This is a genomic window from Taibaiella koreensis, assembly GCF_003545715.1.
GTDB lineage: Bacteria > Bacteroidota > Bacteroidia > Chitinophagales > Chitinophagaceae > Taibaiella > Taibaiella koreensis.
Genome location: NZ_QVNU01000001.1, coordinates 691,450 through 922,135, shown reverse-complemented (window position 1 = coordinate 922,135; position 230,686 = coordinate 691,450). Strand labels below are relative to the sequence as shown.

Here is a 230,686-nt window from a genome sequence, read left to right as displayed (position 1 = left end):
CATTGCGGATATGGGTACGGGGCCCGGTAGCGATTTCGAAAGAAGCATATGTCTTTTTCTTTTTGGTCTCTTTGCTGCCGCTGCTTTCCGCCTTAAAGTAGCCGTAATTTACCAGGATATTGGTCAGCACCTTATTGTTGCCATCGATACTGACATCACTACCCATTACAGGGGGCTCGCCGATCTTGTTGCGCAGCCAGTTGCGAAATCCTTTTTCTCTTTTGGGCACACCGGCTATGTTGTATAAAGTGAGCTTCAGGCGGACACCCAGAAAGGAGGAGTTGGGTTTTGGGCGCACGGCTTCGGACAATTCGGCTTCCAGGCTGCTTTTCTCCGCTTTTGAAGTGAAAGTATCGGTAACCGACACTTTATTGCCCAGGTACAGCGACTCGTTATCGGCCAGATAGCGGGAATTACTGCAGGACAGGGCCTGCAACACATAACCGGTCAGTAATAAGCCATAGATATATCTGCGGAAACGGTACATTATTCGCTATAAGTTATAACCTCTTTTTTACCTGTAAATCCCCTACTGCCCTGCGCCATTGTTCTTTGAACCCTGCTGTTGCCGGGCGCGCTGCTCCTGCATTTTCTTGCGGTATTTCTCCCAATTGCGGAAGATATACTTGAATTTGTTGTACTCGATATTCAGGCGGAAGCTGAGCCCGGTTTCCACCACATAGCCGTCCACCAGGTTTTGAAGCTGGTTAACACGGTAACCCCTTACCTGGTAGCGTCCGTCCCTGGTAAGCATATAATCCAACGACAGGTTACCGGGAATAAGGCTGCTCTGCTGGGTTTGCGCCTGCTGGCCTTCCAGTTGGAAGTCGTTACCTACAGTTACTTTCAGACGGTCGCTGAACAGCCTTTTGGACGCGGTAATATTCAGATCGGTGCGCGTAGACTTATCACCGGTAGAATAATCTTCGGAAGATTCCAGGCCTACGTTCAGCTCAAAGCCTTGCACCAGCTGACCGGCAATGGCATTCAGCTGATCGCTGAGGAAGCGGCTGGCACTCTGCCGGGCAGCATATTCCATACCCCCGCCGGCTCCCGAAGCAAAAGGATCGTCGGTAATGAACCGCCCCAGGATAAGCGCAGCAAACACCTGCTTGTTGAGGATCGACGGATCGTTCCGGATATCGGCCAGCTTTCGCTGCACTGCTTCCGCTACACTGGTACTCACGACATTTTCCTTATCCTCGGGCAATACGATATCAAAGCTTATATCGGGTTTCATTACCTTGCCTTTAAGCTTGAGCAATACCTGGAAGGGAAGCCGTTGTTTAAAGTAGTTTAACTCTGCAGGGTCGGTTGACTGCTTTTCCATCAGCTCGTAAGGGGCGATATTGGCGGCATAAACAGCTGTAATATCTACTTCCGCATCCAGCGGATCGCCCGAAAGCGTGATCACACTACCCGACTGTATATCAAATTTTTTCCTCAGGAAATTATAATGCAGCTCATAATAACCGCCTTTCAGCTCATAGGTACCCGTAAGCCCTACAGCCCCGTCGGGTCCGATGAAGGTATTGAGATTGGCTTCTCCCATAGCTTGCAGATTGTCGCCGGTCACGGGATCGATCACTACGTTGAAGATCGCCTTTTCTTCGATACCAACATTTACATTCATCTGGGCGGCACGGGAGAGGCGCATATTGCGCGCCGTAATGATCTGGGTGGAGTCGACCCAGGTCGTATCCCGGCTGTCGATAAATCGAACTATACCGTCGGACTCCTGTATACCGGGACCGTTATCGATCATCGCGTAAGTAAGCCGGGTGCTGTCGTGTATCGTCAGCTCGCCATCGATCTTAGGGGCCGTTGCCTGTCCCTTAATATTAAGATCGGTGCTCATGATCAGCTTACCGTAGAACAGCTCATTGTCCTTTTTCGTAGAATTGACGGCTTCCCAATGATCAGCTTTTACATTCAGATTAAGATTGTACCGGGTAAAGCTACGGGTACGGATACGGCCATCGATGGTAGCCGCTTTGCCCATCCTGTCTTTAATGGTAAAATGATTCAGCAGGATGCCTTCCTTTGCAAAACGGATCGTCTCCGAAGGCATGGTAAACGGCGCATTCAGCATGCTTACCGTAGTGGTCAGCTGATCGGTATGTAGCTCGCCTAGGAGCTTAGGCCGGTCGGTTGTGCCCGCGATATTCAGATTGCCCCGGATAAAGCCGGAGCTATTGCGGATCGAGCCAAAGCTGAAGCCCTGCAGGCTTTTCAGGCTTAGTGCGTTTACCACAAGATCAAATTTGAATTGGTTGCTGTCAACCGGCTCCAGGAAGTAGCGGCCGTCCAGCACCACATTATTATCGTTGCCGTTCAGTTGCAGGTGGGCATCGTACATATTGGCCGTCGCGTTGCTTGCGGTGAGCTTGAGGTCACCTACCGGCTGGTTGAAGGCCACCAACTGGTTGATCTCAGCGCTGGCATTGATCCTGGGGAAAGAATCCCTGAGGTCAATATTCGCATTGACATTAAGATAGCCGTCTGCGACCAGCGTATCGCGGCTGATCATTCGGGTAACGTTTGACAACAGGAAATTCTTCACCGACACGGTAAAAGGCGATCTGAATGTAGCCTGCTCACTATTGACCTGGATCGACTGGTTATCCTTGCTCATCGCAAAGTCCCGGATGTAAAAGCCCTGAGGCCCCAGTACGATCCGGTTTTGCGGGTTTACATCCCAGCGATCGTAATCGAGCAGGATCCCCTTGAACATGCGGATATAGGTCAAAGCAGAATCGCTGCCCAGATTGTGGTAGATAGCCGCGCCAAGCGCAAACTGGTCTTTCCTCACCGAGTCGGCGATGCGCACACGTGCATAAACGCTGTCTTTGCGTAAGGAACCCGATATCGAGGGATACCAAAGCGCAAACTGATCCTGCGTAAAACGCTTCAGCGAAGCGCCGTAGCGCAGCGTATCCCCGGCTTCGTATATTTTCACCACACCACTATCGATCCGGTTCTTGCCGTAGATCACTTTAGGCACATAGGCATCCACGTTAAATGCGGTGGGATTGAGCACCACTGCCAGCTTAATGGAGTCGAAAGGTTTCAGATCGGGCAGCCAGGTCTTAAGCAAGGGCCGGTATACGGCATTTGCATTCAGCGTCATATCGTATTGTCCCTGCACTTTGATCACGGAGTCCGTAACGCGGTAGTGATTATTGATATGGCTCAAGGCTGCATTACCGATCTGAGTCAGCGGCATATGTCCTGTAAGATTGGCATACAGTACATTGGAGGCATCCAGGTAAATATTCTGCAGGCTGTCGGCATCGGGCTTCGAACGGAAGATGATGCTGTCAAGACGCAGATCGTAGCCCGGCAAATGCAGCTGCGGCGACGCATAGGTCAGTGTACCGCTGGGGTAATCGGGATTAAGGCTTTCGAAATCGGCATGAATGTCCCCTTTGATCCGCAAGGTATCACTGTATAGGTTCAGCGCCTGCGGATCGAAATTGCCGATGCTGAGATCAGCTTTCAACGCCGGATATTTATTGCTGAGATCGGCCAATGCCGTGAGTGTGAAATTTACATTGGGATCGGTCGAATTACCTTTGATATCGGCAACCTTATTGGCCAGCGTACCGCCCAGGTGAATGCTGTTATAGTTGTACTGCATAGCCCATACCGAAGCGATATCGGCATCAAAAGTGGTATTCATCTTATTGACGTCGAAGCCGGTCCCTTTAGCAGCAGCTTTCAGTGTCATTTTACCGAAAAGTGAGTCCTGCCTGAGTATACGGCCCAGGTTAAGGTTATTGGTCGTTAGCGCCAGGTCATATTGCTCCTTGCCTTCTCCCGGCGACATCAGCAGGGCTCCCTTTACCGTGGCATCACCATCTGCAGTGTGTATCTCCAGGTCGGGCCGGTAATCTTTGGCAGTGCCGGCCAGCAATCCTTTAATGGAAAACCATTCCGGGACCCGTACCTGCCTCTTCAGGCTATCGGGCAGGAAGGGAGCGATATCGGCATAGGTGCTGCGTAAGGTAGCGATATTCAGATCGTAGTTAAGCTTATCAGTATCGGGCAGGCCATTGAGCCGGCCTTTCAGCGCAATAACGGTCCCCTGCAGGCCCGAGGCATTAAAATCATTGATCGCCAAAGCATTGAGAAAGCCTTTGATCTGTGCTGCCAGCCGGAATTGCTGCGTAGCATAAGGCGCCAGCATCTTGCGCTGTTCGGGTTGCAGGAACAGCAGCACGTCTTTCATGCTCACCTTGCTGTTACTAATGGCAATATCCAGGCGCATTTTATTCATTTCCTTTTCCAGCGTGGCCAGCGAAGGGTAACTCACCCCTATCCGGTCCTGCAGCAGTGTACCCGGTGTTTGTAGGTAGAGCTGGTTCAGCTGCGCGCCCTGGTTGCAATAGAGAAAGCGGGTACGCAGCTCTATAATGCTGAGCCCGCTTTGTTCGCTCAATGCCAGGTGCTTCAGATTGCCCGAAATGGTGTCCGGACTATACAGGATATCTTCGCCATTGAAAGAGAGGTGCTGAAAGTTCATATGGGCATAATCCATGCCGGCCGCCTGTCGTGGCGCGGCATTGTTGTCCATCACAAAGCCGATCTCTTTAAGCATGAGGCTACCGGCCAGCACCCGCCAGTTATTGGCGCCTACCGAGTCTGTGGTTGCTTCTTTCATGTCCTGAGCCACATTAGCAGCCGTCTTCGGCTTGCCCATAGCTACAGAAGACGCTACATTCTCCAGCTGGAGCTTATCGATCTGCACTAATTGTTCCTGGAGACCGAAATGCCGTATCGCGGTTTCCAGCATGCCTACCTGTATGCCAAAATACATAGAGTCCTGCTTACCGAGATAGGCAAATTTAATATCGTCGAGACGCACCTTATCGGCTGCCAGCTGAAAATCGGCTGCCGGAGTCGTATCCTTAGGCGGTGGCGGCAGATAAGAGGTATCGGTGGCAAAATAAGATTGTAACCCGGTCACGCTGAATTCCTTCACCTCGAACTTCATTTGCTGCAGATCGATCTTCTTCGGTCGCAGTGTAAGACCGCCGAGGTTCATCGAAAAATAGGTGCCGCCCGTAGCATCGTCATAGCGTAAGCGGATATCTTTCAGCACCACCTTGGCGATATCGATATCGAGCGGCTTGGAGGCGGCGGTATCCTTTGCTGCCTCCGGCTGCTTGGCCGTATCGTTACCCGCAAAAGCCTCAATAATGAAATTGTAGTTAAATACCGTATCGGGCAACGGCCGGTATACATGCGCATTGACCCCTTCCAGCAGGATATCGTCGACGGCCACTTTACCCTTAAGCAGGGCAAGCATGTCCATATTGACCTGCAACTTTGCCACAGAAAGCAAGGTATCCTTCCTCCGGTCTTTGAGCAAAACGCCCTCCAGCAGGAATTTATCGGGAATAGAATAATCCAGCTTTGTGATCACCAATTCTGTCTTCAGCTTATTGCGCAGGTATTTAACCGCCTGTTGCCGCACAAAATTCTTCCCCCATGGCGTTTGCAAAAACACGATGATCAGTATGACCAGGAGCAGAATGCTGCCTATGATGTACAATATTATTCTGAAAAACCTCCGCATTCCCCTTGCTTGTAAAAGTCGCGATGAAATTCTGTAATTTATAAGGCATTAGCAAATAAAAATAAAACAAAAGCCGGAAAATTCCGGCCTCTCACACAAGGTTCTGTAATGCCTCAATGATTTTTTGTGCCCCCGCCATGCACACCTTCTGCCAGTGGTAGCTGTACAAAGAAAACAGAGCCTTCATGCAGCACTGTCTCAAACCAGATGCGACCGTTGGAATGCTCCACCATGTTGCGGGTCATGGACAAACCTAATCCGGTCCCCGATGACTTGGTTGTAAAATAAGGCACGAATAGCTTTTCCTGGAGCTCTTCCGGGAAACCACTTCCGTTATCCTCGACTGCTATAACAACATCATGTTCCTTTTGTTCATAGCGGATCCTCACAACGCCCTGCTTATGCTCTTCTATGGCCTGGATAGCATTCTGGATCAGGTTGGTAAACACCCGTATGAAATAGCTTTTGTCCATATGCACGCAAAGGCTCTTATTGCCGGGCTCCAGCACTACGGCGATCTTGCTGTCTTTTTGAAACAGCTGCACCAGCGAATGCAGCGCCTGCTCTACCTGGAGCACCTCCGGATCAGCTTCCGGCATTTTGGCAAAGTTGGAAAATTCCGAAGCGATCAGGTTAAGGTTCTCGATCTGCTCGATCAGGGTATCAGACACACGCAAGGCCAGGCTATTGATATCGGGACGGTCGTTTTTTATGGCCTGCTGCAGGTACTGGATATTGAGCTTCATCGGTGTCAGCGGGTTTTTGATCTCATGGGCCACCTGCCGCGCAATTTCCCGCCAGGCGGCCTCGCGTTCGGTGCGGGCCAGCCTTGAGGCCATCATTTCCACTTTCTGCATCATCGCATTGTATTCCTTTACCAATACGCCGATCTCATCTTTATAAGGCCATTCAATATACTCGTTGTGCCGCAGCCGTATGTTCCGGAACTGATCGATGAGCAGCCGGAAGGAGCGGATAATACTATTGGAAATAACGATCGCAAAGATACCGGACAGGAAAAAGATCAGGGCGTATACATTGATCAGCGAAACCAGCACATTGGATATTTCATCGTTCAGCTCCCGCTGCGAAGCATAATAAGGCAGGTTTACATAGGCCAATATCCTGTCGTTGCGGCTTCTGAGCGGTGTATAGATGCTTTGGTATTTCAGGTCGCCGATGTGCTCACTGATCAGCATTTCTGTCTGATCGCCATTACGTAGCGCCCTGAATACTTCGGGCTGGATATGCCGGGAAAGCAAACCGTTCTTCACGAGCTCGGGCTGAGAAGTAGCGATCAGCTTGCCCGAGCCATTGTATAAATTGATATCGGCGCCCTGGTCTTCGGCCAGCGCATTAAGCCGGTAGCTCAGATCAGAGTAGTGATCCATTAACGCGCTTGGCGTAGCATTGAGATCCAGGTGGTGCTCCTCTACAAACTGATTGATGTTCTGGGCATAGTAGAGCAGCAGGTTTTGCAGGCTTTTTCGCTGATTCTCTTTGTATTTGCTGTTAAGGAACGACAAAGTAATGATGCCCACCACCAGCAGGGAAGCAAACACGGTTACCAGGATGGTAAGGTTGATCTTGGTGCGTATGGTGAAATTGAAATTTTTGAGAAAGAACCGCGTGCGTGCAGGATAAAAGAATAGCTGGCGGACGATGAAGGTAAGACCGGTGAGCACCAGCAGCACTGCCAGCACATAGCTGAACAGCGAAATGATATTGATCAGCAGGTTACGGTCGTAGATCACTTCGATCAGCTCTTCCCCCGAGGAGCGGTATACCAGCCGGGAGCTGTTCCAGGATTCAAAAAAACGGTTCTCTATAGTGTCCGGCGGGTTGGCATTGACATAAGGGAAAACGTGGCTGCCATACTGTGTCCAGAGCGTGTTGTTCCTGTAGATACCGTAAGCATATTTATCAAAGTAGAGCTGATCGGTGGGATTGTATTTTTTACCCAGGAACGATCGCCGGCCGATCATCTTAGGTGTTTTATCAACAGAAACATCGAAGCCTACATACCCCAGGGTATCCCCGGCATCGTCTAATGCCGGTATAGGGCAAAGCAGCCAGAACATATGGCTATTGTCCGCTATCTTTCCCGGATTCCGGGAGCCGCTGGGAAACCGTTGACCCGACATGGTGTCGGAGAAGCGCATCAGCTGCGCATCCGTGGAATCCTTATTCCCCATTGGCTTTCGCCGCCGGTCGTAGAAATAAATAGCAACGATATATTTACGCGAATATTCAGCGAGGTAGTTGTAGAAGATATATTTTTCGGCAAGCTCAATGTTACGTTGCGCGGGATTTCGGAAAAAGGATTGGATCACGGTATCCTTCTGAAAGCCGGCAGCCAGATCCATAAACGTGTACTGCACATACTGATTGTCGACCTGCTGTTGCTTTTGGGCAAAGACCATTCTCAGCTCCTTCTCCTTGATATAGTTAAAATAAAAGATCTCAAGAGTGATCCAGGAGCAGAGTATGGCGAACCACAGGTAGAAGGTAGGCGCTATAGACAGATCGTATAAGCGGCCCCGGCGTTGCATGGGCATTCCAAATGAATCGATCAGCAGCAGGCCTGCAAAAGACATGAACATAATGGCCATGTTGAATACATTGAGCTCTGTACCGGAGAGCCGGTAAACGATGAGCAGGCTTGTTGCCAGCACAAAGCCATACTTAAGCCAGCGCCTGCTTACGGCTCCGGTGAGTAAGGCATTGATAATACCCAGGATGATTAGAAAATTAACCGTAATGGCTGAAAGGGTAAAAATCCCGATAAATGTATAAGGAGTGAGGCTGGAAAAATCGCCTACCTGGAACGAAATTTTACTATCGATCACCAGCTTACGCATATCCGGCGCAATATCTTCGTACAGGAACAGGATAAGACCTGCCGATAACAGAAAACGCAACAGCCTGTCGGCCATGCGTTGCCTGAGCAGCGGTGTGGTCGCTACCGGCACATAGGCGATAAAATAGACCAGCAGCCAGAAAATGATCGCTGTAGAAATGATGAAGTCACCGAGCGACTTGACATGTTCCCCTGAGGAGAAAAGCTCGGGCGAACAAAGCTCCGAGTTGAGGTAGCCTGATGGATAAACGATCCAGCTGTTACCAAAGTAGCAGCCAGCCAGTACCAGCAGCAGCACCAACCAGCCCCGGAAGGGTTTTCCTGCCCGCGCACCGATATCGAGGCATACCTGGTGTAGCCAAAAGGCGAAGCTGAGCAAGGCGATGATAGTGAACAACCATACGGCAGGCCCTGCTACATAAATCTCATCTGCCGTTTCCCGAAAGCTGAGATAGAAAGCGGCACTGCCGTTGTCGCGCCATACCGGATAGCCGCCGGGAGCGGCTGTATCCGACACGCCTGTGGATACGGGAATATGGGGATCGGCTACAAACCGGGATTGAAAGTATTGGTTTTCCAGCGGATAATTGTAAACGACCGGGATGAGGGTATAGGCAAAGACCTTATCGCTATCGTTCCCCGGCACAACATGAGTGAGCGGCCAGGTACGGATATAGAAGTATCCCGCGGTAAGCCGTTGCAGCTTACCGCCCAGGTAGGCCTGCGGATCGCGGCGCACCGTTACCGGGAGGTCTACCTGCGAGGTATTCCACAGGATCGTTTCTCCCGATGTGGCCAGGAACAGGAAGTAACTCGAACTGAGCGTGCTCTTGCCCCGTGTTTTCAAAAAACGGCCGAAGGCGCCGCTGCGGCAATCTCTTAGCGCAGCATGCTCCCGGGTACCGAAGTCCCGCTGGACATAGCGAACAAAATGTCCCGGGCCGTATTGTATCTTTTCCCAACGGTACAGGATCAGGCAGGCGACCAGCGAGATCGCAAATACGGTAAGCCAGCCCAGGTGTGGCACCCTTTTCAGCCACTTATTCAATAGTTCATTTTTTGACAGTTAGGTACCAGGTCATACGGGCTTGCGCTTCACTTCGTTCCATAGCGCATCCATTTCCGTAAGCGTCATTTGGTGCAGTGCACGGCCGTTTGCTTCGGCCAGCAGTTCCATCTGCTCAAACCGGTATTTAAATTTCTTATTGGTACGCTCCAGGGCATTCTCCGGATCGACATCTATAAAGCGTGCGTAGTTGACCATCGAGAACATCAGGTCGCCAAATTCTTCTTCAATGTCTTCCTGGGTCTTTATGGCGATCGCTTCCTTCAGTTCCTGCAGCTCCTCCTCTATTTTTTCAAACACCTGCTCCCTGTTGTCCCATTCAAAACCCACCTGCTTGGCCTTATCCTGCAGCCGCAACGCCTTTACCATGGCCGGCAGAGCCGAAGGCACCCCGCTCAGCACCGATTTACGGCCTTCTTTCAGCTTTAGCTGCTCCCAGTTCTGCTTTACCTGGGCGTCGTCCTCAACTTTTACCTGGTCGTAAATATGCGGATGCCTGGCCACGAGCTTATTGCTTACCGACTCGATCACATCGCCAATATTGAAGTGGCCCTGCTCCTGCCCTATCCTGCTGTAGAACACGATATGAAGCAGCAGGTCGCCCAGCTCTTCCTTGATCCCCTTCCAGTTCTCGTCAGTTATGGCATCGGCCAGCTCATACAATTCCTCTATAGTTTGTATGCGTAGAGAGTGAATGGTCTGCTTTTTGTCCCAGGGACATTTTTCCCTCAGCTCGGCCAGTATGGCCTGTAGTCGCTCAAAAGACTGTGCGTAGTTCATGATGGCAAATTAGCCGGTTAGCCGGCGGTCGTTATACTACAAATCAACAAAAAAAATCCGGTTCCTGTCCCGGTTATTCGTATCGGGGACAGGAACCGGACAAAACTTTTCCCCGGATCATTTCATTTTCCTGAAAAAGAACAGCAGCAGGAAAGCAAATAGGAGATTTACCGGCAGAGGAATAAACAACAGATCGCCCAAAGCACGCCACAGCAGCATATGGGGGCCGAAGAGGTAAAAAGATACGTTAACGATAGTGAGCACCAGAAAGCTTATGGCCGGCACCTTCCGGGCCAGGCAGGCACCCGCCCAGAAAAGAAAATACAGCAGAAGGACCAACGGACGCAGCCAAAACAGGCGCGATACAGAATCATCGCCCAGGTAGCTGATCGCCTCATACAGCGCTATCCCCAGCAGGAACAGGCCGATGAGCGGGAAGAATACCGGTAATGTCTTGAAATAGCGCGACAACAGGTTGCCTTTTTCAGGAGATCCGGGAATAATTGTTTCTTGCTTTTCCATCGTTTATTTGGGTAACATCATCCGGTAGTCTACCTTAATCCTTCCTTTGGAAATATCTTCCAGGCGCTTCTTCAGCAGGCGCTTCTTTAATTGCGGCAGGTAATCGATAAAAAGCTTGCCTTCGATGTGATCGTACTCGTGCAGAATCACACGGGCGGTAATACCATGAAAATCTTCCTCATGCGCAACAAATTGCTCATCCACATACCGCAGCCGCACATGCTCGGGACGCTTAATATCTTCCCTGATCTTAGGGATGCTAAGGCAACCTTCGTTATAAGCCCAGGGCTCACCCGTGGTTTCCACAATATGCGCATTGATGAATATACGCTTTACCGGTTTTTCATCGGGGTAGCGCTTACGGTCTTCATCGTCGAAGCCTTCCACGATCTGCTCTGTATCTACTACAAAAATGCGCGCCGGGCGATTGACCTGGGGAGCAGCCAACCCTACGCCATTGGTATGGTACATGGTTTCCCACATATCCGCGATCAATTGGGACAAACCCGGGTATCCGGGCGTAATATCTTCACATTCCTTGCGCAGCACGGGATGTCCGTAGGCCACAATAGGTAAAATCATGTTTTGAATCTCTTGTTCTAATAAATTAAAAAGAGTGCAAAGGTAAGCATTATCGCTTGTTTATGCAGCAAAGCGTTGTCATTCCTCTTGCGGGAGTTCACAAACCTTTATGCAGAAGTGCTTCCCTCCACGGCCTATCTTTTCAAAAATTACCGAACTTCGCTGCGCAATTTTCCCTGATCTATGTCATTTATTTTATTTGACGGTCCTGCCCGTTACCGTTTCCTTCCCTTTACCCATACCCGTCCGCTGGCCGATATGCGTTGCGGCATCCTTACCATGCGGGAGCGTTGGGAGCTGCTGCTTGAAGCGGCAACAGGGACCCTTACCGAAGCTTACCTCCAGGGAGTCTTTCCCCTTCACCCGGAAGGCGCCGGCATTACCGATCGCCTGAAGCAGCTTTTCGAGCAAAGGCCCGGCGCAAGCCTGCCTGCAAGCCAGGTGAGTACGCCCGGCAGCAGCATGGCGCACACCTATATCAACAGCACCCTTTTTGCTACGGCTGATATGGCTAAAGCTGTGCACGACCTGCAACCCGGCGAAGCACTGATGCAGGATGAGGTGCTGATTGCCTATCGCACCGAACAGACCCTGGAGCATGGCAAAGAGCTGGAAACAGCCCGCCAGGCCATAAAAGTGATCGGCTATACCAGTTTTTTCCGCAAGCTGGAACAGGTATGGGACCTGTTTTCGGCCAACGAACAATCGATTAAAGACGACTTCGCCCTCATTACTACAGGCCGTCAATCCCAGGAGCTCCCAGCCTATGTTACAGCGCTCAACCCTTCCAATATTTTTATTGAGCCCGGCGCAAAAATATATCCCTGCATCCTGAACGCCGTCAGCGGTCCCATTTATATCGGTAAAGATGCCGAGATCATGGATGGTAGCATCATCAGGGGCGCCTTTGCATTGGGTGAGCATGCCGTGCTCAAAATGGGCGCCAAGGTGTACGGCGGCACTACTATAGGGCCTGGATGCAAAGTCGGCGGCGAGATCAGCAACGTAGTCTTCTTTGCCAACAGCAACAAGGGACACGATGGCTTCCTGGGCAACGCCGTCATAGGGGAATGGTGCAATCTGGGCGCCGATACCAATTGTTCCAATCTGAAGAATAACTACGACGAAGTAAAAATATGGGACGAGTATGAGCATCGCTCCGTGAGAACCGGGCTCCAGTTCTGCGGCCTGCTCATGGGAGACCATTCCAAATGTGGTATCAATACTATGTTCAATACTGGCACCGTAGCCGGTATTAGTTGCAATATTTACGGCGGCGGCTTTCCCGAGAAATTTATCCCTTCTTTCAGCTGGGGCGGCAGCGACGGCATGACCACCTACACCCTGGAAAAGGCGCTCGACACGGCCAACCGTATGATGGTACGGCGCAACAGGCAATTAAGCGCCGGGGAAAAGGCCGTTCTTCAGCATGTATTTGAGCGCACGGCAAAGCAGCGAAACCTGATGAACGTAACACAGCAACCCTAAACCCGTAACTATCGCGATAAAAACTTCTATACATTCAAACCTCTTATATTTTTACATGTCAAGAAAGAAAATTGTAGCCGGCAACTGGAAAATGAACCAGAATCTTTTCGAAGGAAAACAACTGGTGACCGATATCCTGAAAAGGACTGCCGCCCTGGCACTTCCCGAAAACCTGGAGGTCCTTATCGCGCCGCCCTTTACCCAGCTTGAGCTTGCCGCTACACAGCTGAAAGATGTGCCGGGTCATTTCCTGGCAGCTCAGAATTGCCACCAGGAAGCTTCCGGCGCTTATACCGGCGAAATATCGGCCGGCATGCTGAAAAGCGTAGCTGTTGCTTATGTAATCCTCGGGCACAGCGAACGCCGCCAGTACTTCGGCGAAGATGAGGCCCTGCTGGCCAAAAAGACCGACGCTGCGCTCAGCCAGGGCCTGAAAGTGATCTTTTGCGTGGGCGAACCTTTGGAGATCAGGGATGCCGGTACCCAGAACGACCTGGTGCGTCGCCAGATCGAGGGAGGACTGTTCCACCTCAGCGCAGACCAATGGGGTCATATCGTGATCGCTTACGAACCGGTATGGGCTATCGGCACCGGGCGTACCGCCACCGCTGCCCAGGCACAGGATATGCATGCTTTTATCCGCAGCCTGCTTGCTGAGCAATATGGCGCTGAGCTTGCCGACGCCACTACGATCCTCTACGGCGGTAGCGCCAAACCGTCCAACGCACCGGAACTGTTTGCATGCCCCGATGTCGATGGCGGTCTTATAGGCGGCGCATCCCTCAATGCAGATGATTTTGAAGGGATCGTCAAAGCGGCTCTGTAAAGGTTAATTGAAGTCATGTAAACCAAACGCTTTAGGTATGAGAAAGGCTATAGGTATATTCATGCTTATGATATGGGCAGCCAATAGTGCGGCACAAAGCGCCAAGCCTAAAATAATGGTGGTCAACTATGGGCTGATCAAGGTCTTTGACGAGGTGCCGGCCTTTATTGCCGGCAACAGCAAACCGGCAGGCCTTTCAGACAAGGAGATCGGCTGTATAGAAATGTTGCTTACCATCTTTTTCGACCGGTACAACCGGCAACAGCGTCAGGAAGACCGGATCGGGTGGAAGGAATACCGGAGACAATATTTCCCGATGACGCTCAAAAATGGCACTAAGGAGGTATGGATCAACTGTTTTTGTCCCGAATTTGTCGCCAATAGTGATAGGGATTGGCGTCGGGACCTGATTTGGGTACACGATGGCGGCAATTGTTTTTTCAATATCAGGGTCAATCTCGACGAGCAAAAAGTACATGACCTGAGTGTAAATGGTGAGGCCTGATCGGCTGCCTTACTTTAGCATAAAAGATGGAACATACCTTAAAAAAATACCTTAACTTCGCTTATTAATTTTATAAATACAGCTAATATGAGTTTAGAAGTGTCCGGCAGATTACATGCCAAATTCCCTACACAACAGATCAAAGACAATTTTTCAAAAAGAGAGTTCGTGCTGGAGCTCACCGATGAAAGTCCTACCGGTATGGTATTTACCAATTATGCTTCTTTCCAGTTGGTAAACCAAAGCTGCGCCGTGATCGACCAGTTCCAGGAAGGAGAGATGCTCAAAGTGAATTTCAACATCAGGGGCAACCGCTGGGAACGCGACGGCCAGGTAAAATATATCACCAATCTTAATGCCTGGAGAGTAGAGCGGGCTTCAGCTGCTCCCGCAGCAGGCGCTCCGCAGCCGCAGCAGCAATATCAACAGCAACCGCAGCAGCAATTCCAGCCGCAGCAGAACAACAACTTTGGTAATGCCGGCAACCAGCCCGATGATCTGCCGTTCTGATAAGATTGTACAAAAGATGTTCCGTTACAAATAGAGCCTTGTTATATGACAAGGCTTTTTTATTTTTGCCAGCTAAAACTTTATCGATGAAAATGACCCTTCGCCTAGTGCCCGTTGCGCTGTGCCTCATGGTATTCCTGGCCAGCTGCAGCAAAAAAGACGATTCCACCCGCTATATTCCCAAAGATGCGATAGGCGTGATCAGCATCAACACCGGCCAACTGGTGCAAAAAGTAGGCCTGAGTATGCTTTCGGGCAGCCCCATGTTGAAGGAGATGACCCGTGGCGCCGGTGGCGATACGGCCCATTTTGACCTGGAGAAGACCGGCCTTCAATACCTCACCACCGTATATGCCTATGCGGTTCCCGATATGCGCCTGCCCAGCAAATCCCGTTTCCAGGTGCTGCTGCCCCTGAAAGACGCGGAAAAGTTCCGCGCATTTCTAAAAGAGCAATTCAAAGAAGCGAAGATCACAACCAAGGACAAATTCTCTTTCGCTACGCTCAATCCGAATATATGTGTAGGCTGGGATAAAGAGACCGCCATTGTAGCGGCCACTACAGCGCAAAGAGAATGGACCGAAGACGGCACCATGAAACCCGCGGCGGACAACAGCACACTCCTTACCGAAGAGATAGAGAAAACATTCGGCCTGCAAAAAGACCAATCCCTGTTGACCAACGATAAGTTTACGGCGCTGATGAAAGCCGGTCACGACATAGGTGTATGGATGAACTACGAAGCCTTGACCAACGCCATGCCGCAGGAAGAGCTGGGCCAGGCCGGCACTGTGCTGGCTTCGCAGAAAAAGCTGATCAAAGACGCCTTCCTGGCTGGTGGTATCGATTTTGAAAAAGGAAAGATCACCGGTGATGCGCGTTATTACTTCAACCCCAGCGTAAAAGGCATCGCTTCGGCTCTTGAAGTAAAATCGGTGAACAACGATCTGCTGGGCAAGGTGCCCGGCAGCCAGATGAACCTGATGCTGAGCCATCATTTCAATCCACAGGGTATCCGGGCTTTGGTCGATACCATTGGCATGCTGCCGCTGGCCACTACAGCGCTTAAAGAGATCAACCTGAGCTTCGACGATATCCTCAATGCCTTCAGCGGCGATTTCCTTCTGGCCTTTACCGACTTTAAAGTAACTACCGAGAGCGAATCCTACACACTGGCCGGCTCTTCGGTGAACTATACCAAGCCGGTACCTTCATTTAAAGCGGTCTTGTCTATGAAGATCAAGGATAAGACAGCCTTTGACAAATTGCTGCAGACAGTGGTAAGCAATGGCCTGCTTTCTCCCGGCGCTACGCCCAATACCTATATGATTGGCGGATCGATGACCCTGGCTACCGATGGCGCTTATGTTGTGGCTTCCAACGAGGCCGGAGTGGCTACAAGTTTCCTGCAGACCTCGGGCAACAAAGCATTTAACATTCCCTCAGAAGTAAAGAGCAATCCATCCGGCTTTTTCCTGGACGTCAAGAATTCGATCAATTCCGTGCCGCTCGACCTGCTGTATGGCAAAGAGGACAGCTCGGTATTCCACGACGGCAAGCAGTTATTCGAATCGGTTAAGGCCTATGGCGGCAAGCTGGACGGCGACCATACCGAAATGCACTTCGAAGCAACTTTCCAGAACAAGGATGAGAACAGTCTGCTGCAGCTGATCCGTTTTGGTCAAAAGGTAGTAGAGGCAGAAAAGAAAATGGGTGACAGCGTTGACGATGTGCTCCCTGGCGACCAGGAAGAAGCATCGCCGGCCGAAGCGGCAGATTCTACCGCGGTAGCGCCGTCTATCTAAACCTTTTTAATACCAGCGTAAAAGCCCTGCTACGCTTCATGTAGCAGGGCTTTTTTGTTTCAGCCGGGAGCATAAATGAAAAACCGCTTATTGGCAATAAGTTGTTATTTTTGACGCTTATAGTGTCTCTTTAAAACCAGACGGGCACTTCTGACACCATAACGATTATCAATCCCTGCAAGAATATGCGTTTAGCTTTCTGGAAAAAGAAAAAACAGGACCCCAACAAGAAAAGAAAACCCGTATGGCGCGAATGGCTCGATGCCGCTTTATTTGCGATCGTTGCCGCCACGCTGATCCGTACTTTTTTTATAGAAGCCTATACGATCCCTTCCGGATCCATGGAAGGTACCATGCTGATCAACGATTATCTCTTTGTAAGTAAGGTGGCTTATGGTCCCCGTATGCCCATGACTCCTTTGGCTGTTCCGCTGGTGCACAACACGATGCCCATATTCGGCGGCAAGTCCTATACCGACGCCGTGCAATGGAAATACCGCCGGCTTCCGGGCTTTGGTAAAGTAAAACGGTACGATGTGGTGGTGTTCAACTTCCCCAACAACGACACCGCTATGTTGATTGATCCCGCCCAGGATTATTATGCCGCCGTGCGTATGATGGGAAGGGATGCGGTACTGAGCCGTACCGAGATCATCACCCGTCCTGTTGATAAAAAAGAAAACTATATCAAACGTTGCATCGGTATACCCGGCGATAAGATCGAAGTGATCGACGGCGTTGTATATGTCAATGGCGCCAGGGGCGAGCTTTACCCGCACCAACGCATGGACTATCTGGTGCAGGTAACGCCGCAATTCCGCTACGACAATGACTATGGCGAAGAGAACCATATCCTGTTCCGTGGCGGCAACAGCACTACCGGTATGGTCATGGAAATGGAATATGGGACCATGCAGGCTTACAGTAAGCTCCCGGGCGTTACCAGCGTTACGACCGCAGTGGAGCCCAAAGGCAATGCGACCGGTCCCAGCGGCCAGGCCGTTTACCCCCAGAATCCTGCTATGTTCCCCTGGAACCAGGACAACTATGGTCCTATCCTGATCCCGAAAAAAGGCATGACCATCAGCCTGACGCCACAGAATGTGGTGCTGTACCGCCGTGCTATAGAAACCTATGAGCGAAACAAGTTTGAGCAAAGAGGCGACCAATGCCTGATCAATGGCCAGACAGCCACCCAGTATACCTTCAAAATGGACTACTACTGGATGATGGGCGACAACCGGCACAACTCGGCCGATTCCCGCTTCTGGGGCTTTGTACCGGAAGACCATATCGTCGGTAAGGCTTCGTTCGTCTGGCTCAGCTATGGCAGCAACCCCGAAAACCAGGTGGACGCTTATACAAAAAAAGGAATTCGCTGGGGACGCTTGCTACGCGGCGTAGGCTCCCTGCAGAAATAAACAAAAAAAGCTGTCCGTGATCGTGACAGCTTTTTTTCACCCTGCCGGCAAACAGGATTGACCGGCACGACCCGCACTTATCAACTGCCGAAGGAATACGGCCCGGGATCAAGAAAATATGCTACCCCACTCTGGCATCTTAAAATATAACGACAACGCCATTCACTGCCTCCGGATGGGCAGTGGCAGCAAGCTACTGATTGCTTTTCATGGCTTCGGCAACGACGCCGCCATCTTTGCCCCGCTTGCTAAGCTCCTGCAGGAGGAATACACGATGGTATCGATAGATCTGCCTGGCCATGGTCTTACTCAATGGAAAGACCCTTATTTCCGGAAAAAGGACCTGATGGCCATTGTGCAGGGTATCCGTAACGATTTCGGGACCGAACGAGTGTCGCTCCTGGGCTACAGCCTGGGGGGAAGAATATGCCTCAATATCGTTGAGCAGCAACCCAACTGGATCGAAAAAATAGTATTACTGGCGCCCGACGGACTGGAAAAGAATTTCTGGTACCACTTTGCCACCCGCAACCCCATAGGCAAAATAGGATTTAGGAACATGATGCAGGCGCCCGAAAAATGGCTGGGCCGTGTGGATTTCCTGAGAAAATTCAGGATTATCGATGAATCGCGGTTTAAATTTGCAGTAAGGAACCTGACCGATGAAACCGTAAGGCACCAGCTTTCTTATGTGTGGCCGGTGACCAGCAAGCTGATCGTTAATATAGCCGCGGTCAAATGGAACCTGAACAAGTACAAAGTGGAGACACATCTGTTCATGGGTAAACATGATCGTATTTTCCCACCGGCCCAGGGCGAACGTTTTGTCCGCAACCTGAAACAGGCAAAGCTCCACCTGATGGATACAGGACACAATCTGCTGGGCGCCGAACAGCTCCCGGACATCCGGCAGGCATTGCTTTAAACCAGACCTATGCGCATATTTCTCATCGGCATGCCGGGAAGCGGCAAAAGCTATTGGTCGCACCAGCTGAGCGACCTGCTGCACTATGAGCAGGCAGACATGGATCGTGTGATCGAAACCCGTGAAGGCAGCAGCATTCCGCAACTTTTTACAATAGGCGAGCAATATTTCAGGGAAAAGGAACGGGAGGCATTGCAAGCGATACTGGAAGAATTTTCTGACAAAATCGTGGTTGCTACCGGCGGCGGTGCACCCTGCTACAAAGACAACCTGCAGGTGATGAAGACCGCCGGCTGTGTGCTGTATCTCGAAACCCCGACAGAAGCCCTGCTGGCCAATATCGAGCAACAGGGGCTGGAACGGCCGCTACTGGCTAATGGCAACCGGCAAGAACTTGCCGAAAAGCTATCGCAGCTATACAGGCAAAGAAAAGAAATATACGAGCAGGCTCATGGGAAAATTGACACCGTAACGGCGAACCTGAGTACCTTTGCAGCAACTCTTGAGCATTATCTCTCCGACAATAATCTTTCGCTCTGATGACGTACAAACCCGCTCTTACTGCAGCCTTCCTGTTTGCTATGATTGGCGTGATCACCGGCGCTATGGGCGCCCACGCGCTGCGCCCGCATCTTACCGACGACTTGCTGGCTTCCTATGAAACAGCCGTAAAATATCAGTTCTACCACAGCTTTGCCCTGGCCATTGCCGGCATGCTGCACCAGGCTTTTCCGTCGGCCTGGATACGGAGAGCCACCTGGGCTTTTGTGATCGGCATCCTTTTGTTTTCCGGATCCATTTACCTGCTGATCTATCTCAAAGCTACCGCTTCGGTAGGATTGGGCGGTCTTGGCATCCTGACGCCCATCGGCGGCCTTTTCTTTATTGCCGGCTGGCTGTTCCTGCTTTTGGGTATCCGTAGTAAGCAGGCAGCGTCCTGAACAACCATCAAACACGACAATAGAACGGCACGACGACAAACGTTGCTGCCGGGCCTTTAAACCTGACACGATAGCGCCAGGCACGATGCCGTTTAAGTGGGGGAACGCGATAGCTTGGAATTTCACGTCAATCCTTTGTGCACTTTGCGTATCACTTAGCCATCTTAGCGATTAACGACACGGCTTTCTCCTTTAAAAGGAGCCTAACGAAACGACATGGGAAAGGTACAGGAGGCAATGTTGGGAATGCTCAGGCTGCTGCTACGGGGCTGCCGGCTTTCTGCTTGCGCAACAGCAGGAAAGATTCTCCTGCCAGGCAGCACAGAGCCACGATAACGCATATCTTCCACAAGGGGAAAGGATCCTGTGCCTGGCGCCATCCCTGCCGGCCCACCGATTGCTCATCAAGCCAGCGTACCCTTGCCGGCGCCAGCGTACGCTCAAGCGCTGCATGAGATATCCCACCCAGTTGCGATTCACTGCGTAGCGCATTCAGCCCCACCAGCACCGTATCTTTCGAAGCCTCGTTATATAACCGGTAAAAACCGGCATCCCGGGCAGTATTATTCAGAAACAGCTCCACACCGATGCCCGAAGGTCGCTGCGAAGGGATCGCATCGAAGCCGGGACGGGCCAGGTGCCATACCTTACGATCGTCGGCGCCCGACACCGGCAACCATAGCGGTGCACTGCTACCTACTGAGCGGGCGTACATATTGCCGCCGCTTCCCTGCACTGCCATTTTGTACAGCACCGGCACAAAGAAATAGCTCAACGCAAAATTGGAACTGCGATCGTCCAGCGGAGAAGCACAGAGATAAAGCTTGCCCTGCATCAGGGCATATTGCGCCAGGAAAGGCTTACCATCGCGAAAGCTCATCAGCGCCTGTTGGTTGGCCGCTACCGAGGCTGTCACCGGGTAGCGTTTTGCCGTAACCGGCAGTTGTATATTATCGGGCACCTTTTCAAACACATCCTGCAACAAAGGATGGGCCTGCTGCAGGGAAACGACTTGCTGCCTTGTGGTATCTTCCTTACCGAAGCTGATGTCGCCCCAGGCTTTCAGTCCCTGGTTGAACTGATCTACTCCGGAAACATTGCCGGGGAAAAGCAGGATATTCTGCCCACGCTGCAAAGCTTCCTTAACGGCATCCTGTATACCGGGCGTGATCTGCGAAAGGTTTTGTAATATGATCAGGCTGTACTGCGGCCATTGTGCTTTGTTCACAGCCCCGGCCGGCTCCTGTTGTATCTTGATTCCCTGGTAGGTGCGAAAGGCCGCCTGGAGATAGGGATTGACGGCGCCGTCGCCTACGATCAATACAGAAAGTTCGGGGCTGGTACGGGCAGCGATGCGAAAGGTATCGTCAAAGCTCAGCGGGTGATCCTGCAGGGAAAGGCTGATCTCCTGCCAGCCGGCCCCATTCAGTTGCAGAGGAAGCGTATCTACCCAGTCTTCATCCTCTTTCATCGCGATCGCGCTCACGGCCCGCACCTGGCCGCCTACCGTGACGCTAAGGTTACTGCCTTTCTCCACGGAGGCGCCGCTTTGTTTTACCCGCACCACCAGCGGATTGGACTGGCGGGTATCGAGGTTGGGGGAAAGGAAATAGGCCGTATCGATATAGAGATTCGCCACCTTACTGGCCTCGAGCGGGTAACAGTACAAGGTCGCATTGGCTGGTAGCGGCAACTTATCGCCGGCATCCAGCGTGCTTTGTTGCAGATCGCTGAACAGGTATATATTCCAGGGCTCTTTGCCTTCATTGGACTGTGCGGCAATGATGCTGTTCATGACCTGCCGCAAAGAAGCTACCCGCGCTACCGGATGTATATCGTTGAGCGCCTGCAGCGCTTCGCTGCGCAGCATAGGCCTTGTGGCTGCCATCTTATCGTTGCTCAACAGCAGGAAACGCGCAGTATTATCAGAGGAAGCGATCAGCTGACGGGCTTTTTTCTTTGCCTGTTGCAGGAGGCTTTCCTGCCCCTCGCTTATCGTCATACTATAGGAGTTATCGATGTAGATCACCGATACCGCTGCCTTGCCCCCCGATTCCCCCTTTCCCAGGAAAGGTTGTGCGAAGGCCAGCACCAGGGCCGCCAGGAAAAGCAGGCGCATCAGCAGCAGGCGCCAGTTATGTATTTTTGCCTGCCGCTTGGTCGACAGCTGTATATTTCTCAGGAAGCGGGTGTCGGGAAAAGCCACCCGTTTGTACCGCCTCAAGTTGAAGAGGTGGATCAGCACCGGGATCACCAGCGCCAGACCGGCCAGCAGGAACAAGGGAAAAAGAAAGCCCATAGCTTCAAAAATAGCGAGTTCGGGGCAAATAAACAGAAAAAATATAAACCGCAAGGCCCGTCCCGAAAGGCTTTCGGGATTATGTTTTTTACTTACTTTTGAGCCCATGCGTAAATACCTGCACTGGAAAACGTATCTCGTTATCTTTGCCCTGGCGATTGTTGGCTTTGCCTTGTATTACTTCAACCAGGTTGCCAAAGAAATGGCTATTGAAGAGCAGAAGAAAGTGGCTATGCTGGTTGAAGCCATCCGTACGACCGCCCTGGCGCCGATACAAGCACAATCGGACGTCACCTTTGCTTCAAAAGTTATTTCAGAAAACACAACCATTCCCCTGTTCCTTACCGACGATGCAGGCAATATTGTCACCTCCCAAAACCTCGACAGCAGCCGCTTGGCCGGCGATCCTGAATACCTGATGCGGAAGTACCAGGAATTCAAAAAACTGCATGAGCCCATATTGTATGATTTCAGTACCCCAGGCATGCCGGGCAAAGGCTATGTTGTTTACGGCGATTCTACGCTGCTCAATCGCCTCCGTTATTACCCCCTGCTTATTCTCGCTATTATTGTTTTCTTCCTGCTGATCGTGGTCATTGCTATTTCCAATGCCCAGCGTAGTATACAGAACCAGGTATGGGTAGGCATGTCCAAAGAGACCGCGCACCAGTTGGGGACGCCCTTATCTTCCATCGTAGCCTGGATGGAGCTGCTGAAAGACAACGAGAGCAACCGCGAGTGGGTGTCGGAAATGGAAAAGGATGTGTCGCGGCTACAACTTATCGCCGACCGTTTTTCGAAGATCGGCAGCGTACCCCAGCTCAAAGAAGAGAACCTGGTGAACAGGCTGCAAAGCATGGTAGAATATATGCGTATGCGCAAGCCCCAGAAGGTAACTATCGATTTTGAACATGACGAAGACGATGTACAGGTGCTGCTGAGCGGTCCATTGTTCGATTGGGTGATCGAGAACCTGATCCGCAATGCGCTCGATGCCATGGAAGGCGCCGGCAACATCCTTATCAAGCTGAGCAACCAGCCACGCATTGTCACCATAGACCTGAGCGATACCGGCAAAGGCATTCCCAAAAATAGTTTCAAAAAGGTATTTGCTCCAGGCTATTCCACCAAGCAGCGCGGCTGGGGCCTTGGACTTTCGCTGGCCAAACGAATCATCGAGAAATACCACAATGGCAGTATCTTTGTAAAATCATCAGAACCCGGTAAAGGCACTACTTTCCGTATCGTTTTCCGGAGGTAAGGCCGGCGCTTCAAAACCCGCCACTCATGAAAAACATTTTCTTCTTTACCTGTTTTTCGCTTGCTTGTTGCTTTGCCCGGCCCGCAATAGCCCAGGTTGTCTATTCGACAGACTGGAAAAGCGATGCCCAGGTGATCGTCTATGTAACCGACTCCAAAAGCGATGCCGACCTTGTGGTGTACAAGACCAAAAGCAAAAGTGACGCCGAAGGAAAAAACGAAGGGGTTTGGTATTTTGCCGAATGGAGAAGCGACGCCAAGAAACAGATCTATTTCACCGAATGGAAAAGCGACGCCGATCTCATCGTCTATTTTACCGATTCCAAGAGCGATGCCGGTTGGAAAAGCAAGAAAAAAATGCATCTGCTCTATTAGCTACCGCACATGGATATAAAGATCAGGGAAGCGCAGGAACATGATCTGCCACAGATACTGGACATTTACAACGATGCTATACTGTATACCACATCGGTGTACAACTATAAACCGCATACGCTTGATATGCGACGCGAATGGTTCCGCTTGAAACAACAAGACGGCTTTCCGGTATGCGTAGCCGAACTGGAAGAGCGGGCGATCGGTTTTGGCACCTACGGGCCTTTCCGGCCCTGGGCCGCGTATAAGTATACCGCCGAGATATCGGTCTATATCGACCCTACCCACCGCGGTAAAGGTATAGCCAGGTTGCTGTACCCGCATTTACTGGCCGCAGCGCAACAACAGCAGTTGCATGCCCTGGTTGCCGGTATCGATGCCGCCAATGAAGCCAGTATGAAGCTGCACCGGCATTTCGGCTTTGTCGAGGTGGGCCGGTTCAAAGAGGTGGGCTATAAGTTCGGCCAATGGCTGGACCTGGTCTTTATGCAATTGCTGCTACCTACACCCGAACATCCAACCGAAGATTAGCATGTATTTCCTGGATCCCGGACATCAATTAAACCAACCGCCGAAACGGATTGTATCCCTGGTCCCGTCTCAAACGGAGCTGCTGTACGATCTGGGTCTTGATGCGGAGACGGTTGGCATTACCAAATTCTGTGTGCATCCCGAAACCTGGTTCCGGAGCAAAGCGCGGGTGGGTGGTACCAAAAGCCTGCATCGCGACCGTATTGCTGCTTTACAGCCCGACCTTATCATCGCAAATAAGGAAGAAAATGTCAGGGAGCAAGTAGAAGCGTTGGGCGATATCGCACCGGTATGGATCAGTGACATTCATACCCTGGACGATGCGTTGCAGATGATCCGCACCGTGGGTACGCTTACGTCCCGTGAGGAAAACGCAGAGATGATCGCCCGCTGTATCGAACAAGACTTTGCTCAACTGCATGCCTTCGCACCATCCCGCAACGCCTTATACCTCATCTGGCGCAAGCCCTGGATGACAGTAGGACGGGATACGTTTATACATGACATCCTGCAACGGGCCGGACTGACCAATAGCTACGCGGACCAGGAGCGCTATCCCGCGATCGACGACGAAGATATCATCGCCCGGAACCCTTCGCTCGTGCTGCTTTCCTCGGAACCTTACCCTTTTAAAGAGCCGCATATACAGGAACTACAGGCCTTGCTGCCCGCTGCACACATACAGCTGGTGGATGGAGAGCTCTTTAGCTGGTATGGTAGCCGCCTGCTGCATACCGCCGCCTACCTGAAGCAGTTGCAGGAGCATTGGTAGCGACCTAAAAATATCCGAAATATACTTTGGAAAAAGTGCTGTACTCGATATTGATCTCATCGCCTTCTTCGTACAGCGCATAGTCTTCTTTGCTGACTTCTATGCTGAGCTTGAAAGTAGACCGCAGGAAAAAGTGGTGTGTATTGTTGCTGCTGACATGTTGCTTACGCATGATCCCCGTATTCTCAATCGTTTTATTGCCCAAACGGATATCCTTCACCAGCGGCTTCAGGTTACGGAGATAGCCAATATAACCGCCAACAATCACTACCAGCAACAGGAAGATCATACCCAGCACATAATACAGGTATACGCGTGGTTCCTGTTCCTCCCGCAGCCGCGCCATTGCCGGCGTATCCTGACTGCGTTTAACGCTTTCCATAATAATACCCAGGCAACAAGGTACGATGACAAAAAGTACAGCCAGCGTACGCATCGTGCGTAGAAATGCCCGTTTTTCCCTGGCTTCTTTTTCCTTCAGGTAAGAAAGCTCCGAGTCGGTCATCGGCTCCTGGTATGTGTAAGCAGCTCGGGGCATTGTAATTTTGCCAGCCTAAAGTAAGCTAAAAAATCTATTTTTGATGTCTATTCAAATGAAAATGTACATCAATCATTTTTGCAGCATCAGCCCCGCCGGAATGCTGGTTCCGGGTGTTCCGGTAGCCACGCTGCAACAGCCCGGACCCGGCAAGGCAGCCTGCGCCGAACCGGACTATAAAGAGCTGATCCCCCCGATGCAGCTACGTCGCATGACCAAGCCGGTACGCACTGGGATAGCGGCTGCAAAGCACTGCCTGGGAACGGAGATACCCGGTTCGATCCACGTGGGCACTACATATGGCATGCTGCAGGACTCTGAGCAATTCCTTCAGAAAATGATCGACCAGGAAGAGCAGATGCTGAATCCCACGGCCTTTATTCAATCGACACACAATACCGTATCGGGGCAGATCGCCTTGTCGCTCGCCTGCACAGGCCATAACATGACCTATGTACATAAGGCGCATTCCTTTGAGAGCGCCATGATGGATGCCGCCATGATGTTGGCAGCACAGCCCGGAGAAATGGTGCTGGCAGGCGCTGTAGACGAATGCACCGACACCAGCTATACGATACTGGAAAGATTTGGGAAATATAAAACGGGCGATATTGCCGGTGAGGGCGCTGCTTTCTTCACCTTATCTGCTCACGCCGGTGCAGATAGCAGTGCATGGCTCCGGGCTTTCGATATGTTCGTCGCCGATGACGATGCCGCAGTCGCAGCACAGCTAGCCCGCTTCCAGGAACAGCATCAGCTGGCGATCAACCACAATGATATCCTGCTGATCAACGCGCCGGGTCTGAAAAACGCGCCGGATATATGCTCCGGTATAGAAACGATCGATTACCGCCGGTACTGCGGCGCCTATCCTACCGCCTCTTCCTTCGGACTGGCTTTGGCCACGGCCTTGCTAAACGAAAAGCGTACCGGTCGTTGCTGGATACTCAGCGGCTGGGGCGATCACTACAGTATTTTCTGCCTGGACAGTCTGTAATAGAAATTGGCCCTTTTCGAAAAGGGCCAATTTTATGATTAAGTAGTTGGGTTATTTATTAACGTTTACCGTGGGCCAGCTGGGCTTAAAGCTATGCTGCCAGTCCTGCCAGGGCGTCGACTTGTGGTTATTGCCGCCCAGGTATTTCAAAATGCTTTCCATCTGGAAAATTTCGAGGTAACCCGGCATCGGCTGTGCATTCTCAAAGTTCTCATCCATAAAGACAGTGGTGGGATAAGACAAACGGCCCTGCAGCAGCTGCACCGCCAGCTCGTTTACCCGTTGCTGCGTAGAATACTCCCATTTTTTGCCCTTGAAGGCTACCGGATTGCGTTGCTCGGCATCAAACTTAACCGCATAGTAGTTTTCATTGACGTACCGGATCAGCGAATCGTTGCTATACGTTTTTTTATCCATTACCTTACACCAGCCGCACCAGCTGGTATACACATCGATCAGCACTTTTTTCGGCTTTTCCTTCATCTTGGCCTCAGCCTCCTCAAAGCTCATCCAGTGGATCTCTTTGGCCTCTTTATTACCGTCCGTAGCGCAAGCCGCCATTGAAAAGGCGAACAGAACGCCTAAGAGAGAAAGTATCTTCTTCATCTATACTTTGGTTTGTATACGTCTATAGATAAGACGGTCATTTTAATTTAAAAGTTGCGCTACCGGCCCTTTTCTTCCGGTAACAAGTATGCAATTTACTGATTAGAAGGCTTAGTTTTGCCTTCTTAACAATATAAAAGCGAAGATGAAGATAGCGGTAGCGATTACCGGCGCCAGCGGCTCGATCTATGTGCAGCAACTACTGTATAAGCTGGCCAGGTTAGAAGATCAGATCACGGAGGTGGGCATCGTTTGGAGCGACAATGCAAAAACAGTATGGGAAGAGGAGCTGGGCAATAAAGATTATGACCAGTTTCCCTTTAAAGTTTGGGCAAAGAACGATTTTTATGCCCCTTTTGCTTCCGGTAGCGCCGATTACCAGGCACTCATCATTTGTCCCTGCAGTATGGGTACCCTTGGAAGGATTGCCGGCGGCATCAGCGACAACCTGATCACCCGTGCCGCCGACGTGATGCTGAAAGAGAGGAGAAAGCTGATCTGTATGATACGGGAGATGCCTTACAGCCTGGTGCACATCAACAATATGAAAACAGTAACCGAGGCCGGCGGTATCATCTGCCCTGCCTCCCCTTCTTTTTATCACAAACCCCACACCCTGGAGGAAGCGACCCAAACAGTCGTTGACCGGCTGATTAACCTGGCCGGCCTGCGCGCCGGAGGCTTCCGCTGGGGCCAATAAACCTATTTTGAATGGAGATTCGCAATTTAAAAGACACGGCCTTGCCCGATATTGTAGCCAGCATTGCCGAGGCATTTGCCGACTACTTTGTACCCATTTCTGCCGATGTAAGTTATTGGCAAAAAAGACTTGAAGCGGCAAGGGTCGACTTTGCCCGCTCCTATGGCATGTTCGACAACGGCCGGCTTGCCGGTTTTATTCTCAACGGCATCGATACGCTGCAAGGCAAGCTTACGGCCTTCAATACCGGCACCGGTGTGCTTTCGGCGGCGCGTGGTCATAAAGTGGTCGACAAGCTTTACGAATATGCCCTGCCCCGGTTGCTCGACAGTGGCATTACCCTGTGCAGCCTGGAAGTGATCGACCAAAATGAAAGAGCGATCCATGTATACGAACGTATCGGGTTCATTATCCACAAAAAGCTGCATTGCTTCAAGGGCCGGCTACAGACCATCGCCGTCCCTGGCATTGCCGTGGAGCAGGTGCCCTATGCCACGCTGGCCACTGCAGCGCGTCCCTATGATGCCTTTTACTCCTGGGACAATACTTCAGCTGCCGTGCAGGCAGCCGGCGACCGCTACCGTTGCTACCAGGTGAAGCGGGCAGCCCAAACGGTCGGGTACTTCATCCTCAATCCGGAAACCAGCCACCTGATACAGTTTGAAGTGATTACCGGCGACCAGGCCGACCTGCAGGCACTACTGTCGGGCATCGCACAAGTAATACAAGAAGTGAAGATCAACAACGTGGATGGCAGCCGGATGGAGTTGCTCGCCGCCCTATCTGCTGCGGGACTGGAAAACTTCCTGGACCAGTACGAAATGCGAATGCCCCTTGCCGGCTCGCAAGAATAATTTAACTTTCCAGGTTCAAAATTGAAACGCTTATTATGGCAAAAAAAGAGCAAAAAGAAAAGAAACACATCCCGGTGGTCAATAAAAAATCACTGGCGTTCTTTGAACGATACATCAACAACGCAGCACCTACGGGCTTCGAGGCCGAAGGACAAAAGCTTTGGCTGGATTACATCCGTCCCTATATCGACGAGCATTATGTCGATAATTACGGCACTGCCGTGGGCATCATCAATCCCAAGGCCAAGTATAAAGTAGTGATCGAGGCGCATGCCGATGAGATTTCCTGGTTTGTCAATTATATTACCAGCGATGGGCTCATTTATGTGATCCGCAATGGCGGTTCCGATCACATGATCGCCCCCTCCAAAAGAGTGAACATACATACCGACAAAGGCATTGTCAAGGCTGTATTCGGCTGGCCTGCCATCCATACCCGCAGCGGCGAAAAAGAAGAAACGCCCAAGGTCAAGAACATTTTCCTCGATTGCGGCTGCACCTCCAAAGATGAAGTGGAAGCGCTGGGTATTCACGTGGGCTGTGTAATCACTTACGAAGATGAATTTATGGTGCTTAACGACCGGTACTACGTGGGACGAGCCCTGGACAACCGCGCCGGCGGCTTTATGATCGCCGAAGTGGCGCGCCTGCTACATGAGAACAAGAAGAAGCTACCCTTTGGCTTGTATATTGTCAACTCTGTGCAGGAAGAAATAGGCCTGCGCGGCGCCGAAATGATCGCCGAATATATCCAGCCTAATGTTGCGATCGTTACCGACGTAACGCATGACACCTCTACACCAATGATCAGCAAGGTAAGCGAAGGAGATCTTTCCTGCGGCAAAGGACCGGTAGTGACTTACGCACCGGCGGTGCAAAACAACCTGAACCGGCTCATTATTAAAACAGCTGAGGACAACAAGATCCCGTTCCAGCGATCAGCCTCTTCCCGTTCTACCGGCACCGATACCGATGCTTTCGCCTATTCCAACGCTGGCGTACCTTCAGCATTGATCTCCCTGCCCCTGCGCTATATGCATACCACTGTGGAGATGGTGCACAAAGAAGACGTCGACAATGTAATTCACCTGATCTATAATGCCCTGCTCAACATTAAAGACGGACACGATTTCCGCTATATTCAGTAATATTTCAGCCGACTATATGAACGAACAGATTTTCTGGCAGCTGATCGATAAAGCAAAGGCCGCCCCCAACAGCAATTTTGAAACGCAATGCGTTACGCTTACCGAGCTACTGACCCCTTATGCCACAGAAGACATTATCGCTTTTGAGCACATACTGCTCGAAAAGATCGAAGAAGCGTCGACCTGGCCCATTATGGCAGCGACTTTCGTGGTGTGCAGCTTCATTTCCGATGATACCTACGAGGATTTCCGCGCCTGGATGGTAGGACAGGGTAAGGATAGTTTTTACAAGATCATTAAAGACCCCAATGAGATCTGCAATATCCTTTCGCCTAAAGAAGCCCGCGACCTGGGCGGCGAATACATGCTGTTCGTGGCCGCAAATGCCTGGCTGGAAAAACTGGGCAAGGACAACGAAGATGAGTTTTACGAGCTGATCGAGCATCCCGAAGAAAAGGTGATCGAACAACGCTGGCCTGAGACCAAAGAGGAATACCGGAAGCTATTCCCCGCGCTGTACGACAAATTCTGGAACGAAGAACGTATCCAGGAGCGGCTTTCAGAAGCGGAGGAAGAAGAATAACAGCATAGGAGCCGGCCGGTAATACGCCGGCTCCCGTCATAAATCCCGCCATGAAAGAAGACATTCAGAGTTATAATATCCGCCAGCTAGATATTAGCGACCTGGAATCCTATAAAAGATTACGCCTGGAAGCTTTGCTCCTGGAGCCTTCCGTGTTCAGCAGCACGTATGAAAGAGAAGCGGCTTTTTCTGTGGCGGATTGGGAAGACCGGCTCAACCAGCTGCAATCGGCCTCCTTCGGTCTGTTCCATGATGAACGGATGATTGGTATCACCGGCATTCTTATTCCAGATGTCGGGCAAGAAGAGGCAATACTGGTGGCTTCTTATATTCAAAAGCCTCATCGCGGAAAGGGGTTGTCTGCTCTGCTCTACCGCCAAAGGATCGAATGGGCCAGGAAGAGAGGCCTGAAACGGATCATTGTTTCTCATCGTAAAAGCAACGAAGCTTCGCGGGCTGCCAACCAGCGTTCCGGCTTCCGGTTCACCCATGAAGAGCAAGCGATATGGCCCGATGGCATAGAAGAAGCCAATGTATTTTACCGGCTGGACCTTTAGATCGTCTCGTTCCTTCAGAAAATATTACTCGGTCGGCATGGCCTTACGGCATTCGATAACTTATCCTATTTTTATACCATAATAAAGCATAAATAGCGATGATCCGGTACAATGATCTTGCGGGTAAGAAGATTGGCCGTATAGAAGCGTTAAGCGACGGCGTATTTGCGATTGCACTCACACTGCTGGTGTTGGAGATCAAAGTACCCGAGCGGCCTGTCCACTCGGAAGCGGAGCTCTTCTCCCTCTTCCTTTCCCTATCGCCTAAGTTCCTGAGCTATTTCCTCAGCTTCATGACAATGGGTATCTTCTGGAACGGCCAGGCCGTGCAGCTGAGCTATATGAAAACATACGATCGCAACCTTACCTGGAACGCGCTGTTTTTCCTGCTGCTGGTCTCTCTGCTGCCTTTCACCACCGCCTTTTTGGGACAGTACACCCAGTATCGTTTTGCTTTGCTGCTTTACTGGTGCAACATCCTGTTGCTGGGCCTGGTACTATACCTGCACTGGCAGTACGCATCGAAGAAACAGTTTATCGCACTCGATGCCGGGGCCTTCCCAACCATCGACAAGGCCGTACGCAGCCGCATCGTGATCGCACAAGTGTTGTACCTGGCCGGGGCATTGCTGTGCTTTATCCATGTTTACCTCAGCATGGCCTTCATTATCCTCGTTCAATTAAATTATGCTTTTGCCATCATATCCGGCAAAGGCATCCAGAAGAAAAAAGACTGACCGTTATGGAGATCACCGAGGCCGTATCGATGTTACAATGCCCGCTGCTGAAGGCTTACACCTCACCCGTTTGCTGGGCCGATCTGGGTTGCGGCAGCGGTGTCTTTACCCGGGCATTGGCCGCGCTGTTACCCGCCGGTAGCAGCATACATGCGGTAGATCAGACAGCTGCATGGACCGATCCGGGGAACCTGGCCGTAACCGTTAATTTTCAGCAAAGGGATTTTGTTACGGCTGCATTGGACCTGCCGCCTTTGGATGGTATACTGATGGCCAATGCGCTGCACTATGTGCGGGACCAGCCGGCTTTCCTGGCCAGGATAAAGCGGCACCTCAAGCCTGGCGCTGTCTTTCTGATAGTCGAGTACGATACCGATACGCCGGCAAAGCCCTGGGTCCCTTACCCGCTTAGTTTTGATACATTAAGCATATTATTCCGCCAACAACATTTCAGCCAGGCCCATAAGCTACAGGAGCGTCCTTCTGTATACCGGCGGGCCAGGCTATACAGTGCCCTGATATCACCCTGAACTCTTTTAATCTTTAATACAGCGCCTATGCACGCCGGTCAACGTTACACGCTAAAAGAATTTCTTTTTTGGACCCGTAGAGACATTTACATCCTTGTAGTATTAGCCACCATTCCCACAACATTGCTTTTCTTTTTCCACTGGCAATGGCTGGCTATCCCCTGGGTACCTATCGCCCTGGTGGGCACTGCGGCCGCTTTCATCGTCGGTTTCAGGAATACACAAACCTACAACCGTTTGTGGGAAGCAAGGCAGATCTATGGCGCTATCGTCAATAGCAGTCGCGCCTGGGGTATGCTGGTTAAAGATGGCATTGGTGATCCGGCAAAGGATCCGATGCCGGAGGAGCACCGCCAGATGATCTACAGACACATTGCCTGGCTTACAGCATTGCGGTATCAGCTGAGGGAAAACCGGGCCTGGGAGAATGCCCGCAGCAAGCCATCCTATATCGAATATGGCAGGCTGTACCGTGTGGAAGAATGGGACACAAAGCTGGATGACGCGTTGAAGCCCTACCTTTCCGAAGAAGACCTGCACTTTGTGCTGGCCCGGAAAAACAGGGCCACTCATCTCATCAGCCTGCAGTCGGCACAACTCAAAACGCTCAAAAGTCAGGGCCATATCGATCCGCTCGATCATGTCGAATTGGAGCAGCTCCTTGTCAATCTTTATGAACAGCAGGGTAAATGCGAGCGCCTGAAGAATTTCCCTTACCCAAGGCAATTTGCGACCATCAACCAGATGTTCGTCCGGCTTTTTATATGCCTGATCCCCTTTGGTACGCTGGGCGAGTTCAGCAAGCTCAGCGATAAGCTGGGTAGCTGGATCATATGGCTGGCTATACCTTTTTCCGTTATTATCTCCTGGGTGTTTATGGCTATGGAAAAAATAGGAGAAAGCACCGAAAACCCATTTGAAGGCAGCGCCAACGATGTGCCGGTAACGGCTATGAGCCGCACCATTGAGATCGACCTGCGCGAAATGCTGGGCGAGCTGGACCTGCCACCGGCTTTGACACCGGTAAACAATATATTGATGTAAAAGAGAAGTCAAGTTTTTGAAACTTGACTTCTCTTTTGATATTACTTTCCGAACTTCTTCTTCAGCTGGCTCAGGGCATCGTGGATATTTTCGCTGGGACGGTCGGCTACCTTTGGCCTTGCGTCCTGTGGGCGCCTGGAGCGGGGCTGCTGCGCCGGTGGGTCCTGTGCCTGCTTAATGGACAAAGCAATACGTTTGCGGGGAATATCCACCTCTGTAACCTTCACCATAACCTTGTCATTCAGCTTCAATGCTTCGGCAGGATCAGTAATATACTTATGCGCGATCTCCGATACATGCACCAGGCCATCCTGTTTGACGCCGATATCGACGAATGCGCCAAAACGGGTAAGGTTGGTGACAATGCCCGGAACGATCATACCGGCATGCACGTCTCCGATGGCATAAATGCCGGCAAATTCAAAAGCCTGTGCTTCGCTGCGGGGATCCAGCCCCGGCTTCTTCAGCTCCTTCAGGATATCCTGTAAGGTGTGGAGTCCTACGGTATCCGACACGTATTGCTGCGCAGCGATCTGGCTCACCACCGCTTCGTTGCCGATCATTTCTTTCAGTCCGATACCCTTATCTGCCGCCATTTGCGCCACTACTTTATAAGCTTCAGGGTGCACGCCGCTCTCGTCGAGCGGATGATCGCCGCCTTTGATCCTCAGGAAGCCTGCACATTGCTCAAAGGCCTTGTTGCCCAGCCGGGGTACTTCCAGCAATTGCTTCCGGCTGGTAAAGCGTCCCTTTTCCTTTCTGTAATTAACGATATTTTCGGCGATAGACGGACCGATGCCGCTCACATAACTCAGCAGGTGCTTGCCTGCGGTGTTCAGGTTAACACCCACAGTATTGACACAGCTCACCACCGTCTGGTCCAGCTTTTCTTTCAAACGTACTTGGTTCACATCGTGCTGGTATTGTCCCACGCCTATACTTTTGGGATCGATCTTTACCAGCTCGGCCAGGGGGTCCATTAACCTCCGGCCAATGCTTACGGCGCCCCTTACGGTAATATCGTAGTCAGGAAATTCTTCCCTGGCAATCTCAGAAGCCGAGTAGATCGATGCGCCATCCTCATTCACCAGGAATACCGGCAGACCGGTGTTCAGCTTTTTGATGAACTGCTCTGTCTCGCGGCCCGCAGTACCGTCCCCGATAGCAAAGGCTTCGATATTGTATTCACGCATGTAGTTCCGTACTTTATGCTCTGCATCCAGGAGCCTGTTGTTCTGCTCATGCACATAGATCAGGTCGTTCTTCTTCAGCTCACCCTTTTCATCCAGGATCACAACCTTACAACCGGTACGGTAACCCGGATCAATAGCCATTATCCTTTTGCTGCCCAACGGAGAGGAAAGCAGCAGCTGGCGCAGGTTTTCAGCAAATACGACGATCGCTTCCTCATCTGCCTTTGCCTTGAGTCCCATACGGAATTCGCTTTCGAGACTGGGTTGCAGCAAGCGCCTGTAAGCATCTCTGATGGCTTTTTTCACTTGCTCTGCGGCTTCATTACCCGCTTTTAGAAATTGTTTTTCGATCCTGAGCAGGGCCGCTTCTTCCTCGGGTGCAATGCTCATACGCAGGAAGCCTTCCATAAAGCCCCGCATGATCGCCAGCATACGGTGCGAAGGAATTTTGGAGACCGGTTCGGAAAAGTCGAAATAATCCTTGTACTTAATGCCTTCTTCTTCTTTGCCACTAAGGATCTTGCCCTGTACTGCCGCCTGCGTCTCAAACAGCTTACGCATGCCCGCCCGTACTTCAGCATCTTCATTCACCATCTCGGCAATAATATCCCTGGCGCCCTGCAGCGCGCTGTCGGCATCGCTTACATTATCATTGATATAGGCTGCTGCTTCTGCTGCAGGCAATACATTACCTTGCTCTAGCAGCAGCAATGCAAGTGGCTCCAGGCCGTTTTCCCTGGCCGTCTGGGCTTTGGTTTTCCGCTTGGGTTTATAAGGCAGGTAGATATCTTCCAGCGCATTGAGGGTGGTCGCTTCATTCAGTTTATCCTGCAGCAACTCCGTCATCTTACCTTGCTCGGTAATTGTTTTTTCAATAAAGGCTTTCCTGTCGGTAAACTCCTGCTGGAAGCGGGCCTCATCCTGTATCTGCTGGATCTGTACTTCATCCAGGGCGCCGGTCTTGTCCTTACGATAACGCGCGATAAAGGGAATAGTAGCCCCTTCCGATAATAATTCCAATACGGCAATAACCTGCTTTTCGGGTAAGGCAAGCTTACCGGCTACAGGTGCTGAAAATGCAATCATGTCTATGTTCTTGTTCAAAAAATAAAGGACGGCGAAGGTAATGAAAAAGCGACAGCCCGGGCTAGTCCCGGATGATCGCTACCTTTCCGTCGGACCCGATACGGAGAATACGCGAGGGCAGTGTTTCGTTCTGCTCTTCCCGCCGATGGTCTACGATATAATCAACGCCTTGCTTAATAGAGGCTTCTATATCGTCAAAACCTTTTGGTGAGGCAAGCCCACTGGTATTGGCTGATGTGGATACCAGCGGATGTTTCAATCTTTTAATCAAACTTTTGCAAAACGGATCTTTCGTCACACGGATCGCAATGCTGCCGTCGGCGTTTACCAGGTTGTCGGGCAGGCCTATTGCCTGATCGTAGATCACTGTGGTCGGACGGTCAAAACCCTGAACCATACCCACTATATCGGGATGCGGACTGGCCACATACCGGAAAATGGATTTGGCTTCATCCAGCAGTATGATCAGGCTTTTGGCATCATCTCTTTTCTTCAGGTCGTAGATACGGCGTATCGCTGTGGCATTGGTCGCATCGCAGCCTATTCCCCATATCGTATCGGTGGGATACAAGATAAGACCGCCATGTTGCAAAATATCCAGGGCTTTATTGATCTCTTGGTTCATTGTTACGCCAAAGGTACGATGAAAGATGGGTTACAAAACCGTATTGAAGACAGTCTGTCTAAACGATTAGCCGCCCGGAGGATCCCGGGCGGCTAATCAACAAAACAAGGTTTTTTCTATTACTGCAGAGCGATGCTACGCACGGTTTGTGCGCCCCTTTGCTCATCTGTTACTTTCAGATAGTAGATACCGCGGGTAAAGGAGCCGACGGGTATTACGGCGTTTTTTTGCAGGTTGCCGCTCCATAGCTTTTGTCCTATGGCATTGAACAAAGCCAGGCCAAGCCGGGCATTACTCTTGCTGGTCACCCGGATCTCGTTTACCGCCGGATTGGGCCATATCGTCAGATCGTTTCTGAGTTGCACATCGGCAATGGACATTACCCTGTTGGTATCAATCAATTTAAAGTTGACATCGGAGATATCGAAAAAAACATTATCGGCGCCCTTTACTTTAACCCTTGCCCATAGTGAGAAGGTGTCGGGCATAGTCACTGCGGCCGAACCATTGTTGGGCACACCCGTAGCCAGCACAAACGGGTAAGTGTAGCCGCCGTCTATAGAAAGATAGATATCCACATTGGCTGCGCTGATAGGAGCAACATCGGTTTGCGCGACATTCCAGGTTATGGTCTTCGGGCTATTGGCGTATGCGGTATCCGTGCTTATATTGGGCGAGGTAACCCTGAAGGGTTGACCAGTATTGATCACATTCAAAGTAACCACATCGTCGGAGAAGTCGAAGGCGCCTAAGCCGTTGGACAGGCTGCGGGCAGCCAGCTTAAATCGCAGGGTGCGGGCAACAGCGGGCAGGCGCTCGCCTGTATAAGATGTCGTATTGTCTACGATCGAATCGATACGGGGAAATACCCTGAGGCGGCCCGTTACCGGCCTGAAGCTGCGGAATGTAGGCCCGGCAATGAAGTTAGCGCTACCATTCTCATCAGCCGTCAGGTTGCCGAGATCCCACTCTTCCCAGCAATAGCTCAAAGCATCTTCCGCAGCACCGGGTGTGGCTGCAGGCCCCATCAGCTCAAAAGGCGTCAGGTAAGGAATAGCATAGCTGGCGGCAATGGGCGGTAATACCGGCAGGGCGATGCCTGCGCTGGTCACCGCACAGGTACTTCCCTGGTCGTTGGTAATATAGTCGGATATCTCATCAAGGCTGGCCGTATGAAAATAGTCGTCGCTATGGGGCTGCAGGTTGTTTATAGGTCCGCAGATACCGGCATAGGCCATAATCGTGCTGCCGCTACCTGGCTCATATGCGGTAAAGCCGTTTTCGGTACCGCTGCAACGGTTGAAAGTATGGTTGGCGCCAAACTGGTGTCCCATTTCATGTGCTACATAATCTACATCGTAGGGATCACCTACCGGGTTAGCAGAGCCGGTCACGCCCCTGGCCTTTGAGAAATTGCGGCAAACACAACCCAGGAAAGCCACGCCGCCGCCACCGGTGCTGAAGATATGCCCGATATCGTAATTGGCCGACCCGATCACCGTGTTGGTATTCGTTTGGTTCTCTCCCAGAAGGGCATTGCCATTGTTGTTGCTGTTAAAAGGATCGGAGGAAGCATTTAGATATACCAGCTGGTCATTATTACCGATCATGACCATAGTTACCGACACTTCCCGTTCATAAATGCCATTCACGCGGTTCATCGAAGTGGTCATGGCGCTAAGCACACTGATCGTGGTTGGCGTAGTACCACCGACAGCGGCCGCGTATTCGCCGGTACAGGAAAGGGCTAACCGGTATGTTTTATGGGTATCCCCGTTTTGCTTCAGGCCCAGCGAGGGCGGCTGTCCATCAAGCGTCTCGGGTAAATTACCTTCCGCATCCGGCAAAGTAGCTTCGCCTACACCACATACCATATATTGCTGCTCAGGCCGGCGATAATCTCTTTTGTAATACACGGTATAATAGCCATCGGCTACGTTGCTGTAAGGATCAATAAAAAAAGTATTGGTACCGTCAAACACCATGGCGTGAAAACCCCAAAAGGTATAGTCCAGCTTAGCTGTAACCGCAGGATTATCGACAGCCCTTGCGGTAAAGGTCTGGATGTCGCTGAAGCGGGACCGTAACGGCTCTTCCATCATCGGTGTATTCCATACATAAAAATCGCGCGCGCTACCATTAGGCATAGGCAAGCTGATGATCTCAGCCTTGGCCGGATCGCTGCCGAGCGAGAAAAGAAAGCTTTTCAATGCAGGCTGGTCGGCCGCCTGGATACGATAGTTGATCGGTTGCAGTACCTGCTTTCCGGCCGAAGGTGCTTGATTACCCTCGAAGGCATGGAAAAAACCGGCGGCCTGTGCCTGGGAGCAGACCAGCAGCGACAAGCAACCTGCAATAATGTTTCGATTAAATTTGATCATGTTTTTAATTTGATTCCGGATACAAAAATGGTAGCGATCGGGATTATTTTCCGGCAGGAGTGCTTCTGGGCCCCGTTGCATCTTCTTTCCGGTATACTACATAATAGGTTTTCTTTCCACTTTTCCAGGGAGCAATAATGGTATACTTTTCCTGCTGCCTTAACTCGGCATTCATTACCGTTCCATCATAATCCAGCCTGACGGAGGCGGCGATATCATCCACACCTATTCCTTTAAGCGACACCAACCCCGGAAATTTTGCTGCCAGCTCCGGCGATAAGGTACCGGAAGCAATGACTTTAAAGCGAGTGCATCCTTCATCGTTCAGCGCCGGCAGATTGATCGCAGTAGGCGTTGCTCCCCGCTTACCGGCCATCTTCAGATAAGCTTGCAGCTTTCTTTCATCTACAATGTACACCGAAAAGCTTTTGGGAAGGGTCACCGTATGCTGCCGTGCCGTAAGTTTGAGGATCGACGGATTGTCCACCCGGGTCCAGGTAAGGGTGAGGCCCTGTTCCGTGGCGCTGCAGGAAGCTTTTGCAGCCGATGCCGGCTTTTGAGCGGCTATTTTCGATAAAAAGGGGGAGCCTGTCAGCAGCAACATTCCCAACAATGCAGAACGGTACAACATGAGGCGAATATATCGAATTAAGGGCAAAAACGATTTATGAGACCATGAATTAACATTAGCCCTCCTTTCCATACTTCAACATTATCAAGTAACTTTACGCCCTCAAAAAATACAGAATTACTCTTTATGCAGATTGCCTATAGTTGGTTGCTGGATTACCTGCCTCAGCCGGTTCCGGTTGAAGAATTAAGCAATATATTGACAAGCATCGGGCTTGAAGTGGAAACCGTGGAACGTGCTGAAGCGATCCCCGGAGGACTCGAAGGCCTGGTGATCGGTCAAGTGGTGACCTGCACGCCCCACCCCAATGCCGACAAACTCAAATGCACAACCGTCGATACCGGTACAGGCGTTCTGCTACCGATTGTATGTGGCGCCCCTAATGTAGCCGCGGGCCAGAAGGTGATCGTCGCTACTGTAGGCACTACGGTACATCCCCTGAACGGGGCTCCCTTCCTGATCAAAAAGGCCAAGATAAGGGGTGAAGTGAGCGAGGGCATGATCTGCGCCGAAGATGAAATAGGATTGGGCGAAAGTCATGATGGCATCATGGTGCTGCCCGAATCTGCTGTACCCGGTACGCCTGCCAGCACTTACTTCAACATTGCGCCACCCGATTTTACCATACACATAGGCCTGACACCCAACCGTAGCGACGGCAACAGCCATATAGGCGTAGCCAGGGACGTATGCGCTTACATGACGCATCACAAAGGCAGCCCCTGGACTATAAAATATCCGGCAACGCCGGAACCGGTGTTTTCAGGTACGCCGCTTCCCATAGCCGTAACACTAGAGGCCACAGAGGCTTGTCCCCGGTACAGCGGTATCGTGTTGAACAACGTTACCGTGCAAGCCTCGCCCGATTGGCTGGTGCAGCGCCTGCAGACCATTGGCCTGCGCTCCATCAATAATGTAGTGGATATTACCAATTACGTTCTGCACGAATACGGCCAGCCGCTACACGCTTTTGATTATGACAAAATAGGCGATCAGAAAGTAGTGATTCGCATGGCCGGGGAAAACGAGTCCTTCCTGAGCCTTGATGGTAAGGAGCGCACACTGCGGGCTGAAGACCTGCTGATCGCCGATGCAGAAAAGGGGATGTGTATTGCCGGCGTATTCGGCGGCGCCCTTTCCGGCGTAAGCGGGCAAACCACCCGTATATTCCTGGAAAGCGCTTATTTCAACCCGAGAACTATTCGCCGCACGTCTCTCCACCACGGACTGCGTACCGACGCCGCCACACATTTTGAAAAAGGCGTTGATATGGCAATGGTATTGCCCGCGCTGAAAAGGGCTGTGGCCCTCATAGTGGAACTTGCCGGAGGGCAGGTGGCATCGGAAATAACCGACCTGTACCCGGTAACGCTGCCGGCGCATACCATCACAGTTCCCTATCGTTATATCCAAAAGCGCTGTGGGAAAGACTATGCCCCCGCCGATATCGACACCATCCTTACCGCCCTGGATTTTCGCATTCTGAATAAAACGGTAGATTTTATCGAAGTAGAAGTACCTTCCAATAAGCCAGATGTGCGGCAACCGGCCGACATTGCAGAAGAAGTATTGCGCATAGACGGACTGGACAATGTAGCTATCCCCTCCAGGCTGAATATATCGCTGCATCGCCGCCCCGGACCGGTGGCCCGTCGCTGGAAAGACCTGGTCGCCAACTACCTCAGCGCTGCTGGTCTCCAGGAGATCGTTACCAATTCGATCACCAACAGTAAATATTATGATGAGGCTGCGCCCTTGGTAAAGATGATCAACAGCCTGTCGAGCGAGTTGGATGTCATGCGCCCTTCGCTGCTGGAAAGCGGGCTTGAGGTAATTGCCTGGAACGTGAACCGTAAGGCGCAGGATCTTCGTCTGTACGAGTTTGGCAATATTTATCGCCAGCAAAGCGTTGGTAAGTACGACCAGACGGCACAGCTGGCGATCTGGATCACGGGCGACAGCGAAGCGCAGCACTGGCAGCACAAGGCCCTGGCATCTGATATTTATGACATTAAAGGTGTAGTTGAAAACATATTCCGCTACTGCGGCATTGGAAAAATACAGGAAGCTATTACAGAAAACGGCATTGAATGGAAGCGCGGTAAGCAGGTAATTGCAAAAGCCGGCTCCGTATCCCGCGACCGGCTGAAGCTGTTTGACCTGAAACAAGAAGTATTTTATGCGGAAGTGGACATTAAAGCTTTTGTTGAAGCAGCAGAAGGAGCAAAAGTAAAGTATACGGAACTACCTAAATATCCGTCAATGCGCCGGGATCTGGCGCTGGTACTGGATAAAAGCGTACCTTACAACAAAGTAGCAGCCATAGCCCAGGCCCAGCAATGGGAGGCCCTGAAAGGGTACGAGCTTTTTGATGTATTTGAGAGCGAAAAGATTGGCGCCGGAAAAAAATCACTGGCACTGAGCTTCACCTTCCAGCTGAATGAGCGCACCCTTACCGATGAGGAGGTGGATGGAATGATGAAGCAGCTGATTGCCTCATACCAAAAAGACCTGCAGGCACTGGTAAGAGAATAAAACCAGCTTATGAAAGAACTGGAATCATTACAGCAAAAGCTGGAGCAGCTTCTGAAGCGACATACAGCCCTGGCAGGGGAAAAAGACCGCCTGGAGCAACTCTGCGACCGCCATGCTGGAACCATTTCGGAGCAACAAGATAAGATCACCGCGCTGGAAACTGAGCTGCGGCTGAAATCTGTAGCCCTTTCAACAGCAGGCACACATGCCTACAAGGACAAACAACAACTGAAATCCCATCTCGAACGGGTGATCAGGGAAATCGAGAAAAATATAGAACTGCTCTAAACCCATTGATGCTTTCGACCTCAGCCCGAAAACTGGCCGCTACGCTGATACCGTTACTTTGCCTGGCAGGCCTTCTTTCCTGCGAAAAAGACGGACCACAATGCTATGTGCCTACCCTCGTACGGGTGGGTAACTCCTTTACCGTAATCGATACCACACATAAGCAGGTAGACAGTTTCCCGGTAAGGGATAGCCTGATCTATGTTTATAAGGATAGCGCTATGCTGGCTTCGCAAATGAGGATCCTCAATGAGACCTTGAACTACACCATTACAGGCACGGACCAAGCCAACGCAAGACAGATGCACATAGCGCTTAACCCGCTGAAAGACAGCACCCGCTACGCCTTTAGGGCCGACACTGCCTCGAATGTATGGGATACAATCACTTATTATTATACCCCTGAATCACATTTTGTTTCCAATAGCTGCGGCTATACCTATTACTATACGATAACAGGCGTCAAAACCACAAAAAATATCTTTGATTCGGCCATTCTCCGTCGAAGCGACGTGACCACCGATATTTCGGTAAGGCATGTTCAACTATATTTTAAAAGCAAATTTTAGATGAGGGCAGCTGTACTCTTCGTCCTTTCAATACTTTTCTCCTGTCTTGCCGTGGCGCAATCACCGGCAGATACTTCCGTACGTAGAAAGACTGATAGCATTCCGAAAATTTCCGTAGATACAACCGTGAAGATACCCCGTGTGCCACGCACCCATCAGCTCAGGATAGGATTCGACATCTATCGCATTGCTTACAACCTGATGTGGCCCAGCCGGCAAGGCTACGAAGTGCAGGCCGATTATGCGCTCAACCAAAAGACCTACCTGGTTACAGAAGCCGGGCTCGGAAAAGGTAAGATCGACTACTCCAACCTGCAGTACGATAATTCTTCCTATTTCTTCCGCCTGGGAGTTGACCAGCAGTTCCTGGATGTGATCAGCAACAGGGATTTCGACATTGGCTTTATCGGTATCCGCTACGGCATGGCTGCAGGCAACCGCAGCCCGGTAACCTACGAGATCCCTTCACCTTTTGGTCCGTCTGCAACAGGAAACATAGAGAGCCAAAGCTATATTGTCCATTGGGCCGAAGTGACCGGCGGCATCAAAGTTGAATGCTGGAAAGGCCTTTTTGTAGGCTGGAACATCCGGGGAAAGTTCATGTTCAACAGCGGTATTTTCAAAGAGATCGCCCCCAACTATATTGCCGGTTATGGCAAAGGAGATAAGTCTACTAATTTCGATTTTAATTTTTACCTGAGCTATGCCATCCGGTGGAAAAGCAAATGATCGTATCGCAAGCTGCTTCATACTTATACCGGAGCGCCGTCGAAGAAGTAAGCTGCTCTGAATACAGAAGGGGTTGTCCCGGCAGGACAACCCCTTCTGTATTCACAATCCGATGGAGGCACTAATAGCATCTATGGCACACACAGCGGTTTCATTTGCCCTTTCCCTCCGATCTTATCTCTTTTTCTTTTTCACTTCTTTTTTTTCTTCAACGGTCACCCAATCGGCAAGGTTAATCGTAAAAGGCATTTGTCCGATACGGACAACCGCCTTTTTCCCTTTGATCTCGGTAAGGCGTCCCACCTGGTGATTTATGGTATGCCTTACCAGGTCGCCTTCCTGTGGTTCCGTGCCCGATAGCTTGAATTTCCGGTCTGCTTTCTTGGCCGCGGCCTCATTCTGCTGGATCTGCTTTCGCCGGAACAGAATCATTTCTGCCGATTCGATCACCTGCTGCTTGTTCTCAGCCTTCTTCCAGTCGTGGATGATCTGCTTGAACTTACGTTCCGTGTCGCGTAGGTATTCCAGCTCCTCCTTTTTGATCTTATTCTGCAGCTTAAGTGTTTCAAAGTGCTGTCGCAGGCGTTCTTTGTCGATCAGCTCTTCATATCGTTCCTTCAGGACTTCGTTTTCATCGATCAGCTGGTCGAGATATTTTTCTTTATCACCCAGCCTTACCGACTGCTGCTCGGTCTGCAACAACATTTTATCCAGCTTGAAGTGTCCTCGCTCAGTGAGCTGGCGCGCCCTGTCGATCACCTTTTTCGACAATTCGCTGCGCTGTGCTATGGCAAAGGTATAAGAGCTTCCCGGCTTACCTATAGCCAGTTGGTAAAGTGGCTCCAGCCGCTCCTCGTCAAAGGTCATAGCACCATTAAAAATACCCTGCACCTTACCGGCCATTACCTTAAGGTTAAGGTAGTGCGTAGTGATGATGCCCAGGGCGCGCTTACCTGCAAGCTCTTCTACAATAGCTTCGGCAAAAGCCCCACCCAGGTTAGGATCCGAACCACTGCCCAGCTCATCGATAAAGAACAGCGTCTTACCATTGGCAAAATCGAGAAAATATTTCATATCGCGCAGATGGGCGCTGTAAGTACTCAGCTCGTTCTCGATCGACTGCGTATCCCCGATATGGACAAATATCTGTTTGAAGATACCCATTTCCGATTGTTCATCGACCGGGACCAGCAATCCCGCCTGGAGCATCATTTGCAATAGACCCACCGTTTTCATCGATACTGTCTTCCCGCCGGCATTCGGTCCGCTGATCATTAGGATACGCTGTTCACGGTCAAGTGTAATATTCAAGGGCATAACCGGCTTCCCGGTCTTTTGATTGTGCAGGTACAGCAGCGGATGAACAGCCTTGATCAGCTGAATGGAGGGGTGTGGGCTGAGCCGTGGCAATGTCGCATTCAGCTCCACGCCCAATAAGGCCTTGGCCCTGATGAAATCATACAGGCCGCAGAGATGGTAGTAGCTGTCCAGCTGCGGCTGATAGCCCGAAAGATGGGCTGTAGTCTGCGCCAGAATACGTTGAAGCTCCTTATGCTCGGCACGTTCCAGAGACGACACTTCATTATTGAGCTCAATCGTCTCTTCGGGCTCGATGAACACGGTTTTTGCCGTATCGCTCTCGCCATGCAGTATTCCTTTGACGACACGCTTATGTTCGGCAAAGACGGCAACGGTACGCCTTCCGCTAAGAAAGTTCTCCGATATCTCGGCCAAATAGCCTTGCTTGCTCAGCTTTCTAAGGATACCCTCAAAAGTCTTACGCAATTGCTGCCGCGCTTTATCCAGCTCCATACGGATATTCATGAGCTCCCGCGAGGCATTGTCTTTTACATTCCCGCTGTCATCGATCACGGCAGAAATGATCTGGCTGATCTCCTTTTCATAAACGATCTTTTCGGCCAGCGCCCTTAGCTGCGGGAATAACGGATCGTGGCCTTTCAGCCATTGCAATATGTCCTTTATGTTCAATGCCAGTGTACGGAAGGCGAGCAATTCCTCGCCTTTCAGAATGGCTCCCGATAAGGACAGGTATTTCAGCTCCCGTTCTACATTACGGGTAAAGTCGTTGGGAAAATGGTCCTGGCTTTCCAGGGTCGATTTATATTCCTGCGCCTGCTGCAGCGCCATAGCAATATAGTCGAAACGGCTGTGGAACTTCAGATGCTCCACCCGTTTACGGGCAGCATCGGTACGGCATTTCAGCGATAAAAGCTGTCTTATTTTATTAAATTCAAGTTGATCCTGTGCCTGCGCCGGATAGGTTTGTAACATGTTTATAAATAGTATAATAGAACAGGACTATGCCCTGCACTCAGGTCAGTATTACAGATAGCATGTAAGCTATCTTTTGTGTTCATAAAAAAAGCGACGTTCTAAAACGCCGCTAAAGAAAACAGTAAAAAAGTTTAAAGGGAAGGTCCTTCCGCACCGAAGCCGGGAATACCACTCATTACCCATCCGGAAACGTCCTTCGCGATCAGATCTTAACGGATTCGTTCAGATCGTTATCGACCAGGATACGGCCACAATGCTCGCAAACGATAATTTTTTTGCGTTGGTGTATCTCGGCCTGGCGCTGTGGCGGAATAATATTGAAACATCCGCCGCAGGAATCGCGCAGTACAGGTACTACAGCCAGTCCGTTGCGGTAGCTGGTACGAATACGCTCGTATGCGGTGAGTAAACGCTCTTCAACTTTTTCTTTAGCTTTTTCAGAGTTCTTAGTCAGCTCATTTTCTTCTTTTTCAGTTTCTTTGATAATCTTGTCCAGCTCTTCTTTTTTGGCGTTAAGGGCATCTATCTTACCCTCCAGCAGGCCCTGGGATTGTAGCTTGGTATGCTGCGCTTCCTGCAGACGTACGCCTGCGTCCTTGATATGTTTGTCGCACAGCTTCATTTCCAGCTCCTGCATCTCCATTTCTTTGGTGATAGCCTCAAATTCACGGCTGTTCTTTACATTATCCTGCTGCTTTTCATATTTCTTGATTAGAGCTTCTGCATCTTTCTTGGCGGTCTTGCGGCTCTCGATGTATTCGCCAATGCTGGCGATCTCCGAGTCGATATTGTTCGCGCGCGTCTGCAAGCCTTCTACTTCATCTTCCAGATCACTCACCTCCATCGGAAGCTCCCCTTTAAGCGTCTTGATCTCGTCCCTTTTGGAGTCGATCTTTTGCAGGGTCAGAACGGCGGTAAGTTTTTCCTCAATCGAAAAATCTTTTGCTACAGTAGCCATATTAAAAATAATAATTTACAGGATTTGTATTTGTCTTCGTAAAAAGAAGCGCAAAATTAGGAAATTTTTCCTTTAAAATTTCAGAAAAAATTTCTATGGTAAATTGCTCACTTTCATAATGTCCTATATCTGCGATCATGATCCTGCCCGCCGCATCGAAAAACTGGTGGTACTTGTAATCACCGGTAATAAAAGCATCGGCGCCCACAGCCAATGCCTGTCGTAGCAGGAAGCTGCCGGCGCCCCCGCAAACGGCCACTGTACGAATCAGGTCGGTATGCGGGGTTGTATACCGTATACAGCCGGTTTGCATCTGTTCTTTTACAAAACGGAGAAAATCGGCGGGCGTCATAGGAACCTCCAACCGGCCGGTCATGCCCGCGCCTATGGTTTGATTCTCATTTTCAAGGGCGATCAGCTCATAGGCCACCTCCTCATAAGGATGGTGTTCTTTTAGCACGCTCAGCACCCGGGCCTTTAAATGTTTCGGGACCATTACCTCCAGCTTTTGCTCTGCCACCGTTTCCCGTGCTCCGCCTGCAATACCGATAACAGGGTTGCTAAGGATCGATGGACGGAAAGTGCCCGAGCCAGGTACGGCAAAGCTGCATTCGCTGTATTCCCCTATGCTGCCGGCGCCGGCAGCGAAAAGGGCCGCCTGTAGGGCCTCAGCATGGCTTTCAGGAACGTAGGTATATAATTTATAAAGACTTTCTTTGACAGGCGCCAGGATACGCCGTTCCTGCAGGCCAAGCCGTTCGGCTATCTTACGGTTCACGCCGGCCTGCATATTATCCAGGTTGGTATGGGCAGCATAGACCACTATATTATGCCGGATCGCTTTCAACAGGGTCCGTTCTACGTAATTACGGCCCGTAATGCTTTTAAGGCCCGAAAAGATAAGCGGATGATGGGCTACGACCAGGTTGCAGCCCGAAGCTATAGCCTCGTCCAGCACGGCTTCGGTAACGTCAAGCGTTAACAAGGCCCCAGTGGCAGGCAAAGTAACATCCCCTACCTGCACGCCACAGTTATCGTAGCTTTCCTGGTAAGGCAGGGGGGCAAAACGCTCTATTTCGGCCAGGATATCTTTAATTTGCATCGTATATCAAACGGCGGTGCTTATATAGATCGCCGTTGCAAAAATAAGGCAAGACAGCGGCTGCCACAGCAATAAAAAATTCATGAAGGTCAGGATCAGGGAAAACAGCTGGATCGCCAGGATCGCCGCCCGGAAACTGGGCGCCGGTACTATGGCCATTACGCTGGGACGCACCATTCACCTGCACAATACCTCAAGATCCCAATTTCTCGGCAACCATTCCTGGGTATGTCACGAGTTGGTCCATGTACAGCAGTTCCGGCAATATGGTTTTATAAGCTTTCTGTTCCGGTACTTATGGGAAAGCCTGCGAAAAGGTTATTACCACAACCGCTGGGAGGTAGAGGCCAGGCAAAGAGAGCATGACCACACCCTGCTGCAAAATGTATTCTTTGTCTAAGAAACTGCCCTTTGCTCCAGTACCGATATCGCCTCGCCTACCACAAAAAAGCTTCCCGTGACCAGGATAACATCGTCGTCGCCTGCCTCCTCCCTGGCCGCAGCCAGCGCTGCGCTTACCGAAGGGTAGGCCGTACCCTCCAGCTGGCTCCGGACAGCAATGCCAGCCAGTTCCCCGAAAGGCATTGCCCGGGGCACGTCGGCTTGTGTAAAATAATAGACCGCGTCCCGGGGAAATAAGGTCAGCGCCTTGGCGACATCCTTGTCGCTTACAAAACCACATACGATACGCAGACGCGCTGTACCCGCTCCCGATTCTTTTAAAGCCGCCAGGTTCGCTGCCAGAAAGGCCATACCCTCCGCATTATGCGCGACATCCAACACGATCTCGGGTCGCAGGCCCAGGCGCTCCCAGCGACCACGCAGGCCAGTCGTTGCTTTTACCTGCTCCAGGCTCTTCAATACACCCTCCCGGTTAAGCCGCCAGCCCATTTGCTGCAGCAGGTCGCAGGAAGTCAGCACGGTTTTAATATTGTGCGCCTGGTAGCTACCCAGGAGGTCGGTTTTGAGATCGTACATTTTCTGTTCGCCCTTGTGGATCGCCTTATAATATTGGAAGGCCTCATCCTGCTTTATCCGTACCATATCCCATAAGCTGTCTGCATAAACAATGCTGGTTTGCCGGCTATGGGCGGCCAGGAAAAATACCTGCTCTGTTTCCGGCTGCGTCTCTCCTACAATCACCGGCACTTTCTCTTTGATGATACCGGCTTTTTCTTTGGCGATCAGGGGCAGTGTATCGCCAAGTATCTGCGTATGGTCCAGGCCTATATTGGTGATTATTGACAGTACCGGCAAAAGGATATTGGTGCTGTCCAGCCTGCCGCCAAGTCCCGTCTCTACTACCGCCACATCCACGCCGGCGTCGGCAAAGGCGGCAAAAGCCATGGCCACGTTCAGCTCAAAATAAGAAGGGGACAAAGTGTCGAGAAGAGGCTTTATCTTTTCAACAAATTGAATAACAAAGGATTCCGATATAGGAACGCCGTTAATACGGATCCGCTCGCGCAGGTCGACCAGGTGCGGCGAGGTGTATAAACCGGTGCGATATCCCGCTTGTTGCAGCGCTCCGGCAATCATATGGCTGGTACTACCTTTGCCATTGGTACCGGCAATATGGATAGATGGAAATTTTTGTTCGGGATGATTCAAAGCCGCGCATAACCGTTCGATATTATCAAGACCAGGCTTGATAGCGGCCTGGCCTATCCGGGAGAACATCGGCAGCTTGAGTGTGAGCAGTGCAACAGTTTCCTGGTATGAAAGCATCAGGGATCAGTTTAAATAAAGGTAAAATGGCTGCGAAAATATTGCAATTCCCGACGCCTTTAAAATCCGGCAAAAAATAACCGGCAGGACAGCCCCACCTTTTTATGTAGGTTCTCCTTTTTTTTGATGATATTAGAAAATTGGCCTAACTTCAATTCCTGAATTCAATCTTAAGTCTAAATTATCTTTTAAAAAAACAGAAACATGAAAAAATTGCTACTTACCTGTGGCGCTGCTGCCGCGTTTTTCAGCACGCAGGCCCAGCAGAGATTATCGCTTTATGAGGAGTTTTCCGGAGAGAATTGCGCTCCCTGTGCGGCTTTGAATCCAGCTTTGATGACTTTATTGGGAGCCAATACGAGCAAAGTATTATTGCTCAAATATCAGTCCCCCATCCCTACTGCCGGCCCTATCTACGAAGAAAATACCATCTTCACTGATGCGCGCATGGACTATTATTCTGTGCCTTTTGCTCCCTATGGCCGCATCGACGGCGTAGTAGTGGGTACCGGCGCCGATGCCGGTAACATCAACCAGACGACGCAGACAATCATTGATAATGCTGCTGCTGTAGCGTCTCCGTTTACGATCACGATCACGAACCCGACCTACAATGCCGATGGACAAACGTTTACGGCTACAGCTACGGTTACGGCGGTTACGGCAGGCACTTATAGCAACCTCAAGTTCCGCTTTGTACTGGCTGAGCAATTGGACTATGCTACTGCTCCCGGTACCAACGGCGAAACCTCGTTCCACAACGTGGTACGCCAGATGTACCCTGATGCAGGTGGTCAGAACGCACCTGGTACCTGGACTGCCGGACAAACGCAGACCTTTACCGTTACCGGTTCTATTCCCCACTACGTAAAGAGCACTTCTGCTCACCGTTTCTTTGCAGCATTCCTGCAAACCGATGGCGACAAAAAAGTACTGCAAGCTGCTAAAACAGGCGATATTACCATTCAGCTTCCTGCTGCTGGTGTGGCCTCAGCTTCCATGACTGGCGTAGGCGGTCTGAAATGCGAACTGCCAGCAAACCTTACAGCAAGCATCACGCTGAAGAACACTGGCACACAGCCGCTGACTGCAGCTACTATCTATTACCGTGCAGGAACCGGCGCCTGGCTGAGCCAGCCCTGGACCGGCTCAGTAGCTCCGGGCGCTACTTCTGCTGCTATTCCCCTGGGCGCTATGACCGCCACTACTACCGGCATGGTGCAGGTACAGGATTCAGTGGCCTTACCCAATACCAAAGTAGACCTGAATACTTATGACAATAATAGCTCAGGCACTGTTTATGTATTGAATGGTACAGCATCTCCGCTTCCTCTGAAGTACGATCTGGAGACCGTAAACGCTGCCTGGGTAATGTGGCCCGGCACTTCTGCCAGCGGCTTCCCCTTCCTGAGGGCATCTAATGATGGTGGTGCTGCAATTGGCGCAGGTGGTTCTACTTTCGTAGCCTGGTATCCTTGTCAGCAAATAGGAGCCGGCGCCAACGGTTTTATGCTTGTGCCTAAAGCAGAATTGCCTGCAGGTGCCAAAGCGGTTGATTTCATGCTGGCTTATGCTATGCGCGCAACCACAGGTGACAAGCTTGAATTGCTTTATTCAACAGATTGCGGTGGCAACTGGACCTCTGTATGGTCAAAATCCAATGCAGATCTGGCTACAGTTCCTCCTACTGCAGAAGATAAACTGCTCGTGCCTACTGCGGCTTCTTACAAGAAGATCAGCGTAGATATCACCAGCGTGCCTACCGGTGCTATATTCGGCTTTAAAGCTACTTCAGGTGGCGGTAACAACCTCTTCATCGATAACATTGAAGTGCGCACAGGTACTACCTCAGGCATCAATGAGCTCGTGAAAGAAGGCAGCACCCGCATCTACCCCAACCCTACAACAGATGCATTTACTGTTGAGTTGGATATGATCAAAGCATCAAAAGTATCGTTCACGATCTTCAATGCACTGGGACAAAGCGTAGGCCAGGCTTCTGTTAAGGACCTGACTTCCGGCGTTTCTAAAACAACTATCGATACCAGGAGCCTGGCTCCCGGTATGTACTACCTCAATGTAAATACCGACGCAGGAAACCTGCAGCAAAAATTCACTAAGCTGTAGTACTTATCTTACTGTCGAATGTCTTCAAAAAGGAGCCGGTTTTTAACTGGCTCCTTTTAACTTTTATTTTTTTCGGGATACATTTTTTATCCCGTCGATTCAGTAACTTTGAACAGCTTTTAAGAAGGTATTTTTATTTTTCCCAAAAAACACATCTAAGATGATACGTAAAATTTTATCCTTGGGTCTTTTGATCGGTTTGACTTCTGTTGCAGCGCACGCCCAGGACTTTTTATTGAAGGCAGACACTATTAAAAGAGAAACTTCAGGCCAGATGCCTCCTGCCGGGTCCAGCTGGGATAACTATTGCGAAAAGTTGTTTAACTACGCTTTCAACAAGACCACTGCGCCGCTGCCTATGACCTATCAGATCGTCTACAAGACACTGCCGATCGGCTGGTTTATCCGTGGCTTTTGCGACAACCAGACCTGCCGCTTCCAGGATGATCCTGCAATTGCCTCTCAGACTGAAACGGCGGTAATGAATGTACCTGTAGGTGATAGCTGCCTGCTTGAGCCCTGGGTTGCCGTTCCTACCGATGCGGATAACGGTGTAGGCGTTATTAGAGTGAGGATAAAGACGGCGAATACGACCGATACTGCTACCTATATTATCAACAAAGGTACTTCAGGCGTTTCCACTATCGCGATAAAGGATAAGCGTGTTGCCATTTATCCCAATCCCGCGACCAACGACCTGACTATCTTTACTGATAAAAGCCTGAATGCATCCCGGGTAGAGATCCTTAACATCGCAGGCGCCAGCCAGTTTGCAAAAGCTATTGGCGGCGTAGAAGCAATTAATATGGACATTCGCGCGCTTGCTACCGGCACATACCTGGTAAGAGTTACCGATAATAACGGCGCTGTGATCACCACTAGGAAATTCAGCAAAAAATAATAAAGACCTTCCAGAACAAAAAAGCGCCGGAACTCCCGGCGCTTTTTTTATATTTTTGCCAGGTAGTTTTTTAGCACTAATATTGAGCCTGCATCTTGTATTTCAGGCCTTTTCTATGCGCCAGTTCATCAGAATATCCGTTACCAGCTTTAAGATGGCCCTTCAGGAATTGAGGGTAAATAAACTGCGGACATTCCTCTCATTACTAGGGGTAACGATCGGGATCTTTTGCATCGTAGCGGTATCGACAGTATTGGACAGCCTCGAAAACAATATACGGAACAGCGTAGCCAGCCTGGGCAACGATGTGATCTACATCAGCAAATGGCCTTGGACCGACGAGGGCGGGGAATACAAGTGGTGGGAATACTGGCGCCGGCCGGTATTAAAATATCGCGATTTGCGTGCCGTGGAGCAACAGGGTCAAACCGTACGCTATGCTACCCTGTCTTATTCTGAAGGTAACCTTACCGCCAAGCAAAACCAGTATGAGCTCGGCGGTATTACCGGTTATGCTGTAACCGATCATTTTGAAAAGATGCAGAACTTTGAAATAGCTGAAGGGCGCTATTTCAACAGCACCGAGCTATCGGGTGGCAACAACAGGGTGGTGCTGGGCTTCGATGTAACCCAGTCCCTCTTCCCGGGTATCGCCAACCCAACGGGTAAATCCGTTACTTTTCTCGGCAAAAAGTTTACCGTTATAGGAACCTTGAAAAAAATGGGCGATAATGTAGCCGGCTTTAATTTTGACCGGGGCCTTATCTTTCCCTTTCTTGCCGCCGCTGCTGTCAAAGATGTTACCGACCTGGATGCAGATATCACGATGATGGTAAAAGCGAAGAAAGGCATGACAAGCGACGAGATCAGTTATGAGACAGAAGGGATCCTGAGGGCGAACCGCAAGATACAGCCCGGTGCCAAGAATAATTTTTCCATCAACAAGCTCAGCCAGATCACCAGCCAGCTGGATCAGATGTTTGGCATGATCGACGCCGTAGGCTTGTTCGTTGCCTTCTTTTCCCTACTGGTAGGCGGCTTCGGGATCGCCAATATTATGTTCGTTTCTGTTAAGGAACGCACAAAGATCATTGGCCTGAAAAAAGCGATCGGCGCCCGCCGGCCGGCCATCCTTACCGAATTTCTGATCGAGGCCATTGCCCTTTGCCTCATTGGCGGCCTCATTGGCATCCTTATTGTATTGCTATTGGCGCTTGTATTGACTTACGGCATGCACTTCCCGGTTACGCTTTCATTCAAGAACATCATGACGGGCATTTCGATTTCTTCGTTTGTGGGTATACTGGCCGGCTATATACCGGCCAGAGCGGCTTCGAGGCTGGATCCCGTAGTCGCAATCCGCTCTACATAATCGACTTTTATCACATTTATTTCAACTATTAGAATCAAGAACCGGCATGAATCAAATCGCGATACTGACCGCCGCACAGATAGAACAGAAACTGAGGCGCATGGCCTTTGAGATATGGGAGCAGAACAGCGGGGAACAGGAGATATACCTGATTGGTATCCAGGCTGTGGGTGCAGCTGTAGCCGCAAAAATTGCAGAGCTGCTACAAGAGATCAGTCCCTTGAAGGTACACCTGTCCAGCCTTGAGATCAACAAAAAGCACCCTTTAGACAACGAGATTGTGATTGCAGCCGGTCCCTTGCAGGACAAGGCGGTAATATTGATCGACGATGTGGCCAATTCAGGCAAAACACTGCTTTACGCCCTCAAGCCCCTGCTTGCCTTTGAGCCTAAAAAGATACAAGTTGCCGTGCTCGTCGACCGTAAGCATAAAAATTTCCCCGTTACGCCCGATATTATCGGACACTCGGTCGCCACTACGCTGCAGGAGCATATTATTGTTAACTATGAAGACGGGAAATTAACAGGTGCGCATCTTGAATAAGCGCCATCCATATTAAACTATTTTCACCGGCAATTGTCAAAAAAACAAATAAGAGACAATATGAAAAAGATACTTTTCGTGGCAGGCATTGCACTGACCAGCCTTTCTGTAGCTTTTGCCCAGGAAATGAAACAGGATCAGAAAATGGCCCCAGCAAAACAGGATCGGGCAACTGAAGCGGCAGCTGTAAAAAGATCCCCCGAACGCATGGCGCAACATCGCGTGGAGCGACTGGATAAAGAATTAACACTGTCGGCAGACCAGAAGCAGAAATTAAATGCCTTATTCGTAAAAGAAGCCACAGCCGATAATGGCAGGGCCATCCAGCGGAAAGAAACGGAGACGCAGCTAAAGGCGATCTTGACACCGGAGCAAAATCAAAAATACGAAGCGGTAAAAGCAGACAGGCAGAAGATGATGATGCAGCGCAGGCAGCAGACCAATCTCGATCAGAAACCGGCGCCGGCCTCCGAGCAAAAACAATAAGCAGCTTACCGATATGATTATAAGCGCCGGAAGAGATCCGGCGCTTATCTTTGGAGCGTATCTTTGCGCCTTTACCCCAACAATCGGATCATTGAGCAATCTATCTACCACACTCATTCTTGTTGCCGGCGGCAAAGGGCTGCGTATGGGCGCCGCCCTGCCCAAACAATTTTTACCACTGCTGGATAAGCCTATCCTGTACTACGCCGCCAAAACGTTCCTGGATACGTTTCCCGGTATAAAGATTGTGCTGGTGCTACCGGAAGAACATATCAGCTACAGTAATATCCTGCTCCAGGCTTTTGAAGAGCGGATAGATATGACCATTGTAAAAGGCGGCGATACCCGCTTCCACAGCGTCAGGAACGGCCTTAACGAAGCGATACCAGGGAGCATTGTATTCATTCATGATGCGGTACGCCCGCTTATCGACAAGGAATTATTGCTACGTTGCTACAATCTGGCGGTCGAAAAAGGCAATGCCATACCGGCGATACCGGTAACTGACAGCATCAGGCAATGGAAAGGCACACATTTTGAAGCGATCGACAGGGACGCTTTACGGATAATCCAGACACCGCAAACCTTCAGGGCCGAGCTGATCGTTAAAGCCTTCGAACAGGACTACCACGAGGCTTTTACAGATGAGGCTACCGTACTGGAACATATGAAGCTACCTGTATTTTTAACCGAAGGCTCCAAAAAGAATATTAAGATCACCACACCGGAAGACCTCCGCATTGCCGAGGTGCTGATGCAACAACATTAGGTGTCCTGATTTTGTTACCGGTAATACCCGATACCCAACTATCTATAGTATGACATTTTCTGCCCCTTACCGGTCTTACAAGCTTTTAGGCACGCTGCTGCTCTCTTGCTGGTGCAGCACACAAGCGGCAGCCCAGGTGCTGGATACCAATACCTATTTCGCCCCTATACTTATAGACGAGGTCATTATCAAGTCGTCAGACAATGGCTTCGACATAAAGGATTTTATCGAACGGATCAAGAATGACACTACCTTTTATAAAGCATTCCGGTCTATGCACCTGGTTACCTATAATGCCGAAAATGATATCAGGGTATTTGAAAAAAAAGGCGACAAGCTCAAGGCATCGCTTAACAGCGAGACCAAACAGATTGCACGCAATGGTTGCCGTACGATGAATGTGTTGGACGAAAAGGTTACCGGTGACTTTTACAACCGGAAGAAGGAATACAACTATTACACTGCCGAACTATACGCCTCCCTGTTCTTCACCAAAGGCAAAGTGTGCGGAGAGGACAATATTGTAAAAGGCCAGCTGGAACAATCTTTGAAAGGCAAAGGGAGCCTGGAAAAGAACAAAGCCCGGCTCAAGCAGCTCATGTTCAATCCGGGTAGCCGTATACAAGGCATACCGCTCATGGGCAATAAGTCAGCTATTTTCGACTCTGATATCGCTAAGAGGTACGACTTCCGCCTGGCCGTAGAAGACAAGAACGGCGTTCCCTGCTACCGCTTCGAAGCCACACCCAAAAAGGAATATGCCGGCGATGTGGTGTACAAACAGTTTAAGACCTGGTTCCGCCAGTCAGATTACTCAATTGTGTCGAGAGACTATGCGCTTGCCTACAGTACCCTCGCCTACGACTTTGATGTGGTCATTCATGTAGACCTGCAGCAGAAAGGCGATCTGCTTTTACCCACCTACATCAGCTATAAGGGCAATTGGTATGCCTTCACCAAAGGAAGAGAAAAAGTAAGCTTTACGGCCAAATTCGATTATTGATTTTATACATCGGCGATTCGCTGCACAGCCGCTATATTTGCGTATAAAACAGCACGTAAAATTGTCTTATCAATCCATAATCATTACCATCGGCGACGAGCTCCTGATCGGTCAGACCATAGATACAAATTCAGCCTGGATTGCCCAGCAGCTCAATCATATTGGCATCAATGTAAAGCGACGCATTGCAGTAGCCGACGAGCGGTCGGCGATCGCCACAGCATTGGACGAGTCTATTCCACAAGCGTCGCTGATCCTGCTGACCGGCGGGTTGGGACCTACGGCCGATGATATTACCAAGCCTTTGCTCAGCGAGTACTTCGACAGCCCACTCATCGTTAATGAAACGGTGCTGCAGCACGTAAAGCAGATATTTACCAAGCGTAACCGCCCCTTCCTGGAGCGCAACCTGAAGCAGGCCGAAGTACCTGAAAACTGCCAGGTGCTGTTCAACCGGCTGGGCACTGCACCGGGCATGTGGTTTGAGAAAGAAGGCTGCATCATTATCTCCCTGCCCGGCGTCCCCTTTGAGATGCAGACGATTATGAGTGAAGAAGCGTTGCCCAGGCTGAAGGAAAGGCTGGCTGGCAACCACATCATTCACAAAACCATGATCGTCGCAGGCGTGGGAGAAAGCTTTATAGCCGACAAGATTGAAGATATTGAAACAGCGCTCCCGCCGCATATCCACCTGGCTTACTTACCGACCCCCGGTTATGTAAAGCTGCGGTTGACCACCGAAGGACCGGATAGAAATGCCCTGCAATCCCAGGTCGATATTCATGCCGAATTGATCAGGCAACGGCTGGGCACGATAGTAGCTGCTATGGAAGATCTGCTCCCCGAAGAGATCGTTGCCCGGCTCATGGAAGAGCACCGGCTAAGCCTTAGCCTGGCTGAGAGCTGTACTGGTGGCTACCTGGCCAACCGCATTACCAACCTGCCCGGAAGCTCAGCCTTTTTTAAGGGTTCTATAATAAGCTACGATAATGAAGTCAAGGAAAGCCTGCTTAAGGTACCCAGGGCAATACTGGAAACAGCCGGAGCAGTGAGTGAAAAAACAGTGATACAGATGGCGGAAGAGGCGCGTCGCACCATGCATACCGACATCGCACTCTCTATATCAGGTATACTGGGCCCGGGAGGAGGCACGGCAGAAAAACCGGTTGGGCTGGTATGGATGGCGATATCCGATGGCCGGCGTACCGTAAGCCGCGAATTTCACTTTTTTTACGACCGGCTGCGCAATAAAGAACAAGCCGCCAACGCTGCGCTGGATATGATACGTTTGTTTATACTGGACGACCAGCACTAGCTCAAAGCAAGCCCTCATCGGCAAAGCTGAAATATTGTTTATCTGCCACGATCAGGTGATCCATAAGGAAAAGGTCCAGCATGCGGGCTCCATGCTTTATCTTTTCTGTAAGATTTTTATCCGAGACGCTTGGCTTCAGGTTGCCCGAAGGATGATTATGCGCGATGATTAGTTTGGTGGCCAGATGCTGAATAGCTATTTTGAAAACAAGCTTGGTATCGACAATAGTGCTGGTAAGCCCTCCGGAACTAACGTATTCATAATGCAACAACTTATTACTGGCGCTCAGGCAGATCAGGCAAAAGCGTTCATGAGGAAGATCGCCCAGCAGGGGTACGAGAATTTCGGCGGCAGTCTTGCTGTTAGGCACTTCTTTCTGTTCCATACCCTCGCTTACTTGCCGCCTGCGACCCAGCTCCAGTGCTGCCGCCAGCGTTATAGCCCGTGCCTTGCCAATACCTTTGATCTTCTGAAAATCCGGTATCTGCAGCTTCCCCAGCCTGGCGAGACTATGATTACCCAATAGCAGTACATCCCGGGCCAGATCGACGGCCGATTTCTCTTTGTTGCCGCTCTGGATCAATATCGCGATCAATTCCGAATCCGATAGCGCTTCATAACCCTTTTTGCACAATTTTTCCCTGGGTTGGTCATCTTCCGCCCAATACTTAATGCTGGTGGGCTTTACAGCATCGTTTGTCTTCATAAGGTAAATTATTATCTTGATCAGGCCAGTCGGTACCGCTTGCCGGCCAATGGATGCACAACGCCACTCAGCTCAAGATTAAGCAGCAAAAGAGATAGCGAAGATGCCGGAATCCCGGTTTTAAGGCATAGCTCATCGATATGCATATTGTCGGCTTGCTCCAGCGATGTGGCGACACAAAGCTCCTCGCTATTGAGATGAGGGAATAAACGCCGCTGTAGCGCAGGTTTCGGCGCCGGCCGGTCCCAGCCCATCATCTCGATCAGGTCTTCAGGTCCTGTAATCAACTGGGCAATATTGGTTCCAAGCAGGTAATTACAGCCATCCGACTTTTTGTCGGTAGTACGTCCCGGGAAAGCAGCAACTTCCCGGTTATAGCCCGAAGCCAATTTTGCAGTGATCATAGCCCCGCCCTGGCGTTCGGTCTCTACGACTACGGTAACATCACACATACCCGCAACAATGCGGTTACGCATAGGAAAATGGAAACGATCAGGACCTGTACCAGAAGGATATTCGGTCAATAGGCCGCCATTCAGGGTCATCTCTTTTGCCACATATTTATGCTGTGTAGGATAAATAGTATCCATGCCATGAGCCAACACACCCAAAGTAGGAATACCAAGTTGCAAAGCCTTACGATGCGCAACAATATCAATACCGTAGGCAAGCCCGCTCACTATAGCGATATTATATCCTTGAAGCCCTTCCAGCAAAGCATGGGTAACCTGTACACCATAATCGGTATTTTTACGCGTACCGATAACCGATACCAGTCGCAGCTCATTCAGGTTTATGTTCCCCCTGTAATATAGCAAAATGGGTGCATCGGGGCAGGATTTTAAGTTGCTGGGGTATTCGTTATCTGTGATCAGCAAAGGCTTGATGCCGTATTTATTGATAAATGCAAGTTCTTTCCGTATAGCCTTTTCATCGATGGCTTTTTTGAGGGCCTCTATTTTTTTGACGCTTAGGCCATCGATAGCTGCAACGCGTCTTGGAGACGCATTAAATATGCTTTTTGCATTTTCGAAATGATGCAGCAATTGACGGGCCGTCTTGTCTCCTATGTTCTCTGTTTGCGTAAGAGCTATATCATAGAAGAGCTTTTCTTCTTTTTCTATTGCTTCCATCCCCTAAAGTTACTTTTTTCATATTTTATTCTGAAATTTTTTATTAAATCATGCAAAGTATCCCCCACAAATTCCCCCTCTGTTTTTACAATGCATCCTTTTATTTTTGACAAATGAACAGATATCTATTTTTATTGCTGCTGCCGGCTATTAGCTTCCAAAGCGTTGCGCAGCAAAAACAATTTACGATGGAAGAGGCGGTTCTTGGTTTAAAGACAAACCTGGCCCCTCAAAACATTAAGCAGCTCAATTGGATACCCGGCCAAGATGGTTATACAATGCTCGCCGGTAAAGGTCGGGAAGGCGCCTTAGTCAAAATTAGCGTGCCCGCTATGAAACCGGATACAATATTCCGCTTAAAGGATATCAATACGCAGATAGCTCCCGCCAAAGCCCTGCAGGAGTTTCCGGAAATACACTGGATAGATAAAGGCAATTGCTATTTCGCCTCCGGCACAAAATATTATAAAGGCGACCTCAAAAATGGCGCATGGCAGTTTAGCACATGGAAAAACCTGCCCGATAGCGCAGACAACATTGTTGTAGACTACCAGGCAGGCCAGATTGCCTATACGATCAACAATAATCTTTATCTCAGCGACAGCCATGGAAAGGCGCAGCAGGTAACCAATGATCCTGATGCCAATATAATCAGCGGCCAGTCTGTACATCGCAACGAATTTGGTATCGAAGGAGGCATCTACTTTTCCCCCAAAGGCAACTTGCTCGCCTTTTACCATATGGACCAACGCATGGTCAACGATTACCCGATTATTGACTGGAGCAGTCTGCCGGCAAAAAATAATAACATCAAGTACCCTATGGCAGGCAACCGGTCTCATGAAGTAACCTTGGGCATTTACAACCCAATGACGCATCAGACAATATATGTAAAGACAGGAGCACCCAAAGATCAGTTCCTGACATGCGTCACCTGGAGTCCCGATGAGCAGTTTGTCTATATTGCCTTGCTCAATCGGGCGCAGAATCACCTTTGGCTCAACCAATACAATGCCGTTACCGGCGATTTTGTCAAAACTTTATTTGAAGAGACCGACCCTAAATATGTAGAGCCACAGCATCCGCTCACCTTCCTGCCCGGCAGCAATACCGAATTCATTTGGTGGAGTCAACGGGACGGTTATATGCATTTATACCGCTACAATACCGACGGCAGGCTGCTGAACCAAGTAACCCGGGGTCCGTGGCTCGTCAATGCGATCGCCGGAGTCAATGCACGATCAAAAGAGCTGATCATTACAGCCACCAAAGAATCGCCGATGGAAAAACACATTTATGCGGTCAACTGGACATCAGGAAAAATAAAGCGCCTGGATGAAACGCCTGGGTATCACCTGGCAGACGCCAGCACCGATGGCGCTTATGTGATCGATCGTTACCAAAGCGATAACACACCCCGGAAGATCGACATAAGCGCAACCGCAAAAAGCTGGCGCAAAAACATATTGACGGCTTCTGACCCGCTGGCAACCTACGATCGCCCTAAAGTAGAATCCGTTACACTGAAGGCCGACGATGGCACACCGTTATACGGTAAGCTGATTTATCCCACCCATTTTGACCCGTCAAAAAAATACCCGGTAATTGTATACCTGTACAATGGCCCCCATGTTCAGCTGGTCATTAATAGCTTTCCGGCCAGCGGCAACCTCTGGTACGAATATATGGCCCAGCAAGGGTATATTATCTTCACTATGGATGGCCGGGGCAGCGGCAACCGCGGGCTGCAGTTTGAGCAGGCAACCTTCCGTAGGCTGGGCACTGCCGAGATGGACGATCAGCTCAAAGGCGTTGAATACCTTAAGTCCCTTCCCTTCGTAGACGCCGAACGTATGGGTGTGCATGGCTGGAGTTTTGGCGGCTTCATGACCACCTCGCTCATGCTGCGCCATCCCGGCGTGTTCAAATGCGCTGTAGCGGGCGGCCCGGTAATTGATTGGAGCATGTACGAGATCATGTACACCGAGCGTTACATGGACACGCCCCAGGAAAACCCTAAAGGCTATGAAGACAACAATCTGCTCACCAAAACCAAAAACCTGAAAGGCAAGCTGCTGATGATCCATGGCGCGCAGGACAATGTAGTTGTATGGCAGCATTCGATCCGCTTCGTGAAAGCCTGTGTCGACAACGGTGTGCAGCTCGACTACTTTGTTTATCCCGGGCATGAGCACAATGTGCTGGGGAAGGACAGAGTGCACCTGATGCAAAAGATAACCGATTACTTTAACGATTTCCTGAAAAAATAAGCAAAGGGCTGTCCTCCGGGACGGCTCTTTTGCAATCTGGCGGGGCTATGGAGCAGCCCCATCCCGGCAACCAGCGAAAAGAACGTATATCTTCCCAATATGCTTACCTTTGCACGGCAAATTTGAAAATACAAGCAATCATATGAATACTAAAAAGATTCTGTCTGAATTAGGTATTGAAAAAATGAACGCCGGCGCTTCCACCGGAACCAAATGGCTGAAAGGCGGCGGCAAGCAGCTGGACTCCTACTCGCCGGTCGATGGCAAGCTCATCGCCTCTACCGACGAAGCAACAGAAAAAACCTTTCAGAAGGTAATGGATAAGGCAGAAACTGCTTTTAAAGAATGGCGCACCTGGCCTGCCCCTAAAAGAGGTGAGATTGTGCGCCAGATCGGCGACGAGCTGCGTAAAAAGAAGAGTGCCCTCGGCGCATTAGTATCTTACGAAATGGGCAAAAGCCTCCAGGAAGGCCTGGGAGAAGTTCAGGAAATGATCGACATCTGCGATTTTGCAGTAGGTCTTTCCCGCCAGCTGTATGGCCTTACCATGCACAGCGAGCGCCCGCTCCACCGCATGTACGAGCAATGGCACCCTCTGGGGATCGTAGGCATCATTAGCGCATTCAACTTCCCGGTAGCGGTTTGGAGCTGGAATGCAGCACTGGCATGGGTTTGCGGAGACGTTTGCATCTGGAAACCCAGCTCCAAAACACCACTTTGCGCCATCGCCTGCCAGAATATTATTGCAGAGGTGCTGAAAAAGAACAATGTGCCCGAAGGCGTAAGTTGCCTGGTGATCGGCAATGCTTCCGGCGACCTGATCAACAACGACAAGCGCATTCCTCTCGTATCCTTCACCGGCTCTACCCGTATCGGCCGTCACGTGTCGCAGGTTGTTGCAGGCCGTTTCGGCAGGGCGATCCTGGAATTGGGCGGTAACAATGCCGTAATCGTTTCAGAGCATGCCAACCTCAACATGGTGCTCATGGGTACTGTATTTGGCGCAGTAGGCACCGCAGGCCAGCGTTGCACTTCTACCCGCCGCCTGATCGTGCACGAAAGCATTTATGATAAAACCATCAGCGTACTTAAAAAAGCATATGGCCAGCTGAAGATCGGCGACCCGCTCGATGCGGCCAACCACGTTGGTCCGCTGATCGACAAAAAAGCTACCGACGACTACCTCAATGCGATAGAAAGGGCCAAGCAGGAAGGCGGCAAAGTATTGGTGCCCGGCGGTGTGCTGAGCGGCAAAGGCTACGAAAGCGGCTGTTATGTAAAGCCCTGTATTATTGAAGCTAAGAACGAATACGAGATCGTACAGGAAGAGACTTTCGCTCCTATCCTTTATGTGCTGAAATACAGCACCATCGAGGAAGCCATCGCTATGCAGAACAATGTTCCGCAAGGCCTTTCCTCCTCTATCTTTACCGGCAACCTGCGCGAAGCAGAGTTGTTCCTCTCGGCAGGAGGCAGCGACTGTGGTATTGCCAATGTAAACATCGGCACATCCGGAGCAGAGATCGGCGGTGCTTTCGGTGGTGAAAAAGAAACCGGCGGTGGACGCGAAAGCGGATCCGACGCCTGGAAAGCTTATATGCGTCGTCAGACCAATACCATTAACTATGGCACACAGTTGCCGCTGGCGCAGGGTATTAAATTCGATGTATAAATGCCACTATGGTTGGTAGCCTGTGGGTTACCCACCACAACTATACAAAAAAGACACAAGGCCTTACCTTGTGTCTTTTTGATACCGTATTTTCGCTGTTTAATGAAGAGCCACATGAAAAAATACACATGGTGGACCGGCCTGGCCGCCATTTTGATAGTAACAGGCTGCAAGCCCAGCAGGGAAGCGTACCGGAGAGATTTTGTAAAGGGCTGTGTGAACCGATACGCCAAAGATTCAACCGTCGCCAGCGTAGAAGGCCGCAAAGCGGTAGAAGCGTATTGCAATTGCATGGGCGATAAGCTCAATGCAAAAATGGACGCAAACCAATGGCGTACATTCAACAAAAGCGGCGATACGACGTTGTCAGAATTCAGACAGGACCTTCAGCCTTGCATCGAGGATTTTCAGAAAAAATTATTGACGCTGCCGCCCTACTCCGCCGGGAAATGACGTAGCAGATTTCGTAACTTTAAGACCTTCGGCAATGGCCCGGAGGTTTTTTTTATTTCCACAGTATAAGAAAGGAGTGTGCAGCATGATCATCCAACACAGCCACGATGAATTTACCAAAGGAAGAGGCGCCCAATTCAATCCCAAGAACCGTTTCCTGAAAGGCGCTTATGTGCAGGAACACAGCGAAGGTATCGATGATTGGGAGCAGGAAGAACGCAAGACGGAATATATACTAGACGAAAGTAAGACCATCGTCAACGAGGTCAAAAGTCCTGATGTGGGCATGTCTTACTCGCTCAACCCTTACCAGGGTTGTGAGCATGGCTGTATCTATTGCTACGCCCGAAATTCGCACGAATATTGGGGCTACAGTGCCGGCCTGGATTTCGAAAGCCGCATTGTCGTGAAGCACAATGCTCCTCAACTACTGCGTAAGTTCTTCGAAAACAAAAACTGGCAACCGGCTCCGGTTTCTTTATCAGGCAATACGGACTGCTACCAGCCCATAGAACGCAAAATGAAGCTGACCCGTCAATTGCTGGAGATCTGCCTCGAATTCCGTAATCCTGTAGGCATCATTACGAAGAATGCGCTGATCCTGCGCGACCTGGATCTGCTCCAGGAGCTCGCTGCCCGCAGGCTGGTTTGTGTTTATACCTCTATTACCTCGATGGATGAAACACTGCGTTCGTTGCTGGAGCCAAGAACCGCCACTTACAAAGGCCGCCTGAACGTTGTACGGACACTCAGTGATAAAGGAATACCTACCGGCATTATGAACGCACCGCTGATACCGGGCCTTAACGACATGCACATGCACGACACACTGAAAGCAGCCGCAGAAGCAGGAGCGTTATGGGCGGGCTATACCATCGTAAGGCTGAACGGTGCCATCGGCGATATCTTCAAAGATTGGCTGTACAAGGCCTTTCCCGATCGTGCCGATAAAGTATGGGGCCAGATCGAAGCCTGCCACGGCGGACAGGTCAACGATAGCCGCTTCGGCGCCCGCATGCGGGGAGAAGGAAAGTTTGCAGAGATGATCCGCCAGCAATTTAAGCTGTACTGTCGCAAATTCCATTTGAACGAAACTCCCTTTGAATATGATCTTACTGCTTTCAGGCGGATCAGGGGCGGACAAATGGAGCTGTTTTAACCCCACCAAAACAAAGCAGGAGAACAATTATCAATATCTTTGCCCGCAAAGAATGACCATACGAATGCAAAAGTTATTATTCACCATTATACTCTGTCTGTCGACCCTGCTTTACGCACAAGCGCAGACACCGGCAGGCTTCAAAGTGCTGTCCAATACGGCTGCGTTGCAAACGAGCCTGGCCGCAACCGCCAGGAGCACACAAACCATCGCCAGCGACTTCAACCAGGTGAAGCACATGAAGATGATGAATGACAAGGTGAGCTCAAAGGGAAAATTTTATTTCAAGAAAGAAGATAAGATCCGCATCGAATACGTGAGCCCTTTCCAGTACCTGCTGGTAATGAATGGCGGCCAGATTATGGTCAGGGACGAGCAGAAAAGCAATAAGATCAATACCCGCAACAGTAAAACCATGCAATCGGTCAATAAAGTGATGATGGATTGCATGCGCGGCACCGTTTTCGGCAACAAGGATTTTGATGTGAAGGCCTTTGATAGCAAAGGCCAATACCTGCTTCAGCTTATCCCCGTCAACAGCGCCATGAAAGGCCTCTTCGCCCGTATAGAAGTATACCTGGATAAGGCAGATAACAGCGTTGGTAAGCTGGTCATGAGCGAGCAGGGCGGCGACTATACCGAAATGAGCTTCAGTAACAAAAAGATCAATACATCTCTTAGCGATGCGCTGTTTTCTGTTCGCTAGTCTGCTCATCCTGCTCTTTTCCTGCAACCGGCAGGCCCATCCAGGCGTGAAGCAACTTCGGCCAGGGCATTCACTCAGCAGTGCAGCCTTAAGGCCCCATCTCGAAAAGACACTTTACCGTTGCGTTGTAGACGGCAAATTCGCATTTAAAAAGTTCCATCTCAGCGGTATCCTGTACCTGAAGCACTTTGGCGATGAAGGCGACCGGGTAGTATTCCAGAGCGAAATGGGTAACACCTTTTTCGACTTTGGCTGGAATAACCAGGACTCTTTCCGGGTGTACAATATCATAGACCAGATGAATAAGCCCGCGCTGATCAAAACGCTGCGTAAAGATTTTGAAATGATCCTGGTCAAAGGCCTGAGCGAACAGGCCGCAGGTTCTTACCAGGCCAAGCATGATAGCCTTACTTATACCCGCTTCAACTTACAGCGTGGATTTGTTTATTACATCACCAATAAACACAACCGGCTTACGGGAATTGACAATGCCGACGATAAACGCAAGGTGGTAACGATGCAGTTGCTGCCGCCTGCCCCGCTGCAGCAACTGCCGGAAACCCTAACGATCCGTCACCTGCGCGCACATTTCACCATAGACCTCAAAAAAATAACACCCGATGATACTGCAGAATAGCTTCTACACCATAGCCACACAGACAGCAGCCGTACAGCAGCTTCAGGCAGCTATTCATATCGATCCGGAGCACGATATCTTCAGAGGACATTTTCCGGGACAACCCGTAGTGCCGGGCGTATGCATGGTGCAGATCGTAAAGGAACTTCTGGAGCAACAGACAGGCACAAAGCTACTCTTTCGCAAAGGACATCAGCTAAAATTTCTGCAACTGCTGGTACCTTCCCGGTCAGAAGAGATACAAGTTAATCTCTCCTGGAAAGAAGAAGAGGGTCAGTTTCCCTGTTCGGCCGACTTCAAAAAAAATGGCGAAACCGTATTTAAACTAAGCGGCCTGTTCCTTCCCATGGCATAAACATTTCCATGCGGCGGCGCTTCGCCTGTAAATACTACGATTGCCGCCAGCCCAGCTGCAGGCTTAGCAGGAAATAGCGCCCCGGCATAGGACGGGCATTCACTACCTCGTAGCGCGTATTCCATAGGTTCTGTACCTGGCCCGACAAGCCCAGCCGGTAATTACCTGGCGCCCATTGGTACATCAGTTGCAGATTTCCGGTCTGGTAAGGCTCCAGGTACTGCGATTCATCCACAGTCACGAAGCGGTACCCCGTATAAGTATGGTTGTAGTTAATAAAGAGCCTTCCTACAGTGCATCCGGCATTGGCCTGCCCGTTATAGCGTGGCGCATAGGGGATCTGCTTGCCGGCGCTGCCGTCGTTGGGTTGGTAAGAAGACACAGTAGTTGAGATCACATAAGCATATTTCATCCCCACATGCCATTGTACCGGTCCTGTCGTTAACCTGATCGTATTATCCGTCTCGATGCCACGGCTATGTACCTCGGCGATATTGTAGGGCGTCCATATAGCGCCGCCCAGCCAATACACCCAGTCGTGAATGTTCCGGTTAAATGCATGCACCTGGTGATCGATGTGCAGCAAAGACCCGGAATGCCCGTTATGCAACAAGAATACAAAAGAATAGCCGCCGTCCACATTCCAGCCCTGCTCCGGTTTCAGGTTCACGTTGCCGCCCGGGAAATAATACAGCTCATTAAGCGTTGGGATACGATAGCTGCGCTGTACATTCCCCTGCAATCCCATCCGGAGCCCCACCCTTTGATGTTCCATCTCCAATAGACTAAAATCGGCGCCCGCGCCCGGCAATAGCGGCGCCGCCGCACCATTGACCCACTCCTGCCGCAAGGCGGCATTCGCTTTCAGGCGACCTTTCCAGGCACTGAGGCTGTAGGTTAGCACGATAGCCGGCCGGAACTGCGACTCCTTGCTGCTGATATTATTGCCCTTCGCCACGGCATATTGAAGGGGCGAGAACAGCAGTATGCTATGCTGATATTTTCTGTTGGCCTCCGGGGCGTCCAGCCGGTATTTCCAGCCCAGTTCCTGGTAATATTGAGTAATATGATTACGATTATCGGGCAATACCACGCTGTCCTCGTAACGCAGGTATTCCCGGTTGAGAGAAGCCTTGGCGTAGAAATAGCTGCGCTTGCCCTGCTTGTACCAGCTCAGCTGGCTGCGCAACGAAGCATCAGTTTGCTTCTTTACAGAATATTGCTCAAAAAGAGCAGGTGGTATCTCCCTCTGGTATTGCTGGTACCACAACTGTACACTCAACACCTGGTCTCCTACTCTTTGCTTGCCCAGCTTATAATCGGCGGTAAGCAGGCCACCGCCGGCAGTCAGCTGCGCATTACTAAGTTTTCGCTCCTCTTGCAAGCCGTCTGTATAAAGAAAATCATTGGTCGCATGCTGGTAAAAGCCACGCAGGCTTATCCGCCAGTGTCCGTTCTGCCAAAGGGCTTTGGCGCCCATATCCCTGCGTCCGAAGCTGCCGCCACCAAGGGTAAGATCAACCAGTTTATCGTTGATAAACGTTGCCGGGTATTGTTCCAGCAATAAGGCGCCGCCTACATTGCCGCTGCCAAACAAAGCTGCAGAGCTCCCATATTGCAGGCTGATGCGGTCGAAGAGCCCCGTGGTTAAGATGGAAATATCTGCTACGCCCAGGGCCGGGTTCAGGATGGGCACGCCGTTCCATAGTACGGTAGATTGTGCCGCTGAAGCGCCACGTAAGGAAAGTGTCGCAATGCCGTTAATACCGTAGGATTTCACGAAAACGGGTGTCTGCTGGGAAAGCAGGTTGGCCAGGCTTTGGCTGCGATAAAGGTCACGGTATACCTTTTCGATCGATTGGGTTTGCTGCCCCGCAGTGAACAGCTGCCTCACATCGGCGGTGTCCCGGTGCTGCTCTGTGATGCGCACCTCTTTCAACGTATCCTGTAAAGGTTGTGCACAAAGCCTTCCTGCCATAAGCAGCAGGCATCCGCATAGGTAATAGCCATATCGAAGAACAGTGCTGTAGCGATTCACGCCGCAAAAGTAACGCAATTCGGCAGAAGCCGGCTACGCATACATGCTGGTCAGCCATGATACTTCCAATGTCGCGGCTTGCCCTCCGCCATCCATTCTAAGGCCTGAGCAATTCGTTTTGCCCTCGTTTCTTCACGCTTGGCCTCCAGTATCCATTCCAGGTATTCTTTGCGGTGAGAAGGCGCAAACTGTTCGAATATAGCTTGTGCTTTCTTGTTTTCAGACAGGGCCTTCCGGAAATCCTCCGGTGTTTCTAATGGTGGCGCCACGGCCTTTTTCTGAGGCGCCCGGGACACTTTCACGCCCTCATCGGCCAAACGGATGCTGTCCTTCAGGTAAGCCGCAAATACTTTATCCGGCGGCAGATCTTTTAACGTAGTGATCTTACCCAAAGAACCCATCGCCGACTTTTCTTCCAGCTGCAGGATCCCCTTAGGGTCTTTCATACTGCCCGCCAGCCAGAAACCGAAAGCACAATGTTGCTTAAACGCCGCAAGGCTGAAATGGCTTTTTCCTTTATAATCAAAATGAGGGAAACCCCATTTGATATTTTCCTGTATCCCGGGGCAATGTTCATGGATGAGGTCGCGAATATGGTTCAGGATGGGCTGCGCAAAAGGTGCTGCCTTCTCGATGTAAGCATCTATCCGGGAATCTGTTGTTGACATGCGCTGGATATTTGAAGACTAACTTACAAAAAAGCCCCGGAGGATTCTTATTCCCCGGGGCTTTTGAACGATATTAATTTTTAGGCCGTGGTCATTTCGTCGGGCTCGTTCACTTTCTCTCCGGCAGGTTTTTTACGTCCGAAGAACATTTTGAAGAGCACAGGGGCCGTAGTAACGACAACCAGTCCGATAATGATATATTCCAGGTGTTCCCGTACCCATACATTTTCACCCAGCACAAAACCCAATGTGGTGATGCTGATGATCCAGGCCAGGGCGCCGATGATATTATAAAAGAAGAATTTTTTAAAGTCCATTTGTACAATACCGGCTACAATCGGTGCAAAAGTGCGCACGATGGGCAGGAAACGGGCAATGATGATCGCGCCGCCGCCACGTTTTTCGTAAAATTCCTTGGCCGCATGCAGATGCTTCCGCTTGAACAACCAGGTTTCGCGCCGTTCAAACAGCAATGGCCCCGATTTACGGCCAAACCAATAACCCACTACATTGCCCAGCACAGCACATACACTGAAAGCGATGATCCAAAAAACAAGATTGACCGGGTGGCTTGCAAAAGGTGATGAATTGGCGGCATCGGCCGATGCAATGATCATACCGGTAATGAAAAGCAGTGAGTCTCCGGGAAGGAAAAAACCGATGAATAAGCCGGTCTCTGCAAAAATGATAAAGGCAACAAGAAAAAGCCCGCCATGCGCCATGATCCAGTTCGGATCGATCAAATGCTTAATAAACTCAATAACTACATCCATAATAATCGACGGTTCATAATTTAATGCCTGCAAGTTACTTTAAAAAATGTTAAGCAGCTTAAACGATTTCTGCTCAAGGCCCTTTTTGTGTTTACCTTTACAATCCATTATCCCCGATACCTAACGGTCTGCAAACAGGTTTTATTTTGGCATGAATGACAAAGCGCTTACTTTTATTACCCGGCTCAATCAATGGCGGAAGCAACGTATATCCAACGATACTTTCCTGATTATCGCCGCGGCTGTAGTAGGCGTTCTCGGCGGCCTTGCAGCTTCTATTCTGAAGCAGCTCACACACTTCATCGAAGATTTTTTGCAAAATGAGCTTCATTGGAAATACAAATATTACCTCTACCTGGTTTTTCCGTTGATCGGTATTTTCTTCACTGTAATCTACATTAAGACATTCATCAGGCGTTCCAAATTCAAGCATGGCCTCACGCCTATCATCTACAACATCGCCCACAATTCCAGCCGCATCGATTTTCACAATATTTATTCCCAGATTATTTCAAGCGCGATTACCGTTGGCTTCGGTGGCTCGGTAGGCCTTGAAGCGCCCATTGCGAGCAGTGGCTCGGCCATCGGATCCAATATCGGCCGTTTCTTCGGACTCAATTATCGCGAGGTGACCTTGTTGCTGGCCTGCGGCGCCGGGGCCGGTATTGCCGGCGCTTTCAACAGCCCTGTTGCCGGTATGGTATTTGCGTTGGAAGTGTTGCTACCGGCCTTTTCGATTCCTGTTTTTATTCCTTTGCTTATCTCTGTGGCCACAGCTTCAGTAGTGTCGCGTATTTTTTACAGCAAACCACTGTTCATTCTGGTTACCGAAGGCTGGGTGATGCCCGCGCTCGGCTTTTATATTCTCATGGCGATCGCTATCGGCGCCTTTTCGGTATTTTTCGTCAAGCTGAATTTCCGGATCCACCGGCTGTTTGATAAGATAAAAGGTACCTACAACAAGATCTGGATCGGTGGGCTGACCATTGGCTTGTTCATTGCGCTTTTCCCCGCTTTGTACGGCGAAGGCTATATCACCATCCAGCAGTTGCTCAACGGCAATTACCAGTCGCTGCTGGCCAACAGCTTTTTCGCGGCCTATCAACACAATGCCTGGATATTGATCGGATTTGCAGTGCTCACGCTATTTGGCAAATCGCTGGCTTCGCTCATTACTCTGGGCAGCGGCGGCAACGGCGGCATCTTCGGACCAAGCCTGGTTATGGGCGGCTTTACCGGCTTCATCTTTGCACACACAGTAAATCAATTGGGCTGGATACAGCTCAATACCACCAACTTTATTGTAGCCGGTATGGCCGCGGCCCTCGCCGGTATTATGCATGCGCCGCTTACAGCCATTTTCCTTATTGCGGAAATTACCGGTGGCTACGAATTGATGGTACCCCTGATGCTGGTATCGGCGATCAGCTATTTCATCAACAAAGCCTCGCTCAAGCATTCCATCTATACCAAAAGCCTGGCGGAAAAAGGAGAGCTGGAATCCGATGCCGGACGCGAAAGAAGCATCCTGCAACGCATCAAGCTGAAATATGTGCTGGAGACCAACTTTGTAACCTTAAGCCCTGAAGACACACCGCAAAGCCGCAGCCAGGATATCATTCATACCGAAAAGAATATTTTCCCGGTAATCGACGAGGAAAGCCGCCTGCAAGGCATTGTGTACGGAGAAAAGCTGCTGGAACTACTTGTGGGCAATGGTGCCCCTATCGCTATCGATCAGCTGCAGGACAAGAGCCTGTATTTCATCAACATCAATACCAATATGTTTGAGGTCATGAAAAAGATGGACCAGGAGCATATCGACATCTTTCCCGTGGTGGACGATGACATGCGTTATAAAGGCTTTGTATCGCGCAGCGGCATCCTCAATAAATACCGTGCCTTGCTCAAGCGCGACCAGGGCTATATGGCATAGTCGCGGCCCTGCGCTACCAGTGCGGTCATCTTGCGCATATTCAGGATACTGAACCGCCGGCCCGAAGCTTTCATCATCCTTTGCGCGCTCAGCTCGTTGATCACCTTGAATAAAGTTTCGTAGGAAGCGCCCGAAAAAGAGGCCAGGTCTTGCCGGGACAGCTCGATATCGATATAACCTTCTTCATCGGCGCCAAATTGCTGCTGCAACTGCAACAGCGCCTGTGCAATACGCGCCTTGACCGGCATATGCACCATATTGCGCATCCTCCGTTCCGACTCCTGCAATTCATTGGCAAAAAAGCGAAGCAGATCGCTTACCAGGTTGAAATTGACGGCCAATGTCGACTGGAAGAAGGGCATATCAATATAGCACACCGTCACCGGCTCCAATGCCGTAGCCGAAACCGGGAAGTAAGGGTCGTTGCCGAGCCCTAAGTGTCCTACGATATCGCCGCTCTTTGCAAAACGGATAATGAGTTCCTTCTCGTCGTCCCAGCGCTTATGCACCTTCGCCTTCCCTTCGTAAATAAAATAAATGCCTTTTACGGCCTCGCCTTCGGTAAACAGAGGTTGTCCCTTTTTAATCCGGTAGTTTTTTTTATGCACCGCCACGGCCGGCAACCAATCCTTCAGGCACCGGCTGCAGAGAAAACAACGCTCCAGGTCACAACTTGCTTTATACTCTTTCATAAACAAAACGGTAAGCATACAAAAGTAAGGTTAAATAAGCGCCGCCATTTAAAATGAGTAAAAAAGATGTTTTTGGCAATATTTTTAAGCATAAAAAGACAATAACATTGCTATAAATACTAAAATGGCAATATTAAATGATTCATTCTATACCTTTGCAATATAAAAAACATTGCGCATTACTTCTTTTTTCAAAAAAAAACCCATGTCCGCATCCGATCCTGCCCGTAATAAGGGTACTATGCAAAATGGCATTCCTGTTTCGCCATCGCTCCATCTTCCCGACAGTGCCGATACCGATAAACGCTTTTTCCAGAAGAAAAGATTGCTTCAATTGTCGCTTGCCGCGGTCTTTGTGGCAGTACTGGTGAGCTTGGTGGCCAAAGTATTGATCTACCTTATCAATCTAGTGACCAATATTGCTTTTTTTGGTAGCTTCAGCCTGGCGGCGCATAGTCCTGCCGGCAATCATCTGGGCTGGTGGGTAGTGATCCTGCCGGTCATTGGCGGCCTTATCGTGGGATTGATGGCCTTATACGGCTCCAAGGCGATCAGAGGCCATGGCATACCCGAGGCCATGGAGCAGATCCTCGTCAATCAGAGCCGGATCAAACCTGTGATCACTTTTTTAAAGCCCTTGTCTTCGGCTATTGCCATCGGCACCGGCGGACCCTTTGGCGCCGAAGGCCCGATTATCGCCACCGGTGGCGCATTGGGTTCTACCCTGGGCCAGTATTTCCGCATTACCTCCAACGAACGTAAGATCATTCTCGCCTCCGGCGCTACCGCGGGCATGTCGGCGATCTTCGGTACACCCATAGCGGCCATTTTCCTGGCCATAGAATTGCTGTTGTTCGAATTTTCACCGAAAGCCATCTTACCGGTGGCCCTGGCTTGTATTACAGGAGCAGCGGGGCATCACCTGCTTTTTGAAAGCGGTCCCGTATTTCCCATGCCCGATGTGCTGCCATCCAGCAATACAGCCCTGGGCGCCTACAGCCTTATCGGGCTGCTGGTAGGCTTTGTGGCGTTGGGTATTACCCGCATTCTTTATATCATCGAGGATCTCTTCGAGCGACTGCCTGTACATTGGATGTGGTGGCCCGCGATTGGCGGCCTGGCAGTCGGTGTCGTCGGCTATTTTGCACCGCACACCCTGGGTGTCGGCTACGACAACATCACGCATGTGCTCTCGGGTACAGCCCCACTGTCGTTGGTGCTTAGCCTGCTGTTGCTTAAATTCCTCTCCTGGTCCATCGCCCTGGGCAGTGGTACTTCGGGAGGCACACTGGCACCCCTGCTTACTATCGGTGGCGCCTGTGGCGCGGCATTGGGTATGCTGATGCTTTACCTTTTCCCGCAAAGCGGCGTTAGTGTTGCCCTGGCAGCACTGGTAGGTATGGCCGCCATGTTTGCCGGCGCTTCCCGTGCCTACCTCACCAGCGTTGCCTTTGCGCTGGAGGCCACCATGCAGTCGCATGCCTTACTGCCCCTGCTCGGCGCTTGTACCGCCGCTTACCTGGTATCTTTCTTCCTGATGGAAAATACCATTATGACCGAAAAGATAGCCCGGCGCGGCATCAGCACGCCCGACGCATACGAGCCCGATATCCTGAGCAAGCTTACCGTGGCGCAGGTATTGCTCGAGGAGTCTACCGTGTTCACGGAAGACAGCACTATAGGCGAGCTGCAGGTTTTCCTGGAAGAGCAGGAACAACCGGAGCATCATTTTGTAGTGGTGGATAATGAAGGCTGGCTCAAAGGTTATGTCGATGTGATGGATCTGTTTCACCTGAAACCTGGCCCACAAACACCCCTGTCGACGCTCATGCGCACCTATACTGCCGCGGTAAAGAGCAGCGACAGCCTGGCCAGGGCCCTGGCGGTCATGTCGGAACAAAACACCGATGTGCTCCCGGTTTGCGCGGTGGGCGACAACCGGAGTATCACAGGCGTGCTGCGTTATAAAGACATTCTGTCGGCTTATCGCATCAGGCACCGCGAGCAGGAAGTGGCTGCCGCCAATCTTTCCCTGAAGAAGCAACGGATAAGAATGATGATCAGGGGCAGGAAACTGATCGCCTTCAACCGGCATTAGGCTGGCTTTTCGTCTGCCTCCAGGCATATCCTGATACCTTCTGTATAGCTGACCGACTTAAAGGAAAAACGTTTTTCAAATTTGCTGCTGTCGAAAAAATAATCGCGGTCGTATTGGTAGGCCATTTCCCGCAGCTCCCTGACCAGGGGCATAAACAGGCCCGCAAGGCTCATCATCCATTTGGAAAGGATATAATAACGCGGCTGCACTTTCATGGCAGCCGCAATTTTTTCTATAAAGTCTTTCCCCGTCAGCTTCTCGGCAGAGGTAGGCAGATGCCATACTTCCCCGAAGGCATCGGGCGTATTACCCAACTGCGCTGTAGCCCGGGCAGCGTCCGGTGTAAAAGTAAAAGAATGCACTTTCCCGGCATCAGCCTCCCAAAAGGCCTTCTGCCCTTTCCTGAATTTGTCCAGCACCGTAAATGCCAATGGACTGTTCTTTACATTGGGCCCATAAAAGTCGGCGCTGCGGGCGATCAACGCCTGCAAGCCACGTTCTTTTACTGCCGTCAGGATCATATCCTGCAGGGCGGCCCTTACCTTTCCTTTTCTGCTGGAAGGCGCAATGGTAGCGGCTTCCGTCATATGCGGGACAGCATCGGGCGCATACATATATACATTATCCAGGAAAACGAGGCGTGCTCCATGCTTCAGGCAGGCGTTGATCACATGGCTCATGATCTGCGGCCAATCGCGTCGCCATACTTTAATGTTGTATTCCAGTCCTACAGTGAGGTAAACTACCTCTGAACCGGCTACGGCTTTATCGACCTGTGCGCCATGAGTAAGATCGGCAGAAAAAAGCTCGTCATCGCCATTGACTTGCCGCGGATGGCGCGCCACAAGACGTACCTGTCCGTTATAAGCTTTCAGTTCTTTGGCCAGGGGCTCGCCAATGGCGCCGCCGGATCCGAGTATCGTTTGCATGGGGAAAATTCTTTGATGCAAAGGTATACTGGCCAGGAGTCTGTAAACAATGATCCGGGTTAAGATTTTGTAGTGGTCATCATCCGCTTTTTGATACGGCTGAGGCTTTCCGGTGCGATGCCCAGGTACTGCGCGATATAGCGTTGCGGTACACGCTGAAAGATCTCCGGAGCGGTTTCCAGCAACTCAAGGAATTGCTTTTCGGGAGAGAAGGAAAGAAGCGATTTTGTACGTTTGATGCTTTTGGCGGCAATGCGCTCGACCAATATCCGGAAAAATTCGGCCATGGCCGGCGATGATTTCATCAGATCTACCAGCTCCACGCAGCGTATCGTAAGGCAATGGGACGTTTCAAGCGCTTTGATCGAAGACGGCGACTGGGTTTGATAGGAAAAGCTTTCGAGATCGGTCACAAATTCCCGCTCAAAGGTAAAGTTACAGGTACGTTCATTACCATCTTCATCGAGATAGAACTGGTGCAGCGCCCCTTGCAGCACAAAAAAGACCTCATGCGCTACTTCACCGGCACGGAGCAGCACGGCATGCCGCTTGTATTGCTGTTCCCGGAAGTAAGACAGTATGTACCCAGCCTCCTCATCGGTCACTGCAACATCCCTGCGTATCGTATCGATCAGCTCAGAGGTCATATTTGTACTGGTTTTGATAAATAACCTCAAAGGCCTCTATAGCCTGGTTCAGGTGCCGTTCTTCGTGGGTAACGATAATGTCGAAGGCTTTTTCCAGGGTATAAACAATATTACGGTTGACCGGCGAAGCGATTACCGTATCCTTTTCCAGGAAAGGCGCTGCTGCTGCGATGGCCTGCTTGAGTGCCGATTGGTGTTTCTCAAAATCGGTTACGATATCGCCGTGTATGTCGGCGGCCACGGGTTCCCACATGGGGAAAGTACGCATTTTGTTCTTGCGGGCAGGTTCTACACTCTTCAGCAGGGTATTGCCCATGAATTTTACGAAAAAGGGAATACGCGATAGGAATGGCGGCTTATAAGTGCCGCCTTTCAACTGCTCCAACAGGGGAAAATAGCTTTCATTCACCGTGATAAGATGCTGCATATTCTCAGCGATGGACCAGGTCTGCGCATTGGGCTTGCGTTTCAGCTCATCTTCGGGCAGGTCGGCAAAACGTTCGCGGAACTCACGGCTAAGCTCATCCAGCTTCTGCTGCCATTGTTGTATTTGTGTGGATATGGGCATAGGCCGGTAAAATTAGTTTAAGTGACTATCTGGACAAAGGAAACAATGTTTTGCACTTCTATAAAGTTTTGGCTTGCACACTGTGCTTTATCCGGCTTTTGCATTTGGCTGTCAATATCTTTTTCTTTTTTGCTCCGCCAAAAAAGAAAGAAAAAAGGCGGCAAAAAAACAATGCTCCGCTGTTTTTTTGTGGCCAGCGCACCCGGACTTGAAAACAGATATCAACATTAACTTAGCATTACCAGGCACATGATCATAGATCAACATTTTAATTCAAAAGGATCTTTTTTTTCATTGCTCCTAATTTTCAGTTGGTTTCTTGTCTACGGATAGTTAGTTTATTCAAGTTCCTTTTTGCATCAGCGCAGTAAGAGAACAGGCCTAGCTTTTAGACTTAAAAATATGCTCTTCGATGGTCATGCCCGGCTCCAGCAGGATGGTCTGGATGCCCAGCGCTTTGGCGCCCTCGATATGCTGCGGGCTGTCGTCTACAAATAACGTTTTTTCCGGCGCCAAGCCATTCTGCTCCAGGATCATCCTGAAAATAGCGGCATCCGGCTTACGCAGCCCCACCCTGTGGGAATAATACACTTTATCGAAGAACACACCCAGCGAATCGAAGCCGGTAAGGCTTTTCAGCGTTTTCAGGAAAGCCTCCTCGTGAATTTCATTGGTATTGCTGAGCAGGAAAGTGTCAAAATGCAGCTGCAGTTGCTGCAGTATCTGCAGGCGGCGCAGCGGAAGGTCGAGCAGCATGGCGTTCCAGGCGGCAACGATCTGGTCGTCGGTGATCCCGGGCCCAGCCATGGTACGCATCCCGGCGAGAAATTCGGCGCGGCCTATTTTCCCCGTTTCCAGCAGGTCAAACAGCTCTGTTTGCTTCAGTTGGGAATACTTCTGGTCAAAATCGGTAATACCCAGTGAGGTAAATGCCTGCTCGGTCTTTTTATAGTCGATGTTGAGGATCACACCGCCGAGGTCGAGAATGATATGCCGTATATTGTTCAGAGCAAGAAATTTTGGGAACAAAGGTACTGGCTTCCCCCGACATCTCCCTTTTCTGCCTGCCAATAGTGATATTTCATTTTTGTTTATCGCGGTTAAAAAATACAGGTATGGCGATCCAGGTTTTTGCCTTGTATTCCTGCATTTGCGCCATTCCTTTTCGCAGCAAGAAAAATTTCTTTACCTTTGCATGACCGATAGATTTTACTGGCGTTACGCATCTATTCCACCGGTCGCAAACAGGAAACATTATGACTAAGTACATTTTTGTAACCGGCGGGGTTACATCTTCATTGGGCAAAGGTATCATTGCCGCTTCTCTTGCAAAATTATTACAGGCCCGCGGCTACAGCGCCACGATCCAGAAATTCGACCCCTACATCAACGTCGATCCGGGTACGCTTAATCCTTATGAGCACGGCGAATGTTATGTGACTGACGATGGCGCCGAAACCGATCTGGACCTGGGTCACTACGAACGTTTCCTGAATACCCCCACTTCGCAGGCCAACAACGTCACTACGGGCCGCGTATACCAATATGTGATCAACAAGGAAAGGGAAGGTGCTTTCCTCGGTAAAACCGTACAGGTGATTCCGCACATTACCGATGAGATCAAACGCCGCATACGCCTGCTGGGCAACGATAATAAATATGATGTAGTGATCACCGAGCTCGGTGGCACTGTGGGCGATATCGAATCCCTGCCTTATATAGAGGCCGTAAGGCAATTGAAATGGGAGCTGGGCAACGAAAATTGTCTGGTGGTGCACCTGACCCTGATCCCTTATCTCAAGGCCGCAAAAGAGCTGAAGACCAAGCCCACACAGCACTCGGTAAAGATGCTGAGCGAAAATGGCGTACATCCCGACATTATCGTGTGCCGTACCGAAGAGCCTTTATATAACGATCTGAAGAAAAAGATCGCTTTGTTCTGTAACGTACGCCCCGAAGCTGTGATCGAGGCCAGGGATGCCGATACCATTTATGGCGTGCCCATCGAGATGATGGTCGAAAAGCTGGATATCATTGCGCTGAAGCTGCTGGAATTGCCACTGGGCAACGAACCAGAGCTGATCAAATGGAAAGAGTTCCTGACAAAGCTGCGCTATCCCAAAACCAAGGTGACCGTAGGCCTGATCGGGAAATATGTGGAATTGCAGGATGCCTATAAATCCATCCTGGAATCGCTGATCCATGCCGGCGCCGTCAACGAATGCAAAGTTGAAGTACGCAATATACATTCCGAATACCTGACTCCCGAAAATGCGGCTGAAAAGCTACAGAACCTTGATGCGGTGCTGGTAGCGCCGGGATTCGGCAGTCGCGGTATTGAAGGCAAGATCGATGCCATCCGTTTTGCCCGTGAAGAAAATATCCCCTTCTTTGGTATTTGCCTGGGCATGCAAATGGCTGCAGTAGAATTTGCACGCAATGTGCTGGGCCATCACGACGCACATTCTACCGAGATGAATGCCGACACACACCATGCGGTGATCCACCTGATGGATGAGCAAAAAGACATTCAGCATAAAGGCGGCACGATGCGGCTGGGTGCTTACGATTGCACACTGGACCCGGCTTCCCGCATGGCAGGTATTTATGGTAAAACGCTGATCCAGGAGCGCCACCGTCACCGCTACGAATTCAACAACGATTATCTCGAGGCTTTTGAAAAAGCAGGTATGATGCCGGCAGGCAAAAACCCGTCTTCGGGTTTGGTAGAGGTGATCGAGCTCAACAACCACCCTTTCTTTATCGGCACCCAGTTTCACCCCGAGTACAAAAGCACTGTGGAGAATCCCCACCCCCTGTTTGTCGCTTTTGTAAAAGCAGCCAAGCAACGGCAGGAGACCAAAAAGGAAGAAGCCAATTACGAAAAGAATTTGTCCCATAACTGATCTGTGTGATACAGATCCCGGATTCAATGGAGCTGTATCCCGTTCTGCGGGCAGCTCCATTGGTCTTTAGGGATATCCGGTATTTTTTCCGATCAAGATTAGGTAATTTTGCGGTCTACGGTATTTTATTCTGAATGTTTACACCACTTTCCCGGATCATACTCCTGCTGCTTTGCGCCGCCCTGTCGGTAGTGGCAGCCGTTTTCAATATCTACTCGTTGCTCTTTATCGCCTGCCTGGGTTCGGCATTCCTCCTTTGGGGCTATTTTCGCAAAGGCTCGGTAAGCCTGGCACTGGCACGCCTCCGGGCCGAGGAATATAAAGAAGCCGAAACCATTATCGAGCAGACCACCAAGCCAGAAAGGCTGGACAAGAAGCAAAAAGCTTACTATCTATTTGTCAAAGGGTTTATCGCCAGGGAAAAGGACCAATATGAAGAAGCCCGTATTTTCCTGGAAGAGTCCCTGAACGAGGGCATTCGCAACCAGAACGATATTGCTATGGCGCTCCTGGCCCTGACGGATATGGAAATGGTCAAAAACAACAAACGACAGGCCGAGGCGTATTTTGTACAGATGAAAGGGCTTAAAGTAAAGCCATCGCTGATGCCCGATATCCGCAAAATGCAGGAGTGGCTGGGCGTTTAACCCTGGCTTTTGTACTCACCATTAAATGCCACGCATTGGGAAACAGCTATCCGCTACACGACTGCGTGCTGGAAGCAGATGTTGCAGGTGTACAGAAAATCGTCGGGCAGATAACACGCCTCGACGAGCTTGACGGCCAGGGCCACACAGCCTTGCACTGGGCTGTTTTCGGAGGATATGAAGACCTGGTGCTTATCCTGCTTGAAGCCGGGGCCGATCCCAATGTCTTCTCCGGCGATGGCGTAACACCCAGGTGGCGAGCCCGGGATTTCGGACTAACCGGGATTGACGTGCTGCTTGCCCGCTTTGGCGGCAGAATCGCCACCAATGGCTCTTTTGACCAGGTATCTTTTTCTATTTTCCATAAAGCAATGGGACGGGAGCTACCCCACGAAGAAAATGAGTAACATTGCAATCGAAGCAGGCCTCAAAGTCGCCTTTACACACCAATCTCTTTAACCAAGCAATCTGATAGCATATGATATCTTTCGATCGTTTTGTACTGAATAACGGTCTCCGCGTGATCGTTCACCAGGATCTTTCGACGCCTATGGTCGCCTTCAATATCCTGTACGATGTAGGCGCCAGGGATGAAGACCCGGAACGTACCGGCTTTGCGCACCTTTTTGAGCACCTCATGTTCGGCGGCTCCGTTAATGTACCGGAATACGACGAACCGCTGCAAATGGCGGGCGGAGAGAATAATGCTTATACCACCAACGATATTACCAATTATTATATCCAGCTCCCTAAAGAAAATATCGAAACGGCCTTCTGGCTGGAAAGCGACCGTATGCTGTCGCTGGCCTTCAGCGAAAAAAGCCTCGACGTACAAAGAAAGGTAGTAAGCGAGGAATTCAAGGAGCATTATATCAACAAGCCTTACGGCGATGTATGGAACCACCTGCGCCGGCTGGCTTACAAGCAGCATCCTTATCAATGGATGACCATTGGCAAAGAGCTGAAGCATATCGAGGAAGCCCAGCTCCAGGATGTGAGGGATTTTTTCTTCAAGCACTACCGGCCTCAGCATGCTGTATTGTGCGTGGCCGGCAATACCGACCTGGAAGAGGTGAAAGCGCTGGCCGAAAAATGGTTTGGTGATATCCCGCCCGGCGATACTTATGTGCGGTCCCTGCCCCCAGAGCCCCGGCAGGAAGAAGCGCGCGAGCTGACTGTTGAGGCCGATGTGCCCTACGATGCCCTTTACAAAGCCTGGCATATGGAAGGGCGCGCGCATCCGCAATACTATGCTGCCGATATTCTTACCGAGGTACTGGGCAGTGGGCAAGCGTCGCGTCTATATCAGCGACTGGTGAAGGAGTTGCAGCTGTTCAGCAATATTTCCTGCTACCATACAGGAAGCTCCGATCCAGGCCTGCTGGTGATCGAAGGCAAGCTCGTAAAGGGCGTATCGATCGATACGGCTGATGCCGCAGTTACGGCAGCGCTGCAATCGTTGCGCGACAAAGGCATAACGGCGGAGGAGCTGTCCAAAGCCCGCAATAAGATCGAATCCATGATGGTATTTGAAGACATGAACCTGCTGGCAAGGGCCAATAACTTTGCCTTCTACGAGCTGCTGGGCGATGCCAACATGATGAATACCGAGCTGGGCAAATACCTTTCGGTAAGCCATGAAGATGTCCAGGCGGCTATCGATACGATCTTTGTACCTACCAATTGCAATACGCTGAAATACCTGTCCAAGGCCAATGCTACTGCTACAGCAGAAGACAAGGAAGCCTGAATATAAGAAGCTCATCAATGCCAGCGGCCCGTGTGAATACACGGGCCGCTGGTCTATATGTTTTATTTTTGCCTGGAGACTTCGCGGCTTCCGCCAGGCTGCTAGGCATCCTGAGCGGTGTCTGTCTTTTCGGGACCTGAATCTTTAAGCCGGACGGGCGCTTCGGTCTTTTTGCGCAGCTTCATATTAAGCAACTCCACCAGGAAGGAGAATGCCATGGCGAAGTATGCATAATTCTTCAGATGAAGGTCGTGCGCCCTTTCGCTATCCCAGCCTTCTACCAGCAGGATAAAGCCGATCATTACAAGGAAAGACAGGGCCAGCATCTTGATGGTAGGATGTTTCTGGATAAAGGACGCGATATTGCCACTGAACAGGAACATAACGATCATAGCAATCACTACAGCGGCGATCATGATCTCGATATGCTTGGCAGTGCCGCCTGCTGTGATAATGCTGTCGAAACTGAACACCATATCGATCAGGATGATCTGCATGACGGCCTTGCCCAGGGTGAGCTGGGCGCCTTTGCCCTTGGTATGCTCTTCCTCACCTTCCAGCTTGTGATGGATCTCCATTACGGTTTTATAGATCAGGAAGATACCGCCGCCAAGCATCACGAGGCTGGCCAAGTCGAAGCCCTTGTCGCCGATGCTGAATACCGGCTTGCCTTTTTGTTCCAGCAGCCACTTGAGCGCAAACAGCAACAGGGAACGTACGCCGATACCGGTAAACATCCAGATGAGGCGCCCTTTTTTGCGCAGCGACTCCGGAAGCCGGTTGAGGATGATGCTGACGAAAATAACATTGTCGATGCCCAGCACAATTTCCAGCACGACCAGCACCACGAAGCTGATCAGGTTATCGGCGGTGAACAAATGTGCCATAGACTCCATTTCCTGTAGTAGTTATAGGGTTGAATAGGGATTATACTTAAGCAAGTCCTTCGCAGATATTGCGTACGATGCGGGGCCCTTCGTAAATAAAGCCGGTGTATACCTGCACCAGCGAAGCGCCTGCATCCAGCTTTTCCTGTGCATCACGGGCGGTGAAAACACCGCCGGCAGCAATGATAGGAATAGCGCCTTTGCTGCGCTGATGAATATAACGGATCACATCGGTTGCTTTATCCTTTACGGGCAGGCCGCTCACACCGCCGGCGCCCATGGCTTCCACGTCCTTGCCGGAAGTCTGTAATCCCGCACGGCTAATGGTAGTATTGGTGGCCACGATGCCTTGAATACCGGTATGGTGTACAATGTCGATAATATCGTCCAGCTGCTCGCGGGTAAGATCGGGCGCGATCTTGAGCAGGATAGGCTTTGCTTTGCCCAATTCGGAATTGATGATCTGCAGGCGGCCAAGCAGGCGTTGCAGCGGCTCCTTTTCCTGTAGTTCCCGGAGATTGGGCGTATTGGGACTGCTTACGTTTACGGTAAAATAGTCCACGACATCATAAAGCTCGCGAAAACAGATCTCATAATCTTTGGTGGCATCTTCGTTGGCGGTGACCTTATTTTTACCAATGTTGCCGCCGATGATAATATCGGAGCGGCGCTGGCGCAACCGCTCTGCCGCCGCCTTTACGCCACCGTTGTTGAAGCCCATGCGATTGATGAGGGCCTTATCTTTAGGAAGGCGGAACAGGCGTGGCTTGTCGTTGCCATCCTGTGCCAGCGGCGTAAGAGTACCAATCTCGATAAAGCCGAAACCCAGGCTGGCCAGCTCATCGGTAAAGCGAGCATCCTTGTCGAAGCCTGCCGCAAGGCCAACCGGATTTTTGAAGGTAATTCCCCAAAGCTTGCGTTCCAGCGAAGGCTTGCTCAGGGTGAAGTTCTTTTTAAGAAAGCTGCGGATCGCCGCGTTGGCGTGCCATTTCCTCAGCTGGTTCATCACCCAATAATGGATGACTTCGGGATCTTTACGAAAGAGAAAGAATTTAATTAACGCATACATTACGGCAAAGATAATGGGGCGCAGCAAATTTCGGAAAACGAATTTGCGCGCCCCACCAGGAATTCAATAAGGGATTGCTCTTTTAAACGCTTTGCTTCATGGATTGCTCCTTCAGCTGCCTGATCTCACTTTTGAGCTCATCGACATAGGTTTCGAGCGACTTGATGCGGCTTTCATAAAGCTGCTTCAGTTCCGGACTGATCTGGAACTGGTACACTTCTTTGTTGGCATTTTCGCGCCGTTCATTGACAATGTCGTAAATCTTTTCGACATCGAACTGCACAATGAATTCTGTGCTGTAGCCCAGCAGGCCAGAGATCTTTTGCAACCTTTCTTCCGAAAGGTGTATCTCTTCATTCTCAATGCGGGCGTAGTTGCCCTGTGTCATTTCAAGCTTTTCAGCCATGTACTGTTGCGTGAAGTTGCGCAACTCCCGCAGCTTGCGGATGTTTTGTCCTATCTTTTTCATTGTGCTTCTTTGGTTGATGATTGGTATTTGGTTGCCTAAAGATTGAATAGTACCTTTTGTAAAATTACATTAAATATGAACACTTCGCTTCTTTTCAAGGATAAAAATTACAACAGCCAGGCTAAAATAAGCAAAGTATTTGATTTTCAAAATTTTAATTTAGAAATTTTCTTTTTGTCGTTCTTTTTATGACAACCGGCTCATTCCTTTTCTTAAAAACACAAACTCTTTTTCACTTGAATTCTTGCTAAATTGGCTTCATTTTTTTGGGTGTCTGTAAATTTTCGAGGCAACCTGCCTGCAAAAAACATCCGGGCCGTTATGCTGACGGTTCATAATTCAACCTGCCCGGCAGCTTAAATCATTTTTAGCAGATATGCAGACCAGTATTTCTTACTTTTTTGCTTGCTGATCCGTATCTTTGCGCAATTTTCATTTTCAGTCACCTCAACAATACTGCTTTCACACAATGCCCCAGGACACAATCGGCCACCCGGCTTTTCTGTTGCTCGAAGACGGAACACTTTTCAAAGGAAAATCATTTGGTAAAAAAGGCACTTCGGGTGGGGAGCTCTGCTTCACTACGGGCATGACCGGTTACCAGGAAATCTTTACCGATCCGAGCTATACGGGACAAATGCTGATCATGAGCACCTGCTATGTGGGCAACTACGGTGTCAATACCGTTGATGTGGAATCCGACGGCGTTACGATCAATGGTCTTATCTGCAAGAATATCGCCAGCCGTTATTCCCGGATGATTGCCAGTGGTTCGCTCGAAGACTACCTGGTACAGCACAATATCGTAGGCATACAGGATGTAGATACCCGCGCACTGGTGCAGCATGTACGTACCAAAGGAGCGATGAACTGCATTATCTCTTCCGAAACCGACAATATCGAAACGCTGAAGGAAAAGCTGCGCGCGGTACCTTCGATGAAGGGCCTGGAAATCTCTTCAAATATTACCACCAAAGAGCCTTATACGGCAGGCGATCCCGACGCATCGATAAGGATAGCGGTGCTGGATTTTGGCATCAAAAAGCATATCCTGCACAACTTCACCCAGCGTGACGCCTATGTAAAGGTTTTTCCCGCCAAGACGCCCATCGCGGAGCTGAAGGCCTTCGAGCCCCATGGCTACTTTATCTCCAACGGCCCCGGCGATCCGGCATCGATGGACTACGCCGTGAATACGGTAAAAGATATCCTGGCCGAAGGCAAGCCCATGTTTGGTATTTGCCTGGGACATCAGCTACTGGCACAGGCCAATGGCATACCGACCTTCAAAATGCATCATGGTCACCGCGGGCTTAACCACCCGGTAAAGAACCTGGTTACCGGTAAATGCGAGATCACTACCCAAAACCATGGCTTTGGCGTGGATCCTGAGGCGGCGCGGCAATCGGAAGACATCGAGGTAACGCACGTGAACCTCAACGATGGATCGATCGAAGGCATCCGCATGAAGAACAAACCGGCCTTTTCGGTGCAGTATCACCCCGAAAGCACACCCGGCCCCTACGATTCCCGTTACCTGTTCGACCAGTTTATCGATATGATCTGCGAGCAGGAAGCGATAAAGTAATGCTTTATGGGCTACCTTTTGTCCCCGTTTCTGCCCGGCGTGTAAAACGCCGGCTTTTTCATCAATCAAACCAAAGTTTTACAACCCAATAGAGAACGGCAACGCTTATGGATAAAATCTTGATTATTGGCGCCGGCGGGCAGATCGGCGTAGAGCTTACCCTGGCGCTGCGCCAGGTCTATGGCCGCAACAATGTGATAGCAACAGATATCAGGGAAGAGCATCCTTTGCTGAAAGAGGACAACGGCCCCTTCAGGCACCTGGATGTGATGGACTTTAAAGAAGTGGCCAAAATGGTCGCGCAGGAAAATATTACGCAGGTCTACCTGCTGGCCGCCATCCTGTCGGCTACCGGCGAATCGAAGCCGGTCTGGGCCTGGGATATCAATATGCAAAGCTTGCTGAATGTACTGGAGATCTGCCGGGAAAACAAAGTCAAGAAATTCTACTGGCCCAGCTCCATTGCCGCTTTCGGTCCCAATACGCCTAAGCAGGATACGCCGCAGCACACGATTATCGAACCTGTGACGGTTTATGGCATCAGCAAGTACGCCGGCGAACTCTGGTGCCGCTATTACTTCCAGCGCTACGGTCTCGACATCCGCAGCCTGCGCTATCCCGGCCTTATCAGCTGGAAATCGGCGCCGGGCGGAGGCACCACCGATTATGCGATCGACATTTATATCGAGGCCCTGAAGAAAAAACAGTTTACCTGCTTTCTTTCCGAAGATACCTACCTTCCTATGATGTATATGAATGATGCTATCAGGGGAACGATAGAGCTGATGGAAGCGCCGGCGGAGCAGATCAAAAACCGCATGGCGTATAACCTGTCGGCCATGAGTTTCTCGCCCAAAGAGATTGCGGCTGCTATCCGTAAACATATTCCCGATTTCACGATCGACTATGCGCCCGATTATCGGCAGCAGATCGCTGCAAGCTGGCCGCAAAGCATCGACGATAGCGAAGCCCGCGCCGATTGGGGCTGGCAGCACGAATTCGATATGGATAAAATAACCATCGATATGCTGGCCAATCTTAAGAAAAAACTGGCGCTATAATTTTTTTTAGATTCTTTATAAAGCAAAGGAGCTGCCTCAACAGAGAGCAGCTCCTTTTGTATGGATGAAATCTACTGTTATTGCACAGCAAACTGTCCTTTTACCGATTGATTGGTGCGGGTATTGTTCAGGCTATAAAAATAGCTGCCTTTTGCCCAGCCATTTAGCGACCATTCGTTTACGAGTTGGCTCAGCCGTTGGCGTTTCACCACCCTGCCGGCGACATCGCTTACAGTAAGCGTATAGTCTTCGGCACGCTCGGCGGTATTGAGATTGAAATAGATCGAGCGGGAGGCCGGATTGGGATATACCAGCACCACATCGCCTTTAAATACAGGTTGACGGATAGAAACCAGATCGGAGGTTGTCATGCTCACGTCGTCGACCAGCATGGTATTACCTATCGTACGTGGCGTCTCTTCATTTTCTATAGCAGAGCTGGAAAAGGCGACGATCAGCGTATCTGTAGCAGTAACATCGGGATCTTGGTATACTACATTTACCGTAGCCTCTACATAAGCGCCCGAAGGGTTGATCACGATGGCGCCCATACCGATAGCGATCATCGTATCCTGGTTATTGGCGGTCTTTGCCTTTTTCATGGCAATGGCGATCATGGAAGCCTGATCCTGATTGCTTGCAGCAGTCTTTACCCAAGCTTTCACATTGACTACTTTCTTACCCAGCACTGGTGTACCGCCGGTATATTTCACATAGCTCAAAAAATTGGACAGATCCGGATCGGTGCCGATAGCGCCCAGGTCCAGGTTGATCTTGGCGTTGAGCAATAAGCCAGGCACATTGCCCACGGTATCGCCCAGGAACTTGGTCGTTACCTGCGCGGCAAACGAACCGGAATGCGCGTCGGTGCTTTTGGCCAGCTGCTTTTCGGGCGTGATGCCGACAAAAAATAAAAGCGGCCCCAGGTCATTGATCGTGGCATCGGAGCCGGTCCATCCATCGGGATGCTCCAGCTGCAGGGTACCACTGGGCGCAGACCAGGTTTCGAAACCGGCGTTGTCAAAGGTTTGCGCCTGACCGGTAAAGAAAGCGGCGGATAAGCCAGCCGCCAGGATTAAATACTTCTTCATTGCTATTGTTTTAATTGGTTAAGGGGTATTATAAGATAAAAATAAACGGAAGCCGGGGAAAACACAGCCGGCTCCGTAATTTAATTCAGCTGATTCAAGGTACGTTGCACCGCTTCGAAGTCGGGTATCTTTCCGGCATCTTCCAGCACCTCGGCATATTGCACCACACCTTCTTTATCGATTACAAAGGCAGAACGCTTGGATACGCCTTTCATGCCCAGTACGAAATCTTCGTAAAGCGAGCCATAAGCCGCAGAAACATCCTTATTGAAATCGCTGAGCAAAGGGAAATTGAATCCCTGCTCTTTCTTAAACTTGTCCAGGGTAAACAGCGAGTCGACTGATATCGCCAGCACCTGGGCATCGAGACCGTTGTAGACGGCAATATTGTCTCTGAGCGAGCAAAGCTCGGCGGTGCATACACCTGTAAATGCTAATGGGAAGAACAGAACCACTACGTTCTTTCCTTTGAAATCGCTTAGTTTCACTTCCTGCTTATCGCTATCGCGCAGGTTAAAATCGGGGGCTTGCTGCCCTTGTTGTAATGCCATATGATTTGTTTTTGTATTAAAATCCAAAATTAAGGTTTTGCCCAGAACAAAGCGATTCCCCGGGCAACGATTTGTACTGGTCAGCCGGGCATATCCGTACATTGTCTGCTACCAAAAGTTACGAAAGCCCGCTCACCTATCATCGTGCTTTCCTCTTCCGCGCATAGATAAATGCACAGGCGGGGCCAAAGGTTGCCTGTCTTGAAAAAAAGCTACTGCCGCACCGGCTATCCCTTGCTTCCGAAGCCGATATTTTTTCGGAACTTCACGCCCGCGGCCGCGCAGGGATACTTATTATCGCTGCCGGATCGTCCATACACACCATCAAATCCAGAACAAATGAAGAAAACTATCCTTTCGATTGCTGCAGCAGCCTCGCTGTTTAGCCCCGGCCTTCTCCACGCGCAGGCTAAGCTGGTGGAGAAAGTAACGCAAAAAGGCAAGGAGCCTGTGATCCCATATGAGCGCTATGTATTACCCAACGGGCTTACGCTCCTGATCCATGAGGATCATAGCGATCCGCTGGTGCATGTGGATGTTACTTATCATGTGGGTTCGGCACGGGAAGAGATCGGTAAATCGGGCTTCGCACACTTTTTCGAGCATATGATGTTCCAGGGTTCGGATAATGTGGCCGACGAGCAGCACTTCAAAGTGATCACCGAAGCCGGCGGCACGCTCAACGGCACTACCAACCGCGACCGGACCAATTACTTTGAGACGGTTCCGGCCAATCAGCTGGAAAAAATGCTTTGGCTGGAAGCCGACCGCATGGGCTTTTTACTGGATGCGGTAACGCAGCAAAAATTTGAAGTGCAACGTGCCACGGTAAAAAACGAGCGCGGCCAGCGGTACGACAACCAGCCCTATGGCCTGGTAAACGAGGTGACCGCCCGTAACCTGTATCCCTATGGCCATCCTTATTCCTGGCTTACGATCGGCTATATCGAAGATCTTAACCGGGTTAATGCGCAGGATCTCAAAAATTTCTTCCTGCGCTGGTATGGCCCCAATAATGCCGTGCTTACTGTAGGTGGCGATGTGCAGCCCAAACAGGTGATCGCCTGGGTGGAAAAATATTTCGGGCCTATACCCAAGGGGCCTGATGTGAAGCCCGTGGCCTTGCCCATACCCGTGCTGGATAAGGATCGCTACGTATCTATGACGGACAACTATGCCAAGCTGCCCATGCTCCGCATGACCTACCCGGTACCGCCGGCTTTCCATAAGGATCAGCCTGCGCTGGAATGCCTGGCCGATATCCTGGGCGATGGCAAAAGCTCACTTTTTTACAAGAACCTGATCAAGACCAGCAAAGCGGTAAATGCTACCGTCTATAACAATGATCATGGGCTGGAGTTGGCGGGCGAGTTCATCGTCAGTGTGACGCCTTACCCCGGCCAGAGGCTGGCCGACATCGAAAAGCTGGTGCGGGAAACTTTTGCAGAATTTGAAAAGAGGGGCGCTACAGATCAGGACATTGCCAAGTTCAGGAACAGCTCCGAAGCCCGTATGATCTATAGCCTGGAAAGTGTGCCTGGCAAGGTATCCCAGCTCGCTGCGTTTTATACTTTTACCGGCAACCCCAACTATATAGGCAAAGAGCTGAAAGAATATACTTCTGTTACCAAGGAGGATGTGATGCGGGTATACAACCAATACATCAAGGGCAGGCACGCCGTAATCGTCAGTGTGCTGACCAAGGGCAATGAGACCAATAAAGCAGGCGAAGACAATTACACCGTCTCACAAGCCGGATACAAGGCCCCCAATTATGGCTACGATAAGCTGAAGTACAACAAAGCCAAAGATAATTTCGATCGTAAGCAAATGCCCGCAGCCGGCAATGCCGTTGTGATCAAAGCGCCGGCGTTCTGGCAAAGCACTATTGACAATTCGATAAAGGTGATCGGTACGCAAACCGACGAGATACCCGCTGTGAACCTGATCCTCCATTTCAAAGGCGGCAAAATGACCGACCCTGCCGATAAGAACGGCACGGCCAATCTCTTTGCGACGATGATGAATGAGGACACTAAGAATTATACGGCGGAGGCTTTTAGCCAGGCGCTGGAGCAACTGGGTAGCAGTATAACCATCTCGGCAAGCGATGATGAGATCGTTGTACAGGTACGCAGTCTTTCCAAAAACCTGGATAAGACCATGCAATTGCTGGAAGAGCGGTTACTGCATCCGCAATTCACTGCGGAAGATTTCGGTCGTAACCAAAAAAGGTTGACGGAAAGTGTGAAAAGCATGCTCAACCAGCCTGTTTACGTGGCCTCAACTGTCTTTAACCGCCTGTTGAACGGACCCGACAATCCTCTGGGCAGACCACTGACCGGAACCGAAGCGACTATAGCCAACATCACCCTTGAAGATATCAAAAACTATTACGACAACCGCTTTACCAAGATCGGGGCAGAAGTAGTAGTGGTCGGCGATGTGGCTCAGAACGCTATCCTCGCTAAGCTCGACTTTCTGAAACAGCTTTCCAATGTGGAGGTCATGCCTTCGATGCTGCCCTCGCCGCCTCCTGTAGGAAAAACAAAAGTATACTACGTACATATTCCCGGCGCAGCGCAAACGGAATTCAGGGTGGGCATCGCCAATGATATGCGCTATGATGCTACCGGCCCTTTTTACCGGTCTACAATAATGAACTACCCGCTCGGTGGCACTTTCAACAGCCGGCTCAACCTGTACCTGCGTGAGGACAAAGGCTGGACCTACGGTGCGCGATCCAATTTCACCAGCGACAAATATGAGGGCAACTATACCTTTAGTGCCGGCATCAAGGCTGCCGCTACCGATAGCGCGCTCAACGATGTGCTGCGCATCCTTTCGGATTACAGAACAGGAGGCGCTACCGCCGAAGAGCTGTCCTTTACCCAAAACAGCATTACGCTAAGCGAGGCTCGTAAGTATGAAACCGGCATACAGAAGGCCGGCTTCCTCGGCAACATCCTCACTTATGGTCTACCGGCTAACTATACCGAGCAGCAAAACGCCATCCTGAAAGGCCTTACAGTAGCCGAAATGAAGACGTTGGCAGCACAACACCTGCCCGACAGGGAACGACTGGTCGTGTTGCTGGTAGGCGACAAGAGCTTGTTTGCCGATCAGCTTAAGGCAAAAGGATTCGAACTGGTAGCACTCGACAGAGAGGGCAAACCTGTCGAGTAGACCGGCCTCCGGCAATAATCATAAGGCGCTGCCCGTGCAAAACGGAGCAGCGCCTTATTTTACCGGCAAGCTTAGCTCAGCAAATGGGTAATGGCATAGATCAGCAGGCCAACGAGCCCGCCCACGAGGGTTCCGTTAATACGAATGAACTGAAGGTCCTTACCCACCTCCATTTCCAGCTTCTGGCTCAACTCACGTCCCTGCCAGTTGCCTACCGTATTGCTGATAAGCAGACCCACATTTTCGGTATTGCGCAAGATGTATTTATAGGCGGTAAGCCGCACCCAGTTGTCGATGCGCGCCCTGAGCGCTTCATCCTGCTTCAGGTTTTCGGCCAGTTCGCCGGCCGTGCGGCTGAAATATTGCAGCATAGCCGAGTCCGTATCCGACAATTCACTCATCAGGGTTTGCTTAAGCGACTGCCATATGTCGGTTGCATAACGTTGAATGTTATCGCCCGATACCAGGTTATTTTTAAGCTGCTCCAGCTCCTGACCCCATTTTTCCCCGCTACGCAGGTCCGTCACAAACTGCTGCAGTTGTTGCCCTATTTCTTTCCGTATCTTGTGCTCTTTATCCGTTTCTATCTCTTCGAAGTAGCGCGACAGTCCTGAGGATATTTTGGAGGCCAGCTTATTCTCGATAAATTTTGGCACGAAGAAATAGCTTTCCTCTTTTACTTTATCCTGGATCATGTCTTCGTTCTCTCCTATAAACTGCCTGATCCGTGCAGCTAATGTAGTGATCAGCTGTTCATGCTCTTCGCGCTCCAGGAAATATTGCAAGGCGCCTGCTACCACTTCGTTCAGCTTAACACTGCTTATGAGCTCAGTACCCTTTCGGGCAATAAAGGCGGCCACGGTCGCATCGTCCATCTTCTGCAGGATATCCCGCAGCACCCGGGCCGTTTCACTCACCAACAATGTCTTGTTCTTCTCCCCCGATAGCCAGTCGGCAGCATAGGCCGATACGGTGAGCTGTTGTATATAAGGTCTTATATTTTGAGGTGTCAGGAAATTCTGTACGACGAAATTGCCGAGATTATCACCAATGCTTTTCTTGCTTTTTTCAATCAGGTTGGTATGTGGGATCGGTAGCCCCATGGGATGATGAAACAAAGCAGTTACGGCAAACCAATCGGCCAGTGCTCCCACCATAGCCGCTTCGGAAAAGGCTTTGATATACCCGATCCAATGTGAAGGGTCTGAACGGGAAAGCCAGGTCATGAGGGCGTATACAACTACCATCAGCAGAAATAAGCCTGTAGCCAGTCTTTTGTGATAGCGCAGTTGTCTCATCTTATCAGCGCTTCTTTGCTGTGCATTCATAGCTTAAAGATAATACGCTAAAGACAATATAGCCTGGTTTTTGTTGCCCTGCGCTCAATCGATCTTTCTATAGTTGAGCCGTAATGAATTCAGTACAAGGATCACATCACTAAAAGCCATCACTATGGCTGCCCATATGGGCGAGAGATACCCTGCTGCGGCAAGTGGTATGGCCAATATATTGTAGCAGAAAGCCCAAAAGAGGTTTTGTTTAATGGTCTGGTAGGTATAGCGCCCCAGACGTATAGCCGCAGGCAGGCTGCTTAGCCGGTTATTGGACAGGATCACGCTGGCCGACTGCATCGCTACCTTGGTGGCGTCGCTTAGCGAGATACCGACTGTGGCATTTGCCAGCGCTGGTGCATCGTTGATTCCGTCGCCGACCATAGCCAGCGGACCTGAAGCACGCAGGTCGTCGAGTCGTGCCATTTTCTGTGCAGGGCTTTGCCCGGCAAATATGCGGTCGATGCCTAGCGATCGGCCCAGCGCTATGGCTTTTTCTTCCCGGTCACCGCTCAGCAGCACTGTTGTGAAACCGTCGGCATGCAGCTGCCGTATCGTAGCGGCAGCATCGGCTCTTAACTCGTCGCTAAGGCTGAGTCCGCCAACCCAGGCGCCATTGCGCAAGAGATGAACATCATATTCTTTTGCTTTCCCCGGCAGCATCTTCAGCAACTGATGGGAGCCAAGTTGCCACAGGTTGCCATCCTTATCCATGCCCTGTATACCTTCGCCTTTGTGTTCCTGGACCTCCTGCAGGTCCATGAACGGTACGTTCTTCCATTCCTCAAGAATAGAACGGGCAATAGGATGTGCCGAATAATGCTCCAGGCTGACGATCACCGAACGGAATAAGGATTCATCAATGCCTTCGGCTTTAAAAGTATTGATCCGCAAGGCGCCGGTAGTCAGGGTGCCGGTCTTATCAAATACGATCTGCTTAATGTCTTTGAAACGCTCAAGCGTATCGCCGCCCTTCACCAGTATACCTTTCCGCGCAGCCCTGCCCAGTCCCACAGCGATAGCTGCCGGAGTAGCCAGGCCCATGGCGCAGGGACAGGCAATTACCAGTACGGCGATGCTACGCATCATACTTTGCGCCAGCGGCAGGTTTGCCGCAAAGAAATTAACCAGGAAGGCGAGCACGGCGATACCCAATACCAGAGGAACAAATACAGCGCTAATCTTATCGGCCAGCTTCTGCATGGGCGGCTTGGCCGCCTGGGCCTGTTGCACCAGGCGTATAATTCCGGCCAGGGCAGTAGTCTCTCCCACTGCAGTAGTTTTAACACGCATATTGCCAGACAGCAATATCGCGCCGCCAATAACTGTCATGCCCGGTTCTTTCTGCACCGGGAGGCTCTCTCCACTCAGCATGCTTTCATTTACCGTAGCGATGCCACTAAGTACGATCCCATCGGAAGGAATGCTATCGCCATCGTTTACGAGCACCACATCTCCCAGTTTGAGCAATTTGCTTTCAACGGTCATGATGGTTTCTTTACCAATACTGTCGGTCATAACCACTCTTGCTGCCGAAGGCTGCAAGGCCGCCAGCGATTGAATAGACGAAGTGGTGGTCTGTACTGTGCGTTCTTCCAGCCAGTTGCCCACCAGCACAAAAGTGATGATAGTCGCTGTGGTCTCAAAGAACAAATACTGATGCGCTTCACCGGAATAGAACAACATGCCGGCCAGCGAATAGAAGAAGGCTGCGGAAGCACCCATAATGATGAGCACATCCATATTGGGAATACCATTGCGCAAGGCGCGGATAGCGCTACGCCCAAAATGTGCCACGCCTATGGCATATACGGGCAGGCACAGGATCAACTGCAGCCACGGACGGTTGAGGATGCTATTGTGTCCTGCAAACATGTGCAAGAGCAACGGGGCAGTAAACAAAGCGCAGAAGAGCAACATACGACCCAATCCCTTGTGCTGGTGCGTGTGGCCGTGTTCATGCGCATCGGCGCCGGGTTGTATTACCTGATAGCCCAGCTGGCCTATGCCCTTGTAGATGCGTGCTACATCAACATCCTGTCCTGCTGTAAATTGCAACTCGCCCGAAGCGGGATTGGCATGTATATGGCCTACGCCCTGCTTTTCGAGGTAGCGGGATATGGTTAACGCGCAGTTGCCGCAGGTCATGCCCCCTATCTTACAATGAAATGTCTGCTCCATAACTGATAACTATTCTTCTGTAAGGCAAAGGTAAACCGGGACACTATGCAACACTATTGCAAACCCCATTTCAGCCGGCCGCATATTAAGGAATCATTATTTCCCCGCTATTCTTCAGAATCCCATATCTTTTTATTTGTTTTGCACTTGAATTTGTACAAAACATTATATTTTGATGCGTTTACCCTCTTTGAAATGGGTGCTGCCGGCATTTTTAGCTCTTACTGCCCTACCCGCTTTCGCCCAGAAAAAAAACTACCAGATTAGCGCAGTCGCTTTTTATAACCTCGAGAACCTCTTCGATACAGAGAACGATCCTAAAAAAAATGATGAGGAATTTACGCCTACCGGCGCTTATCATTATACCGAGGAGATCTACCACAGGAAGCTGCACAATCTCGCTACGGTGCTATCGCAGCTTGCTACCGAAAAGAATCCCGACGGCCCGGCTATCATTGGCGTGGCCGAAGTAGAAAATGACAAAGTACTGCGCGACCTGGTGGCGCAGCCCGAGCTGAAAAGCCGCAACCTACGGATCGTCCATTTCGAATCGCCCGATACCAGGGGCATCGACGTGGGGCTGCTCTACAACCCAAAATACTTTAAGGTGCTGAGCGCAAAAGCGCTCCCGGTGGACATCAGGGAAAACGGCAAGCCGGAATATACCCGCGATGTGCTGTATGTAACCGGCAAGCTGGGCGACGACACCTTCCACGTATTTGTGAATCACTGGCCTTCGCGCCGTGGCGGCGAAGCAGCTACGGTATGGAAACGTGCCAAGGCCGCACAGGTCAGTAAGGATGTGATCACAGAAATTGCCCGCACCGATCCCAATGCGAAGTTCATTATTATGGGCGACCTTAACGACGATCCTACCGATCCCAGCGTAGCTAAGACCCTGGGCGCCGTGGGCGACAAGGATAAAGTGAAGCCAGGCGGCCTCTTTAACCCATGGGTTGATTATTATCAAAAGGGTATTGGCACCCTGGGCTATAACGACAGCTGGAACCTGTTTGACCAGATCATTATTTCCTATGGCTTCGTCAAACCCCAGGCGAGCAAGTGGCGCTTTTACCAGGCTGAGATCTTTAACCGTAAATTTTTAAAGACGCAGTTTGGTCAATACAAAGGATACCCGCATCGTTCCTTCTCCGACAACAACTGGATCGACGGCTATAGCGACCACTTCCCCACGATCGTTTACCTGGTAAAGGAAGCACCGGAGGCTAAAGCGGAGACTGCTGCGCAATAAGGTCCAGGAAAGGCTGCAGCACCCCGATAAAATATTGTTCTGTTCCCAGAGGCCTTACCGGCATAACACTTGCCGCTAAGGCCTTTGGTATATCCTGTCCCAGCTGAAGCGCCTGCTGCGATACCGTAGTAAAATAATTTTTCTGCTGCAGGTACCGCGCCAGGTACTCTTGTTCGGTTTGTCCCGGTGTAGGGATCAGCAATGCTTTTTTATTGAGGACGGCCAGGTCCATTATTGTCGAATAGCCACTGCGGCAGATCACCAGCGCAGCAGCCCTTATGTGCGGCAGCAGTGCATCTGCAGCAAGATGGGTCTCGTAGCGTATATGCGCCGGCAGATCGCGGGGGCACTTGCCCTGCGGGTTGCCTGCTACAACCATAAATGAGTATTGCGGCAGCGCAGCAGCCTGCTGGAACACCAGGCGTTCCAGCTGTCCCCGCATAGGCTCCGGTCCCGAAAGCAGCACCAGTATGGTATTGCCGGTAATGGTCTGTTGCCCGGCATCCATAAATTGAGACAAAGACCCTATATAAACGGCTTGCCGTGGCAGCACAGCCGGGTGCGCCAGTTTGCCCGACAGGCCATGGTCCGCTTCAGCATCAACCACCCAGCAGGCATCGAAGCGTTCCAACATGCGATAGTGCAGCCGACGCAACCAGGCGTCAGCCCCGGCACCCTGGCCGCTTTGTATCTGCAGCTGATGCGTGAGGATGACACAGGGAAGCTGCGCGTGGTATAAGCCGTAACGATTGTCGGAAAGCACCAAATCGAAATGCTGCTGCTGCTGTACCGCTGCCAGCCAGCGATGCTCTCTCCTGATTGCCGACAGTATACGGGGTACCTGAGCCAGTATGTTGAACGTAAACCAGGTTTTGCTGCGGCTGTACTTTATCCTGTAGCCTTCCAGTGGCAACTGCGGCAGGCCGGGAAAATTATCTTTTAGTAAAGTAGCAGCCGGCCCCTCTGTCGCTACGGTCACCCGGTGTCCGCGATCCAACAGATAACGGATAAGGGGTATGCAACGGGTGGTATGTCCCAGCCCCCAATCCAGTGGTGCTATTAATATTTTCAATGATGCGGTCAATTCAATTTTTGATTAACTTTACAAAAGTAAGGGGATCAAATATACCCGTATTCTTATGAAGCGTATTTCGAAGGCAGGATTTTTTTTAGTGATCGCACTGGCATTAGGATTATTACTGGAAAGCTGCGCAAGTTCCCGTGGTTGCGGCTGTAATGATCTCAGCAGGATTAAAGCTCCCAAAAGCCATAAAAGAAATGTTTATTAGGCAAAGCATCTTGCTTTGCCGGCCTTAACGGCATGGTTATGTTCGGACGTAGTGAGAAAATATGGAAGCAATACCCGCAGAATATAACTGCGGTCAACAATAAGGAAGCACTCTATTTGCTTCACTACTTGTCCTATGTCCGCATTACCAAGTGCCATCTCGGACTCACGGAGATCATAGATCTTCAACGGTACCGGATCATCCGCAAAAAGCAGCAGGTACATCGCTTGCTGGCGGAAAAAGATAAGCTTTTCCTGTTCCCTGTGAATAAGAACTAAGCGCTTTCGCCCGACCGGCCTTATAGGAAGCCTTTACGCCGGCTCGTATGACCAGATTTCCACAATAAAATTCGTTTTTTTTCGTTTTCTTTGGCATCAGATATGCCTTTGAAAAAATCTCTACTTCTACTGTTCTGTTGTATCGGTTGGGTCGTTGCCAGCCGGGCGCAAAAAGCAACGCTTTCCGGCAGGATCACCGACGAAGACAACGTCCCTCTGTTTAAAATACCGGTTGAAGAGACCGGCACCGATAATGTCGCTTTTACCGATAGCAGCGGCATATACCATATCGATATTCCTACCGGAAAAAAAATAAGCTTCCGCATTACCTACCTGGGTTTCGAGCCGGAAGCTTTCTCCGTAAAGGCGACTTCCGGCGATGGGCTCACCAGGGACATCGTCATGAAACGCTATTACAACAATATGCTGGGCGAGGTGGAAGTAAAGGACAACCAGGCGCGGCATGAAGCGGGGAACGTAGTGGTAAACCTGGAGAATGTGGACCTGAACCCGGGCCCGGTGGGCGGCGTGGAAGGCTTGCTGAAGACGCTGGTGGGTTCCAATAATGAGCTCACTTCGCAATACACTGTACGTGGCGGTAATTTTGACGAGAACCTGGTATATGTAAACGACTTCGAGATCTATCGCCCTTTCCTGGTCCGTAGCGGCCAACAGGAAGGTTTGAGTTTTGTCAACTCCGACCTTACGGCAGGCGTCAACTTCTCGGTAGGCGGGTTTCAAGCCAAATACGGCGATAAGATGTCGTCGGTGCTGGATGTTACCTACAAGCGTCCCAAAAAATTTGCAGGCTCTGTAATGCTGAGCCTGCTGGGCATACAGGCACATGTGGAAGGTGCTACCCGCAATAAGAAGCTGACCTATCTATTGGGCGTGAGGCAGAAATCCAACCAGTACCTGTTGCAATCACAGCCGACCAAAGGGCAATACAATCCGTCTTTTACCGATATTCAGGGACTGATCAACTATCGCTTTAACGATCGCTGGGAACTGGAGCTGATTGGCAACTATGCCCGGAACCGCTTTAACTTCCAGCCGGAAGAAAGCGTCGCTGCATTTGGCTTTGTGAACGAAGCCTACAAGCTGCGTACCGTCTTCCAGGGTAATGAGCGCGACCAGTTTGATTCCCGCTTTGCCGGCCTCTCCCTTTCTTTCCGCCCGACGAAGAAGACTAAGATCAAGCTGCTGGCCTCGAGGTTCCAGACCAACGAATATGAAACCTACGACATTTATGGTGAGTATGCTTTCTATGCGCTCGAAGCCGACCTGGGCAAGCCTGATTTCGGACAGGAAAAATACAGCCTGGGCACAGGCGTGATCCACGACTACGCCCGTAACTACCTTACCGCCAATGTGGGCACCATAGCCCTACGCGGCACACACGACCTGGGCAAGCACTATGTGCTGTGGGGTCTCGACGCTACTTACGTCAATATAGACGATAAACTATTGGAATGGCAACGCCGCGATTCGGCCGGCTTTACCCAGCCCTACGATACCAGCGCTATACGCATGGCCAAGACCTACAAGGCCAACAACCAGCTCGATTATACACGGTTCTCTGCCTTCATCCAGGACAATATCCTGCTCAATGATATCATGACGCTGACCATAGGTGTAAGGGCCAACTATACGGCGCTTAACAAAGAGTTGATCATTAGCCCCAGGGCCCAGTATTCTTTAAAGCCGAAATGGAACAGGGATGTGGTCTTCCGGCTGTCCACCGGCTTGTATGCCCAGCCACCCTTTTACCGGGAGATGCGCGATATGCAGGGCAATCTGAATACGGAACTGAAAGCCCAAAAATCTTATCATGCCGCCGCCGGATTGGATTATAATTTCAAGATGTGGGGCGACCGGCCTTTCAAGGTTACGGCAGAGGTTTATTACAAGCAACTATGGGACCTGGTGCCTTACGAATACGATAATGTGCGGATACGCTATTATGCCAACAACAATGGTAAGGGCTATGCTTATGGCGGCGAAGTACGTCTGTTCGGCGACCTGGTGAAAGACGCGGAATCGTGGGTAAGCGTGGGTTATCTTAAAACGGATAATGCTATTCTTGATCCTGCTACCGGCGCTTATTCGCAATACTTTGCGCGACCTACCGACCAGCGTGTCAATTTCGGTATGTTCTTTTCCGATTACCTGCCCCGTAACAAAAACTTTAAAATGTTCCTTAACCTGATGTATGCCACCGGCCTGCCTTTCAGCCCGCCCGACAAAGGACTTGATCCGGCCTACCAGCTTCGTATTCCCGATTATAAGCGTGTGGACATAGGCTTTTCTGCATTGCTGATCGATGGGGCGAAAAAGAACCGCCCGGCTTTCAGCTTTTTCAGTGCTTTCAAATCGGTATGGCTCAGCGCGGAGGTCTTCAACCTGCTGGGCATACAGAATACACTTTCGTATCAATGGATACAGGATTATACCAGCAATCGCCTGTATGCGGTTCCCAACAGGCTTACCGCACGTTTGATCAATGTAAAGCTCGCTGCCAAGTTTTAAACGCATTAGCAACATATGCAGAGAGAAGGCCAAAAGCCTTCTCTCTTTTTTATGCGCGGTATAAAGCCTTCAATCAGGTTTTAATCACCAGGACTTGCTTGCTGGATGCTTCAACTACAGGACATACAAGGGATACAATAGCTATCTATAACCTTGCTTTATTTCTTCTGGCAGGATAAGTATGGGTACAAAAAAAAACCGCCCCGGCGAAGAAGTCCGGAGCGGCAGAGCTTTACTTACTAACCCATCGTAAGTAAGGCAAATTTCAAAAAAAAGAACGGGAAAATGAAATGTTTTTTTTTAAATATGAGGCTATTCTGCTTAAAATTCATGACCCATGCCTATTATTCACTTCAAAAATATAGAGAAAATGACATTTTGACCTTAAAACATCCAACAAGATGACAAAAAGACGCAATTATTGTCGTGGTACAGGATTTGTTCTACAGCTTCCAAACAGAAGTAACCTTAAAAAATTTTAATTCAAACTTAAATCTAATGAAAATGGTAAGAACAAATCATTTCCTGCCCCGTACTTTCAATGGCCTTGTTGAAGATATTTTTAACGGCAATGCCGCCCGTTTCTTCCGCGACGATGCCGCACATGACGAATGGATACGCAATGCCTATCATGTGCCCGTGAATGTAAAAGAAAACGAAGCAGGCTATACCCTTGAAGTAATTGCCCCGGGTATTGCCAAAGAAGAGCTCAAACTCCAGGTCAACGATAAAGTGCTGACCCTTTCTTTTGACCACAAAGAAAACGAGCAAAAAGAAGAAGGTAAATGGCTGCGCAAGGAGTTTAAGCAACGCTCCTTCAAACGTAGCTTCACACTTGGCGACCAGGTAGACACAGAAAAGATCACTGCTGCTTATAACAACGGCATCTTGTTGCTGACCCTGCCCAAGAAAGAGGCCTCGATCGCAACCAACAAAGTGATCGATATCCTTTAATTATCCTTCAACCGGCTTTCATCCCGCAAAGGAGCTGTTCGCAAGAGCAGCTCCTTTGCTATATATGAAATTCTTATTAAAGCAAACACAACATAGAAATTAATGGAATATATTTGCACAAAACTTCATTTTATGAAAAAGCTCTTACTACTTTCAGCAACACTTATTAGCCTCTCTGCTGTAGCGCAGACAGCGGAAGAAAAGGCCTGGATGGCCTTTATGACACCGGGCGAACAGCACCAGATGATGGCTAAAGACAATGGCAAATGGAACGAGGAGATCACATTTTATATGACACCCGGCGCACCGCCTACTTCGGCCAAAGCCTCCTGCACCAATGAAATGATCCTCGGCGGCCGCTACCAGCGCAGTGTACATACCGGCGATATGATGGGTATGCCTTTCGAAGGCATCAGCACTACCGGCTACGACAATGGACGCAAGGTTTTCTTCAGCACCTGGATCGATAATATGGGTACCGGCGTTATGTATATGGAGGGCAAATACGATGCCACGAAGAAAATGCTGGAACTCAAGGGTACGACTACTGATCCCGCTACAGGAAAAGCAATGCCTGTAAGGCAAACGATGCGCTGGATCGACGACAATACCCAGGAAATGGAAATGTACAATACAGCAAAAGGCAAAGAATACAAATCGATGGTGATCAAATTCAGCCGTGCTTCTTAAGACCACAGCAACGCTACAGCCATTATAAAAAATGCCCGGACCCATTCCGGGCATTTTTTATCGGCATGCCGACAGGCTTATATCCGAAGGTCATGCTTTCGTTGCCGGAACGAGCGCCGATCGACATGTAATACTCCGTTCAGGCTACCGGCTTTACCATTAAAGCAGCAGGAGCTGCGCCTGCGGGGCAGCTCCTGCTTTCTTTATCAGAGCGGCAGCAACACACACTTATACCCGTTCACCCCTGATGAGCCGTAGCAACACGGCTATGATGGCGATTACCAGCAGGATGTGGATCAATCCGCCGCCTACGTGGAAAACGAAAAAGCCAAATACCCATCCTATTACCAGGATGACAGCAATGAGATACAATAGACCAGACATAGTATGCAAGTTTTGATTTATGCATGATTAACATCCTGGTAATGTTTTAGTTTTCGGCCGAGTCATAAAGAAATGTCAATAGGCCGCTAGCGCTTGATGAGGAGCTTTTCGCCTTTCAGTTCAAAGTCGCCGGGGTAGTCATTATAGCTCCATTTACCTTGTACTGTACCGGCTTTGATCAGCATCAATCCCGGATTGCTGCGCATAGCCGTTTTGCATACTGTAGCGTCGATGGCGAAATAATAAATATTGAGCTTGTTATCCCGTATAAACTTTTCCGTTTCTTCTTTGGAGTTGGCGGAGAGCAGGTAGAAACCCACATTGTTCTTCTCACATTTGGCAAAAAGGCGACGCAGCTTGTCGAGGTTACGTGTAGAAGCCTTACGCACGTCTTTCACAAAGAAAATAAAATTATAACCCGGCTCTTTCAGCAGTGTCTCTGTGTAATCGTTGCCGTCATAATCGCTTACATTAAATTCTTTAATCTCCGGTGTGTTATTACCCTTTTTGATAAGCGTCTCTTTCGGCTCTCCTTCTGTCTTCCAGTTCAGGGTGTCCTGCCAGATGTTGGAATTGGTATATTCTTCCAGGCTCATCTCCTTGGTCTCGCCTGTCTTCAGATTCTTCATTGTGTAGCGATACTCAATAACATCGGGCGTAGCACCGGGAGGCGGCTGCATCTTTTGCAGGATATTGTTACCCACCTTAAAGGGCAGGCAATCTACATAAGGCAGATGCTCAAGGGCATACCATTGAACATAGAGCGAGCCAAACAACGCCAGGATCATAAGCGAAGTATTGATGGGCCTGCGGTATAATGCCGGCACATGCTTCCTTGCTATAAAAAGAATCACGACCAGGATCAGCAGCACGATATCCTTTGTGAAGCTTTGCATGGCGGTAAGCGGGATACAATCGCCGAAGCAACCACATTTAAGTTCACGATGATTCACATGCTCGTACCATATTGCATAGCCGGTAAGAAAAGTAAAGAAGATCATGAGCAGCAACAGCAGGAACGAAAACTGCCGGAAGGCATAGCCCAATAGCAGCCCTACACCTGCGACGATCTCAAACACAATGATCATCACTGAGAAGGTAAGCGCATAGGGAGCAAAGAACATCATATGCCACAGCTCAAAGAATTCCTCCATCTTGTAAGCGAGGCCGGAAGGATCATTGGCCTTGATCAGCCCTGAGAAGATGAATAACAGTCCGACAAGAACGCGGATCACCTGCAGCAGATAAAACCCTGCGCTACGCTGCGGTCGGGGGGCTGCATCTGAAGGTCCTGTTGGGTTGAGTTGGGTCATGAGGTCGCCGTTTAGTGAGGGGTAAAAATAAGGAATGCCCTGTAAAACAAAGTCAAGAAGTTGTTACCATGCGCATACTATATACGGTTATATTTGCAACATGAATTGGCATTGCAAATTTTTTGACACGCTTAGTACCGCCGAACTCTATTCCCTGCTTCAGCTGCGGAGCCGGATTTTTGTGGTAGAACAAAATTGCCCTTACCAGGACCTCGACGACAAAGACCAGGCAGCGCTTCATCTGTGGTGCAACGACGAGCAGGGGCTGGCGGTAGCCTATTGCCGCATCTTACCTGCCGGCGCATCTTATCCTGAAGTTTCCATAGGCCGTGTGGCCAATGATACAGCTATACGGGGCAAAGGCATCGGCAGACAGTTGATGCAGGAGGCTCTGGACAGTATCAGAAAGCATTGGGGCGCCGTACCTGTGCGTATCAGCGCACAGGAATACCTGCAACGTTTTTACGAATCCATGGGGTTTGAGCCTGTAGGCGCAGCGTACCTGGAAGATAATATTCCCCATATTGAAATGCTGCTGCGGGCAAAATGATCCTGTGCATAGAGACGTTGCATGGTTGTGTTGTAGAGACGTCGCATGCAGGTGTTGTGTTGTAGAGACGTTGCATGCTGTTGTATGTAGAGACGTTGCATGCAACGTCTCTACATACAAAACAAATAAAAAACGGTGACCGGAATAAGTTCCGGTCACCGTTCGTCAATTGTTTTTCAAAAAAATCAGATCATATAGACTACGAGACCATCGCGGGTCTTCGGCTCAAACCAGGTGCTCTTCGGTGGCATCACGTTACCGCTGTCGGCTACTTCAAACAGTTGACGGATGCTTACCGGGTAGCAGGCGAAGGCAGCTGCCATCTCTCCGCTATCCACGCGTTTTTCCAGTTCGGCCAGGCCGCGGATGCCCCCTACAAATTCCACGCGCTTATCAGTACGGGGATCATTAATGTTGAGCAGCTTGCTCAGCACATTCTGCTGCAGGATGCTCACATCGAGTACACCGATGGGGTCGGTATTGAAGCTGCCCTCGCGTGCCGTAAGCAGGTACCAGGTCCCATTTATATACAGGCCAAATTCATGCGGCTGCTGTGGCTTATAAGGAGCCTTCCCTTTTTCCGAAACCGTAAAATCTTTTCCCAGCGCAGCCAGAAAAGTACCGGCGTTCATCCCATTCAGATCCTTCACCACACGGTTATAGTCCAATATCTCCAGCTGATCGGCGGGAAAAATACAGGTAATAAAGTAATTGAAAGATTCGTCACCGGAAATGCGAAGGCCCTGCTCGCGGAATTCCTCAGCAACCCTGGCCGCCGAAGCTGCGCGGTGGTGGCCATCGGCAATATAGGTCGCAGGTACATCGTCGGCAAACAGGTCGGTAATTATGCTGACCTTGCTATAGTCGCTAATGACCCATAAAGTATGGCGAATGCCATCTTCGGCCGTAAAATCATATTCGGGCGCGTGCTCCTGCTTCCAATCTGCAACAAAGCGGTCCATAGCCGCTACATTGTTATAGGCAAGGAATACCACACCGGTTTGCGCATGCGTTGCTTTGATATGGTTGATGCGATCCAGCTCTTTTTCGGGCCGGGTATATTCATGCTTCTTAATGATGCCGTTGTTATAGTCGTCGATAGAGGAGCCACATACCAGGCCTGTCTGGGACCGTCCGTTCATCACCAATTGATAGAGATAATAGCAAGGCTCTTTATCCTGCACCAGGATGCCTTTCTCAATCATATCATTGAGGTTTTCGGCTGCCCGTTCATACACTTCGGGGCTGTGCACGTCAACCGTGCGGCTGAGATCGATCTCGGAGCGGGTGACATGGTAGAAATGATAGGGATTGTCTTTGAACTGGCGGGCTTCTTCTACACTGCAGACATCGTAGGGTAAGGTAGCTACCTGTGAAGCCAGGGATGGTGGCGGCCGCAAGCCTTTAAATGGGATTATTTTTGCCATGCAAAACGGATTGACTTTTGTTTTAGAGGGGCAAAAATAGCAAAAAATAGCGGAGGCCCGGAAGGGGCGAATTACTGCTCAAACTTTATCTGCTGCAGCCAGTAGTTCTTATCTCTTTGCTTGAAAAAAATATAGACCCTGTAAGGGCCGTTTGCCGTTTTTAGTTCGCCAATAACGAACACAGAGTTGTCGCTCGAAGCGACACCCTTATGTCTGACGAAAAAGGAGCGAGCCTGATTTTTGGAAAAGAAGCTTTTCACGACCATCTCGGCCTGCGACTTGCTATAGGTGGATTGGTCATTGTTAATGGTGATATCTACGATCTTGTCGAAATATTTCACCACATTAGACACTTCGCCCTTATTCAATGAATTGGATACGTCATCGACCTGAGGCTGTGCAAAAACACTACCAAATACAAATATTGCAGCAATAAATATAGCCAAATATTTTCTCATGTCTTGCCTGGATACTTACATACGTGGTTGGTCTGGTTATGGGGTTTATAAAAATTTATGATCAATAATTATGCCACAAATCAATTTTTTAGCACTTTTTTTTGCAAATAGGAGAATTGGTGGATAATGGTGGTGCCGAAAGCGGCAAAAATCATAAAAAAACCGATCGGAACCAAAACCTGGAGGCGCTAGCAGGAACATGTTTTATGCGGCCGAACCTTTCCTATCTTTGCGCGCATGAATCATAAACGCGCTCTGTTGATTATCATGGACGGCTGGGGCCATGGTAAGGTACCGAAGGCCGACGCCATCGCCAATGCACACCCTGCTTTTGTCTCTTCCCTTTACCATACCTATCCCCATACGGAGCTGATTACCTGCGGCGAGGCTGTAGGTCTTCCGGAAGGGCAAATGGGCAATTCGGAGGTCGGCCATTTGAATATAGGCGCAGGCCGCATTGTGTACCAGGAGCTCCAAAGGATCAATATCGCTGTGCAGAGCGGCGAGCTACAGCAAAATGCAGTGTTTAAAGCGGCACTGGACTATTGCAAAGAACAACATAAAACGCTTCATTTCATCGGTCTGGTAAGTGATGGCGGTGTACATGCACATATACGGCACCTGGAAGCCTTATGCCGGTATGCCGAAGAAGCTGGCGTACCCCGGTATGCCGTCCATGCCTTTACCGATGGCAGGGACACAGACCCCAAAAGCGGCCTGGGCTTTCTGGAAGAGCTGCAACAGCATCTTACAGGTACCAGGGGGGTACTGGCATCTGTTACGGGGCGCTATTACGCTATGGACCGCGACAAGCGCTGGGAGCGGGTAAAGCTCGCCTATGACGCATTGACAAAAGGCAAGGGCCACCGTACACAGGACGTGCTGGAAGCAGTAAAGGCCTCATATGCCACCGGCATTACCGACGAATTTATCAAGCCCATTATTGCTACCGACAGCGATGGCAACCCGCTTGCCGAGATCCGGGACGGCGATGCTGTGATCTGCTTCAACTTCAGGACCGACCGTTGCCGGGAGATTACCGAGGTGCTTACCCAGCAGGCCTTCCCCGAACAGGATATGCAACCCTTGCAGCTTCACTACGTCACGATGACCGAATATGACCATAGCTTCCGGAATGTCGGGGTTATCTTTCACAACGATAATCTCAACAATACCTTGGGTGAAGTGCTGGCAAAAGACCATCTGAAGCAGATCCGGATCGCGGAAACAGAGAAGTATCCGCACGTGACCTTTTTCTTCTCCGGCGGACGCGAAGAGCCTTTTGAAGGGGAAAGGCGCATTCTACTACCCTCCCCTAAAGACGTAGCCACCTATGACCTGAAGCCGGAAATGAGCGCCAACGAGATCACGGAAGCGATCCTTCCCGAGATTGAAAGGCAAAGCGCCGACTTTATTTGCCTCAACTTTGCCAATACCGATATGGTAGGACATACAGGCGTATGGGAAGCGGCGATCAAAGCAACGCTGACGGTGGATCATTGCGTATCCCGCATTGTGCCGCTGGCACTGGAGAAAGGCTACGGCATATTCCTTACCGCCGATCATGGCAACTCAGACTATCTTGTCAATGAGGATGGCAGCCCCAATACGGCCCATTCCCTCAACCCCGTACCGCTTTTCCTTATTTCCAACGATTATAAAGGCAGCCTTCGCCCGGGCAAGCTGGGCGACATTGCGCCTACTATTTTGCGCTACATGGGCCTGCCTATTCCCCAAGAGATGACGGGCGATATACTCATCGATTGACCATTCCAGGTAGCAGGTACAGCGGCGTTATGCAATGATATTCATGCATAACGCCGCTCACATTAACAACCAGCTTACAAAAACTACTCAGGAAAGGCGTTTCAGGGTCTGTAGCACGCGGTTGACCGGTAATCCCATTACATTGTAAAAGTCTCCGGCGATGCGCCGGATGCCCACAAGGCCTATCCATTCCTGGATGGCATATGCCCCAGCCTTGTCCATAGGCTGGTAATGGGATACGTAATGTGTAATCTGCTCTTCAGACAATGGCAGAAAATCTACTTCTGTAATCTCCTGCAAGGTTTCCTCCTGTCCGTCCGACAGGATCACCACACCGGTAATCACCTTATGTGTGCGACCGGAAAGGCTGCGCAGGATGGCACAGGCATCGGCCTCATCAACCGGTTTTCCAATAATACGATTGTCCAGCACCACTACCGTATCGGCAGCGATAATTATGGTTTGGGACCGTTCCGTTTCCGGCAGGGCATCCCATACCGCCCGGGCTTTGTTGCCGGCAATAAACAAAGGCACTTGCGCGGCTTCAATCGTATCGGGAAATTCCTCGTTGGCGTGTGCGGTCCTGATCTCAAAGGACAATTCGGCCTGCTCCAGCAATTGCTTGCGGCGCGGCGACTGGGAAGCGAGTATGATCTTTTTCATGACATTCAGTATGCTACAGGTAATACTGCAGCCAAAAATATAACAATAAGGAAGCGATACCGGCCAGCATGATCATCTTGAGCCAGCGGCTGGCATCGCCATAATGCTTTGCCGTTGCTTTCCGCGGCAGGTAGAGCAGCCAGGCGATCAATGGAAGGACCAGAGCAACGAGTATATAGACACCCAGTATCGACCAGCTGCCCGAAAACAGCTTTACCGCGGCCATACTCAGGGGTGCTATAGCAAGGATACCAAAACCGATCACAAAAAAAACAGAGCGCTGCAAGCCTATGCGTATCGGCATGGTGACGCAGCCATCTTCGGCATCCCCTTTAAAATCCTCCATATCTTTTACGATCTCCCGCATCCAGGTGAGCATAAAGGCAAAATAGGTGTAGACCGCAATCACACCGAAGGGATTGACCAGCACCCTGCCCTGCTCTTCCAGGAAGTAGCGGAAATTGACATGCGGGTAAAGCGCCGGTTCGTATACGGCAAGAATCATTACCGTAAGCCCGGTAAGCAAGGCGACTACTACGTTGCCGGTAACGAACTGCCGTTTGAACGCAGTGGAATAAAACCATAGCAATATGGTACATGCCAGCTGTATGATCACCACAAAATAATTGCCCAGCTGGCGTGCCAGGTATAATGCCAGCAGAAAGCCGACCACATTGAACAGGCTATGCCATAGTATAGCCGCCCTACGGCTGATCACCTTTTCAATGATCACTTTCTGTGGCCGGTTGATAAGATCTATCCTTACGTCGAAATAGTCGTTGATGATATATCCGGCAGCTGCGATCAATACTGTTGAAAGGCTGAGTAGCAAAAAATGAGCAGTGGTAAGGAAAACCGGAACGGTGCTCCACGCAGCCATAGGTCTGATCACGCATTGCCATATGAACCACTGCGTCAGCAGCACGATAACTAAGTTACGCCATCTTATTAATTGGAAAAAAGCAGCTACCGGTTTCATGTGGGCACAAAATTGGCACAAAAAAAGGTAAAAATGGATTAACTTGCTTTATTAATCCAGGTAATCATGCGCTTTTTATTCATCATGCTGCTCAATGCCGCCGCCTGTTATTTTGCATTGATGATAATGCCCTGGTGGATACCCGCACTCATCGGCTTTTGTATCACATTGCTGCTGCCTTTACGCCGCAACGGCATGTCGTTTCTTGCTGCCGGACTGGGCGCGGCTCTTTGTTACTTATTGCTGTGTATCATTACCGACCAGGCCAACGAGCATATTCTCAGCAGGAAAATGGCTGTTCTGTTCCATTTGCCTTCTTCCTGGTTCATGACTGCGGTTACTGTGCTGCTTGGCTTTATCACCGCAGGTTTGGGCAGCTGGACAGCAGCCGCGCTGCACAGGCTTTTCCGTAATGATAAATTAAAAGAAACCGCATTCGCTGAGGACCTTTCGTCTTCTTAACTTTGCCTCTTATCTCAAATCAATCCGGTTATGGCCAGCCAGGTCCGTCTTCAACGCAATATCGCCTTTTTGGCGATAGCACTGTTCCTGATCAAGATCGTAGCCTGGTGGTGGACCAAGTCTGTGGCCGTATTCACCGATGCTATGGAAAGTACGGTCAATGTTGCGACAGGACTTATAGGCTGGTATAGCATCTGGCTCGCCAGTAAGCCCAGGGACCGCAACCATCCCTATGGCCATGGTAAAGCCGAGTTCATATCCTCTGCGGTTGAAGGTACACTGATCATCATCGCCGGTATCGCTATTATTTACGAAGCTGTCGAAAGCCTTCACCATCCCGGCCGTGTAACGGCATTGGACTGGGGATTGGCCTTATTGGCTTTTACAGCCCTGGTCAATTATGCCGCGGGCACTTATGCCATACAAAGGGGCATCAAGGCCAAATCGGCTGCACTGCAGGCCGGAGGAAGGCATCTCCGTACCGACACCTATTCCACCGTCGGCATCATCGCGGGCCTGTTCCTGATGAGGCTCACCGGATGGCTTTGGCTGGATGCCGTGGTCGCCATTATCTTCGCTGTCATTATACTGGTCACCGGCTATAGGGTCATGCGCAAATCACTGGCAGGGATCATGGATGAAGCCGACCTCGCGCTGTTGGAGGAGCTGATCGCCTACCTGCAGGAGCATCGCCGGCAGCAGTGGACCGACCTGCACAACCTGCGGATGATCCAGTACGGCAACGTACTGCATCTCGACGGCCACCTCACCCTTCCCTGGTATTATAATGTGCGGGAAGCCCATAACGAGATCGAATCCCTGGACCATCTCATCAGGCTCAAATTCGGTGACGCCATAGAGCTGTTCGTACATGTCGACGGCTGTGAATCTTTTTCCTGCCGCATCTGCGCCCTGGAGTCCTGTCCCGTGCGGCAGCATCCCTTTGTGCATCAGATACCCTGGGATGCAGAGAATGTACTGCGTAACCAAAAACATGGCAGCCAGCCGGTATAATCCGGAGCCAGATATCAATTATCAGCGGAAAGCTTTATCTTCATCATGCTTAAAGCCAAACCACTCATGAACAAGTCAGTATACTTCCTGCTTTGCTGCCTCCTTTATTTTACCTCCTGTTCCGATACCCCGGCAAGCTCCGGCAGCCAGGCCAGGAACACGTCCCTGGCAGCGCTTTTTGAGCGATACTATCAGGATAATATCGCACTCTTTCCCCTGGAAGCAACTGCCAATGGCGACAACCGTTTTAACGATAAGCTCTATATCGATTTCACCGACAGCTATCGCGGTAAGATCAAAACGCACCTTGAGCGGTACCGGAAAGAACTGGCGGGCTTCCGGCGGGAAGATTTAAATGCTAAAGACCGCATCAACTACGATTGTCTCGATTATGAATTAAAACGGCGGCTGGAGGGCCTTAACTTCCATAGCAATTACATGCCGCTGGAGCAGATCGGAGGCTTCCATCTTACGTTTGCCCAAATGGGTAGCGGCGCATTGATCCAGCCATTCAACACCGTGCAGGACTATGACAACTGGCTGCAGCGGATGAAAGCCTTTGGCCCATACGTCGACAGCGTGATCGTTTATTTCAGGAAGGGAATGGCTGCCCATTATGTGCTGCCCAAGGCGCTGGTAGCCAAAATGATCCCGCAAATGAAAGACATGGTCGCGGTCGATCCAAAGCTTTCAGTCTTCTACCAACCCATCCTGAAGCTTCCGGGAGAGATTACCTCGCCCGAGCAGGCCCGCCTTGGCAATGCCTACCGGGGAGCCATTGCGACCATCATCAACCCGGCGTACCAAAAGCTTGGCGCCTTCCTTCAGAACGAGTACCTGCCTGCCGCGCGCAGCTCCTCGGGCATATGGGATGTTCCCGATGGCAAAGCCTATTACGACTATGCCGTGAGGGCCAATACTTCTACCCGCATGAGCGCCGAAGAGATCTATAACCTGGGCCTTTCGGAAGTTAAACGCATCAGGACGCTAATGGATAGCATCAAAACCGCTACCGGCTTTTCCGGCGACCTGAAGACTTTCTTCAGCTACCTGGCTACCGACAAACGTTTTATGCCGTTTCATAATGCCGATGAAATTCTTGCTGCTTATGAAAACATTCATACCCGCATGAAACCGCAGCTGCGCAAGCTGTTCCTTCATGAGCCCCGGACACCGTTTGAGATCAGGCAGATCGAGGCCTATCGTGTCAAAAGCGGCTCGTCCCAATATTTCCAGGGCAGCCCCGACGGCAAAAGGCCAGGAATCTTCTATGTACTGATCCTCGATCCCACAAAGTACAATGTGGTAGAAGAGCAGATGGAGAGCTTGTTCCTGCACGAAGCCATTCCCGGTCACCACTACCAGATATCCCTGCAGCAGGAAGACACTACTTTGCCAGCCTTCCGCAGGTTCTCCACAGGCGACAATGCTTATATCGAAGGCTGGGCGCTTTATTGCGAGAGCCTGGGTAAGGAGTTGGGTCTGTATACCGATCCTTATCAATACCTGGGCGCGCTGGGAGCAGAAATGCATCGCGCCATAAGGCTGGTGGTCGATGCAGGCCTGCATGCCCGCCATATGACACGGGAGGAAGCGATCCAGTACATGACAGACAATGAGCAGATCTCGCAGGAAGCAGCCACTATCGAGATCGAGCGTTATATGGCCTGGCCGGGACAGGCGCTTGGCTATAAGGTAGGTTCACTTACCATCAAACGGTTACGGGAGGAATGTGCTGCCAAACTTGGGGCCAAATTCAATATCGCCGCCTTTCACGATGAGGTATTGAAGAATGGCAGCATGCCGCTCGACATCCTGGAGCAACAAGTAAAAGAATGGGCCGCGCAAAAGAACTAAGGCCGGCGCCATCCGGTTCTTACCTTTTATACGGGTTGATGATGAGTTGTTTTGCCGGTAATACGCAACCGGCAGAACAAACGGCGATCACGACACATCAATATCCTACAGCAAACAAGATATCTCCATCCGTTGCTCCTTCCGGTCCCGCACCACCGGATGAGTCTCCTTTGGGCAGAAAAGCAACGCGACTGCTCAACCAATTAAGAGCAAAAGGGGATTATACAGCGTGCTATGGTATCGATAGCCTGATAGACATGAATGGCGATGGCTATAAAGATCTGCTGGTTGAGTGCTACGGAGCCTCCGGAACAGGTTTTAAATATGGCGCCACGATCTTTCTCTTTGATCGCCGGAAAAATCAGTTCCGTCATCAAAGGATCAACTTACCCAATCCAACCTTTTATTTTGACCGTAAGATCATTACGGCCTATTATGTGGGCCTGGGCGGTGGCTATGCCTATACTTTACAATGGAAAGGCGCTCATCTCGACACCCTTGAATATATCGATGCTGTAATTCATAACAAAAGAGAGGGCTTTACTTTTTCCTTCGAACGAAGGGATGCCATTACTGGACACATCACCCACAGCGCAGTTGATAATATGATCGATCTGCCACCCGAATATCGCTATGCTGAGTACAGGCCATTGATTAGCCGTACGCCTTATTAACAGATACAGCTATTCAAAATGACATCGCCGGCCTGGAGGCCGGCAATGTCATTTTGAGATATGAATGAATATCTTACTAAATCACCTTGGTTACTTTCAGCATATTGGTAGGCAAATGCTCATTTACAGGCGTGCTGCCGGTATTGATCACAACGTCGCCCGTCTTGAGCAATCCTTTTTCTTTCAGTATTGCGATCTGATCGGCAATAATGCTGTCCACGCCTTCTTCTTTATCGTAATAAAAAGCCTGCACACCCCAGCTCAGGCTAAGCTGGTTAATCAGGGTTTGGGTCTTGGTGAAGACAAACAGCGCGGAATATGGTCTGAAGCTTGACAGCATAAAGCCGGTATAGCCGCTCTGTGTCATCCCAATGAGCGCATCAGCATGTACATCTTCCGCAATTTTGCAGGCATTATAGCACAAGGCATCGCTGAGGAAAGAAGGAGAATGCGGCTGGGGTACCAGATTGCGGTTATACACTGTTTCTTCCTTTTCGACTTCCCGCACAATGTTGACCATCGTCTGCACTACCAGCGCGGGATGGGCGCCCATTGCGGTTTCGCCGCTAAGCATCACGGCATCGGCGCCTTCCATTACCGCGTTGGCAACATCAGTGATCTCGCTGCGGTTAGGACGCGTACGGTCGATCATGCTTTCCATCATCTGGGTGGCGATGATCACAGGCTTGGCTCTGTGAATACATTTACGAACGATCTCCTTCTGGATCATGGGTATTTTCTCTACCGGCATTTCCACACCCAGGTCGCCCCGTGCCACCATCACCGCATCAGAGGCCAGGATGATCTCTCTCAGGTGCTGCAGGGCTTCCGGCTTCTCTATTTTGGCGATGATCTTGGCCGGACTGCCCTTATCTTTTAATCTCATTTTGAGATCCAGGATATCGTTGGGACGGCGTACAAACGAGAGGCCGATCCAGTCGATGCGCTGGCTAATAATGAAGTCCAGGTCGCGCAGGTCCTTTTCGGTAAGAGAAGGAATCGAAATCTGGGTATCGGGAAGGTTAACACCTTTCCGGGGCAGCAATACGCCACCATTGATCACCTTTGCTTTTACACGGCCATCGGCAGTGATCTCAGTTACGCGGGTCTCTATCTTGCCATCGTCCAGCAATATACTCTCGCCTACTTTTGCATCCTTGTGGAAATCAGGGTAAGAAATGTAAATGGCATCCTTGGTGCCGGTACAAGGCACATTGGTAAACGTAATAATATCATCCTGCAGCAGCAGCAAAGAGTTGTCTTCGATCTCGCCCACGCGCAACTTGGGTCCCTGAAGATCGGCTAGTATCGCTATGTTGAAAGGGTATTCGTCGTTAATTTTTTTGATGTTACTGATCACTTCGGCATGCTTCTCATGGGAGCCATGAGAAAAATTGAGGCGAAATACATTAACGCCGGCATTGACCAGGGCCAGCAACTTTTCATAGGTATCGCAAGCTGGCCCTACGGTTGCGATGATCTTGGTTTTATGCAGCATTGTAATATGTAATTTTAGAACAAATTATACCCAATCCCATCTCTCCTGCGGAATGCAGGTTGAGACGGGATTTTGCTTTTCGCCGGCTCAAACCGTAGCGGTCTCAAAATTAACCAGCTCAGAAAATTGTTGCATGCGCCGGGCAATATCATTTTGTGAAATTTCCTTCATTCTCTCGGGCCCGAATTTTTCCACGCAGAATGAAGCCATAGCGGAACCTACGATGATCGCCGTCTTCATATTGTCGAAGGAGATATCGCCGGTGCGGGCCAGGTGGCCGATAAAGCCCCCGGCAAAGGTGTCGCCGGCGCCTGTAGGATCAAACACAGTCTCTAGCGGCAGTGCCGGCGCAGAGAAAATACGGTCTTCATGGAACAGCAAAGCGCCATGCTCTCCCTTTTTCACCACCAGGAAGCGTGGGCCCATGGCCATGATCTTCCGGGCAGCTTTTACAATGGAATATTCTTCAGAAAGCTGGCGCGCCTCGGCGTCGTTCACCACCAATACGTCAACCAGTTTAAGGGTTTCTTTCAGATCGGCCAGGGCAACGTCCATCCAGAAATTCATGGTATCCATAACGATCAGCTTCGGGCGGTTGCGCAGCTGATGGATCACACTTTGTTGTACAGCAGGTACCAGGTTGCCCAACATCAGGTATTCACAATCCTGATAGCTTTCGGGCAGTTGGGGATTGAACTGCTCCAGCACATTAAGCTCTGTAATCAGGCTGTCGCGGGTATTCATATCCAAATGATACCTTCCGCTCCAGAAAAAAGATTTCCCTTCTTTCACGATCTCAACACCTTCGAAAGTAACGCCCCTGGCAGCCAATTGATCAAACTCTTCCTGCGGAAAGTCGCCGCCAACGATGGAAACTTGTTTGATAGGCTGATAAAAATTGGATGCAGCCCAGGCCACATAAGTTGCCGAACCGCCTATGATACGGTCTACTTTTCCGAAAGGTGTTTCCAGTGCGTCGAAGGCCATTGTGCCTACTGTAATTAAAGACATTTGTCGTGTTCTGGGATCAATATCCCGGTTTTTGAAAGGTTAAAAATAAAGTAACGTGTATTGATCTTTTATTGTCCCGCGCCACTCAGCCGCGATATTTCCCCAAGCAGCTTCTGCTTATCGATGGGGACTACGCCTACTGCCTCGCAAACGAGGCCACCGGCAATATTGGACCACTCGGCCATCAGGCCGGCATCGCGGGTAAGCGCATACACCATAGCGGCTACCGCGATCACGGTATCGCCGGCGCCGCTCACGTCTGCAATATCGCGCAGGTGCGAAGGTACTATCTTTCCGCCGTTCTCATCGTGGTAGTAAACGCCCCGCTCCGAAAGGGTTACAAAGGAAATACGGTGCTGCAGCTTTTCCCGGAGCAAGCGATGCACTTCATCCATCTCCGGCTGATCGATGGCAGGGAGCGGCAGATGCAAGCCTTCTCTCACCTCTTTCAGATTAGGCTTGAATATATCGACCCCGCGATAGGCAAAAAAATGGTCGCGCTTGGGATCAACGGCGACCAGTATGTTGAGCGCTCTGCAATGGGCAATGATCTTGCTAATAACATTCTCTTTCAGCACGCCCTTATTATAGTCCTCAAAAATAAGTACATCGGGCTTCTGTATCTGCAGGAACCGCAATGTGGCGTCGATAAAGGCATGCTCATCGCGGGTATTCAGCTCTTCCTTCATCTCGGTATCCAGGCGTACCATTTGCTGGTTGCGGCTCAGGATACGTGTTTTGGTGGTCGTGATGCGGACATCGCTTTTCCGCACAAGGTCGGTGCCGATCCCCTGCTCTTCCAGCAACTGCAATAACATACGGCCTTCCTCATCGTCGCCGATCACGCTGGCCACCGTTACTTTTGCGCCTAATGCGCTACAATTCAGCGCTACGTTGGCGGCGCCGCCCAACCGGCTTTCCGACCGGCGGATGGACACTACAGGCACCGGGGCCTCCGGAGAAATACGTTCCACCTCACCCCAGCGATAATTATCCAGCATGACATCGCCGGCCACCACTACATGTAATTTTGAAAAATCTTCGAATATCTTTTCGAACATCAATAGGTTATTTCTTTTCCTTGGATATTGCTTCTTCTGCAAACTTGAATTGTACCGGTAACCTGTAGATCGTTTTTACCGGTTTCCCATCTTTACGGGCAGGCTGCCACCGGGGCATCGCCTTTACTACGCGGAGCACTTCTTCATCGCAACCGCTACCGAGGCGCCTGATGATCTTCTCTTCGCATAGGGCGCCATTTTCGCAAACAACAAATTCTACCAGCACCTTCCCTTCTACGCCGGCTTCTACAGCCTTGGCGGGATACTGCAGCTTGCCGGAGAGATAGGACATCAAAGCCCGCTGTCCGCCTGGAAATTCTGGCATCTGATCTACTTTTTCCCACTTGACCTCCGCAATCGTTGCGGGTGGCGGAGCATCAACCGGGACATCTTGCGACTGATGAGAGGGCGCCGGAACGGGCGTATCTATTTGCTGCCCGCTTGCTGCATGGCTAAATCCGAACAGCGCCAGTATCATTCCCATTCTGTACCACATAATGTTATCGATTTATTGCTGTGGTATCCACATTGCTTTTACTAAAAGAAACGGGCAATGAATAGTAGCTGCTGACGGGTTTCCCATCCTGCTTTGCCGGGCGCCAGCGAGGCATCGCCTTTACAAGCCGCACAGCCTCATTGCCACAGCCGCCGCCAATGTCTTTCATTACATTAACATTGCTGATCTGACCGGTGCTATCAACAATAAATTGCAGAATAACCCTGCCTTCGATGCCTTGTTTAAATGCCATAGGCGGATAATGAAAATGCTGTTTCAGAAATTTCTGCAAATTGACTGCCCCGCCGGGAAATTCCGCCGTCTGCTGCACGGTACGGTATACCTTGTGCTCTTTATGCCTGTCGTGTGAGCCCGGGCCAGAGGCAGCGGGTTCTTTTGCCGGGGCTTGTTTTTGCTGTTGCGCTATGGCGCAAAAGGGCAGGAAGAATACCAGCAGTATCAGGATACTTTTTTTCATAAGCATTATTCGAGGCTAAAGGTAATGGGTAAAGTGTAATACACGGCCACAAAGGCATTATTTTGTCGTGCCGGATGCCAACGGGGCATCTTCCTGATCACACGCAGGGTCTCTTTGTCACAGTCCTCGCTGAGGCTGCTTATGATCTCGGGATCAGAAACGCTGCCGTCGGGCTCTACGATAAAACGGGCAAGCACCCGGCCCTGTATGCCTTTTTTATAAGCGCTTTTGGGATAACGAACAGACTTGGCGAGATAGGTCTTCAGGGCATCATTCCCTCCCGGGAATTCGGGCATTTGCCCGGCGCTGGTGAGTATTTGCCTGGGAATAACGGTCTTCTCCTGCGCAAAGGAAATGGCTGAGCCCACGAGCAGGAACCATAAGATACCACTAAGTCTTCTCATGTGCGTGTCCTTCATGTGCTACTTTTCTGGTCCATCTTCTTGCAGCTCGAAAACAACGGGCAGGTTATAGGTCATCTTCACGGGCTTTCCGTTCAACCGGCCAGCTTGCCATTTGGGCATTGCTTTCACTACCCGTATAGCTTCCTCGTCGCAGCCATAACCGATACCTTTTGTGGCCGCAATATCGGAGATGTGGCCTTGCTCATCGATAAGAAAGGAAACAACAACCTCGCCCTGTATCTTTTGATCGATAGCTTTATTGGGATAACGAAGGTTCAGGCACAGATATCTTTTCAATGCAGCGTCACCACCCGGATACTGGGGCCTCTCTTTTTCGGAAACCGATGCAACAGGATTGGCGACGATCGCTTGCTGGGCATGGAGGCCCGGCGATATCACACCAAATAATAAAATCAGGATAAGGTACTTCATAACAGCCCCTCTGGCTAAACAAAGGACAAATTTAAAGAATATTTGCCAATTTATGCATTATTAGCGCCTATCGCGGGACTAATGCAGCACAGTAGTGAATGCAAATTCCCCCACATCAAACAGGCCTTTATCGGTCATCTTCAAATAAGGAATTACCGGCAAAGCCATAAATGACAAGGTCATAAAGGGCGCCGCCAGGCTGGTCCCCAGCGTACCCGCTTTCCGGCTAAGCTCCTCGTATAGCCTGCCCGCCGTAACGGCATCGCCGTCGGTCATAAGGCCCGCAACCGGCAGGGGCATTACTTCGGAAGACGTACCGTCGTCCAGGCTGATGCCGCCCCGGTGCGCAATGATTGTATTCACGGCCCGGCAAATGCTCCCGTCATCAACACCTACCACGACTATATTGTGGCTGTCATGCGCTACGCTTGAAGCAAGCGCGCCACGCTTAAGCCCGAAATTGCGGATAAAGCCAATGGCGGGGGCTGCGTTGCGATAGCGATTGACCACTGCGATCTTCAACACATCCTGCGTACTATCGGTCATCACATATCCGCCGGCTACCGGCAATACCGCTTCTGAAGCTTCGGTGATCAATTGACCGTCGAGCGCGTCGATGATCCGGCAACGGACGCCGGAAACATTGTCTTCAGGCGCAGGCAGAGCAAATGCCTGTGGCACCAGGGGAGATATGCTAAAGTGATTGATCGATGCCACCGGGGTAGCTGCGATAAGGCTTCTGCCGTTTTCTGCTACTTTACAGCCATCAATATAAGTCTCCAGCACCGTGAATTCCCGGAGATTATCAACAACAATAAGATCGGCGGCATCTCCCTCACGCAGGAGTCCCACATCGAGCCCGTAATGCTGCACCGGCAGCACACAAGCTGCATACAGCACATCAAATACCGGGTATCCCTCTGCCACTGCTCTCACCACTAATTCATTGATGTGCCCTTTCAGCAGCTCATCGGGATGTTTATCGTCGCTGCAGAACATGACCTTGCGCGGGTGGCTATGTAAGAGTGGCGCCAGCGCTTGATAATTCCGCGCAGCGCTCCCCTCCCTGATGAGTATCAGCATGCCGGCGGCAATCTTGTCCAGGGCTTCATCCAGGGTCACACATTCGTGATCGGTGCTGATACCTGCTGCGGCATACAGTCGGGCCTCCGCCCCACGTAGTCCCGGCGCATGGCCGTCGACGGGCTTACCATAGTGCTGTGCTGCAGCGATCTTGGCCATCACTTGCTCATCACCATTGAGCACACCGGGAAAATTCATCATTTCGGCCAGGTAGCGGATGTCGTCGCGCTGCAGCAACGCGTCAATGCCGGCAGCATCGATAGTGGCGCCGGCCGTTTCAAATGATGTAGCAGGAACACAGCTGGGTGCGCCGAAATTAAACTTCAAGGGTGAGCCGGCAGCATTCCCGATCATATAGGTTACACCTGCCACACCGCACACATTGGCAATTTCATGCGGATCGCTTACGGTAGCGACGGTGCCATGTGTTACCGCCACGCGGGCAAATTCCGTGGGAACCAGCATCGAGCTTTCAATATGGATATGCGCATCTACAAAGCCCGGCAGCAGATAGCGCATGGGCGCCGCTTCCAGCGGCCTTATCGCCGCAATGCGACCTCCGGCGATGCTGAGCTCGGCCGGAAATATTTTCTTCTCCTCGATGGCAACGTATTGCCCGCTTAGCGTAAAGGATTCCATTATACGTATTGTTTGATATCAATTGTCTTAAGTATCATAAAAAAGGAGGCATCCTGGCCTCCTTACGATCATTGATGCTGCGCATATTTTGTTTTGAAAAAAAGCTGCAGCTCCAGAAATTTGGTCTTGTTCTCTTCCCTGTGCGCGATCAGGTATTTCCAGAAGGCTTCGACAAAGACCAGCATCAGCTCTGTTTCTTTTTCCGGATCTTCGTAGCCCAGTTCTTTAAAGGCCTTAACCAGCATAGCGTTCAGCGGCTGCATAAAACGCTCGTGTTGCTTCATGGATATTTCAAGATCCAGCAGGCGGTATTGCAGCTCCCAGAACTGCGGCTCTTCCCACACCAGCTTATAGGGAAGCTCAATTACAGTGTAGATGAAATCAAGCGGCTGCTTGTCCTGGAAAGCACCCCGGTTATGCTCTACAATGCGTTTATATCCTTCTTTGATGATAAAGGCCAGCAGCTTTTCCTTATTGCCAAAGTGCTTAAATATAAGCGCCTCTGAAACCCCCGCCTCCTTTGCGATCAGCTGCGTGGAGGTATTGTCATAACCTCTGCTGGCAAACAAGGCCAACGCACTTTCCGCTATACTTTGCTTTCTGTTCATGTATGGGACAGGAAATTGGTTTTAATGCGAGCATTAAATGTAAAGAAATCAATCCAGGCAGGCGGCAAAAATAAAAGGATTGCAAAAGGATTACAAATTAAATCGCCGGCATAACCCACAACCCAGGCTTGACAGTGGGGCCCAAACGGAAACGCCGGCCACACGGCCATGCTTCAGTGCCCTAAAATATGCACCGGGTCAACATAGAAAATATGCATTTATACGCTTATTGACTATAAGCTCATTTTACATGAACAAAAAAACTTTAACAATAGTTGTGCAATACAATGACAGCCATTCTCAGTAAACAGACAACCAAAGCAGTGACCATTTACCTGTGAAGCTGCCATGGCCGAAAACCGACCGCATAAATCAGCCGGCCGGCCTTTGTTGTGCGCTAAAAGCAGTGGGTATTTGTAATTTAAAGATAACCAAACCAAACCTTCTATGAAAAGAGCTGTACTCCCGGCGGCTATTGCCGCACTGACGACTATCTTTTTCACCGGAATATCGTTTGCCCAGGGTATCATCGTTAATGAAATTTCACAAGGACCCGCAGGTGCCCAGGAATTCATTGAGCTGTTGGTGGTCGGCAGCACTACACAGGCTACAGGCACGGTAGATCTGCGGGATTGGATCATTGACGATAACAACGGTGACTTTCAGCTTGCGGGAGGCGTAGCACCCGGCATTGCCAACGGGCATTTCCGCTTTGCGCTTAACGATACCCTTGCTGCCGTACCTATCGGCGCCCTTATTGTGATCTATAATGTCGCCGATCCCAATCCCGCTTGGACCTTCAGGCAGCTGAACGGAAGCGGGCAGGACATTATGCATATCGAAAACGGCGGATATACTTATTATATGCCTGGCACCAGCACCCTTTTGCGGGCCTGCAGCGGTACGCCCAATGCTACTTCCACGAGCTATGCTTATACCGCAAACACTATTCCTCCCCTGGCCGCCAACTGGACCGGCCAGATAGGCCTGGCCAACAATGGCGATGCCATACAGACACGACGTCCGGACGGCACTTTTTTTCATGGCTTCGGCTTCAGTACTCCTGCAATTAGTAATCCTTTTACCGTATTTCCCAATTTTGCGGAGGTAGGCTTGCCTTCCTTCAATGGCTATACTGGCACTGCAGCCAATACAGTGGTCTACCTCGATTGCGGCAGCTACTACTACGGCAGCCGGTTCGCTAATGCGACGGCGGCCAACGAAACGCCCGGAGCCGCCAATACTACCGACAATACGACGCTCATCAACAGCATCCGCTCAGGCGTGTTCCAATACAGCTTATTGGGCACAGATGTATCTTGCCAGGCGCTGCCCGTAAGCCTGCTGTATTTCAACGGACATCTTGAAGAGGAAAAGGTACAGCTGCACTGGGCTACAGCATCGGAAACAAACAACCTGCAGTTTACGGTACAACGCAGCACCGACCAGAAAAGCTGGAACGACTTATGCTCCTTACCGGGCAACGGCTTCAGCCGGGAAAAGAAGACGTATCGCTATACTGATGCCACACCCATGCCCGGCACGTCTTTCTACCGGCTGGAACAAGAAGATCGCGACGGCGCCAAAACCTATTCGGCGGTGGTCGCCATTCAGAATAACAATGCAGACGATGCTTACCTGTACCCCAATCCCGTTACCGGCAGCAGGTGTAAGTTGTTTGTATCGGCCAGCCCTTTGAAGCTAGCCCTTTACGACATTACCGGCAAGGAAATAATCCTCAAGACAGCATTAACCGGCCCTGGCATTCTTGACCTTGACATCAGTTTTCTTCGTCCCGGCATGTACTATATGAAGCTATATTATAACAATAAGGTAGGTACCCTGCCCCTGGTCAGAAATTGAGCGCGTCTACCGTCAAGCCCGCTGTCAACATAAACAGCTGCCCGTTTTCCTGCGGGCAGCTGTGTCATTTTATTTATCGTTGCTACGAATAGCAACCGGCCAGGGAACCACCGGATCAACGGATGATAACGATCGTCATCAGCTCTTTTTCTCTTTGTTTCAGGCTCTGGTGGGCTTTCATCAGCGTCACGATCTTCTGCACGTCCTTCTCCTGCTGCATTTGTTTCATATTCTCATTCAGCAGGCGGCGCAGCAGCTTTAGCTCAAAATAAGCGAAGGTGCTCTCAATCTCCTCTTCGTAGATCTGTTCGCCGTGCAACACCTCGATACGGTGCTTTTCGTGCCAGTTAAGGCTAGGTACGTGATGGGTATGCAGCAGATCTGCAGCCTTTTGCCGGATATTGCGGTCGATATGGCTGGTAAAATATTTCTGATCGGGAAGCAGGTGATTCTGCGCCCAGTACTCATGGTATTCGGTGACCATTCTTTTGGCCAGGGTATTTTCGATGAGGTCAAGGTCTATGGTCTCAAAGAAAAGCTGGGCCACCGTACCGGCATCTTTAAACGGCTTATCCCCGTATTCGAGCAGTATACGCAGCAGCTGCCATTCTTCACGATGGTCTTTCTGCACTACGTCGATCACTATCGATTCGCCGGTTTCTTCATCTACGTAGGCAAAGGGTTCCTCCGAAGGTACATCCTGGGCCTGCTTCCGCTCCTGTTGCCGCTGTTCCTGCTGCAACCGTTCCCGTATAAATTTATTGACCAGGTTAATGAGGCCCTGCTCGTCGATCTGCAGCTGTGTGGCACTTTCCCGTATATAGTGCTGCTGCAGGGTGAAATCTTCTGTTTTGTTGATTTTGGAAATGGTTTCGGCGATCTCATTGACCAGCTGCGATTTCTTCATCGGGTCGTTGCCGGCCTCCGCCATACCCACTTCAAGCCGAAACCCGATTACATCTCTTTTATGCGCCGCCACATAATCTTTAAACGCTTCCGCACCCGACTGCTGCACAAAGCTATCGGGATCTTCCCCATCGGGAAGCAGCACCAGCTTTACATTGAAGCTTTCGGCCAGGGCCATATCCAGACCGCGCATAGCAGCCTTAATCCCTGCAGCATCACCATCATATAGGATCGTCAGGTTTTTAGTCAGATTGCTGATGAGCTTCAGCTGCCCTTCGGTAAGCGAAGTGCCGCTGGAGGCCACCACATTGGTAACTCCTGCCTGATGCAGCGAGATCACATCGGTATAGCCTTCCACCAGGAAACATTCGTCCTGCTTGCTGATGCTTTGCCGTGACTGGTAGAGACCGTACAGCACCTTGTTCTTGACGTACAGCTCATTTTCCGGCGAATTGACATATTTGGGCGCATGATCCGTCTTCTTAAGGATACGGGCGCCGAAACCGAGGATACGACCTGTGGCACTAAAAATGGGGAAAATCACCCGGCCCTTGTAATTATCGTATGGCCGGCCATCGCGGACCTTGATCAAGCCGGCTTTTTCCAGCAACTCCTGGCTATAACCTTTAGACAAAGCCTCGGTAACAAAGCCATCCCATTTATCCAGGCAATAACCCAGGCGGAACTGATCGATAATATCCTGCCGGAAGCCCCGCTCCCGGAAATAGCCGCCGCCGATCAGCTGTCCTTCCTCGTTGTGCGCCATGATGTCCTGGAAATACGTAGCCGCAAACTCGTTGATGATGCGCAGGCTTTCTTCTATCTGCTGATGGTGCTTGTATTCTTCCGGCGCTTCCGTCTCGTTGAGCTCGATCTGATAGTAATTGGCCAGCCAACGAATGGCTTCCACGAAGGAAAATTTTTCATATTCCTCTACGAAAGACACCACATCGCCGCCTTTGCCGCAGCCAAAGCATTTGTAAATACCCTTGGCCGGGTTAACATTGAAAGAAGGTGATTTTTCGTTGTGAAAAGGGCAGTTGGCAATATAATTGGTACCCCGCTTCCTTAATTTCAGGAACTGGCTGATCACGTCTACGATGTCACTCCGGTTAATGACTTGCTGTATGGATTCTGGTGCTATCATTTTCTTTCGCGAAGGTAGCTAAATCCCGGGCAGCGGAACACTGCCAATATTGCGGCCGTTTTTTGCTACGGCCATCTACCGGGAAGCGTAAACGCTTTGCCCGAAAACAAAAGGCTGGTTGCCGTCGTCAAGAAAATTTTCTTCCGCTGTCTAATTTCGGTATTTTTGATTGTTGGACTATATCAATATCCAGGAAAAATTAATGCTACAACAGATCGCCCGGTATTTTGCTTTTTTCTTTTTCTTCCTTCTGGCTTATGCGGAACAGGCCCAGGCCCAGATGATTCCGGTAAACCATCCCCGCAATCAGCAGAAACGATACGAGATCGACGCCAAAAGGATGGGAACCGATTTCAATAGTAACGACGCGCTTCCCCGTTCCCGCGAATTTATCCGTACCGATAGCAGCTATTACGTAGGTTGGATGTACGAGGGCATGTACAAAGTTAACCATGCTGCCGATTTTCTGGGCTATAAGAATGCAATACTTCCGCTAAAAAAAGCGTTGGATCAGCTGGAGCGCGATTATACACGCCAGCTGCGCGTGCGCAGCGCCGACCTGATGACCTATTATCCTGCCTACCGGTTCCAGATGGACTATTCCATTATTGCTTATAATCTTATGGATTGTTATAACAATGTGGAGCAACCCCAGGATGCGTTTAATGTGATCCGTAAGGCGCTCAGATGGAATTTTCAGAACGAGGGTTTTCTCCAGGCCTACAATTATCTGGCCTGGACCGTGCATCGCAACCGCTTCTACACCACAGCCAAATTTCCTTTCTTGAGAAACAGCATTGTCCTGAACGAGCAATTGGCCAACCGGTACCTGGACTCCGCCTTCCGCAAGATCAGGATCGATAAGCAGCTTAATGCAGCCTTCTTTCCCGGCTATGAAGATGCAGCCAGGCAAGGTGTTTACCATTATAAGGCGATCCTGTACAGCTATGCGCTGAATATAGATTCGGCAGCACGTTACTACAACCTGATGAAGGAAACGCCGATCTTCTCGCATAACAACTATGCCACCTTCCTGGCTATCTGCGGCAATTTCCGGCAGGCCGAAAAGGAATATGAGATCGCCAGCACGCAAGATGCAGGCGATAAGCGATTGCAGGAATGGGCCTATTACAGCTCGATCCTCAATATCTACAAGGCCAATCCCAAGAAGGGCATCCAGGATATGAAGGATATGATCAAAGCAGTAGGCTCCACGCCCGGCTTTGGCTGGTACAATATTGCCCTGGCGCGGTGCTGCGCCTACTATGGCGACATAGGGGAAAGTGAACGGTATATTAAGAAAGCCGAAGCGTTTAAAGAGGTGCACATTGGTACCACCCTGGGCCAGAGCCATTACGACTTCAGCATTAACCTGGTCAAGCTGATGAATAATATCGGCCGCCTGCAGCAGATCAAATTCGAGAACAGGGGATGGTGGTATACGCCTTCCGACGTGGCCGGCGTTGCCGAACAATCCGGTAGCAAATACCTGTTGCAATACCTCATCGTCAACCAGTTTGCCATGAACCCCGAACGCGACCTCGTTATCTACCGTCTGTTTTCGACCGAAAGCACGGTAACCTGGGACGAGATATGGTACCTGATGCGCGATTTCAGCACCAACTTCTTTACACAACGGTTTCAATCGGAGTTGAAAGACGACCAACGCAAGCTGATCAGAAAATATTTCAAGCTTTATATTGCCCGGCTGCAAATGAAAAAAGGCAATTACAAAGAAGCGCAGCAGGTGCTTTACGATATCCTGAACCATGAACGCACTGACCTCGAATATGAAAAGCTGTTTGTAGCCCGCACTTATGGGGCCCTGGCCGAATGTGCACAAAAGAGAAAGAACACCAGCGAGTACAACGAAAGCCTGTATTCTTTTTATACCAACTTCCCGCAATTGCTTCCTTATTCCGACCTGCAGCCCAACCTGCGGCTGCAGGTAATAGGTGCAGCAGATGCCAAGCTGGTCGACCGTCTTAAACGCTGCAATATCAATTGGGTCACCAGCGGTAAGGTGCTGGCCCCGGAAGTGACCCTGAGGTTCGGCAGCAGCGGCAATAAGAAAACGGTAACTTATTATGTGCTTGACCGTAATGGCAAAGAGATCGTATCGCGGGAAACCTATACGTATACCAAGTCTGAGGAGGCCGGCTTACTGTTGGCCTACCGGCTGTTCAACATAGACCGGAAAGGCTCCACGGAGAAAAAATAGTCTGACTAGCCCAGGATGGGGAACACCAGACTTGTTTTTCCCTTCCCGGTCCTTGATCCTGTTGAAGCCTCATTGCATCGTTGCCCTTTCGACAGGCTCAAAGACCGGCGGATGCTTTGTTTCCTATATTATGATAGCCAGTGAAAATAATATAGCCGGTGATGGTATTCATAGTATCTAACGCGCCCTGTCGTCGTTTTCTACCTTCTTCACTTTCTTACCGTCGCCATCAGAGAGCTGACCAAACTTCCAGGCGAAGGTAAGCATGAAAGAAGGCCGGGGGAAATCGAGATAGGTTGCCGCTACCGAATTGGGCCGCTCCTCCTTCACCTTAACCCTCAGGTTGGTTTCAAAAGGATTGGCGATATTGAGGGTAATGCTGGCATTCTTGTTCCAGAATTCTTTTTTTGCACCTACTATGTAATAGTGCCAGCCGTAGTTCCGTCCCTGGAACCAGATCCAACCGGTATTCCATCCGCCGGAAGCCTGCAGGCTGTAATCTTTAGGCAGCCGGTAGGTCGTATTGATATTGGTCCTGAAGATCCAACCTGAGTTTTGCCAGTCAGGACTTTTAAAATTGACATGTTCGAGGTTAACATCGCCGTTTACAGACCATTGCTTCGTAATATCGAGCGAAACCGATTCCGAGATACCATAGCGGGTCAGGTTGCCTATATTCACTTTCCGGGTCAGCCAGGCGCCATCAGTTAGGGGCGTAGCTACTTCTTCAATAGAATTGTTTAGTCTGCGGCCGTATAAAGTGGTACTGATATTGGCCCCGCTCTTCGTGGTCAGATTATAAGCAAGCTCTACAACATGATTCAGCTCCGGCTTCAGGCTAGGATTGCCTGTAAACTGGTTCTTGGGGTCGCTCGCATCAATAAAGGGGTTAAGCGACCATACCTGCGGCCTTAAGATGCGCTGCGTATAGCTGGCCTTGATCGTATGCATTCCGCCAAACTTCCTGGAAAGAATAATGCTGGGTATCCAATTGGTGTAGCGGGTATCAAAAGCGGTACTGCTGCTCTTGAAATCGCCTTTGACATAGGTGTATTCTATACGGCCGCCGCCTACCAGCATCCAATCCTTACCAAAGTTAAGTTTAAGCGAGGCATAAGCTGCGCCTACTTCCTGTGTATAATCAAAGATATTGGTCCTTGCGGGGTTGGGCAGTAGCTGTGTGGGATCGCCCCCTGCCTGGGAGCTCTCCACCCTGTAGTCGCTGCTGGCAGTCCTTACAATTCCTTTGGCGCCGATCTCCAGCACATGCTTCCCTATGGGATGCGTATAATCTGCCTGCAGCGTCCATTCCCCATTATGGCTTCTGTTGCTGTTGTTCTCCCTGTAGATAAGCTGTTCGGCCATATTATACTGATCGGTAGTATAAGGATAATTGTCGATCACATAGCTGTATTGCGCCAGCACGGCCAGCTCCTGGCCCGGCCGCTTCATCTTGCGGTTATAGCTCAGGTTGAATTCAAAATTGTAATAAGGATTTTTAAACTTTGTCGCCTGGTTGTACTCTTCCATAACCCGGCCAAGCGAATCTGTAAGACGTGCATAAACATTCCGGTTACTGGGCCATACCCCACCCCATATATTGGCCGAAAAACCCAGTGTATTCAAGGTGTCGGGTGTGTAGCTCAGGCTCAATTCGGCAAAACCTGTCGTATTGGTATTATCCTTGCTTTCCCGTTGGTACAAGGTATTCTGTAAACTGCCATCCTGAAGGACGGAACGCTCCCGCCCGGCCTCGCTCTTCTCCCGTTCGCGCTTAAGGTTGAAGGCAAGATTGGCTTCCAGCTTTTCGTTCCGTAACCCGAATGATCCGCCCAATGCCTGCTCGTAATTGCCACCGGTAAGGTTGACGTTGCCTGTGGCCCCCTTCAGGTTCTTCTTGGTAATAATATTGATCACACCTCCGGCCCCCTCGGCATCGAAGCGCGCCGTTGGTGTGGTCATGATCTCAATAGACTTGATCGTATTGGCGGGGATCATTTTGAGGGCATCGGCAAGATTGCGGGCCATAATGCTCGAAGGCTTGCCATTGATCAGCACCTTAATATTGGCACTCCCCCTCAGCTCAACCTTTCCTTCCGGATCGACCGAAACACCAGGCACTTTTCGCAACACATCGGAAGCGGCGCCACCCGAATTGGTGATATCATTCTCGGCATTGTAGACCATACGATCTCCTTTATCCTGTATCAATGCCTTTGTAGCCGTGATGGTCACCGCCTGGAGGCTTTGCTTTTCCGGTTTCATTACAATATGGCCCAGGTTGTGCACCGTATCGGTACTCAGCTGCAGCGATTTCAGGATCAATGTTTCATAACCCAGGAATGTGGCCTCAAGGCTATAGTTCCCGGCCGATAGCTCCCGGAGACGAAAATGCCCTTCTCCATCGGCTATCTCGGCAGCGACTTGCTTATGGGCGGTATCGTATAGTGTAACCGTAGCAAAGCCAACGGCTTCGCGATTGCTGCTATCGGTCAGTATGCCCTCAAGTGTATACTTGCCGCCAGGAAATGGCGTCTGGGCATTCAGCCGTGCAAAAGCGCCGTGCAGCAATATCAGGATCAGACCAAGCAGGGATACAGGCGCCTGTCGCTTCAGGTATTTTATTACAGATGAAATAAGGGTACAAGTTTCCATTGTTCGTTTGTATGGGTTGATAGATCGGCGCTTTGCAGCAGCCATATGCCGGGGCATATCGATGTGCATCGGGTTTAAGGGGCAACAGGTACATAAATGGGAACAGGTACGAAGGGGGATACGGCAATGCCGTATTCATACTGTTCAATAAGAACGTTCGTAATCAGTAATCGTTCTTACGAATACAACAGGTTTTTTTGCGTTACCGTCAAGGGTTTTAAAAAACACTATTGCTATATGGTCTATACTTACGATCCGGGCGAAGATCGATGCCAGGCAGCACGGTGATCATCTGTTTGTTTTATTGCACAAAGATAACCCTTGCAGAAGGTAATACCCTCTGTAAAACAAGCAATACCTAACCCTTCATTCAATAATTAGCAAGAAGAAGCCTTGCATTCTTCGCTCACACCAGGGTTGGTAGCCAGTAGTACTTTATAGCCGCCGTCTTCCCAGCTGATCAGCATCATACCACCTCCGTCCTTGGTTTGCCGGGAGCCGATATAGGTATGCATCTCGTCAAGCGCCACCTGCCTGATGTCCTGCGTAACGCTGGGCAGCTCGCCGGCATTCAGACCAAAGGCCTTGATCCAGTTGAGCACCGTGGCATTACTGATACCAAGCGCTTTGGCTATATGGTTCAACCCCAGTCCCTGAAGATACATCAGCAGGGCCAGCCGCTTCAGTTTGGGCGTGATGCCGGCTTTGAAGGACACGGTATAGAAAAAAGAACAGGATTTGCATTTGTACCGCTGGCGCTTATTGACGATACCTGCTTTTATTTTTTTATCTGAATGACATTTTGGGCATTCCATGACGGTGATGAAGGCCTGTAACTCAGTTCAAAGAAATGAATTACCTGCAGGTTATTGTTTATTGGTCTATACACCGGCGCTTACGCAAGCGCAAACGCCGGTCTGCTTATTGTTGGTCGTTATTGCTATTCCGGTTCCGTTGTCGCATTCCGGCTTTCTTCGCGGGCTTCCTGCAAGGCCTTTTGACTTTCTTCACGCGCCTCCTTCATGGCCTTGGCCGTTTCTTCACGCGCCTCCTTCATGGCTTTTCCGGTTTCTTCACGTGCTTCCATAAGTGCCTTACGGGTTTCTATTCCCGCTTCTTTCAGCGCTTCACGGACTTCATTCCGTTTTGCCTCGCTCATTTCCGCTTTGGCCTCCTTCATGGCTTTCGCCACTTCGGCTCTTGCCTCGGCAAAGGCCGCTTGCATTTCTTTGCGGTCTGCGTCCTTTACAGAAGCACCGGCTTTTTTCATTGCCATATCCACGCTCTTCTGTATCACGTCCCAATCCACCTGCTGCATGGCTTTATCCACGTTCTGCTGAATCTCTGCCCAGTCGATAGACCTGGTCGCCTGATTGACGCTTTCTTCTGTTTTCCGTTGAATATCGTCCCAATCGATGGCGGCAACCTTGTCCATGGCCTGGCTCACCGATTTGTCTACCATATCCCAATCGACCGCGTTCACGGCATTTTCGGCCAGGGCCATGGCGCCGGGAATGGCGTTAAATCCTTCGGCCAGGTCGGTGCTGTCGCCGGCATGGTAAGTATTGACTTTCCCATCCTCGTCTACAACGGTTATTTTGCCTTTTGAGTATACTTTGGTTACTGATTTTTTCCGGTTCTTTTCTGTTTGATTCTGACCGAAGGCCGTAGCGAAGCAGGCCATAGCCGCCAACAGTACGACAACGGTAACTGTGGCCAATATTCTCTGTGATTTTCCTTTATGTTGTTTCATTGTAGTCATTCTTTTAATGCGGTTCAATAATGTGTTTTTGTTGTTACCGCCCGCCTGCATCACCGCGGTGTAGCGGGCAAGGCGGTATTCTTCCAAGGCCAGCAGGGCCCTGGCATAAGGCAGTGACTTCTGCGTGCTTTTCAGCACATAATCGTCACAGCAATGCTCGCGCTCTTCCCGGATGACGGCGCTAAGCCACCAGGTTACCGGGTTGAAGAAGAGCAGTGTTTCCATCACCATTTGCAGGATGTTCCAGAGATAGTCGTGCCGGCGGATATGGGCCAGCTCGTGCAGGAGTATGGCATCAAGCTGCTGGGTGTCCAGCCGGGTCATCAACGACAAGGGCAGGAGTACGATGGGTTTCAAATGTCCCAGCATGAGCGGTACCTGCACCTGCTGCGATAAACCCAGGGAGACTTCCCGGCGGATACCGGTCTGCTCCTTCAATTCAATAAACCGTTCCTGCAGCAGGCTTTCGGGTAGCATCACCTGGCGACGCAGGTAACGGACCTGTAGCAGCTCGCGGATCAACCTGAAGCTTAGTAACAGCAAGCCTGCAGCATAAAGCAGGGCCAATACCGGTGTATACCGGCGAAACAGGGTTACATAGCTGATCAGCAAACTATCCTGCCAGGATACTGCCGTTACTGTAGCCGGCGGTTCGGGCGTATGATAGATCTGCATCGACAGCTCCTGCAAAGCGCTGGACAACCGCCACTCGGAAACAAAATCATAAAGGAAAAGGCCAAACAGCAGCAGCATAGCGCCATAAGTGAGCCGGTAGCGCAGCACCGCACGGCGTTCCGAAACCATTGCCAAGGCTGGCTTCAGCAGGCAAAACAACAGGATGCCCTGCCAAATCGAATGCAACACTGCAAGGCCAAGCGCCTGCATTAATGGCTGCTGAAATCCGGCAATTCCATTCATGATCTATTGGTTTGAGGATAATGAAATTCAAGATTCGGATCTATACCGGCTATTCCAGCGTTTTCAGGTATTCTCTGATCGCGTCAAGCTCATCCGGCGTAGATTTGTGATGTCCCAAAGCCTGCATCACGAGTTGGGAAGCTGAGCCACTGAATACATTATCGATCATACGCTGCAGCATTTGACCCTGAGCTTCTTCACGCTCGATCGTCGCCTTGTACACATGCGACTTTCCGGATGCTTCACGTTCAAGCAATCCTTTTTCGTACATGATCTGCATCAGTTTTAATGTAGTCGTGTAGCCCGATTGTTTCTGAGTTTCCAGAACTTCGTGCACGTCCCTTACGGTAGCCTGCCCCTTATCCCAGATCACATTGAGGATCTCCAACTCGCTTTCTGTAGGCTTAATGTTTTTCATCACTTTCTTTATTACGAATATATTCGTAGCAAATGTACGACACTTTTCGTAATGGCAAAATTTTTCTTCTTTTTTTTGAAATTTTTTTTGCTCAAATATTTACAAATTATTGAGGATAAATTAATTGAGAAATAAAAACGGTATCGTGCGGCTACTAAAAAGCCTGGCAACGGGGCCAGGCTTCATAAACGAATTGCTGTCGCTCGAATGATTATTCTTCCTTTGGACTGCCACTTTCTTCCCACTCAATATTGGCATGCTCGCTCGTATTCTTGACAATGCCGTAGATCGACTTTGCATGTCCGTATATCTTGCTGTTGTATTTATTGCCCAGCACAATGATGGTGAAATTATCCTTTACAAAGCGGTAGAAAACCGTATTGTTACCATGCCACCAGCCATTGTGATAAATGATCTTATAGCCATCGGGGAAATTGAGCATACGCCAGCCATAGCCGTAGTTCTTAATACCGGCCCGTTCGTTGGAGTAGCCCGTATAAGCCATCCTCAATGTTTTTTCATTCAGCAGGGTATGGTTGTAGAAAGATTGGTCCCAGCGGTACATATCTTCGACCGTGCTGTAGATGCCCTTGTCGCCATAAACGCCATCTTCATTGGTTTCCTTATAGACCGACCAGTTGTATTGATAGCTTTGGGTAATGATATCGTTGTAGCGGCTGCGTTCTGAAGGATCATAGACGAAAGTGTGTTTCATCCCAAGCGGCTCGAAAATAAACTCTTTCATGAACTGCTTATAAGGCATTTTGGCCACTTCCTCGATCAATCTCGCCAGCATAGCAAAATTGGTATTGCTGTATTCGAAGCGTGTATTGGGTTTTGAATTCAGGTGGGGTTGGTACCGGGCAAAGATCTGCAACAGGTCTTCGTTATACATGGGCGCATCACTCTTCCAATAGCGGTTGCCCATTTTGGTATAGTCGGGCAGACCACTACGCTGGCTCAGCATCATGGCCACGGTTATATCGGGGTATGGAAAATCCTTCAGGTATTTTTGTACGGGCTGATTGATGTCGAGATACTTGTTCTGGTACAGCCAGAGAATGGCAGTAGCAGTGAACGGCTTGGAGGTGGAAGCCAACTGGCTGGGATTCTGCGCGCACAGTTGTGTACCTGTTGCCCGGTTGCAGAAGCCTAAATAACGTTCGTAGAGTATCTTGCCCTTGTAGCCTACCAGCACACTACCGTTGAAGCCGGCGCCTACTTCCCTGCGATAGAAAGAATCCAGGCGACGGATCAGCATCTGTCCTTCTTCGGAGCTCGTATCTGCAAAACCCAGCTTTACAGTCGAGTAGCCATTGTCCGGCGGACTCAGCGCGGGGCTGGCCTGCGCGTTCTGCTCAGAAACGGTCTGGCAAGCGACAAAGAAGAAGCAAAAAGAAAAAAGAAAAAAGGGCACCCTGAAAAAAGCTCTGATCATGATAAGCAAAAAATAACCCGTAAATGTAACGCCGAAGTAACAAAGTTACAAGCTAGTGTCCTGGCGATATCCCGTTTAACTCATTTTTGACATATGCGGAAATATCATCCATAAAATCGAAGTAGTGTTGGTTGAGCTCGTAATAGTGGCCGACAAATGTCTCATAGGCCTTATCGCTGCTTTCGATATACTGTGCCCTATGGGCAACACCTCTGAATGATTTTTGCATACCCTTTAAGGTACGGTAATTGTACAGCCAGTTATCGCTCACCATATAAGGCAGCATACGCCGAAAACCTTCGGGCAGCAGCTCCTGGTATTGTTGTAAGGTGGTATAAACCTCTTGGGCAAAATCGGAAAGGTCCTGCTCACGGGGAAAATAATGCGGGTCGTTGGCCAGGAAGTGATCGTAAAGGCTATCAACAAAAGCGCCGGCATATAAGCGATAATCGGCCCGGAAAAGATTTTTCGCCTTAAGCGTAGCTGGATGCGCATCGGCAAAGGCATCGATCTTGCGGTGCAGCAACAGACCCTGCCGCATATCTTCGGGAAAGCCTTCCAGCGCTTTCATGCCTTTTACGAAGTCGCCGATCATATTGCCCGCCAGGATGCCGGGATGCTTGAAGGATAAAAGCGCGTGTCCGAGGTAATTCAAGATAATTTTCGTTTAGAAGCGACATCAGAACTTGTCGGCAGCGCCCTTGTTCTGTGTCAGGTAATTGTAATCTTTAAGAAGGGTCTGCAAAAATGCCACAGGTTCGCCGTTCATCTTGATCTGCAGTACCTCTTCTATGCGGTAGGCCACACGGTAGATATAGTTCTCCGACTCTTTGCTCATCTTGCCTGTGAGCAGGTTGCGGATACCGTTGATATCGCGATCGGTGAGCTTGAGCACCTGCGGGTAAAGCGGCTGATATCCCTCCTGCGCTACTTCTACATAGATCGTTTCGGCAATATCCATATGGTAACGGGTATCAACAACTACCGTTCCGGCAGCAAGATCACCGAGGCGCTGCGACTTGGCCGATACCGCTATGCTGATGATATCGGGTAGCGCCGCAATGCCCAGCACAATGGCGATCAATAGTAAATAAGAAGGCGAGTAGGCCCAGATAACCAGGATCAGGAAATAATTGGGCAGGCACAGGATCCAGCGCAGCAAAAGCTGGGACAGCGTTGCAGAGGCGCCTTCCCGGTTCATGACTTTGATGCCCAGGAACCATTTGCCCGGACTCCTGCCATTCATAAATACTTCAAACAGGAGATGGTACAGCATCACCGGTATCGATACCGTAAACAGCACCAGCACCGACTGCACGTTGTCGCGCGCCTGCTCCCGCCAGGAGAAGTCTGCTACAAGGTTCTTATAAATAAAGAACAGCATGATATAACAATAAATAAAGATCACCAGCAGGTCGATCAGCCAGGCGAACATACGCTTGTGAAAGGCTGCCAGGGAAAATTCCAGGTCGATATTAAAAGGCGTCGTAACCGTAAATAAAGCCATATAGCTGCTTATTGATAAGATGGCCGCACGCCGGAGCGTACGGCCATCTTCAATGATCCGTTATCGTGTGCATTTTACCTGCGCATCCATTACCGCCATAGCGACCATGCTGCATATCTGCCGTACGCTGCTGCCCAGTTGCAGGATGTGCACCGGTTTTTTGAGACCAAGCAACACAGGCCCGATCACCTCGAAGCCACCCACTTCCATCAGCAAGTTATAGGCAATATTACCGGCCGAGAGATTGGGAAAGATCAGGGTATTGACCTCGCCTTCTATCAGGGGAGAAAAGGGATAGCTATCCTGAAGCACTTCCTTGTTGAAGGCCATAGATGCCTGTATTTCGCCATCCACTATCAGGCCGGGATCTGCCTGCTTGACCAGTTGCAGCGCCTCGCGCACCATGATCGCCTCAGGTGTGCGGCTGCTGCCGAAGTTGGAATAGGACAGCATGGCCACACGCGGCTCGATGTTAAATTGTCTTACCTCTTTAGCAGTAAGCATAGTAATATCAGCCAGCTCTTCGGCAGTAGGATTCAGGTTGACGGTGGTATCAGCCAGGAACAACGGGCCTTGAGGCCGAAGGACGATGTACATACCGGCCACTTTCTTCACCCCTTCTTCCATTCCGATAATTTCCAGCGCAGGCCTTATTGTATCGGGATAGTTGCGGGTAAGACCGCTGATGAGCGCGTCGGCCTCACCGGTTTCCACCATCATGCAGCCAAAGTAATTCCGCTCGCGCATGATCTTCCTGGCTTCATAGATATTGAAGCCCCTGCGCTGCCGCTTTTCGAAAAAGAGCTCGCCGAAATGGTTGCGTTTGTCGATCATTTCGTCGCTGCGGGGATCGATCACCGGCACGCCCTTCAGATCGATATTGTTTTCCAGCAATAGCTGCGCTATCTTTTTTTCATTGCCCAGCAATATCGGTATGGCTATACCCTCGTCCTTTACGATCTGCGCGGCTTTGAGCACCTTAACGTTATCGGCCTCGGCAAATACCACGCGGCGCGGGTCTTTACGGGCCTTATTGTTGAGCACGCGTATAATGTAGTTGTCCAGCCCCAGGCGTGCAGCCAGCTCATGCTCGTACTTTTCCCAATCTTCTATGGGCTGCCGGGCCACGCCGCTTTCAATAGCCGCCCGGGCTACGGCAGGCGCCACCCTTGTCAGCAACCTGGGATCCAGCGGTTTGGGGATAATGTATTGCGGACCGAAGGAAAGATTCTTTTCGCCATAGGCCATGGTCACCATATCGGGTACCGGCTCACGGGTAAGCGCAGCGAGGGCGTGTACCGCTGCAAGCTTCATTTCTTCATTGATCTGCCGGGAACGCACATCGAGCGCGCCACGGAAGATGAAGGGGAAGCCCAGCACATTATTCACCTGGTTGGGATAATCGCTGCGGCCGGTAGCCATGATCACGTCGGGCCTTGCGCTCACGGCGTCTTCCCAGGTGATCTCCGGGTCGGGATTAGCCATCGCAAACACCAAAGGTTGTGTAGCCATGGAGCGCACCATATCCTGCGTGAGTACGCCTGCCTTGCTAAGGCCGATAAAGACATCGGCGCCTCGCATCGCATCCTCAAGCGTATCGACCGGTGTGTCGCGTACAAATTCCAGCTTCATGGCGTCCAGGCCTGTGCGTCTGGTATTGAGCACGCCCTTGCTGTCCAGCATGAGTATGTTCTCCTGACGTGCACCCAGGGCAACATAAAGCTTGGCGCAGGCGATAGCGGCCGCTCCGGCGCCGTTCACGACAAAGGTTACGTCTTCGATCTTTTTGTTCACCAGCTCCAGAGCGTTGAGCAGGGCTGCTGCCGAGATGATCGCGGTACCATGCTGGTCGTCGTGCATCACCGGTATATTCAGCTCCGCTTTAAGGCGGCGCTCGATCTCAAAGCATTCAGGCGCTTTGATATCTTCCAGGTTAATACCGCCGAATGTAGGTTCCAGCGCCTTTACCACCTGTATGAATTCGTCGACACCCTTTGCGTTAAGCTCAATATCGAACACATCGATATCGGCAAATATTTTGAATAGCACTCCTTTGCCTTCCATCACCGGCTTACCCGCTTCAGGGCCTATATCGCCAAGTCCCAACACGGCTGTACCATTGCTGATCACGGCTACCAGGTTGCCTTTGGCGGTATATTTATAAACGTCTTCAGGATTGTCTTTAATAGCGAGGCAAGGTTCTGCCACACCGGGGGAATAAGCTAAGGATAGATCTCTCTGGGTTTTGGTGTTCTTAGTGGGAACGACTTTTATTTTTCCGGGACGTCCCTGACTATGGTAATCCAGCGCGTCCTGCGGGTTAATTTTGCGATTGTTCATAAGAAGCAAATTTAGCCATTTCGGCCACATTTCCATGATGATAGTCAGTCCTTTCCAATGATCAATCCAACCATTCGGCAATGATAGGCGAAGGTGTAGCTCCGGAGCGATATAGCAGGTGTATTTTTCAAAACAAAAATTAGCATTACCGTTTACATTTCACAAACAACAATTTACAAGATTGAATTTCAATAACCTGTTTATTTCCGGGCTACATAAGTGGCCTTAAAATTCGGTCAATATTTTTTTATTCAGGAAAAATGACTTTAACTTCGGTAACGTTTTAGTAAAGTTTGATAAAAGGCAATATTATTGGTATTGCTCAACCCTATATCCCGCCGGCAAGGGAGGCGCCACCTGAACCGGCCCGTAGATTTTTGCTTAACGTCCAAACCAACACAAAATGAAAAAAGAACAAGGCCTCGCTAAACCGTTCTTTGCCGGATTTCTTGAAAACCAGCTAAAGAAACCATCCGAAACCGCCGTTCAGGGCGGGCAGACGCTTAAATTCCCATCCGACCTGGAAGAAGCGCAGACGAATAAATACCCGAGCGACCAGGAAGATGATGTTACCAAACCCGCTGCGGATATCCGTCATACGGACAAGTATCCCTCGGACGGTGACGAAGACGGCATCTAAAAAAACAAGCTTTACACAACCCAGCGTTTCTCCTTTTTCTCATCTGTTCAAAACCAAACCAAGACCAATGAAAAAGAAAACAGCAGGTTTACACCAGCCCTTTTTTGCTTCTTTCCTCGAAAGCCAGGCACAGCAAGCAATACAAGGAGGGGACGACCCCTCGCCTACCAATGCGCTGGCAGACCAGCCGCAAACGATGAAATACCCTTCGGACCAGGAAGACAATCCCAGTCCTACAAGCGTGATCAAGGATAGTGTACAAACGATGAAAGCGCCGTCTGATAACGACGAGTGGCGCTGAGCATTTTTTTAACCAAATACCAAAACAACCATTATGAAAAAGAGCACCGGCCTGCTAAGGCCTTTCTTTGCCGGCTTCCTTGAAAACCAGGCGCAGCAATCCATACAGGGTGGTGGCGATCCATCTACTACCAATGTGATCCCCGACCAGGCCCAAACGCAGAAGTATCCTTCCGATCAGGAAGACAATCCTACGGACAAGGAGAAAGACGACGATTATTCCAAGAAATTCCCCTCCGATTGGGAGGACGCCTGATCAAAGGCAAATGACCTTCCCGGCCGCACTATTGCGGCCGGGAAGGTTTTAAGTACCATAAGGGCAGATGTCCCATAGACGTAGACCCATTATTCACCCAATCCATTTCTTTTTTATGAAAAAGCAAAACCTGCAAAAACCCTTCTTCTCCGCTTTCCTGGAGAACCAGATGGACAAGCAAAATGAAGACAAGGTACAAGGCGGCGACAATCCGCCTATCCACACCATGAGTCTGGCCGATTCGCCCCAGACACAGAAGTATCCCTCTGACCAGGAGGATACGCATACAAAGCCTCTGGCCGATATGGCGCAAACCCAGAAATATCCTTCGGATGGCGACGACGATCCGATGCCGATCGATCTGTAACACACATCCTGTTTACCAGATGGAGCTGCCCTGAAAGGGACAGCTCCATTTCTATCCCTGAACCAAGGCACCGATCCCCGAGGTACGATCGCAGCCTTTCATTAACTATGGACATACGCTATGATACTTTGCCTTTCCCATACCCAGGACTTTTACACGATCGATATTGTAGAAAAAGCACTTCGCGAGCTGGGGCATGACGTATACCGCTTTAATTCGGACACTTTTTCGCATGAGCTGACCTTCAGCTATGCTTCGCAAAAAGGCGGTCCGCTCTCCTTTACGCTGCATACGCCCGACCGCAGCTTCAGCAGCGACGAGGTAACCGGCGTATGGTACCGCAAGCTATGGGGTGTAAAACCGCCACAGGAGCTCGACCCGCAGTATCAGTCTATTTTTTACCAGGAGTATACGACCATGCGCGATCTTTTTTTCGATGCGCTGCGCCACGTTCCCTGGATGAATCCTATAGCACAGGACCACTGGATCGGCGGCAACAAGGCGTTGCAACTGGACCTGGCCCACAAGAACGGATTGGAGATACCTGAGAGCCTCTTCACCAACGATCCGGAGCAGGTACAGCATTTCTTTTATAATACCTGCAAAGGCAAAATGATCACCAAGTTGCATGGCACGTTGTCGCGCAGTATGGCGGGCAATACACCCTTCTTTCCCACCACACAGGTAGAAGAGAAGGACCTGGAACAATTGCAGGGCCTGCCTTACTGTCCCATGATCTTCCAGGAACTTATTCCCAAAGCCTACGAGCTGCGGATCGCGTATGTAGACGGCGCCTTCTTTGCAGGGAAAATAGACGCCAGCGGCTCAACCCGTGGCCGCACCGATTGGCGGGTGGCCTCAGATGTTCCGCTGGTATGGCAAGCCTACACATTGCCCGAAGACGTTGCTATTGCGCTGGACAGCATGATGAAAGAAATGGGATTGCTCTTCGGCGCTATCGATATGATACGTCATACCGATGGCCGCTACATCTTCCTGGAGGTAAACCCACAGGGCGAATGGGGCATGCTCCAACGGGACTTGGGCTATCCCATAGGAGAAACAATAGCCGCGAAGCTCATTGCCCGCATACCGACAACACAGCCATTAATGAACTAAACATACGCAAACACCAAAATTGAACCGATGAAAAAAGTTCTGATCATTACCCATACCCGCGACAACGAATGTATTGAGATCGTATCGGAAAACCTGCGCCGGATGGGCGCCGAGGTCATCCGCTTCAATGTAGACCTTTACCCGCTTGAGTACAGCCTCAGCACCTGCTATCAGCAAGGCCAGTGGCAGATATTCCTGGACCGTGACGGCAAGCGGGAGACGCTGCACGACGTTGACGCCGTATGGTACCGTCGCAGCCATAACCTGGGCGACGGCCTTAACAAGGTGCTGGAGCCCGAATACCTGAGCAGTGTCCATGGCGAAGTGCGACAGACCTTGTTCGGGATGCTGGAAGGCCTGCATTGTTTCCAGATAGGCCGCTTCAGCCAATACCGCCGCCTCGACAGTAAAGAAGAGCAAATGAAGATCGCCTCGGGTCTGGGGCTTAAAATACCGGATACCTGTATCACCAACAGCCCGGAGGAAGCCCGGCGCTTTGTACAGGAACACCGCAACGGCGCTATCGTTAAGATGCAAAGCTCTTTCGCGATCTACCGTGAGGGTGTCGAGCATGTGGTCTTTACCAATGTGATCACAGAAGATAACCTGGACACGGTCGATACGCTGCAGTATTGCCCTATGCAATTCCAGGAGAAGATCGAAAAGGCCCGCGAGCTGCGTATTACCATTGTAGGCGATGCGGTGTACTGCTTCTCTGTGGATTCCCAAAAACTGGACAATGCCAAAGTTGACTGGCGCAGGGAAGGCCTGGAACTGCTGGATCAGTGGGATCCCTACGAGCTACCGGAAGATATCAGAGAAAAGCTGCTGCGGCTGATGGATGTGTACCAGGTCAATTACGGCGCCATTGATATCATTGTGAACCCTGAAGGTGATTATTATTTCCTGGAGATCAATTCAGCCGGCGAATATTTCTGGCTTGACCGGCTTATTGAAGGCCAGATATCGGAGCAAATTGCGAAAGTATTGCTGGGTGAGGCGCCCCGTCGTTTTCAGCCCATCGTGCTGGCAGAGCCTACGCTTACGGCATAGCGGCATACCAGCGTCTTATTTAAACGGAAGCGTATCCCTTATAGGTGCGCTTTTTTGCTGCCGCATCCGAAGGCCTTTTGTGATCCGTCCGCTATTCGCATTCAGACCGGCACGCCGTATAGTGACGTTTGTCGCAAGGCTAAACATAGCTGTATTTTCTCGCAGCGGCGCTGCGAGAAAATAAAATCCCGTCTTCGTCAGCCTCTTTGCCGTTCAGACCGCTATCTTGTTACAACCGGCAAGCAGCGTCAAGCACCGCCGCGGGAAACGCAGCAGCACAACCGTATGGAAACACTCAGATCAGATTGAAGGCCGAAGCGAAGCGATTGATCTCGTAAGCCGTGGTGGCCTGCAGCTTCTTACGCAGGTTTTTGCGATGGGTCTCCACCGTGTGTACCGATATCACCAGCCGATCTGCAATCTCTGCTGCCGAAAAAGACATGGCCAGCAGACGCAGTACTTCGCGCTCCCGTTCGGTAAGGCTCTCAAAGCGCTGCTGATGGCTTCTTACAAAATTGGTCTCATCGAGCAAGCGGCTTACTTTGGCGGTTACATGCTGCAAAGGGTCGATGGGCAAGGCCGTGGTAATGGTGAGCAAAGGCTGCCCCGCTTCGTCCTGCAGGAACAGGCGTGTGGTGCTGAAATACCAGCTCCAGGTATCGCCGGGGAAACGCCTCACCTGCTGAAAAAAAGACACCTGCTCGTCGAAGCTATTCCTGCCGATCATCGCTGCCACCTTGGGAATGTAGTCTGCGGCATCTTCATCGTTAAAATAATAAGCATAGTAATCCATGCCCATGGCCCTGAGCTTTTCGATGGTCGTATCGAGGTTGGCCAGCCCCGGCTCCGACATATATTCTACGCGGAAACCAGGGATAGAATGTACAATGATTACACCGGGCATATGCGCGGCGATGCGGTGCAATTCCGCTATTTTTTCATCGATTCGTAATTGAAGGTTTGGCGATATCTGAGGGGTCATGGCAAATGGTAATCGATGACACAAATATACCTGTAACCGGGTATATAGCGCTCAAAATCTCCTGTTTACCTTTACCCTGTAAAGGCCCCTTAACCTTAGCTCATGCGACCGGCCATTTAGCAGGCCGCCGGAAAACAAAAAAACGGAACGGATATATGGTCCGTTCCGCTTTGTTTTTATCGCTGCGTTCGTTATTCTTCCAATTCCATGATCTTCTCAAAAAGGGTATCATAACGCTGCTGTATCACGCCCAGAGAAGCCACACAGGCCTGGTATTGCTGTTCAACTGCTTTGAATTGCTGGTTATCGGCGTATATCTTGGGATCGGCCATAGCCTGTTCCAGACGGATCTTTTCGGTCTCCACCTCATTCACCTGCTGCTCTACTTTCTGCAGCTCTTTCTGGTGCTTCTGCAATTCTTTTTTACGGTCGTTCTGCTCTTTCGTATCTACAACGGGTTTCTGCTCTTTTTTAACTTCTTGCTTGCGCGGCGCAGGCGCAGGTGTTGCGTCCTGTTTCCGGCGTTCGGCCCGTTCTTCTTTCCAGGTAGCCCATTCCTCGTAGGTGCCGGCAAAGGCATTTACCTTCCCGTCTTCAATTTCCCAGTATTTATTGGCCGTGCGGCTAACGAAATAACGGTCGTGTGAAATGAGCACATAGGTCCCTTCATATTTATTCAGGGCTTCGATCAGCAACTCCACGGATTGAATATCCAGGTGGTTGGTAGGTTCATCCAGCAGCAGAAAATTGGCCTTGCCGGCAATTACCTTGGCCAGGGCCACCCTGGCTTTTTCTCCACCCGACAATACCTTGATCTTTTTAAACACATCGTCGCCGCTGAACAGGAAGCAACCCAGCAGCTGCCGCAGCTCAAGCTCTGTTTTGCCGCTACCGCAGTGCTTCATCTCCTCGAGCAGGGTATGTTCCAGGTTGAGCGATTCCAGCTGGTGCTGCGCATAGAAGCTCGCTTTCACGTTGTGCCAGCCGCTGCGTTCTCCTTCAAAAGGCTCTGTACCGGCCACAATACGCATCAGTGTCGACTTTCCCTTACCATTGGCCCCCACCAGGGCAATCTTGTCGCCACGATCGATCTCAGCATTGGTATTATTGAGTATCTGCACGGGGCCATAATTTTTTGATGCATGCTTCAGGTCGCAAATGATCTTGCCCGGCTGCTTTTCCACGTCAAAGCTGATATTCATCCGAGGCGCATTGCCTCCGGGCAGCTCTATCCTTTCGATCTTATCCAGCTTCTTCATCAGGCTCTGCGCCTGCTTGGCCTTGCTGGCCTTCGCCTTAAAACGTTCGATAAAACGCTCCTGCTGTTCGATATATTTTTGCTGGTTCTCAAATTCCCTTTCCAGGAATTCCATACGGGTTGCTTTTTCTACCTCGTAGAACGAATAGTTGCCGCTATAGCTGATGAGATCCTGCTGGAACAGCTCTACAATCCGGGTCACCATACGGTCCAGGAAATAACGGTCATGCGATACGATGATCACCGTGCCGGGATAGCTTTGCAGATACCGTTCCAGCCACTCGATCGAAGGCAGATCAAGGTGGTTGGTCGGTTCATCCAGCATCAGGATATCGGGCTGCTGCAGCATCAGCTTAGCCAGCAACACACGCATACGCCAGCCACCGCTGAATTCATTATACGGCCGCTGCAGATCGGCTGTAGAAAAGCCCAGGCCTTCCAGCACTTCTGCTGTACGGTGTTCCATTTCGTAACCACCGGCCATTTCAAAATCGTGCAGCGCCTCGCTGTATTGCAGCAGCAGCTCTTCATCGTCGCCGTTGGTCTCGAGATCCTTCATGATGCTTTCCATCGTTTTCTCGATCGCTACGGCCTTTTCAAATGCCGTCATGCCCACCGAGAGAATAGAATCGGAGGAGGAGAAGCTGAGCAAGTCCTGGTTAAAGAAGCCGATGGAGGTATCATTGGCCCTTTGTATGTTGCCGCTGTCTATCGTGTACTCCCCCATAATGAGGCGCAGCAATGTGGATTTTCCCGCTCCGTTAGGCCCTATAAGGCCTATGCGTTCCCCTTCGCCGATCTGCCAGTTAGCCTCGGTAAGCATGGGCCTGGCGCCAAAGGAAAAGGAAACATTATTTAATGCTAGTAACATATGCTCTGTCCGTGGTTACGGAACCAGTTTTTAAATTTGAGGGGGCAAAATTAATCTATTTTGCGGGGATTTCGCGCCTCGGAAGCCTGAGCGGGATCGCTCCCAACGCAAGCGGGACGGAGCAGTCCACTTCCGGCCCTTATCCCTGCGGATAAAAATCGGCCGCTGCTTTCCGGCAGATATGCCTTTAATTTGCCCTGTATCCTTAATTCCCCGGACAGATGCATCTCCTCATCTTACAAATAACGTCCTATGGCTGGACCGCGCTGGGCCTGCTGCTGCTCTCGATCGTGATGGCCGCCGGCATCCTGCGCCGTGGCGGCAGGAACCGGAGACCGGGCTGTGTCAGCATGGGGTATGTGACACTAGTCGTTTTTATCATTTTCGGCTTTACGGCCAGCCTTGGCGGCATGCTGGGCGGCTTTGTTTACAATGTATTCACCCTTCCCCGGTACCAGGCCAGAGTGGTGGATCACGAGACCTATATAAGCGAAAGCCGGGACAATGGCAGCACCCGCCGTACAACGATGTACCGGCCCATTGTCGTCTTCACAGATCAGAACGGGCAGGAACGGCAATTGAAATCGGATGTTTCCTCATCGGGTCCCCAGGCTATAGGTGCCTTGCTGACAGTAGGTTACAGACCCGGCATGGACAATGCTGAAGAATTTTCGACCAGCAAATACCTGCTTGTCGGCGGTGGCACACTTATGCTGCTGATACTGGCTTATTTTTCGATAGCGGCAATAGCATATGCCAGTGGCGCCGGCATGGAAAAACTGACCAGAACAGGTGTTAAGCTCCTGCTTTTCCTGGTTGTTCCCTTGGTCATGCTTGCCTTTATGGCCGGCCTGGGCTATGCTGTTATTGCTTATTTCAGAGGCGACAAGCCCGACATGCCTGTATGGGCGCTGGCTATTTGTATCTTTTTTATCCTGGTGCTGCTGCCTTCGTTTTATGCCTACATACGCCTGCTGGCGGGCAAAACCTGGTAAGGATCAAGCCCGCCGGGTAAAAAGTCCTTCCTTCCCGTCTCGGAGGTGTACAGGTGTACGCGGCAGCAATGGCAGCCTGCCTGTAAGATGATATTCGGCGCTGATACAACGGCAGCATGCTGTACCGGCACTACCATACCATTTGCCAGGTAAGTTTTCGGATCAACGCAGAATGCTGTTTGTAATGTTTTACGATAAAATAATATGGTCCCGGAAATACGACACACAGTCCTGATATTTATCAATAAATATTACGCTTAAAAGTTACCCGGACCGCCCCGGTGCTGACATTTATCAAAATATTATGCCGGATAATAGCGCTGATACCCAACCCGCGTTTTTACATTTTATTGCCTACATTTGCCCTGTTTTATAAATTTGGAAAACAAATCAATTTCTACTCTATGGCATACGATGTGATCGTAATAGGCAGTGGTCCCGGCGGGTATGTTGCCGCTATCCGCGCTTCCCAATTGGGTTTCAAAACAGCAATCGTTGAAAAGGAAAGCCTGGGCGGTATCTGCCTCAACTGGGGTTGTATCCCTACAAAAGCCCTGCTGAAATCAGCGCAGGTGTTTGAATATATCAGCCATGCACAGGATTACGGCATGATGGTGGAAGGTGCTAAAGTGGATTTCGAAAAAGTGATCCAGCGCAGCCGTGGCGTTGCCGATAAAATGAGCAAGGGCATCCAGTTCCTGATGAAGAAGAATAAGATCGACGTGCTGGTCGGACATGGTAAACTCAATGCAAAAAAAGAAGTGGAAGTAACCGGCGCAGATGGTAATGTGACCACGCACCAGGCCAAGCACGTAGTGCTGGCAACCGGCGGCCGCAGCCGCGAGCTGCCCAACCTGCAGATCGACGGTAAAAAAGTGATCGGCTACCGCGAAGCCATGATCCTGCCCCAGCAGCCCAAATCCATGATCGTAGTGGGTAGCGGCGCTATCGGCGTAGAGTTTGGCTATTTCTACCACAGCATCGGTACTAAGGTGACCATCGTTGAATTCATGCCCCGCATTGTACCGGTAGAAGACGACGATATCTCCAAAGAGCTGGAAAAATCATTCAAGAAGAAAGGCATTGAAGTAATGACCAATTCTTCCGTTGAGAAAGTAGACATCAGCGGCAACGGTGTAAAAGCCACCGTAAAAACAGCTAACGGAGAAGTGACCCTGGAAGCCGATGTACTGCTGAGCGCCGTAGGCGTAGCCACCAACCTGGAAAATATCGGTATCGAAACCCTGAACATCGCAACAGATAAGGGTAGAGTGACCGTCGATCCTTACTACAAAACCAATGTTGAAGGCATTTATGCTATCGGCGATATCGTTCCCGGCCAGGCGCTGGCGCATGTGGCGATGAAAGAAGCCGTGATCTGTATCGAAGCAATCGGTAAGAAAGAAGGCAAATTTGATCATCAGCCCGAGCCCCTGGATTATGGCAATGTACCAGGCTGTACTTATTGCACACCCGAGATTGCTTCTGTGGGCATGACCGAAAAGCAAGCTAAAGAAGCCGGCTACGAAATTAAAGTAGGCAAATTCCCCTTCTCTGCCAGCGGCAAGGCTACTGCAGCCGGCGCCAGCGAAGGCTTCGTTAAAGTAGTATTTGATGCGAAATACGGCGAATGGCTGGGTATGCACATGATCGGCGCCAATGTGACCGAGATCATTTCCGAGGCCGTAACCGCCCGTAAGCTGGAAACCACCTGGCATGAGCAGCTGGATACCATCTTCCCCCACCCTACCATGAGCGAAGCGGTAAAAGACGCGATCGAAGTGGCCTTGGGCGAAGCGATCCACCTGTAAGCAGGTCCTGTATATCTTTTAATATTTCCAAAATAAATGCCATTCCTCAGGGAAGGCATTTATTTTTTTGTGCCATTCCAACCGCTGCGCGTGATCCTGCATCTTTAAACATATGAAGACGACCCATCGTGTGGCCCTGCCGGAACCCTGTTCTGAAGATTGGGAACAGATGCAGCCCGATGGCTGCGGCCAATTCTGCGGTGCCTGCAGCAAGACCGTAATCGATTTTAGCACATTTTCCGACGACGCCTTTATCCGGTATTTTAGTGCAGACCGTACCGGCATTTGCGGCCGGTTCAGCCCGCACCAGCTATGGCTGGAAATTCCGTTGCAACAGGCACAACGACCGCCTGCCGGCAAACCCTGGCACAAAACATTGCGGTATGCCTTTATGGGCTTGCTGCCCTTAACACTGCAGGCCGCGCCTTCGACAGCGCAATCGCAACAGCAAACACCGGTATCGCGCACAACTTGCTTTCCCACGACCCTGTATGGCACCGTCGTAGATGAAGCCGGCGATGCCCTGCCCGGTGCGGCCATACAGATCGAAGGGACAAACAACACCACCGTAAGCGATGCGGAAGGTTACTTCTCCATAACCCTTGACACCAATGAAGGTGTTCTCATCTTTAGCGCAGCAGGCCAAATAACACTGACCCGAAAAGTATCCTGTACAGACAGGGCCTTGACGGTGCAGCTTGCCTCTCTCAGCAACGAACTGAAAGAAGTAGTGGTACAGGGTCTGCCGCTGAACCCTAAAATGATCATGGGCAGTGTATCGACTATACCTTACAGCGCCATTGCGCCAAGAGCGATGCCCACACCCAACCCCTTCGTCATTCTTGATGGACAACCCTATGCTGACGGTCTGGCGGGATTGGCGCCCTCTGTGCACATTGTCAGAAAGCTGATGCCAGCCGAAGCAACAGCATTATATGGCACCCGTGCTATTAACGGCGTGGTGATCGCAAAGACCGAAAAACCTTCATTGTGGCGGCGCCTGACCAGGTCTTTCCGGAAAAAATACCGACAGTAACCAATCAATTTCCTGCCTTAAAAGTAAACCGGTTTTTCTATCCCCGTTCAGGAAAAGGGAAACGGAACGATTTGTTCAGCCGCAAAGTGGCGACGCTCCGATCAGTAATGCTGATCACTTCTATAGTACGATGAATAGGGAAGCGTGTATTATCAGTAGCAAACCTATTCCCATGAAGAGACGTAAACAACTATCCCTACCCGCCCCGTGCACCGAAGACTGGAACACTATGCAACCCGTATCCTGCGGCCGCTTCTGCAGCGCTTGCCAGAAAACGGTAATCGACTTCAGTGCTTACAGCGATGCCGAATTCACTGCTTATTTCCAAAAAGCGCCCGATTTGCCCTGCGGCCGTTTCACCGCCCATCAATTGTCCTTGCCGCTGGATACGAAAAAGTACTCCATGCCTGCCTGGCTCCGGACCGGCAGCAAATATGTCGCAGCCGCCTTCCTGGGGCTGGCCGGCATTGCTACGAGAACTTACGGACAGACAAACCAGATGGAGCAACATCCCGGTTATGATAAAGGCGGGCAAACAAGCACGCCAATAGCATCCACAGATACCATAAGGATCAGGGGACAGGTGCTGGACGACAACGGAGAGGCTAGCCCCGGCGCTATTGTGATACTGGAGCATACTCAAACCAGCACAATGACGGATAACGATGGGCATTTCAGGCTTGAAATCCCCGTTCCCCAACGGCAGCCGGTATCACTCGTCATCCGTGCCCTTGCCATGCAGGATACACTAATCAGCGTAACCGACGACAAGGCTTACTTAACTATCCGGATGAAACAAAGAGACAGTAATGAGATAGATGAAGTAATGATGTATGGCCGGCCCGATATAGAAAAACCTGAAGGCCTTTGGTACCGTCTTACCAAGCCTTTCCGGAAAAAAGATCGCTGAGCTTATGCATTTGACACAGTACATGCGTCATACCGGAAAGTCTATGTTGCGCCTGCTATTCCTCTTACTGTTTATCCTAAGCGCCTGCAGCACCCATAAGCGCGGGCCGGATATCCTGTCCGGCTGCCAGCATCTGAAACCGCTGACCCGGACCAAGCACCCGCCTCAGCCTGGCGAATGGCGTAGCAGGTATACGGAGATACAGGAACCCGTTAAGGCCTATTGCGCCCGTAATCCTACCGCAGCAACACCCCAGCGTACAACGCTGTATGTAGTGCAGCTGGGTCGCTTTGATGCAGAAGGCCGTTCGATACTGGAACAGACCAAAACCTTTCTTTCCTCGTTTTTCCAGATCCCGGTAGCAGAGCTGCCCACAGTGGGAATCGGCTCTATTGGCGCCGGCTACCAACGTCAGAACAGCTACGGCTTACAGCTCCAGACCCGTATATTGCTGGATAGCCTGCTCCCGGCCTTGCTTCCAGACAGCGCCTTTGCATTGCTTGCTTTCACTCCTTATGACCTTTATCCCGATGATAACTGGAATTTTGTATTCGGACAGGCCAGCACAGAGCGGCGCATAGGTGTATGGAGCCTGGCACGCCTGGGAGACTACCATACCGGTTCTGCCGCTTATGCACTTTGCCTCAAACGGACCATACAGGTTGCTGCGCACGAAACCGGCCATATGTTCGGCATCGGTCACTGTGTTTTATACGAATGCTGTATGAACGGTAGCAATTCGCTCTCCGAGAGCGACCGGCAACCATCCTGGTTGTGCTGGGAATGCCTGGCCAAAGTATGCTTCAATCGCCGGGTCCAACCGGAGAGGCATGTTGAAGACTTACTGCAGTTCTACCGTCGGAACCACTGTGACACAGCCGCTCTCGCCTATTATACCTGGGCCGCACAACTGTTAAAACAATAATAAGTGTTTCGCGGTTTTGGCAGGCGAGGTTATCTTTACAGGCCAATAAACCCCGGCAGCTTGCGCCGGAACTGCTTTTTGCCGATGGCCCGTTACCTTTACCTGATCTGTTATTGCCTCCTACCCTTTGCCGCCCGCGCGCAGTTTAGCGACTCGGTGCACCATATGATCAATATCTCTTCGTCGGGTACCTTTAACCGCACGGCCGATGGCCTGACCTACCTGCTGAATAACGGTGTGAAATACAGCATAAGAAAGCAAAGGTTTGTGATGAACTCGACGACTTCCTGGATCTATGGCAATACGCCCGGCAGGCTGACCAATAACGATTTTACCACGGCGCTGGACTTTAATTTGTACAAGACTTTCCCGCATTTTTATTATTGGGGTCTGGTCAACTTTACGTCCAGCTTTTCTCTTAAAATAAACGAGCAGATGCAAGCCGGGCTGGGTGCGGCCTACCGGCTTATTGACCGGCAGAAGATGATGCTGAGCATCAGCGATGGTCTTTTGTACGAGCGCAGCAATATCATCCAGGAAGACCAATCGGAGCTGGGCTATTATACTTTCCGCAACTCGTTAAGGATCCAGTACCGTTTCCAGTACAAGGAGCTGCTTACCTTCAACAGCGCAGGCTTTTACCAGCCTTCACTCAATTATGGCGGGGATTTCATCATTATGGCCAATGCCAGCCTGGGGATCAAAATATGGAAATGGCTTAGCTTTACCACAACCTTTACCTATAACAATGTAAGCCGCACACAGCGGGAAAATATATTGTTTACCTACGGCCTGGTAGCCGAACGTTTTTTTTAAAGTGGTCTGACTATCCGCACGCACAGAGAATCGCAAACAATCTTTCAACCCGTTAATTACTGACGATCCTATACCGCCAGATCGTAGGGCAAGATTATTTTCCCGAGGCGACGCTGCGGGAAACCCGCTCACAAAGCGGTATTCGTATTGTCATTCTATTAAGAAAATGCACGGCTTGTGCAGTGAAGGGTACTGCTGGCTATAAAACACACCGATTACCTGGAGCCAGTGTGGACTTTGTTACTTTCTGCTGCTCCAAAAAGTAACGCAAAAAGGAGACCCAAAATAATGCTCCACTATTTTGGGGTAGCCACGCACCCAGGCTTATTATACAGTTATAGGGCTGAGGTATTGTATTCCGGACTGATGTATTTTAGACAGGCTTCATATCAAAACACGAAACACTATCGTCATGCCGGATACCGCTGTAGATACTGCTTTACGGCTTAGGTGCCCTATTTTAAGTATTTTTCTTACGCCATTTCTGCGCGATGTGTACTGCTGTTTCGAGCATGTGCGGCTGCCATGCCTCTACCTGCCAACCGGTACCGGCGAGAGAAGAATGAGCCAGCCTTTGGCGCGCATCTTCATAGCCGGCGCTGCTCTCCAGTATCGCCGACAGTTCTAGCTGCTGGTTATGCAGTGTTGCTGATTCCACTACAGGGCCGGCCGGCAGGATATCAGGTGGTAAAAAGGCCTCCGGCAGGAAGGCAGCGGGCTGTGCCGTGGCGGCCGATACGATCTGCTGCATGCGTATAAAGTCGTTGCGGAATGCCTGTCTGCTGGGCTCCGTCGCCAGGCCGGTACCCAATTGCTCCATCACCACATATTTAAGACAAGGACAAAGGGGAATCGTTTTTTCGAGGAGCACAAACACCTCTTCAGGCACGGTATCGTCGTGCGTATCCCGGCGCACAGATTTACCTTCAAATAAAGCCGAAGGCTCCCAGCTACCACCCGAAATGTGGATCTCTCTTACCCGGTGCAGGGGATAGCGCTTAATGAGCGTATCGAAGTCCAGGGAAAAATTATGCAGCTGGCAATACAGGTTATGGAGATCGAGTATGATAAAACCGTTCAGTGGCTGCAGCAGCTCTTCGAGGAAGGCGCCGTGCCGCTCCACTTCTTCCAGTGAATAGGAAAAGGCCAGGTTCTCCAGGCCCACCGGGCATTGGCAGGCATCGTAAATGCGGGCGAGGCGGTCGCGACCCAGCGCGAGCGTTTCGGCCGTAAAAGGAATGCCCAGCGGTGCGCCATGATGGAAATCGGCCCCTGTCATGAAGCCGAAATGTTCCGTAATATGATCGAAATGGTATTTCCGGCAAAGTGTCCGTAATTGATCGAGCCAGCGCTGCTGCTCCGGCTGCCAGCGCCCCGAAAACAGGGAAAAGAACACCCCATGCCCGATAAGCCGCTTTTCCTTACTAAAGGCCTCCAATAGCTCTTCAAACCATACAGGAATGGTTTCCAGCCGGAACAGGGTATCGAACGCCCACTCGATCGCCTCCACGCGAGCTTCCTCAAATAAAGGTAAAGATGCCGACAAAATGCCGGCATCCAGGTTACACGCAATAGTTGATCTTAGTGGTTCGTATTCCATTCTGTTAGTCGATAGCTGTTCTGTAATATACTTCTTTATCCCATACCACAACCGGGACAATTGCCACCGGGTTGTGGTGGTTCCGGGTTGGAATGTGGCGGCTGTACCTGCTCCCCGGCTTGGGCGCCGGTTTGGGGTGTAATGCGATTTGTTTCCTTTTTGCTGCAGGAAGTTGCTGCGGTTTGCACGGTAATCCCCACCAGTATGGCGCCTAGTAATGCTTTCGAGACCTTCATGATTTTGTCTTTAGTGATGAATGATACAGTTCCTGTCTATATAGACGTGCAACCGGAGACGATTCTTAGAAGCTGCTCCTATTTTTTTCATCCCCTGCCGCAGGGAGGACAATTGTCGCCTTCCCCGGGCAAAATTTGCTGCCGGAGACCGTTGCTTAGCTGTGGGGTATCGACCGGGGCCGGGAGCCGGGTAACGGAATCACGGACGATCTGGCCAACCTGCGCTTCGGGCTGCTTTCCGGCAGGACTGCTCTGGCAGGCGCTGGCCAGGAGGGCCAGGCTCAGGGTGTGTAAAAGGGCTGCGGGTATTTTCATAACGTCATTTTAAAATAAGATGCTATCGCGTCGCCGATTCCATACCGGGCTTCACAATTTTACTAAAGGGCTCAAAGACAATTTGCGGATACCGGGTAAAAAATTATTTTTGCACCCTGTCTGACTATTTGTCTAAAACTTAACCTGTTTATGAACTTTCAACTTTCCGAAGAACAACTGGCCGTACAGAAGGCTGCCCGCGATTTCGCCCAAAATGAGCTTCTGCCCGGCGTGATCGAGCGTGACGAGCATCAGAAATTCCCCGCCGAACAGATCAAGAAGCTGGGCGAACTGGGTTTCCTGGGTATGATGGTAGATCCTAAATACGGCGGTTCGGGAATGGATGCCATATCTTATGTGCTGGCAATGGAAGAGATATCCAAAGTGGATGCTTCGGCTTCGGTAGTAATGAGCGTAAACAACTCCCTGGTATGCTGGGGTCTCGAAACCTACGGAACAGAAGAACAAAAACAAAAATACCTGGTGCCCCTGGCTTCCGGCCAGCTGATCGGCGCTTTCCTGCTGAGCGAACCCGAAGCTGGCTCCGATGCTACTTCTCAAAGGACAACTGCTGAGGACAAAGGCGACCACTACATACTAAATGGGATCAAGAATTGGATCACCAACGGAAATTCCGCTTCTACTTATCTCGTTATTGCCCAAACCGATGTTGCCAAGAAGCACAAAGGCATCAACGCCTTTATCGTGGATAAGAACACTCCGGGCGTTACTGTGGGCGCAAAAGAGAACAAGCTGGGTATCCGCGGCAGCGATACGCACAGCATTTCTTTCCAGGATGTAAAAGTGCCTAAGGAAAACCGCATAGGCGAAGATGGCTTCGGCTTCAACTTTGCGATGAAAACCCTGGGCGGTGGCCGTATCGGCATCGCATCCCAGGCATTGGGTATTGCCAGCGGTGCTTACGAGCTGGCGCTTAAGTATTCCAAGGAACGTAAAGCCTTCGGCACCGAGATCATGAACCACCAGGCCGTGGCCTTCAAGCTGGCCGATATGGCTACCCAGATCGAGACTGCCCGCCTGCTGTGTCTTAAGGCCGCATGGCTGAAAGACCAGGGCCAGGATTATACGCTGGCAGGCTCCATGGCCAAGTTGTACGCCTCCGAGATCGCCCAGAGCGTGACCAACGAAGCGGTACAGATCCATGGTGGCTACGGTTATGTAAAAGAATTCCACGTAGAACGCCTGATGCGCGACGCGAAGATTACCCAGATCTACGAAGGTACCAGCGAGGTACAAAAGATCGTGATCAGCCGTACTGTTCTGAAATAATTACCGCTTTAATTAAAAAAAGAGAAGTCAAGTTTCGAAAAACTTGACTTCTCTTTTTTTAAAATTTAACCTTTGCCCTTGCGAAGACTCTCACTACTGAAGGGTAGCTTTAGATTATGGCCGTTACCGATATCGATGAACAGATCATACAGTTGTGCAGCCGTGAGGTTGATGTAGACAAAGGATTTGATCTGCTAATGAAGACGTACGGCCAGCGGCTATACCAATCTATCAGGCGCATGGTCGTAGGTGCACAGGATGCCGAAGATGTGCTGCAGGAAACCCTGATCAATGCCTTCAGGGCCATAGGAGACTTCAGAAGGGAAAGCCGCCTGTACACCTGGCTCTATGCCATCGCTACCCGGGAATGCCTCCGCTTTTACCGGCAAAAGAAGCTGGTGCTCAAGGGGTTTGACGACGAAGGACAATGGTTGGCCCGGACTTTATACGCGGAAAATGATCTTAAAGCGGAGACAATATTGCTGAAATTTCATGAAGCGATCCTGCTCCTGCCCGAAAAGCAGCGCCTGGTATTCAACATGCGCTACTTCGACGAATTGAGCTACGAAGAGATCAGTGGCATCACCGGTTCCTCGGTATCGAGCCTGAAAACGAATTACCACTACGCTTTCGAACGTATTAAAAAACAGTTGCGCCATGCCGTATGATATGGAAGAGCAGGAAGATTACCTGAAGCAGCATTCTCCCTACGACCTGGATAAAGGACAATGGGAAGCGATGCAGCAAAGGCTCAAAGCGAAAGTGCTGGCCGACAGGGCGCAGCATGCACCGCCGCGCCGTAGAAAACGGCTCTGGCGACCGGCGGCCAGCCTCGCAGCAGGAATCGCACTTATTCTATCGCTATATGTGGTGCAACGGGAAAACGGTCCGGCCGGCAAGGTGGCTACCGCTCCGTCGCTGACCGCGGAACAAAGGCTGGACAAAGCCATAAGCGGCCTCAGCGACGCCGACCTCAGCTGGGTCCATCAATTAAACGAAGAGGAGCTGCCGGAAGCCGGCGAACCTGATGAAAACGAATAAATATGAACAACACACTCTTGATTACCCTTTTTAGCCTTTTCCTTTTGTCGATGGCTCCGGCGGCAACCGCCCAGGAGGCTATGGCTCCGCCGCCGGCCAGGAACCATGCCCTGCAAAAGGTAAAAGAAGCCCGTTGGGCCTTTATTGTCGACAGGCTGCAGCTCGACAAGCAGCGCGCCGGCCGCCTGCAACCGGTTTATAATGCCTATCTGGCCGAAAAAAGAGTTATTTTCAAGGGTAGTCTGCAGCAAAAATTAAAGGACAGGCAGGACCTGAACGATGATGAGGCCGATCGGCTGATGAACGAACGGCTGGAAAATGCGAAGAAATTACTCACCGTTAAGGAAAAATACAAAAAGGAATTCCTGAAGATAATAAGCCCAAGGGAATTGCTGTCGTTGCAGCAGGCCGAGCAGGACTTTGCGCTCAAAATACAGGCCGAGCGGCAGAAAAGACAGGCCGGCCGGCAGTAAGTTAAGGGTATGCGTGTTAAAACCCGAATTAAAAGTAAAAAAATTTTGGATAAATAATAAAAGGCCTTACCTTTGCAGTCCAAAAAAATATTTAATTAACAGGAATGCCTACTATACAACAATTAGTTCGTAAGGGACGTACTCAGATCAAAGCCAAATCGAAATCACCCGCATTGGATGATTGCCCTCAGCGTCGCGGAGTATGTACCCGTGTGTACACGACAACGCCCAAGAAGCCGAATTCTGCGCTGCGCAAGGTAGCAAAAGTACGTCTGACCAACAAAATTGAGGTGATCGCCTATATTCCCGGTGAAGGTCACAACCTGCAGGAGCACTCCATCGTGCTGATTCGCGGTGGTCGTGTGAAGGATCTGCCAGGTGTACGTTACCACATCGTACGTGGCGCTTTGGATACTGCCGGCGTAAAAGACCGTAAGCAAAGCCGCTCTAAGTACGGTACCAAAAAGGAAAAAGCGAAAAAATAAGCCATACTTATTCCTCTTTGGATAAGCGATGACAAGATTGTACACAAAAAGCTGAGTAAAGTTTTAATACTTGAAGAAATTCAGCCTGAAATTTAAAAATTAAAATCGATGAGAAAAGCGCAAGCTAAAAAACACCCTCTGGCTCCGGATCCTAAGTTTAACGACAAACAGGTTACCCGTTTCGTAAACACTATGATGTGGGCCGGTAAAAAGACTACTGCTTTCAACATTTTCTATGATGCGGTTGACAAGATAAGCCAGATCACTTCTGAAGATGGCTATGAAATCTGGAAGAAAGCTTTACAAAATGTTACCCCTTCTGTAGAAGTACGCAGCCGTCGTATCGGTGGCGCTACTTTCCAGATCCCTTCTGAAGTACGTGCCGATCGTAAGATCTCTCTCAGCATGAAATGGCTGATCCGTTTTAGCCGCGAGCGTAACGGTAAGACCATGGCTGATAAGCTGGCTAACGAGATCATCGCAGCAAGCAAAGGTGAAGGTGGTGCATTCAAAAAGAAAGAAGATACACACCGTATGGCTGACGCGAACAAGGCATTCGCTCACTTCCGGGTATAACCCTTATATATTTTTTGGAAAAAAGCCTGCAAACATCAGTTTGCAGGCTTTTTCATGTGACGTTCTATCCTGATCAGGCGGGTGTGGCTTTCTCTCCGCCGTCTTCTTTTCCTTTGAACAGGTCTTTCAGGAAGTTTTCCGCATCGGCCCAGTGGTCCTTAAGCGATTCGCCTCCTTTGGTAGTCAGTTCCGAAAAATAATCCTTGGCCTTTTCAAAGGTGGTTTCGGCTTCGTCTTTCACCTTACCGGCCTTTTCCTTAAGGCTGGCCATCAGCTTTTCTTTTTCCTCATCGCTCATGGATGAATATTTGAGGGCCGCCGCACCTGCAGCTGCGCCCAGGAGGAAGGTGGCGATATGCTTTGCACTTACGCTCATAGCTTTTTGTTTTAATCGTTTAAAGTTCCTCAATATTTTGCAACCGTCCCTGCCGGTCACCGAATTTCATATTGTTTTAACGTTGTTGCGACCGCTAACAAGCGCCGCAGCTGCTTTGGGTTTAAGCTCCGTTAACATTGATCATCATTTTGCCCTACCTTACTTTTTTTCAGTTCAAAATAACTATTTTTGAGCGTTCAAAAAAACTGACAATAAACAAACTATGGCTGAAGTAATCCGTATGCCGCTCCTGAGCGACACGATGAAGGAAGGCGTGATCGCTGAGTGGCATAAGAAAGTGGGTGACAAGGTAAAATCAGACGACGTTATTGCCGAAGTGGAAACAGACAAAGCCACAATGGAAGTAATGCCTTATGTAGAAGGCACCTTGCTTTATATCGGCGTGGAAAAAGGGAAAGCGGCCCCGGTGAACGGTATTATTGCCATCGTGGGTAAAGAAGGGGAAGATTACAAAGCCTTGCTGGAAAAAGAAAGTAAAGGCGACGTTGCTCCTGAGCAAAAAGACAACAAGAAAGAAACGCCTAAGGAAGAACCGAAGAAAGAAGCTGCCGAAGCCCCAAAAGCCGAGGCTAAAAAAACAGCCAAACCCAAACCGGGCGATGCCACGGTAGTCCGCATGCCGCTGTTGAGCGATACCATGAAGGAAGGCAAGATCGTGAGCTGGCTGAAGAATAAAGGCGATAAAGTGAAATCGGATGATGTGCTGGCCGAAGTGGAGACCGATAAGGCCACCATGGAGGTAATGGGCTATGCCGACGGTACCTTGCTGTATATAGGCGTGGAGGCCGGACAGGCCGCGAAAATAAACGACATTATCGCTATCGTAGGAAAAGAAGGCACCGACATTACCCCTTACCTTGAGGACGATGGCGCTGAAGAACAACCAGCAGCCGGTAATGATAAAAAAGAGGAAGCCGGCCAGGCCGCTCCGCAGAAAGAAAGTACGCAAAGCCATGCTACGGCTGGATTTGAGCAGACGCAAGATGACGACCGGCTAAAAATATCGCCCCTGGCCCGTAAAATGGCCAAGGAAAAAGGGATTACACTCAGTGAACTAGAAGGCAGCGGTGAAGGCGGCCGTATCATTAAGCGGGATATTGACAACTTTAAGCCCAAACCGGCTGCCCAACCTGCGGCAACTGCCGCTTCCGGTGTGGTTGCTGCTCCGGCCGGACAGGAAAGCCATACCGATAGGCCGCTGTCGCAAATGCGCGCGGTGGTGGCACGCCGCCTGAGCGAAAGCAAGTTCAGCGCACCGCACTTCTACCTGCGTATGACCATCAACATGGACAATGCCATTGAAGCGCGTAAAGCCATGAATGAGGTATCGCCGGTGAAGATCTCTTTCAATGACTATATCATTAAAGCCTGCGCCATGGCGCTGCGCAAGCATCCGGCCGTGAACAGCAGCTGGATGGGCGACTTCATCCGTGAAAATCATCATATCAGCGTCGGTACCGCAGTAGCCATCGAAGACGGGCTCATTGTACCGGTAATTAAATTTGCCGATCAGAAATCCCTGTCCCAGATATCGGCCGAAGCTGCCGACCTGATCAAGAAGGCACGCAACCGCAAGCTGCAGCCCCAGGAGTTTACCGGCAATACCTTTACCGTGTCCAACCTGGGTATGATGGATATCGATGAGTTCACAGCTATCATTAACCCGCCCGACGCCTGCATCCTGGCCATTGGCAAGATCGAAGCCGCACCGGTGGTGGAGAATGGCCAGGTGGTTGTACGCAACCTGCTGAAGCTGACTTTGAGCTGTGATCACCGTGTGGTAGACGGTGCTGTGGGCGCGGCCTTTATGCAAACGCTGAAGGCCTACCTGGAAAACCCGGTGACCATGCTGGTATAAGCAATAAGAAAAAAAATATATCTCAAAAGAACGTCGGTTGTGCCGGCGTTCTTTTTAATTTTATACAGCACGGCCACAGCAGGCCGCACGACCCTACCCTATGCTCCCTCCTATGCGCGCGCTCCCCGTGCTTTGCCTATTGCTCTTGTTATCCTGCCGTCAGCAGGCTGCAGAACGTTCTTTTTATTACTGGAAGAACCATTATGAAAGCGATATGAGCAATACGCTCAGTGACTCGCTGGCAACTTCTTTTGGTATCACGCATTTTTATGTACGCTACCTGGATGTGGACTGGAGCGAGCAGATGCAGATACCGGTGCCTTCGAGCGGCCTTGGTTATGCCGCTTCGTTGCCATCAGCTATGGCCCCTCGCTATACGCCGGTGATCTTTATTACCAACAGAGTGTTTGAACGGATCAGCGACCGCTGGTGCGACGACAGCCTGGCGCTGAAGCTGAAGGCGATCGTGGATGAAAAAACAAAAGCGATCAATGAGGCTTATCTAACTACGGTTGCCGACAAAGTAAGGCCTCCATACGTGGCGGGGCAAGTATACAACGAGGATTCGCTGCGTAGTCGCTTAAGAGACTCCCTGGCAAGGTCCCCGGAAGAAATACAGATCGATTGCGATTGGACGGTAAAGACAAGGGATCGCTACTTCCGCTTCCTGCGCAGCCTGAAGAAACAATTTCCCGGCTTCGCGATATCCGCTACCATCCGTCTTTTTCCCTACAAATACCCGGGCAAAATGGGCGTACCGCCGGTTGATCGCGGCATGCTGATGTGCTACAATATGGACCGGGTAGACAACAGCCGTGCTCGGAATTCCGTGTTCGACCTGGCGACCATGAAGCAATACCTGACGGATAAGCAATACCCGCTCCCCCTGGATGCCGCCCTACCCGTATTTGGCTGGTACGCCTGGTTCCGGGGCAATACCCTGAAGGGCATCATTTATCCTGCAGAGCTGGGCGACAATGATCTCCGGGATCATTTCGGCAATAGTGGCAACGGTTACCTGCTACATGAAGACTATACCATAGGGAATCATTACCTGCGTGAAGGCGATGTGCTACGAAAGGAAATGCCCGAACCGGCCGCACTGGAAGAAGCAGCGCAGCTGCTACAACAGCAGGTAAAAGGCTTGCGCCGGATCAGTTTTTTCCATTGGGATACCCGCCTCCTGAATACTTACGACAACACCATAAGGAAGATCTATGCTACGTTCTAGCCTTGCCCTGCTGCTCATATGCCTGGCCTTTGCCAGCCTGGCCTGCGGACCTTCCCTGTACCTGGACGAAGGTCGCTTCGCCCTGTTCAGACCCGACATCGGCAGCGGCCCCTCTTTAGAGCCCTTTTATTATTCCGAACGTTTCCTGAACAGCTATTCGCCTGATCCTGCGGGTAAAGATTACCAGCGTAACTGCGCCGAATGGCTGGCTTATACCGGTGGAAAGGTAAAGATGGGCGATATCTATACACTACAGTACCTGGTCGATCCCGATGCCTTCTTCTATGCCTGTACGGTGAAGGATGGCGGCAGCCTTAAAGACAATACTTTTTTCCAATGGCTGCGACGGCATAAAGCGGCTATGGAATATATGACGCTGGCGAAACGCTTCGAGTTTGCGCAATTCAAACCGGCTGATCCCTGGAATACCAGTAACGAAGACCCGGACGGTGCGCTCCTGATAGAGGTTGCTGACGCGGCAGCCGCCCGTTGCCGTAGCGCAAGAGATCCTTTTCTCCGGGAACGCTATGCCTTCCAGGCCATTAAAGCCGCCTACTATATCCCGGAGGCCGATTCGGTAAAATGGTATTTTATACAATACCTGGCGCACAGCAAGTCCTTGCTTAAAGGCTGGGCCTTGCTGTATTACGGCATGTCGCAGGAAGGGACGGCACGTACCCGGTCGCTGCTACAGTCCTTCGATCTCTCGGAGGAAAAGAAAGTCTTCTGCTATAACCATATCAGCCGTTCCGACCTGGATTCCTTACAGGCGGTAGCAACCGATAAAGAGACCCTGCAGCTGATCCGTATCATGCGGGCCCTGAAGACGCCGGGAAGGGCGCTGGACCTGCTGAGGGAGATCCGTGCGGCAGATCCCGAATCACCTTACCTGTTCCTGCTTATCGGCCGTGAGATCAACAAGGTGGAGGATTGGCTATGGTCGCCGGAAGTGCTGCAATTCCCTTCGGCGATACAGGAAAACGTATTCCATCGTTTATTTCCGGACAGCCTCTGGTGGGATGGCTCATATGAGCGTTACGCGATAAAGAATCAGCAAAAGGACAAACAATACCTGGCCGATCTTAAGGATTTCCTTACAGAACGTATGCAGCCCCGGGAAGCGGACCGCCAAAAACTGTTGCTGGCCCTGGCGCACCTTGACAATATACAAGGCCATTATGCAACGGCCCTGATGCGCCATCAGGACATGCCGCCTTTTGCCGATACCGCTATGGAGATCCAGCGCCTGATAGACAAAAGCATTGCCCTGGCTTATGTGGGCGATGTGCTCCAACCCGCATTACGGCAACAGCTGGCGGCCAATATCCTTCGCCTGAAAGCCCTGAACCCGGCGATGGATACGGTAAGGAAGAATGAAGATTATTATGATTGGTATGCCAGTGAGGATGCGACCATGGAACGCAACGACGATCTGGGCGAGCTGCTGCTGCTATTGAGTCGGCGATTCCACCAAAAGGGCGACCAGGTTACCGCCGGGCTGCTGTACAATAAGGCCAACCTGACACTCAATATTTATGACGGCAGCCCTTATATTAGCCCGGAGGGTGCGTACTACCGTTATATAGCCTGGTGGGACAGGGAGGCGGCTCCGGAAGATATCGATAGCGTGCTGGCCTATAAACATCGCCTGCCCCGCAACGATTGGGAACGGTTGATCTACCCTGGCAGCTGGGCCGGCGACGATTTTTACAAAGACCTGAAAGGCACGCTGCTCATGCGCCGCAAGCAGTACAAGGAAGCATTGACTGTATTTAGCAGCATGGACCCGCGCTTTTGGGAAGGCTTTTACGAATACAAGCATTACCTGCCCTTGAGCAGCATCGCCTGGCTGGGTACGGTAGCGCCATGGGACACCGTTGCTGCGCCACGCTATGCGATGAATAGCAAACGCCTGATCGCGGCCGACCTGGTAATGCTGCAGGACAGCATCGCCAGGGAACGCAACCCCGAACGGCTGGCGGCTTATTATTACCGCCTGGGCAATGCGCAATACAGCATGACCTATTATGGCAAGGCCTGGATGATGATGAGCTATGGCTGGTCGTCGCGCGAGGGCAAAGGAGCAGTAGGCAGCTTTGCTTATTTTGCTTTTTATCCCAATAACCAACGGTACGGCGCCGATTATTATGAATGCGAGGAAGCTATAGCGCAATATAAAAGAGTATTGGCGCTGAGCCGTAACCGGGAAAAAAGAGCGGCAGCACTGCTGATGCTCAGCCTTTGCGATGAGCAGGCGCATGCATATAACAATAGTGGCACGGACAACCAGGAGCACTTTACTTCCGGTTACCGGAGCCAGGCCCTGCGCAGCTATGGGCGTACCCAGGCCGTGAACGATGCGCAGATGTATTGTCCTTATTTCAACTGATTGTCACTGGCATGAACACAGGCCGGGATAAAAACCCGAAATTTGCCGGGCTGATCAATACCAATTGCCTGCATGAACAAGCTGACCTATACACTCCGGCGCCGACTCCTTTCCCCGCTCAATGCCTTTATACAGGATAGCCGGGCAGTGGGCATTACCCTGATGGCCTGTACCCTCATCGCGCTGGTATGGAGCAATACCAGCGCCGGCAACGGTTTCATTGGCTTTTGGGAAAAAGAGCGAACCTTCCTGCCTGCCCCGCTGCATTTGCCGCATAGCCTCGTGCACATGATCAACGACGGACTGATGGCCCTGTTCTTTCTCCTGGTAGGTATGGAGATCAGAAGAGAGTTGCTGCAAGGCGAGCTGAACGACCGGCGAAAGGCAGGCCTGCCCGTTATTGCCGCATTGGGTGGTATGTTGCTTCCGGCATGCCTGTATGCGGCTTGCAATACGGACTCGGGCTATGCCGGCGGCTGGGGCGTGCCTATGGCTACAGATATCGCCTTTTCGCTCGGTATCCTTTCCTTGCTGGGCAGCAGGGCGCCGCTGCAGCTCAAGGTACTGCTAACCGCGCTCGCCATTATCGATGATCTTGGCGCCATTGTGGCTATCGCCCTGTTTTATACCGACACGATCCACATGGGCTATCTGCTTGGCGCCGGTGGCATCTTTGCTGTCCTGCTGCTGATGAACCGGTTGCGGCTACGCTTGCACTTACCTTATTTTGTATTGGGTATTGCCCTTTGGTATTGCTTGTTCAATTCCGGCGTACATGCTACCCTGGCGGGCGTGCTGTTGGCCTTTGCCCTACCGATCAAGTCCATAACACGGCTGGAACATCGCCTGCATGTTCCCGTTAATTTCTTTATTCTTCCTTTATTTGCCCTCGCCAATACAGCCATCCGATTTCCCGGTAATACCGGGGCATTGCTTCAGTCACCGGTCAATTATGGCATTCTTGCAGGCCTTATCCTGGGCAAGCCGCTGGGCATTACCCTATTCAGTTACCTGGCCGTAAAGCTGCGCCTGGCAAGCCTTCCCGCAGACCTCGACTGGCGGCATATCCTGGGCATGGGACTATTGGCCGGCATCGGCTTTACCATGTCCATCTTTATTGCCATGCTGGCTTTTGACGAGCACATGGTGCAAACGACGGCTAAACTGGGTATATTGATCGCCTCGATGGTATCGGGAATTACCGGATATGTTTTTTTATACCGGAAAAGCGTTGCATCTTCGTCAGCCAAAAAATATCCGGAATAAGCCTGTCCCGAATGAAAAAAGTATTTCCTAATCCAGGGCGCCGAAACCGGCTTGCTTATGGCTCCATTGCCTTATTTCATTTCCTGATGCTTTGCCTGGTATTCCCCGGGCATATGTTCCACCCGGACGAGTACATGCTGACCGTAGCAGGCGACGGTCTGAAGAATAACTACACCCTCGTCAGCTATGTGAAAGAGCCCATCGGACCGGAAGGGATATTCAAGTACAATAGCTTCAGCTATCCTTTCGGCGACTATGTGTACGCTGCGGACAATACGCCGCTCTTCGCTATTCCGTTCCGCTGGTTCTGTCACCATATATGGGACCTGTCGGATCATACGGTAGCTTTCTTTAACTATTTCATCCTCGTCAATATCCTCATATGCGGGCTGCTGGCCTTCTTCATCTTCAGGCGACTGACCGGGAACGCGCTCCTGTCCTGGCTTATGGCGCTCATACTGCCCTGGACCAATTTTCAGCTGATGCGCATCTCCGGCCATTACAACCTGTCGCTAACCTCTTTTTGCCTGACCGCAATTGCCCTGTTCCTGTGGTGGCAAGGCGCTGAAGGCCGTACACGAAAGCAGGCATTTATCGCCTTGCTCATGAGCTTTTTTGGCTTTTGCGGCTTCCTGGCCCATGGCTATTATTTTATCATTATTCCTGTGTTCCTGGCGGGTATGCTTTTCTTTTCCGGCCTGCTCAAGCTACGCAGCCGTTCTGGCCGCATCGCTATGCTCAGCTCTGTGGCCATGCTTGCGCTTACTGCGGCAATGGCCTGGGGTACGATGAAGCTAACTGATGGTTATTTCAACCAACGGCAACCCTATGCCATGGGTTACGACTGGATGGAACAGAAGACCAATTTTTCGCTGTTGTTCACCCATTATTCCTTTCAACGGCTGTTTTTTCCTTTGTGGATCAATAAAAATGCCGATGGTATCGAGTTGATGGCTTATCTGGGTAATACGGGTTTATATACACTGGCCTTGCTGTTCCTGATCAGTGTGTTTTACAGGCCTTTCCGGCTGATGATCATGGAAAGCCAGAAGGAGTTCTTCCGGCAGCCGCTCACCTTTGGTATTTTCTTCTCGGGACTGTTGCTGCTTTCCATGTCTTTCGGCGAAAATTATTATCCCCTGGAGGAGGGACTGAAGCTTACCTTACCCTTTCGTATACCTATAGAATTTTCAGTTGCGGAAGGGGTACCTGTATTGCTTCTTTGTGTGGTCTGCGGCTACGCTGTGGTACGCATGCTCCGTCCCGGAAGCCCCCTGCATGCACCCTTATCTGAGACTAAAGGACAAAAGGCTGGCAAAATAGCAACCTTTTACCTGATCAGCGCTGTGGTGCTGTATCTCATGTTCGGGCACTATCATGTCCCTTATGTACGGAACTATGCCAATCCGGTAACCTACCTGCATAAGCTTACCCGTATGGTAGAGCAGTTCCGCAGCATAACACGGCTGGCATGGCCCTTTTACTGGACCTTTTATATATGGGTGATCTATACCCTTGCCTGGGTATTCCGGAAAGTGAACCGCTATGCGCGCTTGTTTATCGTTAGCAGCGTATTGCTGCTGGGTGGTGCGGAAATGATCGACTATGGCGCCAGGTTGCACGGATCGGCCAATGATCCTTCTGTTTTCAGCGAAAAAGAAATGGCCGGATTCCGCTCGCTGCGCATTCCCTTCGATCGATACCAGGCCATACTCCCAATACCCTATTACAACGCCGGATCGGAAGATTATTCTGTAACCCTGAACGACATTCACGAGGTAAGCCTGTTCAGCTTTCAGTTGCAATATTACAGCGGCCTGCCCCTGATGAGCTGCAAGATGAGCCGCACGCCACCGGTCTTTTCCCGAGACTTCCTGATGCTTGTAAGCCGCGATAGCTGCAGCCCGGCTTTGCGTGCCCGGCTGAATGCCAAACCGGTTTTGCTGGCGGTGCACAGGCAATATCTCCGCGACTCGACCCAGACCGCCGCCGTTCCCGACAGCAAGACCGAGCCGGCCAAAAGCGAAGCTTACTGGCAGGCCAATCAGATTGTAGAACGAAACCATCTGCAGCCTATAGATAGCCTCAACGGCGTCTACTTTTACAGCTGGAGTCCTCAGCAATCAAGATGAGGCAGTCTTACCATCAGTAAAGAAGCGCCGATCTTTTTCCTGGTCAAATTTTTCCTGGTTGTAGGCCGTAGACTGCCCTCTGGCGATCGACAGCGACTGCCAGTCCTTGTCCCGGATCATTTTGGCCAGGTATACGATCTGCCCCGAATGATAAGCATAATGTGCCACCTGCCGGGTAAGCGCTTCCAATACGGTATGCCCTTCGTTACGGATATAAACGATAGCGGCCATATCCGCTGCTGTCAATCCTTCCAGTGTTGCGCTCAGGCAGGCCCAGCCTTTCTCCCAGGCCGCCAGCATCTCTTCTTTGGAAGCATAGGTATCGGTAAATTCCGCATCACGGTCCCGCCACGTTTTCTCGCCATCGGTGGTCAGGAAATCGGTAAAGCGGGATAGCATATTGCCCGACATATGATGTACGATAATCGCGATACTATTTGAGGTCTCATTGGCACGCCAATGGATCTCTTCTTCACCGAGTGTAGCGATAGCTTTATCGGCGAGGCCTTTGTAGTAGGCAAACATCTTGCTGCCGATGGCCAGGAAGTTTTCAGATGCGTTCATACTAGCTGGATTTTATTTTGGGTTGTATCAGTATTTCAAAGTTGACGGAATTGGCCAGGAAGCACATCTCATGAGCCTTATGATGCAAGCGGTAAGCCTGGTCCAGCATATCGGAGTGGCTTATAGTGATACGCGGCGAAAGCACCACTTCGGTAAAGCGACCGCTGCCACCGGATTGGGTTTCCATAGTACCCCTGGCTTCATCAGTATAGCTTTCTACGATCACCCCCGCATCGGCGCACAGGTGCAGGTACCAGAGCATATGACAGGATGCCAGCGAAGCCAGGAAAAGGTCTTCGGGATTGTGCCTGGCGGCATCGCCCCTGAAAGCCTTGTCGGAAGACGCAGCGATGTCTGCTTTGCCGTCGACACGTATGCTATGGCTTCTTTCATAGGCTGTATAGCCCGAGGTGCCGGTACCTTTATTGCCGGTCCATTCGATCGTTGTCTTGTAGTGATGCAGCTGGCTCATTGTCGTTCGGGATTATGTTGATAGCTCAGGCCGGGCCTGCTCATCAGCCGTTCGGGATAAGGGAACAACTCGAAGCCCGAGCGGCGGTAAAGATCATGCGCATCTTGTGTGGTGAGCAGGAAGCGCCTGAGTCCGAACCGGTCGGCAAGCTGGCAGAACACCTTCATCAGCTCTTTGGAAAGCCCTTTTCCACGGTGTGTTTTCAGTACAAAAATATCGGCAAGGTAGGCAAAGGTCGCCCGGTCGGTGATCATACGGCCGAAGCCGGCTAACTGTCCTTCCGGGTCATATATACCGATGCAGACAGAGCCCTGTATTGCCCGCACTACCGTTTCATAAGGAATGCCCCTGGCCCAGTAACTTTCCTTGTCGAGAAAGGCATGGATGGCCGTCATATCAATCCTGCTTTTCTCAGCAGAAAAAAGATAATCGCCAAAAGAAAAGTTGTCGAAAAGAGGCTCGCCGGGCGTTGTCATACACAAATGTAACGCTGATCGATGAGCAAATAGTAGCATAAAAAATATTTCCCGGATAGCAATGACAATTATCAATAATTAATAGTAAAATAAATCAAATTATCGGTTGCGGCTCCCCCTTGGTTCCGGCCAAATTGTTATCTTTGTGCTCGTTCAATTTTTTTCTTACTCAAAATTTCCGTTTATATTATGGGTTATATTAAGGACCTATTCAAGGAGAAAGCCGACGCGTTGAATGGCGACATTAAAAAGATGATCGCAGAGCACGGTGATTACAAGATAGGAGAAATTACCGTCGCCCAGGTGTACCAGGGTATGCGTGGCATGACTGGTCTCATTACCGAGACTTCTTTGCTGGATTCCAACGAGGGTATCCGCTTCAGGGGTTATTCCATTCCTGAGCTGCGCGAGCACTTGCCCAAAGCAGAAGGCGGTACCGAACCTCTGCCCGAAGGCCTGTTCCATCTAATGCTGCTGGGCGAATTGCCGAACAAGGAAGATGTGGATCATCTTTCGGCAGTATGGGCGCGCCGCTCGCATGTACCCAACTATGTTTTTGATGTTATTGAAGCGCTTCCCGTCAATACGCATCCTATGACCCAATTCAGTATTGGTGTTATGGCGCTGCAGCGTGAATCCATCTTTGCCAAGGAGTATGCCAAAGGTATCAGCAAAAAAGACCATTGGAACTTCGTGTATGAAGATACCATGAACCTGATCGCACGCCTTCCCCGCGTAGCTGCTTATATCTATCGCCGCAAGTACAAAGGCGGCGACCATATCCAGCCTAATGGCATGCTCGACTGGGCAGGCAACTTTGCGCATATGCTGGGCTTTGAAGATAAAGGGTTCTGGGCATTGATGCGCTTGTACATGACGATCCATGCCGACCACGAAGGCGGCAATGTATCGGCTCATACCACACATCTTGTAGGCTCCGCGCTCAGCGATCCTTACCTGTCGTTTGCAGCCGGCCTCAACGGCCTGGCAGGCCCGCTTCACGGCCTGGCCAACCAGGAAGTGATTCGCTGGATAGAAGAGATGCAGCAGGCGCTGGATACCCAGTCGCCTACTAAAGAGCAGATTGCCGAATATATCAAGAAGACCCTGAGCGAAGGCAAGGTGGTGCCCGGTTACGGACATGCCGTGCTGCGCAAGACCGATCCCCGCTTTACTGCCCAGATGGAGTTTGGCAAGACCCATTGTCCCGATGATCCGCTGGTACAGACCGTTTGGAACGTGTACGAAGTAGCGCCTGCTATTCTTGAAAGCACTGGTAAGATCAAAAATCCATGGCCTAACGTGGATGCCCACAGCGGCGCGCTGCTGAAGCACTACGGCCTTATAGAAGAAGATTTCTACACCGTGCTGTTTGGTGTGAGCCGTGCGCTGGGTGTGCTGGCAAGCCTCTGCTGGGACAGGGCGCTGGGCTTACCCCTGGAGCGTCCGAAGTCTGTTACGACCGAATACCTGAAGAAGCTGGTAGTAGGCGAAGCCGTAGATACAGAATAAGCGATAAGTTTATCTCTATAAAAAACCAGAACACCGTTGCGGTGTTCTGGTTTTTTATTTGTCTCGTCTGATGCTTTCTAACGTCTTTAACTCTGTTTCTTATAGAGACTGTTTGTTTTCCTTCAAGCTGTTTTATTAGCGTTCTTGCATGATCCCGAATGGAGAAACCCCAATGCTCTCGACAGCAGTATGCAGTTGCATCGGAGCCTTGTATACAAAACGAAGATTGCCACTAAAAGTGCTGATGGGATAGTGCTTGTAGAGCGTTTGCAACAGAACATCTCTTTGCTCAGGATGTTCATCAAAACGAGCCTTCACCCGGCAATCGATCTCTATATATTTCAAAGGCGCGCCCTGAATGCTATCGTAGATCTTGACAGCAGGCTCAAGATAATCACCCAACTGCTCCCTGAAAATCTGTTCAAGCTTTTTACTTTCCGCTTCATTATACGTACCGGCCACGTAATGCACTGTGCCAGCATCGCTCAACCGGTGCAAAGGCCATAAGGTTATTTTACACCACAGAGTCACAACCGCGACAGAGATAAGAAAGGCCAGCACCACCTTAACCCATTGAGCCTTTGCCGGCACAGCTGTTTGCGGGTCATAATATACGATATGAGTACCGGCTACACGGTCGCCGATCCTGCGCGAAGGATTGACCAGGGTCACAATCACTTCTACCGGCCAAACCAAAATAAACAAATTGCGCACCATGCATTGTAACGGAGTAGCAGCAAGACCGGACTTGTGATCGACTACCTGCAATTTCAACAAGCGTTTGGCAGGGCTGCGACCATTAAAGCTGTCTTTACAGCAATAGACCGCCATGACCGTACAGATCAGATAAGACCAGCTCCCCCAGAGCTTATTGCCTACTCCAACAGAACCGGAGAAGAGCTGCGAAAACTTAGAGGCTATGATCATGAGCAAGGGGATTGCCAAAACCGCAGTCATCAAAAAGTGATCCAGCAACATAGCCGCCAACCGGATCCCTATGGTCACTTTCCTGGGTGTGTTCCACGCAACAGGCTGTGTCATTATTTGTCCTCCCGCTTTTCCACCTTACCTTCGGGTGTGTAATAGTTCCAGGTACCGAAAGGCCTGGAGCGATAGGCTTTCACGGCGATCTTTTTCCAGGCTTTCTTTCCTGTTTCCGGGTCTTCCACCATCACCCGGTCTTCACCATTGTAAGGCTCAGCTTTAAAGAACCGCTCTTCTTTTACCTTGCCATTATCGTGGTACAGCAGCTCTGTACCGGCTTTACAATAGGCATTAACGCCATCTTCAGCGGCAATGACTATAATATCGTATTCCGAAGACAGGTTGCCCTGCTCGCTGAACAACTGCCAGTGCCCGTAGGGCTGGTTGTGATAATAGCTGCCACTGGCTTTCATTTTACCCGAAGAATAATATTCGATCCATTTGCCATGGCGTTGAAAATCGTTGTCGCCTTCGTCGGTATCGCCTTCTTCCAGCAATGTACCGTCGGCGCTCATCAGCTTATAATAACCATCGTCGCTCATTGAGACAACAAGGGAGCCGGCTTTGAAATGATAACCGCCATTCTCGTCCTGTACCATATCGTCAGGATGCGAGAAGTAAGCTTCATACAAAGGCTCTGTTTTTTGGGCAAAGGCCAAAGTGGCGAGCAGGCAAAGGGCCAGGGTGGTGTACAGGTGCTTCATGCGGTAAATATAGCTAATCTGTACAGCCTTGCAAAAGTTTGGGCTTGTCCCAAAAAGGTTCCAAGCCTGTCACACCGGGCAATCCGGAATGTAAACAGGCCTGAACCATAATTTTGGAATGACCCTCTTGCTACCGGATAAGTGTGACGTCTCCTTTCAGCACATAGCTATGATGCTGCGTTCCCTTTTCGTACGCAATGGTAAACATATAATTGCCGGAGGCCGCCGGACTTCCTTTATGTGTGCCATCCCAACCGGCCCCGGGCACAGTGGTGCTGAACACCAGCTCGCCCCAACGGTTGAAGACATTGAACAAATAACCGGCGACTTTGCATTGCGCCTCGATAACCGGTGCGAATACATCGTTGAGCCCATCGCCGTTCGGTGAAAAAGCATTGGGCATACCGGCAATGCAATCACACATTTCATCGTTAACGATATAGTCGTCCAGGCCTTCACAACCGTCTTTGGTCACCCTTACACTGTATTTTCCCGTATGGGTAACAACAATGCCCGGATCGGTACTACCTGTACTCCATTGGACCGAAGCGCCCGGTGGCACAGCAGCGTTGAGGGATATTGCAAACGGTTGCCGCTGGCATACCACAGTATCTTTGCCCAGGTCCTGCTTGAGATCGGTGACCGTGATATTCACAGTATCGCTGGCTGTGCAACCCGATTGGCTTACCACGGCATAGTACTGACCTTCTTTCGTGGCGGTATATACAGGATCGGTGCTGCCGTCCTGCCATACATAGCTGGCGCCTTGTACACCGGGATCCAGCACATAGGCAAAGCCGGCGGTGCAGATAATCGTATCGGATCCCAGGTGAAACCGGACATCTACGGCTTCTACTTTGAACGTATCGAATATCTTGGGACAAACAGGGCCGTACATCACCCAATAAGTGCCCGGGGCAGGAACGGTGCGGGTATTACCCGTGCTGCCATCGTCCCATAGGTAAGTGTAGGCCGGATCCTGGGGCACGGAAAGGTCCGCCGTTGTTTCGGGAGCGCATACTGCTACATTATGCGTATTGAATGTGGTATCGACAGGAGGCAGCCCCGGCACCGGATTACCCAGACCGAAGGCGGCAATGGAACCCGGAGCCAGGGTTACCGCATTCAGCACCAGGTTGGCTGCTGCTCCCGCCAGGTTGGGCGATTCGATCCGGTGCAGAGTGCTGGCCGGTATCAGGCCCAGCAACGACATATCGGTACCGGAAACATATACCTTATCGTCGGGGCCCAGGCGAAGGCCACTGCCCCAGCCGATCGTGCTGCTATTGAGCTCAACCGCCGAAGCCGCTATAGTGCCCGGCACACCGGAGGTAATATCGTACTGGCTAAGTCCCAGGCCGAGTAGCAAACCATGCGTCAGGTACAGCTTGGTATTGTCCGGTGAAAAACAGACATTGTAGACCTGCTGGTCAAAGCTCAGCATGGTACTGGGCGGTGGGAGCACCGTACGCTGGTTACCTGCTGCACCCGTGACATTGTCAAAGTCGTAAAGCTGGAAGCTTCCTCCATAAAGATTAAGCGCGAAAGGAGAAAGAACGAGTTCTGCTGCCACACCACTAAGGCTTATTGCCAGGGTTTTGTTGTCGGGTGAGACGCGCATGCAGCCGCTGTTGAGCTGAAACAGGGGACTGATGTCCAACGTGCCTACCATATTGCTGCAAAGCGATACTACCGGATGGATATTGATGCCGGCCGTGCCGATCTCGAAGGCATGGATCGCGCTGCCGTCGTTGCGCATGGCCACTACCCATATGTTGCAGGCGCCACCTTTGACGGCGATCAGCCGGTCGCAAAGCAGGGAGTCGATCTGTATCCCCTTTTGTCCGGCAACTACATCGCCCAGGCCACCGTTGAGCCCCATGTCTACCACGGAATAATACAGGCGGCCGGCAGCAGGGTCATTGCCCGGCACGGCAGAGGTGGTCGATGTGCTATAGCTGGTTAGCGAAAACACATAGTACTTCTTCGTATCGCCTGGAAAGGGAACAATAAAAGATTGCGCGTCGCAACTGCTGATAGAGCCCAGCCCTGTCAGCGACAGCGTGGGCAGCAGCCCGCCGCCGTTGGGCATAATGGCGCCATTACGATCCCATACCGTATCGAGCGTGGCATATAGCAGCAGCTGCCCGCTACCGTCGGCCACCGACGAGGTGCCTTCGACCGCCTCTATATTGACTGGAAACCCGGCAGGCGTCGCAGGTACAAAGTCAAGACCTGCATGATTGCCGAAGACCCATTTCTTGTTGGCATTCAGCTGGTGGTCGGGTTGCGCGCCGGCGATAACAGCACAAAGCAGAAACAATGATGTAAGCGCATGTATTTTATAGGTCATTCTCATAGGTTTAAAAGCCTTTCAAACTTATAAACCAGGAATGTTAACTGAAGTGAAAGTATGCGAATTAATGCAAAGGATAATTTATTATAAAGCCGCCTGATATATTCAGGCGGCTTTATTGATCACACTTTTATAGACAACCGCTTTGGCATGCCTTGCGGCAATGTTTCGTCCCTTTACTTCCGCTGAAAAAAATGCGAAAAGACCTTAAGGATTTGCCTCCTTTACATAGATCATTACTTCCTTTTTATTGTTTAAAGGGATCGCCATACTCCCGATCCGAGATCAACGCAGAATCAGTAAGGGTATGAAGGAAGGCAATGATCTTTTTCTTTTCTTCTGGCGATAACCGGGGGCCCGTATGTATAGGCCTTAGCCGGGGATCAACACCCGGCCGCCATTGCAGGCTATCGCTGTAATAATCCAGCACGGCCTCCAGCGTCGCAAACCTGCCGTCATGCATATAAGGACCGGTCAGGGCTATATTGCGCAACGAAGGTATCTTGAAGCTTCCCTTATCTGCCGGGCGCCCGGTAATACCGCCTCTTCCCTTGTCGTTATAGCCAGCCTCTGCAAGCGGTTCAAGACCTATATTGCTGAATTGGCCGGTAGTACCCAGGGCATCGGCATCGGTGGTATGACAATGCAGGCAAGCCCCTTTCGTTTGATCGTTCATGAGCACGAGCCCGTCTGTCTCATCCAGGGTCAGGTGGCGTTTACCCTTTAGCACACTATCGTACCGAGAACGGTCCGAAATGATTGTGCGCAGGAATTGACCTATAGCCTTTACAATAACGCTGCTATCGGCCCGTTCTGTTCCGAATACGGTTTTGAATTGGGTCCTGTAAAAAGCGCTGCTATTGATGCGGTCCGTTATCAATGGCCATTGAAGGTTCATTTCATCCGTGGCGGTCAGCGGATGCGATACCTGGGCCTCTATGCTTGCTGCCCGCCCGTCCCAGAATAAAGCCGGATACCAGGCCAGGTTAAACAACGGAGGCGTATTTCTTATCATCAATACTCCTTCCGAACCTTTGCTGAACCGGAGGGATGCATCGCTGAAAGCCACGGCCTGCTTATGACAGGAGGCACAGGACATATTTTTACGGGCGCTCAGTATTGTGTCGTAAAACAGGTAACGCCCCAAACGGGCGCCGGCATCCGTAACCTTGTTTGTACTATCGACCGGCATGGCCGGAAAGAAGGGAAAGCTCCTGAACCGATAAGCTTCAGGAGCGTCTTTCCTTCCAGCAAGCAGCAACAGGCAGCTGCAGACCAGCAATGTAATGATGACTTTATTCATCGCTGCCGATATTATCAATGCCGGATCACGACAGGGAAAGTTTCTGTTCTGACGTTGGTCTTTATACGCAGATAGTAGGTACCTGCCGGCAAGGTCTCCACATCAAAATAGAATTTCACCGGAATCTTCTGCCATTGCTTTATAACCCTGCCCTGCACGTTGATCAGCTGCATATTCTCTATGATATGGAATTGGTTCAGCCTTTCGCCGGAAAGGTATATTCGCTTATCGACGGGGTTAGGATAAACATCGAAATACCGGGTTTGATAAGGGTCCTGTATTGAGGCGTGAAGACCGGTGAGGTGTATCATCAGGTTATCGATCATCCAGCCATCCCTGTTGTGGCCCACCGTATCGGTAATGAGCGAGTAGCGAAACCATAAGGTATCGGTCGTGGCGTTCAACCAGGAAATATCAAAACAGAGCCAGACGTCCTTCCATTGAGTATCGCTTCCGCTGAAGACGAAAGCGCCATCGGGCAAGGTATCCCGGTTGCTGCTGCTGAACCCGTAAAAATTATAGACATGCGGGTTGTTGAATACATTTTCCCAGGTAGCGCCCTTGTCCGTGGAATATTCGATCATAGCACCCTCGCGACCGGGCTCCAGGTCCAGCTGCTGCGTCCAGCGCAAGGCGATTACTCCCCATGCTACAGCCGGCACGTAATTGAAATAAAACCGCGAGATATTATGGGCGGGACAGGGATTAATGGTATCGGTAACCAAAGCATTGGGCAGGGTAAATGCGGCATTAAAATGCTGCTTGGATGGTGGCCCTACCTGCCAGATATTACCGGCGCTGGTATCCATCGTGATCCGGATAGCAGAAGCGGGATTAGTTTCATCACCATCAAAATACTGCTGTTGTACGCCCATCTGGGCAACTGCGGTAATGGTAGCCAATAAGGCAGATAAAATAAGTAGATATTTTTTCATAGTAAAAGGATTTATGAACAAATATAATATATACAAACAAGATATACTACTGACATTAAAATATGACAATTGCCTGACATTTCTATAGAAAAAATGATACATCCCTATAGCGATAGCTGGGTTTAAACAATAACAAAAAAGACTGTCCCGGAAGACAGTCTTTTCAATTTGGTGTTGTATAAAATTACTTGATATAGCCGAGCAGCTTCAGCATGCTTTGCGGCGACTGTTCTTTGGCATAGAGCCAGTCTTCGAGTTCCCCTTCCTTATTGTATTCTACCACTACATGCTTGGGCGAAGGGATCATGCAATGCTTGATACCGCCATAGCCGGCCAACTGGTCCTGGTAAGCGCCTGTATGGAAAAACCCGATATAAAGCGGCTCATCGTTCTTTTCTTTGCTGGCCTTGGGCAGGAACACGGCATTGATATGCTCTTCTGAGGTATAAAAATCGTGACTGTCGCAGGTAAGACCGCCAAGGTGCACCTCCTGGTATTCTTCTTCCCAGCGGTTGATAGGCAGCATCAGGAATTTTTCACCAATACCCCAGGTATCGGGCAAGGTAGTAATGAAGGAGCTGTCGATCATGTACCAGATCTCACGGTCGTTCTGCATTTTCTCATCGAGCACGCTGTACACTACTGCGCCGGCTTCTCCTACGGTAAAGGATCCGAACTCGGTATAAATATCGGGTACCGGCACTTTATGCTGCTTGCAAACCTTTTTAATGGTCGCTACGATCTCGTTGGCCATGTACTGATAATCGTATTCAAACCCCAGCGAATGCTTGATGGGAAAGCCACCGCCGATATTCACACTGTCCAGTTCGGGACATATTTTCTTCAACTGGCAATACAGGTTGACTACTTTATTGAGCTCGCTCCAGTAATATACATCATCCTTGATGCCTTTATTCATGAAGAAATGCAGCATCTTCAGCTGAAACTTATTATTACCCTTGATCTTGTCGATATAGAATTCAAGAATGTCCCTGCTACGAATGCCCAGCCTTGAGGTATAAAAGTCGAAAGCAGGCTCTTCTTCTGCCGCGATGCGGATACCGATCTTCACCGGATCCTTCGACCTGATCAGCTTTTTATAATCGTCAAATTCGTTCTTATTGTCCAGGATGGGAATCACATTTTTGAATCCGTCGTTGATGAGCCGGGCAATATTACGGGTGTAGGGCTTGGTCTTAAACCCATTGCAGATGATATAAGTATCCTTGGTGATCTTACGACGTTTGTACAGCTGCTTGATGATCTCGATATCATAAGCAAATGATGTCTCAAGGTGAACATTCTGCTTCAGCGTTTCTTCGACGATAAACGAAAAATGTGAGCTCTTGGTGCAGTAGCAATAATAATAATTACCGTCGTAGCGATGCTTTTTAATGGCATCGTTGAACATCTTTTTTGCTTTAGCCACCTGCTGACCTATCTTAGGCAGATAGGTCAGTTTAAAAGGCGTACCGTATTTATCGATAAGCCCCTTAATATCCACTCCGTTAAAGCGGAGATAGTTATTTTCCACGTCGAATCCCTCCTGGGGAAAGTGAAAAGTCTGGTCGACCAGATCGCTGTAGGTATTGTTCATTTTTTACGCCGCAGTAAAAGAATGTAAAGAGATATTGTCGTATTTTTTAAATGCGTTGCAAATGTACAAGTACTTTGGGATAATCATCCGTAAATTTTACCCGCGCCGGCCAATTAAAATGCCCCGGCTGCAAGGGCGGCCGGGGCTGGTTGAATAAAGCTATCTTTATTCCTTCGATGGCTTATAATCGTAGAGGATCACATATTCCACCCGGCGGTTCTGCTTACGGCCTTCAAGTGTTTTATTATCGGCTACCGGATTTTTATCGCCGAGCCCCCAGGTAAAGATGCGGCCACTGTTCACCTGATTTTTGACCAGTACCGATTTGGCGCTTTCTGCCCGTTTTTTGGACAGGTCCAGGTTATAGCTTTCGGTCCCGGTTACATCGGTATAGCCGGTGATGAGCACACTGGTCTTATCGTATTTATTCAGAATGGTCGCCATCTTGGCCAGGATGGGTAAATATTCGGCATTCATATCGGCAGAATTCACATTAAAAAGTACTGCTTCAGGAAGCACTACCTTTACTTTCTCACCTTCCAGGGTTACCTCGGCTTCCGACATATCCCGTTTCAGGGTCTGGTACGTATCTTCAAGCTCGCTGTGCTGCCTGGCCAGCTTCTTTGTTTTGCTGCAGGAAGAAAAAGAAAGGGCCGCAGCCGCGATACAGATCAGGACAAGTGCGTTTCTCATTGATCAGATTTTTACTTTTCTTTAACTAATACCAAAAATCATGCCATTTCCATGACTAAAGCATTTCTTTAACCGGATCATGAAAAGGATATTATGTAAACATCAGGGCATGATAGAAAAATAATCTGCTACCGCCTCTAAAAAGCCACTAATTTCGCAGCCTCACCGCCACTTTGCATTCCATTTTATGAAACGTGCCTTTGCCCAGATCCATCTTGCCGTGCTGTTATGGGGATTTACCGGGGTGCTGGGAAAAGCGATCTCCCTTTCGGCCCCCGTACTGGTATGGTACCGGATGATCATTACCGCCGCTATTCTTGCACTCATAGTAACCCAACGGAAAGAGTGGGTACGGTTTACTCGTCCTGATCTACGCCGTGTTATCGGGATCGGCATTATGTATGCCGTGCACTGGGTGGCCTTTTACGCTTCCATTAAATATGCCAATGCTTCCATCGCCATGGTATGCCTGGCTACCGCAAGCGTATTCACCGCCCTGCTGGACCCCTTATTGAACAAAGGTAATTTTAACCGGGTCGAAATACTGCTTAGTTTTATGGCGGTGGCCGGCGTTTATTGTATTTATGCCCTGCAGCCCAAGCAGCAGGATGCCGCTCATCCCATGGCCAACTTTGAGCTGGGCGTACTATTGGGCGTTATCGCCTCCATTATCAGCGCTATCTTTACGGTATTGAACAAGCCTCTTGCCGAGAAATATCCTCCCCGCACACTGGTATTTCATGAAATGAGCACCGGTCTCCTTTTCCTTTGCTTGCTGGCGCCCGTTTATATCTTAAACCAACCCACCGAAGTCCTGCTGCCCCAGGGATGGGATTACCTGTGGATCTTCCTGCTCAGCTATTGCTGCACGGTATGGGGACAGTCGTTGGCTATGAGCGCGCTGAAACACCTTTCGGCTTTCACCATAACGCTTTCGGTCAATCTCGAGCCTGTATATGGTATTATGCTTGCCTTTCTCATCTTTAAGGAAAACAACCAGCTGGGTTTGGGCTTTTACCTGGGTATGGGGCTCATTTTCACGTCGCTCATGCTACAGGTGGCGCTGCTGGTGCGCAAGAGCCGCCGGCGTCCCGTTGATCCGGCATAATCCCGATCAGGGTAAAACATGCATCACACCGGCCCTTCGTTCAGGCTGCTGCGCATCCCCACTGCCGCTATCCAAAGCAAAAGAGCCTGCCGGGGAGACAGACTCTTTACATTTAACCGAAATAAACCGTTGAGGGCGCAACCAATTTACGTTTTCATGGCTATTGGGCGTCTTATTAACCGGTATGAGTTAGGGCTAAGGGCTCCGGTGTAATAAGTGGGTTATAGGGGCTTAATTACGGTTCAAGGCATAGGGGCTGGTAGGGGTGGTTCTTGAAGGGTTATAGAGGGTGGTTCGTGATTTATTTTTTTCAGGAATATCGGGATTGGTTCGTTTTGATAAGGCAAAGGTAGTGTGGCATATGGCCGCAGACAAAGGATATGACCGGAATCTGCATGGGGAAAATTCCCCTTTTTATTTTGGGTAAAATTCCCTTGCGCTAACTCCACATCAAAAATTTATTTTTGTACTTTCTAAACTGATAAAACAATATTCCAATGGCGCTAACCTCCTCTCAAGCTGCCCAGGTACTGGCCCTGCTCGCCGGCCAGGTGGACCCTTCCGTTTTCCAGACGGTAAAGAATATCCTGGATCTGCAGCTCCAGGCTAACAATAATTTGCCGGATGGCGAATCGTATACCAATATCAAAGAGTATTGCCTGCGTCTTCGCGACAAGCTCATTGCTTCGGGAAAAGGCATTGTAGCCGATGACCCCAAAGACGAGATGCTGATGGTGTATATGGACCGCGATAAGGTAAGAAGGCTGTTCAATTCCGTACCCCAGGATGGCTATATGGCCGCTTTCCCCGGCATACACACTTCGCCCAATGGCAAAGACCAGCTGACCATTTCGCTACTGGCCGCCGACAAAGACCTGAACATTCTTCCCGGCCACATTTCCGGCAACATCTACGGTGAACAATCCTGGGGCAACCGCACGATGATGTGCGACCTGGACACCCTACTCCGTTAATCCCAAGCCACAACACCGTGACACAACTATGGTACCTTTATATTTTCCTCATCGGCTGCAACCTGGCCGCGGGGTTCCTGCGCTGGCGCCTGTTGAGCCCGCCCATGAAAGCGCTGTGCCTGCTGCTCTGCTGGGGCTTCACCATCGAGCTTTTCCGGCAGTATACCGATAAGGCTACAGCTGGCGTGCTTACGCACCTCAATCTTAACGTAGAGCTACTGTTCCAGTTTGCCTATTATTACCTGCTGCTGGACAAGAAAAAAAGGGGCTTTCTTTATGCCGGCCTTACGGTATTTGGCACGGCGCTTTTCGTCACCTGGCAGGTCAATCCCAATTTTTTCAGGGAACGCAATTACCTCGACGGCGTTTATCTGGGCGTATGTATGACGTTGTGGTGCGGCCTGTTTTTTTACGAGCTCATCCAAAAACCGCTTCAGTATAGCCTCAAATCTGATGGTAACTTCTGGGCCAATTGCGGCAATATTCTTTTTTATCCCGGCACCATGCTGCTTTTCGGTCTGGGTAATTATATGGAGCATATTAACTCTGAGCTGTGGCAAAGTTTGAAATCGATCAACTATGCCTTAAATTTGACCCTTTACGCCCTATACCTCGTCGCCTTTTGCAGGGACCGGAAGCAAGCCATTCCGATCAGTCCACGCTTATATATCGGCGCCTGAAAGGGGCATTTCCCGTAGCATAAACAGCGCCATCGTGTCACAGCAAGCCAGTGATATCCTCATAACCATACTGGGCGGGTCAGCCATCCTGCTATTCCTCGGCTTTACGCTGATCTTTCTTATTATCGTTTACCGCAAAAAGCAGCAGGAATTTTCCCAGCAAAAGACCCTACTGGAGGAAAATTTCAAAAAGGAATTGATGCAGGCCCAGCTGGAGACCCAGGAGCAAACGTTCCACAGCCTTTCCCAGGAATTGCACGATAATATAGGCCAGGTACTTAGCCTCGCCAAGCTCAACATGTCGGTGATCGAGCTCAACAGCAAGGGCCCCTCCGACGAAAGCATCTCGCAGACCAAAAGCCTCCTCAATACAGCCATTAATGATCTGCGCGATATTTCCAAGACGCTTAATACCGATTATGTAAAGGAAAAAGACCTGGCCGAATCCATAGAAAGGGAACTGGGCATGCTGCGCAGGACCCGGAAGTTCGAAGCGCAGATGTCGGTAAAAGGCAATCCATTTTTCCTGGCGCCCGAACGGCGCCTCATCCTCTACCGCATCGTCCAGGAAAGCCTCAACAATATTGTAAAGCATGCCGGCGCCACATGCATCAGCGTTACGCTGGACTACGGCGCCGAAGCATTGACCATCACTATTACCGACAACGGACATGGCTTCGATACCACGCTTACGCCCAAGGGTGTAGGCCTCCTCAACATCAGCCATCGGGCTGCCATGATCGAGAGTACGGTTACGATCAACAGCGCGATCGCATCGGGCACTTCTGTTTCCATCAAAGTAGATCGCCTGAACAATGGGCGTTCTTAAAACCATTAACTTATTTTATGATCTCAGTAGCACTGGTAGACGACCATAAATTGTTGCGTAGCGGATTAAGCAATTTCATCAAGACCGATCCCGGTTTCCAGGTTCTGTTTGAAGCGGATAACGGACTGGACCTCCAGGAAAAAATTAAATCGGGAAAGGTGCCTGATGTGATCCTCATGGATATCAATATGCCCCTGATGGATGGCTATGAGGCCACCCGCTGGCTACATACGCATCAGCCTAAGGTAAAGGTGATTGCCCTATCGATGTACGATGGAGAGGAGTGCATCATCCGCATGCTGCGCAGCGGCGCCAGGGGCTACCTGCTTAAAGATGCAGAACCCGCCGAGCTTACCCGCGCCATACAGGAAACACACCAGAACGGGTTTTACTATACCCCTATGGTAACCCGGCACATCGCCTCGCTGATCAATGATACCGAAAGTGATAAGAAAGCTACGCCCGGACTTACAGAAAGGGAGATGGAGTTGCTGCAATACATGGCCAGCGAACTCACCTATAAGGAGATCGCCGACAAAATGTTCCTGAGCCCCAAGACCATCGAAGGACACCGCGAAAAGATGTGCGATAAACTACAGCTCAAGACCCGCGTAGGATTGGTGATGTATGCGATCAAGAACGGCATTGTGAAGGTGTGACCTTTCCTTCGCGTTTGGTTAGCCATTTCGGACCCACCGGACTGCTTGTAAATAAATGAAGAGGCTGTCTCCTATGTTTGCCTTGTCAAATGTAAGAGACAGCCTCTTTGCTGCTAGAGACATTAGCCCTTGTCCGGCATACCTAATGACCGGGGCATTTGCAAAGCGATACGGCTGAACAAGCTACCGCAGCAGAAGCACAGCCTGGGCCCACCACACAGGAAACCTGCGAGGGATTCATCGTACCACACATGGTTCCGCCCTGTGCGGTAGCTACAGGCTCTACACAGCCGGCATGGCAGGATATCGGTGCAGTAATGGGTTGGATACATTCGGGACCAGCTGTAAGATCGCCACCAGTAACTTGTTTCAGGTTGCAGATCACGTGCTTGCCAAGTAGCAGTTTTTTAGACAGCACCGGATTCTTTTTTTTCATAGTAAAGATGATTTTTTAAGTGGAGAATGGAATCAATAAATAACAGCAAAAGAACAATTAGGTATACGGAACGGAAGGCCATCGACCCACAGGACAACCCTGGAGCGTGTAATTCATTGCTATCCGAGCTAGCGGGCACACTATAGGGGAACCTGACTTCTCTTCCGCAATACATCCCTTACACGGTAGCAGTGCTTCCGGGCAACGAATATACCGACCATTGGAATCAAACAGCCGTATAACGCAATCAAGGACATTGCAGCGATTGATAAGGCAGATCAACGCCACCCTGTACCCAAGCCAGGTGGTTTAAGCCCGCAATAATTGCTCGCTCGGCCACCAGTTCCTGTTGATAGCAAGACCTTTCTTTTTCTTATGAGCGCCTTAAAAAAATCACTAAAAATTAGTGGGAACGCACCCGGCAATCGTCATGACGGCGATGTCACATTTGTATAGAGGAAGTCGTCTTGCCTTAACCCTTAGTTACTTACCCCTTTTCCTTACAAGCGGTATTATTTTGTTGATAAGCGGATAAATGCTTCCGACTTTCGTTATCAGAATCCTTTTGAACACCGCTGACAGGGTTTTGAACCCTGGCAGAACTGATGGCTAAAGTCGTGCCGGACGGGCAGCAAACCTTCCCCATTTAAGACAACATAACATATAGTAGCCGCGTAGGCATACTGTTGTAAAGTATACGATCTGAGCATCGTTCCTTATCTTTACGACAGACCTCACATCTTGCTATGAAAAAATATCTACCCGCCTGCCTGCTCCTGCTGGCCGCTCCCGCTATGGCGCAGCAGGCCGACACAACCCTTATCTCAGCTGAAGACAGCGCGTATCTTACGCTTCCAGTCCACAAGGCAGTAAAGGAGCTGCCGCCGCAAATCACCTTGCTATCTGCCGGCGAAATCACAGGTGTGCTCGACGGGCTGGTTACCGGTGTCCAGCAGGCCGGCCGTACCGGTCAGCCCGGTTCTGCACCATCACTGCTGATCCGCGGCCTTGGCTCCCTGTCGGAAAACGCTGCGCCCTTGGTATTGCTCAACAACATGCCCTATACCGGCGACATCACCTTGCTGAATACCAATGATATTGCATCGATAACTGTTTTAAAAGACGCTGCTGAAACAGCCGAATACGGTAGCAGGGGCGCAAATGGTGTGATACAGATCGTGACCCGAAAACGCTGCGACAATAGCGGCAGCCACCTTACGCTCAATGCCCGCTCGGGGATCATTACTTCCGGTGTGAGGGAATATAAAAAGCTGGACCCAAAAGCGTACTACGAGACCGTTTATGATTTGACCAAGGGAATCGTACCACCGGATCAGATCGTTGACCAGGTGCTTGGTGGCTACAATGCCTATAACGTGCCCAATGACCAGCTATTTACCACCGACGGAAAGGTAAACCCTAATGCCAGCCTACGATACCATGACAGCTGGCAAAAACAAACCCGACGCCTGGGCAGCAAGCAGGATTATCAACTTGCTTTTTCCAACGAGGGCAAGCTGGGAATCTTATACGTTTCCTCTGGTTATTTGAAGGAAAACGGGCTGATCAAAAGCACCGGCTTCGAGCGCTGGACAGGCATGGTCAATGGTATACTCCGGCCCAAGCCCTGGCTTAGGGCGGGTATCAACGCCAATGGCGCCATCGGTAGCCAACATAGCATTGTACCGGGCGATTCGTATCTCAACCCCATATATGCGGCCCGTATGATGCCTTCTATATACCCGGTATATGTTTACGATGCAGCCGGCAACAGGGAAACTGATCCGCTGACCGGCGACCGCTACGATTGGGGCGCCGACCGCCGGCCTTTTGCAAACAGCAATGCTGCAGGCGCCCAACTGCTGGATGCCTGGCGCAACCGCTCGTCGAGCTGGGTGCTCAACCCTTATATTTCAGCAACGGTTTTAAAACAGTTCACCTTAGAAGCCGTGTTCCAATATGATGTTGAAAGCGACAAGACGCTGCAAGATCAAAATCCATATTTCGGCAGAGCCGCTGCCTTGGGCGGCTTTATCGTACGAAGCGACCTGAAGCAACAGGCTTACAACTTCCATACTTCCCTGGGCTGGGACCGTTACCTGGGCCAGCATTACCTGCAACTGAAAACAGGTTACGAATACTACCGGCAGACAAGGGATTTTGATTCCAGCTTTGCTGCCGGCTCCGATCCTCTTTTCCGCGGGCAATCTTATTTTTTCCAGGAGCATAAGCTGTCCGGTGTTTATATCAAAGGCAATTACGAGTTCAAGGAAAAATACCTGCTTTCAGCTGTGTTCCGTCGCGACCAGACCACCAATCTTTTTCCAGGGGCCCGTGACCGCAACTACTGGTCGGTAGGCGCTGCTTACCGGATCGATAAGGAAAACTTCATGAAGAACAGCTGGCTCCGGGGGCTGAAGCTGCACGCCAGCTATGGCCTGCAAGGCAATGCCGGCCTCGACCAGCCAATACCTTTCATTGTTTTCTCCCCCTTATCCAGTCGTACCTTCCGGCAGGCGAATGCCGGAATCAGCCTGATGACCTATTCAAACCGTTTTAGTGTCGATCTCGATGCCTATTCCAGACAGTCGACTGCCGACCCGGTGTTCATGCCATTGAACAATAAAGGGCTGGAATTGGCAGCGACCGCCTCAATACTCCGGAACGTATCTTTTAATTGGGAAGTACACCTGACAGCGACACATAACCGAAACAGCATTGCCAAAATGCCGCCCAATACGCCACAGACGATCGATAACTTTTACAGAGCTGTACAAGGTCAATCGGCATACGATTTCTACCTGCCGCAATACGCGGGTGTGGATCCTGTATCGGGGCGACCATTGTATTACAAAAACGCAGCTGCGGGCGGCCAGACCCCTACCCCCGACTACATTTCATTGGTGGGTGTCGACGACTGGCGTGGCGAGGGTTCCGCCTTCCCTTACCTTTATGGTGGCCTGAGTAATAATTTCCGTTACAAGCAATTCGAACTGTACCTGCAGCTCAACTACAGCCTGGGCGGCAAATGTTACGATATAGGCTATGCCGAATTGATGGGCGATGGCATTAATGGGTATAGCTGGTCGACAGATATCCTGGACCGCTGGACGCCCGATCATCCTTCGGCTACGATTCCGGGTATCAGACCGGATGATCTGTTTATCAATGCACCGAGCGACCGTTTTATCCGTAGCGCTTCCTATCTCAGTATCCGGCAGGTATACCTGGCTTATCAATTCGAAACAAAAACGCTGAAGAAAGCACATTTAAAATCGCTTACGCTTTACCTCAGCGGCGAGAACCTGTGGCTGTTCTCAGCTGTCCGCGGCATGAATCCCCAGGCCTCCTTTGCCGGCGTAGATAATTACACCTATCCTATTGTACGTACCGTTATGTTCGGCGTCAAGGCCGGGCTATAGCTTCCTTTGCACAGAACAAGCAGATAAGCTTTCCATAAAACAAAGCGCCTCCCTATGAGGGAAACGCTTTGCTCTTTATCAGATTTTAACTATCGGACTTAATTGCCCCAGCAGCCGCCGCCGGCGTTTGAAATTACGGTACCACAGTCGCCTATTTTGATGCTTTGGCAGGCTACATTACCCGTTGCATGACAATCGCCCGGGATTTTTGAGAATGCAAAATTGCACATATTGACCGGCTGGGTTGCCTGAGTAGCATCGCAGGTCGGCGTGCGTGTTTGAGCGCATACACCACAGGGAGTAGTGGCATCGGAGAGCGCACCACCCAGCAGCTGCTCCTTACCCTGGCCGGTCAGTTCAGCGATTGTATTCTTTTTCAGGATAAGCTTGCGGGACAATGCCAATTGCTTTTTTTTCATAGAAATTGAATTTCAGATAAACGCCCTTCTCTTACCGCTGTAGGGCAAATATTCAGCGTAGGCCTGAAACAAAGATAATAACAAAAAACATAAAAAATGTATTAATAGAGAAAAATATTTTCTATGTCATTACAATTATATCACAAACTACTGACAAACAGACAATAAAATGACTAATACAGGCGTGTCAACCTCATCAAAAGACAACATATTATATGCTTTATTTGCAAACAGCGTAATTACGGTAAGGTGACCGTGAGAGATGGTTACCCGATTCACGACAAGTCCCACAAGATCCTGAACGGGAATTACATGGCCCTGATCGCGTCTCTGCAGTGCAATGGTGTTCAAAGAGTACCACTATACCCATAAAAAAACGCCCCATTTACAGGGGCGCATTTCATTATTTGTTCAAATATCGCTATTTCTTCTTCGCCGCTGCCTTCCGGGGCGTCGCTTTTTTTGCCGCGGCCTTCTTTACCGTTGTCTTTTTCAGAGCAGTTGATTTCTTAGCTGCTGCTTTTTTGGTAGCTGCTTTCTTGGTCTTCTTTTCAAAAGCAGTGGGGTCTATCTCCTCAATCATCTTTTTCACTTCTTCCAGTGAAATACCGGTAAGGTCTTCGGCGGTATATTTTTCGCCATCGGCCTTACGGCCCAGCTTCAGCATCTGCTTGCCGAAGCGGATAAAGGGACCCCAGCGACCATTTTCGATCATGATCTTTTCTTCGGGCCATTGCTGTATGTAGCGGTTGGCCTCTTTATCCAGCTTTTTGCTCACCAGCTCGTCGATATCGCTCTGTTTCAGGTTGTCGAAGTCGTATGCCCGGGGCACGTTGATAAACAGGTCTTCCCATTTAATAAAGGGACCGAAACGGCCTTTACCCTTACTCACAGGTTTGCCTTCGTAGTAACCGATAGGCGCATCGGCTTCCTGCTTTTCCCTGATAATGGCCAGGGCGCGTTCCATATCGACAGTGAGCGGATCTTCACCACGTGGGATAGAAATAAACTGCTCGCCCCATTTTACATAGGGCCCGAAACGGCCTGCCCCCACGCTTACTTCCTTGTCCTCATGATCGCCCAGTGTAAAGGGCAACTTGAACAGGTCCAGCGCTTCTTCCAGCGTAATGGTCTCAATGCTTTGGTTGGATTTTACGGTGGCAAAGCGCGGCTTTTCTTCATCTTCCACACTGCCAATCTGCACCATAGGGCCAAAGCGTCCCAGGCGCGCTACAACGGGCTTGCCGCTTTCAGGATCGGTTCCCAATACTCTTTCGCCTTTGGCCCGTTCCGCATTTTCCATCGTATCTTCCACTGTTTTGTGGAAAGGATTATAGAAGTTGCCGATCATCTGGTTCCAGAGCTTCTTGCCTGCCGCGATCTGATCAAATTCATTCTCAATATTGGCGGTAAAGCCATAGTCCATCACCTGGGTAAAATGCTCGTTCAAAAAGTCCGTAACGACCATACCCAGGTCTGTGGGGAATAGCTTGCCTTTTTCGGCGCCGGTATTTTCCTGGGCTTTCTGCTCTGTAATGTGATTGTCCTTCAGCATGAGGATGTGGTAATCGCGCTGTACGCCTTCCTTATCGCGTTTTTCCACGTACCCGCGCTGCTGCACCGTGCTGATGGTAGGCGCATAAGTAGACGGGCGGCCAATCCCCAGCTCCTCCAGCTTTTTTACCAGCGAGGCCTCCGTATAACGCGGGGCAGGCCGGCTGAAGCGTTCCGTAGCCTTCAGCGTTACGAGCGGCAATTGCTGGCCCACAGTGAGTGGCGGCAACATGCCATCATTCTCTTCTTCATCTTCATCGTCCTTGCCTTCGATATATACTTTAAGGAATCCGTCGAACTTCAATACTTCACCGGTAGCGGTCAGCTGATCGGGCATGGTAGAGATACCGATCTTCGCTGTGGTCTTTTCCAGCCGGGCATCGGCCATTTGCGAGGCTACTGTACGCTTCCATATCAGGTCGTACAGCTTTTGTCCTTCCGCATCGCCTATACTGCTCACGCGCATCTCTGTGGGTCTTATGGCCTCGTGCGCTTCCTGTGCCGATTGGTTCTTGGTCTGGTATTGCCGGCGCTGATGGTAGTCATTGCCATATTGGCTCACAATGGTTGCTTCAGCATTTTCAAGTGCCGTTTCGGAGAGGTTCACCGAATCGGTACGCATATAAGTGATATGACCATTTTCGTAGAGCTGCTGTGCCAGGCGCATGGTACGTGATACAGAGTAGCCCAGTTTGCGGCTGGCTTCCTGCTGCAGGGTAGATGTGGTGAAAGGTGCTGCCGGCGAGCGTTTACCGGGCCTCACCTGCACATCATCCACTTTAAAGGTAGCGTTCACGCATTTGTCGAGAAAAGCCCTGGCGCCCTCGCTGGCTTCAAACCGGCGCCCTTCGGCCTTAAAGTGCACATTGCGGCCGCTGATATCTTTTGCTTCAAAAGTACCTTCGGTACGGTAGCTGCTTTCGGTTTTAAAATTGTTGATCTCGCGTTCCCGCTCGGTGATCAGTTTCACCGCTACCGATTGTACACGGCCGGCCGAAAGGCCGCGACCGCTAAGCTTACGCCACAGCACCGGCGATATTTCAAATCCGACCAGGCGGTCCAGCACGCGACGGGCCTGCTGGGCATTCACCAGGTTCATATCGACAAGCCTGGGCTGTGCCACTGCTTTTTGTATAGCCGGTTTGGTAATCTCGTGGAAGACAATGCGCTTGGTAGTTGCCGGGTTCAATCCCAGCACCTCGCACAGGTGCCAACTGATCGATTCTCCTTCCCGGTCCTCATCTGTTGCGAGCCATACCTCACCGGCATTTTTCGCTTTCGACCGCAGCTCTGCTACTACTTTCTTCTTATCATCCGAAATAATATAGTTGGGCAGGAACCCATTATCGACATCGATACCCATCCCCTCCTTCTCCAGATCCCTGATATGCCCGAAGCTTGATTTGACCTCAAAGTCTTTCCCCAGTATCTTTTCGATGGTCTTTGCCTTGGCAGGCGACTCCACTATTAAAAGGTTTTTAGCCATTTTGTACTCATCGGGGCCTGTAAAGCGGACCCTGTATTTTATCTTTTTACAAAACTTTTTCCCTCCCGGCAAATCATCTTTTTTTTACCAGGAGCGCTGCAAGATTACGTTTTTATTTGGAAAAATGTTTTATCGCGGAAAAATATCATTTGTTCCGGAATACTTCCACGATCTTCCGGAAAGGGACAAACCCGCAGAGCAGCATAGCCAGGCCGGCAGCCAGGCCAATGCCTGCAAGATGAGTAATAAGGCTAGCAGGCACGAGCAACATTGCCTTTACCGATACACCGATCAATATAATAAATAACAGGTATCGGAGCAACCAGCGACCATCTGTTTGGAGCCGGATGATCTTTTGTGATAATACAATATTGGTCACCGCAACAAAATACATCGTAATACAGCAGGTGACAGCCGCGCCCAATGCCCCATAGTGTGGCATAAGCACAAGATTGGACCCCAGGTTAATGATCACTGCCACCGAGGCTACACCGATCAATGGCTTCAGGTTACCGTTGGCAGTAAGCAGCGTTGCATATACGTAGTTGATGCAGAAGGCAGGGAAGGCAAACATCAGTACGGTGAATAAGCGACCTTCATACGCCCCGGCCATTCCTTTCATCTGCAGCATCATGATCTCCCGCCCCAGGAACAAAGCGGTTACCAGCGCTGTAATGGCCACAGGTACGATAAGATCGACGCTGAGCCGCACCAGCTGCTGCACCGGTTCCCTGCGTGCCAGCATACTACCGAACATCGGCAGCAGCATACCGGCAAAAAGAACGCCGGTCACATTATTAGCTACATCCAGCAGGCGATAGGCGGCAGCGTATACGCCGGCCTCGTGGGTGCCATTGGTCAGCAGGCGTTCCATCAACGACATGTCGGAACGCATATAGATCGCCATCAGGAAAACCAGGACGGCATAAGGTACGCTGCTGCGGCAAATTACCCATACCTTAAGCAGGTCGTAGTGCTTCCAGTCGATGCGATCGAAGCGGGCGCAAATAATAAAGCCCGCCAGCGATGTAATGGCATAGGAAACGATCTGGGCGTAGATAAACCACTCGATGCGGAAATGAGCGGCGAAGGTATCGCGGAACAGCAGCACCGAACAAATGAGGATCATAACCAGACGGTCCAGCACTGAGAGTAAGCCGTCGGTCTTGAACCGGTGCAGCGCCGATACATTGCTCCGCAAGTAAAGCACCAGTGAGTTAAGCACCTGCACCAGCCCGAGAATCATGAGCAGGTAAAAGGCCTGCCCCCTGTACCCCAGCGCAACGCCCAGCACAGCGATCAAGGTCATATAAAAGGCAGACAGGATGCCTTTGGCCACCAGGATGTTGGGGAATAAGGTACGCAGGGTATGGGGCGCCTGCGCTACGGCCCGGTTATTGTAGCTCTGCAGACCGAAATCGAGCAACACCTGGAAAATAACGCTGAAGTTGAGCAGGGCCTGGTATTGACCATATGCATCGTGTCCTACCGCCAGCTGCACATTGCGATCGATACCGAAAATCCACAGAGGCTTTACGATAAGATTGACCAGGATAAGGAAAAAGATATTTTGGACGAAGAAACGGCGCAAGCAGCTCGGAATTAGCGATGGTATAAAGGTACAATATTAAGAAACCGCGCTGTATTGCGCGGTTTCTTAATGTTTTATTTCTTCAGTGCTAATAGCGAGAAATCGGTATCGACCTTTCGTATTGTATTGCTGAGCTTGCCCATGCCCTCTATCTCCATCTCTACTATATCTCCCGGCTGCAGCCATTGTTCGGGATAGCCGGGATCGTTGAGCTTGCCGGTGCCATTCAACTCCAGGAAGCAGCCGGTACCTACCGTACCGCTACCGATCACATCGCCGGGCAGTATATCGGCGCCATAAGCGCATCGCTCCAGTATTTCGGCAAAGGTCCAGTCCATGTCGCCCATATTACCCTCGCTTACCTTTACACCGTTCACAGTGCAAGTCATCTTAAGGTTAAAGCTGGCCCCGGTATGGTTATCCTTGGCGGGAATGCGGAAGGCTTCCAGCTCGTCGGGCGTTACCATCCAGGGACCGATCACGGTGGAAAAGTCTTTCCCTTTGGCCGGGCCCAGGTTCAGCAGCATCTCCTCCATTTGCAGGCGGCGCGCGCTCATATCGTTCATAATGCAATAGCCGGCAATATAGCTGTCGGCCTCTGCAGCCTTGATGTTACGCCCTTTTTTACCAACGATTATCGCTGCTTCCAACTCAAAATCCAGCTTCTCGAAGTGGTCGGGCATGCAATCGATATCGCCAGGGCCCTGTATGGCATTATGATTGGTAAAATAGAAGATCGGATACTGGTCAAACTCAGGTATCATATCTACCTTACGGTTACGGCGCGCTGCAGCCACGTGCTGCCTGAAGGCATAGCCGTCGCGGCAGGAAGTAGGCCGTGGCAAAGGCGCCAGCACTTCTACACTGCCGAATTCACGGGAATTGACAGTCAGGCTTCCGTTCTTGATATTGGCCTCTACTTCGCGTGCGACAGGAGAAAGTCGCTCCCAGTCTTCCAGTAGGGAGCTCATCGTTTTGGGCAGCCGGGCATCGGCCTCATCCATATTGTACAGGTCGCCGTTGATATAAAAGGCTACCTGTTCCCAATTGTTGTGCTTGTACGTTACGAGTTTCATATCGGGGAATAAGTTTCGCTATTTGGATTTAGAATTAAACAATAGGCTATTGCTTCGCCTCCTGCAAGGATTGCATATAGGCTTTAGATTTATATTGCGGATTGTTTTTACCTGTAGGCAAATTGATACCCAGGCTCAGGATGAGCTCATAGGTGCCAAACGATTGTTTTGCGGTTCCTTCGTAGATCTTAAGATTGCTGTAACGGGCATAGTCTACCTTTTGCGCCAGCTCCAGGTATACGTATTTCATACCGGTCACGCGCAGCGCGGTTTCCACGCCCATATTCCAACCTCCGAACTGGAAACCGGGATCGTTGTCCTTACCGAAAAAAGAATTCTCCACATGCGGGATCACGGGCCCCACGCCGGCCTTGGCCAGCAGGTCGACCTTGAACTTCTTGTCGTCGGTATGGTACACCTGGAAGCGCTTCACCAGATTGAATAACAGAAAATTGGCGCCGTTGTTCAGGTAATAGTAAAAACCGTTGGCGCCGGAATAATCGATATGCCGGTCGGTCTGCTCACCGTTCACCTTACCTTTCAGGTGTGCCTGCTGCCCATCGGTGATGATGTATTTGGTATGATCGAAATTGATCTCGATGGCAAAGTCCTGTTTTTCGTTGAAGAAATAGCCCAGCCGGTAATTGTATTGCGGCACCGTAAGCGCCGTATGGAAAAAATCTTCATCCCAGCCCCGGCGATCGTGCGCCTTCACACCTACCAGTTGGTAGTCGTTGTTGAGCGAAGGCTGGTTGACATGAACGGTAGAGCCGGTATACCATTCGGTATTATATCCCCAGCTGAAGTAAAGACTGCCGTTACCGACAAAGCCAAGATAGCTTTTCTTTTTGTCCTGGGCCTGCAGCTGCAATGCCAGACCGGTAAATAGCAAGCATAAGAAAGAGCGGTTGATGATGCGCTTGTGCATGAGTTACACGTGATTAAAACGCCGCAAAGGTAAATATTATCCGGTTCCGGCAATCACCGGCCCATCCATTAACATACCTTATATTACACCAAAGGCTTTTATCCGGGAAACAGGAATATTTTGGACATACGAGACACCCGATTGCTTGGGGTGCCCTTGCCAGATGTGTAGAGACGTAGCATGCCGTAATGGTAAATGTGTAAATGTGTAGAGACGTAGCATGCAGTATGGCAAATGTGTAAATGTGTAGAGACGTAGCATGCTACGTCTCTACACATTTACAGCAACAAAAACATTCGATTTATTTCCGCATCAGCCATTTACCGGCTTCTTTCAGACTGATCTTTTTACCATACATCAGAATGCCGGTACGATAGATCTTACCCGCCATCCAGGTGGTGGCAAAAAAGCCGCCTACAAGGCATAGCATCGATGCGATAAGCTGCTCGGGATGGTCGGCTGCCACGCCGAATGGTAACCGGGCCATCATCACGATAGGCGATGTAAGCGGGAAAATGCTGCCGAAGATAGCGATACCGCTGTTGGGATTACCAATGGCCGAAGACATCATCACAAAACCCAGGATAATAGGTATTGTAATGGGCAAGGTGTACTGGCCCGACTCCTGCGGGTCTTCGTTTACCAGGCTGCCCACCGCAGCAAACAGGGCCGCATACAGGAAATAACCGCCCAGGAAATAGAAGAGGAAGCATATTGCGATCAGCCACCAGTTGGTGCCCTGCAACGCGTGCAATATCTGCATCATCTTGGCGCTGTCCGTGGCCTGGCTAGCCGCCTCGTTCATGGACGCCGGGTCCACTTGCATAGCCATGCCGCCGGTCATCATAGGGATACCTATGGCCGCGAACAGGCCGAACAATACGATCCAGATCAGCACCTGAGTAAGACCGACCAGGGCCACGCCTATGATCTTGCCCAGCATCAATTGGAAGGGCCGTACCGAGCTCACGATGATCTCCGCGATACGGTTGGTCTTTTCCTCCATCACACTTCGCATTACGCTCATACCATAAAACAACATGAACATATACAGCAGGAAGCCGCAGGCGTAGCCGATGATCATGGCCGTTGCATTGCTCGATTCCTTGCCATCCTGGATATTGGTCACCTTAAGGCTAATGCTCTCTGCCTCGATCACTTTCAATTGCTCACTGCTGATGCCCGCCGCTTTCATACGCTCGTTGCGCACTATATCGTTCAAATCGTCGGTGATACGAGCCTCTGTAGTAATGCCGATTTGTTCGTTGTACAGCAGCTGAAAATTCAAGTCCTTATCGATACCCGGGATATAGAGCAAGGCATCATACTTTTTCTTATCCAGGTTATGCTTCAGCGAATCCAGTGTTCCATGCATAAACACATAATGTACATGCTTGGAAGCTTTCAGATTTTTTTCAAACACTCCCCCACTATTGTCAAGCACAGCGATCTTTTTGTCGCCGGTGGAGCCGCCCACAGCAATAAGACCGGTGAGCGCCGCCAACCCGATGAACAGGAAAGGGATCAGCAGGGTAAGCACAATGAAAGAGCGTTTCCTGACACGGGTCAGATACTCTCTTTTGATAATGATCAAAGTTTTATTCATAGATCAAAAATTTTTTGGTTAAAATATGGTCGGGAATGGCGTACGCTTATACTTCCTGGAAAGCCCGCGCAGCTGCAGTACCCTGCACCAGGCGAATGAAGATATCGTTGAGGGAAGGGAGTATTTCTGAAAAGGCGCCGACCATATAGCCCTGCCCGATAAAATACTGCAATACACCGTTGGCACTTTCGCCTTCTTTCAGGTGAAAAACGAGCGTGTTGTCCTGTTGCTTCATTACTTCGATGCCCTCTGGTAAGGCAGTGGGTGCCCGCTCGAGCGTAATGCTGAAAACGTTTTCTTTAAAATCCTGCCGCACCTGCTTTACGGTACCATCCAGTATCTTTTTACCCTGGTTCACGAGAATGATATGATCGCATATCTCTTCGACCTGTTCCATACGATGCGTGCTGAAAATAACGGTAGTGCCTTCTTTCGCCAGGCGGAAGATCTCATCTTTCAGCACATTGGCATTAACGGGGTCCAGACCACTGAAGGGCTCATCCAGGATCAGTAGCTTCGGGTTATGGATCACGGTAGTGACAAATTGCAGCTTCTGGCTCATACCCTTACTAAGGTCTTCCACCTTTTTATCCCACCAGCTATTCATATCCAGACGGGCAAACCAATCTTTACTGCGCTTTTCGGCTTCTGCACGGCTCAGCCCGCGCAGCTGGGCCAGGTACAGGGCCTGCTCCCCGATCTTCATTTTTTTGTAAAGCCCTCTTTCTTCAGGCATATACCCCATTTCGCCCACATGCTTCAGCATGTCGAAAGCCTCTCCGTTGAACAGGACCTGCCCCGAGTCGGGATAAAAGATACCCGTGACCATGCGCAGCAAGGTGCTTTTGCCGGCGCCGTTGGGCCCCAGCAGTCCAAATATGCTCCCCTGGGCGATATCGAAGCTGATATCGTCTACAGCCTTTTGCGTAGCATAGTACTTTTTTAGATTTTTTACAGAAAGCAGCATAATTGGTTTACCTCCTTTGTTGATGAAAAATGTTCTCGTTATTGGCTTATTGTGTACGTTGGTAAAAGTAGCGGATACACGGGCAAAAGAGCCGGCCCTTTCGACAAACTAGTGCTTTTTTAAGACCAATGTACGCGAATCGTCTTCCGCGACATTGAAATGCACTTCGAGATAATGTTGCGGCAGCAGACCGGGCGCACGTTCGGCCCATTCGATAAAGCACCAGGAATCTGCTGTCGACAGCATATCCTCAATACCGGCCTGTATCGCCTCTTCTTCATCGCGCAGCCGGTACCAGTCGGAATGATAGATAAGGCGGTCATGGCCTTCGGCATCCTTGAAATGATACTCGTTGATGAGCGAAAAGGTAGGGCTGCTCACCACATCGACCACGCCCAGCAAAGCGCACAGCGCCCTGGTAAAGGTGGTCTTACCCGCGCCCAGGCCGCCATTGAAGGTGATCACACGATATTGATGCGCATATTGCCAGAATTGATCCGCAGCGGCTTGTATATTGGATAAAGTGTAGGAAATTTGCATAACCGGTGCAAATTAGCAAAATTTACACCGCCCATACCGGCTATATCGGCTATGCAAACACACAACCTCGAACGGACCCTGGCTGCCAAGCGCATTAGTCCCACGGCCATGCGGCTGCGGGTGCTGGAATACCTTGTGGCCCGGGAAGCTGCCGTAAGCCTGGCCGACGTGGAAAAAGGCCTGTCGCATACCGATCGCATTACCGTATACCGTACTTTAAAAACCTTCGAGGAGCATCACCTGGTACACAGCATAGAAGACGGTACCGGTGCTACCAAATATGCGTTGTGTGCCGAGGAGTGCCGGCCGGACACGCCACATCACGACCTGCATATCCATTTTCACTGCCGTCAATGTGACGAAACGACTTGCCTGCCCAGCACGGTGCTACCGGCGTTACAGCTGCCGGAGGCCTATACTGCCGAAGAGATGAGCCTTACGGTACAAGGCATTTGCAACAAATGCAATCATCATTAGCCTGGCATTGTATTAGCCTACCTGAAAACCGGTATTTGTCAACTTTTAAACTTAAGGGAAAGGAGGCATCCTTATTTTTGCCGGTATGAAAAAGTTGTTGTTACTTTTCCTGCTGTTACCTGTCTTTTGTCAAGCCAGAGAAATAAGCTTCTCTATGGGCGGCGGATTGGCTCTTGCCGGACTATCGGGCAATGGCTACGCTTCCAACCTTTTTGCCGCACCTTCGGGTATGTTCTCTGCTGCGATCAGCTTCGGGGCCCTGAAAGCAGGTGTACGGGCCGATCTCTTCCAGGTTAAGAGCGAGCTGACCACCATAGATGTCACGGGCCAGGAGTACAAGGATCGCTTCGCCTATTACGATCCGGCGTTTTCCTTTTCGGCTTTTATCGCGAAAGTATTTCATCATAGGGCCCTGGATGTTTCCATCGGCGTCCATGCAGGTATGGTTACCGGTGTCAACAAGGCGGTGCTGCTCGGCCAGAGCAGCCATCCCGGCTTCAGCGCAGGTATAGATGCCGGTGTCACACATTATTTCAACCACCATATCGGCGTGTTTGGCAACCTCTCGCCCCGTTATATTTTCAATACTACCGACGCCCTGGCTTTTCCGTTGAATCTCGGGGTTTCTTTTAGGCTATAAACGACCCGCCACCGGGAAAAAGCCTGCTTTGCGACTTTTAATAAAGGTCGCAAAGCAGGCTTTATTTTTTACTTCCAGGTAAAAACCAGTCGCAATTATGCGCTCCATCACATAAAACATGTTAATTTTAACTATTTATTTACTCGGAGAATAGCGTCAACCGGGAAAAACATACCAATTTACAGAAATGTATAAAATAGTAGTAGGAATGCCGCTACATTTGAAAGCGAAACATTACATTTGTTTATCTTGTTTAATGCGCATTCTACAGGAATGGAGGCACTGAAAATCCATGAAAAGAGTAAGACCATTATTAAACACCCTAAACTATTTTTCTGCATGAAAAAAAAGCATCTGCAACTCCAGCAACTGAAGCTGAACAAGGAAACCGTGCTGAACATGTCGTCTGTTAAAGGCGGTGCACCCATTAACGATACGGGTAGCATCATTGCCCAGACCGCCGACTGTGCCAGGACAATGCAGCGGACCTGTGTTGATACACAAGGTACCGTAATGCCTTGCTGTCCCGGTTGCCGCTCCGGCGCCAACAATACCGTGGTAAAGCAATTCTGCACCATTATCGAACAGACTATGGACTGCACCCTGATTCCGGTCGATCCGCCGCAGGCCTAAGCCTTGAGTAAAAAACAACACATTTCATTTCAACCAAACGAAAACCCCCAAAATGAGTTTTTTATGAAAAAGAAACATCTGCAACTGAAACAATTAAAGCTTGCAAAAGACACCGTAATGAATATGTCAGCCGTTAAAGGCGGCGCTCAGATACCTGTAGGCGGCACCGGCACCATTGTTGCCCAAACAGCTAACTGCCCCAAGAGTGTAGGACTGAACTGCGATACTCAGGGTACGGTTATGCCCTGCTGTCCCGCCTGCCTCTCCGGCGCAAACAATACCGTAGCCCAGAAATACTGCACTGTGATCGCACAGACGGTAGACTGTCATCTGGAACCTGCGCAGCCCGGAGACTTCACTCCTATCGGCTAAGCAATAACGATTACCGGAGCCTGATCGCATACCGTATCAGGCTCCTTTTTTATCTGCTGCCGGAACCCCGTTCCTTTTTTGTATATTAGTTCTTCCAAACAAAAACCATTGCTATGAACACGCCTACAGGAATAGGTATGATCTACAACATCGCGTTGGATCCTTATTTCGACCTATACCCGCATACCCTCGACTATATAGAGCTTACGCCCGATATCCTGATCCAGGACCAGGGACCGGGACAGCCGGGACGGTTTTTACAGGTGGCCAAAGAATGGGAAATGATCCGTGGCCTGGCGCAACGTTGGCCCCTGGTAGCCCACCACATAGGCTTCTCGCTGGGCTCGGCCGATTACTTCGATAAGGAATACCTCGACAATGTGCTGCAGCTGCACGACGAATTCGGCTTTCACTGGCATAGTGATCACCTTTCTTATTCGAAATTGATACAGGGTGATGACCCGGAATACAATACCTGCCTGGCCCTTCCTGTACCCTACGATAAGGAATCGCTGGACATGATCGCCGCCAAGATACGGTTGATCAAAGAGCAGGTGGGCACGCCTTTCTTCATCGAGAACAATGTGTACTTTGCCGAAATACCGGATGAGGAGCTGACCGAACCCGAATTCCTCAAAAACCTGTGCCAGGAGGCTGGCTGCGGCCTGCTGCTGGACCTGCACAATGTCTATGTCAATAGCCGCAACTTCAACTTCGACCCTTTCACTTTCGTCGATGCGCTCGATCTTGGTACCGTGCAGGAGATCCATATCGCCGGTGGCAATGAAGCCGGTGGCATGTACCTCGATTCGCACTCCGGTGCTGTTCCTGAAGAAGTATGGCAAATGCTGGATCATGTGCTGCCCCGTTGTACCCAGATCAGGGGTATTACCTTCGAGGTCGATGAATCCTATATTCCCGAAATAGGATTTGAGAGCGTCGCCAACCAGCTCAATAAAGCTAGGAACATCTGGAATAAACACAAAACACCGCAACATGTCGCTTAAGTCGTTTCAGGAAGCCCTGGCCGAGATCATCTCCAGCCCCCTCATCGGCCAGGCCTATTATAAAGATCCCGCATCGCTGGAGCAGAAATACAGCCTTACAGAAAAAGAGCGGAACCGGCTACTGGGCATGATACAGCAGAAAAGCATGAAGGCCAATTACATGCTGTACCAGATGAACCGCCTCACGCCGCTCACTATGCTGATGAACTACACGCTGAAGATCATACACCCGCAACTGATGCCCCTGCTGCATGAGTTCTGGAAAGCTTATCCCAGAACATCTTTCCAGTTCAAGGACGAGATCGGCTTCTTCAGCGATTTCCTTAAAAAGAAGATCGCCGCAGGTCAGCTGGACATGCCCTTCCTGGAAGATGTGCTGAATATCGACGATGCGCTCAACGACATTCGTTTTGACAAGGATGAGACCAGCTATGTCAACGATGATTTTTTCACCCTGCATCCGCTTGCGCGGGTAGTGCATCTTACTTATGATGCTACTGCCCTGGTGGAAGCCATGGTCACCTACGATGCTGCGCAGCCTGCGCCCGATGTGCCCGTAGCACCGGGATATTATGTGCTGTATTATAGCGGCAGGCTCCGCTGCTACCCTGTCGATGCCGCCACAGCCGAGGCCTTGCTCGAACGACGGGCAGTCGAAGACATTCCCGAAGAGCTGGTGGATGATGAAATTTTGATCTGACGATGCGACAGGGGAACAGCCACAAAGCCTCCTGCTACCCGGAGACGGGAAAAGATGCCTTATTAAACAATACGACAATTTAATTACCTTTGCATCCTTCAAAAAAAGGATCACCGCAAATGTTTGATAATCTCAGTGAACGGCTCGACTCGGCGTTTAAGCTTCTTAAAGGCGAAGGACGCATTTCAGAGATCAATGTAGCCACCACCGTAAAAGAAATACGCCGCGCATTGGTCGATGCCGACGTGAACTATAAGATTGCCAAGGAATTTACCGATAAGGTAAAAGATAAGGCCCTGGGTGAAAAAGTGCTGACCGCCGTTTCTCCCGGTCAGCTCATGGTCAAGATCGTGAAAGACGAGCTGGCCGAGCTGATGGGCGGTACAGAGGTAGAGCTGGACCTTTCTACCAAACCCACCATCATTCTTATCGCGGGCCTGCAAGGTTCCGGTAAAACGACTTTCTCCGGCAAGCTGGCCAATTACCTCAACAGCAAAAAGCACAAAAAGCCGCTGCTCGTGGCAGGCGACGTCTATCGTCCGGCAGCGATTAACCAGCTGCATGTGCTGGGCGAGCAGATCAAGGTGCCGGTGTACAGCGAGCCTGAGAACAAAGATGTAGTACAGATCGCACAAAACGCCATCGCAAAGGCGAAGCAGGATGGTAACGGCGTGGTGATCATCGATACGGCCGGCCGCCTGGCGGTAGATGAGGCCATGATGACCGAGGTCGCCAACCTCAAGGCTGCAGTGCAACCCGCGGAGATCCTTTTCGTGGTAGACTCCATGACCGGCCAGGATGCCGTTAATACGGCCAAGGCCTTTAACGACCGCCTCGACTTTACCGGCGTGGTGCTCACCAAGCTCGACGGCGATACCCGCGGCGGTGCGGCACTATCGATCAAATACACGGTCGATAAGCCCATCAAGTTTGTGAGCATGGGCGAGAAGCTCGATACGCTCGATGTGTTCTATCCCGAGCGTATGGCGCAGCGTATCCTGGGCATGGGCGATATTATCTCCCTGGTAGAACGTGCGCAGGATCAATTCGACGAAGAAGAAGCTAAAAAGATAGAGAAGAAGATCAGGGCCAATAAATTTGACTTTGAAGACTTTAAAACCCAGCTGGGCCAGATCAAAAAGATGGGTAATATCAAAGACCTGCTGGCCATGATACCCGGTGTGGGCAAAGCGATTAAGGATATCGACATCAGCGACGACGCCTTCAAGGGGATAGAAGCTATGATCGATTCGATGACACCTGACGAGCGACGTAATCCCGATATTATTACCCCCGCCCGCCGCAAACGCATTGCTACAGGCGCCGGCAAGGATATCGCCGAAATGAATGCCTTTATGAAGCAGTTTGAGCAAATGCGCGGCATGATGAAGCAGATGAACAAATTCAAGGGCATGGGCGGTATGGGTATGCCGGGTATGGGTATGCCTAACCTATTTAGCGGCAAGCGCTAAAAGCAGGCGTGATGGCGCCATTCGCGCCTGTAACCAACTTTTTCATTACCAAAAGCGATTGTCTCCTGGCAATCGCTTTTTCAATGTCGCTATGCTTATAAAAGCCTGTGAACAAGCCTGCAATGCTTATCTATAGTGATTTTATTGATACCATTGTTGCACTAATTAGTGAATGACAGTTCAGTAAATTACCTACATTTGTCCCGTTTTTAAAAAAATAACGCAACAATGAAAGAAGTAGTTATCGTATCCGCAGTACGGACGCCTATTGGCAGCTGGGGCGGCTCTCTGAAGGATTTTTCGGCCACACAGCTAGGCGCTATAGCGATTAAAGGTGCTTTGGAAAGAATTAAACTGGACCCTAAGGAAGTAGACGACGTATTGATGGGTGCGGTAATGCAGGCTAATCTCGGACAGGCTCCGGCCCGCCAGGCAGCTAAATTTGCCGGCCTGCCCGATGATGTGAATTGCACCACGGTAAATAAAGTGTGCGCGAGCGGTATGAAAGCGATCACCCAGGGCGCGCAGTCCATTATGCTGGGCGATGCCGAAGTAGTGGTTGCTGGCGGTATGGAAAGCATGAGCAATGTGCCTTTTTACAGTCCCAACCTGCGCTGGGGCAGCAAATACGGTGATGTGAAGCTGATAGATGGTCTGGCCAAAGACGGCCTGACCGATGTTTATCATAATTATGCCATGGGCAATGCCGCAGAAAATACGGCTGCCGAAATGAAGATCAGCCGCGAGGACCAGGACGCTTTTGCGATCCAGAGCTACCAGCGCAGCCAGGCTTCCGTAAACGAAGGCCGTTTTGCCAACGAGATCGTACCGGTTGAGATACCTCAGCGTAAAGGTGATCCGGTTGTTTTTGCTAAAGACGAAGAGCCCTTCAACGTGAAATTCGATAAGATCCCCACATTGAATTCTGCCTTTGTAAAAGGTGGTTCCGTAACCGCTGCCAATGCCTCTACGATGAACGATGGCGCGGCTGCTGTGGTACTCATGAGCCGTGAAAAGGCCGAAGCCCTGGGTCTGAAGCCCCTGGCCGTGATTCGCGGTTATGCCGATGCAGAGCAAGCGCCTGAATGGTTCACCACTTCTCCTTCAAAAGCCGTTCCTAAGGCTGTAGCCAAGGCCGGTCTGAAGATGGAAGAAGTTGAATATTTTGAGCTCAACGAAGCCTTCAGCGTAGTAGGCCTGGCCAACTGCGAGCTGATGAAGCTGAAGCCGGAGCAGGTGAATGTGAACGGCGGCGCTGTTTCCCTGGGCCATCCCCTGGGCGCCAGCGGGGCCCGTATTATCGTTACACTATTGAATGTGCTGGAACAAAAGAACGCTAAGATCGGCGCTGCAGGCATCTGCAACGGCGGTGGCGGCGCCAGCGCTGTCGTGATCGAAAGACTGTAATCGTCAACATCTGATATAGATACGAAAGCTGCCTTTTGAAGGGCAGCTTTCGTTGTTAACGGCGATCAATGCCCGTCAGTTATGCCCACCCTGCTTTTGCGGATATGATACACCATCATGCGGATTTATATTGCTTTGAGGCATATCTCAAAGGAACACCATTGCGGCAGAGCGGCCTGCTATCTTTGCCCTAATGAAGCGTTACAAGCATAAGCCATACAACCGCAGCATTTTATCTTTGCATCAAATCGGCCACCATTAGCTGAAACACGGAAGCCATCGTTTATATTTGCCCCAATTTTGAACCAAAACCTCCCCTATCTATGCAATTTTTGCTCCCTATCGCCCTGCTGGGCGCGCTGCTTCACGTCCATTCCGCCACCGCCCAGGAATACTCAGCCAACCGCTGGAGGGAAACGAGCCGCTTAAACACCGACAAACAGGAAGTCCATTTTACCGATACCGTATGGCTCAATACCACCGACCGGCAAATGATCGACGTCGTGATCGGTGGCTACGCCTATCGCGGTACGGTAGCCGGCGATTCCCTCGACATTAAAAAGCGGACCTTTTATGTAGAAAAAAATGAGCCGGAAGAGATACGGCTGCAATTTGGTAAGCTGACCCATATCTTTACCCGTGCCCTGAAAGATATGACCGGCGCCGATGTCGAAGTATTTGCTTCGGAGAACAGCATCCCTGCCGGGCCCGTTACGAAGATCAACGCAAAGCAGCTCCCGGGTGTGTGGCGCTTATACAAAAAGACACTGCGCGAAGGCGCCACTGCGGAGCTCAGCAAGATCCAGTATCCTAAAAAGCTCCACATCTACAGCAAGCCCCTGAAAGGTATTCGCGGCACATTGCTTACGGTCAACAATCTCGAGTACAAGATAAAAGAGTTCAAAGGATCTGAGATCAGGGTGCTCACCACCCTCAACCAGCCGCAAAGCTTTAAAGTGCTGAAGCAAAGCCCTGCCGAGCTCTTGCTGGAAGATGAGCACAATGCCATCTATTTTTTCAAGAAATACTGACAACCCCTGTTGGTCAGCGGCCCGGCGGCTGTAGCTGATACATCTGCCGGGCTATTCTGGCCTCAATCCGACAACCCGGCGATCACATTGATCGTGAGTGCTACGATAACGGTATTGAAGGCGAACGCCATAAGACTGTGTAACAAAGCCAGGCGACGCAGGCGGCGGGCGCTGATGGCCACATCCGACACCTGGAAGGTCATACCGAGCACGAAGGAGAAGTAAGCAAAATCCAGAAAATCGGGTAGCTGATCGCCCGGAAAGTCCAGTCCTCCCGCATGCCGGCTCTTGTCTTCCTCATGATCGGCGTAGTAAATATGGGCATACCGGCCGGCAAATACCGTATGGACCAAAGCCCAGGACAGGATCATACCGGCAAAAGCAATAACCAGGGAAAGGATGGCCGCCTCTCCGCCCGCCTTACGGTTAAGGACCAGCAATACCACCGCCATGAAAGCCGCCAGGGTGGCTACAAGGGCAATGATAAAGACGACAATGCGGCCTTCATCCTGGCTGCGGGCCTCCTTCCTTATTTCCCGCGGTGCTATGGTGAAAAATGTGATCCAGTTCAAGGCCAGGAAACAGGCACAGAAAGTATCCCAGGATGCCAGGAAATGCAGCAGTATGCGTTGCGGATAAAGCATCAGCAGGCCGTAGCAGGCTACGCCTGCGAAGAGGCTGATGATCAGCTTTTTGACGGCGCTAAGCCGGTTAATCGGGGACATGCGGACGAATTGTAATCCCAAGGTAATCATTTTGGGGAATACGCGGAATTGCTGAAATAGTTTCTTATATTTGCCGCTTCCAATAATGACATAACGGTAAATGAATATCATATTCCTATTAACGCTTGCATATTTGATCGGGTCAATTCCTACCGCAGTTTGGGTGAGTAAACGGATTTATGGATTAGATATCAGAGATCATGGCAGCGGGAATGCGGGTGCTACCAATACGTTCAGGGTATTGGGCAAAAAGGCAGGCATCGGCGTGATGCTGGTCGACATGCTGAAAGGTTTTGCCGCAGTATATCTTTCTTACCTTTCCATGCACAGTCCGGGCTCCGAGCAAATGACCAATCTGCAGGTTGGGCTGGGACTTTGCGCCGTAGTAGGCCATATATTCCCTATCTGGGCCGGCTTCAGGGGCGGCAAGGGTATTGCCACCCTTTTTGGTATGATCCTGGCGATACACCCTATCGTTGCCGGGAGCCTGGTGATTGTATTCCTGGTGATGCTGTTCCTCACACGCTATGTATCGCTGAGCTCGATGGTCGCCAGCGTAGCCTTCCCGGTGCTTATCCTGTTCATCTTTAAAGACAAAGCACCCGAGATGTCCTATAAGCTCTTTGCCATAGCCACGGCCTGTATGGTGGTGCTCACGCATCATAAGAATATCAGCAGACTTATCGCCGGTAATGAAAGCAAGGTAAAACTGATCAAACGTGACAAATAGGTTGTTTATTTTACACCCTGTATCGAGATACGATAAAAAAGCTTTCCCCTGGGAAAGCTTTTTTCTTAATGACCATCCTTATAGCTAAGTAGCCAGGCTCTTTAGGGAGCAGGCTTTATTGCCTTTTGCAGCAATTATCCCATTGCTCATAGGCTTTTGCATTTCCTTTCAGTCCGTCGGCATCGAAACCAGCTTCCGTAATGGCCGTCCTTATTTGTTCCGGCGTGGTTTTGGCAGCATTATATACTATGTCCACGGTTTCACTCCTGACGTCAAGGTCCATCCGCTTTACGCCTTTAACCTTGTATATGGCATTTTCCAGGCGTTTGCCACAGCTTTCGCACTGCTGGCAATGGTCGCAGTAGATAGAGGCCTTAACCTTGATCTTCGCCGTCTTATTTTCGGCCCGGGCCGAATAGGCAAAACAAAAAATACCGGCAAGAAGGATTAATTTTTTCATATGTTGGGTTCAAATATCTCCCAAGATAGTCAGAACGTGGGAGACAACAAAAAATACCAGCGCTTCAATGCATGATTGCCGCCGTTTTGGACGCTGCGCCATCCTGTTACCTATTGTTTATACACTGGTTTCATTTATTTTTCTTACTTTGGCTCTGTCCTATCCCTTTATTTTGAACCTATATACTGCTCAAAATGTTGACAGTCCGGCAAAACATGGCAAAATGAAGCGCAACAACCTTTTATTCACCGCTGCCTTATCAGGCCTTCTCGTGCTTCCGGCGCTGGAAAGCTGCTATAAGAATCCCGTTACCGGCCGTTCTTCCCTTAACCTGGTCGACGACGGCACCATCAATAGCCTTTCCGCCCAGCAATACAGCACCTTCCTGACCCAGAACAAGCCCATAGGCGGCAATGATGCCGAAATGGTAAAGCGCGTAGGCAATAAGCTGGCTACCGCCATTAATCAGTATTTTGCAGGCAAAGGACAAAGCAAAGTGCTGGCCGGCTATAAATGGGAATTTAACCTGGTTAACTCCAAGGAAGTAAATGCCTGGTGCATGCCTGGTGGTAAAGTGGTGGTCTACTCGGGCATATTACCGGTCACCAAAACAGAGGCAGGCCTGGCGGTGGTCATGGGACACGAGATTGCCCACGCGATTGCCAAGCACGGTGCCGAGCGCATGAGCCAGGGGCTGGTGCAGCAGCTTGGCGGTGTCGCAGTGGCTGTAGCCGTATCGAGCAAGCCTGCCGAAACTCAGGCGCTCTACACCTCGGCTTATGGAGTGGCATCCAATGTTGGCGGCATCCTCCCCTTTTCCCGGAAGCATGAGAGCGAGGCCGATGAAATGGGACTTATCTTTATGGCCATGGCCGGCTACGATCCCAATGAAGCAGTAAGCTTCTGGCAGCGCATGGCAGCCCAGGGCGGCGCCAAACCACCAGAGATGCTGAGCACACATCCCAGCGACCAAACCCGCATCAACAGTATCAAAAGTCAGATACCGAAAGCGATGCAGTACTATAAAAAACCATAACCTTGTGCACCCTTTTTTTAAAGTTTCACCTGTAAAAAGAGTATTAAGCTACCTGATACCGGTTACCATTGCCAGCACCCCGGGCAGCAAAAATAAATTTCTCGAATTCATACTTTACCGCAACCAGTGGCAACTGGCTACGGAAGAAGCCTTATACTCCGATGGCACCCGCTACCAGCCCTTTCGCATCGCTTTCCGGAACGTTCCCAAAGACAAGCTCACAGCCTTATCGCATTGCCTTATATTGGGTACGGGCCTGGGCAGCATTGCCCAGATATTGAAGGAAAAATACAAGCACAACCCCAGGTTTACCCTGGTGGAATATGACGAGCAGATCCTCAAATGGGCACTGGAAAACCTTTCGGCCCTGGGCGTTCATAACCTCGACCCGCATTGCATCAACGCAGCCGATTTTGTAAAGAAAGACAAAGGGCAATACGATCTGCTATGCATCGATATTTTCAACGGACGCGAGGTGCCTTCACTCTTTACCGAAAAGGAATTCCTGGTGCAAACCAGGCGCTTGCTGAAGCCAGGCGGCATCTGGATCATGAATTATATCGTCAACGATGAAGTGGAGCTGTACCAGTACCTCAGCAATGTCAAAAGCATTTTCAGCGATGTGGATGTGATCGAAAAAGAGCAGAACCGCATCCTGATTGTGAGAGGTTGAGTATTGAGAGGTTGAGTATTGAGTATTGAGTATTGGGTATTGAGTATTGGGTATTGGGTATTGAGTAGTGAGTATTGGGTATTGAGATACTTTGATACTTGATACCTGATACCTGACTTAAATACACACGAAAAAAGCGCCCTGTGCAGGACGCTCTTTTTCCATTTCTTATGTTGTCTGTTTGTTTTTTTGTTGGGGGGGTATGCTATCCAAGATAAGATTTCAGCAGCTTGCAACGATTGGTCGTACGTAGTTTGGTGATGGCCTTGTCCTTGATCTGCCGCACTCTTTCACGGGTGAGCCCGAAGCGTTCGCCAATATCTTCAAGAGATACGGGATGCTCCACACCGATACCGAAATACAAGGTGAGCACATCGCGCTGGCGGTCGGTAAGGGTGCTGAGCGAGCGCGCCACTTCCATGCGTAGTGAATCGCTGTGCTCGATCTCGCGATCGGCCTTCAGCGCGTTGGCATTTTCCAGCACATCCAGCAAAGTGTTGTCCTCGCCGTCGATAAAGGGGGCGTCCATGCTCACATGGCGAGCCGCCACTCCCAATGTTGTTTCCACTTCTTCCAGTCCGATCTCCAATAGGCTAGCCAGCTCCTCTGAAGAAGGTTCGCGCTCGTATTCCTGCTCCAACATAGAATACGCTTTGCTGATCTTGTTGGTCAGTCCTACTTTATTGAGCGGCAGACGCACGATACGGCTTTGTTCAGCCAGCGCCTGCAATATCGATTGGCGTATCCACCATACGGCGTAAGAAATAAATTTAAAACCACGTGTCTCGTCAAAGCGTTGCGCTGCTTTGATCAGCCCCAGATTGCCTTCATTGATCAGGTCGCTTAACGACAGGCCCTGGTTTTGGTATTGCTTTGCTACAGAGACCACGAAACGTAAATTGGCATTCGTCAATTTCTCCAATGCTTTCTGATCACCCTGCTTGATTCTTATTGCAAGTTGAACCTCCTCTTCCGGAGTAATAAGGTCAACCTTACCGATTTCCTGGAGGTATTTTTCCAATGACTGGCTCTCCCGGTTGGTAATTGACTTTGTGATTTTCAATTGACGCATTGACATGAGTGTGTGTAAATTTTTGGTTACAAATGAGATAATTTTTATCGATTAACAATTAGGCAACATGTAAACAAAGCTAAGGATTCGGCGCTACGAATCCAAAAAAAATTAAACAAACATTAACACGCATTAGGCAAGGGTTTCAAGCCGTTTATAAATGAGAATAAAATAAAAAAAGGAAAATGCTTTGATTATTCTGGGCTTTTTCTATTATTGCAACACGATGAATCACCAAGATCGCTTTATTATATGAAGAGTAAAAAATCAATGTTTACGGTTGAGTTCCCTATCAGATGCTCCCCTACAATACTCTACGAATTTCTTTCTACTCCAAACGGCTTACAGGAATGGTTTGCAGACAAAGTGGATCAAAGGGAGGATACTTTCTTTTTCAGCTGGAACAATGCTACTGATGAAGCGGACCGGGTCAGTTTTGAAGAGAATGAATTTGTACGTTATCGCTGGGAATACTATGATGACGAGGAATTTTTCGAATTCAGGATCGCGCAAAGCCCTGTAACGAACGAGACCATTTTACAGATCACCGACTTTGCAGACAAAGGCGAGATCAAAGACCAGCAACAGCTGTGGAACACACAGATCAACGACCTGAAACACCGGATAGGCAGTTGAGCTAAAGCACCAGATACTAAAAACGCTTCGGCCACGTTAAAAGATAGAGAAAGCTGTCCTTAACCCGGACAGCTTCTTTTTTCCCATTGCTGAGAAGCGTTTTTTCCCGGAAGCATAGTTTTCGTGCGACCTTTAAGGCAGCTTCTTTATTTTTGCAGCGCCGGACGATACTTGACGGCCTATTGTTTCCCGATGAATGTACGCCTGAAAAAACTGGACCTACTGATACTGCGCAGCTTCATGGGCCCCTTTGTGGTAACCTTCTTCATTGTCTTGTTCACACTGGCCATGCAGTTCTATTGGCTGTATATGGATGAGCTGATCGGCAAGGGTTTTGGTGTGCTCATGACCATGCAGCTAATGCTGTACATGTCCACTACCCTCTTCCCTATTGCCCTGCCCCTGGGTATCCTGCTGGCTTCCATCATGACCTTCGGCAGCCTGGGGGAGAACTTTGAGCTGGTGGCTATTAAATCGGCCGGGATATCGCTGTACCGTTTCATGCGGCCGCTGATCATATTTATCGGTATCATCTCGGTACTGGCCTTCTTCTTCAATAACTATGTGATACCGGTCACCAACCTCAAATCCTATTCCCTGCTGTACGATATGCGCAACCAGAAGCCTGCTATGAACATACGCGAGGGTTTCTTCAACAAAGACATCGATGGCTTTGCGATAAGGGTGGGTAAAAAAGAAAAGGACGGACAAACCATCCACGATATCGTGATCTATGACCACACATCAGGCCGGGGCAGCGACAAACTGGTGCTGGCCAGGAATGGCCGTATGTATCCTTCTAAAGATAAGCGCTACCTCATATTTGAGCTGATCGACGGTTGCCGCTATGAAGAAGACAACACCAAGAACAACCACGCGCAGACCCGCATGGAATTCGGCAAATGGTATAAAGTGTTCGATCTTTCCAAGTTTGCCTTTAGCCGTACCAAAGAAGAGCTTTTTAAGGGCAACAATGAGATGATGAACGTAAGCCAGCTGAACGACAATATCGACAGCATGAACAAGAAGCTGGACTTATCGGCCAAAGACCTCGACCGCTATCTCGATCCGTACTTTTCGCTCTACCAGAAACGCAAGGAAGATTCGCTTACCTTCCGGCGCGTGAGCAAAGGCGAAGGCAAGATCAGCAGCTATAAACGAAGCTTCTTCGACCTTGTGCCCGACTCTTCCCGCAGGCGGGTGATCCAGACCACAGAATCCAATGTCAGGAGCATGCAGCGCCTGGTAACGATCGTTTCCAGCGATGTGAAGCTTCGCAAAGAGAGCATCAATCAATTTGAGATCGCCTGGCATAAAAAGTACACGCTCTCGTTTGCCTGTATGCTGTTGTTCCTTATTGGCGCACCGCTCGGGGCTATTATCCGGAAGGGCGGGCTGGGTATGCCTGTAATTATTGCCATTGCCTTTTTCATTATCTACTTTATCATTTCAAGTACCGGGGAAAAGCTGGCACAGCAAAGCGCCGTAGCGCCCTGGTACGGTATGTGGCTGGCCACCGGCGTGTTGCTGCCCATAGCCTTCGTGATTATGGCCGCCGCGCGCAACGATTCGGGCCTGTTCAACAAAGAATGGTACCAGAGAGGCTGGCTTAAATTTAAAACCTTCCTGGGCGGGCTTACAGGAAGAAAGAAAAACAAAACGGCGGCCTGAGCCGCAACAGCGAAACCCATGCCAATGACACGCTTCGACAATATGTACCGCTCAAGATATATGCAGCCGCTGGACGGCGCCCGCTACTTTATCCTGCTGTTCATGATATGGCTGCTGCTGGGATGCATGCTGCTGCTGTGGGAACAGGAGCGCTGGGTCTACCGTACTATCAACGGGCACTACAGCCCTTTGGGCGATACGCTGTTTCCCTGGATCACCCATATCGGCGAGGGGCCGGTGATCATTACGATATTGTTGTTGCTGCTGCTCATTCCGCGCCTGCGTACCTGGAAGTTTACCCTGGCCCTGATGGTATGCAACCTGAGCCCCTTCCTGCTCACACAGGCGATCAAGGGCCTGGTGAATGCGCCCCGGCCGTTGAAATACTTTGCAGAAGCAGCCTGGATCCATCGCGTGCCTGGGCAGCCACTCAACTACGATTTCAGCTTTCCTTCCGGGCATAGCGAAGGGTCGTTTGCCTTCCTGTGCTTCCTGTCGCTGCTGCTACCTGCACGCTACCGCTACCTGGGCGCCGTCTTTTTCCTTATTGCCCTATCGGTAGTTTATTCAAGAATGTACCTGTCGCAGCACTTTTATGCCGACGTGTATACGGGCAGCGTGATCGGCACGCTGTGCTGCCTTATTTCTTTTGCCATCATCAATCCTTTCAAAGATGCAGAGATCAATAGAACGCATCTTCAAAATGAAGCAGCTCGATAACCCGTCCATGCTGCAACAGGATGCTGATCACATCGAAGCGAAGCTTTTCATAGGAAGGATATTGCAGGCAATAATGTTCGGCGGTCGCCTTCAGCCATTGCTGCTTGCGCTCATGTACGGCCTCCTCGGGAAAGCCCAGCGCATAGCTGCTCCGGGTCTTGATCTCGGTAAACACAAGTATATCGCCCGATAAGGAGATCACATCGACCTCTTTATGCCCGAAGCGGTAATTGATCTCCAGCAGCACATGGCCTTTGCCGCGCAGGTAGGCATGCGCCTGCTCCTCACCGGCTTTACCCAGTTCAAGATGCTTGCTCATGGCACTCGCTTTTTTTAAGATAATAGAAAAGGCCGGTGCGCCCTTAAGATTTAGCATTACCGGTAAATACATACCGGATGATGTTGGCGCCCATCTGCAAGGCCTGCTGCCGCTTTTCGGGTCCATCGTTATGTACTTCAGGATCTTCCCAGCCATCACCGATATCGCAGTCGAAAGTGTAAAAGCATACCAGCCGTCCTTTATAAATAAGGCCGTAGCCATGGGGCTGCTTACCATCGTGCTCATGGATCTTTGGCAAGCCGTTGGGAAAATTGTATTGCTGATGATAAACAGGATGCGAGAAAGGCAGCTCGACAAAATCCAGTTCGGGAAACACCTTCTTCATCTCGGGCCGTACATAGGGATCTATGCCGAAGTTGTCGTCGATATGCAGGAAGCCGCCGCTTTCCAGGTACAACCGCAGGTTTTTGGCTTCTGCATCGCTAAAGGAAATACGACCATGGCCGGTTGCATGCACAAAGGGATAGTTGAACAGGTCGGCACTGCCGGCCTCCACCTGGGCTTCTGTGGCAGCAAATGCCGTATGCAGGTTCTGGTTGCAGAATTGTGCCAGGTTCTTTAAAGCTGTTGGATTGGCATACCAGTCTCCACCACCGCCGTAAACCAGCAAGGCAAGCTTTATTTGCTGCGCATGCACAGCAGGTATCATCAGGATCAGCAACAGGCTGCAAAGCAGTTTACGCATAGTTCAGAGCATTAAAAACGGTACAGGCATACAGCCCTGCAGTCTCGGTGCGCAGGCGGTTGGCGCCCAGTGAAACCGGGCTGAAACCCTGCTCCAGGCATAAAGATACTTCTTCCCTGGTAAAGTCGCCTTCAGGCCCTATAAGCACCAATGTGCTTCTGGATGGCTGCATGGCCTGCAGCAACGAATGGCGCGGCTCGCCGCTCAGGCAATGGGCCAGCAGCTTCTGCTCCGCCGCTGCGGTCATCAGCTGTTTCAACGGCTGGGGTTCATGTAGTCGGGGCAGGAAGCATTGCTGCGATTGCAGCATTGCCGATATTAATATCAGCTTCAGTCTTTCGGCATTGAACTTCTCTTTTTCGCTACGCTGCACCGTCAAAGGATAAATGTGCTCGATGCCCATCTCCGTAGCCTTCTCCAGCAGCCACTCATTACGGCTGTTGTTCTTGGTAAAGGCAATACCCAACGACAGCGCATAGGGCCTTTCTGTAAGGGTTTCCAGGGTTACCACCTGTACCCCGCAACGTTTGCGTTCGGCTGCGACAATGCTTACCCGCGCGCGCAGCCCTTTCCCGTTCGTCAGCAGCATATGCTCGCCCTCCTGCATACGCAATACCTGTATACAATGCTTGGAGGTGGCTTCATCAAGTGTAAATACCTGTTGGCCTGCAACAAGCGCTTCATGGTAAAAATAAGGCAGCATGGGGTCAGTATTTAAAACGGTATTCCAGCAAGGTATCCTTAGTTATATTGCCCTTTTCCGATCCGAGGATCTGGATCTGGAAAATGCGGTCGGGCATATACTGCAGCTTCTGGCGCACCAGGCGACCATCCTGCTGCCTGCTGGTCTCCATATAGATCGATTTGACCAGGTTGGTGACCATATCTGCCGAAATATCCATTTTACGCAGGAACAGATCGGCCGCTACAGCTTCGTAATGCAAGTGCGTGGTCTCCGTGGTCTCGTCGGTAAACATATCAAATTTGTACCAGCCCAGGTATTTTTTATCGCTGATATCTGCGGCATCAAAGTAGGCGCGGAGCCGCCCCCACAATACGCCGTCGAGTGGCACGTAAGCGCTGTCGCGCCGGCCGTTTGTCTCCACGATCTTCAATAGCGTATAAGGATCTCCATTCCGGTTTTTCCACTGGTCGTTAAAATAATCAGTGATAGAAAAATAAGTCTCGGTGGTATCGCCCGTCTTCTGCGGCGGCTCCTGGCCGGTGGTCGCTTTTTCTTCAGTGGAAGCGGAATTTTGCTTTTCTTTGCAGGCGAATAAGGCGCAGCAAAAAACCACGGGTAATAGAGATCGTAAGCGCATCAGCATTGCTTTAGTACGCAAATGTAATAAACCTGCCCTTTTTTCCTAATCGCCGCCCCGGTCAAAAGCAACAATATGAGTGAAGAACGTACAGAAATAGCCAGCCTTGGAGAATTTGGACTTATCGACCACCTGACCCGCAACAATGAGACCCGGCAGGCCAGCACCATCCTCAGCATCGGCGATGATGCCGCAGTCATCGACCAGTTTGGCAAGCAAACCGTAATCTCCAGCGATATGCTGGTAGAGGGTGTGCACTTCGACCTGATGTATACGCCATTGAAGCACCTTGGGTACAAATCTGTCGTGGTCAACCTTTCCGACATCTGCGCCATGAACGCTATCCCTACGCACATCACCTTGAATATAGGCATCAGCAACCGCTTTTCGGTGGAAGCCCTGGACGAATTTTACGAGGGCGTATATGCAGCTTGCCGGCATTATAATGTAGACCTGATAGGTGGCGATACCATCAGCTCGCAAAGAGGATTGCTTATCAGCATTACCGCTATCGGTGAGGTAACGCCCAACAAATTCGTTACCCGTAGCGGCGCCGGCCCCAATGATCTGCTGTGCGTTACAGGCGACCTGGGAGCGGCTTACCTGGGCTTACAGCTACTCGAAAGGGAAAAGAAGATCTTTCTCGAAAACCCCGGGGTAACACCCGACCTGGAAGGACGCGCCTACGTGACCGGCCGGCTGCTGAAGCCCGAGGCCCGGCTCGATATCGTGGAATGGCTGGCAGAACAGGAGATCATGCCCACCGCAATGATGGACGTGAGCGATGGCCTGAGCTCCGAGATCCTGCACCTGTGCCGGCAAAGCAACACCGGCTGCGTGCTGTATGAAGACAAGATACCCTTCCACGACGAGACACGCGAAGTGGCTTATAAATTCGACATCGATCCCACGGCCTGCGCGCTCAGCGGCGGCGAGGATTACGAGCTGCTATTCACCATTAAACAGGAAGATTACGATAAGCTGCGTATGCAGGAGCTGATCAGCGTGATTGGGCATATGACGCCGCCGGAAGAAGGCCGTAATCTCATTACACGCAAAGGCAACAAGCATGAGCTGGTTGCCCAGGGCTGGGTAGCTTTTCAGTAAACGACCGACCCAGGACGATATAAAGAACAAGGGGCATTGTGTTACAGCAATGCCCCTTGTTCTTATCCTATACGATTATCTGGCGGTGTTTTGCTTTATTTTGGTCACCTTCACTTCCACACCGGGTTTCACCTGCATAATACCGGTGGTCAGTACGGTATCGCCGGGCGTCAACCCATGCAATATTTCCACGTCCTCAACTTCCCGCATGCCCGTTGTGACTGTGACCAGCTCTGCTTTACCGCCGCGCAGTACGGCCACCTTCTTATCCCGTGTCGTAGGAATAATGCTTTGAGAAGGGACCATGATGGCGCCACTGTTCCGGTCAAGCGTGAGGTATACATTGGCAAAAGCGCCTGGCACCAGCTTGTTGGCAGCATTGGGTACCAGTGCCCGCATCATAATGGTACGGGTAGTAGCGTCGGCGCCGGGCTGTATGGCTACGATCTGGCCGCTCATGGTATCACGGCTGCCCGTTACCGTAAAGCGTACTACATTACCCGTACGGATCACGCCTTTATACTGCTCCGGTATTGGAAAGTCCAGCTTTAAGGGATTCACCTGCTGGATGATGGTAACGAGTGTAGTGGGCGTAACGACTGCGCCCACGCTCACATTACGCAACCCGATAATACCATCGAATGAAGCCTTGATCTGCAGGCGCCGCAATAAGGCCTCATTATATTCCACATCGGCATCGATAGAAGCGATCTGGGCCACCGTATTGTCGTATTCCTGCTTGCTGATGCCGTTGATGGCGAGCAGCTCATCCTGCCGTTCTTTGGTAATGACCTGCAGCTGGCGTTGCACTTTTAATTTCTGTATCTGCGCTCTGATGTCGCCATCGTAAAGCTGTATCAGCAGATCGCCTTTGTGCACAGGCGCGCCTTCTCTGAAATGAATGGCCGTAATGCGCCCCGAAACTTCCGGGTAAACGTTGATCGCTTCATTGGCCAGCAGGTTCCCGCTGCTTTCATATACCGCATCCAGCGTAGTAGGCTGCACCACTACTGCTTCTGCCCTAAGCCCCTGTGGGCCTTTATCCTTTGGTTTCTTTTCTTTGCCGGAATGACAACCGGCGGCAGCCAACAGGAGCCATGCGGCCAATATTTTCGTTAATCCGCTATTCCGATTGCATTGAAGATAAAAACGCGACCCCGGGCCTGGTACAGATGTTTGCTGCATAATTAAAAAAGGGTGATCGCCGGTTTCCGGCGGATTAGGACTATTTAAATCCTCCCCGGTTTAAAACCCGGTAAAATATTTTATTGCCGTTGTCCGAAAAGCAGGCTACCAATACGTACATGAGTGCTGCCTTCAGCAATGGCTGTCTCATAATCGCCGCTCATTCCCATCGACAGGATATGGAAATGCTCCTGTCCTAAAAAGTAACTCTGGCGGGCCAGCTGGAACATTGCCTTCAGGTTACGGAACTCGGCGGCAACCTGCGCCTTGTCTGCCGTGAAAGAGGCCATGCCCATCAGCCCGTCGATACGCACATAGCGCAGCTGCGCCCGCTGCACTTCATAGTGTTCCAGCAGGTCAATCATTTCCTTCTCGTCCAGCCCAAACTTGGTTTCTTCCCCCGCAATATGAAGCTGCAGGAGGCAGGGTATCTGCCGGTCGTATTTTTCGCCTTGCTTATTGATCTCGCTCAGTAGCCGGAAGCTGTCTACACCGTGTATCAGGTGCACGAAAGGTGCGATATATTTTACCTTATTGGATTGCAGGTGCCCTATAAAATGCCATCGGATATCGGCCGGTAGCTGCGCCTGCTTTTCTACAAGCTCCTGCACGTAGTTCTCGCCGAAATCCCGCTGACCAAGCCGGTACAACGCTTCAATATCTGAAACCGGCTTAAGTTTGGATACAGCGATCAATGTCGCTTGGGTTTCCTGCAAGGTATGGGTCAGCTGCCCGAAAGCTTCTGCTGTGATCATTGAGGTAATTATATTTAGAATTAAGTGACTATCCGGAAATAGGAAACGGGATACAATTTGCTCCTAAATAACGGTTGCTGAGCTTGTCGAAGCACCATCGTTGTCCTTTCGACAAGCTCAAGGACCGCCTTTGTTTCCTATATCCGGATACTCAGATTAGATTATTTTTTGCCGGTATCAACTACCAGCAGGTTGGCTGCGATCTTATCGGAAAGCATTACCGGGGGAGCCTGGTCGATGCTGACCATTACACTGTGATCGAAGGGCAAAAACTCATCGACGATCAATTGTACGCCAATGTGCAGGCCGAAACGTTCCAGGTGCTGCAAAAAGGCGGAAGAAGTATCTTTGACTGCTACGAGCTTAAGCTTTTTGCCGGCCTCTGTTTGCGACAGCGTGGTATTTGACGCCGGCTTTACCTCTCCTGCGGCGTTAGGAATAGGATCGCCGTGGGGGTCGAACCGGGGAAAATCCAGGAACTCATCCAACCGCTCGATCAGCTTTGCAGAGCGGATATGCTCCAGCTCTTCGGCAACTTCATGTACCTCATCCCAGGAAAAATGCAGCTTTTCGTGCAGGAACACCTCCCAAAGCCTGTGCTTTCGTACGATCTGCAGGGCTACGGACATGCCCGTCTTGCTCAGCTGTGTCTTTTTGTATTTTTCATAATGGATCAACTTTTTGTCGGAGAGCTTGCGCAACATATCCGTTACCGTAGCAGGACGGGTATTCATTTTTTCCGCAATATCGTTCACCGATACATCTTTGCTGGGGCTATCCTGCTGCAGGTAGTAGATGGCTTTAAGGTAGTTCTCCTCTGTAAAGCTGAATTCGGGCATAAGGCGAAAGTAGCAAGAATCGCAGGCATATCCAAAAGCAGTGCCGAAGGCCTATGGCTTGCCCCGGAAGGCAATTGCTATAAACCGTTTAGCTACCTGTTAATTGCAGATAACCATGGGATCACAGGTTTAAAAAAATGCTAAAAGGAAAGCCTTCTTTAAGATTTAGTTAGATTTGCAATTCACCATATCCCGTGTGCAATGCTCTTTCCCGGAAGAGCGCTGCTTTGTTTCGCATGCTTTTGTTTCCTTTGTCTATGAAGAAATGCCTTAAGATCCTTTTTCTCGTAGTGGCCTGCAGCTTGCTTACGCCCGTTGCTTCCCCTGCGCAATTCTGGAAAAAGCTGTTTAAAAAAGAGGTTAAAAAGCCGGTAAAGAAAAACCCGGACAAGAATAAGCCCGTCGCTAAAAAAGACGAGCCTAAACTCAAAAAAAGAGTACCGCCCGAATATCCTGCCGCCGGAAAAAAAGACGTTTACCGTATAGATGTACTATTGCCGCTAAACCTGAACGCACTGGTGCAGAACGGGAAACCGCTTTATAAAAAAGCTCCGGATCATCTGCAATCTGCTATTAACTTCTACGAAGGCCTCGGCATTGCAGCCCAGGCCATGCAGAACAAGGATGTAAAGCTGGAATGGTACGTGCACGATATAACTGATCCCGCCGACAATATTGCGCAGCTGACTACAGGAAAAAAAATGGAGCAAACAGATCTGATCATCGGCTGCGTGCAATCTAACGATATACCGGCACTGGCTGCCTATGCCAAAAAGAAAAAGATCAATTTTGTTTCGGCGCTTTCCCCTGCCGATGCCAATACCAAAGACAATCCCTACTTTATCCTGATCCAGCCAACGCTGAAAACCCATATCAGCCAGCTAATCGCTTATGCCGACAAGAAATACGGAAAAAATCCGAAATACATTTTTCACAATAACAATACCAGCGGTGAAAAAGAAGCCTATAACCAGCTTCGGGACGCGCTTATTGAAGAGAAAGATCTCAGCATCGTGGATTGCTCCCGTCTGAAGCTGACCACAGATACCCTGTCCCGGCTTTTTGACAGCACTAAGGTCAATGTAGTCTTCGTTAGCGTGCTCGATATCGGCAGTGCAGAGCAAATACTCAATACCCTTGCCGCCATGCCGCGCAGCTACCGCTTCCAGATATTCGGAATGCCCTCCTGGAAATCACTGCGGGGCCTTAGCCAGCAAAGCGCCTACATGGGATTAAGCATTCACTACACGACGCCGTTCTACTACGATCCTACCACTGCAGCAGGCAAATATGTGACTACACAATATACAGCCACCTATGGCGGCACGCCATCTGAAATGGTCTACCGGGGCTACGAATCTCTGTACTGGCTCAGCCACCTCCTGGAGCAGCATGGCGTGGTGTTCAATAAAGATATCGGCGATGTGAGCGCGGCGCCCTTTACCCGCTACGAGATAGAGCCGGCCTGGTCCAGGGAGAACGACTTTCTCTACCTCGAAAACAACAAGCTGTATATGCTCCACTATCAGAATGGCGGCTATGTGGTAGAGCAGCAATAACCGTACACTGCTAACAACAGGCATAACCATTTTCTGACAGGTGTCACAGGTATAAACAAAAGCTGCCCGGCAATGATTGCCGGGCAGCTTTTATATAAACTTCTAAACATCAGGCATTCTGTTCCCGCAGCTTCAACTTCTTGGCGTCTGCCACAGCCTTTTTCTGCGCGATATAAGGATAGTGATATTGTTCCAGGAATTGCTTTTTCGAATCACGGTAGGTATCCACGCCACCGATCAGGCTCAGGAAACGGACATAGACATAGGCCATATCAACCTGGTAGCTCAGGAATCCCGAACGTGCGCTGGCCGGGTACAGGTGATGGTTATTGTGCCATTCGCCTGCTACATAGCCGGGCCATATCTGGTTAATGGAAAGATCTTTACGGTTATAATCGATACCGTCTACCCGCTTATCCTTTCCTTTGCCATGGCCTTCGTAGTTGAAGGTACGCACACCGGCTGTCCATACAAAGGCAGAACCGAATATCGCGCAGGCCAGGCCAAGTCCTTGTCCGCCCAGCAGGTACTGACCGGTAAGGTATAAGGCTGCAAACCAGAAACCCCAGTTGAGTGCCCAGCTCAGCAACACACGGCCGGGGCTATCAATGCTGCCCCATTTACGGTATTGCTCGTAGGTATTGGGTTTTACACCGGTATGCCGCATCAGGTGCACGACGCGTTGATAATCTTCTTCAGAAAGATTGCGGTTGATCGGCTGGTGATTGGCATCGGCCAGGAAACAATACAGGAAGCCGGCATTTGCATTATAGGGATCACCCGGCTCGTCAGATTTGGCGTGGTGAACATGATGCGATACGGCATAGATCTCTTCGAACACAGTCTTGATCACCAGGTGCTGCGTAACGAAACGCCAGAACTTATTCTTAAAGGTGTAGGCGCCATGCGTACAATAGCGGTGATACCAGATGGTGCCATGCGTACCCATGAAGATCATGCTATATACAAAGCCTGCCAGCACAAACCACCAGTTAAAGGCGAAGAAGAAGAAATAGATAAGGAAGGGAAGCAACATAAAGAGTTGTACCCAACTCGTGAAAGTCATCCAGTTCTTCCTGGATTTAAAAATATTCAGCCTTGAAAAAAATTCTTTAAAAATCTGCTTCTGAGTGGGTTTCACCAGATTTCCCTGTTCATCACGCCATCCATAACTTGGCGGCTCCAGCACATAATCAAATAATGCCATTAAAGATTTTTTAGAATAATTGAATAAGTTTCATATGAGACGATCCCCATCGCGGTAAAGATAACTATAAAATGATGATACTGTCAATTAAATTACGTTTCCTTGCAAATATGTGACAATCATTTGCCCGCTTTCCCCTACGATTGCATAAAAGAAATATACGCCGAAAGCTGCGCTGCAGTTTGCATACGCTTTGTATGCTCCTAATGCAGGTGATCGCCCGAAAAGGCAAAAGGCAACATATTGATAATGTTGTCGACGATAAGGCCCTCCCCCGCAGGATTGCTCATGATCAGCCTTATAGGATGATCCTGGCGCTTTGCTACTTCCAGCAGGCTTTGCCGGCAAATGCCACAGGGTGAAAGGATCAGCTCATTTCGCTCCGGTTGCCGTTTGTTCCGGTAAGCAATAGCAACGGTATGAATAGCCATACCGGCATAGAGAGAAGAAAGCGTGGCCAGGGCTGCACGTTCAGCGCAGATACCGGCGGGATAGGATGCATTTTCCTGGTTGCCGCCCTTTACGATGGCCCCGTTGTCCAGCAGCAGCGCCGCGCCTACCTCAAAGCCGGAATAAGGTGCATAAGCCAGTTGTGTCGCTTCACGGGCGGCCTCCAGCAAGGCTGCATCTCCGGCAGAAAGATCGCCGGGCTGCCCGAAGGTCAGATATGGGAAAGAGAAGGAGGTGTCCATTGTTTAAAGAACGCAAATTAAGATAAGCCTTTCATAAACCACCGCTAAGGGGGGAAAAATATATGTACCAGAGTTTTATCTTTGCCCAAAATGTATCCCCGAGATGAAACAATTCTTTAAGTTCTTCTTTGCCTCTTTCCTGGCGCTTGTTGTCGCCGGAATTCTTTTCTTCGCCGTTTTCTTCATCGTGATCGGGTCTATATCCCGTTCGGTATCGGGAGCGGCCGCCAAGGAGGCCGAGTCGCTGGTAAAAGACAACTCTATCCTCTATATCGATCTTACCGATCAATACCACGAGCTTGGTGAAAGCAATACCCTGGCCTTGTTTACCGGTGGCTCCTCTCAAACGGCCGGACTGCACGACCTGATGAAGAGCATCGCTTATGCCAAGACCGACGACAAGATCAAAGGCATCTACATCAAAACCGGCGGCTCGCCCAATGGCCAGGCAACAGCGCAGCAGATAAGGCAGGCGCTGAAAGATTTCAAGCAAAGTGGTAAATTTATTTATGCCTACGGCGACTTTATGCCACAGGCCGACTATTATATTGCCTCTGTTGCCGACAGCATTTTCATCAACCCTCTGGGCTCTGTGGAGCTGAAGGGCCTTACTTCCAACCTGGTATTCTTCAAAGGTGCGCTCGACAAGCTGAATGTACAGCCGGAGATCTTCTACTGCGGGCAGTTTAAAAGCGCTACAGAGCCTTTCCGTATGGATAAAATGAGTGAACCGAACCGCAAGCAGATCGCGGCCTTGCAAAGCGATATGTGGAATGAGATGCTACAGGCTGTAAGCGAGCATACGCACGCCGATACGGCAGCGGTCAATACCTGGGCCAAAACCGGCGCCATACAGAATGCACGCGATGCGGTCAACTACAAGCTTGCCGACGGCACACGCTATAAAGATGAAGTGGAAGCTTTGCTCCGGTCCAAGACGGGTAAATCGGAAAGAGATAAGATCAGCTTCATTGCCGCCGGTGACTATGTAAAAAACGTAACCGACCCTTCCAGCGACAACCAGATCGCGATACTGGTAGCTGAAGGCGAGATCGTCGATGGCGAAAAGCAGGGCTCTTCTTACCAGATCGCTTCAGAGACCTTTATCAAGGAGATTCGCAAAGTAAAGGACAATGATAAAGTAAAGGCAGTAGTGATGCGGGTCAATTCGCCCGGCGGCAGCGCCCTGGCCTCCGAAGTGATCCTGCGTGAGCTGCAATTGCTCAAAAAGAAAAAGCCCCTCGTAGTGTCGATGGGCGACCTGGCGGCCAGCGGCGGCTACTATATTTCCTGCCAGGCCGACAGCATCTTTGCGCTGCCCAATACCATTACCGGCAGCATCGGTGTTTTTGGCATGATGTTCAACACCCAGGCCTTCTTTAACCAGAAGCTGGGCGTTACCTTCGACGGCGAAAAAAATGCCCCCTATGCCGATTTCCCCAACATGAACCGCCCCATGACCGAGCAGGAGAAGAAATTTATTCAGAACGGTGTAGATACGATTTATATGACCTTTAAAAGCCGGGTGGCTGCAGGACGTAAAATGAACGTCGACTACGTAGACAGCATAGGCCAGGGAAGGGTATGGACCGGTACTGCAGGCCTGAAGAACGGCCTGGTAGATGCGCTGGGCAACCTGGATCGTGCCATCAGGAGCGCCGCCGCCCTTGCAAAACTCAAGGACTACCGCACCATCACCTGTCCGGCGCCGGAAGACAAGATGGATCGCCTGATGCGCATGTTCTCCCAAGGCAGCGTCAGCGAGAAAATACTGGCCGAACAATTCCTGGAGCAGGAAATGGGCAAAGAATACCGTTGGTTCCGTATCCTGCGCACCATGCAGCAGCAAAAGAACCATGTATGGATGATGATGCCTTTCATACCCGAGATCTATTAAGCATCGTAAAAGCAATATAATGGGCTGCCTGCATTCCAGGCAGCCCATTCTGTTATAAACCGGGAGTGGCTTACGGCCTCATACTGTGTTTCCTGAAGGCCTCTCCGGATGCTGACGGATACAAGGGCCGCTCCTGCAAATCTTGAAGGAAGGGAGGCAGATTTGAATTGCAAGTATTCCATTGCAGGCGATTCCTTTACTTTCGCCCGTCATTACAATCGACTTATTTCTGAAAACCACCGGCTACATGAAAAAAATCGCCCTTACAGTTGCGCTGCTGATCGCCCTCATCTCCAGTATTTCCGCCCAGCAACGATCTGTACAAGTGCTCAGCGCTACCATAAAGGACAAAAGAATAGAAGGCGCAGAAGTGATCTTCCAGAAAAACGGAGAACAGTCGGTAAGCGGGCGAACCGATGCCAGCGGCAATGTAACGGTCAATGCTGGCTTTGCCGATGACCCGGGCACTTCCGTTATCATTAAAAAAGAGGGTTACTCCACCCTTGTCGCCAAGTGTCCCTGCGACAAGCTTACGTATGCGATAAGCCCGGTGATGGAGAACCTTGACGGTATGCGTATCGTATTGAGCTGGGGCGCCACCCCATCCGATCTGGATGCCCACCTGGCCTACGGCAGCAAACACATTTTCTACAATCATAAGCTGGGCAGCAATGCCGACCTGGATGTAGATGATACAGATAGCTATGGCCCGGAAACCATCACCATAGGCCAGCGCAACAATGGGGAAGAATATGTATATGCTATCCACGATTTTTCGGACAGGGACAACCCCAATACTACCCGGCTTAGCTATAGCCAGGCTAAGGTGTTTGTATACATAGGCCAGTCGCTGGTACGTACTTATTACCTGCCGGCCAACGGACAGGCCGGCAACCTGTGGACGGTGTTCAAGATCAACGGAAACGGTGAAATGCAGGATATCAACACGATCAGCCGTGTCAATTGTACTTCCGAGGATGTGAACCGGATCATGTTCAACCCGCACGATGCAGTTACCATCAGCAACAACTACAATACCTCGACCGCGGAGTCGCTCAATGCCAACGGCGAGGCAGCCTATCACAGCCGCAACTATGAATCGGCGGTAAGCTATTATACAGCTGCCATCCAGGAGGATCCGGCATACGGACAGGCCTATGGCAACCTGGGTCTGGCTTATAAAAAAATGGGACGGAATGCGGAAGCGATCTGGGCCAACAGAAAAGCCATAGCGCTGGCCAGCGGCCCCACGGCCAATACAGTGAAGGCCGGTTCTTACTATAATATAGGCCGTATCTACGAGGAGCGCGGTAAATACGCTGATGCCCTGCGGCAATACCAACTGGCTAAAGCGGCAAAAGAAAATCCCGTTTACGATACGGCGATAAGCAGGATGCGGGGCAAGCGATGAGGTGATGAAAGGACTGCCAATATTTCCTGACCACGAATAGGGGTAATGGCCTGTTCTATGGTCTTATACGGGTAGCTGACAATAATCGGGTTAATAGTTTAACGCTTTTTTCACTTATCTGACACAATATCGGGTTAAACACTTTGGCACGCCTTTTGTCTATATTCAGGAAGAGAGATCATCTTTGAGAATAGCACCGGCTTACAGATATAGATTACCTCTATGAGGGTTTTTTATAATTTTTCCGGTGAAAATGTTGAAAATCTCAAACGGTATATTATATTTGCACATAAGATTGATCTTTTGATTGCCGAAAGTCCATCTGAACCCTAACATTATCAATAGTTATTACTATGAAATTTGTATACAAGCTTTCTTTCTTGCTCACCCTGATCGCCTTTGTGGGCCTGCGTTCCACAGATGCCGCTGCGCAAGGAAGTGATAAAATCACCATCACCAACCAGGACAGGACCATCACGGTGTACCCCATCCCTGCCAACAGCAGCGTGAACGTACGCTTATCGGCTTCCCTGAGGACTGACGTAGAGAAAGTAGAGATCATCAACCTGATCGGCCGTAAGCTTACTGAGCAGACGATTATCGACAAAAGCACTACCGACGTTACGTTCAATAACCTAAGCGAAATGCCCCAGGGCATTTACATGGTGGTTGCCCGCGATAAAGGCGGCAAGATCGTGCAGTCAGCCAAAATGATCATCAACCGTTAAAACCGGCTCTTCCGGTACGGAAAGATTGTAATAACGTATTTTTAGAACGGAAGCCCTGGTGGTTTCCGTTTTTATTTGTATATTAGAATTATAGAATACCCGTTTATGAGCACACCGCTTTTATATACAAAGGCCATCGACGAAGAACAGGAGAAAAAGTTGATTCTCAGGGAGTACCGGGCCTTGTTACGTGCGCTGAAGCAACGGCTCAAAAAGGGCGACCGTAAAACCGTACGCCGCGCTTTCGAGTTGGCTGCCGACGCGCATAAGGAAACCCGTCGTAAATCGGGCGAGCCTTATATCCTGCACCCGCTTGCCGTAGCCCGCATTGTGGTAGAAGAAATAGGCCTGGGCGTTACCTCGGCCTGCTGCGCGCTGATGCACGATGTGGTGGAAGATACCGAGATCACCCTTGAGGATATTGCTGCCGAATTCGGTACCGATTTTGCCCGCATTATAGATGGTCTCACCAAGATATCCAATGTGGTCGATATCAAGGCCTCGGCCTCCATGCAGGCCGAAAATTTCCGTAAGATCCTGCTCACGCTGGCCGAAGACCCCCGCGTGATCCTGATCAAGCTGGCCGACCGCCTACACAATATGCGTACGCTCAATAGTATGAGCCGGGAAAAGCAGTTGAAGATCGCCTCAGAGACAACCTATATTTTTACGCCGCTTGCCCACCGGCTGGGACTGTACGAGATCAAGACCGAGCTGGAAGATCTTGCCCTGAAATTTACCCAGCCCGATGTGTACCTGGATATCGTACGTAAGCTGAAGGAAACCAAAAGAGACCGTACCCGTTATATTAACGAGTTCATCAAACCTGTCAAGGAAGAACTGGGCAAGCAGGACATCAATTTCGATATCTATGGCCGCCCCAAGTCCATTCATTCCATCTGGAACAAGATGCGCACCAAGCATGTCTCCTTCAACGAAGTATATGACCTGTTTGCCATCAGGGTAATCCTCAACTCGCCCAGGGAAAGGGAAAAAGAAGATTGCTGGAAGGTTTATTCCATCATTACCAATTATTACCAGCCCAGCCCCGAACGGCTGCGCGACTGGCTCAGCATGCCAAAGGGCAATGGCTACGAGGCGCTGCATACGACAGTAATGGGCCCGGGAGGACGCTGGGTGGAGGTACAGATCCGTACCCAACGTATGAACGAGATCGCGGAAAAAGGCCTGGCCGCCCACTGGAAATACAAAGAAGGCACGCACAATGAAAGCAAGCTGGATGCATGGCTCAAACATATAGGCGAGGTGCTGAACAATCCGGATACCGATACCCTGGATTTTGTACAGGACTTCAAGCTCGATCTGTTTACCGAGGAAATCTATGTATATACCCCAAAAGGCGACATGCGTGTGCTGCCCAAAGGTGCTACCGCACTGGATCTGGCTTTCGACATTCACTCCGAGCTGGGTGCACGTTGCATCGGCGCCAAGATCAACTACCGGCTGATGCCGATCAGCCAGGAGCTGAAGAGCGGCGACCAGGTAGAGATTATCACGTCGTCCAAGCAGAAGCCTTCGGAAGACTGGCTCAACTTCGTGGTTACAGCGAAAGGCAAATCGAGGATCAAGTATTACCTGAGGGAAGAAAAAAGACGGATCGCCGAAGACGGTAAGGAGATACTGTACCGTAAGCTGGACCACATGCACGTTTCTCCCTCCATACAGAATCTGAACGAGATCTGTGCTTACTATAAGCTGCCTTCGCCACTCGATCTTTACTATGGCATTGCCGTAGGCTCTATCGACCTTAAGCCGCTGAAATCCTTTATGGTTACCGGCGACAGGCTGTTCCAGCCGCAGAAGGAGGCTAAGCCCGAGGCCAAGCCTGTCCAGCACCATGAGCACGAGAAGGAAATGACGGCCAAAGGTGCAGAGCTCATTATCTTCGGCGAGAGCTCGGACAAGATCCTGTACAAGCTGGCGCAATGCTGCCAGCCGATCCCGGGCGACGACGTATTTGGCTTTATTACTTCGGGAGAAGGGCTGAAGGTGCACCGCACCGACTGCCCCAACGCTGCACAGCTGATGGCCAACTACGCGCACCGTATCGTGAAGACCAAGTGGGCAAAGAACAAGGAAATATCTTTCCTTACCGGCGTCAAGCTTACCGGTCTAGACGATGTGGGCATCATACAGGGCATTACCAATGTCATTACCGGGGAGCTGCATATGAACATGCGCTCGATCAGCATTGACTCAAGAGACGGCGTATTCGAAGGCACCATTATGGTCTTTGTGCACGACCGGGAAGAGCTGGATGAGCTATGCCGCAGACTGGGCAATATTAAAGGCATCACCAAAGTGGAGCGGGTCGAGGCCAGCGGCGAATAGTATCTTTGCCCCGGTCCGTTTGTTCCTTTTTTTCTTCCATTAACGAATGATCTCTTCTTCCCTGCCCTTTCCACCCATAAGCTGGTGGCAACAGGCCTGTGCCGCGCAGCAGGTCACCTTTGACCTGGCCGAGCACTACCAAAAAATGAGCTACCGCAACCGGTATTACCTCGCTGCGCCTTCGGGCAGGATGCTCCTGAGTCTCCCGCTGGAAAAGGGCCGCAACCAAAGGATGCCCGTAGGCGAAGTGCAGCTGTCTTACTGCACCAGCTGGCAGGACAATCATTGGAAAACGATCGTGTCGCTATACGGCCGCTCTCCTTTTTTCGAATATTTCGCGCCGCAGCTGGAGCCTTTGTTCCGGCAGCATTTTCCGCTCCTGCATACGTTCAATAAAGCAGGCATACTACTGGTGGCGCAGCTATTGAAGCTGCCCCTGGCTTTGGGTGAGACCACGCAATTTGTGGCGCACTATCCCGAAGGCACCTGCGACCTGCGGCATAGCCTGTCGCCTCAGCAACCCGTAGCCCTGCCGGCCTATCACCAGGTATTTACCGATCGCACGGGCTTCCTGACCGATTGCTCCATACTCGACCTCCTGTTTTGCGAAGGCCCCTACGCTGCCGCGCTGCTGCAAACAGTATAGCAAAACCAGGAGCATACAAGAAAAAAGCATTGCCCTCAACCGGGGCAATGCCTTTTTATCTTTGATGGCCCTCCGCTGGGGTCATTTGTTTTATTGATCAGATCAGATCTTCCATTGCTTACCGGCAAAGCGCTCGCTTACTACCAGCTCTTTGCTGCCGGGGGTATACTTATAGAAGCCTTCCCCGCTCTTGGCGCCCAGGAAGCCCGCCTGAACCATGTTGCATAGCAGGGTAGCCGGCGCATACTTCTGGTTGCCGAAGCCCATGTGCAATACATTCATGATAGAATAGCAGGTATCGAGGCCTATAAAGTCGGCCAGCTGCAGGGGACCCATCGGATGCGCCATACCCAGCTTCATAATGGTATCGATCTCTTCCACGCCGGCAACACCTTCTTGCAGGGCCAGGATCGCTTCATTGATCAGCGGCATCAGGAT

213 protein-coding genes and 1 pseudogene (2 of these 214 running past the window's edge) are annotated in these 230,686 nt (G+C 50.5%); 116 read left to right on the top strand and 98 right to left on the bottom strand.

What is annotated here, in order from left to right; genetic code table 11:
• The 6 genes from tamL to def all read right to left on the bottom strand — a co-directional run.
• Positions 1-487: the 5' end (the start) of a translocation and assembly module lipoprotein TamL gene (gene tamL / locus DZK30_RS04140; RefSeq protein WP_118972803.1), read on the bottom strand. Its footprint begins 1,865 nt before the window's first position; 487 of the gene's 2,352 nt are visible here — the first part of the coding sequence; it begins with the start codon at positions 485-487; the stop codon falls past the left edge of the window.
• Positions 488-529: 42 nt separating this feature from the next.
• Positions 530-5,581 (bottom strand): translocation/assembly module TamB domain-containing protein, encoded by a 5,052-nt coding sequence (locus tag DZK30_RS04135; protein WP_118972802.1) that lies wholly within the window; start codon positions 5,579-5,581, stop codon positions 530-532.
• Positions 5,582-5,694: 113 nt separating this feature from the next.
• Positions 5,695-9,489, bottom strand: a complete 3,795-nt coding sequence (locus tag DZK30_RS04130; RefSeq protein WP_118972801.1) for a sensor histidine kinase — start codon at positions 9,487-9,489, stop codon at positions 5,695-5,697.
• Between the two features lie 30 nt (positions 9,490-9,519).
• The gene (mazG, locus tag DZK30_RS04125; protein WP_118972800.1) at positions 9,520-10,287 is read right to left on the bottom strand and encodes a nucleoside triphosphate pyrophosphohydrolase; all 768 of its coding nucleotides are present in this window, start codon (positions 10,285-10,287) and stop codon (positions 9,520-9,522) included.
• Positions 10,288-10,404: 117 nt separating this feature from the next.
• On the bottom strand, positions 10,405-10,809 hold the full coding sequence (locus tag DZK30_RS04120; protein WP_118972799.1) for a hypothetical protein: 405 nt from the start codon (positions 10,807-10,809) through the stop codon (positions 10,405-10,407).
• Between the two features lie 3 nt (positions 10,810-10,812).
• Positions 10,813-11,391: a peptide deformylase gene (gene def, locus DZK30_RS04115; protein ID WP_118972798.1), complete on the bottom strand. Its 579-nt coding sequence runs from the start codon at positions 11,389-11,391 to the stop codon at positions 10,813-10,815.
• A 183-nt stretch (positions 11,392-11,574) separates the two neighbouring features.
• Here def and DZK30_RS04110 point away from each other — a divergent pair, with 183 nt between their 5' ends.
• The 9 genes from DZK30_RS04110 to DZK30_RS04070 all read left to right on the top strand — a co-directional run bounded on the left by DZK30_RS04110 (position 11,575) and on the right by DZK30_RS04070 (position 19,812).
• Positions 11,575-12,879, top strand: a complete 1,305-nt coding sequence (locus DZK30_RS04110; protein WP_118972797.1) for a GlmU family protein — start codon at positions 11,575-11,577, stop codon at positions 12,877-12,879.
• Between the two features lie 55 nt (positions 12,880-12,934).
• Positions 12,935-13,705 (top strand): triose-phosphate isomerase, encoded by a 771-nt coding sequence (gene tpiA, locus DZK30_RS04105; RefSeq protein ID WP_118972796.1) that lies wholly within the window; start codon positions 12,935-12,937, stop codon positions 13,703-13,705.
• A 37-nt stretch (positions 13,706-13,742) separates the two neighbouring features.
• Positions 13,743-14,210: a hypothetical protein gene (locus DZK30_RS04100; protein ID WP_118972795.1), complete on the top strand. Its 468-nt coding sequence runs from the start codon at positions 13,743-13,745 to the stop codon at positions 14,208-14,210.
• Positions 14,211-14,297: 87 nt separating this feature from the next.
• Entirely contained in the window at positions 14,298-14,720 is a 423-nt protein-coding gene (locus tag DZK30_RS04095) for a DUF3127 domain-containing protein (RefSeq protein WP_118972794.1), read from the top strand.
• Between the two features lie 92 nt (positions 14,721-14,812).
• Positions 14,813-16,525: a DUF4836 family protein gene (locus tag DZK30_RS04090; protein WP_162902826.1), complete on the top strand. Its 1,713-nt coding sequence runs from the start codon at positions 14,813-14,815 to the stop codon at positions 16,523-16,525.
• Between the two features lie 185 nt (positions 16,526-16,710).
• Positions 16,711-17,946, top strand: a complete 1,236-nt coding sequence (lepB, locus tag DZK30_RS04085) for a signal peptidase I (RefSeq protein WP_118972792.1) — start codon at positions 16,711-16,713, stop codon at positions 17,944-17,946.
• 118 nt (positions 17,947-18,064) lie between these two features.
• Positions 18,065-18,871 carry an alpha/beta fold hydrolase gene (locus DZK30_RS04080; protein ID WP_118972791.1) on the top strand — a complete coding sequence of 269 codons (807 nt, stop codon included), beginning with the start codon at positions 18,065-18,067 and terminating at the stop codon, positions 18,869-18,871.
• 9 nt (positions 18,872-18,880) lie between these two features.
• Entirely contained in the window at positions 18,881-19,411 is a 531-nt protein-coding gene (locus DZK30_RS04075) for a shikimate kinase (RefSeq protein ID WP_118972790.1), read from the top strand.
• Positions 19,411-19,812 (top strand): DUF423 domain-containing protein, encoded by a 402-nt coding sequence (locus DZK30_RS04070; RefSeq protein WP_118972789.1) that lies wholly within the window; start codon positions 19,411-19,413, stop codon positions 19,810-19,812. The genes DZK30_RS04075 and DZK30_RS04070 overlap by 1 nt, the downstream gene beginning before the upstream one ends.
• 250 nt (positions 19,813-20,062) lie before the next feature.
• Here DZK30_RS04070 and DZK30_RS04065 read toward each other — a convergent pair whose 3' ends face one another.
• Positions 20,063-22,111: a BatA domain-containing protein gene (locus DZK30_RS04065; protein ID WP_162902825.1), complete on the bottom strand. Its 2,049-nt coding sequence runs from the start codon at positions 22,109-22,111 to the stop codon at positions 20,063-20,065.
• A gap of 106 nt (positions 22,112-22,217) precedes the next feature.
• Here DZK30_RS04065 and DZK30_RS04060 point away from each other — a divergent pair, with 106 nt between their 5' ends.
• Genes DZK30_RS04060 through DZK30_RS04045 form a run of 4 tightly spaced genes read left to right on the top strand, consistent with a single transcriptional unit; the run spans position 22,218 to position 25,049 of the window.
• Positions 22,218-23,372 (top strand): sensor histidine kinase, encoded by a 1,155-nt coding sequence (locus DZK30_RS04060; RefSeq protein ID WP_118972787.1) that lies wholly within the window; start codon positions 22,218-22,220, stop codon positions 23,370-23,372.
• Between the two features lie 26 nt (positions 23,373-23,398).
• On the top strand, positions 23,399-23,746 hold the full coding sequence (locus tag DZK30_RS04055) for a DUF6150 family protein (RefSeq protein ID WP_118972786.1): 348 nt from the start codon (positions 23,399-23,401) through the stop codon (positions 23,744-23,746).
• Positions 23,747-23,755: 9 nt separating this feature from the next.
• Complete coding sequence (locus DZK30_RS04050) at positions 23,756-24,277, top strand: GNAT family N-acetyltransferase (RefSeq protein ID WP_118972785.1); 522 nt, start codon at positions 23,756-23,758, stop codon at positions 24,275-24,277.
• A gap of 1 nt (position 24,278) precedes the next feature.
• Positions 24,279-25,049, top strand: a complete 771-nt coding sequence (locus DZK30_RS04045) for a helical backbone metal receptor (protein WP_118972784.1) — start codon at positions 24,279-24,281, stop codon at positions 25,047-25,049.
• 4 nt (positions 25,050-25,053) lie between these two features.
• On the opposite strand, the gene DZK30_RS04040 is transcribed toward DZK30_RS04045, so the two are convergent.
• Entirely contained in the window at positions 25,054-25,587 is a 534-nt protein-coding gene (locus DZK30_RS04040; protein WP_118972783.1) for a hypothetical protein, read from the bottom strand.
• Positions 25,588-25,630: 43 nt separating this feature from the next.
• Between DZK30_RS04040 and DZK30_RS04035 the strand changes: the two genes are divergently transcribed.
• Entirely contained in the window at positions 25,631-26,584 is a 954-nt protein-coding gene (locus DZK30_RS04035) for a beta-ketoacyl synthase chain length factor (RefSeq protein WP_118972782.1), read from the top strand.
• Positions 26,585-26,635: 51 nt separating this feature from the next.
• Here DZK30_RS04035 and DZK30_RS04030 read toward each other — a convergent pair whose 3' ends face one another.
• Complete coding sequence (locus tag DZK30_RS04030) at positions 26,636-27,190, bottom strand: thioredoxin family protein (protein ID WP_205529355.1); 555 nt, start codon at positions 27,188-27,190, stop codon at positions 26,636-26,638.
• Between the two features lie 145 nt (positions 27,191-27,335).
• Here DZK30_RS04030 and DZK30_RS04025 point away from each other — a divergent pair, with 145 nt between their 5' ends.
• The 8 genes from DZK30_RS04025 to DZK30_RS03990 all read left to right on the top strand — a co-directional run bounded on the left by DZK30_RS04025 (position 27,336) and on the right by DZK30_RS03990 (position 33,343).
• Positions 27,336-27,890 (top strand): UbiX family flavin prenyltransferase, encoded by a 555-nt coding sequence (locus DZK30_RS04025; RefSeq protein ID WP_118972780.1) that lies wholly within the window; start codon positions 27,336-27,338, stop codon positions 27,888-27,890.
• Between the two features lie 11 nt (positions 27,891-27,901).
• Complete coding sequence (locus DZK30_RS04020) at positions 27,902-28,744, top strand: GNAT family N-acetyltransferase (protein ID WP_118972779.1); 843 nt, start codon at positions 27,902-27,904, stop codon at positions 28,742-28,744.
• A 35-nt stretch (positions 28,745-28,779) separates the two neighbouring features.
• Complete coding sequence (locus DZK30_RS04015; RefSeq protein ID WP_118972778.1) at positions 28,780-29,892, top strand: M42 family metallopeptidase; 1,113 nt, start codon at positions 28,780-28,782, stop codon at positions 29,890-29,892.
• A gap of 16 nt (positions 29,893-29,908) precedes the next feature.
• Positions 29,909-30,475, top strand: coding sequence for a DUF4240 domain-containing protein (locus tag DZK30_RS04010; protein ID WP_162902824.1), 567 nt, complete (start codon positions 29,909-29,911; stop codon positions 30,473-30,475).
• A 50-nt stretch (positions 30,476-30,525) separates the two neighbouring features.
• Positions 30,526-31,032, top strand: a complete 507-nt coding sequence (locus DZK30_RS04005; protein WP_118972776.1) for a GNAT family N-acetyltransferase — start codon at positions 30,526-30,528, stop codon at positions 31,030-31,032.
• A gap of 98 nt (positions 31,033-31,130) precedes the next feature.
• Positions 31,131-31,769, top strand: coding sequence for a TMEM175 family protein (locus DZK30_RS04000; protein WP_118972775.1), 639 nt, complete (start codon positions 31,131-31,133; stop codon positions 31,767-31,769).
• Positions 31,770-31,774: 5 nt separating this feature from the next.
• Positions 31,775-32,299 (top strand): class I SAM-dependent methyltransferase, encoded by a 525-nt coding sequence (locus tag DZK30_RS03995; RefSeq protein ID WP_118972774.1) that lies wholly within the window; start codon positions 31,775-31,777, stop codon positions 32,297-32,299.
• 27 nt (positions 32,300-32,326) lie between these two features.
• The gene (locus tag DZK30_RS03990; protein WP_118972773.1) at positions 32,327-33,343 is read left to right on the top strand and encodes a bestrophin family protein; all 1,017 of its coding nucleotides are present in this window, start codon (positions 32,327-32,329) and stop codon (positions 33,341-33,343) included.
• A 41-nt stretch (positions 33,344-33,384) separates the two neighbouring features.
• On the opposite strand, the gene DZK30_RS03985 is transcribed toward DZK30_RS03990, so the two are convergent.
• The 4 genes from DZK30_RS03985 to DZK30_RS03970 all read right to left on the bottom strand — a co-directional run bounded on the left by DZK30_RS03985 (position 33,385) and on the right by DZK30_RS03970 (position 39,259).
• Positions 33,385-35,622 carry a Tex family protein gene (locus tag DZK30_RS03985; RefSeq protein WP_118972772.1) on the bottom strand — a complete coding sequence of 746 codons (2,238 nt, stop codon included), beginning with the start codon at positions 35,620-35,622 and terminating at the stop codon, positions 33,385-33,387.
• A 61-nt stretch (positions 35,623-35,683) separates the two neighbouring features.
• Complete coding sequence (locus DZK30_RS03980) at positions 35,684-36,247, bottom strand: L-threonylcarbamoyladenylate synthase (RefSeq protein ID WP_118972771.1); 564 nt, start codon at positions 36,245-36,247, stop codon at positions 35,684-35,686.
• Positions 36,248-36,366: 119 nt separating this feature from the next.
• Positions 36,367-38,628 carry a reprolysin-like metallopeptidase gene (locus tag DZK30_RS03975; RefSeq protein WP_162902823.1) on the bottom strand — a complete coding sequence of 754 codons (2,262 nt, stop codon included), beginning with the start codon at positions 38,626-38,628 and terminating at the stop codon, positions 36,367-36,369.
• A 43-nt stretch (positions 38,629-38,671) separates the two neighbouring features.
• Positions 38,672-39,259: a hypothetical protein gene (locus DZK30_RS03970; protein ID WP_118972769.1), complete on the bottom strand. Its 588-nt coding sequence runs from the start codon at positions 39,257-39,259 to the stop codon at positions 38,672-38,674.
• Positions 39,260-39,385: 126 nt separating this feature from the next.
• Here DZK30_RS03970 and pheT point away from each other — a divergent pair, with 126 nt between their 5' ends.
• From pheT to DZK30_RS03950, 4 genes are read left to right on the top strand one after another with little or no spacing between them, the layout of a single operon-like run.
• On the top strand, positions 39,386-41,794 hold the full coding sequence (pheT, locus tag DZK30_RS03965; protein ID WP_118972768.1) for a phenylalanine--tRNA ligase subunit beta: 2,409 nt from the start codon (positions 39,386-39,388) through the stop codon (positions 41,792-41,794).
• Between the two features lie 9 nt (positions 41,795-41,803).
• Positions 41,804-42,082, top strand: a complete 279-nt coding sequence (locus DZK30_RS03960; protein WP_118972767.1) for a hypothetical protein — start codon at positions 41,804-41,806, stop codon at positions 42,080-42,082.
• A gap of 8 nt (positions 42,083-42,090) precedes the next feature.
• Positions 42,091-42,651: a DUF6452 family protein gene (locus tag DZK30_RS03955; protein ID WP_118972766.1), complete on the top strand. Its 561-nt coding sequence runs from the start codon at positions 42,091-42,093 to the stop codon at positions 42,649-42,651.
• Positions 42,652-43,380 carry a DUF6048 family protein gene (locus tag DZK30_RS03950; protein ID WP_162902822.1) on the top strand — a complete coding sequence of 243 codons (729 nt, stop codon included), beginning with the start codon at positions 42,652-42,654 and terminating at the stop codon, positions 43,378-43,380. It abuts the gene before it with no gap.
• Positions 43,381-43,554: 174 nt separating this feature from the next.
• Here the strand turns inward: DZK30_RS03950 and DZK30_RS03945 are convergent, their stop codons facing one another.
• The 3 genes from DZK30_RS03945 to DZK30_RS03935 all read right to left on the bottom strand — a co-directional run bounded on the left by DZK30_RS03945 (position 43,555) and on the right by DZK30_RS03935 (position 47,735).
• Positions 43,555-45,672: an endonuclease MutS2 gene (locus DZK30_RS03945; protein WP_118972764.1), complete on the bottom strand. Its 2,118-nt coding sequence runs from the start codon at positions 45,670-45,672 to the stop codon at positions 43,555-43,557.
• A 205-nt stretch (positions 45,673-45,877) separates the two neighbouring features.
• Positions 45,878-46,633 (bottom strand): zinc ribbon domain-containing protein, encoded by a 756-nt coding sequence (locus DZK30_RS03940; protein WP_118972763.1) that lies wholly within the window; start codon positions 46,631-46,633, stop codon positions 45,878-45,880.
• Position 46,634: 1 nt separating this feature from the next.
• On the bottom strand, positions 46,635-47,735 hold the full coding sequence (locus DZK30_RS03935; RefSeq protein ID WP_118972762.1) for a Nif3-like dinuclear metal center hexameric protein: 1,101 nt from the start codon (positions 47,733-47,735) through the stop codon (positions 46,635-46,637).
• Positions 47,736-47,763: 28 nt separating this feature from the next.
• On the opposite strand from DZK30_RS03935, the gene DZK30_RS03930 reads away from it, so the two are divergent.
• On the top strand, positions 47,764-48,135 hold the full coding sequence (locus DZK30_RS03930; RefSeq protein ID WP_317125484.1) for an eCIS core domain-containing protein: 372 nt from the start codon (positions 47,764-47,766) through the stop codon (positions 48,133-48,135).
• Here DZK30_RS03930 and DZK30_RS03925 read toward each other — a convergent pair.
• Positions 48,132-49,463 (bottom strand): bifunctional folylpolyglutamate synthase/dihydrofolate synthase, encoded by a 1,332-nt coding sequence (locus tag DZK30_RS03925; RefSeq protein WP_118972760.1) that lies wholly within the window; start codon positions 49,461-49,463, stop codon positions 48,132-48,134. The genes DZK30_RS03930 and DZK30_RS03925 overlap by 4 nt on opposite strands.
• A 204-nt stretch (positions 49,464-49,667) precedes the next feature.
• Between DZK30_RS03925 and DZK30_RS03920 the strand changes: the two genes are divergently transcribed.
• From DZK30_RS03920 to DZK30_RS03885, 8 genes are all read left to right on the top strand, one after another.
• Positions 49,668-51,590, top strand: a complete 1,923-nt coding sequence (locus DZK30_RS03920; RefSeq protein ID WP_118972759.1) for a T9SS-dependent choice-of-anchor J family protein — start codon at positions 49,668-49,670, stop codon at positions 51,588-51,590.
• A gap of 160 nt (positions 51,591-51,750) precedes the next feature.
• Positions 51,751-52,491, top strand: a complete 741-nt coding sequence (locus DZK30_RS03915; protein WP_118972758.1) for a T9SS type A sorting domain-containing protein — start codon at positions 51,751-51,753, stop codon at positions 52,489-52,491.
• Positions 52,492-52,606: 115 nt separating this feature from the next.
• Complete coding sequence (locus DZK30_RS03910) at positions 52,607-53,863, top strand: ABC transporter permease (protein WP_162902821.1); 1,257 nt, start codon at positions 52,607-52,609, stop codon at positions 53,861-53,863.
• Positions 53,864-53,909: 46 nt separating this feature from the next.
• Entirely contained in the window at positions 53,910-54,407 is a 498-nt protein-coding gene (locus DZK30_RS03905) for a phosphoribosyltransferase family protein (RefSeq protein WP_118972756.1), read from the top strand.
• Between the two features lie 60 nt (positions 54,408-54,467).
• Positions 54,468-54,893: a hypothetical protein gene (locus DZK30_RS03900; protein ID WP_118972755.1), complete on the top strand. Its 426-nt coding sequence runs from the start codon at positions 54,468-54,470 to the stop codon at positions 54,891-54,893.
• Positions 54,894-54,984: 91 nt separating this feature from the next.
• Positions 54,985-55,662, top strand: coding sequence for a 2-C-methyl-D-erythritol 4-phosphate cytidylyltransferase (locus DZK30_RS03895; protein ID WP_240432849.1), 678 nt, complete (start codon positions 54,985-54,987; stop codon positions 55,660-55,662).
• A gap of 49 nt (positions 55,663-55,711) precedes the next feature.
• A complete protein-coding gene (locus tag DZK30_RS03890) occupies positions 55,712-56,665 on the top strand; it encodes a LolA-like protein (protein ID WP_118972753.1) in 954 nt (317 codons plus the stop codon).
• A gap of 61 nt (positions 56,666-56,726) precedes the next feature.
• Positions 56,727-57,980, top strand: coding sequence for a competence/damage-inducible protein A (locus tag DZK30_RS03885; protein ID WP_118972752.1), 1,254 nt, complete (start codon positions 56,727-56,729; stop codon positions 57,978-57,980).
• Between the two features lies 1 nt (position 57,981).
• Here the strand turns inward: DZK30_RS03885 and radC are convergent, their stop codons facing one another.
• Positions 57,982-58,686: a RadC family protein gene (radC, locus tag DZK30_RS03880; protein WP_118972751.1), complete on the bottom strand. Its 705-nt coding sequence runs from the start codon at positions 58,684-58,686 to the stop codon at positions 57,982-57,984.
• 20 nt (positions 58,687-58,706) lie between these two features.
• Complete coding sequence (dprA, locus tag DZK30_RS03875) at positions 58,707-59,819, bottom strand: DNA-processing protein DprA (protein WP_118972750.1); 1,113 nt, start codon at positions 59,817-59,819, stop codon at positions 58,707-58,709.
• 332 nt (positions 59,820-60,151) lie between these two features.
• Between dprA and DZK30_RS03870 the strand changes: the two genes are divergently transcribed.
• The 7 genes from DZK30_RS03870 to DZK30_RS03840 all read left to right on the top strand — a co-directional run bounded on the left by DZK30_RS03870 (position 60,152) and on the right by DZK30_RS03840 (position 67,071).
• The gene (locus tag DZK30_RS03870) at positions 60,152-62,089 is read left to right on the top strand and encodes a S9 family peptidase (protein ID WP_205529354.1); all 1,938 of its coding nucleotides are present in this window, start codon (positions 60,152-60,154) and stop codon (positions 62,087-62,089) included.
• Between the two features lie 142 nt (positions 62,090-62,231).
• Positions 62,232-63,761, top strand: coding sequence for an L-piperidine-6-carboxylate dehydrogenase (gene amaB / locus DZK30_RS03865; RefSeq protein WP_118972748.1), 1,530 nt, complete (start codon positions 62,232-62,234; stop codon positions 63,759-63,761).
• Between the two features lie 114 nt (positions 63,762-63,875).
• Positions 63,876-64,214: a hypothetical protein gene (locus DZK30_RS03860; protein ID WP_118972747.1), complete on the top strand. Its 339-nt coding sequence runs from the start codon at positions 63,876-63,878 to the stop codon at positions 64,212-64,214.
• Positions 64,215-64,299: 85 nt separating this feature from the next.
• Positions 64,300-65,373 carry a PA0069 family radical SAM protein gene (locus tag DZK30_RS03855; RefSeq protein WP_118972746.1) on the top strand — a complete coding sequence of 358 codons (1,074 nt, stop codon included), beginning with the start codon at positions 64,300-64,302 and terminating at the stop codon, positions 65,371-65,373.
• 64 nt (positions 65,374-65,437) lie between these two features.
• A complete protein-coding gene (locus DZK30_RS03850) occupies positions 65,438-66,079 on the top strand; it encodes an outer membrane lipoprotein carrier protein LolA (RefSeq protein WP_162902820.1) in 642 nt (213 codons plus the stop codon).
• Positions 66,057-66,716: a hypothetical protein gene (locus tag DZK30_RS03845; RefSeq protein WP_118972744.1), complete on the top strand. Its 660-nt coding sequence runs from the start codon at positions 66,057-66,059 to the stop codon at positions 66,714-66,716. Before DZK30_RS03850 ends, DZK30_RS03845 begins: the two co-directional genes overlap by 23 nt.
• A complete protein-coding gene (locus DZK30_RS03840; protein WP_118972743.1) occupies positions 66,700-67,071 on the top strand; it encodes a hotdog family protein in 372 nt (123 codons plus the stop codon). Before DZK30_RS03845 ends, DZK30_RS03840 begins: the two co-directional genes overlap by 17 nt.
• A 34-nt stretch (positions 67,072-67,105) precedes the next feature.
• Here DZK30_RS03840 and DZK30_RS03835 read toward each other — a convergent pair whose 3' ends face one another.
• The 3 genes from DZK30_RS03835 to DZK30_RS03825 form a co-directional block, all read right to left on the bottom strand.
• Entirely contained in the window at positions 67,106-69,049 is a 1,944-nt protein-coding gene (locus DZK30_RS03835) for a TonB-dependent receptor (RefSeq protein ID WP_118972742.1), read from the bottom strand.
• A 110-nt stretch (positions 69,050-69,159) separates the two neighbouring features.
• Positions 69,160-69,777 carry a YdeI/OmpD-associated family protein gene (locus tag DZK30_RS03830; protein WP_118972741.1) on the bottom strand — a complete coding sequence of 206 codons (618 nt, stop codon included), beginning with the start codon at positions 69,775-69,777 and terminating at the stop codon, positions 69,160-69,162.
• Positions 69,778-69,857: 80 nt separating this feature from the next.
• Entirely contained in the window at positions 69,858-70,550 is a 693-nt protein-coding gene (locus DZK30_RS03825) for a DedA family protein (protein WP_118972740.1), read from the bottom strand.
• Between the two features lie 151 nt (positions 70,551-70,701).
• Between DZK30_RS03825 and DZK30_RS03820 the strand changes: the two genes are divergently transcribed.
• Positions 70,702-72,486, top strand: a complete 1,785-nt coding sequence (locus DZK30_RS03820; protein ID WP_118972739.1) for a chloride channel protein — start codon at positions 70,702-70,704, stop codon at positions 72,484-72,486.
• On the opposite strand, the gene DZK30_RS03815 is transcribed toward DZK30_RS03820, so the two are convergent.
• On the bottom strand, positions 72,474-73,178 hold the full coding sequence (locus DZK30_RS03815; protein WP_118972738.1) for a Crp/Fnr family transcriptional regulator: 705 nt from the start codon (positions 73,176-73,178) through the stop codon (positions 72,474-72,476). The two genes, DZK30_RS03820 and DZK30_RS03815, sit on opposite strands and share 13 nt — an antisense overlap.
• A gap of 205 nt (positions 73,179-73,383) precedes the next feature.
• On the opposite strand from DZK30_RS03815, the gene DZK30_RS03810 reads away from it, so the two are divergent.
• Positions 73,384-75,276, top strand: a complete 1,893-nt coding sequence (locus tag DZK30_RS03810; protein ID WP_240432848.1) for a chloride channel protein — start codon at positions 73,384-73,386, stop codon at positions 75,274-75,276.
• On the opposite strand, the gene DZK30_RS03805 is transcribed toward DZK30_RS03810, so the two are convergent.
• From DZK30_RS03805 to DZK30_RS03790, 4 genes are all read right to left on the bottom strand, one after another.
• Positions 75,273-76,205 (bottom strand): NAD-dependent epimerase/dehydratase family protein, encoded by a 933-nt coding sequence (locus DZK30_RS03805; protein WP_118972737.1) that lies wholly within the window; start codon positions 76,203-76,205, stop codon positions 75,273-75,275. The genes DZK30_RS03810 and DZK30_RS03805 overlap by 4 nt on opposite strands.
• A 59-nt stretch (positions 76,206-76,264) precedes the next feature.
• The gene (locus DZK30_RS03800; protein WP_118972736.1) at positions 76,265-76,852 is read right to left on the bottom strand and encodes a Crp/Fnr family transcriptional regulator; all 588 of its coding nucleotides are present in this window, start codon (positions 76,850-76,852) and stop codon (positions 76,265-76,267) included.
• Positions 76,842-77,420, bottom strand: coding sequence for a DinB family protein (locus DZK30_RS03795; protein WP_118972735.1), 579 nt, complete (start codon positions 77,418-77,420; stop codon positions 76,842-76,844). Before DZK30_RS03795 ends, DZK30_RS03800 begins: the two co-directional genes overlap by 11 nt.
• A gap of 381 nt (positions 77,421-77,801) precedes the next feature.
• Complete coding sequence (locus DZK30_RS03790; RefSeq protein ID WP_205529353.1) at positions 77,802-78,449, bottom strand: HAD family hydrolase; 648 nt, start codon at positions 78,447-78,449, stop codon at positions 77,802-77,804.
• A 227-nt stretch (positions 78,450-78,676) separates the two neighbouring features.
• Between DZK30_RS03790 and DZK30_RS03780 the strand changes: the two genes are divergently transcribed.
• The 4 genes from DZK30_RS03780 (at position 78,677) to DZK30_RS03765 (ending at position 82,723) form a co-directional block, all read left to right on the top strand.
• A complete protein-coding gene (locus tag DZK30_RS03780; protein WP_118972733.1) occupies positions 78,677-80,326 on the top strand; it encodes a CTP synthase in 1,650 nt (549 codons plus the stop codon).
• A 134-nt stretch (positions 80,327-80,460) separates the two neighbouring features.
• Entirely contained in the window at positions 80,461-80,973 is a 513-nt protein-coding gene (locus tag DZK30_RS03775) for a hypothetical protein (RefSeq protein ID WP_118972732.1), read from the top strand.
• On the top strand, positions 80,958-81,380 hold the full coding sequence (locus tag DZK30_RS03770; RefSeq protein ID WP_162902819.1) for an ankyrin repeat domain-containing protein: 423 nt from the start codon (positions 80,958-80,960) through the stop codon (positions 81,378-81,380). The genes DZK30_RS03775 and DZK30_RS03770 overlap by 16 nt, the downstream gene beginning before the upstream one ends.
• Before the next feature lie 71 nt (positions 81,381-81,451).
• Positions 81,452-82,723, top strand: a complete 1,272-nt coding sequence (locus DZK30_RS03765) for a M16 family metallopeptidase (RefSeq protein ID WP_118972730.1) — start codon at positions 81,452-81,454, stop codon at positions 82,721-82,723.
• 101 nt (positions 82,724-82,824) lie between these two features.
• On the opposite strand, the gene DZK30_RS03760 is transcribed toward DZK30_RS03765, so the two are convergent.
• From DZK30_RS03760 to DZK30_RS03750, 3 genes are all read right to left on the bottom strand, one after another.
• Positions 82,825-83,610 carry a TerC family protein gene (locus tag DZK30_RS03760; RefSeq protein WP_118972729.1) on the bottom strand — a complete coding sequence of 262 codons (786 nt, stop codon included), beginning with the start codon at positions 83,608-83,610 and terminating at the stop codon, positions 82,825-82,827.
• Positions 83,611-83,656: 46 nt separating this feature from the next.
• Entirely contained in the window at positions 83,657-84,679 is a 1,023-nt protein-coding gene (locus tag DZK30_RS03755; protein WP_118972728.1) for a quinone-dependent dihydroorotate dehydrogenase, read from the bottom strand.
• 82 nt (positions 84,680-84,761) lie between these two features.
• Positions 84,762-85,148: a helix-turn-helix domain-containing protein gene (locus DZK30_RS03750; protein WP_118972727.1), complete on the bottom strand. Its 387-nt coding sequence runs from the start codon at positions 85,146-85,148 to the stop codon at positions 84,762-84,764.
• 469 nt (positions 85,149-85,617) lie between these two features.
• On the opposite strand from DZK30_RS03750, the gene carA reads away from it, so the two are divergent.
• Both carA and DZK30_RS03740 read left to right on the top strand, forming a co-directional pair.
• Positions 85,618-86,736, top strand: coding sequence for a glutamine-hydrolyzing carbamoyl-phosphate synthase small subunit (gene carA / locus DZK30_RS03745; protein ID WP_118972726.1), 1,119 nt, complete (start codon positions 85,618-85,620; stop codon positions 86,734-86,736).
• 107 nt (positions 86,737-86,843) lie between these two features.
• A complete protein-coding gene (locus DZK30_RS03740) occupies positions 86,844-87,797 on the top strand; it encodes an NAD-dependent epimerase/dehydratase family protein (protein ID WP_118972725.1) in 954 nt (317 codons plus the stop codon).
• A gap of 77 nt (positions 87,798-87,874) precedes the next feature.
• Here DZK30_RS03740 and DZK30_RS03735 read toward each other — a convergent pair whose 3' ends face one another.
• Both DZK30_RS03735 and DZK30_RS03730 read right to left on the bottom strand, forming a co-directional pair.
• Positions 87,875-88,888, bottom strand: coding sequence for a T9SS type A sorting domain-containing protein (locus tag DZK30_RS03735; RefSeq protein ID WP_118972724.1), 1,014 nt, complete (start codon positions 88,886-88,888; stop codon positions 87,875-87,877).
• Positions 88,889-88,968: 80 nt separating this feature from the next.
• A complete protein-coding gene (locus DZK30_RS03730; RefSeq protein ID WP_118973391.1) occupies positions 88,969-89,439 on the bottom strand; it encodes a redoxin domain-containing protein in 471 nt (156 codons plus the stop codon).
• A 339-nt stretch (positions 89,440-89,778) separates the two neighbouring features.
• Between DZK30_RS03730 and DZK30_RS03725 the strand changes: the two genes are divergently transcribed.
• Positions 89,779-92,625, top strand: coding sequence for a M16 family metallopeptidase (locus DZK30_RS03725; RefSeq protein ID WP_118973390.1), 2,847 nt, complete (start codon positions 89,779-89,781; stop codon positions 92,623-92,625).
• Positions 92,626-92,696: 71 nt separating this feature from the next.
• Here DZK30_RS03725 and DZK30_RS03720 read toward each other — a convergent pair whose 3' ends face one another.
• Together DZK30_RS03720 and DZK30_RS03715 are read right to left on the bottom strand one after the other, a co-directional pair.
• Positions 92,697-93,953, bottom strand: coding sequence for a DUF445 domain-containing protein (locus DZK30_RS03720; RefSeq protein ID WP_118972723.1), 1,257 nt, complete (start codon positions 93,951-93,953; stop codon positions 92,697-92,699).
• 54 nt (positions 93,954-94,007) lie between these two features.
• Positions 94,008-96,137: a heavy metal translocating P-type ATPase gene (locus tag DZK30_RS03715; RefSeq protein ID WP_118972722.1), complete on the bottom strand. Its 2,130-nt coding sequence runs from the start codon at positions 96,135-96,137 to the stop codon at positions 94,008-94,010.
• A gap of 175 nt (positions 96,138-96,312) precedes the next feature.
• Between DZK30_RS03715 and DZK30_RS03710 the strand changes: the two genes are divergently transcribed.
• Positions 96,313-97,389: an endonuclease/exonuclease/phosphatase family protein gene (locus DZK30_RS03710; RefSeq protein WP_118972721.1), complete on the top strand. Its 1,077-nt coding sequence runs from the start codon at positions 96,313-96,315 to the stop codon at positions 97,387-97,389.
• Here the strand turns inward: DZK30_RS03710 and DZK30_RS03705 are convergent.
• Positions 97,364-98,461: a glycosyltransferase gene (locus tag DZK30_RS03705; RefSeq protein WP_162902818.1), complete on the bottom strand. Its 1,098-nt coding sequence runs from the start codon at positions 98,459-98,461 to the stop codon at positions 97,364-97,366. The two genes, DZK30_RS03710 and DZK30_RS03705, sit on opposite strands and share 26 nt — an antisense overlap.
• Before the next feature lie 255 nt (positions 98,462-98,716).
• On the opposite strand from DZK30_RS03705, the gene DZK30_RS03700 reads away from it, so the two are divergent.
• From DZK30_RS03700 to DZK30_RS03685, 4 genes are all read left to right on the top strand, one after another.
• Positions 98,717-98,956, top strand: a complete 240-nt coding sequence (locus DZK30_RS03700) for a hypothetical protein (protein WP_118972719.1) — start codon at positions 98,717-98,719, stop codon at positions 98,954-98,956.
• A 108-nt stretch (positions 98,957-99,064) separates the two neighbouring features.
• On the top strand, positions 99,065-101,485 hold the full coding sequence (locus DZK30_RS03695; RefSeq protein WP_162902817.1) for a TonB-dependent receptor: 2,421 nt from the start codon (positions 99,065-99,067) through the stop codon (positions 101,483-101,485).
• A gap of 504 nt (positions 101,486-101,989) precedes the next feature.
• Complete coding sequence (locus DZK30_RS03690) at positions 101,990-102,439, top strand: Hsp20/alpha crystallin family protein (RefSeq protein ID WP_205529352.1); 450 nt, start codon at positions 101,990-101,992, stop codon at positions 102,437-102,439.
• 132 nt (positions 102,440-102,571) lie between these two features.
• On the top strand, positions 102,572-103,129 hold the full coding sequence (locus tag DZK30_RS03685; RefSeq protein WP_118972716.1) for a DUF1579 domain-containing protein: 558 nt from the start codon (positions 102,572-102,574) through the stop codon (positions 103,127-103,129).
• 228 nt (positions 103,130-103,357) lie between these two features.
• Here the strand turns inward: DZK30_RS03685 and DZK30_RS03680 are convergent, their stop codons facing one another.
• Positions 103,358-103,513 carry a lmo0937 family membrane protein gene (locus DZK30_RS03680; protein WP_118972715.1) on the bottom strand — a complete coding sequence of 52 codons (156 nt, stop codon included), beginning with the start codon at positions 103,511-103,513 and terminating at the stop codon, positions 103,358-103,360.
• 86 nt (positions 103,514-103,599) lie between these two features.
• Complete coding sequence (locus DZK30_RS03675; RefSeq protein WP_118972714.1) at positions 103,600-104,826, bottom strand: BT_3928 family protein; 1,227 nt, start codon at positions 104,824-104,826, stop codon at positions 103,600-103,602.
• Between the two features lie 100 nt (positions 104,827-104,926).
• Here DZK30_RS03675 and DZK30_RS03670 point away from each other — a divergent pair, with 100 nt between their 5' ends.
• Complete coding sequence (locus DZK30_RS03670; protein WP_118972713.1) at positions 104,927-105,376, top strand: GNAT family N-acetyltransferase; 450 nt, start codon at positions 104,927-104,929, stop codon at positions 105,374-105,376.
• Between the two features lie 185 nt (positions 105,377-105,561).
• Here the strand turns inward: DZK30_RS03670 and DZK30_RS03665 are convergent, their stop codons facing one another.
• Together DZK30_RS03665 and DZK30_RS03660 are read right to left on the bottom strand one after the other, a co-directional pair.
• Entirely contained in the window at positions 105,562-106,803 is a 1,242-nt protein-coding gene (locus DZK30_RS03665; RefSeq protein WP_118972712.1) for a DUF1015 domain-containing protein, read from the bottom strand.
• A gap of 71 nt (positions 106,804-106,874) precedes the next feature.
• A complete protein-coding gene (locus DZK30_RS03660; protein WP_118972711.1) occupies positions 106,875-107,261 on the bottom strand; it encodes a DUF4783 domain-containing protein in 387 nt (128 codons plus the stop codon).
• Positions 107,262-107,498: 237 nt separating this feature from the next.
• Between DZK30_RS03660 and gpmI the strand changes: the two genes are divergently transcribed.
• On the top strand, positions 107,499-109,028 hold the full coding sequence (gpmI, locus tag DZK30_RS03655; protein WP_118972710.1) for a 2,3-bisphosphoglycerate-independent phosphoglycerate mutase: 1,530 nt from the start codon (positions 107,499-107,501) through the stop codon (positions 109,026-109,028).
• Positions 109,029-109,115: 87 nt separating this feature from the next.
• Here gpmI and DZK30_RS03650 read toward each other — a convergent pair whose 3' ends face one another.
• Entirely contained in the window at positions 109,116-109,691 is a 576-nt protein-coding gene (locus DZK30_RS03650) for a Maf family nucleotide pyrophosphatase (RefSeq protein WP_205529350.1), read from the bottom strand.
• Positions 109,692-109,704: 13 nt separating this feature from the next.
• The gene (locus DZK30_RS03645; protein ID WP_118972708.1) at positions 109,705-110,670 is read right to left on the bottom strand and encodes a geranylgeranylglycerol-phosphate geranylgeranyltransferase; all 966 of its coding nucleotides are present in this window, start codon (positions 110,668-110,670) and stop codon (positions 109,705-109,707) included.
• Between the two features lie 66 nt (positions 110,671-110,736).
• Here DZK30_RS03645 and DZK30_RS03640 point away from each other — a divergent pair, with 66 nt between their 5' ends.
• The 4 genes from DZK30_RS03640 (at position 110,737) to DZK30_RS03625 (ending at position 114,677) form a co-directional block, all read left to right on the top strand.
• Positions 110,737-111,132: a hypothetical protein gene (locus DZK30_RS03640; RefSeq protein ID WP_118972707.1), complete on the top strand. Its 396-nt coding sequence runs from the start codon at positions 110,737-110,739 to the stop codon at positions 111,130-111,132.
• A gap of 30 nt (positions 111,133-111,162) precedes the next feature.
• A complete protein-coding gene (locus tag DZK30_RS03635; protein WP_118972706.1) occupies positions 111,163-112,146 on the top strand; it encodes a cation diffusion facilitator family transporter in 984 nt (327 codons plus the stop codon).
• 66 nt (positions 112,147-112,212) lie between these two features.
• Complete coding sequence (locus DZK30_RS03630) at positions 112,213-114,003, top strand: DUF885 domain-containing protein (RefSeq protein WP_118972705.1); 1,791 nt, start codon at positions 112,213-112,215, stop codon at positions 114,001-114,003.
• A 38-nt stretch (positions 114,004-114,041) separates the two neighbouring features.
• On the top strand, positions 114,042-114,677 hold the full coding sequence (locus DZK30_RS03625; protein ID WP_162902816.1) for a hypothetical protein: 636 nt from the start codon (positions 114,042-114,044) through the stop codon (positions 114,675-114,677).
• A gap of 76 nt (positions 114,678-114,753) precedes the next feature.
• Here the strand turns inward: DZK30_RS03625 and pyk are convergent, their stop codons facing one another.
• The 9 genes from pyk to DZK30_RS03580 all read right to left on the bottom strand — a co-directional run bounded on the left by pyk (position 114,754) and on the right by DZK30_RS03580 (position 122,387).
• Entirely contained in the window at positions 114,754-116,175 is a 1,422-nt protein-coding gene (gene pyk, locus DZK30_RS03620) for a pyruvate kinase (RefSeq protein ID WP_118972703.1), read from the bottom strand.
• An 87-nt stretch (positions 116,176-116,262) separates the two neighbouring features.
• Complete coding sequence (locus DZK30_RS03615) at positions 116,263-117,186, bottom strand: PfkB family carbohydrate kinase (protein ID WP_118972702.1); 924 nt, start codon at positions 117,184-117,186, stop codon at positions 116,263-116,265.
• Positions 117,187-117,254: 68 nt separating this feature from the next.
• Entirely contained in the window at positions 117,255-118,247 is a 993-nt protein-coding gene (locus DZK30_RS03610; protein WP_118972701.1) for a bifunctional heptose 7-phosphate kinase/heptose 1-phosphate adenyltransferase, read from the bottom strand.
• A 7-nt stretch (positions 118,248-118,254) separates the two neighbouring features.
• Positions 118,255-118,743, bottom strand: a complete 489-nt coding sequence (locus DZK30_RS03605) for an energy transducer TonB (protein WP_118972700.1) — start codon at positions 118,741-118,743, stop codon at positions 118,255-118,257.
• A gap of 4 nt (positions 118,744-118,747) precedes the next feature.
• Entirely contained in the window at positions 118,748-119,221 is a 474-nt protein-coding gene (locus DZK30_RS03600) for an energy transducer TonB (protein ID WP_162902815.1), read from the bottom strand.
• 5 nt (positions 119,222-119,226) lie between these two features.
• Complete coding sequence (locus DZK30_RS03595; protein ID WP_118972698.1) at positions 119,227-119,640, bottom strand: energy transducer TonB; 414 nt, start codon at positions 119,638-119,640, stop codon at positions 119,227-119,229.
• Between the two features lie 3 nt (positions 119,641-119,643).
• The gene (locus tag DZK30_RS03590) at positions 119,644-120,057 is read right to left on the bottom strand and encodes an energy transducer TonB (protein WP_118972697.1); all 414 of its coding nucleotides are present in this window, start codon (positions 120,055-120,057) and stop codon (positions 119,644-119,646) included.
• Between the two features lie 78 nt (positions 120,058-120,135).
• On the bottom strand, positions 120,136-121,779 hold the full coding sequence (gene ade / locus DZK30_RS03585; RefSeq protein ID WP_205529349.1) for an adenine deaminase: 1,644 nt from the start codon (positions 121,777-121,779) through the stop codon (positions 120,136-120,138).
• A gap of 68 nt (positions 121,780-121,847) precedes the next feature.
• The gene (locus DZK30_RS03580) at positions 121,848-122,387 is read right to left on the bottom strand and encodes a TetR/AcrR family transcriptional regulator (RefSeq protein WP_118972695.1); all 540 of its coding nucleotides are present in this window, start codon (positions 122,385-122,387) and stop codon (positions 121,848-121,850) included.
• 447 nt (positions 122,388-122,834) lie between these two features.
• On the opposite strand from DZK30_RS03580, the gene DZK30_RS03575 reads away from it, so the two are divergent.
• Positions 122,835-124,250, top strand: a complete 1,416-nt coding sequence (locus tag DZK30_RS03575; RefSeq protein WP_118972694.1) for a T9SS type A sorting domain-containing protein — start codon at positions 122,835-122,837, stop codon at positions 124,248-124,250.
• A gap of 115 nt (positions 124,251-124,365) precedes the next feature.
• Here the strand turns inward: DZK30_RS03575 and dnaG are convergent, their stop codons facing one another.
• Positions 124,366-126,303 carry a DNA primase gene (gene dnaG, locus DZK30_RS03570; RefSeq protein WP_118972693.1) on the bottom strand — a complete coding sequence of 646 codons (1,938 nt, stop codon included), beginning with the start codon at positions 126,301-126,303 and terminating at the stop codon, positions 124,366-124,368.
• 202 nt (positions 126,304-126,505) lie between these two features.
• Between dnaG and DZK30_RS03565 the strand changes: the two genes are divergently transcribed.
• Positions 126,506-128,524, top strand: coding sequence for a hypothetical protein (locus DZK30_RS03565; RefSeq protein WP_162902814.1), 2,019 nt, complete (start codon positions 126,506-126,508; stop codon positions 128,522-128,524).
• A 177-nt stretch (positions 128,525-128,701) separates the two neighbouring features.
• Here DZK30_RS03565 and DZK30_RS03560 read toward each other — a convergent pair whose 3' ends face one another.
• The 9 genes and pseudogenes from DZK30_RS03560 to DZK30_RS03525 all read right to left on the bottom strand — a co-directional run bounded on the left by DZK30_RS03560 (position 128,702) and on the right by DZK30_RS03525 (position 139,562).
• Positions 128,702-131,179, bottom strand: coding sequence for a TonB-dependent receptor (locus DZK30_RS03560; protein ID WP_162902813.1), 2,478 nt, complete (start codon positions 131,177-131,179; stop codon positions 128,702-128,704).
• Between the two features lie 377 nt (positions 131,180-131,556).
• Complete coding sequence (locus DZK30_RS03555; protein WP_162902812.1) at positions 131,557-131,895, bottom strand: helix-turn-helix domain-containing protein; 339 nt, start codon at positions 131,893-131,895, stop codon at positions 131,557-131,559.
• A 24-nt stretch (positions 131,896-131,919) separates the two neighbouring features.
• A pseudogene (locus tag DZK30_RS26675) lies at positions 131,920-131,994 on the bottom strand (transposase-like zinc-binding domain-containing protein); the annotation flags it as partial.
• A gap of 125 nt (positions 131,995-132,119) precedes the next feature.
• Positions 132,120-133,859 carry a M56 family metallopeptidase gene (locus tag DZK30_RS03550; protein WP_118972689.1) on the bottom strand — a complete coding sequence of 580 codons (1,740 nt, stop codon included), beginning with the start codon at positions 133,857-133,859 and terminating at the stop codon, positions 132,120-132,122.
• 49 nt (positions 133,860-133,908) lie between these two features.
• Positions 133,909-134,277: a BlaI/MecI/CopY family transcriptional regulator gene (locus tag DZK30_RS03545; RefSeq protein WP_118972688.1), complete on the bottom strand. Its 369-nt coding sequence runs from the start codon at positions 134,275-134,277 to the stop codon at positions 133,909-133,911.
• 211 nt (positions 134,278-134,488) lie between these two features.
• A complete protein-coding gene (locus DZK30_RS03540; protein WP_118972687.1) occupies positions 134,489-135,715 on the bottom strand; it encodes a serine hydrolase domain-containing protein in 1,227 nt (408 codons plus the stop codon).
• 52 nt (positions 135,716-135,767) lie between these two features.
• Positions 135,768-136,370, bottom strand: coding sequence for an acyl carrier protein phosphodiesterase (locus DZK30_RS03535; RefSeq protein ID WP_118972686.1), 603 nt, complete (start codon positions 136,368-136,370; stop codon positions 135,768-135,770).
• 24 nt (positions 136,371-136,394) lie between these two features.
• Positions 136,395-137,222: an RDD family protein gene (locus DZK30_RS03530; RefSeq protein WP_118972685.1), complete on the bottom strand. Its 828-nt coding sequence runs from the start codon at positions 137,220-137,222 to the stop codon at positions 136,395-136,397.
• Between the two features lie 60 nt (positions 137,223-137,282).
• Positions 137,283-139,562, bottom strand: a complete 2,280-nt coding sequence (locus tag DZK30_RS03525; protein WP_118972684.1) for an NADP-dependent malic enzyme — start codon at positions 139,560-139,562, stop codon at positions 137,283-137,285.
• 403 nt (positions 139,563-139,965) lie between these two features.
• Here DZK30_RS03525 and DZK30_RS03520 point away from each other — a divergent pair, with 403 nt between their 5' ends.
• The 6 genes from DZK30_RS03520 (at position 139,966) to DZK30_RS03495 (ending at position 143,297) form a co-directional block, all read left to right on the top strand.
• Positions 139,966-140,202: a microviridin/marinostatin family tricyclic proteinase inhibitor gene (locus tag DZK30_RS03520; RefSeq protein ID WP_118972683.1), complete on the top strand. Its 237-nt coding sequence runs from the start codon at positions 139,966-139,968 to the stop codon at positions 140,200-140,202.
• Between the two features lie 67 nt (positions 140,203-140,269).
• Positions 140,270-140,503 carry a microviridin/marinostatin family tricyclic proteinase inhibitor gene (locus DZK30_RS03515; protein WP_118972682.1) on the top strand — a complete coding sequence of 78 codons (234 nt, stop codon included), beginning with the start codon at positions 140,270-140,272 and terminating at the stop codon, positions 140,501-140,503.
• Between the two features lie 33 nt (positions 140,504-140,536).
• Positions 140,537-140,758 carry a microviridin/marinostatin family tricyclic proteinase inhibitor gene (locus tag DZK30_RS03510; RefSeq protein WP_118972681.1) on the top strand — a complete coding sequence of 74 codons (222 nt, stop codon included), beginning with the start codon at positions 140,537-140,539 and terminating at the stop codon, positions 140,756-140,758.
• Positions 140,759-140,873: 115 nt separating this feature from the next.
• Entirely contained in the window at positions 140,874-141,125 is a 252-nt protein-coding gene (locus tag DZK30_RS03505) for a microviridin/marinostatin family tricyclic proteinase inhibitor (RefSeq protein ID WP_118972680.1), read from the top strand.
• A 120-nt stretch (positions 141,126-141,245) separates the two neighbouring features.
• Complete coding sequence (locus DZK30_RS03500; protein ID WP_118972679.1) at positions 141,246-142,244, top strand: MvdC/MvdD family ATP grasp protein; 999 nt, start codon at positions 141,246-141,248, stop codon at positions 142,242-142,244.
• A 27-nt stretch (positions 142,245-142,271) separates the two neighbouring features.
• Positions 142,272-143,297 carry an MvdC/MvdD family ATP grasp protein gene (locus tag DZK30_RS03495; protein WP_118972678.1) on the top strand — a complete coding sequence of 342 codons (1,026 nt, stop codon included), beginning with the start codon at positions 142,272-142,274 and terminating at the stop codon, positions 143,295-143,297.
• A gap of 295 nt (positions 143,298-143,592) precedes the next feature.
• On the opposite strand, the gene DZK30_RS03490 is transcribed toward DZK30_RS03495, so the two are convergent.
• Positions 143,593-144,279, bottom strand: coding sequence for a response regulator transcription factor (locus DZK30_RS03490; RefSeq protein ID WP_118972677.1), 687 nt, complete (start codon positions 144,277-144,279; stop codon positions 143,593-143,595).
• 191 nt (positions 144,280-144,470) lie between these two features.
• Positions 144,471-146,408, bottom strand: coding sequence for an ABC-F family ATP-binding cassette domain-containing protein (locus DZK30_RS03485; RefSeq protein WP_118972676.1), 1,938 nt, complete (start codon positions 146,406-146,408; stop codon positions 144,471-144,473).
• Positions 146,409-146,629: 221 nt separating this feature from the next.
• On the opposite strand from DZK30_RS03485, the gene DZK30_RS03480 reads away from it, so the two are divergent.
• The 6 genes from DZK30_RS03480 (at position 146,630) to DZK30_RS03455 (ending at position 152,901) form a co-directional block, all read left to right on the top strand.
• Positions 146,630-147,403 carry a DUF3592 domain-containing protein gene (locus tag DZK30_RS03480; RefSeq protein WP_118972675.1) on the top strand — a complete coding sequence of 258 codons (774 nt, stop codon included), beginning with the start codon at positions 146,630-146,632 and terminating at the stop codon, positions 147,401-147,403.
• Positions 147,404-147,807: 404 nt separating this feature from the next.
• Complete coding sequence (gene lpdA / locus DZK30_RS03475) at positions 147,808-149,214, top strand: dihydrolipoyl dehydrogenase (protein ID WP_118973389.1); 1,407 nt, start codon at positions 147,808-147,810, stop codon at positions 149,212-149,214.
• A 112-nt stretch (positions 149,215-149,326) separates the two neighbouring features.
• The gene (locus DZK30_RS03470) at positions 149,327-150,250 is read left to right on the top strand and encodes a carboxypeptidase-like regulatory domain-containing protein (protein ID WP_118972674.1); all 924 of its coding nucleotides are present in this window, start codon (positions 149,327-149,329) and stop codon (positions 150,248-150,250) included.
• Positions 150,251-150,422: 172 nt separating this feature from the next.
• Positions 150,423-151,160, top strand: coding sequence for a carboxypeptidase-like regulatory domain-containing protein (locus DZK30_RS03465; RefSeq protein WP_162902811.1), 738 nt, complete (start codon positions 150,423-150,425; stop codon positions 151,158-151,160).
• Between the two features lie 4 nt (positions 151,161-151,164).
• Positions 151,165-152,085 carry an archaemetzincin gene (locus DZK30_RS03460; protein ID WP_118972672.1) on the top strand — a complete coding sequence of 307 codons (921 nt, stop codon included), beginning with the start codon at positions 151,165-151,167 and terminating at the stop codon, positions 152,083-152,085.
• A gap of 60 nt (positions 152,086-152,145) precedes the next feature.
• A complete protein-coding gene (locus tag DZK30_RS03455; RefSeq protein WP_162902810.1) occupies positions 152,146-152,901 on the top strand; it encodes a DUF481 domain-containing protein in 756 nt (251 codons plus the stop codon).
• Between the two features lie 460 nt (positions 152,902-153,361).
• Here the strand turns inward: DZK30_RS03455 and DZK30_RS03450 are convergent, their stop codons facing one another.
• The 3 genes from DZK30_RS03450 to DZK30_RS03445 form a co-directional block, all read right to left on the bottom strand.
• On the bottom strand, positions 153,362-154,501 hold the full coding sequence (locus tag DZK30_RS03450; RefSeq protein WP_118972670.1) for a multinuclear nonheme iron-dependent oxidase: 1,140 nt from the start codon (positions 154,499-154,501) through the stop codon (positions 153,362-153,364).
• A 35-nt stretch (positions 154,502-154,536) separates the two neighbouring features.
• The gene (locus DZK30_RS25640; protein WP_162902809.1) at positions 154,537-154,737 is read right to left on the bottom strand and encodes a chryseobasin-related MNIO class RiPP peptide; all 201 of its coding nucleotides are present in this window, start codon (positions 154,735-154,737) and stop codon (positions 154,537-154,539) included.
• A gap of 87 nt (positions 154,738-154,824) precedes the next feature.
• Positions 154,825-155,052 carry a hypothetical protein gene (locus tag DZK30_RS03445; RefSeq protein ID WP_118972669.1) on the bottom strand — a complete coding sequence of 76 codons (228 nt, stop codon included), beginning with the start codon at positions 155,050-155,052 and terminating at the stop codon, positions 154,825-154,827.
• Between the two features lie 150 nt (positions 155,053-155,202).
• On the opposite strand from DZK30_RS03445, the gene DZK30_RS03440 reads away from it, so the two are divergent.
• The 6 genes from DZK30_RS03440 to rpsG all read left to right on the top strand — a co-directional run bounded on the left by DZK30_RS03440 (position 155,203) and on the right by rpsG (position 158,917).
• Positions 155,203-156,342, top strand: coding sequence for an acyl-CoA dehydrogenase (locus DZK30_RS03440; protein ID WP_118972668.1), 1,140 nt, complete (start codon positions 155,203-155,205; stop codon positions 156,340-156,342).
• Between the two features lie 116 nt (positions 156,343-156,458).
• Entirely contained in the window at positions 156,459-157,010 is a 552-nt protein-coding gene (locus tag DZK30_RS03435; protein ID WP_118972667.1) for an RNA polymerase sigma factor, read from the top strand.
• Complete coding sequence (locus DZK30_RS03430) at positions 157,000-157,383, top strand: hypothetical protein (protein WP_162902808.1); 384 nt, start codon at positions 157,000-157,002, stop codon at positions 157,381-157,383. The genes DZK30_RS03435 and DZK30_RS03430 overlap by 11 nt, the downstream gene beginning before the upstream one ends.
• Positions 157,384-157,385: 2 nt before the next feature.
• Positions 157,386-157,856, top strand: coding sequence for a hypothetical protein (locus tag DZK30_RS03425; protein WP_162902807.1), 471 nt, complete (start codon positions 157,386-157,388; stop codon positions 157,854-157,856).
• A gap of 104 nt (positions 157,857-157,960) precedes the next feature.
• On the top strand, positions 157,961-158,341 hold the full coding sequence (gene rpsL, locus DZK30_RS03420) for a 30S ribosomal protein S12 (protein ID WP_118951131.1): 381 nt from the start codon (positions 157,961-157,963) through the stop codon (positions 158,339-158,341).
• A gap of 108 nt (positions 158,342-158,449) precedes the next feature.
• On the top strand, positions 158,450-158,917 hold the full coding sequence (gene rpsG / locus DZK30_RS03415; RefSeq protein ID WP_118972664.1) for a 30S ribosomal protein S7: 468 nt from the start codon (positions 158,450-158,452) through the stop codon (positions 158,915-158,917).
• 73 nt (positions 158,918-158,990) lie between these two features.
• Here rpsG and DZK30_RS03410 read toward each other — a convergent pair whose 3' ends face one another.
• Complete coding sequence (locus DZK30_RS03410) at positions 158,991-159,293, bottom strand: hypothetical protein (protein ID WP_118972663.1); 303 nt, start codon at positions 159,291-159,293, stop codon at positions 158,991-158,993.
• A 223-nt stretch (positions 159,294-159,516) separates the two neighbouring features.
• Here DZK30_RS03410 and DZK30_RS03405 point away from each other — a divergent pair, with 223 nt between their 5' ends.
• The 5 genes from DZK30_RS03405 (at position 159,517) to DZK30_RS03385 (ending at position 168,190) form a co-directional block, all read left to right on the top strand.
• Positions 159,517-161,172: a pyruvate dehydrogenase complex dihydrolipoamide acetyltransferase gene (locus tag DZK30_RS03405; RefSeq protein ID WP_118972662.1), complete on the top strand. Its 1,656-nt coding sequence runs from the start codon at positions 159,517-159,519 to the stop codon at positions 161,170-161,172.
• Positions 161,173-161,284: 112 nt separating this feature from the next.
• Complete coding sequence (locus DZK30_RS03400; RefSeq protein WP_162902806.1) at positions 161,285-162,403, top strand: hypothetical protein; 1,119 nt, start codon at positions 161,285-161,287, stop codon at positions 162,401-162,403.
• A complete protein-coding gene (locus tag DZK30_RS03395; protein ID WP_118972660.1) occupies positions 162,390-164,792 on the top strand; it encodes a hypothetical protein in 2,403 nt (800 codons plus the stop codon). The genes DZK30_RS03400 and DZK30_RS03395 overlap by 14 nt, the downstream gene beginning before the upstream one ends.
• A gap of 72 nt (positions 164,793-164,864) precedes the next feature.
• Complete coding sequence (gene nhaA, locus DZK30_RS03390; RefSeq protein WP_118972659.1) at positions 164,865-166,058, top strand: Na+/H+ antiporter NhaA; 1,194 nt, start codon at positions 164,865-164,867, stop codon at positions 166,056-166,058.
• 11 nt (positions 166,059-166,069) lie between these two features.
• On the top strand, positions 166,070-168,190 hold the full coding sequence (locus tag DZK30_RS03385) for a hypothetical protein (RefSeq protein WP_118972658.1): 2,121 nt from the start codon (positions 166,070-166,072) through the stop codon (positions 168,188-168,190).
• Here DZK30_RS03385 and DZK30_RS03380 read toward each other — a convergent pair.
• From DZK30_RS03380 to DZK30_RS03370, 3 genes are read right to left on the bottom strand one after another with little or no spacing between them, the layout of a single operon-like run.
• On the bottom strand, positions 168,182-168,754 hold the full coding sequence (locus DZK30_RS03380; protein WP_118972657.1) for a DUF1572 family protein: 573 nt from the start codon (positions 168,752-168,754) through the stop codon (positions 168,182-168,184). The genes DZK30_RS03385 and DZK30_RS03380 overlap by 9 nt on opposite strands.
• Position 168,755: 1 nt before the next feature.
• Positions 168,756-169,226, bottom strand: a complete 471-nt coding sequence (locus DZK30_RS03375; RefSeq protein WP_118972656.1) for an OsmC family protein — start codon at positions 169,224-169,226, stop codon at positions 168,756-168,758.
• Entirely contained in the window at positions 169,223-169,702 is a 480-nt protein-coding gene (locus DZK30_RS03370) for a GNAT family N-acetyltransferase (RefSeq protein WP_118972655.1), read from the bottom strand. The genes DZK30_RS03375 and DZK30_RS03370 overlap by 4 nt, the downstream gene beginning before the upstream one ends.
• A gap of 189 nt (positions 169,703-169,891) precedes the next feature.
• Here DZK30_RS03370 and DZK30_RS03365 point away from each other — a divergent pair, with 189 nt between their 5' ends.
• Positions 169,892-171,214, top strand: coding sequence for a citrate (Si)-synthase, eukaryotic (locus DZK30_RS03365; protein WP_118972654.1), 1,323 nt, complete (start codon positions 169,892-169,894; stop codon positions 171,212-171,214).
• A gap of 135 nt (positions 171,215-171,349) precedes the next feature.
• On the opposite strand, the gene DZK30_RS03360 is transcribed toward DZK30_RS03365, so the two are convergent.
• The 7 genes from DZK30_RS03360 to DZK30_RS03330 all read right to left on the bottom strand — a co-directional run bounded on the left by DZK30_RS03360 (position 171,350) and on the right by DZK30_RS03330 (position 179,786).
• Entirely contained in the window at positions 171,350-172,255 is a 906-nt protein-coding gene (locus DZK30_RS03360; RefSeq protein ID WP_118972653.1) for an RDD family protein, read from the bottom strand.
• Positions 172,255-172,902 carry a toxin-antitoxin system YwqK family antitoxin gene (locus tag DZK30_RS03355; RefSeq protein ID WP_118972652.1) on the bottom strand — a complete coding sequence of 216 codons (648 nt, stop codon included), beginning with the start codon at positions 172,900-172,902 and terminating at the stop codon, positions 172,255-172,257. The genes DZK30_RS03360 and DZK30_RS03355 overlap by 1 nt, the downstream gene beginning before the upstream one ends.
• A 130-nt stretch (positions 172,903-173,032) precedes the next feature.
• On the bottom strand, positions 173,033-175,255 hold the full coding sequence (locus DZK30_RS03350; protein WP_162902805.1) for a gliding motility-associated C-terminal domain-containing protein: 2,223 nt from the start codon (positions 175,253-175,255) through the stop codon (positions 173,033-173,035).
• A gap of 250 nt (positions 175,256-175,505) precedes the next feature.
• Positions 175,506-176,561, bottom strand: coding sequence for a cytochrome-c peroxidase (locus tag DZK30_RS03345; RefSeq protein ID WP_118972650.1), 1,056 nt, complete (start codon positions 176,559-176,561; stop codon positions 175,506-175,508).
• A gap of 14 nt (positions 176,562-176,575) precedes the next feature.
• Entirely contained in the window at positions 176,576-177,496 is a 921-nt protein-coding gene (locus DZK30_RS03340) for a T9SS type A sorting domain-containing protein (protein WP_162902804.1), read from the bottom strand.
• A 184-nt stretch (positions 177,497-177,680) separates the two neighbouring features.
• Positions 177,681-179,093, bottom strand: coding sequence for a type III PLP-dependent enzyme domain-containing protein (locus tag DZK30_RS03335; RefSeq protein WP_118972648.1), 1,413 nt, complete (start codon positions 179,091-179,093; stop codon positions 177,681-177,683).
• Positions 179,094-179,258: 165 nt separating this feature from the next.
• Positions 179,259-179,786, bottom strand: coding sequence for an OmpA family protein (locus DZK30_RS03330; protein WP_118972647.1), 528 nt, complete (start codon positions 179,784-179,786; stop codon positions 179,259-179,261).
• A gap of 187 nt (positions 179,787-179,973) precedes the next feature.
• Between DZK30_RS03330 and DZK30_RS03325 the strand changes: the two genes are divergently transcribed.
• The 5 genes from DZK30_RS03325 (at position 179,974) to DZK30_RS03305 (ending at position 184,036) form a co-directional block, all read left to right on the top strand.
• Entirely contained in the window at positions 179,974-180,894 is a 921-nt protein-coding gene (locus tag DZK30_RS03325; protein WP_118972646.1) for a DMT family transporter, read from the top strand.
• 497 nt (positions 180,895-181,391) lie between these two features.
• Positions 181,392-181,868 (top strand): hypothetical protein, encoded by a 477-nt coding sequence (locus DZK30_RS03320; RefSeq protein ID WP_118972645.1) that lies wholly within the window; start codon positions 181,392-181,394, stop codon positions 181,866-181,868.
• Positions 181,869-181,885: 17 nt separating this feature from the next.
• The gene (locus DZK30_RS03315) at positions 181,886-182,548 is read left to right on the top strand and encodes a hypothetical protein (protein ID WP_118972644.1); all 663 of its coding nucleotides are present in this window, start codon (positions 181,886-181,888) and stop codon (positions 182,546-182,548) included.
• Positions 182,549-182,582: 34 nt separating this feature from the next.
• Positions 182,583-183,377: a sensor histidine kinase gene (locus DZK30_RS03310; protein WP_118972643.1), complete on the top strand. Its 795-nt coding sequence runs from the start codon at positions 182,583-182,585 to the stop codon at positions 183,375-183,377.
• Positions 183,378-183,394: 17 nt separating this feature from the next.
• Positions 183,395-184,036, top strand: coding sequence for a response regulator transcription factor (locus tag DZK30_RS03305; RefSeq protein ID WP_118972642.1), 642 nt, complete (start codon positions 183,395-183,397; stop codon positions 184,034-184,036).
• Positions 184,037-184,178: 142 nt separating this feature from the next.
• Here the strand turns inward: DZK30_RS03305 and DZK30_RS03300 are convergent, their stop codons facing one another.
• On the bottom strand, positions 184,179-184,472 hold the full coding sequence (locus DZK30_RS03300) for a hypothetical protein (RefSeq protein WP_118972641.1): 294 nt from the start codon (positions 184,470-184,472) through the stop codon (positions 184,179-184,181).
• A 746-nt stretch (positions 184,473-185,218) separates the two neighbouring features.
• Between DZK30_RS03300 and DZK30_RS03295 the strand changes: the two genes are divergently transcribed.
• Positions 185,219-187,894 (top strand): TonB-dependent receptor plug domain-containing protein, encoded by a 2,676-nt coding sequence (locus DZK30_RS03295; protein WP_118972640.1) that lies wholly within the window; start codon positions 185,219-185,221, stop codon positions 187,892-187,894.
• Positions 187,895-187,992: 98 nt separating this feature from the next.
• On the opposite strand, the gene DZK30_RS03290 is transcribed toward DZK30_RS03295, so the two are convergent.
• The 8 genes from DZK30_RS03290 to tsaE all read right to left on the bottom strand — a co-directional run bounded on the left by DZK30_RS03290 (position 187,993) and on the right by tsaE (position 198,061).
• Entirely contained in the window at positions 187,993-188,313 is a 321-nt protein-coding gene (locus DZK30_RS03290) for a class I lanthipeptide (protein WP_118972639.1), read from the bottom strand.
• 421 nt (positions 188,314-188,734) lie between these two features.
• Complete coding sequence (topA, locus tag DZK30_RS03285) at positions 188,735-191,353, bottom strand: type I DNA topoisomerase (protein WP_118972638.1); 2,619 nt, start codon at positions 191,351-191,353, stop codon at positions 188,735-188,737.
• 145 nt (positions 191,354-191,498) lie between these two features.
• Entirely contained in the window at positions 191,499-192,944 is a 1,446-nt protein-coding gene (locus tag DZK30_RS03280) for an MATE family efflux transporter (RefSeq protein ID WP_118972637.1), read from the bottom strand.
• Between the two features lie 74 nt (positions 192,945-193,018).
• Positions 193,019-194,020: a fumarylacetoacetate hydrolase family protein gene (locus DZK30_RS03275; RefSeq protein WP_118972636.1), complete on the bottom strand. Its 1,002-nt coding sequence runs from the start codon at positions 194,018-194,020 to the stop codon at positions 193,019-193,021.
• Positions 194,021-194,066: 46 nt separating this feature from the next.
• Positions 194,067-194,948 (bottom strand): hypothetical protein, encoded by an 882-nt coding sequence (locus DZK30_RS03270; RefSeq protein WP_118972635.1) that lies wholly within the window; start codon positions 194,946-194,948, stop codon positions 194,067-194,069.
• A 301-nt stretch (positions 194,949-195,249) separates the two neighbouring features.
• Positions 195,250-196,554 carry an ABC transporter permease gene (locus DZK30_RS03265; protein ID WP_118972634.1) on the bottom strand — a complete coding sequence of 435 codons (1,305 nt, stop codon included), beginning with the start codon at positions 196,552-196,554 and terminating at the stop codon, positions 195,250-195,252.
• Positions 196,555-196,600: 46 nt separating this feature from the next.
• The gene (locus DZK30_RS03260) at positions 196,601-197,521 is read right to left on the bottom strand and encodes an ABC transporter ATP-binding protein (protein ID WP_240432847.1); all 921 of its coding nucleotides are present in this window, start codon (positions 197,519-197,521) and stop codon (positions 196,601-196,603) included.
• A 108-nt stretch (positions 197,522-197,629) separates the two neighbouring features.
• Complete coding sequence (gene tsaE, locus DZK30_RS03255; protein ID WP_205529348.1) at positions 197,630-198,061, bottom strand: tRNA (adenosine(37)-N6)-threonylcarbamoyltransferase complex ATPase subunit type 1 TsaE; 432 nt, start codon at positions 198,059-198,061, stop codon at positions 197,630-197,632.
• A 51-nt stretch (positions 198,062-198,112) separates the two neighbouring features.
• Here tsaE and DZK30_RS03250 point away from each other — a divergent pair, with 51 nt between their 5' ends.
• From DZK30_RS03250 to DZK30_RS03210, 9 genes are all read left to right on the top strand, one after another.
• Positions 198,113-198,538, top strand: coding sequence for a Fur family transcriptional regulator (locus tag DZK30_RS03250; RefSeq protein WP_118972633.1), 426 nt, complete (start codon positions 198,113-198,115; stop codon positions 198,536-198,538).
• An 85-nt stretch (positions 198,539-198,623) separates the two neighbouring features.
• Positions 198,624-199,178 (top strand): hypothetical protein, encoded by a 555-nt coding sequence (locus tag DZK30_RS03245; protein WP_162902803.1) that lies wholly within the window; start codon positions 198,624-198,626, stop codon positions 199,176-199,178.
• 339 nt (positions 199,179-199,517) lie between these two features.
• Complete coding sequence (locus tag DZK30_RS03240) at positions 199,518-199,811, top strand: hypothetical protein (protein WP_162902802.1); 294 nt, start codon at positions 199,518-199,520, stop codon at positions 199,809-199,811.
• A 63-nt stretch (positions 199,812-199,874) separates the two neighbouring features.
• On the top strand, positions 199,875-200,183 hold the full coding sequence (locus tag DZK30_RS03235) for a hypothetical protein (protein WP_118972630.1): 309 nt from the start codon (positions 199,875-199,877) through the stop codon (positions 200,181-200,183).
• Positions 200,184-200,296: 113 nt separating this feature from the next.
• Positions 200,297-201,190, top strand: a complete 894-nt coding sequence (locus DZK30_RS03230; RefSeq protein WP_118972629.1) for a DUF692 domain-containing protein — start codon at positions 200,297-200,299, stop codon at positions 201,188-201,190.
• Positions 201,180-201,890, top strand: coding sequence for a hypothetical protein (locus DZK30_RS03225; RefSeq protein ID WP_118972628.1), 711 nt, complete (start codon positions 201,180-201,182; stop codon positions 201,888-201,890). The genes DZK30_RS03230 and DZK30_RS03225 overlap by 11 nt, the downstream gene beginning before the upstream one ends.
• Before the next feature lie 119 nt (positions 201,891-202,009).
• Positions 202,010-203,362 carry a signal recognition particle protein gene (gene ffh / locus DZK30_RS03220; RefSeq protein ID WP_118972627.1) on the top strand — a complete coding sequence of 451 codons (1,353 nt, stop codon included), beginning with the start codon at positions 202,010-202,012 and terminating at the stop codon, positions 203,360-203,362.
• 228 nt (positions 203,363-203,590) lie between these two features.
• Positions 203,591-204,769 carry an acetyl-CoA C-acyltransferase gene (locus tag DZK30_RS03215; RefSeq protein WP_118972626.1) on the top strand — a complete coding sequence of 393 codons (1,179 nt, stop codon included), beginning with the start codon at positions 203,591-203,593 and terminating at the stop codon, positions 204,767-204,769.
• Between the two features lie 323 nt (positions 204,770-205,092).
• Positions 205,093-205,800, top strand: coding sequence for a hypothetical protein (locus tag DZK30_RS03210; RefSeq protein ID WP_118972625.1), 708 nt, complete (start codon positions 205,093-205,095; stop codon positions 205,798-205,800).
• Positions 205,801-205,862: 62 nt separating this feature from the next.
• On the opposite strand, the gene DZK30_RS03205 is transcribed toward DZK30_RS03210, so the two are convergent.
• Complete coding sequence (locus DZK30_RS03205) at positions 205,863-206,525, bottom strand: DUF1345 domain-containing protein (protein WP_118973386.1); 663 nt, start codon at positions 206,523-206,525, stop codon at positions 205,863-205,865.
• A gap of 100 nt (positions 206,526-206,625) precedes the next feature.
• Between DZK30_RS03205 and plsY the strand changes: the two genes are divergently transcribed.
• Complete coding sequence (plsY, locus tag DZK30_RS03200) at positions 206,626-207,255, top strand: glycerol-3-phosphate 1-O-acyltransferase PlsY (RefSeq protein ID WP_118972624.1); 630 nt, start codon at positions 206,626-206,628, stop codon at positions 207,253-207,255.
• A gap of 115 nt (positions 207,256-207,370) precedes the next feature.
• On the opposite strand, the gene DZK30_RS03195 is transcribed toward plsY, so the two are convergent.
• On the bottom strand, positions 207,371-207,715 hold the full coding sequence (locus DZK30_RS03195) for a heavy-metal-associated domain-containing protein (RefSeq protein WP_118972623.1): 345 nt from the start codon (positions 207,713-207,715) through the stop codon (positions 207,371-207,373).
• Positions 207,716-207,938: 223 nt separating this feature from the next.
• On the opposite strand from DZK30_RS03195, the gene DZK30_RS03190 reads away from it, so the two are divergent.
• Positions 207,939-208,751: a M48 family metallopeptidase gene (locus DZK30_RS03190; RefSeq protein WP_118973385.1), complete on the top strand. Its 813-nt coding sequence runs from the start codon at positions 207,939-207,941 to the stop codon at positions 208,749-208,751.
• A gap of 4 nt (positions 208,752-208,755) precedes the next feature.
• Positions 208,756-209,424, top strand: a complete 669-nt coding sequence (locus tag DZK30_RS03185) for a spermidine synthase (protein WP_162902801.1) — start codon at positions 208,756-208,758, stop codon at positions 209,422-209,424.
• Positions 209,425-209,629: 205 nt separating this feature from the next.
• Here the strand turns inward: DZK30_RS03185 and DZK30_RS03180 are convergent, their stop codons facing one another.
• On the bottom strand, positions 209,630-210,496 hold the full coding sequence (locus DZK30_RS03180; RefSeq protein WP_118951172.1) for a sigma-70 family RNA polymerase sigma factor: 867 nt from the start codon (positions 210,494-210,496) through the stop codon (positions 209,630-209,632).
• Positions 210,497-210,766: 270 nt separating this feature from the next.
• Between DZK30_RS03180 and DZK30_RS03175 the strand changes: the two genes are divergently transcribed.
• The 3 genes from DZK30_RS03175 (at position 210,767) to DZK30_RS03165 (ending at position 213,523) form a co-directional block, all read left to right on the top strand.
• On the top strand, positions 210,767-211,132 hold the full coding sequence (locus tag DZK30_RS03175; RefSeq protein ID WP_240432845.1) for an START-like domain-containing protein: 366 nt from the start codon (positions 210,767-210,769) through the stop codon (positions 211,130-211,132).
• A 192-nt stretch (positions 211,133-211,324) separates the two neighbouring features.
• Positions 211,325-212,803: an LptF/LptG family permease gene (locus DZK30_RS03170; protein ID WP_118972620.1), complete on the top strand. Its 1,479-nt coding sequence runs from the start codon at positions 211,325-211,327 to the stop codon at positions 212,801-212,803.
• 24 nt (positions 212,804-212,827) lie between these two features.
• Positions 212,828-213,523: a phosphatase PAP2 family protein gene (locus tag DZK30_RS03165; RefSeq protein WP_162902800.1), complete on the top strand. Its 696-nt coding sequence runs from the start codon at positions 212,828-212,830 to the stop codon at positions 213,521-213,523.
• On the opposite strand, the gene DZK30_RS03160 is transcribed toward DZK30_RS03165, so the two are convergent.
• The 4 genes from DZK30_RS03160 to DZK30_RS03145 are packed head-to-tail and all read right to left on the bottom strand — an operon-like array spanning position 213,486 to position 215,870.
• Positions 213,486-213,842, bottom strand: a complete 357-nt coding sequence (locus DZK30_RS03160; protein ID WP_118972618.1) for a YraN family protein — start codon at positions 213,840-213,842, stop codon at positions 213,486-213,488. The genes DZK30_RS03165 and DZK30_RS03160 overlap by 38 nt on opposite strands.
• Before the next feature lie 43 nt (positions 213,843-213,885).
• Entirely contained in the window at positions 213,886-214,548 is a 663-nt protein-coding gene (locus tag DZK30_RS03155; RefSeq protein WP_118972617.1) for a DUF4159 domain-containing protein, read from the bottom strand.
• Positions 214,541-215,251 carry an RsmE family RNA methyltransferase gene (locus DZK30_RS03150; RefSeq protein WP_118972616.1) on the bottom strand — a complete coding sequence of 237 codons (711 nt, stop codon included), beginning with the start codon at positions 215,249-215,251 and terminating at the stop codon, positions 214,541-214,543. The genes DZK30_RS03155 and DZK30_RS03150 overlap by 8 nt, the downstream gene beginning before the upstream one ends.
• Positions 215,252-215,255: 4 nt before the next feature.
• Positions 215,256-215,870, bottom strand: coding sequence for a hypothetical protein (locus DZK30_RS03145; protein ID WP_162902799.1), 615 nt, complete (start codon positions 215,868-215,870; stop codon positions 215,256-215,258).
• A 75-nt stretch (positions 215,871-215,945) separates the two neighbouring features.
• Here DZK30_RS03145 and thiL point away from each other — a divergent pair, with 75 nt between their 5' ends.
• Positions 215,946-216,977, top strand: a complete 1,032-nt coding sequence (thiL, locus tag DZK30_RS03140) for a thiamine-phosphate kinase (RefSeq protein WP_118972614.1) — start codon at positions 215,946-215,948, stop codon at positions 216,975-216,977.
• Positions 216,978-217,052: 75 nt separating this feature from the next.
• Here thiL and DZK30_RS03135 read toward each other — a convergent pair whose 3' ends face one another.
• From DZK30_RS03135 to DZK30_RS03125, 3 genes are all read right to left on the bottom strand, one after another.
• On the bottom strand, positions 217,053-218,084 hold the full coding sequence (locus DZK30_RS03135; RefSeq protein WP_162902798.1) for an efflux RND transporter periplasmic adaptor subunit: 1,032 nt from the start codon (positions 218,082-218,084) through the stop codon (positions 217,053-217,055).
• A gap of 158 nt (positions 218,085-218,242) precedes the next feature.
• Positions 218,243-218,917 (bottom strand): YggS family pyridoxal phosphate-dependent enzyme, encoded by a 675-nt coding sequence (locus DZK30_RS03130; RefSeq protein WP_118972612.1) that lies wholly within the window; start codon positions 218,915-218,917, stop codon positions 218,243-218,245.
• A 161-nt stretch (positions 218,918-219,078) separates the two neighbouring features.
• Positions 219,079-219,756 carry a metal-dependent transcriptional regulator gene (locus tag DZK30_RS03125; RefSeq protein ID WP_118972611.1) on the bottom strand — a complete coding sequence of 226 codons (678 nt, stop codon included), beginning with the start codon at positions 219,754-219,756 and terminating at the stop codon, positions 219,079-219,081.
• A 257-nt stretch (positions 219,757-220,013) separates the two neighbouring features.
• Between DZK30_RS03125 and DZK30_RS03120 the strand changes: the two genes are divergently transcribed.
• Positions 220,014-221,315 (top strand): ABC transporter substrate-binding protein, encoded by a 1,302-nt coding sequence (locus DZK30_RS03120; protein WP_162902797.1) that lies wholly within the window; start codon positions 220,014-220,016, stop codon positions 221,313-221,315.
• 109 nt (positions 221,316-221,424) lie between these two features.
• Here DZK30_RS03120 and DZK30_RS03115 read toward each other — a convergent pair whose 3' ends face one another.
• Both DZK30_RS03115 and DZK30_RS03110 read right to left on the bottom strand, forming a co-directional pair.
• Positions 221,425-222,522 (bottom strand): fatty acid desaturase family protein, encoded by a 1,098-nt coding sequence (locus tag DZK30_RS03115; protein WP_118972609.1) that lies wholly within the window; start codon positions 222,520-222,522, stop codon positions 221,425-221,427.
• 203 nt (positions 222,523-222,725) lie between these two features.
• Positions 222,726-223,214 carry a cytidine deaminase gene (locus DZK30_RS03110; RefSeq protein ID WP_118972608.1) on the bottom strand — a complete coding sequence of 163 codons (489 nt, stop codon included), beginning with the start codon at positions 223,212-223,214 and terminating at the stop codon, positions 222,726-222,728.
• Between the two features lie 103 nt (positions 223,215-223,317).
• Here DZK30_RS03110 and sppA point away from each other — a divergent pair, with 103 nt between their 5' ends.
• From sppA to DZK30_RS03080, 5 genes are all read left to right on the top strand, one after another.
• Positions 223,318-225,111 carry a signal peptide peptidase SppA gene (gene sppA, locus DZK30_RS03105; RefSeq protein WP_118972607.1) on the top strand — a complete coding sequence of 598 codons (1,794 nt, stop codon included), beginning with the start codon at positions 223,318-223,320 and terminating at the stop codon, positions 225,109-225,111.
• 247 nt (positions 225,112-225,358) lie between these two features.
• A complete protein-coding gene (locus tag DZK30_RS03095) occupies positions 225,359-226,522 on the top strand; it encodes a tetratricopeptide repeat protein (protein ID WP_118973384.1) in 1,164 nt (387 codons plus the stop codon).
• Between the two features lie 353 nt (positions 226,523-226,875).
• Positions 226,876-227,250, top strand: a complete 375-nt coding sequence (locus DZK30_RS03090; protein WP_118972605.1) for a T9SS type A sorting domain-containing protein — start codon at positions 226,876-226,878, stop codon at positions 227,248-227,250.
• Between the two features lie 105 nt (positions 227,251-227,355).
• Entirely contained in the window at positions 227,356-229,602 is a 2,247-nt protein-coding gene (locus tag DZK30_RS03085; protein WP_118972604.1) for a RelA/SpoT family protein, read from the top strand.
• 46 nt (positions 229,603-229,648) lie between these two features.
• Positions 229,649-230,248, top strand: coding sequence for a WbqC family protein (locus DZK30_RS03080; RefSeq protein WP_118972603.1), 600 nt, complete (start codon positions 229,649-229,651; stop codon positions 230,246-230,248).
• A gap of 102 nt (positions 230,249-230,350) precedes the next feature.
• Here the strand turns inward: DZK30_RS03080 and DZK30_RS03075 are convergent, their stop codons facing one another.
• Positions 230,351-230,686, bottom strand: the final stretch of a protein-coding gene (locus tag DZK30_RS03075) for a 3-hydroxyacyl-CoA dehydrogenase family protein (protein ID WP_205529347.1). The gene runs 654 nt beyond the window's last position; only the last 336 of its 990 coding nucleotides appear in the window; its start codon lies beyond the right edge, outside the window; its stop codon occupies positions 230,351-230,353.

Excerpts from the sequence above, each read along its gene's own strand:
- DZK30_RS03820 (WP_118972739.1), top strand. The coding sequence starts at position 70,702 with ATGAATGACAAAGCGCTTACTTTTATTACCCGGCTCAATCAATGGCGG.
- DZK30_RS03840 (WP_118972743.1), top strand. The coding sequence starts at position 66,700 with ATGATACTGCAGAATAGCTTCTACACCATAGCCACACAGACAGCAGCC.
- DZK30_RS03690 (WP_205529352.1), top strand. The coding sequence starts at position 101,990 with ATGGTAAGAACAAATCATTTCCTGCCCCGTACTTTCAATGGCCTTGTT.
- DZK30_RS03710 (WP_118972721.1), top strand. The coding sequence starts at position 96,313 with ATGCGTTTACCCTCTTTGAAATGGGTGCTGCCGGCATTTTTAGCTCTT.
- DZK30_RS04100 (WP_118972795.1), top strand. The coding sequence starts at position 13,743 with ATGAGAAAGGCTATAGGTATATTCATGCTTATGATATGGGCAGCCAAT.
- DZK30_RS03740 (WP_118972725.1), top strand. The coding sequence starts at position 86,844 with ATGGATAAAATCTTGATTATTGGCGCCGGCGGGCAGATCGGCGTAGAG.
- DZK30_RS04040 (WP_118972783.1), bottom strand. The coding sequence starts at position 25,587 with ATGCCCCGAGCTGCTTACACATACCAGGAGCCGATGACCGACTCGGAG.
- DZK30_RS03345 (WP_118972650.1), bottom strand. The coding sequence starts at position 176,561 with ATGAATAAAGTCATCATTACATTGCTGGTCTGCAGCTGCCTGTTGCTG.
- DZK30_RS03635 (WP_118972706.1), top strand. The coding sequence starts at position 111,163 with ATGGCCAGCCAGGTCCGTCTTCAACGCAATATCGCCTTTTTGGCGATA.
- DZK30_RS03525 (WP_118972684.1), bottom strand. The coding sequence starts at position 139,562 with ATGAACAATCGCAAAATTAACCCGCAGGACGCGCTGGATTACCATAGT.
- pheT (WP_118972768.1), top strand. The coding sequence starts at position 39,386 with ATGCAGATTGCCTATAGTTGGTTGCTGGATTACCTGCCTCAGCCGGTT.
- DZK30_RS03290 (WP_118972639.1), bottom strand. The coding sequence starts at position 188,313 with ATGAAAAAAAAGCAATTGGCATTGTCCCGCAAGCTTATCCTGAAAAAG.
- DZK30_RS03900 (WP_118972755.1), top strand. The coding sequence starts at position 54,468 with ATGAAAAAGATACTTTTCGTGGCAGGCATTGCACTGACCAGCCTTTCT.
- DZK30_RS03145 (WP_162902799.1), bottom strand. The coding sequence starts at position 215,870 with ATGCGCTTACGATCTCTATTACCCGTGGTTTTTTGCTGCGCCTTATTC.
- DZK30_RS03460 (WP_118972672.1), top strand. The coding sequence starts at position 151,165 with ATGCATTTGACACAGTACATGCGTCATACCGGAAAGTCTATGTTGCGC.
- DZK30_RS03480 (WP_118972675.1), top strand. The coding sequence starts at position 146,630 with ATGCATCTCCTCATCTTACAAATAACGTCCTATGGCTGGACCGCGCTG.
- DZK30_RS04025 (WP_118972780.1), top strand. The coding sequence starts at position 27,336 with ATGAAGATAGCGGTAGCGATTACCGGCGCCAGCGGCTCGATCTATGTG.
- DZK30_RS04070 (WP_118972789.1), top strand. The coding sequence starts at position 19,411 with ATGACGTACAAACCCGCTCTTACTGCAGCCTTCCTGTTTGCTATGATT.
- DZK30_RS03685 (WP_118972716.1), top strand. The coding sequence starts at position 102,572 with ATGAAAAAGCTCTTACTACTTTCAGCAACACTTATTAGCCTCTCTGCT.
- DZK30_RS03960 (WP_118972767.1), top strand. The coding sequence starts at position 41,804 with ATGAAAGAACTGGAATCATTACAGCAAAAGCTGGAGCAGCTTCTGAAG.
- DZK30_RS04050 (WP_118972785.1), top strand. The coding sequence starts at position 23,756 with ATGGATATAAAGATCAGGGAAGCGCAGGAACATGATCTGCCACAGATA.
- DZK30_RS03465 (WP_162902811.1), top strand. The coding sequence starts at position 150,423 with ATGAAGAGACGTAAACAACTATCCCTACCCGCCCCGTGCACCGAAGAC.
- DZK30_RS03250 (WP_118972633.1), top strand. The coding sequence starts at position 198,113 with ATGCAAACACACAACCTCGAACGGACCCTGGCTGCCAAGCGCATTAGT.
- DZK30_RS03545 (WP_118972688.1), bottom strand. The coding sequence starts at position 134,277 with ATGAAAAACATTAAGCCTACAGAAAGCGAGTTGGAGATCCTCAATGTG.
- mazG (WP_118972800.1), bottom strand. The coding sequence starts at position 10,287 with ATGAACTACGCACAGTCTTTTGAGCGACTACAGGCCATACTGGCCGAG.
- DZK30_RS03340 (WP_162902804.1), bottom strand. The coding sequence starts at position 177,496 with ATGAAAAAATATCTACTTATTTTATCTGCCTTATTGGCTACCATTACC.
- DZK30_RS03210 (WP_118972625.1), top strand. The coding sequence starts at position 205,093 with ATGCAATTTTTGCTCCCTATCGCCCTGCTGGGCGCGCTGCTTCACGTC.
- DZK30_RS04075 (WP_118972790.1), top strand. The coding sequence starts at position 18,881 with ATGCGCATATTTCTCATCGGCATGCCGGGAAGCGGCAAAAGCTATTGG.
- DZK30_RS03300 (WP_118972641.1), bottom strand. The coding sequence starts at position 184,472 with ATGAAAAAAAAGAATCCGGTGCTGTCTAAAAAACTGCTACTTGGCAAG.
- DZK30_RS03445 (WP_118972669.1), bottom strand. The coding sequence starts at position 155,052 with ATGAAAATACCCGCAGCCCTTTTACACACCCTGAGCCTGGCCCTCCTG.
- gpmI (WP_118972710.1), top strand. The coding sequence starts at position 107,499 with ATGAATCATAAACGCGCTCTGTTGATTATCATGGACGGCTGGGGCCAT.
- amaB (WP_118972748.1), top strand. The coding sequence starts at position 62,232 with ATGAATACTAAAAAGATTCTGTCTGAATTAGGTATTGAAAAAATGAAC.
- DZK30_RS03295 (WP_118972640.1), top strand. The coding sequence starts at position 185,219 with ATGAAAAAATATCTACCCGCCTGCCTGCTCCTGCTGGCCGCTCCCGCT.
- radC (WP_118972751.1), bottom strand. The coding sequence starts at position 58,686 with ATGAAGACAAACGATGCTGTAAAGCCCACCAGCATTAAGTATTGGGCG.
- DZK30_RS03350 (WP_162902805.1), bottom strand. The coding sequence starts at position 175,255 with ATGACCTATAAAATACATGCGCTTACATCATTGTTTCTGCTTTGTGCT.
- DZK30_RS03360 (WP_118972653.1), bottom strand. The coding sequence starts at position 172,255 with ATGACACAGCCTGTTGCGTGGAACACACCCAGGAAAGTGACCATAGGG.
- DZK30_RS03720 (WP_118972723.1), bottom strand. The coding sequence starts at position 93,953 with ATGAATGCACAGCAAAGAAGCGCTGATAAGATGAGACAACTGCGCTAT.
- DZK30_RS03780 (WP_118972733.1), top strand. The coding sequence starts at position 78,677 with ATGACTAAGTACATTTTTGTAACCGGCGGGGTTACATCTTCATTGGGC.
- DZK30_RS03400 (WP_162902806.1), top strand. The coding sequence starts at position 161,285 with ATGCGCGCGCTCCCCGTGCTTTGCCTATTGCTCTTGTTATCCTGCCGT.
- DZK30_RS03910 (WP_162902821.1), top strand. The coding sequence starts at position 52,607 with ATGCGCCAGTTCATCAGAATATCCGTTACCAGCTTTAAGATGGCCCTT.
- DZK30_RS04135 (WP_118972802.1), bottom strand. The coding sequence starts at position 5,581 with ATGCGGAGGTTTTTCAGAATAATATTGTACATCATAGGCAGCATTCTG.
- DZK30_RS03330 (WP_118972647.1), bottom strand. The coding sequence starts at position 179,786 with ATGAGAAACGCACTTGTCCTGATCTGTATCGCGGCTGCGGCCCTTTCT.
- DZK30_RS03760 (WP_118972729.1), bottom strand. The coding sequence starts at position 83,610 with ATGGCACATTTGTTCACCGCCGATAACCTGATCAGCTTCGTGGTGCTG.
- thiL (WP_118972614.1), top strand. The coding sequence starts at position 215,946 with ATGAGTGAAGAACGTACAGAAATAGCCAGCCTTGGAGAATTTGGACTT.
- DZK30_RS03730 (WP_118973391.1), bottom strand. The coding sequence starts at position 89,439 with ATGGCATTACAACAAGGGCAGCAAGCCCCCGATTTTAACCTGCGCGAT.
- carA (WP_118972726.1), top strand. The coding sequence starts at position 85,618 with ATGCCCCAGGACACAATCGGCCACCCGGCTTTTCTGTTGCTCGAAGAC.
- DZK30_RS03775 (WP_118972732.1), top strand. The coding sequence starts at position 80,461 with ATGTTTACACCACTTTCCCGGATCATACTCCTGCTGCTTTGCGCCGCC.
- DZK30_RS04005 (WP_118972776.1), top strand. The coding sequence starts at position 30,526 with ATGAAAGAAGACATTCAGAGTTATAATATCCGCCAGCTAGATATTAGC.
- DZK30_RS03990 (WP_118972773.1), top strand. The coding sequence starts at position 32,327 with ATGCACGCCGGTCAACGTTACACGCTAAAAGAATTTCTTTTTTGGACC.
- DZK30_RS03700 (WP_118972719.1), top strand. The coding sequence starts at position 98,717 with ATGTTCGGACGTAGTGAGAAAATATGGAAGCAATACCCGCAGAATATA.
- DZK30_RS03380 (WP_118972657.1), bottom strand. The coding sequence starts at position 168,754 with ATGAACGCATCTGAAAACTTCCTGGCCATCGGCAGCAAGATGTTTGCC.
- DZK30_RS03355 (WP_118972652.1), bottom strand. The coding sequence starts at position 172,902 with ATGAAGCACCTGTACACCACCCTGGCCCTTTGCCTGCTCGCCACTTTG.
- DZK30_RS03270 (WP_118972635.1), bottom strand. The coding sequence starts at position 194,948 with ATGCACAAGCGCATCATCAACCGCTCTTTCTTATGCTTGCTATTTACC.
- DZK30_RS03945 (WP_118972764.1), bottom strand. The coding sequence starts at position 45,672 with ATGTTACAAACCTATCCGGCGCAGGCACAGGATCAACTTGAATTTAAT.
- DZK30_RS03230 (WP_118972629.1), top strand. The coding sequence starts at position 200,297 with ATGAACACGCCTACAGGAATAGGTATGATCTACAACATCGCGTTGGAT.
- DZK30_RS03085 (WP_118972604.1), top strand. The coding sequence starts at position 227,356 with ATGAGCACACCGCTTTTATATACAAAGGCCATCGACGAAGAACAGGAG.
- DZK30_RS03750 (WP_118972727.1), bottom strand. The coding sequence starts at position 85,148 with ATGAAAAAGATAGGACAAAACATCCGCAAGCTGCGGGAGTTGCGCAAC.
- def (WP_118972798.1), bottom strand. The coding sequence starts at position 11,391 with ATGATTTTACCTATTGTGGCCTACGGACATCCCGTGCTGCGCAAGGAA.
- DZK30_RS03935 (WP_118972762.1), bottom strand. The coding sequence starts at position 47,735 with ATGCAAATTAAAGATATCCTGGCCGAAATAGAGCGTTTTGCCCCCCTG.
- DZK30_RS03365 (WP_118972654.1), top strand. The coding sequence starts at position 169,892 with ATGGGTTATATTAAGGACCTATTCAAGGAGAAAGCCGACGCGTTGAAT.
- DZK30_RS03530 (WP_118972685.1), bottom strand. The coding sequence starts at position 137,222 with ATGGCTTTATTTACGGTTACGACGCCTTTTAATATCGACCTGGAATTT.
- DZK30_RS03510 (WP_118972681.1), top strand. The coding sequence starts at position 140,537 with ATGAAAAAGAGCACCGGCCTGCTAAGGCCTTTCTTTGCCGGCTTCCTT.
- DZK30_RS04035 (WP_118972782.1), top strand. The coding sequence starts at position 25,631 with ATGTCTATTCAAATGAAAATGTACATCAATCATTTTTGCAGCATCAGC.
- DZK30_RS03470 (WP_118972674.1), top strand. The coding sequence starts at position 149,327 with ATGAAGACGACCCATCGTGTGGCCCTGCCGGAACCCTGTTCTGAAGAT.
- DZK30_RS03125 (WP_118972611.1), bottom strand. The coding sequence starts at position 219,756 with ATGCCCGAATTCAGCTTTACAGAGGAGAACTACCTTAAAGCCATCTAC.
- DZK30_RS03335 (WP_118972648.1), bottom strand. The coding sequence starts at position 179,093 with ATGAACAATACCTACAGCGATCTGGTCGACCAGACTTTTCACTTTCCC.
- DZK30_RS03180 (WP_118951172.1), bottom strand. The coding sequence starts at position 210,496 with ATGCGTCAATTGAAAATCACAAAGTCAATTACCAACCGGGAGAGCCAG.
- DZK30_RS03395 (WP_118972660.1), top strand. The coding sequence starts at position 162,390 with ATGCTACGTTCTAGCCTTGCCCTGCTGCTCATATGCCTGGCCTTTGCC.
- DZK30_RS03485 (WP_118972676.1), bottom strand. The coding sequence starts at position 146,408 with ATGTTACTAGCATTAAATAATGTTTCCTTTTCCTTTGGCGCCAGGCCC.
- DZK30_RS04060 (WP_118972787.1), top strand. The coding sequence starts at position 22,218 with ATGCGTAAATACCTGCACTGGAAAACGTATCTCGTTATCTTTGCCCTG.
- DZK30_RS04110 (WP_118972797.1), top strand. The coding sequence starts at position 11,575 with ATGTCATTTATTTTATTTGACGGTCCTGCCCGTTACCGTTTCCTTCCC.
- DZK30_RS03375 (WP_118972656.1), bottom strand. The coding sequence starts at position 169,226 with ATGAGCCAGCTGCATCACTACAAGACAACGATCGAATGGACCGGCAAT.
- pyk (WP_118972703.1), bottom strand. The coding sequence starts at position 116,175 with ATGCTGCATAAAACCAAGATCATCGCAACCGTAGGGCCAGCTTGCGAT.
- DZK30_RS03520 (WP_118972683.1), top strand. The coding sequence starts at position 139,966 with ATGAAAAAAGAACAAGGCCTCGCTAAACCGTTCTTTGCCGGATTTCTT.
- DZK30_RS04000 (WP_118972775.1), top strand. The coding sequence starts at position 31,131 with ATGATCCGGTACAATGATCTTGCGGGTAAGAAGATTGGCCGTATAGAA.
- DZK30_RS04030 (WP_205529355.1), bottom strand. The coding sequence starts at position 27,190 with ATGAAGAAGATACTTTCTCTCTTAGGCGTTCTGTTCGCCTTTTCAATG.
- DZK30_RS03550 (WP_118972689.1), bottom strand. The coding sequence starts at position 133,859 with ATGAATGGAATTGCCGGATTTCAGCAGCCATTAATGCAGGCGCTTGGC.
- DZK30_RS03980 (WP_118972771.1), bottom strand. The coding sequence starts at position 36,247 with ATGAACCAAGAGATCAATAAAGCCCTGGATATTTTGCAACATGGCGGT.
- DZK30_RS03905 (WP_118972756.1), top strand. The coding sequence starts at position 53,910 with ATGAATCAAATCGCGATACTGACCGCCGCACAGATAGAACAGAAACTG.
- DZK30_RS03095 (WP_118973384.1), top strand. The coding sequence starts at position 225,359 with ATGAAAAAAATCGCCCTTACAGTTGCGCTGCTGATCGCCCTCATCTCC.
- DZK30_RS03120 (WP_162902797.1), top strand. The coding sequence starts at position 220,014 with ATGAAGAAATGCCTTAAGATCCTTTTTCTCGTAGTGGCCTGCAGCTTG.
- DZK30_RS03660 (WP_118972711.1), bottom strand. The coding sequence starts at position 107,261 with ATGAGAAAATATTTGGCTATATTTATTGCTGCAATATTTGTATTTGGT.
- DZK30_RS03495 (WP_118972678.1), top strand. The coding sequence starts at position 142,272 with ATGAAAAAAGTTCTGATCATTACCCATACCCGCGACAACGAATGTATT.
- DZK30_RS03600 (WP_162902815.1), bottom strand. The coding sequence starts at position 119,221 with ATGAAAAAAAGTATCCTGATACTGCTGGTATTCTTCCTGCCCTTTTGC.
- DZK30_RS25640 (WP_162902809.1), bottom strand. The coding sequence starts at position 154,737 with ATGAAGGTCTCGAAAGCATTACTAGGCGCCATACTGGTGGGGATTACC.
- topA (WP_118972638.1), bottom strand. The coding sequence starts at position 191,353 with ATGGCTAAAAACCTTTTAATAGTGGAGTCGCCTGCCAAGGCAAAGACC.
- DZK30_RS03755 (WP_118972728.1), bottom strand. The coding sequence starts at position 84,679 with ATGTATGCGTTAATTAAATTCTTTCTCTTTCGTAAAGATCCCGAAGTC.
- DZK30_RS04055 (WP_118972786.1), top strand. The coding sequence starts at position 23,399 with ATGAAAAACATTTTCTTCTTTACCTGTTTTTCGCTTGCTTGTTGCTTT.
- DZK30_RS03155 (WP_118972617.1), bottom strand. The coding sequence starts at position 214,548 with ATGCGTAAACTGCTTTGCAGCCTGTTGCTGATCCTGATGATACCTGCT.
- DZK30_RS04090 (WP_162902826.1), top strand. The coding sequence starts at position 14,813 with ATGACCCTTCGCCTAGTGCCCGTTGCGCTGTGCCTCATGGTATTCCTG.
- DZK30_RS04015 (WP_118972778.1), top strand. The coding sequence starts at position 28,780 with ATGGCAAAAAAAGAGCAAAAAGAAAAGAAACACATCCCGGTGGTCAAT.
- DZK30_RS03725 (WP_118973390.1), top strand. The coding sequence starts at position 89,779 with ATGAAGAAAACTATCCTTTCGATTGCTGCAGCAGCCTCGCTGTTTAGC.
- dnaG (WP_118972693.1), bottom strand. The coding sequence starts at position 126,303 with ATGATAGCACCAGAATCCATACAGCAAGTCATTAACCGGAGTGACATC.
- DZK30_RS03190 (WP_118973385.1), top strand. The coding sequence starts at position 207,939 with ATGAAGCGCAACAACCTTTTATTCACCGCTGCCTTATCAGGCCTTCTC.
- DZK30_RS03915 (WP_118972758.1), top strand. The coding sequence starts at position 51,751 with ATGATACGTAAAATTTTATCCTTGGGTCTTTTGATCGGTTTGACTTCT.
- DZK30_RS03805 (WP_118972737.1), bottom strand. The coding sequence starts at position 76,205 with ATGCAAACGATACTCGGATCCGGCGGCGCCATTGGCGAGCCCCTGGCC.
- DZK30_RS04080 (WP_118972791.1), top strand. The coding sequence starts at position 18,065 with ATGCTACCCCACTCTGGCATCTTAAAATATAACGACAACGCCATTCAC.
- DZK30_RS03450 (WP_118972670.1), bottom strand. The coding sequence starts at position 154,501 with ATGGAATACGAACCACTAAGATCAACTATTGCGTGTAACCTGGATGCC.
- DZK30_RS03215 (WP_118972626.1), top strand. The coding sequence starts at position 203,591 with ATGAAAGAAGTAGTTATCGTATCCGCAGTACGGACGCCTATTGGCAGC.
- DZK30_RS03830 (WP_118972741.1), bottom strand. The coding sequence starts at position 69,777 with ATGTCAACAACAGATTCCCGGATAGATGCTTACATCGAGAAGGCAGCA.
- DZK30_RS03610 (WP_118972701.1), bottom strand. The coding sequence starts at position 118,247 with ATGTTCGAAAAGATATTCGAAGATTTTTCAAAATTACATGTAGTGGTG.
- DZK30_RS03995 (WP_118972774.1), top strand. The coding sequence starts at position 31,775 with ATGGAGATCACCGAGGCCGTATCGATGTTACAATGCCCGCTGCTGAAG.
- DZK30_RS03150 (WP_118972616.1), bottom strand. The coding sequence starts at position 215,251 with ATGCTGCCTTATTTTTACCATGAAGCGCTTGTTGCAGGCCAACAGGTA.
- DZK30_RS03235 (WP_118972630.1), top strand. The coding sequence starts at position 199,875 with ATGAAAAAGAAACATCTGCAACTGAAACAATTAAAGCTTGCAAAAGAC.
- DZK30_RS03275 (WP_118972636.1), bottom strand. The coding sequence starts at position 194,020 with ATGAAACTCGTAACGTACAAGCACAACAATTGGGAACAGGTAGCCTTT.
- DZK30_RS03605 (WP_118972700.1), bottom strand. The coding sequence starts at position 118,743 with ATGTGGTACAGAATGGGAATGATACTGGCGCTGTTCGGATTTAGCCAT.
- DZK30_RS03160 (WP_118972618.1), bottom strand. The coding sequence starts at position 213,842 with ATGAGCAAGCATCTTGAACTGGGTAAAGCCGGTGAGGAGCAGGCGCAT.
- DZK30_RS03505 (WP_118972680.1), top strand. The coding sequence starts at position 140,874 with ATGAAAAAGCAAAACCTGCAAAAACCCTTCTTCTCCGCTTTCCTGGAG.
- DZK30_RS03260 (WP_240432847.1), bottom strand. The coding sequence starts at position 197,521 with ATGCTGCTTTCTGTAAAAAATCTAAAAAAGTACTATGCTACGCAAAAG.
- DZK30_RS03115 (WP_118972609.1), bottom strand. The coding sequence starts at position 222,522 with ATGGCATTATTTGATTATGTGCTGGAGCCGCCAAGTTATGGATGGCGT.
- DZK30_RS03970 (WP_118972769.1), bottom strand. The coding sequence starts at position 39,259 with ATGTTGTACCGTTCTGCATTGTTGGGAATGTTGCTGCTGACAGGCTCC.
- DZK30_RS03940 (WP_118972763.1), bottom strand. The coding sequence starts at position 46,633 with ATGGCTACTGTAGCAAAAGATTTTTCGATTGAGGAAAAACTTACCGCC.
- lepB (WP_118972792.1), top strand. The coding sequence starts at position 16,711 with ATGCGTTTAGCTTTCTGGAAAAAGAAAAAACAGGACCCCAACAAGAAA.
- DZK30_RS03890 (WP_118972753.1), top strand. The coding sequence starts at position 55,712 with ATGACATTTTCTGCCCCTTACCGGTCTTACAAGCTTTTAGGCACGCTG.
- DZK30_RS03795 (WP_118972735.1), bottom strand. The coding sequence starts at position 77,420 with ATGCCCATATCCACACAAATACAACAATGGCAGCAGAAGCTGGATGAG.
- tsaE (WP_205529348.1), bottom strand. The coding sequence starts at position 198,061 with ATGCAAATTTCCTACACTTTATCCAATATACAAGCCGCTGCGGATCAA.
- DZK30_RS03320 (WP_118972645.1), top strand. The coding sequence starts at position 181,392 with ATGGCGCTAACCTCCTCTCAAGCTGCCCAGGTACTGGCCCTGCTCGCC.
- DZK30_RS03670 (WP_118972713.1), top strand. The coding sequence starts at position 104,927 with ATGAATTGGCATTGCAAATTTTTTGACACGCTTAGTACCGCCGAACTC.
- DZK30_RS04065 (WP_162902825.1), bottom strand. The coding sequence starts at position 22,111 with ATGGGCTTTCTTTTTCCCTTGTTCCTGCTGGCCGGTCTGGCGCTGGTG.
- DZK30_RS03925 (WP_118972760.1), bottom strand. The coding sequence starts at position 49,463 with ATGCTTTCATACCAGGAAACTGTTGCACTGCTCACACTCAAGCTGCCG.
- DZK30_RS03435 (WP_118972667.1), top strand. The coding sequence starts at position 156,459 with ATGGCCGTTACCGATATCGATGAACAGATCATACAGTTGTGCAGCCGT.
- DZK30_RS03665 (WP_118972712.1), bottom strand. The coding sequence starts at position 106,803 with ATGGCAAAAATAATCCCATTTAAAGGCTTGCGGCCGCCACCATCCCTG.
- DZK30_RS03950 (WP_162902822.1), top strand. The coding sequence starts at position 42,652 with ATGAGGGCAGCTGTACTCTTCGTCCTTTCAATACTTTTCTCCTGTCTT.
- DZK30_RS04020 (WP_118972779.1), top strand. The coding sequence starts at position 27,902 with ATGGAGATTCGCAATTTAAAAGACACGGCCTTGCCCGATATTGTAGCC.
- DZK30_RS03985 (WP_118972772.1), bottom strand. The coding sequence starts at position 35,622 with ATGATTGCATTTTCAGCACCTGTAGCCGGTAAGCTTGCCTTACCCGAA.
- DZK30_RS03845 (WP_118972744.1), top strand. The coding sequence starts at position 66,057 with ATGCGCTGTTTTCTGTTCGCTAGTCTGCTCATCCTGCTCTTTTCCTGC.
- DZK30_RS03175 (WP_240432845.1), top strand. The coding sequence starts at position 210,767 with ATGTTTACGGTTGAGTTCCCTATCAGATGCTCCCCTACAATACTCTAC.
- DZK30_RS03325 (WP_118972646.1), top strand. The coding sequence starts at position 179,974 with ATGAAACGTGCCTTTGCCCAGATCCATCTTGCCGTGCTGTTATGGGGA.
- DZK30_RS03580 (WP_118972695.1), bottom strand. The coding sequence starts at position 122,387 with ATGAACAGAAAGCAAAGTATAGCGGAAAGTGCGTTGGCCTTGTTTGCC.
- lpdA (WP_118973389.1), top strand. The coding sequence starts at position 147,808 with ATGGCATACGATGTGATCGTAATAGGCAGTGGTCCCGGCGGGTATGTT.
- DZK30_RS03625 (WP_162902816.1), top strand. The coding sequence starts at position 114,042 with ATGATGAGTTGTTTTGCCGGTAATACGCAACCGGCAGAACAAACGGCG.
- DZK30_RS03500 (WP_118972679.1), top strand. The coding sequence starts at position 141,246 with ATGATACTTTGCCTTTCCCATACCCAGGACTTTTACACGATCGATATT.
- DZK30_RS03870 (WP_205529354.1), top strand. The coding sequence starts at position 60,152 with ATGAAACCGGATACAATATTCCGCTTAAAGGATATCAATACGCAGATA.
- DZK30_RS03425 (WP_162902807.1), top strand. The coding sequence starts at position 157,386 with ATGAACAACACACTCTTGATTACCCTTTTTAGCCTTTTCCTTTTGTCG.
- DZK30_RS03595 (WP_118972698.1), bottom strand. The coding sequence starts at position 119,640 with ATGAAGGACACGCACATGAGAAGACTTAGTGGTATCTTATGGTTCCTG.
- DZK30_RS03855 (WP_118972746.1), top strand. The coding sequence starts at position 64,300 with ATGATCATCCAACACAGCCACGATGAATTTACCAAAGGAAGAGGCGCC.
- DZK30_RS03825 (WP_118972740.1), bottom strand. The coding sequence starts at position 70,550 with ATGGATGTAGTTATTGAGTTTATTAAGCATTTGATCGATCCGAACTGG.
- DZK30_RS04095 (WP_118972794.1), top strand. The coding sequence starts at position 14,298 with ATGAGTTTAGAAGTGTCCGGCAGATTACATGCCAAATTCCCTACACAA.
- DZK30_RS03560 (WP_162902813.1), bottom strand. The coding sequence starts at position 131,179 with ATGGAAACTTGTACCCTTATTTCATCTGTAATAAAATACCTGAAGCGA.
- DZK30_RS03920 (WP_118972759.1), top strand. The coding sequence starts at position 49,668 with ATGAAAAAATTGCTACTTACCTGTGGCGCTGCTGCCGCGTTTTTCAGC.
- tpiA (WP_118972796.1), top strand. The coding sequence starts at position 12,935 with ATGTCAAGAAAGAAAATTGTAGCCGGCAACTGGAAAATGAACCAGAAT.
- ffh (WP_118972627.1), top strand. The coding sequence starts at position 202,010 with ATGTTTGATAATCTCAGTGAACGGCTCGACTCGGCGTTTAAGCTTCTT.
- DZK30_RS03800 (WP_118972736.1), bottom strand. The coding sequence starts at position 76,852 with ATGACCTCTGAGCTGATCGATACGATACGCAGGGATGTTGCAGTGACC.
- rpsG (WP_118972664.1), top strand. The coding sequence starts at position 158,450 with ATGAGAAAAGCGCAAGCTAAAAAACACCCTCTGGCTCCGGATCCTAAG.
- DZK30_RS03715 (WP_118972722.1), bottom strand. The coding sequence starts at position 96,137 with ATGGAGCAGACATTTCATTGTAAGATAGGGGGCATGACCTGCGGCAAC.
- DZK30_RS03675 (WP_118972714.1), bottom strand. The coding sequence starts at position 104,826 with ATGACCCAACTCAACCCAACAGGACCTTCAGATGCAGCCCCCCGACCG.
- DZK30_RS03815 (WP_118972738.1), bottom strand. The coding sequence starts at position 73,178 with ATGAAAGAGTATAAAGCAAGTTGTGACCTGGAGCGTTGTTTTCTCTGC.
- DZK30_RS03410 (WP_118972663.1), bottom strand. The coding sequence starts at position 159,293 with ATGAGCGTAAGTGCAAAGCATATCGCCACCTTCCTCCTGGGCGCAGCT.
- DZK30_RS03265 (WP_118972634.1), bottom strand. The coding sequence starts at position 196,554 with ATGAATAAAACTTTGATCATTATCAAAAGAGAGTATCTGACCCGTGTC.
- DZK30_RS03165 (WP_162902800.1), top strand. The coding sequence starts at position 212,828 with ATGACACGCTTCGACAATATGTACCGCTCAAGATATATGCAGCCGCTG.
- DZK30_RS03385 (WP_118972658.1), top strand. The coding sequence starts at position 166,070 with ATGAAAAAAGTATTTCCTAATCCAGGGCGCCGAAACCGGCTTGCTTAT.
- ade (WP_205529349.1), bottom strand. The coding sequence starts at position 121,779 with ATGGAATCCTTTACGCTAAGCGGGCAATACGTTGCCATCGAGGAGAAG.
- DZK30_RS03645 (WP_118972708.1), bottom strand. The coding sequence starts at position 110,670 with ATGAAACCGGTAGCTGCTTTTTTCCAATTAATAAGATGGCGTAACTTA.
- DZK30_RS03975 (WP_162902823.1), bottom strand. The coding sequence starts at position 38,628 with ATGATCAAATTTAATCGAAACATTATTGCAGGTTGCTTGTCGCTGCTG.
- DZK30_RS04010 (WP_162902824.1), top strand. The coding sequence starts at position 29,909 with ATGAACGAACAGATTTTCTGGCAGCTGATCGATAAAGCAAAGGCCGCC.
- DZK30_RS03405 (WP_118972662.1), top strand. The coding sequence starts at position 159,517 with ATGGCTGAAGTAATCCGTATGCCGCTCCTGAGCGACACGATGAAGGAA.
- DZK30_RS03090 (WP_118972605.1), top strand. The coding sequence starts at position 226,876 with ATGAAATTTGTATACAAGCTTTCTTTCTTGCTCACCCTGATCGCCTTT.
- DZK30_RS03170 (WP_118972620.1), top strand. The coding sequence starts at position 211,325 with ATGAATGTACGCCTGAAAAAACTGGACCTACTGATACTGCGCAGCTTC.
- DZK30_RS03860 (WP_118972747.1), top strand. The coding sequence starts at position 63,876 with ATGAAAAAATACACATGGTGGACCGGCCTGGCCGCCATTTTGATAGTA.
- DZK30_RS03765 (WP_118972730.1), top strand. The coding sequence starts at position 81,452 with ATGATATCTTTCGATCGTTTTGTACTGAATAACGGTCTCCGCGTGATC.
- DZK30_RS03515 (WP_118972682.1), top strand. The coding sequence starts at position 140,270 with ATGAAAAAGAAAACAGCAGGTTTACACCAGCCCTTTTTTGCTTCTTTC.
- DZK30_RS03835 (WP_118972742.1), bottom strand. The coding sequence starts at position 69,049 with ATGGCAGGAAGGCTTTGTGCACAACCTTTACAGGATACGTTGAAAGAG.
- DZK30_RS03130 (WP_118972612.1), bottom strand. The coding sequence starts at position 218,917 with ATGATCACAGCAGAAGCTTTCGGGCAGCTGACCCATACCTTGCAGGAA.
- DZK30_RS03490 (WP_118972677.1), bottom strand. The coding sequence starts at position 144,279 with ATGACCCCTCAGATATCGCCAAACCTTCAATTACGAATCGATGAAAAA.
- DZK30_RS03615 (WP_118972702.1), bottom strand. The coding sequence starts at position 117,186 with ATGTCTTTAATTACAGTAGGCACAATGGCCTTCGACGCACTGGAAACA.
- DZK30_RS03735 (WP_118972724.1), bottom strand. The coding sequence starts at position 88,888 with ATGAAGAAGTATTTAATCCTGGCGGCTGGCTTATCCGCCGCTTTCTTT.
- DZK30_RS03590 (WP_118972697.1), bottom strand. The coding sequence starts at position 120,057 with ATGAAGTACCTTATCCTGATTTTATTATTTGGTGTGATATCGCCGGGC.
- DZK30_RS03540 (WP_118972687.1), bottom strand. The coding sequence starts at position 135,715 with ATGATCAGAGCTTTTTTCAGGGTGCCCTTTTTTCTTTTTTCTTTTTGC.
- DZK30_RS03565 (WP_162902814.1), top strand. The coding sequence starts at position 126,506 with ATGCTACAACAGATCGCCCGGTATTTTGCTTTTTTCTTTTTCTTCCTT.
- DZK30_RS03810 (WP_240432848.1), top strand. The coding sequence starts at position 73,384 with ATGTCCGCATCCGATCCTGCCCGTAATAAGGGTACTATGCAAAATGGC.
- DZK30_RS03575 (WP_118972694.1), top strand. The coding sequence starts at position 122,835 with ATGAAAAGAGCTGTACTCCCGGCGGCTATTGCCGCACTGACGACTATC.
- DZK30_RS03080 (WP_118972603.1), top strand. The coding sequence starts at position 229,649 with ATGATCTCTTCTTCCCTGCCCTTTCCACCCATAAGCTGGTGGCAACAG.
- rpsL (WP_118951131.1), top strand. The coding sequence starts at position 157,961 with ATGCCTACTATACAACAATTAGTTCGTAAGGGACGTACTCAGATCAAA.
- plsY (WP_118972624.1), top strand. The coding sequence starts at position 206,626 with ATGAATATCATATTCCTATTAACGCTTGCATATTTGATCGGGTCAATT.
- DZK30_RS03240 (WP_162902802.1), top strand. The coding sequence starts at position 199,518 with ATGAAAAAAAAGCATCTGCAACTCCAGCAACTGAAGCTGAACAAGGAA.
- DZK30_RS03630 (WP_118972705.1), top strand. The coding sequence starts at position 112,213 with ATGAACAAGTCAGTATACTTCCTGCTTTGCTGCCTCCTTTATTTTACC.
- DZK30_RS03640 (WP_118972707.1), top strand. The coding sequence starts at position 110,737 with ATGCGCTTTTTATTCATCATGCTGCTCAATGCCGCCGCCTGTTATTTT.
- DZK30_RS04120 (WP_118972799.1), bottom strand. The coding sequence starts at position 10,809 with ATGGAAAAGCAAGAAACAATTATTCCCGGATCTCCTGAAAAAGGCAAC.
- DZK30_RS03430 (WP_162902808.1), top strand. The coding sequence starts at position 157,000 with ATGCCGTATGATATGGAAGAGCAGGAAGATTACCTGAAGCAGCATTCT.
- DZK30_RS03370 (WP_118972655.1), bottom strand. The coding sequence starts at position 169,702 with ATGACAACGCCCGGCGAGCCTCTTTTCGACAACTTTTCTTTTGGCGAT.
- DZK30_RS03205 (WP_118973386.1), bottom strand. The coding sequence starts at position 206,525 with ATGTCCCCGATTAACCGGCTTAGCGCCGTCAAAAAGCTGATCATCAGC.
- DZK30_RS03680 (WP_118972715.1), bottom strand. The coding sequence starts at position 103,513 with ATGTCTGGTCTATTGTATCTCATTGCTGTCATCCTGGTAATAGGATGG.
- DZK30_RS03440 (WP_118972668.1), top strand. The coding sequence starts at position 155,203 with ATGAACTTTCAACTTTCCGAAGAACAACTGGCCGTACAGAAGGCTGCC.
- DZK30_RS03305 (WP_118972642.1), top strand. The coding sequence starts at position 183,395 with ATGATCTCAGTAGCACTGGTAGACGACCATAAATTGTTGCGTAGCGGA.
- nhaA (WP_118972659.1), top strand. The coding sequence starts at position 164,865 with ATGAACAAGCTGACCTATACACTCCGGCGCCGACTCCTTTCCCCGCTC.
- DZK30_RS04045 (WP_118972784.1), top strand. The coding sequence starts at position 24,279 with ATGTATTTCCTGGATCCCGGACATCAATTAAACCAACCGCCGAAACGG.
- DZK30_RS03650 (WP_205529350.1), bottom strand. The coding sequence starts at position 109,691 with ATGAAAAAGATCATACTCGCTTCCCAGTCGCCGCGCCGCAAGCAATTG.
- DZK30_RS03110 (WP_118972608.1), bottom strand. The coding sequence starts at position 223,214 with ATGGACACCTCCTTCTCTTTCCCATATCTGACCTTCGGGCAGCCCGGC.
- DZK30_RS03955 (WP_118972766.1), top strand. The coding sequence starts at position 42,091 with ATGCTTTCGACCTCAGCCCGAAAACTGGCCGCTACGCTGATACCGTTA.
- DZK30_RS03195 (WP_118972623.1), bottom strand. The coding sequence starts at position 207,715 with ATGAAAAAATTAATCCTTCTTGCCGGTATTTTTTGTTTTGCCTATTCG.
- dprA (WP_118972750.1), bottom strand. The coding sequence starts at position 59,819 with ATGGAAGCAATAGAAAAAGAAGAAAAGCTCTTCTATGATATAGCTCTT.
- sppA (WP_118972607.1), top strand. The coding sequence starts at position 223,318 with ATGAAACAATTCTTTAAGTTCTTCTTTGCCTCTTTCCTGGCGCTTGTT.
- DZK30_RS03225 (WP_118972628.1), top strand. The coding sequence starts at position 201,180 with ATGTCGCTTAAGTCGTTTCAGGAAGCCCTGGCCGAGATCATCTCCAGC.
- DZK30_RS03245 (WP_162902803.1), top strand. The coding sequence starts at position 198,624 with ATGAAAAAGTTGTTGTTACTTTTCCTGCTGTTACCTGTCTTTTGTCAA.
- DZK30_RS03850 (WP_162902820.1), top strand. The coding sequence starts at position 65,438 with ATGCAAAAGTTATTATTCACCATTATACTCTGTCTGTCGACCCTGCTT.